Genomic DNA, 226,524 nt, shown 5'->3' with positions numbered 1-226,524 from the left:
CTGTACATGGATCATCGAGGCCTGGCTGAATGCCGCCAACAATTTGTGCGTCGAGTGCGTTGTGAACACCAGCGGGCTGTCGGGCGTACGCGAAGTGCCCATGCCATAGCGCCCGGCGAAAAACTCGTGGAAGGCGGCATAGGCGTACCAGGCCTCGTCAAAGTGCAGCACTTCGACACTGTTGCCCAATTGCTGCTTGATCAACTCGGCGTTGTAACACAGGCCGTCATAGGTCGAGTTGGTCACCACCGCCAGCTTGACCTTGGGCTCGCGGCCACGGGTCAAGGGGCTGGCCTGGATCTTCGCGCGAATCGACTCGCGGCTGAATTCCGTGAGTGGAATCGGGCCGATGATTCCCAGCTCATTGCGCTCCGGGCACAAGTACAGCGGGATCGCCCCGGTCATGATGATCGAGTGCAACACCGACTTATGGCAATTGCGATCCACCAGCACCAGATCATCGCGCCCGACCATGGAGTGCCAGACAATTTTGTTCGCGGTAGACGTGCCATTGATCACGAAGAACGTGTGGTCAGCACCAAAGTTTCGGGCCGCGCGGGCTTCGGCTTCGGCCAAGGGGCCGGTGTGATCCAGCAGCGAGCCCAGCTCCGGCACCGACACTGACAAGTCAGAGCGCAGGGTGTTCTCCCCGAAGAACTGATGAAACGCCTGCCCCACCGGGCTTTTGCGATAGGCAACGCCACCACCGTGCCCCGGGGTGTGCCAGGAATAATTGGAATCGGCCGTGTGCTGCACCAGGGCCTTGAAGAATGGCGGCAACAGGCCATCGAGATAAGTACGCGCCGCGCGGGCCACCTGCCGGGCCAGGAACGGCACCGTATCTTCGAACAGGTAGAGAATGCCACGCAGTTGGTTGAGCTCGCTCATGGCATCGGCCGGGGCATTTTCCAGAGTGACTTGCTCACCCAGGGCAAAGATCGGCAGGTTGGGCGCACGCAGGCGCGCCAGGCGGATCAGCTCCACCATATTTTGCAGCAGATGGGTATTTTCCCCGGCGCCTTCAGCGGCGATCAACATGCATGCCAGGCCATGATGGGTCGAGGCCACCAACCGGCCTTCGGCGTAATCCATGGCGGAGAAAATGCTGAAACCCTCTTGCTCCAATTCCCGGGCGATTCCTCGGACCCGATCACCTGCAACGGTGTCAGCCTTGATGTCGCGGTGCACGATCAGGATGGGGAACTTCAGGTCTTTGTACATGAGGGCTTGGCGTCCTGAGGGCGATGTACTCAGGGTAGAAGCTGGGAGCGAATGTGGCGAATGAAGATAATAACTAATGTAGGAATGGGCTTGTGTGGGAGCGGGCTTGCTCGCGATAGCGGTGGGCCAGTAACGAATGCGCTGACTGTCACACCGCAATCGCGGGCAAGCCCGCTCCTACATTTTTGACCGCAATTTAGTGCTGGGTCAGTTGAGTCCACAACGCCGGCGCACCCGCCGATTTGGCGATGGCTTCCAGGCGTGCCGCGTGCTCGGCCATGTCCTGCTCGCTGGCGCGGATGATGGTGGTGGCTTTGCGATCAGCCGGCAGGCGGCGGATTTCCGAAGGCCGGTTGCCCGAGCCTTCTGCCGAACCGTTGCCATCGGAGGCGTTACCCGCCAGGGACAGGCTGGTCTGCCCACCGGTCATGGTCAGGTAGACGTCCGCCAGGATCTCCGAGTCGAGCAAGGCGCCGTGCAATTCACGGCCGGAGTTGTCGACCCCATAACGCTTGCACAAGGCATCGAGACTGTTGCGCTGGCCCGGGTGGCGCTCACGGGCCATCATCAGGGTGTCGAGGATCGAGCAGTGACGGGTGATGTCCGCGCGATCCGCCTGGCCCATCAGGGCGAATTCGTTGTTGATGAAGCCAACGTCGAACGCCGCGTTATGGATGATCAGTTGCGCGCCGTTAATGAACTCGAAAAACTCATCGGCAACTTCCGCAAAGCGCGGCTTGCCCACCAGGAATTCGTTGGTGATACCGTGGACGCCAATCGCACCTTCGTCACTTTCCCGGTCGGGCTGCAGATACACGTGGAAATGCCGACCGGTGAGACGGCGGCCCATCAACTCGACACAACCGATTTCAATGATCCGGTGACCATCGGTCACCGGCATGCCGGTGGTTTCGGTATCGAGTACAACAGATCGGATGGCCATCAGGGTTCAGCTCTCAACGGTTCGGTGCATTTCAAGGGGCGAGATATTAGCACGCTCTATAACCGAAGCGACCCATGGCAGAAGCCCATGGGCGCGCACCCAACAGTTTTTTACAAGGTTTAGCAAACCTGCTGCTGTTTGCTACACGCGTCGTTGCTAGCCTGCGTGCCTCTCTCTGATGCGGAATACTCAGGTTCATGTTCAACATAAAATGGCTGTTCACGTTGTGCCTGTTCGGCGCCGCCAGTGTGCAGGCCACCAGCTTTGTCATGACGACTGACGCACTGGTCAGCCTGTCGATGAGTGCCACCAAAGGCACCAGCAGCAGCTTCAAGGACGACAAAGTGGTGCTGGCGGCCAAGGCTGACGCCGCCTCGTTTGTCGCAAGCCAAGGTGAAATACACGGCGTCCAGTTGGAATCGGCATTCCAGCACATTCGCCACACCCTGGTGGACTTACAGTGCACGGACGAGCAACTCGCCCGTGCAATCCTGATCCTGTGACCGATGTCGATTACCGGGTCTTTTTGATCAGGTCAAAATCCCGCAGGGCCACGTAGGGGTTCCAGTATTCACGTACGGACTGGATCTGCCCGTCCTTGGCCATGTGCAAAATGGCGATGAAGGTCTGATGGTAGGGCTTGCCACTGGAGCGAATCACACCGTCGCTGGTGTATTCAAAGACATAAGTGCCCTTTTCAGTGGTCTCAAGCAAGGTCCAGGTCTTAGGGTCGCTGTACCTCAAGTTGCCCATTTGCTTACTGAAGTTGGTGAAGTAATCGGTCATCTCCTGGCGGCCCTTGTTCACGCGTTTGAAGCCCGCATTCGGGAAGTCATCCACTGGCGCATAGGTCAGCTCGTAAGTGCCATCCTTTGCGTAGTACTTGGCCATTTCGGCCGGATGCTCCGACCATCCATCCAGGCTACGCCAGTAGAAGTCAGCCACGTCGGCCTTGGTGTACCCCGGCGACAGGTAGTAAAAGCCGCCCTGTTCCTTGATTGCTGCTTTGGGTTGAGCGTTAACCCCGGCGGCAAAGACTGCCGTGGTGACCAGCACACCCAGTAACCATCCACGAAGACTCATCATGTTTATTACCTCACTCTCGATTGACTAACGGGTTGATTCGGCTTTATTGCGGGCGCAACTTTCCCGATGCGGTCATGGCCTGACAGCACGGGGGCAAGGTGTGGCTCAATGGGGCATGCGCAGGACGGCCTTGATGGTTTCGCCGCAATGGATATCCGCGATCGCCTGGTTGATCTGCGCCAGATCGTAAAAGCGGATCATTTTGTCTACCGGGAAACGCCCTTGCTGGAACAACGCCACCAGTCGAGGCAGGAAGACTGAAGGTGCCGCGTCGCCCATGATGCTGCCGCGCACCACTCGGCCCCGGATCAGTTGCATGACATCCAGAGACAGTTGGGTCCCGGGTGCGACCACGCCGGTCAGCACGGCCTCCCCACCCTCTTCCAGGACGTTGACAGCGCTGGTCATCACGCCAACATGACCGGCGCATTCGACGGCGTATTTCACGCCCTTGCCGGCGGTCAGCGCCATGATCTGTTGCACCGAGTCACCCTGACTCGCATCAATCAGGTGAGTCGCCCCCATCTCTTGGGCAACCGCCAGGCGTGACGCTTGCGTGTCTACCGCGATGATCGGGTTGCAACCGATAGCCCGCGCCGCCATGACCGCACTCAGGCCCACCGCACCCATGCCAAACACAGCGATGGCAGTACCAGGCGCCGGTTTCAGGGTATTCATCACCGCCCCGGCGCCGGTCATCACGCCGCAGGCAAAGGGCCCCAAAAACTCCAGTGGCGCGTCATCTGCAACCTTGACGAGGCTGCTGGCGGTTACCACCGCGTAGCTGGCGAACGAAGACTGGCCGAAAAAGTGGCTGTGCACCGGCCGCCCATTGTCATGCAATGACACCGAGCCATCAGCACGAGAGGCTTTCCAGTTGTAGTCAAAATGCTCATCGCAGTACGTCGGCAGGCCACTGGCGCAGTGGCCGCATTGACCACAGAAGCCCAGGGACAGGATGACCTTGTCACCCACCTGTACATGGCTGACATTCGGTCCGACGTGCTCGACGATACCGGCACCTTCATGACCGAGCACAACGGGCATCGCGACCGCGATCTGTTGGTCACGTACGGCGAGGTCGGTGTGGCAGATGCCGGTGGCGATGATTTTGACCCGGACTTCGCCGCTGCGTGGTGTGTCCAGTTGCAACTGGCGCAGGTCAAACAGTGGGCCTTTGCCTTCGGTAACGGCAGCCAGGATTCTCATGGCGTTTTTTCTCTGCAACGTCAGTGGCTTGACACTGGTTACCGGAGTAACCAGTCGTTGAAGCCAGACTAACGGGCAGATCCACCGGCAGCTTTACCTTACCTGCTGTTGTATTGACGCTTCTTGCGCAATGAGCGGCGTCTAGGGACGACGCAGCTCACTGGCGGACTGCCCGACAACCCGGCGAAACGCTCGAGAAAATTGACTGGCACCGGCAAACCCGGTGTCCAGGGCAATGTCCAGCAGGCTGCGGTCAGTGGTGGTAATCAAGTGCTTGGCCCGGTTGACCCGACACAGCAACAGGTACTGGTACGGTGACATCCCGAAGGTGCGTCGGAATACTCGGGAAAAATGGTAGGGGCTGAGGTTAACGATGTTCGACAAGTCGGCCAGGCGCACCTCATTGGCCAGGGACGCTTCAATGTATTCGGTCAAGCGCTGGCGTTGCACCAGACCCAACTCACCCGTGTTGCTCGGCGAGGTATCGGGCAACTGCTGCAGTGCTCGCACTTCCTGCATCAACAGCATGACCAACGTTTCCAGGTACAACGTATCGGTCTTGCCGTCACGTACCACCTGATCCAGGCGCTTGAGCAGCCCTCGCAGGAATCCGTCATGACAGCTGATCAGCGGCCTGAGATCCTTTTGGGCGCGATAGGTCGGACAGACCTCGGCCAATTGATCCTCATCAACCGACACCAGTACATAGCCAATCCTGGCGCGCGCCCCAGTCCAGCCTTCGAACGATGACCCGGCCGGAATAAAGTCAATGACCTGATCCAGAGCCCGGGCACCGGCTTGCCGCAAGCCGTCGATACTGACCTCGCCATCACTGACCGAACCTTGCCGATAAAGCACAAACTGGTGCTGTTGGCGGCGCATTTCAAACTGGTGAGGACGATGCGCCACCTGCACGCACTCGATAGCGCCCCAGGGCGGCAGCGCACGGTGGATCATTTGCGAAATCCCCGGCGGCGTGTACGTCAGGCCTTCGGGCTCGCTCTCCACCGCTTCGTCGAGAAACGCCTGAACATCGGCATGGGGTGAAGAGGACATCCAGCGCTCCCGGGTGGAATTCGGTAAGGTATTAATTAAATGGCCGCTACTTTCGTTTATCAGTCAGGCCAGTCATTACGCCATTTTCCCTGCCCGGACAGTATGCCGGGCATACCCCAGAGAACGCGAACCCCAATGATTGAAACTCGATATGCCAGCGCACTGCTCATCTCCAGCCTCCTCCTGAGCGGGTGCGCCTCCCTGCCAGCCTCCAACACTTCGGGCGAGCACCTGCCGCTGATCGTGGCACACCGGGGTGGCACGGCGGACTTTCCGGAGAACACGCTGCTGGCAATCAACAATGCCCTGCGCAATAACGTCGATATGCTTTGGCTCACAGTGCAACTGAGCCGTGATCAGATCCCCGTGCTGTACCGGCCAGCGGACCTGAGCGCCAACACCAACGGTTCAGGCGCGGTGGCCGAGAAAACCCTGGCCCAGTTGCAACAGCTCAATGCCGGCTGGCAGTTCAAACAGGATGCGGCCAATGGCCAGGTACTATTTCCTTATCGCGAGCACCCGGTGACGTTGCCGTCATTGCAGCAAGCGTTGGCGGCCGTTCCAGCCAATATTACGATCATCCTCGACATGAAGGCCCTGCCTGCCGATACCCAGGCCAAGGCGGTGGCGCAAGTACTGGAACGCAACCAGGCATGGAACCGGGTGCTGATTTACTCCACGGATGCCAGCTACCAGCAGGCTTTCGCGCAGTACCCAAAGGCCCGTCTGTTTGAATCCAGGGATCAGACCCGCGACCGCTTGGCCAGTGTCGCTCTGGCCCACAATTGCCAACCGGCACCGCAAATGGGGAGCTGGGTAGCGTTTGAATATCAGCGCAAGGTCGAACTGGTGGAAACCTTTACCCTTGGGGAAGCACGTTCAGCGGTCAATGCCAAGTTGTGGACACCCCAGGCCATCGACTGTTTCCAGTCCAGGGGCAAGGTGAATATCCTGACGATTGGCGTTAACAGTGAGGAAGACTATCGGGCTGCGGCGTGCCTGAACGTCGACGCGGTGCTGGTGGATTCGCCTCGCACGATGCAAGGCGTGAAGCAGCGGCTCGAATGGCCGCTGCGGTGTGACTGACGATCAGCTCTGCTTGTAGCCGCGCACGTCATCCACGCCACGATTGGCCAACTGGTCGGCCCGCTCGTTGCCTGGATGGCCGATGTGCCCGCGCACCCATTTCCAGGTGATGTTGTGGCGGTTGCACTGCTCATCCAGCAACTGCCACAGGTCGGCGTTCTTCACCGGCTCCTTGGCGGCGGTTTTCCAGCCGCGCTTTTTCCAGTTGACCATCCACTCGTTGATGCCCTTCATGACGTATTGCGAGTCCGTCACCAGCAGCACATCGCAGCGGCGCTTGAGTTCTTCGAGGCCACGAATGGCGCCCATCAGCTCCATGCGGTTGTTGGTGGTATTGGCTTCGCCGCCCCACAACTCCTTCTCCACGCCCTTGCACACCAGCAAGGCGCCCCAGCCGCCCGGACCAGGATTGCCCTTGCAGGCGCCGTCGGTAAAGAGTTCTACGCTATCGGTCATTACGCTATCCATCAAAGCGGGTTGCCGGCAATCGACCGGCAGCTCCCGAGGTCGAACACTACGACCAAAATTTCAGAAAAATGATTTATGGCTCGCTGGAGCGACGGTTGACCTTGGCCAGGGGCATCGGCACCAGTTTACCCATGGGCTCACGCCGGACCTGGCTCACCGGCCGCAGCCCGACCACGATCTTGCGGGCCACCAGCAGGTAGAAACCGCCACCGGACAACTGCCAGGCACCGGCCCGGCGCTCCCAGCCAGCCAAACGGCCCTGCCACTTGGGCGAGGCAAGCGGCGGACGATAGCACCCGAAGCGGCGTTTCTCCAGCGCGAAACCCAGCAGGTTCAACCAGTCGCTGACCCGCGAGGGTGAGATGCAGCGGGCCTGGCTCAATGCGTCATGGGCAAAGACGTGCCGCAGGCCCCATGAACTCCAGGGGTTGATGCCGACGATCAATAAATGGCCGCCAGGACGCACGGCGCTGGCCGCTTCACGCAGCAACCCATGGGGTGACAGGCAGAAATCCAGGCCATGCTGCATCACCACCACATCGGCCGCGTGCTCGCTCAAGGGCCAGGCCTGTTCCTCGCACACAATCTCGACCCCGGGCAACGGCGCGCCCAGGCGTACATTGCGCTGCACCTGGCGCGCGGGCGGCGGTGTCTGGGCCGATGGGCCGTAATGCACCAGGTAGCCACCGAAGAAGCGCTCCAGCTCTTCTTCAAGCATCAACCGCTCTTGTTCCAGCAGAAATTGCCCGATCGGCCCGGACAGCCATTCACGGGCTGCGCTGATCAAGGCCAGCCATTCGGGATCGGCCTGGGCGAACGCTTTATCAGTCATTGCATTCTCCAACTCGCCAAGACGTTCTAAGATGCACCAATGTGTTCAGCTTGGCGAATAGAAGAATGATACAGATCAGTGCCCTGCCCGCCTTCACCGATAACTACATCTGGTTGTTACAAGACCATCGCAGCCATCGTTGCGCGGTGGTCGATCCCGGCGATGCCGCGCCCGTGCTGGCGTGGCTTGCACAGCACCCGGACTGGTCCCTCAGCGACATCCTGGTGACTCACCATCATCCTGACCACGTGGGCGGGGTCGAACAGCTCAAGCAAGTCTCAGGCGCCAAGGTCTATGGCCCGGCCAACGAAAAGATCCCGGCCCGTGACGTTGCGCTCAACGATAACGACCAGATCGAGGTGCTGGGCTGGGACTTCGACGTGCTCGCCGTACCGGGCCATACCCTCGGCCATATAGCCTTTTATCATCATGGCTTGCTGTTCTGCGGCGATACACTGTTCGCCGCCGGTTGTGGGCGCTTGTTCGAAGGCACACCGGAGCAGATGTACAACTCCCTTGAGCGCCTGGCCGCCCTGCCGGCCGACACGCTGGTCTACTGCACCCACGAATACACACAAAGTAACCTGCGTTTTGCCCAGGCCGTGGAACCGGATAACACCGATATCGCCGAACGGGTGGCAAAAGTCAGCCAACTCCGGGCAGGCGGCAAGATGACTCTGCCCTCGACCCTGGCCCTGGAAAAACTGACCAACCCTTTTTTGCGCACCGCTGAAACATCCGTTAAACAAAAAGCGGACGAGCGGAATGGCCGCGATAACCGCTCTGGGAGCGAGGTGTTTGCTAGCTTGCGCGCTTGGAAAGATACGTTCTAAGCAGACAGGTTCTGATACAAAATTTCTGAGTGGTTGACCGGAACCGAAGCGCTTTCTAGAATCGCCCGACATTTTTGCCCGGAACTAACTTCCAGCCAATGTCGTCATCTATTCGTAAATCCAACCATTCAGACGCATTGACCCGCCTGGCTCAAGCCATTGCGGTGGCTGTATCCGCAACTCTGGCGGGCTGCCAAACCACCAATTACGCTGCACAATCCACCGTGCAACCCAAACCTGTCTTAACTGCCAAGATCAAGCAAAAACCCCTTTGGCTCTCAGAGAAGCCAAGCCCTCAGGTGCCCCAGGATGTCTGGGAGCGCATGCGCCAGGGGTTCCAATTGCAGGACGGCGTCGGCGTCAACCCGCGTATCGAGCAACAACGCCTATGGTTCGCCAGCAACCCCTCTTTCCTGGAGAACGCCGGCGAACGCGGCAGTCTCTATATTCATTACATCGTCGAGCGCCTTGAAGAGCGCAACATGCCCCTGGAGCTGGCGCTGCTGCCAGTCATTGAAAGTGCCTACAACCCAATGGCCTATTCACGCAGCGATGCGGTTGGCCTGTGGCAGTTCATTCCCTCCACCGGGCGCTACTTCAACCTGCGCCAGACCCGCGCCTACGATGGCCGTCGCGATATCACCGCCTCCACCACTGCTGCCCTGGACTATCTGACACGTCTGCATGATATGTTCAACGGCGACTGGTTGCTGGCCCTGGCGGCCTATAACGCGGGTGAAGGCACGGTCAGCCGGGCCATCGAACGTAACGAAAAGCTCGGTCTGCCCACCGACTACTGGAACCTGCCACTGCCCCAGGAAACCAAGGACTACGTGCCCAAGTTCCTGGCGCTGTCCCAAGTGGTGCTGGCTCCCGAGGCCTACGGCGTCAACCTGAACCCGATTGCCAACGCGCCGTACTTCGAGATGGTTGAAGTCAAGCAAAGCATGGACCTGTCCCGGGTCGCCGCGCTGGCCGAGATCGACGAAGACGAACTGTTCCAGCTCAACCCGGCCTTCAAGCAACGCACTACCCTGGACGGCCCCCAGCATTTGCTGGTGCCCACCTCCAAGGCGCAATTGCTGGCCAGTAGCCTGTCCTCGATGAACCCCGAGGAGTTGTTGAGCCTGCGCCCGAAAAAGCCGGTGTTCGACGAGGTCGAGCACAAGGCCGTGGCCGGCCGCTCGCGCAGCTACAAGGTCAAGAGCGGTGACAACCTGACGCTGATTGCCAAGGCCAACAAGGTCGACGTGCATGACCTGCAGCGCTGGAACAAGCTCAATGGCCAGGCCTTGAAAGTCGGCCAGACCCTGGTGATGCAGGACACCCGCAAAGTCGTGGCCAAGGCTGGCGGCAAGAAGCCGGTGCAGTACAAGGTCAAGAAAGGTGACTCGCTGTACATGGTTGCCAAGCGCTTCAACGTCGAGATGCAACATCTCAAGCGTTGGAACCCACGCACTGGCCAGGCGCTGAAGCCGGGGCAGATGCTGGTGGTGTCCGGGCCGCGCTGATCCCTTGTGGGAGCGGGCTTGCTCGCGAAAGCGGTGCATCAGGTGATACATTTTTCGCCTGACGCACCGCTTTCGCGAGCAAGCCCGCTCCCACATTGATTTTTGTCATTTTCAACAGCCTTTTTCCAAGTGGAACAAGCTGTTACTGTACCGATCATAAAGCCCAAGCCGCCTGGATCGGATCTCTGACTTGAAGCGTCCCCTCCTTCTACTAATAAGTCTGGCCTTGAGCTTTAGTGCGAACGCGACCATTACCGAGAACCACGGTTATGCGCAGTTCGGTACGCTCAAGTACCCGGCCAAATTCACCCACTTCGATTGGGTAAACCCCGCAGCGCCCAAGGGCGGCACCTTGCGGGTCATGGCCTTTGGCACGTTTGACACCCTCAATCCCTACACATTCAAGGGCTCAAGCCCGGTCTCCACCGCCAACTTCCTGCAATACGGAGTCAATGAGCTCAACGAGCCGTTGATGGTCGGCACCGGGCAGTACGCCCCTTCCGGCGACGAGCCCACGTCCAGTTATGGCCTGATAGCCCAATCGGTGGAATACAGCGAGGATCGCAGTTGGGTGGTGTTCAACCTGCGCCCGCAAGCGCGCTTCCATGACGGCAAGCCCATCACCGCCGACGATGTAGCGTTTTCCTATCGCACATTGCTGACCGAAGGCCATCCGCAATACCGCACCAATTTGCAGGAAGTGGCCCGGGTGGACGTACTCAACCCCCACCGCATCCGCTTCGTGTTCAAGCGCGCCGGCAACCCACTGTTGATCCTGCGCCTGGGCGAGTTGCCGGTGCTGCCCCAGCATTACTGGAAGAACCGCGACTTCAAGGCCACCACCTTCGAACCGCCACTGGGCAGCGGGCCGTATCGGATCAGCCAGGTCCAGCCAGGCCGGCAACTGGTGTTCGAACGGGTCAAGGATTATTGGGGCAAGGACCTGCCGGTCAATCGCGGGTTCTACAACTACGACAAAGTCGAGGTGGAGTTCTACCGCGACAGCGACGTGGCCTTCGAAGCGTTCAAGGCTGGCGAATTCGATATCTATATCGAGCACCAAGCCAAGAACTGGGCCAATGGCTACAACTTCCCGGCAGTCAACCGTGGCGAGGTGATCAAGGCGCAGATCGCCCACCAGATCCCGACCCAGAGCCAGGGCCTGTTCATGAACAGCCGCCGCGCCACGTTCAGCCAGGCCAAGGTGCGTGAAGCACTGGGGCTGATGTTCGATTTCGAGTGGACCAACCGCACCCTGTTCAGCGGCGCCTATAAACGCACCTTGAGCTACTACCCCAACAGCGAGTTCTCGGCCAGCGGCCTGCCGGTGGGCCATGAATGGCTGATGCTCTCGCCCTATCGCGATCAACTGCCGGCCAATCTGTTTACCCAGGCCTTCAGCCTGCCGCAGACCGACGGCCGAGGCATCCCCAGGGAGACCTTGCGCCGCGCCCTCGGCTTGTTGGCAGAAGGCGGCTGGAAACTTTCCGGTCAGCGCCTGCTCAATAGCGACGGGCAGCCGCTGCGTTTCGAGATCCTGCTGGTCAATCCGAACCTGGAGCGGATTCTGCAACCTTATGTCGAAAACCTGCGCAGCATCGGCATCGATGCGCGCTTGCGCACTGTGGATCGTGCGCAGTACAAGCAGCGCCTCGACCAGTTCGACTTCGACATGATCCTGATGACCCTCAACCAGACTCTCAGCCCCGGCCTTGAACAGTGGCAGTACTTCCACTCCACCCAGGCCGGGATCAAGGGCAGCAAGAATTACGCAGGCATCGCCAACCCGGTGGTCGACCACCTGCTGGAACAATTGCTCGCCGCGCAGACCCGCGACCAGCAAGTCGCCGCCGGCCGGGCCCTGGACCGGGTCCTGCTGTGGCAGCACTACAGTATTCCCAATTGGTATCTCAACTATCATCGCCTGGCGTACCGTAACCGGTTCGCCTTCGTCACCACGCCGCCCTATAGCCTGGGCCTGAGCGCATGGTGGCTGAAAGCTTCGGAGAAACCCCAATGATGGCTTTGCGTACTGCGATTATCAGTGGCCTGTTGTTGTGCACCCAGGCTGTTGCCGCCCCTCAACATGCCTTGACCCTGTATGACGAGCCGCCCAAGTACCCGGCCAATTTCAAGCATGTCGACTACGTCAATCCCGACGCGCCCAAGGGCGGCACTTTTCGCGAGTCGGCCATGGGCAGCTTCGACAGCCTCAACCCGTTTATCAGCAAAGGCGTGCCCGCCGACAATATTGGCCTGGTCTTCGACACCCTGGCCCAGCAAGGCCTGGACGAGCCCATCACCGAGTACGGCCTGATCGCCGGCAAGATCGAAAAAGCCCCCGATAACAGCTGGGTACGCTTTTACCTGCGCCCCGAAGCACGCTTCCACGATGGCCATCCGGTACACGCCGAAGACGTGGTGTTCACCTTTGAAACCCTGATCAAGCAAGGCAGCCCCATCTACCGCACCTACTACGCTGACGTCGCCGAAGTGGTGGCCGAAGACCCGCTGCGGGTGCTGTTCAAGTTCAAACACACCAGCAACCGTGAGCTGCCGCTGATCCTCGGCCAGTTGCCCGTACTGCCCAAGCATTGGTGGGCCGGGCGCGACTTTGCCAAAAGCAGCCTGGAGATTCCGCTGGGCAGCGGCCCGTACAAGGTGGCCGAGGTCAAGCCGGGGCGTTCGATCCGCTACGAGCGGGTCAAGGATTACTGGGCCAAGGACCTGCCGATCAACAAGGGCCTGTACAACTTCGATTACCGCATCAGCGATTACTATCGCGACAACACCGTGGCCCTGGAAGCCCTCAAGGCCGGGCAATTCGACTACTGGCAGGAAACCACGGCCAAGAACTGGGCCAATGCCTACAACGTCCCGGCCGTCGCCGAGGGGCGGTTGATCAAGGAAGAACTGCCCAACGGCAATCCCACCGGGATGCAGGGTTTTGTGTTCAATATCCGCAAGCCGATGTTCCAGGACGTGCGGGTGCGCAAGGCCATCAGCCTGCTGCTGGACTTTGAATGGAGCAACAAGCAACTGTTCAACGGCGCCTACACCCGCACCCGTAGCTACTTCGAAAACTCGGACATGGCTGCCACCGGCCTGCCCGGCCCCGCCGAACTGGCGATTCTCGAACCGCTGCGCGGCCGAATCCCGCCGCAAGCGTTCACCGAAGCCTTCGCACCGCCCAAAACCGATGCCAGCGGCATGATCCGCACCCAGCAGCGCGAAGCCTACCAACTGTTGCAGGAAGCCGGCTGGCGCATCGTCGACGACAAGATGGTCGATACCAACGGCAAACCGGTGAGCATCGAATTCATGCTGTTCCAGACCGACTTCGAGCGCATCCTGCTGCCCTTCAAGCGCAACCTGGCAGACCTGGGTATCGAGTTGGTGATCCGCCGGGTCGACGTCTCGCAGTACGTCAATCGCGTACGCTCGCGGGATTTCGACATGATGGTCGGCAGTTTCCCGCAGTCCTCCTCACCGGGTAACGAACAGCGTGAATTCTGGCAAACGAGCAGTGCCGACAACCCCGGCAGCCGCAACTACATCGGCCTCAGGGATCCGGCCATCGACGAATTGGTGGAACAGTTGATCAACGCCGACTCACGCAACAGCCTGGTGGCCCACGCCAAGGCCCTGGACCGGGTACTGCAGTTTGGCTACTACGTGATCCCCAACTGGCACATCAAGACTTACCGCGTGGCCTATTGGAATCACCTTGGCCACCCCAAGGTCCCGCCGCGCTATGACGTGGGCATCAATACCTGGTGGATCAAACCCCACACGCCGCCGGCAATGACGCCGCCCACAGACACCAGCGCCGACCCGGCGAGCGGAGGCGACTGACCATGCTGGCTTATATTTTTCGCAGGTTGCTGCTGATCATTCCGACGCTGTTTGGCATCTTGCTGATCAACTTTGTCATCATCCAGGCCGCGCCCGGCGGCCCGGTGGAGCAAATGATCGCCAAGCTCGAAGGCTTTGAAGGTGCCACCAGCCGCATCGCCGGTGGCGGCGCCGAAGTCTCGGTGGCCGGCTCCAGCTACCGTGGTGCCCAGGGCCTGGACCCGACGCTGATCAAGGAAATCGAGAAGATGTACGGCTTCGACAAGTCGGCGCCGGAACGCTTGTGGATCATGGTCAAGAACTACGCCCGGCTGGACTTTGGCGACAGCTTCTTTCGCGATGCCAAGGTCATCGACCTGATCAAGGAGAAGATGCCGGTGTCCATTTCCCTCGGGTTATGGAGCACCCTGATCATGTACCTGGTCTCGATCCCCCTGGGGATCGCCAAGGCCACCCGACATGGCAGCCACTTTGATGTGTGGACCAGTTCGGCGATCATCGTCGGCTATGCGATCCCGGCGTTCCTGTTTGCCATCCTGTTGATCGTGGTGTTTGCCGGCGGCAGTTATTTCGACTGGTTTCCCCTGCGCGGGCTGACATCCAACAACTTTGACGAACTGAGCTGGGGCGGCAAGATCCTCGACTACTTCTGGCACCTGGCACTGCCGGTCACGGCCCTGGTGATCGGTAACTTCGCCACCATGACGTTACTGACCAAGAACAGCTTTCTCGATGAAATCAACAAACAGTACGTGATCACCGCCAAGGCCAAGGGCCTGACCAATCACCGCGTGCTCTACGGCCACGTATTCCGCAACGCCATGTTGTTGGTGATCGCAGGCTTCCCTTCGGCGTTTATCGGGATCTTCTTTACCGGCTCGCTGCTGGTGGAAGTGATTTTCTCCCTCGACGGCCTGGGCCTGATGAGCTTTGAAGCCGCGATCAACCGCGATTACCCGGTGGTGTTCGGCACCCTGTTTATCTTCACCCTGCTGGGGTTGGTGGTGAAACTGATTGGTGATTTGACCTACACCCTGGTCGACCCACGCATCGACTTCGAAAGCCGGGAGCATTGAGATGAATCTATCCCCCCTCAATCGCCGCCGTTTCGAACGTTTCAAGGCCAACAAGCGCGGCTGGTGGTCGCTGTGGCTGTTCCTGATCCTGTTTGGCCTGAGCCTGGGCGCCGAGTTGATCGCCAATGACAAGCCGCTGGCGGTGCATTACGACGGCGACTGGTACTTCCCGGCACTCAAGCGCTACCCGGAAACCGCCTTCGGCGGTGAGTTCCCCCTGGAAGCCAACTACAAAAGCCCGTACATCCGCGAACTGCTCAAGGCCAAGGATGCCTGGACGCTTTGGGCGCCGATCCCCTACAGCTACCAGAGCATCAACTACGACCTGAAAGTCCCGGCACCGGCACCGCCTTCGGCCGATAACCTGCTGGGCACCGATGACCAGGGCCGGGATGTGCTGGCGCGGGTGATCTATGGCTTTCGGGTCTCGGTGCTGTTTGCCCTGACCCTCACGGTATTGAGCTCGATCATCGGCGTGGCGGCCGGCGCCTTGCAGGGCTTCTATGGCGGCTGGGTCGACTTGGCCGGCCAGCGCTTCCTGGAAATCTGGTCGGGCTTGCCGGTGCTGTACCTGCTGATCATCCTCGCCAGCTTCGTGCAGCCCAATTTCTGGTGGCTGCTGGGGATCATGCTGCTGTTTTCGTGGATGAGCCTGGTGGACGTGGTGCGCGCCGAATTCCTACGCGGGCGCAACCTGGAATATGTGCGTGCGGCACGGGCGCTGGGCATGCAGAACGGTGCGATCATGTTCCGCCATATCCTGCCCAACGCCATGGTCTCGACCATGACCTTCATGCCCTTCATCTTGACCGGCGCCATCGGCACCCTGACCGCCCTGGACTTCCTCGGCTTCGGCCTGCCCGCCGGCTCGCCGTCCCTGGGCGAACTGGTGGCCCAGGGCAAATCCAACCTACAGGCGCCGTGGCTGGGCATCAGCGCGTTCGCGGTACTGGCGATCATGTTGAGTTTGCTGGTGTTTATCGGCGAGTCCGCTCGCGATGCCTTCGACCCGAGGAAATGAGATGAATCAGGACAATCTGATCGAAGTCCGCGACCTCAGTGTCGAGTTCGTCACCGGCGAGCAGCATCAGCGCGTGGTGGAAAACATCAGCTTCGATATTCGCCGTGGGGAAACCCTGGCCCTGGTCGGCGAAAGCGGCTCCGGCAAATCGGTGACTGCCCACTCGATCCTGCGCCTGCTGCCCTACCCCCTGGCGCGGCATCCGTCCGGCACGATCGGGTATGCCGGGCAGGATCTGCTGACCATGAAAGAAAAACCCTTGCGCCAGATCCGTGGCAACCGCATTGCGATGATCTTCCAGGAACCGATGACCTCGCTGAACCCGCTGCACTCCATCGAAAAGCAGATCAACGAAGTGCTGGGCCTGCACAAGGGCCTGACCGGCAAGGCCGCGACCCTGCGCACCCTGGAACTGCTGGAGCTGGTGGGCATTCCCGAGCCGCACAAACGTCTCAAGGCCCTGCCCCATGAACTGTCCGGCGGCCAGCGCCAGCGGGTGATGATCGCCATGGCCCTGGCCAACGAGCCGGAGCTGCTGATCGCCGATGAGCCGACCACGGCCCTGGACGTCACCGTGCAGTTGAAGATCCTCGAACTGCTCAAGGAACTGCAGGCGCGCCTGGGCATGGCGTTGCTGCTGATCAGTCATGACTTGAACCTGGTACGGCGCATTGCCCACCGTGTATGTGTGATGCAGCGCGGTTGCATTGTCGAACAGGCCTCCTGCGAGGAACTGTTCCGCGCCCCCCAGCACCCCTATACCCAGGAACTGCTGGCCGCCGAGCCCAGCGGTGGACCGGCCACCAACGCCATCGGCCCACCGCTGCTGGAAGTCGACGACCTGAAGGTCTGGTTCCCGATCAAGAAAGGCTTTTTGCGCAGCACCGTCGATTACGTCAAGGCGGTGGACGGTATCCACTTCAGCCTGCCCCAGGGGCAGACCCTGGGCATCGTCGGGGAAAGTGGCTCCGGCAAATCCACCCTCGGCCTGGCGATCCTGCGCTTGATCGGCAGCAAGGGCGGGATCCGTTTTGAAGGCCAGCAACTGGACCAACTGACCCAACAACAGGTGCGGCCATTGCGCCGGGAAATGCAAGTGGTGTTCCAGGACCCGTTCGGCAGCCTGAGCCCACGCATGTGCGTCAGCGAGATCGTTGGCGAAGGCTTGCGCATTCACAAGATCGGCACGGCAGCCGAACAGGAAGAGGCGATTATCGCAGCGCTCAAGGAAGTCGGACTGGATCCGCAGACCCGCCACCGCTACCCCCATGAATTCTCCGGCGGCCAGCGCCAGCGCATTGCTATCGCCCGCGCGCTGGTGCTCAAGCCACGCTTGATCCTGCTGGATGAACCAACCTCGGCCCTGGACCGTACGGTACAACGCCAGGTCGTGGAGCTGCTGCGCAACCTGCAGGCCAAGTACAACCTGACCTACTTGTTCATCAGCCACGACCTGGCGGTGGTCAAGGCGCTGAGCCACCAATTGATGGTGGTCAAGCAGGGCCAGGTAGTGGAACAGGGCGATGCCAAAGCCATCTTCGCCGATCCGCAGCATGCCTATACCCGGCAGTTGCTGGAGGCCGCGTTCCTGGTGCCCACAAACATCCGCCACCAATCCCTGTAGGAGCTGGCTTGCCAGCGATGGCGGAGGCACAGGCAACATCTCTGTTGGCTGACCCACCGCTATCGCTGGCAAGCCAGCTCCTACATTCGATCTTCACCAGCCGGGGGATCGCCACCTTTCGCAAAAGCAAACCAATATCATTTGCGCTGCTCACAGGCCTTTGCTTTAATCGCGACCAATTCCTATTCACGTCATGGCATCAGCGCCGGATGGATATTGTGTCGACCTCCCCCACTTCGTTCAGTCAGCTCTACGGTAGCCACCACTCCTGGCTGATCGGCCTGTTGCGCCGACGTCTGAGCAACCGCTGGGATGCCGCCGACCTGGCGCAGGACACCTTTATCCGCGTGCTGAAGCGCCCGCCCGACCAGGCCGACCCGGTGCGCGAGCGTTCATACCTGGCGACCATCGCCCGCGGCCTGTGCATTGACCACTGGCGCCGTCGCCAACTGGAGCAGGCCTGGCTGCAAAGCCTCGCCGATCGCCCACAAGCGGTGCAGCCATCGCTGGAGCAGCGGGCGATCATCGTCGAAACCCTGTACGAGGTCGACGCCATGCTCGCGCGGCTGCCGCACAAAGTTCGCGAGACGTTTCTGCTGGCGCAACTGCATGGCATGACCTACAAGCAGATCGCCATGCAACTGGGGGTCTGTGAGCGCATGGTGAAAAAATACATGGCCCAGGCGCTGTTGCACTGCGCGGTGCTCGAAGCCGAACTCGACGGATTGCTGGTGGAATGAACCCCAGCGCAAAACTCAGCCATGCCAGCCTGCAACAGGCAGCCCAATGGTATGTGCGCCTACAGGACCCGCAAGGCGGCAACCAGGCGCAGCAACATTGGCAAACATGGCTCGGGCAGAGCCCCGAGCATCAGGCCGCCTGGCGGTACGTCGAACGCGTCAGCCAACGCTTTGCTCCCCTGAGCGATGAACCCGTCAGCGCCGGACGGGCCCTGCGCAGCACGCGCAGGCAAACCCTCAAGACGCTGATGGTATTGGGTGCCGGTTCAGCCCTGGCCTGGGGCACCTGGCGCAGCACCGTCCTGCCCCGTGTGGTGGGCGGCTGGAGTGCCGACTACGCCACGGCCAGCGGTGAAATCCGCGATGCATTGCTCGACGACGGCACGCATATCTGGCTAAACGCCCTGAGCGCCATGGACGTGCGCTTCGACGCGCACCAGCGCCTGCTGCACCTGCGCTTTGGCGAAGTGCTGATCGATACCGCCAAGGACCTCAGCCGACCGTTCCTGGTCGATACCGAACACGGACGGATGCGTGCCCTCGGCACCCGCTTCAGTGTGCTGCAGGGTGATGGCAGCACCACACTCAACGTATTTGATGGACGGGTCGAAGTGCGCACCGCCCAAAGCCAGCAAGTACGCATTGTGGAGGCGGGACAACAAGCCGTGTTCAATCGCGATGCCATCCACAACACCGCGCAAGCCTCCGCCAGCCGTGAAGCCTGGAGCCGCGGAGTGCTGCTGGCCGACAACCTGCCCCTGGGCCAATTGATTGGCGAACTGAACCGCTACCGCCCAGGCCATTTGGGTTGTGACCCGGCGGTGGCCCACTTACCCGTAATGGGCTCATTCCCGCTCAAGGACAGCGAGCATGCGTTGCGGCTGCTGGAAGCGGCGCTACCCATCAAGGTAGACCGAGTCATGCCGTGGTGGATCAACGTTGGCCCGAAAAATACTGCCCTGTAAATTTTTTCATCCCGCCAGTTCCCCTTTTCAACGTTCGTTCGGTTAACCCAGCAGACGCTTTCATCTTTGCCGAATCCGTAGGGAACCTTCCATGCCGCAACCTGCTGCTTTCACTGTGCGCCCCCTGGCGCTGGCCATCACCGCTACCCTGCTCTGCATGAGCCCGCTCACTGTGCAGGCGGTCGAAACGCCCGCGGCCCAGGAAACCACCCGCAGCTACAGCATTGGCGCAGGATCGCTGGTCAGTGTGCTGAACCGTTTTGCCGAGCAGTCGGGCATTTTCATCGCCGGCCACAACAGCCTGGCAGCAGGCAAGACCAGCCCGGGCCTGAGCGGCAGCTACACCCCGGCCGCCGGCTTGCAGCGCCTGTTGCAAGGCAGCGGCTTGCAGGCCCAGCCCCAGGGCAACAATGGCTATGTGCTGGAGCTGGCCCCGCTCAATACCGGCGAACTGGAACTGGGTGCCACTACCATTTCCGGCGTGGCCCTGGGCGCCACTACCGAAGACAGCCACTCCTACACCACCGGCTCGATGGCCTCGGCCACGGGGCTGCCACTGTCGATCCGCGAGACGCCACAGTCGGTTACCGTGATCACCCGCCAGCAAATGGATGACCAGGGCTCCAACAGCATCGCCGACACCCTGCGTCGTGCCCCCGGCGTCAGTGTGCAGAACTACGACAGCGAGCGCTGGGAGTTCTCCAGCCGTGGCCTGCCGATCACCAATTTCCAGTACGACGGCGTCAACTCCACCTATGACGGCGTGTATGACTACGGCACCACCAGCACCGACATGGCGGTGTACGACCACCTGGAAATCATCAAGGGCTCGTCGGGCCTGATGAGCGGTTCCGGCGACCCCTCGGCCACGGTCAACCTGATCCGCAAAAAGCCCACCAAGGAATTCAAAGCCTCGGTTACCGGCACCGTGGGCTCCTGGGACAACTACCGCACCGAAGGTGATATCTCCGGGCCACTGACCGAATCAGGCAATGTGCGCGGGCGCTTTGTCGGCGTGTACCAGGACCGCTCGTCCTACCTCGATCACTACCAGCACACCAAGGACATTGCCTACGGCATCCTCGAAGCCGACCTCACCCCCGACACCCTGCTGACCTTCGGTATCGACCAGCAGGATACCCGCTCCCGTGGCGCCAGCTGGACCGGGTTCCCGATGTACTTCAGCAACGGCAATCGCACGAACTTCTCGCGCTCGTTCAACCCGGCCGCCGACTGGAGCCGCCGCGACTTCCAGAACCAGACGATCTTCGCCTCGGTCCAGCAAAAGCTGGCCAACGACTGGTCGCTGAAAGTCAGCCTGGACCGCAAGCGCAGCCAGCACGACACCCTGCTCGCCTCCGCCAGCGGCGGCAACCCGGACCAGGCAACCGGCGAAGGCATGTACATGTTCATGGGCAAGTACAAGGGCGACCAGGTACAGAACACCCTCGACGTCAACCTCAACGGCCCGTTCAGCCTGTTTGGCCGCGAGCATGAGTTGATCATGGGCTTTATGGCGACCCGCTCGAAACAGGACGTGCCGGTCTACGGTTCGATCTACCCACCAGTGGGTGGCAGCATCTATGACTGGCGTGGCGAGTACCCCAAGCCGGATATCCCACGCAGCGGCCAGAACGATATTGTGCAACGCCAGACCGGCGCCTACCTGGCGACCCGCCTGAAACCTACCGATGACCTGTCGGTGATCCTCGGCACCCGCGTGAGCAATTTCAGCAATAACGACACCACTGATTTCTACGATCCGACCGCCACCGACGCGCGCACCAGTTACAAACAGACCGGCGTGGTGACGCCCTATGCCGGAGTGGTCTACGACCTCAACGATATCTGGTCGGTGTACAGCAGCTACACCAAGATCTACCGGCCGCAGAACACCAAGGACGCCGACCGCAAGTTGCTTGACGCGATTGAAGGCGACACTTACGAAGCCGGGCTCAAGGCCGCCTTTTTCGACGGCCGCCTGAATGCCAGCTTTGCCGCCTTCCGTATTGAACAGGACAATGTCGCGCAATACGTCTCGGGCTTTGAAAGCGACTCGATCTACCGCCCGATTGCCGGTGCCACGACCAAGGGCTTTGAAGTGGAACTGGCCGGCGAAGTACTCGACGGCTGGAATGTCTCGGCCGGCTATACCTACCAGCACACCCGCGATGCCAATGACGACTATGTCTACAGTTCAGTCCTGCAAACCACCACGCCACAGCAGGTGGTGCGCCTGTTCAACTCCTACCGCCTGCCCGGTGCGCTGGACAAGGTGACGATCGGTGCCGGGGTCAACTGGCAGAGCGAGTTCTTCGGCAATGTGTTCCAGCCCAACCCGAATGACACGGTCAACTTCGGCCAATACTCACGCATCACCCAGGACAGCTACTACCTGGTGGACCTGATGGCGCGCTATCGCTTCAACGAACACTTGAGCACCACGTTGAACGTGAAGAACGCCTTCGACAAAAAGTACTACACGGGCCTGGGCAACTTCGGCACCGGCTTCTACGGCGAGCCGCGCAGCCTGCAACTAGCCACACGCTGGGACTTCTGACTCCAGGGGCGTACTTGGATACACCACATAAGGTCGACGGCGTATTTATGTGCAATCATCGGGGCCCTACAAGGTCCCCGGAGATTGCATCATGTCGCTGCCCGACCTGGCCGCCCCCCGCTTCTGGCGTGATGCCAGCTTGCCGTTTATCGAGGCGCGCACCATCGATGATGGGCGCAAGGTCTGCTACACCCGGCATGCCCACGACCACTTTTCGATTGGCGCGATCACTGCCGGGCAAAGCCTGTATATCCACGGTGCAGACACGTTCCACATCCACACCGGCACCGTGGTGCTGATGAACCCCGGCGATGTGCACGCCTGCAACCCCATCAACGACCAGCCCTGGTCGTATCACATGCTCTACATCGAAACGGCATGGCTGACCGACCTGCAACACCAACTGGGGTTTGCCCACGAGCTGGACTTTCGCCGCTTCACCACCACCCATACCGATGACCCGTTGCTGTTTGCCGGGCTGCTCGAACTGTATTGCGTGCTGACCGACGAACACGCCGAGCACCTGCACAAACACAGCGCCGTGGTGAGTTTTTTCAGTGAGGTGCAATTGCGCCTGAACCCTGCGGCCACAGTCGAACGGGAGGTCAATCACAAGCTGGAGCGCGCCGCCGAGTACATCCGCGCGCATTGCACCGAGGCACTGAAACTGGAAGATATCTGCCAGGCCGCGCAATTGTCGCCGTCGTACCTGATCCGTGCGTTCAAGCAGTATTACCGGATGACACCCCATGCATTCCTGGTCAACCAGCGGATCCAGTTCGCCCGCAACCAACTGCGCAGCGGCCAGTTGATTGCCGATGTGGCACTGGCCGCAGGTTTTGCCGACCAGGCGCATTTCCAGCGCACCTTCAAGCAACACCTGGCAGCCACGCCGGGGCAATATCGCGGCTGAATCAGGCCAGCAACAGGTACGCCACGCTGATCACCAGCAGCAGCGCCATCGCCCGGTTGAACAGGCGCATGCCCCGGGCATTGCTCAGGTAACGACGAAAGAACGTACCCACATACGACCAGCACGCCACCGACAGGTAGCAAATCACCAGGTACACCGCTGCCAGTTGCCAGACGCGTACGGCGTCGCCGTCAGCCGCAAACAGCCCCATACCGGCCACACACGCCAGCCAGGCCTTGGGGTTGAGCCATTGCATGATCGCGCCATAGAGCATGGATGGCGCAACAGCCGCGTCTTGCGCATCCAACCGGCCGTCATCCATCGTCAGTTTGTAGGCCATGTACAACAGGAATACGACCCCGCCCCACTGGATGCCCTGGGTCAATATCGGCCAGCGCACCAGCACCTCATGCAGCCCCAGGCCGATCAGCACCAGCAGCAAGGTAAACCCCAGCGCCGCGCCAGCCACGTGTTTCTGGCTAGCGGCAAAGCCGAAACGCGCCCCGGAACCAAGGGCAACCACATTGACCGGGCCGGGTGTGATGGAGGTCGCCAGGGCGAAGGCGGCCATGGACATGATCAAACTCATTGCACTTCCCTTTTTGTAATGACAGGTGGACGAGGCCTGTACGCTACGTTCCTGCAGGCAGTGCGTATTGAAGAAAATGCCCCTTGCCGCGCCGGCACCTACAAAACCGTCATGGCTGCCTTGAGCAACCGCAGTTCCAGGTATTGCAGGAGCATGATGGTCTTGCCATCGACAATCTCACCGCGCGTGACCATGGAGATGGCCTCGTCGAAGCCCAGTTCCAGTACCTGGATATCTTCACCTTCATCCTCCAGGCCACCGCCCTCGCCCACGCGGTCGCCGGGCTGATACTCACCGATAAAGAAATGAATGCGCTCGGTCACCGAGCCCGGGCTCATGAATGCCGAGTAGACTTTTTCGACAGGGCCGATGCGGTAGCCGGTCTCTTCCTCGGCTTCCAGGCGGATACGCTCCTCGGGGCTGGCGTTGTCCAGCAGCCCGGCAGCGGTTTCGATCAGGTAGCCGTCATGGCCATTGACGAAGGTCGGCATGCGGAACTGGCGAATCAGCAAGACCGTGCGCTGCAAGGTGTTGTACAACAGGATGGTCGCACCGTTGCCGCGGTCATACACCTCACGGGTCTGGGCTTGCCAGCTACCGTCCCGGCGGCGCAGGTCGAAGCTGTATTTTTTCAGCAGGTACCAGTTGTCCGAGAGCAGCTCTTCAGAGGTGATGCGTACAGGGCTGTTGTCCATGGAAGATCCTTTTGATCGCAAGGGGCGCAGCATGTCGGTGACGTCCTGCCAGCGTCAAGCTGTCCATGGGCCAGCATTGCTGCACGTTATCCAGCTACAATTGCGCCCTTTCTGCACCTGATGACCGCACAAGCGTGTGTCTGACGGGGTTACTCGACAGTGCATCTTGCGGGGTCAAGGACATGATGCTGCACATACCGACGCTATTGATGGTCGCGGTATTCGTTTTTTGCCTGATGGGACTGCTCACCGTCCACACCTGGCGCCGTGTGCGTGAGCCAACCCTGGGCTATCTGGGGGTGATGCTGTTGCTCGCCTCCCTGGGCACCGCGTTGATTGTGGTACGCGGTATAGGCATGGATTTTGTCGCACTGATCCTCGGCAACGTGGTGCTGCTGTTGAGCGCCGCGATGAACTGGACCGCCATGCGCGTATTTGTCCAGGGCAAGCCGTACTTGCCGGGCATTCTCGCAGGCCCGGCCCTGTGGCTGTTGATGTGCCTGATCCCGCAGTTTTATGGCTCGATGTCCAGCCGCGTGTCCCTGTACTCGCTCCTGGCAGCGGGTTATGGGGTGTTGTCGGCGCTGGAGCTGTGGCGCCATCGCCAGCACCTGGAAGTGGCCTATCTGCCGGCCATGGGCCTGATGGTATTTCATACGACATTTTACTGTGTGCGCGCAGTGATCGATCCCGGCATGCCGATCAAGAATGAAAACGCACTGATGGGCGAAAGCGTGCCGTTTTTCTCGTTCATGCTGTTCGAGTCCATGCTGTATGCCATTGGTATCGCCTACGTCACCCTGGCGATGGTCAAGGAGCGGGCCGAACTCAAGTTCAAGGCCGCGGCCTTCAGCGATGTATTGACGGGCATCGGCAATCGCCGGGCGTTCATGCTCCATGGCGAACAATTGTTGGCCGACAGCAAGCAGCGCGGGCAAACCACCGCGCTGCTGTTGTGTGACCTTGATTACTTCAAGCGCCTCAACGACAGCTTCGGCCATCCCATGGGCGACCAGGCCCTGATTGCCTTCAGCCAACTGACGGCGACGCTGTTGCGCAAGCACGATCTGTTTGCACGCATCGGCGGCGAAGAGTTTGCCTGCCTGCTGCAGGGCACCGATGAGCAAGGCGCCATCCAGGTCGCCGAGCGCATTCGCCAAGGGTTTGCCAGCCTCGATTTGCTGGCGCCGGGGTTCTTGAGCGTGAGCATTGGCATCGTCACGACCACACCGACCTGCCACGACCTGTCACGCCTGCTGTCCCAGGCTGACCAGGCGCTGTATCGCGCCAAGGACCAGGGACGCAACCGCGTGCAGACGGCGATTTGCGCAGCGCTGTAACACTTTGCAAGCAATCACCGATCACGGCGGTCTTAATATTCCCTTCATGGGCAAGGCATCTGCTAAAAAACCTGCTTCGCTCCTGCCCTGGAACCTCCATGTCCAAACGTTTTTTCACACGCCTGCGCCTGCATTGGTTTGCGTTACTGTGCATGGCCGTACTGGTCCTGGGTCTGCCCGTGGGCTGCGGTGTCCTGCAACACAAGGAGCGCGAACTGGTGTTTCGCATCGAGCCCGGTACCGCCAGTTGGTATCGCGGCCTGCCCAAGGATGTGCAGGAGTTCGAACTCAAGCCCGCCAGTTTCAAGTCCGGGCAGAGCCTCCATGGCTGGTGGTGGCCCGCGGCGAAAAAAGATGCACCGGCGATTCTTTACCTGCACGGCGTACGCTGGAACCTCACCGGCCAGCTGTTTCGCATCGAACAACTGCATGCCCAGGGCTACTCGGTACTGGCTATCGACTATCGCGGCTTCGGCCAGAGCCGGGGCGACTTGCCGTCCGAAACCAGTGTCTATGAAGACGCGCGCGTTGCCTGGGAGCACTTCCAGATCCTGCAACCGGTCCCGGCCAAACGCCTGATCTACGGGCACTCCCTGGGCGGCGCAGTAGCCATCGACCTCGCAGCAGAATTGGGCCAGCGGGCGGCGGCCAAACAGTTGCCACCCCCCGTGCGTGGGCTGGTAATCGAGTCCACCTTCACCTCCCTGGCCGATGTTGCCACGGCAATGGCCAACACCTCATTGCCGGTGCGTTGGGTGTTGTCGCAGAAGTTTGACTCCATCGACAAGATCGCCGACATCCACATGCCGTTGCTGGTGGTGCACGGCCTCGACGACCGTTATGTGCCACCGCGTTTCAGCCAGCAATTGTTTGACGCCGCCCAAGAGCCCAAGCACTTGCTGTTGGTGCCTGGGGCCAGCCACAACAACAGCCTGAGCCTGGGCGGTCGCAACTATCGCCAGGCACTGGAGGGATTGCTGTAGAACGCCGGATCCGGCACCGACTTCAACGCCGCGTGTCAAGCGCACGCCGCACGCCAAAAGGCTTGCAGACGATCTTGATCAAATATTGACCGCGGGTTGAATCGCCATACCTGCCGGGCTCACGCAAGGTTATCCACAGAGATACCCACGGTTTTCGTGGACAACTCTTTTTGCATTTAAACGATTTTTTTACATTGAAGGTTCATCGGTTGGCGCCGACCTTTTCCTCGGCAATCGCCTCGGGCAGCTTATCCGTGGCAATCGGCAATTCAATGCCCCAATCGCCATGCAGGTACCAATCCTCACCGATCATTTCGGCCGGGTGCATGGTGCGGTCGGCACCGTTGCCGCAGGCCAGTGCAGTGGTCGCACAGTAACGGTCACAGCCCCAGCAGATACGCTCGGGGTGTTTGGGGTTGAGCGGGAACGGCTTGGCCATGAGCAGGCTCCACAGCGGTGGGCAGTGATTTGATCCTACGGCCGCTATCCGCCCACAGCCTTGACCAACGTCAAGATTGGTTATGTCTATATCCCTGGAAACTTGACAGGAATCATTATTATTTACAGCGAAGCTTTCTAGACTCGGGTTCTCATTTCCCCTGTCAGGAAGCACCCATGCGTATCCCCTTCATGCTGTCACTGGCCCTGCTGTTATCGACTGGAGCCGCCGTCGCCAAGGAATATCCCATCGGCGAGCCACAAATGTGTCCCGGCCTGGAAGTGGGTGCGGTCTATCTGCAACCGATCGAGATGGCGCCGCCCGGCATGATGCGCGCCACCGCCGATTCGGATGTGCATCTGGAGGCGGATATCCGTGCTACAGCCGACAACCAGCAGGGCTTTCAGGAAGGCAGTTTCGTGCCCTACCTCAACGTATCGTTCCGCTTGCAAAAGCAAGGCGGTGCCAGCCCGATCATCGGTGAGTTCCATGCCATGGTGGCCAACGACGGCCCGCACTACGGCGACAACGTCAAGCTGCTGGGCCCCGGCAAATACCAACTGACTTTTACCGTGATGCCACCCAGCGGCCACGGCTCACTGGGCCGGCATACCGACAAGGAAACCGGAGTCGCACCCTGGTTCGAACGCTGTGAAGTGCACTACGAATTCGTCTATGCAGGGATTGGCAAGAAAGGCGGCTACTGAATGCACCGCCCCCTAGCCCTCTGTGCCCTGCTGGTGTGTGGCGCGGCCCTGGCAGCGCCCTTGCCCACCTATGAACTGACCCTGCAGGACGGCCACTTCAACCCGGCGCAACTCAAAGTACCGGCCGGCCAGCGCTTCAAAATCGTGCTGAAAAATATCGGCCAGGGCCCGGCCGAATTCGAGAGCACGCCACTGCGCGTGGAAAAAGTGTTGTCGCCTGGGGTGACCACCTTTGTCGTGATCCACCCGCTCAAGCCGGGTGCCTATCCGTTTTTCGACGAATTCAACTCACAGTTGCCCGAGGGCAGCATCCTCGCCGAATAACGGCCCGGGAGCATTTGATGAATCAATCGATGTTTATCGTCTGGCGCGAAAGCGTCGAGGCGTTGCTGGTGATCGGCATCCTCCAGGCCTGGATCAGCCAACAATCCGAGGGCTCGCGCCTGGGTCGTTTTCTATGGGCCGGCGTGGTTCTGGGCCTGCTGTGCTCTGCCGCGTTGGCCGGTTTGATGCTGTGGGCCGGCGAGGCCATGAGCGGCCCCGCCGGGGAATGGTTCCAGGCCGGCATGACCCTGGTGGCAAGCCTGCTGATGGTGCAGATGGTGTTCTGGATGCACCGCCACGGGCCGGGCCTGCGCCAAACCCTGCTGCGCGACGCCGACCAGCGTGCTGCACGTCAGGGCGGATTGGGGCTGCTGTTGCTGGCGCTGTTGGCGGTCAGCCGCGAAGGCAGCGAGACCGTGGTCTTTCTGTACGGCGCCGGTGCCCATCTGCACGGCCCGGCGCTGGGCCTGTTCGCCATTGGCGGCGCGCTGGGCCTGGTGTTGGCCGGGCTGACCGTGATGCTGCTGCGCAGCACGCGACGGCTGATTTCCTGGTCACGTTTTTTCGCCCTCAGCGAGGTGCTGCTACTGCTGTTGGCCGCCGCCTTGCTGGTCGCCGCCATGGAACGCATCGGCGGGCAACTGTTGGCCATGGACATGCCCGACTGGGTCTACACCCTGGTGGGCGAAGCCTGGTGGGACAGCAGCGCCCTGCTCAGTGACAGCCACGGCCTGGGCGCAGTGCTCGCGGGCTTCGCCGGGTACCGCGCGACGCCCAGCACGGTGACCCTGCTGGTACTGGCCGGCTATTGGCTGCTGGTGGGCCGAGGGCTGTATCGCGTCCAGCGAGCGTCGTTGTGAACAGCCCCTGGCTGCAACGCCTGGGGGATGGCATGCGCCGCCATGCGCGGCTGATTCGTGGCGTGCAATGGGCCGTGGTGTTGTTCTACGCAGGATTACTGGTAGTGCCCGCCTGGCTGCCGCTGCCCGACAGCCAGGCGCGCCTGCTGGACAACCTGACGCTGCTGGCACAGTTCCTGTTCTGGGGCCTGTGGTGGCCGTTCGTGGTGCTGTCGATCGTGTTATTCGGCCGCGTGTGGTGCGGCGTGCTCTGCCCCGAAGGCTCCTTGAGCGAATGGGCCAGCCGGCATGGTCGCGGGCTGGGTATTCCGAACTGGATCCGCTGGAGCGGCTGGCCCACCGTGGGCTTCTGCCTGACCACCCTCTACGGCCAGTTGATCAGTGTGTACGACTACGCCCAGGCCGCCCTGCTGATCCTCGGCGGCTCGACCGTCGCCGCAGTGCTGGTAGGGCTGCTGTTTGTGCGCGGCAAACGGGTCTGGTGCCGTTACCTGTGCCCGGTCAGCGGCGTCTTCGCCCTGCTCGCACGCCTGGCGCCGGTGCATTTCCAAGTCAACGAACAACGCTGGAAAGCCAACGATGGCCCGCGCCTGCCGTTGCCCAACTGCGCGCCACTGCTGGACATTCGCCGCCTGCAAGGCGCCAGCGATTGCCACGCCTGCGGACGCTGCAGTGGGCAACGCGGCGCGGTGCAATTGATTGCCCGTTCATGCAATAGCGAAATCCTCCAGGCCCCGCGCAAGCCCGCCTTGGTGTGGGATGCACGCTTGTTGCTGTTTGGTGTGATCGGCCTGGCGATGGGCGCCTTCCAGTGGACCGTCAGCCCGTGGTTTATCACGTTCAAACAGTACCTCGCGCAGTGGCTGGTGGAACACGATTGGCTGTGGCCGTTGCAGGACAGCGCGCCCTGGTGGCTGTTGACCCACTATCCGCAGGCCAACGACAGCTTCAGTTGGCTGGATGGTTTTTGCATCGTTGCGTATCTGGGCGCCAGCAGCCTGCTGCTCGGCGGAACCTTGATGGGGCTGGTGCGCCTGGCAGCCAGGTTGAGCGGTGAGCGTGCACGCTATTGGGCCCTGGCCTTGACCTTTACGCCCCTTGGCGGTGCAGGACTGTTCCTGGGGTTGTCGGCAACCACGGTGAAGTTGTTGCGCTATGAGGGATTGTTGCTGGAATGGGTACAACCGGCGCGCGGCATATTGCTGGTCGGGGCTGTTGGCTGGTGTTTGTGGCTGGCGTGGAAACAGCTGGCCGACACACCACTGGCCCAACGTTGCGCTGCCTGGACTTGCCTGCTGCTGGGTAATGGATGGGTGGGATATGGCTGGTGGCTACAATTCTGGGGCTGGAACCTGTAGGAGCCGGCAAGCCGGCGCCTACAGGTATTGAGGTTAGACGCGGAACCTGGCAACCGTCAGGTGCAACTCCCCAGCCATCTGCGCCAGTTCATGCCCCGCCGTATCGGTATGCCGGGCCCCCAGCAACACCTGCTCCGACAGATTGCGAATCCCCACCAGGTTGCGATCCACCTCCCGCGCCACCAATGCCTGCTCTTCGGTGGCGCTGGCAATCATCAGGTTGCGCTCGTTGATCTGCGAGATCGACTGGGTAATCGCTTCCAGTGCCTCGCCCGAACGCTGCGCCACGCTCAAGGTGGTACGCACCAGGTCGCTGCTGTCCTGCATCGCAGTCACAGCCTGCTCGGTGTCCAGGCGGATATTGCCAATCATCTGCTCGATCTCCTGGGTCGAGGCCTGAGTACGATGGGCCAGGGCCCGCACTTCATCAGCCACCACCGCAAACCCACGGCCGGCATCCCCGGCCCGGGCCGCTTCGATGGCAGCGTTGAGCGCCAGCAGGTTGGTCTGGTCGGCGATGCTGCGGATCACTTCCAGCACGCCGCTGATGTCCTGCACGCGCCCGGCCAGTTGTTGGATCCGTACCGAAGTGCCACTGACGCCGTCTGCCAGGGTGTTGATCGAGGCGACTGTTTCCTGCACCTGATCACGCCCCAATTGGGCCGTCTGTGCAGACAAACGTGAAGCTTCACTGGTGCTCACCGCATTACGCGCCACCTCATCCACGGCCGCCGTCATCTCGTTGACGGCCGTGGCGGCCTGCTCGATTTCCATGCCTTGCAACTGCAGGCTGCTGCTGGTCTGGCTACTGACGGCACTCAACTCCTCGGAAGAACTGGCCACCCGGTCCACCGACGTGGCGATCTGGCGTACCATTTCGTTAAGGTTGTGCTGCATTTGCTGCATGTTCTGCATCACGCTGCCGTCGGCGCTGCCCGCAGTTGGCACCACGGTGGTCAGGTCGCCCTGGGCAATCTGGCTCAACACCCGCGCGGCCTCATCGGGCTCACCGCCCAGGGGCCGGGTGACGCTGCGGGTGACAATGACCGCAGCCGTTACCACCAGGGCCACGCACAGCAGGAACAACCCGAGCATATTGCGCCGCGCTTCGCGATACAGGGTTTGCGCCGCGTGCTCGCGCTCGGCAAAAATCTGCCCCTGCAAGGCCATCATCGCCTCCAGGCTCTTGAACACCGCCTGCTCGGCCGGTTGCACGTTCTGCTTGAGCTGTGCCACGCCTTGCGCATGGGCGCCCTGGCGGATCAGCGCCTGCACCTGGGTGAAGGCGCTGACATAGGCTTCGCGGTGCTTCTTCAGGTCGGCAAAGGCCGCCTGGCCGGTGGCCGTATCGAACAATGGCTCCAACTGAGTAAAGGCGTCGGTGATGCGTTGGCGGGTGGTGCTGATGGCCTGCTGGGTCGCCTGGTTGTCCTGGTCGATCAGCAAGTCACGGGTGTTGCGGCCGTTGTCGCGCACACCTGTGGCAATCACCATGATCGGGGCAATTTTCGGCCAGTCCTGCTGCACGATCAGCTCCGACTGTTCCTTGAGGGTGCCCAGGTCGTGCAAGGCGTAGAACGCCATGCCGGCCAGGGCCAAAGGTGCGATAGCAAAGCCGATCGCGATACGGCGGGCAGTGGTTAATCGAGTCATGTCATAAGCTCCCTGATGAATACCTGCCCACAAGGGGCAGCATCTTTGATAATCCGGTGGGAGTTCAATCGCCACGCTTGAAAGGGCTCCGCGAAGGGATCAACCCCGTAAAACAAATGCCGGGAACAGTGCCCGCATTTTCTCCCATAGTTCAGGCAGCAAGGCCTGTGCCGAAACACTCGGCAGTTGCTCATCGAGCATGCGTGCCGTGCGTACCAACTGCACGGCGAAGCGCTTGACACCTCGTTCGTGCAAACGCTGGGCCAGCAGCAACAGGCGTTGCGGGTCGATCAGGTGCCAATGCACGGTGGTGCGGCACTCGTAGTCCACGCCGCTGTGCAGCAGCAGGTCGAGGCTGCGCCAATTGGCGGTGCCGCTGCCCTTGACCTGGGTGATCAATTGGCAATCTTCGGCCAGGGCCTTGACGTCGAAACCAACCCAGTCGGCATGCTCCAGGGCATGGGCGAACGCTGCAGGCTTGATACCGGCGCTGTGCAGGCCGATGCGAAAACCCATCTGGCGCACTTCATCCATAGCGCCAGACAAGCCTTCCTGCAAAGTGGGTTCGCCACCGCTGAACACCACGGCGTCCAGCAGGTCCTGGCGCCGTTGCAGAAACAGCAAAACCCGGCGCCAATCCACCTCATCGCTGCCGCGTGGGGGAATCAGGTCCGGGTTATGGCAGTACCGACAACGCCAGGCACAGCCCTGGCAAAACAGCACGCAGGCGAGCATGCCGGGGTAGTCGAGGGTGGTCAGGGGCACCAGGCCCCCGACCCGTAGCGCTCGACTCATTGGCGCCCGGCCGCAGCGGCACTTTCGGTAAAGTGCGCGCGCTCACGGTGCTCCGATTGCTTACCGGGATTGAACGCCGAAACCGGTCGGTGGTAACCCATGACACGGGTCCAGACTTCACAGCGTTGGCGTTGTGGCTGGGAGGTTTGCATGGTGAATCTCCTTGGGGTTTGAAAACGGTTGGCTCCTGGGTAGGAGCGAACTTGTTCGCGAAGAACCAGAGGGTGCCGCGCTAAATCTGGATGCCCGCGATATCGTTGATGTTTTTCGCGAGCAAGCTCGCTCCTACAGGGTGGCGTTAAGGGCCAGGATCTCGTCGCACTTGGGACAGAATTCATGTTCGCCCGCCAGGTAGCCGTGCACCGGGCAGATGGAGAACGTCGGTGTCACCGTCAGGTACGGCAGGCGGAAGCGTCCCAGGGCCTTGCGCACCAATTGCTTGCAGGCCTGGGCCGAGGAAATCTGCTCGGCCATATACAAATGCAGCACCGTGCCGCCGGTGTATTTGCATTGCAGTTCGTCCTGCAGTTCCAGGGCTTCGAATGGGTCTTCGGTGAAGCCCACCGGCAGTTGCGAGGAGTTGGTGTAATACGGCGCGTCAAGGCTGCCGGCCTGGAGGATCGTGGGGAAACGCTTGAGGTCTTCCTTGGCGAACCGGTAGGTGGTGCCTTCAGCCGGCGTGGCTTCCAGGTTGTACAAATGCCCGGTTTCTTCCTGGAACCGCAGCAACGTAGCGCGCACATGATCCAGCACCTGCAACGCAAACTCGCGCCCACGGGCGGTATGGGTACCCTCCTCGTCGGCGGTGAAATTGCGCAGCATCTCGTGCATGCCGTTCAGGCCGATGGTGGAGAAATGATTGCGCAAGGTGCCCAGGTAGCGCTTGGTGTAGGGGTACAAACCGGCATCCATATGGTGCTGGATGACTTTGCGCTTGACCTCCAGGCTTTCCATCGCCAGCTCCATCAGGTGGTCCAGGCGTTGCAGCAGGCCACTGGTATCGCCCTTGAACAGATACCCCAGGCGCGCGCAGTTGATGGTCACCACGCCCAATGAGCCGGTCTGCTCTGCCGAACCGAACAACCCGCCGCCACGCTTGAGCAATTCGCGCACGTCCAACTGCAAGCGGCAGCACATCGAGCGCACCTGGTTGGGCTGCATATCGGAGTTGAGGAAGTTCTGGAAGTACGGCAGGCCGTAGCGCGCGGTCATCTCGAACAGGCGGTCGGCGTTTTCGCTGTCCCATGGGAAATCATGGGTGATGTTGTAAGTGGGGATCGGGAAGGTAAACACCCGCCCCTTGGCGTCACCCGCCTGCATCACTTCGATATAGGCACGGTTGATCAGCTCCATTTCCGCCTGCAGGTCGCCGTAGGCAAACGGCATCTCTTCGCCGCCGATGATCGGGATCTGCTCGCGCAGGTCTTCGGGGCAAACCCAGTCGAACGTCAGGTTGGTAAACGGCGTCTGGGTGCCCCAGCGCGATGGCACGTTGAGGTTGTAGATGAACTCCTGCACCGCCTGGCGAATCTCGGGAAACGACAGTTGGTCCTTGCGCACAAAGGGCGCCAGGTAGGTGTCGAACGAACTGAAAGCCTGGGCACCGGCCCACTCGTTCTGCAGGGTGCCGAGGAAATTGACCATCTGCCCCAGGGCACTGCCCAGGTGCTTGGGCGGCCCGGCTTCGACGCGGCCGGGCACGCCATTGAGCCCTTCGTGCAGCAACGTGCGCAGGGACCAGCCGGCGCAATAGCCCGCGAGCATGTCCAGGTCATGGATATGCAAATCCGCCTCGCGGTGGGCCTGGCCGATCTCCTGGCTGTAGACCTCGTCCAGCCAGTAATTGGCGGTGACCTTGCCCGACACGTTGAGTACCAGCCCGCCCAGGGAATAACCCTGGTTGGCATTGGCCTGCACGCGCCAGTCTTCACGGTCGAGGTACTCGTTCATCGAGGTGGCGACTTCCACCAAGGTCTTGCGATCACGGCGCAGGCGCCCGTGTTGCTCGCGGTAGACGATATAGGCACGCATCGCCAAAAAGTACCCGGCGTCCATCAGCACCCGCTCGACACTGTCCTGGATCTGCTCCACATCCAACCGGGTGATCCCGCGCAACCTGGCGAGCACCGCCCCTAACAACAGATCGACCTCGGCGTCCTGATACTCGCCGGTGGCGTTACCCGCGGCGATCATCGCCTGGCGGATTTTCTCGGCGTCAAAGGCTACGAGAGTGCCATCGCGCTTGTGTAGACGGGTACTGACCAGCGGGCTTGAGGTGATCTGCATGGGGGCTCCAAAACACTACATATAGATTTAATAGTTCGTATAGACACAAGATGCAGTGATGGTACGCAGTGAAAGGTAGGTTGCAATTGACCAGGGTCAAGTTTGCGCAGAGGTATCGTCACAGGCCAGTTCACGTTCAATCTGTTCGATGCTGGGTAAGCTGGTTTGAAGTTCTGTCGGGATGGCTTGGGCGGCGTACCAGCGGCGGGTTTCGGGGCCGGGCAGTTTATCCAGCAGGACCAAATTATGACCCCACGGCAATTGTGCAGCAGCCTGTTGCACAAACTGAACCTCAGGCTAAGCCTCAGCAAATGCGCGCATGTACTTGAGGTTACGCGGCGAAAAACCTTTCATATCAGGAAAAGCTGAACGCAAATCCCGCGCCAGACGCTCAATGACTTTTGCTCCCCACCCCTGTTGCGCCTGTCGGGTCAAGATGTCCTGGCCAATCTGCCAGTACAGCAGCACAAGCTCACGGTTTACCGCCAGAGATGCACGTTGCTGGGCAGAGTGGATGCGGTTTTTCAGCTCCTTCAACCAGTCGCCATATCCCTCAGGGGGTGTAGTGAAGCCGTCAGCGGATCGATTCATTCCGGGTTCCTTGTCGATATTGCGCGTTGTAGAAACGAGCAATGGTAACGACGGAAAAAAGCCACGCGGGCCAGCGGAATGCCCTTGATACAAAACAACGGGAACTACTGTTCGACAGGGCTCCGGCACTTCCTCACCCCCCACTCATGTTCATAAACCGCACCACCTGCACCTCGCCCTCCCCGGTAAAGTCATGGCGTAACGGTTTACCCCGCAACGCCTTGTGCAGCGCCTCCACCAACGGCCGGTCATCCAACGGATAGCGGCGCACCAACGCACGGAAATCCACCGCGTTGTCCTGCCCCAGGCACAGCAGCAACTGCCCCTCCACCGTCATCCGTACCCGGTTGCAACTGGCACAGAAGTTATGGGAATTGGGCGAGATAAAGCCGATGCGCGTCTGCGGATGCCGGGCCAGGCGTACGTAACGTGCCGGGCCGCCGCTGTTTTCGGTGCTGTCGAGTAAAGCGTGGTGCTCGGCAATCAATGCACGCACCTGCTCGCTGGAACAGAAGGTTTCACCACGCGAGCGCCCCACATCCCCCAGGGGCATCTCTTCGATAAAGCTGATATCGATGCCCTGGTCGATGGCGTACTGCACCAGCGCCGGGACTTCATCGAAGTTGCGCCCCTTCATCACCACGCAGTTGAGCTTGACCCGCTCGAACCCGGCATCCCGTGCCGCCTCGATACCGCCCAGCACCTGGCGCAGGTCGCCGTTGCGGGTAATCGCGCGAAAGCGTTCGGGGTCGAGGCTGTCCAGGCTGATGTTCATGCGCTTGACCCCGGCCTCTACCAGAGGCCGCGCCAACCGGCCCAGTTGCGAACCATTGCTGGTCATCACCAGCTCGCGCAGACCGGGCAATGCGGCGATATGGCGGCACAGCTCGACAATGCCCGGGCGGATCAGCGGCTCACCGCCCGTCAGGCGAATCTTGCGCACGCCCTGGCTGACGAACACCGTCGCCAGCCGTTGCAGCTCCTCCAAGGTCAATACTTGCTGGCGCGGCAGGAAGGTCATGTTTTTTGCCATGCAATACACACAGCGAAAATCACAACGATCAGTCACCGACAGCCGCAGGTAGTCAATGGAACGGCCCACTCCATCCACCAGGCTCATATCACTGCACCAACGGCGAGTCGGCGCCCTGCAACGCGATACCGCGCACATCGGCCGCGCCGACCAGGGTTTGCAGGTATTGCACCAGTGCCTTCTGCCACACCCCTTGCTGCAACTGAGTGCGAATCGCCGTGGCTACCACCTCGTACGGCAACGGCTGGCCTTCGATACGTTGATCGACGCAGATCACATGCCAGCCGTAGCGGCTTTCCAGAGGTTTACTGGCCAGGCCTGGCGCCAGGGTAAACAACTGGCGCTCCAGCTCCGGCACGGTCTGGCCCTTGCTGACTTGCCCGAGCGAGCCGCCCTGGGCCTTGGACGGGCACGCCGAGTACTTCAGCGCCAGTTCAGCGAAGGCGCCGGGCGCCTCCTCCAGGCTCAGTAACAGCACTTCGGCCTGGGACAGTGCCTGATGGCGTGCCTCGGCATCGTCCGGCGCACACTCCAGCAAAATGTGCCGTACCGCCAGCAACGGCGCGCTGTGAAAGCGCCCTCGATTGCTTTCGAAGTAGCGTACACAGGTGGCTTCGTCACACTCCGGCACCTTGACTTCACGCTCCAGCAACAGGCGAGTCGCCGCCTCTTCTTCGTTCTCGCCGGCGCCGATTTCCAACTGCACACCCAATTCGCGAATCCGCTGCTGTAACAGCTCGCGGATCACCAAGGCACGGGCGGCGAGGAACACCGCCTCCTCGCGGCTTTCTGCCGGGTGATATTGCAGTTCCTGAGCCATCGTCTCGGGAGCAATCTGCACCCCGTTGACGCTGACCATCGGCCATTCCTGCTCGCTGCTGGCGATCAATTGCGGCTCGGCTGCCACCACCACCTCCGGCTCTTTCGCCGAAGAACTGCAACCGCCACCGCCAGCACCGCCACCACATCCGCATCCTGTAGTCATGACGTTCTCCTCACTTTTGCCGCACGATTTGATAACGACGGCCCAGGTACCAGATCGGCGCGCTGACCATATGCACCAGACGGGTAAACGGGAACAGTACAAACAGGGTCAGGCCCAGCGCCACGTGTGCCTTGTAGATCAGGCTCACCGGGGCAATCGCCGCCGCCGCTTCCACCGGCCGCAGCAACACCACGTTCTGCGCCCAGTCCGCGAGCATCACCATCACCGAACCGTCCATATGCCCGGTCGACGCAACGATAGTCAGCAAACCCAGGACCAACTGCGCCAGCAACACCAGCAAGATCAGGATGTCCGACGGGCTTGATGTGGCCCGTACCCGTGGATCGGTGAGGCGGCGCTTGACCAGCATCACCAGGCCCACCAGACACAGCAGGCCGAAGAAACCACCGGAAACCATCGCCAGCAATTGCTTGTTTTCGGTACTGATCACATGGTGGTAGACCGACGCCGGCGTGAGCAGCCCGACAAAATGCCCGGCCAGCACAAACAGCACACCGATATGGAAGAAATTGCTCGCCACGCGCATGCCACGGTTATTGAGCATCTGGCTGGAGCCGGCCTTCCAGGTGTACTGCGACAGGTCAAAGCGTGCCCAACTGCCCAACAGGCAGATCGCCAGGGCGACATACGGATACACGCCAAATACCAGCAAATTCCACTTAGACATTACCCACCTCCTTGGCTGGCGCGGCGGCCAGCCCTTCGTGCTGAAAATCCACCCAGTGCAACGGCACCGCACTTTCTTCGCGGGCCTTGCCCGGTGCACTGGGCATGGCGCTGCAACGGTCCTGCTGCTCGGCCTGCATAAAGTCCACGGCCTCCTCTTCCCAGACCTTGTCCAGGGCTTCGAGGGAGTCGTCGCGCACTTCGGCGGCCACTTGCTCACGCAACTGGGCAATCGCCTGATGGGGCTCGGCGCCGCTGATCTGCAACAGCGCACGGAAGCAACTGGCGTAGGCGCTTTCGCGCTCGTCCAGGCGCGCCGCCAGCAGGGCCAGCAGGTGCGCCACATCCGCCAGGCCCTCGCGGGCCTCGATGTCTTCACGGGTGGACAAGAACTCCAGGTACAGCGGGATGTAGTCCGGCAGCTCCTTGACGCCGATAGCGAAGCCCGCCTCCTGGTATTGGGCCATCATGTCGACCATGGCCTGGCCACGGTCCCGCGACTCGCCATGTACATGTTCGAACAACAGCAACGACAGCGAACGGCCCCGGCCAAACAACGCACCGTAGTGCTCCTGGCCATCCATCAGGTCATTGCTGCAGATCAGCTCCAGCAACTCGAACAATGCACCGCGTTGCTTGGGGCTGATTTCCCGCGATTCGATAATCGCCTGCTCCAATTCATCGCGGCCGCTCACCAGGGTCTCGGTGGGATAGTCCAGTAACAGCGAAATCACTTTAAGAATACGCATGGCTCAGTCCTCCCAGATCTGTACGGTTTTCAGTACGTCACGGCGGTTGGCCTTCTTCGCCCCGAACATATTGGTGTCGGAGCTGCCACTGCAGCCGCTGCCGAAGCTGAAACCACAGCCTGAGCGCTCGGCAAACGCATCGCTCATCGCGTCTTCACGGTGGGCGCTGGGCACCACAAAACGGTCTTCGTAGTTGGCAATCGCCAAGTAGCGGTACATCTCTTCGACCTGGGTCACGCTCAGGTCCACGTCGGCCAACACTTGCAGGTCCTCGACGCCATCCACTTGCTGGGAGCGCTTGAAGGCGCGCATGGCCAACAGACGTTTAAGCGCACGCTTGACCGGTTTTTCGTCACCGGCAGTCAGCATGTTCGCCAGGTAGCGCAACGGAATCCGCAGGCTGTCGACATCCGGGATCACCCCGTTCATACCCACGGTGCCCGCAGCCGCCGCGTTCTGGATCGGCGAGAGTGGCGGCACGTACCAGACCATCGGCAAGGTGCGGTATTCCGGGTGCAGCGGCAATGCCAGCTTCCAGTCCACGGCCATTTTGTACACCGGCGAACGCTGGGCCGAGTCGATCACCGACTGCGGTACACCATCGGCCAGGGCCTGGCGAATCACCGCCGGGTCATTCGGGTCGAGGAAAATTTCCAGCTGCTTCTCGTACAGGTCATGCTCGTTGGCAGTGCTGGCCACTTCGCTGATGCGGTCGGCGTCATACAGCAGCACGCCGAGGTAGCGGATTCGCCCGACGCAGGTTTCCGCACAGACGGTGGGCATGCCCGCTTCGATCCGTGGGTAGCAGAAGATGCACTTCTCGGATTTGCCGCTTTTCCAGTTGAAGTAGATTTTCTTGTACGGGCAGCCGCTGATGCACATGCGCCAGCCGCGGCACTTTTCCTGGTCGATCAGGACGATGCCATCCTCTTCACGCTTGTAGATCGCGCCGCTGGGGCACGACGCCGCGCACGCCGGGTTCAGGCAGTGCTCGCACAGGCGCGGCAGGTACATCATGAAGGTGTTTTCGTACTCGCCATAAATGTCGGCCTGGATCTGGTCGAAGTTCTTGTCCTTGCGGCGCTTGGCAAATTCGGTGCCAAGGATTTCTTCCCAGTTGGGGCCCCACTCGATCTTTTCCATGCGTTTGCCCGACACCACCGAGCGCGGGCGCGCAGTGGGTTGGTGCTCGCCCAGGGGCGCGGTGTGCAGGTGCTGGTAATCGAAGTCGAACGGCTCGTAGTAGTCGTCCAGGCTCGGCAGGTCGGGGTTGGCGAAGATATTCGCCAACACGCGGAACTTGCCGCCGATACGTGGGTTGATCGAGCCGTTGGCGTTACGGACCCAACCGCCCTTCCACTTGTCCTGGTTCTCCCACTCCTTGGGGTAGCCAATGCCCGGCTTGGATTCAACGTTGTTGAACCAGGCGTATTCCATGCCTTCACGGCTGGTCCAGACGTTTTTGCAGGTGATGGAGCAGGTGTGGCAGCCGATGCATTTGTCCAGGTTCAGGACCATGCCGATTTGTGAGCGAATCTTCATCTCAGTTCTCCTCGATATCGGTCGGCAATGGACGCGGCAGATCATCACCGCTGGAACCATCGAGCCAATCGACCTTGACCATCTTGCGCACCACCACGAATTCATCGCGGTTGCAGCCGACCGTGCCGTAATAGTTGAAACCGTAGGCCTGCTGGGCATAGCCGCCGATCATGTGTGTCGGCTTGAGCACCACGCGGGTCACCGAGTTGTGGTGGCCGCCACGGGTCTTGGTGGTCTCCGAGCCGGGCACGTTCACGATGCGTTCCTGGGCGTGGTACATCATCACCATGCCTTCCTTGACCCGCTGGCTGACCACCGCACGGGCGGTCAGGGCGCCGTTGACGTTGAAGCACTCGATCCAGTCGTTGTCCTCGATCCCGGCACGCTTGGCGTCGATTTCCGAGAGCCACACAATCGGGCCGCCACGGCTCAGGGTGAGCATCAGCAGGTTGTCGCTGTAGGTGCTGTGGATCCCCCACTTCTGGTGCGGGGTGATCCAGTTCAGGACGATTTCGGTCTCGCCATTGCTGCGTTTGTCCTTCACGCCTTCGATGGTGCGGGTGTTGACCGGTGGCCGATAGCTCATCAATTGCTCGCCGAAGGCCTGCATCCACGGGTGATCCTGGTAGAACTGCTGGCGGCCGGTGATGGTGCGCCATGGGATGTTTTCATGGACGTTGGTGTAGCCGGCGTTGTAGCTCACATGCTCGTCTTCGAGGCCCGACCAGGTAGGGCTGGAGATGATCTTGCGCGGTTGTGCCTGGATATCGCGGAAGCGGATTGCTTCGTGGGCCTTGGAAATCGCCAGGTGGCTGTGGTCGATACCGGTGAACTCCGACAACGCGGCCCAGGCTTTCAGGGCGACCTTGCCGTTGGTTTCCGGGGCCAGGGACAGGATCACCTCGGCAGCGTCGATTGCCGTGTCGATTTTCGGCCGGCCATGGCTGATGCCCGCGTCGCCTTCATGGTGGTTGAGTTCACCGAGGAACTCGACCTCTTCATCGGTGTTCCAGTTGATGCCCTTGCCGCCGTTGCCGAGTTTTTCCAGCAACGGGCCGAGGGACGAGAACTTCTTGTAGATGTTCGGGTAGTCCCGTTCCACCACCGCCATGTTCGGCGCGTTCTTGCCCGGTACCGGCGCCACACCGGCGCTTTTCCAGTCGGTGCCGCCAAACGGCTGGGCCAGTTCGCCGACGCTGTCATGCATCAGCGGTACGGTGACCAGGTCTTGTTCCACACCCAAGTGGCCGACCGACATGGCCGAGAACGCCTTGGCAATGCCTTTGTAGATTTCCCAGTCCGAACGCGATTCCCACGCCGGATCGATCGCCGCCGACAGCGGGTGAATGAACGGGTGCATGTCCGAGGTGTTCATGTCGTCTTTTTCGTACCAGGTTGCGGTCGGCAACACGATGTCGGAATAGACGCAGGTGGAGGACATCCGGAAGTCCAGGGTGGTCACCAGATCCAGCTTGCCGATGGCGCCGTCTTCGACCCATTCGGCCTCGGTCGGCTTGCATTCGCTGCTGTGGCCGATGTCTTCGTTCATCACCCCGTTCTTGGTACCCAGCAGGTACTTGAGCATGTACTCGTGACCCTTGCCCGACGAACCCAGCAAGTTGGAGCGCCAGATGAACATGTTGCGCGGGAAGTTCACCGGGCTGTCCGGCTGCTCGCAGGCAAAGCGCAAGGTACCGTCCTGCCAGGACTTGACCACGTAGTCTTTCGGGTCCATGCCAGCGGCTGCGGCGTCACGGCAGATATGCAGCGGGTTGGTGTTGAGTTGTGGCGCGCTGGGCAACCAGCCGGCACGTTCGGCGCGGATGTTGTAGTCCAGGGCGTGCTCGGGGAATTGCGACTTGTCGGCCAGCGGCGAGAGGATGTCGTGCATGCTCATCTTCTCGTGGCGCCATTGCGAGCTGTGGCCGTAGAAGAAGCTGGTACCGTTCATCTGGCGTGGCGGACGGTTCCAGTCCAGGCCGAATGCCAGGGGCAACCAACCGCACTGCGGACGCAGTTTTTCCTGGCCCACGTAGTGCGCCCAACCGCCACCGGTCTGGCCGACGCAACCGCAGAGCATGAGCATATTGATCAGCCCGCGGTAGTTCATGTCCATGTGGTACCAGTGGTTCATCGCCGCACCGACGATGATCATCGAGCGACCACGGGTCTTGTCGGCGTTGTCGGCAAACTCACGGGCGATCTGGATCGCCTTCTCACGGCTGACGCCGGTGATTGCTTCCTGCCAGGCCGGCGTACCCGGCACGCTGGCGTCGTTGTAGTCCTTGGCCACGTTGCTGCCGCCCAGGCCACGGTCGATGGCGAGGTTGGCGGCAGACAGGTCGAACACCGTTGCCACTTTGGCTACGGTACCGTCGGCCAGGGTCACGCTGTGGACCGGCACCCGACGGAACTGCACGGCATCGCCAGCCACGTGCTGGAAATAGTCGTGGGCTTCACCGGCAAAGTACGGGAACGCCACTTCGGCGACGTCATCGCCGATCAGGCTCAGTTTCAGGTCGATCTCGCGACCTTCACCGCCCTCTTTGGCGAGGATGTTCCACTTGCCCTTCTCACCCCAGCGATAGCCGATGGCGCCTTGTGGCGAGACCAGTTCGCCGCTCTCGTCGAGGGCGATGGTTTTCCATTCCGGGTTGTTGTCCTGGCCGAGGTTGTCCACAAGGTCCGACGCGCGCAAAAAGCGATCGGGCTGGAAGCCTGCGCCCGGAGCAAAGCCGGTCATGGGTTTGAGCATCACCAGCACCGGCAAGTCGGTGTAGCGCTTGGCGTATTCAGTGAAATACGCGCTCGGCTTATCCAGGTGAAATTCCTTGAAGATCACATGGTTGAACGCTTGGGCCAGCGCGGCGTCGGTGCCCTGCTTGGGGTTGAGCCACAGGTCGGTGAGCTTGGCCACTTCCGAATAGTCAGGAGTGATGGCCACGGTCTTGGTGCCCTTGTAGCGCACCTCGGTGAAGAAGTGTGCGTCCGGGGTACGGGTCTGCGGGACGTTGGAGCCCCAGGCAATGATGTAGTTGGAGTTGTACCAGTCGGCCGATTCCGGCACGTCGGTCTGCTCACCCCAGACCATCGGCGAGGCTGGCGGCAGGTCGCAGTACCAGTCGTAGAAGCTCAGGCACACGCCGCCGATCAGCGACAGGTAACGCGAACCTGCGGCGTAGCTGACCATGGACATGGCCGGGATCGGCGAGAAGCCGACGATGCGGTCCGGGCCATATTGCTTGATGGTGTAGACGTTGGACGCGGCGATGATCTCGTTGACTTCATCCCAGTTGGAACGGATGAAGCCGCCCATGCCGCGTTTGCTTTTATAGGAGTCGGCCTTGACCTTGTCCTCGACAATGCTCGCCCAGGCCTCGACCGGCGACAGGGTCAGGCGCGCCTCGCGCCACAGTTTGAGCAATGGCTTGCGGATCTTCGGGTACTTCAAGCGGTTGGCGCTGTAGATGTACCAGCTGTAACTCGCGCCACGGGGGCAGCCGCGTGGTTCGTGGTTAGGCAAGTCGTTGCGGGTACGCGGGTAGTCGGTCTGCTGGGTTTCCCAGGTGATCAGGCCGTTCTTCACATAGATCTTCCACGAGCACGAGCCGGTGCAGTTCACCCCGTGGGTGGAGCGCACGATCTTGTCGTACTGCCAGCGCGAACGGTAGACGTTTTCCCAGTCGCGGGACTCTTTGCGGGTCTCGCCGTGACCGTCAGAAAACTCGTCTTGCTTGCGATTGAAGAACCGCAGTTGATCCAGTAAATGACTCATGGTGCTTTCCTCAGAGGCTTGCTGCGGGGTTCTGTGCCCCGCCCACGCAAGGTGTGAATTGGGGTCGACTCAGCAGGGGGTCTCGGCGCCTTTGCGCGCATACCACCACCACGTCACGACGATGCAGCTCAGGTAGAAGCCGACAAACATGTAGAAGGCCAATGCCGGGCTGCCGGTGTAGGCCATGGACGAGCCAAAGGTCTTGGGAATGAAGAACGCCCCGAACGCCCCCATGGCCGAGCTGAAGCCCAGGACTGCCGCTGATTCCTTGCTGGCATCCTTGAGGGCTTGCTCACGCACGGCGACGGGTTTGCCGGCGCTGGCTTTTTCATGCTGGGTGCGGAAGATCACCGGGATCATGCGGAAGGTGGAGCCGTTGCCAATACCGGTGGTGATGAACAGCAGCATGAACATGCCGAGGAAGCCGTAGAAGCTGCCGCCCTCGCCGTTCAGTGGCAGAAAGTGCAAGACGCCAAACACCATCACGATCATCAGCACGAAGTTCCACAGGGTCACCCGCGCACCGCCCAGTTTGTCGGCCAGCCAGCCGCCCAATGGGCGTACCAGGGCGCCTACCAGTGGGCCGAGGAAGGCGAATTTCAGGGCGTTGACGTCGGGAAACGAGGTCTTGATCAGCATCGGGAAGGCGGCCGAGAAGCCAATGAAGGAACCGAAGGTCGCCAGGTACAACCAGCACATCAGCCAGTTGTGCTTGCGCTTGAAGATCACCGCCTGCTCGCTGAACGAAGCGCGGGCGCTGGACAGGTCGTTCATGCCGAACCAGGCGAACAGGGTCACGGTGATGATGAATGGTACCCAGATAAAGCCGGCGTTCTGCAGCCACAACTGGCTACCGTCTTCCAGGGTCTGCGGCTGGCCACCGAGCAGGCCGAACACGCCGAAAGTAATCACCAGCGGCACGCAGAACTGCATCACCGACACCCCCAGGTTACCCAGGCCGGCGTTCAGGCCCAGGGCCGTGCCTTGTTGGGACTTGGGGTAGAAGAAGCTGATGTTGGACATGCTGGAGGCGAAGTTGCCGCCACCAAAACCGCAGAGCAGCGCGATCAATACAAACACGCTGTAGGAGGTACTCGGGTCTTGCACCGCAAACCCCATCCACAGTGATGGAATCAGCAGCGACGCGGTGCTCAGAGCGGTCCAGCGACGACCACCGAAGATTGGCACCATGAACGAATAGAACACGCGCAAGGTGGCGCCGGACAAACCGGGCAAGGCCGCCAGCCAGAACAGTTGGTCAGTGGTGAAGCTGAAGCCGATGGCATTCAGGCGCACGATCACCGTGCTCCACACCATCCATACAGCGAAGGCCAACAGCAGTGCCGGAATCGAGATCCACAGGTTACGGGTCGCGGTCTGCTTGCCGCTGGCGCCCCAGAACGCCGGGTCTTCAGGGCGCCAGTCGTGGATCACCGGGCCCGAGTTGGGCTTTTGCGCGATAGTCATGCGGATTCTCCTTGGAGAGGCTGGGCCGCCGCTTTACCGAGCAGCGGTTGCTTGCGGATTTCGCTGAAGTACATCCAGGTCAGGGATACCCAGACCACGCCGTACATCAACATGAAGCAGGAGGAGCGCACGCCGGTGAGGTCCACCAGGGCGCCGAACATGATCGGCAGCACGAAGCCACCCAGGCCGCCCGCCAGGCCGACGATGCCGGACACCGCGCCCATGTTTTGTGGGTAGTCATTGGCGATGTACTTGAACACCGAGGCCTTGCCGAAGGCGAAGGCGATGCCCATCACAAACAGCAGGATGGTGAAGACGGTGGCGTTGAGGCCGATATGCAAATCCAACGGGCCGTTGACGGTCTGCACCTGCAATTGCGTCTGCGGATAGCTGAGCAGGAACAGGCAGATCCAGCTCACCCACAGCACCCACCAGGTCACGCTTTGTGCGCCCCAGCGGTCGGACATCCAGCCGCCTACGGCGCGCAGCACCCCACCCGGCAGGGAAAAGCAGGCGGCCAGCAGCGCGGCGCTTTGCAAGCTGAAGCCGTATTCCTGCACGTAGTACTTGGTCGCCCACAGCGCCAGGGCCACGTAGCCACCGAAGACAATCGAGTAGTACTGGCAGTAGCGCCACACGGCCGGGTCCTTGAGGCACAGCAACTGCTCGCGCAAGGTGGCGCCGCCGGCGCTGCGGTGGGCCTTGTTTTCGCTGGTCAGGAACCAGAACAGCAGCGCGGTGATGAACAGGATCGCGCTGAACACCTTGGGCACCAAGTGCCAGGTGCCCAGGGCAATCAAGGCCGGCGCGAGGAACTTGGTGACTGCCGCCCCCGCGTTACCGGCGCCGAACACGCCCATGGCAAAGCCCTGGTTGTCCTTGTCGAACCATTTGGCGACATAGGCGATGCCCACCGAAAACGAGCCGCCGGCCAGGCCGACAAACAGCCCCAGCACCAGGAACTGCCAGAAGGCGGTGGCGTAGGTGATCAGGTACAGCGGCAGCACGCAGGTGAGCATCAGCACAAAGAACACGATGCGCCCGCCGAAGCGGTCGGTCAGCAGGCCCAGGGGCAGGCGTACCAGAGAGCCAGTCAGCACCGGGGTGGCAGCCAGCAGGCCGAATTGGGTTTCGTTGAGTTGCAGCAGCTCTTTGATCGGCACGCCGAGCACGGCGAACATCATCCAGACCATAAAGCACACGGTGAAGGCCAGCGTACTCATGCCCAGCACCAGGCCTTGTCTTACACGGGGTTGAGTCACGTTTTGCGCTCCCAGAAATGAATCCATGAGCGCAGGTTAGGGGCGACGTCCTCGCAGAACTTGACCCAGATCAACGTCCACCTGGGGGGTATTGGCCTATGCTTGGCCCGTCTACCTCTAAGGAGGTAGGTCAAATAACAAGAGAAAGTCTTTATTTATCAATGGATTGATCTCTTGTGCCGGCTTTTTCCCGTGGGAGGGTGCGCCGGCAACTCTTTAGAGGTAGTGCGCCAGGGAATGCAGAATTCAATACTGTTTCCTATGCCAGGTGCCGCCATGCTGCTGTCCTTACCCCTTCGATTACGCCGTGATGTTTAACTGGCTGCGCAGCTCCCTGCCCGCGCGGGCCGGTGTCGCGGTGATCCTGATTGCGATCCTGGCCCTGGCCAGCTCCCTGAGCGCCGGTTTGATTGCCTGGTTCAGCCAGGGCGACGGCGCGGCCATCAACACCGCAGGCTCGGTGCGCATGGAGACCTACCACCTCAGTTGGAAGCTCGCCGACCATGCCCCGATTGATGAAATCCAGGCCATCACCCAAAGCCTGCAACGGCGCCTGGATAGCCAGTCGTTGAAAGCCGTGCTCGAAGACGGCCCGCACAGCGCCCTGCAACAGAGCTATCGGCAGATCCAGCAACACTGGAACCAGGACCTGCTCCCCGCCATCGAGCGTGGCGACGGCACCTTCTTCCGTGAACGCGCGCCAGCCTTTGTCGAGCAACTCAACCAGTTCGTCAGCCTGTTGCAGCAACAGAGCGAGCACAAACAAGGCTGGCAACAGTTGATCCAGGGCCTGGCGCTGTTCAGTACGCTGATCATCCTGTTGATTGGGCTCTATGAGTTGCAGTACGGCGTGGTCACGCCGCTGAAGGAGCTGGTGGACGCCACCCGGCGCTTTCGCGATGGCGACTACACGGCGCGGGTCAACCACCGCTCCCAAGACGAATTGGGGCAACTGGCCCTGAGCTTCAACACCCTGGCCGAAACCATCGAACAGTCCCACCACACCCTGGAAAGCCAGGTGCAGCACAAGACTCTCAACCTGCAACAGGCCAACGCCGCCCTGGAATTGCTCTATGAGAGCAGCCGCAGCCTGGCCTCGCGCCTGGCCAATGCCGAAGGCCTTGACGAGCTGATCCGCCGCTTCCAGAACCGCCTGCCGGGCCTGCGCCTGTCACTGTGCCTGCAAGGGCACTTCCTCGCCCCGGCGCAACAGATGCTCGCGCTGCATGGCGAAAACAGCCGTAACGTCTGCGCCATCGGTGATTGTGCGACCTGCGAGCGACATCACGTCGCCCCGCCACAGGTGTTCAGCATCAGTAACCAGGGCGCGGAACTGGGCGAACTCAAGGCGCATTTTGTCGACGGCCATGCGCCCCAGGACTGGGAACAGCAGTTGATCCAGGCCCTGGCCAACCTGATCGGCACCTCGCTTTCACTCAAGCGCCAGCGTGAGCAGGACCACCGCCTGCTGCTGCTGGACGAACGCACCATCATCGCCCGCGAGCTGCATGACTCCCTGGCCCAGGCCTTGTCCTATATGAAGCTGCAAGTCAGCCGCATGCAGACCCTGCTGCGCCGCGACGAGCCCAAGGCCACCCTGGAAACCGTCACCGGCGAACTGCGCGAAGGCTTGAACAACGCCTACCGGCAATTGCGCGAGTTGCTCACCACGTTCCGCCTGCAAATCCACGACGCAGGGCTGGTACAGGAACTCAAGGACACGGCCGAGGAGTTCTCCCGGCGTGGCGAGTTCCAGGTGCATTTACATGTGGATGCGCTGGCCTTCCAGCTGTCGGCCAGTGAGCAGATCCACCTGCTGCAAGTCACCCGTGAAGCGCTGTCCAACTGCCTGCGCCACGCCCATGCGCAGAATGCCTGGCTGCAACTGCGCCAACACGGCGAAACCGTGAGCCTGAGCATTGAAGATGACGGCCGCGGCTTCAGCGAGCCGGTGGACCAACGCGAACACCACGGCCTGACGATCATGGACGAACGCGCCCGCAGCCTGCACGGCCAGCTCGAAATCTCTTCCCGCGAGCCCCAGGGCACGCGGGTGCACTTGCTGTTTCGCCCGGAATTCCTCGGGCACTCTTTACCAGAAGGTAGCTTGTCATGAACACCTCACTGCGCCACGGCATCCTGCTCGTCGACGATCACCCGATGATGCGCCACGGCATGCGCCAGATGCTTGAACTGGAAGACGACCTGCACGTCGTGGGCGAAGCGGGCAATGGTGAGGAAGCGCTGGGCTTGATCGAATCGCTGCAACCGGACCTGGTGCTGCTGGACAACAACATGCCGCAGATGAACGGCCTGGAAACCCTGCGCCGCCTGCGAGCGATGCAATACGCCGGCAAGGTATTGCTGTTTACCGTGTCCGATGCCGAAGACGACATCCGCGATGCCCTGCGCCTGGATGCCAATGGTTATCTGCTCAAGGACATGGAGCCTGAGTTGTTGATCCAGTACATCCGCGATGCACTGCACGGTGCGCTGGTGATCAGCCCCGGCCTGACGCGCGTACTGGCCCAGGCACTGCGCTCGCCCCAGCCCCATGCGGCGGTGGAATTGACCGAGCGCGAGCGACAGGTGTTGAAGACCATTGCGGGTGGCTACAGCAACAAAGTGATCGGGCACAAGCTGGGGATTACCGAGGGCACGGTGAAGGTGCATGTGAAGAACCTGCTGCACAAGCTGGGCTTGCGCTCGCGGGTGGAAGCGGCGGTCTGGGCGATGGAGCATTTGCGCCAGGCTGGGTAGGGTTTGATTGTGTGTATTGCCTGTGGGAGTTTGGCTTGCCTGCGATGGCCATGGGTATCTACACAAACTTCTTGGTATGTGTACATATCCGTTGCTGCGGTCATGGCGGCTATGGGTTCCGCCCTTACGGCGGCTCACTTTTGAAGAGCGCAAAAGTAAGCAAAACGCTCTTGCCCCACCACTCGGCACCTCGCCTAGGCTCGGTGTGCCCGTCATCCGACATTGATTTGGGGGGCCGCCGCGATGGGCCATCCATGGCCCAGCGCGGCTAAACCGGCGTCCTGCCGGTTTACCCCCCAAATCAATATCGGATGACGGCCAGCGTGGTTTAACGGGGCGCCTAAGATCAAAATCACAAGCAAAGCGAGGCGGCCTGATAGCCGACCTGATCGTCGAAGCGTGCGCGTACCCCTGTGAGAGCTGGCTTGCCTGCGAAAGCGGTGGTTCAGTCATTGTCTTGGGTGGCTGGTCTCCGGCTATCGCAGGCAAGCCAGCTCCCACATTTGATTGTCGGTGTGACGCAAATTTGTGCCCGGCAAAGATCCCCTGTAGGAGCTGGCTTGCCTGCGATGGTCGTTAACGATGACGTTGGGTATCTGACACCCCGAGGTGTTCTTACTGGCGTGATCGCAGTTCAAGCCAGCTCCTACAGGGGAATGCAGCTGCGCGCTCTGGCGTTGCTGTTGCTCTGCTTTTGATCTTGGGCGCCCCGTTAAACCACGCTGGCCGTAATCCCAATTACCGCACTTTCACCGTCAACGCCCCCACACTCGCCAAAACAATAACCGTCCCCACGATCACCATCACCGAAGGCCGCTGCGCCAATAAAACCCAGGCCAAGACCATTGCAACCGGCGGTATGAGATAAAGCGAAATCGCTGCCCGACTGACTGTACTGTGTGTCAGCACATACGCCCAGGCCAGGTATGCCAGCGCACTGGGAAAGATGCCCAGCACCAGTACTGCCAGGTTCACCGACACCGGAGCCTGGGCCAATTCCTCCGGTAATCCGGGCAGATACACCAGCAGCAACGCCGTACCTGACCATAGGGTGAAGCACACCATCGTCAGCCCGTCATAACGCTGGGCATATCGCTTTTGCAGGGCGAAATACAGGCTCCAGGATGCCGCTGCCAGCAGGATCAACAAGCCGTGCCCATCCAGCTCGCCAAAACCGCGATCCCCAACCGCTACTACCCCCGCACCGAGCAGGCCACCGAGCACACAGCCCCATTGCCAGGTGCTGATCCGCTCCCTGAACACCGTGCTGGCAAGCAACGCGCTGAACAAAGGCGTAGATTGCGCCAGCACACTCGCCGCCCCGGCACTCACACCGCGCTGGCCGTAGTTGAGGGCGATGTGGTGCAGTGTCACCGCAAACAGCCCCAGCACGGTAAACATAGGGAAATCCCGGACCCGAGGCCGTGAAACACCCTTGAACCCAGCCACCCCGGCCATAAAAATCGAAGCAATCACAAACCGCAGTAATGCCAGGTTATCGGGAGCATAAGCCTGCAAGGCGATATGGATGCCGACAGGCGAATACGCCCAGCAGAGGATGACGAAACCGGTTGCCAGGACAACTTTTGCGCGGGACATGAGGGTTCTCAAGAACGTAGCAGCACACAGGCACTGCCTGGCAAAAGTATGAAAAAACCCAAGCCCTGAAAAAAGTGACTTAAACTGAGCCCACCCTTCACTCCAGGTGAATCATGGAACTGTCCCAACTGCGCATGTTCAAGACGGTCTACGAGTTGGGCAGCATTGCCCGTGCTGCCGAACAGTTGCATTGCGTACCGTCCAATATCACAGCAAGGCTCAAGTCCCTGGAGCAAGAACTCGGTATCGCATTGTTTGTTCGAGAAGGCCGGGGCCTGAGGGTCAGCCCCGCCGGCGAAGTGTTTATCGAATACGCGACGAAAATTCTCGACCTGACCGAAGCCTCCCGGCGTGCCGTCGCACCCGGTGGCGCGCCCCATGGGCGTTTGCGTATCGGTGCTATCGAGTCGAGTGCAGCCGGGCGCTTGCCGCAGTTGCTGGCGCGCTATCACGCGCTGTATCCCCAGGTAGCGTTGGAGTTGAGCACCGGCACCTGGTCGCAGTTGCTCGATGATATCCAGTACCATCGGCTGGACGCAGCGATTGTCGCCGTGGATGTGCAGCGCCCCGGGCTGGAAAGCACGCTGCTGTATAGCGAAGACCTGGTGCTGATCGCCCCCAAGTCCCTGGGGCCGGTGCGCAGCGTGACGGACCTGCAGGGCCTGACCCTGTTTATGTGGCCGACAGGCTGCCCATATCGCCTGGCCCTGGAGCAATGGTTGTCACGTCACGACCAGGCCGCGTCAATCATCAGCATCGCCAGCTACGGCACGATTATCGGCTGCGTCAGCGCCGGCAACGGCGCCGCGCTGGTCCCACGTGGGATCTACGAGCAATATCGTCAGGGCGCCAACTGGCAAGGCCACGAGTTCGCGGAACTGACGCGCATCGACAACCTGCTTTACTGGCATGCCAACGCAGGCTGCCATCCGGCGCGGGACGCATTTTCGGCACTGCTGCAGGGCCACTGCCTCCTCGGAGCTACCTCCAACGAGGCATAGGCCCCACCGGCCTCACGCCCTACCATGGATGGGAGCGGAGGTACGCCATGCTGACCCATCCATCCATCGTTTTAACCCTGCGCCGGCATCATCTGTTCAGCCCGTTGCCGGAGAAGATTTTCCAGGATGTCTGCACCCTGGCCAATCTCAAGCGCCTGCCCGGGCACTCGACCTTGATGCATCAGGGCGATCCTGCCGATCGGTTTTTCCTGCTGGTCAGTGGCCAGGTCAAGTTGCACCGGGTCACCGGCGAAGGCCAGGAGCATCTGGTGGAAGTCATCCGCCCCGGCCAGACCTTTGCCGAAGCCCTGCTGTTTAGCCAGGCCAAGGCGTATCCGGTGAGTGCCACGGCGCTCAAGGACAGCGTGCTGGTGAGCATCGAGGGGCATCACTACCGCAAGGCCCTGGAGGACCAGCCGCAGATCTGCCTGGCGATCCTCGGCACCATGAGCCTGCACTTGCATCAACGCCTCAAGGACATCGACACCCTGACCCTGGCCAATGCCAGCCGCCGGGTCATCAACTTTCTGATCCAGGAACGCGATGCCGTCAGCGGCGATGTGGTGCTGCAGGTGCCCAAGCGTCTGGTGGCGTCAAAACTGGGGATTCAGCCGGAGACGTTTTCGCGGATCCTGCACCGGTTGGTGGACGCCGGCTTGATCGAGGTGCAACGGCGTACGATCCTGATCCTGTGCGAGGAGCAATTGATGACCTATCAGGCCGGCTGACTTAGAATCGACGCCATTCCTCGCCCGCCTTCCTGACACGAGCGCCCCCATGAGCTTTGATTTCGACACGATCCACCCTCGACTCGGCACCGGCAGTACCAAGTGGAGCCGCTACCCCGAAGACGTCTTGCCGATGTGGATTGCCGACATGGATATCGCCGCCCCGCCGGCGATCCTCAAGGCCCTGCACGCGCGCCTGGACCAGCAAATGCTTGGCTACAGCGTCGCCCGCCCGCAAGTGCGCGAGGCGATCATCCGCGACCTGTGGGACAAGTACGCCTGGCGCGTGCAGCCCGATGAATTGCTGTTCCTGCCGGGCGTCGAGCCGGGTTTCAACATGGCCTTGCACGCCTTTGTACAACCGGGCCAACCGGTGGTCTTACAGACCCCCAACTACGCACCGCTGCGCCATGCGGCGGGCAACTGGAACCTGCCAAAGATCGAAGTGCCGTTTGAACTGAGCGACCACGGCGAATACCTCACCCCCCTGCCCGCTTTGCGCCAGGCCTTGCAGGGCGCCGGCGCACTGCTGTTGAGCAACCCCCACAACCCGCTGGGCAAGGTATTCGCCCGCGAAGAGTTGTTGGCCGTGGCCAACGCGTGCCTGGATACGGGTGCGCTGATCATCTCCGATGAAATCCATGCCGAGCTGTGCTTTGACGGGCGCCGGCATATCCCCACCGCCTCGCTGAGTGCAGAAATCGCCCGGCGCACCATTACCCTGATGTCCGCCAGCAAGGCCTACAACGTCGCCGGCCTGAAGACCTGCTTTGCAATTGTCCAGGACCCGCTCATCCGCGAGCGCTTCAACAAGGCCCGCTGCGGCATGGTCGACAGCGTCAGCCCGTTGGGCCTGGAAGCCACCTGGGCGGCGTATAGCCAATGTGGTGAATGGTTGGAAGCGCTGGTCACGTACCTGCAAGGCAACCGCGACTACCTGCTGGACGCGGTGCAAAAACGCCTGCCCGGCATGGTCATGCATGCCCCTCAAGGCACCTACCTGGCATGGCTCGATTGCAGCGCCCTGGGCCTGGATGATCCGCAGCGGTTCTTCCTGGAGCAGGCCAGGGTCGGCTTGAGTGCCGGTATTGAGTTTGGCGATGACAGCCAACAGTTCGTACGCTTGAACTTCGGCTGCCCGCGGGCATTGCTGGAAGAAGGTATTTCACGCCTGGAGCGCAGCCTGAATAACCGCTGAACACTCTGTAGGAGCTGGCTTGCCAGCGAAAATCGTCAACGATGACGCGGATTATCTGATACCCCGCAGCGTTCTCAGGTTTTTCGCCGGCAAGCCGGCTCCTACAAAGGTGTGCAGGATTGGTATCAGAGCTTGGCGATGGACACTTCGGTGGATTTGACGAAGGCAATCACTTCGCTGCCCACCTTCAATTCCAGGTCGCGCACCGAGCGGGTGGTGATCACCGAGGTGACAATTCCGGAGGCGGTTTGTACGTCGATCTCAGACACCACTTCGCCCAGCAGGATCTCCTTGATCACGCCCTTGAACTGGTTGCGCACGTTGATCGCTTTGATGGTCATGTCGGTTTTCCTTTCACTGTTGGGTCAATCCGCACGAATGCGCAGGCCCTCAAAATGCGCCATTCACACAGACAACAAAAGGAATAAATAACTATTTATTTATTCCTTTTTGATATATAAGAACTCTGTAATTGCATGCCGAAAACTTCTACGGTTTGAACGTAGATCGCCTGCATGACCAATGCGGTATCACCGGCGCAGTCTTGAACTGAATTTTTGAAGCCCCGAAATGACACCGGGCCCCATTAGGCCCCGGCGTCATTTCACAGTTGAAAGCTACCGGCCAACTCAGCCCATTCAGACAAAGATCCCACCTGACAAGGGCGCATCGGACAGCGTCGCACCTGGCTCGGTCAACGATCTGAACAAGACATGCCCCTGGAGCAACTTGCCATACCAGGCGTTCAGGCTCTCGACATCGGTCTGCCCGTCCAACGCCTCGACCCACAGCACCAGATCGCCAGCGACATCAGCGGTCAGTCTGACGGGGGCAAGCACCGAGAATGGGCTGTTGACCTGCAACAACTGAAGTACCACACCTTGCAGCAATCGCTTGGGCAGCGCGCCCAGGTGCAGGGCGATCAGCCAGCCATGCGGTACTCGCTCCAGTACCACCTCGGGACCCTCGCCAATGTGCAGACGGCAGGTGTGCTGATCCTCTGGCGGCATCGCCAGATCCCATTGTTCCAACCAGTCTTTCAATGACATTCAAGCTTACTCCGCAATTCGCCAGGCCTTGGCCATTTCGACAGTGGTGGAGCTCGACGGCTTGCTCCAGGGTTTGTTTCGCGCGCCGTAGTTATCGATAAGATCGTCCAGGGCCTGATTGATCTGGGCCGGGCTTATCGCACGCATCAGGCTGTGCTCGACACGATTGAGCAGCGCGACGTTGGAGGCTGGCTGGCCAACACGATAAAGGGACGGCAGAATCACTTCTTTGCGGATGTTGTCGGCGATCACCGCCACATCACGTCTGCGCATTTCATCGACCGCAGCTTTCAATACCGGCGACTCCACAGGCGTGTCGCGCAAGGCCCCCAACAAGCGCTGATGGTCGGTGTTATCGGTACTGTTCAGCGTATTGGCCACCCACGCCTTGCGCTCCGGGGTCGACGCCAACGTATCGAGGCGCGCCAAAGCCGAATTCATGCCTTCGGACAGTTTCATGTCCTTGGCCGAAAGGATGGCCACTGTGAGTTCAGAAAAAGCCTCCGTCGCCGCCCGCCTGAATTGCACGACATCCGCCGTACGAACCGGGTCTTGCGCCGAAACGCTGGCAAGCATTTCATCGTCCAACGCCAGCAGCGCGCTTTCCATGGTTGCAAACGTGTGGGCCTCACGGGCCTGCAAACGGTTATCGAGATGGTTGCCGACTTCTTTGTGCAACAGCGATTGCAGTTCGTTCTTGACGCCATCGGGCATTGTGAAATTCAGGGTTCCGCTGAGCATGCCGCTGTAGTCACCCGACCCTGTTTTGAGCGGTACCACGACGGTCTGGTCCTCCAGCGCTGCAAGCCCGCGCGCCTGCAATGCCGCTTGTGCACCCAACGGAGCCCCCACAACCCACTCGAAAACACTGGGGCGGTACTTGCTAGGGCCCTTGTCGGGAACTGCGTCCTCAGGAAACTTGAGAATGAGGTTGTCATCTTGACGTAGCGGGCTGTTCGAGAACTGTTGGTTGATCATTTCCGCTACCGGAACATTGAGCATCACGCCACCGTCCTGGAACTTGGTACGCTCGTTCTCTGCCTGGAACGGATGGTTGGTTTCGCCCATTTGTTTGAACACCAGCGGGAACGAACCGGAAATGTGCGCGGCGCGGGCGATGTCCATGTCGGGAGTCAGGTCGGCATTGAATACCACCAACTGCGGACGGCCTTCATACATTGCCGTACCGGTGATGTTCAATTCTTTGATCTGCGGGATCTGTCTGTTGAGCACGGACAGGTCGCTGAAGGTGACTGCGCCGCCCTTTTGCAGTTTTTGCACAATCGCATTGACGGCGGGTTGCCGAGCGACCTCGGGATGGGCCGCAATCTGGCTCAGTACGGACTTGCTGGACTCCGTGCGCAGGACTTTTTCCAGTGGCGCCGCTTCTGAACCCATGCGGGGGAGGATGTTGTACAGCAAGCGCACAATGCTGGCGACCACGCCGTTGTTGCCGAAGGTTATCAACTTGCCTAGGCCAGAGTTAAGATGCTGGAGCTTTTTCATCCAGCCTTTGCCGCTGTCGAGCAGGGAGATCAAGTCCATGCTATCGGACAGGCTCTTGAACGAACCAGCGCTCATCCCCGACGCCAATAGTGCCGCTGTGATTGCCCCGGCCGAAGATCCGGAAATGCTCTTGATACCATCCAGCGCGCCTTTGTTTTCGAGCGCTGAAATAGCGCCTGGATACGCTGCGCCTTTGGCACCACCGCCGCTGAGAACCAGGCCGGTCAACGGTGGCCGGGTCAGTTTGACCTCGGTGACACCGTTCTCGAAACTGCGCAGCGTAACCTGCCGCTTCCCCGCGCCTTCGGCGATCAACTGCGACGCGCCTTCGGGTTGCGGTGCCACCAGGACGGCCCGACTGATATCCGGCAATTGCGCGCTGACGGCTACACCGATGCTGCTCTTGAGTGCCGCCGTCAAACCCTGGCCCACAGGGTCCGTGGACAACGTGGCCTTGGGCGGTTGTTGATCCTTGGGCGGAGTAATTTCCTGCGGCCGGCTGGTACCGGCAAGTGCGTTGACTGAAGACGGAATTAGCATAAAGGCTCCTGGGGCAAGTCAGTTGTTGACTGGAGCAAATACTAAGGGAATGGGTTTTGCGGCCTTTTCAGTATCAGACGTTTTTTTATCAATTTAGCGTTTCCAATGATTGCTCTTCGAATTGTCTGTCGATCGAAGGGGCAGACACTCGCGCCTTATGCCCCCACGTTTGCTTCAAAGCGGCTTCCAGTGCCCCCAATTGGCCGCCAACGCTCGCGTCAATGATGCCGATCTCGGTCTCAAGGATGCAGCCACCCTGGTCGAGTCGGGCATCGGCGACGACCTCGACATAGCCCACCTCCGGGAAGTCCTTGAGCACTCGGGAAATCTGCTCGCGCACCTCAAGTACCTGATCCGGATGCACATGCAAAATGACCTGTTTCTGATTACTGACTAGCAACAACGCCTGTTGTGTCACTTGTAACGTCAGCTCGATATTGTCGTAATGCTGAAGGATCTTGCGCACCGCTTGCAGCACCACACCGCCCATCTGCTGCTCGACCTCGCGGTAATACTGATGACACTGCAACAGCGTTTCCTGAATCAGCACAGCCTGACGCTTGTTCGCCTCTTCGATGCCGGCCTGCCAGCCCAACGCCTTCTGTTGCTCATAGACATCATGGGCAGCACGCTCGATTTCCTCGGCACGTTTGCGCGCGACTTCAACCAACTCGCCTGCCGTCAGGTAGTCTTGATAGTCAGCGCTGCGCAGCAGAACCTGATCCGGTGCGAGGCGGACTTCAGATGCTTTTATTTCAATAAATGGAAGCATTGCGGGCTCACTTGTCGGGCGATTTTCAGACACAACGCCTGGGCCAATGGACGCTGGCTGCTACTGACATGCCAACGCTGAGGGGACACCAATAACCGGGATTCGCCAGGCGCCAGGCGTAAAGCCAGGCGCCTGGAAAATCCCGAGGGTGCGTCATCACAGGCCAGCAGCCAGAACTCCAGCGCGCGCTGGCGCAGGCAATCAACAAGTTCTCCTGCTGGCAAGGGTTGCTGCCAGCCTTGCGGCCAGGAGCCAATAATCAGTTCCAGTTGTTCCAGACAGTAGCGATGCCCGGCTTCGCCAATCGCAGCGTGAACCCGCCGCAGGTTTTGCGCGTCCAGCACTTGCCGAATCGCGTGACCATGCAGCAGTGCGCCCAGATAACCGAGGGTCTTTTCCAGCGCGGCCTGTTCAAAGAACGCGAGGCCGCCGAGCATGGGTGGCAACTCATACTCGATGCCCAGCGCAAACTCATTGAGCAGCCATGCATTGATCCCCCTGTGCCGGCGCCAGTGGTCCAGGGTTTCGGTCAGGCCCGCCAGCGAAGATGGGAGGCGTGTAGGGTGAATGTAACGGGCCGGGCAAAACCGTAGCTGGTAGGGCGTCAACAGCAACGTCATCACGAAAGCCTGCTGCGCTGCCACACATATTGCCCGAGGTTGCTGACCACCAGCAGCGCCACCATTAACCCGAACAGCCCCAGCAACCGGCTGCGCGACTCTTCAGTCACCTGAATCGAGAAGACTGTTTCATAACGTGGGGCGAGCGGAACTTGCCGCACATCGGCCGAAGGTACCAGCACTACGCTGATGCGGTCGTAACTCAACCCTTCAATGCCGTTGTTCACCAATTGCTTGATCTGCGGAATGTAGGCATCGAGCTGGATATCCGCCGCATGCTTGATAAATACCGACGCCGAGGCAGGCGACGACTTTTTACCCAGGCCGTCGCGGTCTTCAGGCAGCACTACATGCACCCGGGCGACCAGTACGCCATCGATTTCAGAAAGGGTTCGGGAAATTTCCTGGGCCTTGGCGTAGTTGAGCCGAGCTCGCTCCTCGACCGGCGAGGAGATCAACCCCTCCTTGGGGAAAACATCCTTGAGCGTGGAAAAACTCTCGCGCGGATAGCCCTTGCGCTTGAGTGCATCAATCGCCTCGGCGATATCGGACTCCTCGACCAGCAATTTGACCTTGCCGTCCTTGTCGGGCTGCTTGGCTGCCCAGATTCCTTCGGTGCGCAGCAACGCCAGCATTTCGTTGCCTTCTTTCTGGCTGACACCGGCATAGAGTTCGACTTTGCAACCGGTGAGCAGTAACACGGCCAGCACCATCAGAATTCGATTGAGTCTCTTCACACAGCACCTTATTGGGTTTTCATCAGCGTTTCGACGTTCTGACTCATGCGCCCTACCGTCTTGGCTATCAGTTCCTCCTGCATGCTGATACGCATCAGCGACCACTGCATCTGCATAAGGCTGCTCGGGTCGTCGCCTGGCGTCGAAAGCTCGACCTCAAGTTCATGCTTGGCCTGCGAAAAACGTTCCTTGATCTGCCCGATTTCGTTGAGCAAATTACCTCCCAGGCTCTCACCACCCTTGCCCATCGCCTGTTCAAAATCGGTGACTTGCCCGGCATTGGCCTGGGGTGCCTTGAGCTCATCGAGACTGGTGACAGTGGCCTGACTTATCTGACTAACGTCCATCACGACTCCAAATCGGGTGAGTGGGTAAAACTCATCATGTTTTTGATCATTGCGTTCACAGGGATCAGGATCTGCAACTCGCGGCGCACAATCGCCTGCAGGTAGTCACTGCCCTCGACGCCCTTGACCTCACTCAGTACGTTGAGCAACAGGGTTTCCTGTTGCTTGCCGAACGGTGCCTGCTCCTTGAGCATGTCCTTGAGCGCCAGACGATCCTGTTCAAGTCCCAGGTGTTGTTGCCCAAAGCGCACTAGCAAGCGATCCGACAGGCCCTGCATCAGCCAGTTGAGCAGTTCACCACGACGCCCTTCGGCCGATTCCGGCAGATCCTGGCGATACCACTTCCACACGGCGTCACACTGCTGACGGACATCCATACCCGTCAGTGCAGTTGTCAGATCCGTACCATGCAACCAGAGCTGCAAGGGGGCGTCGATCGAGACAGGCTTGGGCGACACCGCAGCAGGTTTCATTGCCGCGTCAAATGCTTGTGCCTGACCGGGCTCGGCGGGTAACGCAGGTCGAGTGTCCCGTGCATCACGAGGCGGCAGTTGCCCGGGCGCCGAGTCGATCCGGTTCATGCCCCCTCCGGGTCACGCATGCCTTGGGCAAACTGCTGCAGCCGCGGGTCTTCGCTCGCCGCCAGCTCGGCCAGGCGCCGATCCAACGCGGTGCCTAAGCCCAGCCGCCATTCACACAACGCCAGCCAAGGCGCAAGTGCCGGCCACGGCTTGCCCTCGCCCAGCACCAGCGCCTGTTGGTAATGTCCCTGGTTCATCAGGCTGGAAAGACGGATAAGGCACGCGGCCTCCTCCTGCCCCTCGACCTGCTCAAGCCAGTTGGCAATGTGCTGTGCTTCTTCGTGGCAGTGATGACCGCTACCGGCCAGGGCTAGTTCTGCCATCAGCCCTTTCAATGAACTGTCCATAATCAGATTTTCTGCAGGATGCCTTGCATCAGGTCTCTCATCGAACGGGTGACAGTCGAGTTGATGTTGTAGATCACCGACCACTTGTTGAGTTTGTGTTGCAGCTCGGCCAGCAGCGCCGGGTTATCCGCAGAGTCCTTGAGAGCGGCAATCGCATCACCGACCTCCTTGTTGGCGTTGTTGGCCTGGTCCTTGAGGTTTTCCGCGACTTTGTCGAGCGTGTTGACGCTACTGTCATTGGTAAAGATCGATGCCATCATGAAGCTCCCTTGAGGGTGTTGAGAATGCTGATGGCGGCCTCGACTGCCTGAGCTTCCATCTGCCATTGCCGATACTGCTGAGGATCACTGCCGCCGATCAAACGACGTTTGACGCAGGCCCTGGCCTGTTGCAGTTGCGCGCGTATCTGCTGTTCAAAGTCCATGTCAGCGGCGCACAGACGCTCCTCCAAAACCGTCATCATTGAGCGGTTCCCCCTTTAGATTGATGATGAATTGTTGTTTGCCACGGCTGACGATCACGGTGTCGGCATTGATCGCCAGCACCCTCACGCCTTGCGCAGTAGAGGCATTGACCGGGTATTTCTGACCATCGCTCAGCACCACATACGGCACTTTGCCGAAGGACACCGAACGCACCACGAACTCCAGATCATCGGTGCTGCCGCGTTTGTTGCGACTCACCAGGTCCAGGGCCGGACGTGCGCCGAACTCCTGGCGAAAATCACGCTGCAGCTTGTAGAACGCGTTGAGTTGAGCCTCATCAAGTTGCCCGCGCACTTCAATTCGCTCACCTTTGTCCTGATAAGCCAGCACCGCGTCGAGACCAGAGTCGGCAAGCATCTGATCGAGCCGCTTGAGGTGCGATCCGGCAAGCCGCACATGGTTTTCCACCCCCAGCAAGCCAGGCACATCGACCTTGAGCAAACTTTCGATTTGCAGCCAATGCTCATCCTCAAGTGCCAGTTCACCGGTGAGGCGAATCCAGCCAGGCTGGTCCCCATTGGCCGTGCGTACCTGGCGATAACCGAATTTCTGCAGGATGAACTCCACCCCCTGGCGAATCTCTTCCAGGGTGCGTACGTCGAGCCGGTACGTCAGGCCGCTACGTTCCAGGTACTGCTGCAATGCCAGCCGCGTGCGGTTGTCTTCCAGATAACCGGTGAGCGCAATACTGCCATTGCCTTGAGGCTCACCGAGTTGCACAAACTGATACTGGCGATCACGTAAAAAGCTGCGCAAGGCGACGACCGGGTCCTCGCTGTCCATGCCACCGCTCCCAGACGACCAGGGGGCGCCAAGCAAAGCAATGAGACCTGCCAGCAACAGTGCACTGATACCAAGCAGCAATCGCCCACCCCAACGCACTCGCGGCTGCGCCCTGCGCCGTTCGTGAGGGTTGGCAGCCAGAGGCAGCTGCTCGCAGAACTGCCGTTCCTGAACACAATAGGCCCACAGCAGCGGCCCACAAGCCTGGCGGACCAGTGCCTGCAACGCGCTGCCGCCAGCCAGCGGCTGCCCCTCCTGAAGTGGCTGATTACCTTCGGCCCACTCCAACAGGCGTACACCTTGCGGGTCGACATCGAGCACCAGGTGGATCGGAGCAATGCCTTCATCGACCAGTACCAGATCAGCTTGCAGCGGATCGGAACCGATCACTACCCGTCCTTCAGCCAGCGGCACTTCAACCCCTTGATTGAGGCCGCTATAGAAACGAATTTTCCAACCCATGTCAGGGCTTCTTCGGTGCGCGGACGCACTGTTCGACACCTTCGACGCAGGCACCCTCGGCAATACGCCAGCCTGTAGTGTCATTGCCCAGGCTGCATGCCATCAGCGAAGAGTCCTTGCCTGCCTGTGCCAGCACTTGCTGGAGCTCGCGGGCCTGACCCAGTGCCTGGCACTGCGCAGTACCGAGCAATTTCTGCAACGAAAGACTCTGGTTCGACAGCTCATCCACCTGGAGCAATTGATCCATATAGCCACGCTTGCTGCCCAACGCCACAAAATGGCCTAGCCCGTTGTCAATCAAGCGCGGCTCGATCAGAAACAGCCGCACCGAGCGACGGGTGAAACTGGACTTGAACCGGAACAACGCTCCCAGATACGGAATGTCGCCCAGCAGCGGAACCTTGCGCATGGATTCGCTGAGCTCATCACGGTAGATACCGCCGATCAACAGGCTCTGTCCGTGGCCCACGCGTGCCACGGTATCGACCACAGTGCGAGCGATGGTAGGAACCCCGCCCGCTCCTGAGCTATTAGGTTTCTGATTACCGTCCTCGATATGCAGGCTGAGGCTGATTTCTGGCTTATCGCCCAGTTGGATGACCCGCGGCGTCAGTTTCAGCATGGTGCCGTAGGTGATCGCCTTGAGTTCAGCCACCCGCTCACCCACAAGGCTGACGTAATAGGTTTCGCTGTGATCAATCACTGCCAGGGTGTTTTCCTGGGTCAGCACGGTCGGCCGCGAACCGACCTGAGCGCGCCCCTGACTCTGTAGCAATGTGATGCGGGCAAGCAGGTAATCCAGCCCCCGGCTATCCACCAGGCTGGCACCGGCCTCTCGCGCGGTACCAGGGCTGGTATTGCCCTGACTGCCAATGTTCTGGCTGGTGGTGCGAATGTCGATCAGCTTGTTTGGGCCGACGCCTATACCGACGCGCCAGTCCACGCCCAGTTCGGCGAGGTTTTCCGCGTTGATGTCGACAATCGACAAACCGACCTCGATTCGCGCCGAAGGACGATCCAGTGCCGCGATCAAGCGCCGGTACATCGGCATGCGATCCTTGGTATCGCGTACAATGATGGCATTGAGCGAAGGCTCGGCCTGAACCACGGCTCGCCCGGACTGCGTCGGTAATCGAGGGCTGTCCTGTCCGCCTTCCACCGACACCACATTAGCGTCACTCAGCACGCGAGCAAGAATGGTCGCCACGCCCGGTGCATCAATATCGTCTTCGCGATACTTGATTCGCCGATCCTCGGCGACTGCATACTTGAGCGGAAAGATTTCCACGGCCAGGTCTCCGGTCTTCTCAATACGCAGAGCATGCTGCTGCTCAAGAGCCAGGGCCGTTTGCTCTACCAGATCCAGATACCGTGGGGGGCCGGAGGCGTACACCAACCGCCCCCTCATGTCCGATCGCCAACCAAATCGCGGTTCCCAGACACCTGCAGTTTCCAGTGCCTGCCTCAGTTCGGTTTCGCCGATCTGCTCCAGCTTGACCAGCCGCGACTGCATTTCGCTGGCCTTGAATACGTAGAGAACAGCACCGTCGTAGTACCAGATCAGGTTGTAGAGCGAAGTCATCAGTTGCACAAAGGACTGAGGATCATCGAGGTCGAAACGTCCACTGACCTGATCATTGACCTTGTCACTGACAATCACCGAGCCGTCGTAATTGGCAGCGAAATTGGCCAGGACATCACGCAGGCTTTCACCCTGGGCGACATAGTTGTAGGGGATTTGCGGCCAATCCAGATCCTGGCTTTGGGCGGTTTCGGTCAAGAGCAATGCAAAGACCAGGCTCAAGTACCGCGAAACACTCAGGGACGCCATAAAGTTTGTTTCCACTGCGGTTCCAGGCCTGCAATCAACAGCTCTGGCTTGATCGTTTCCAGAATCGCGACCTGAGCCGATAGCGCTCGCTCCAGGTCGTCCAGTTCCAGGGTGGCGAATTCCAGACGCGCTTCGAGCATCAGGTTTGACTGTTCATCGGTGGCCAACGCCTGGGGATAGCGCCGACTCCATCGGATGACCTGGCCTAGCAGGTTCAGCAACACTTCACGTTCAGCCGCAGATTGGTGCTGAACTTGCCAGTTCAGCGGGCTGGACAGCACAAGATCAGCCCCCTGACGTTGTAAAAAAAGACTGTGACCGTCGATCCGCAGGTGATATCGACCTGTTTGATCGGCCACAAAAACCCCTTGGCCCGTGCGTGCGGCCAATCCAGTCAGTAAATGTTCCATGATTCCTCGGCGTATCCGGCAGTCAGGAGCCTTGCCAGTAAAAGTGGTCGTTCGCCTGGCACAGGCTACGTTCATACAGCCAGTGCTGAACGGCATCCGCGGCACCCGCGTCGTCGTCAAGCCTGGCCAGCGGCTCCCACAGAGGGCTCAACACCACCGGGACAGGAGAAAACCCATCGAGCTTGCCGTCAGCCAGCAACATGGACATGCCTTGATGCCAATTGGGCCAGGCCAGCTGTGCCTGCTCGGAGATGGCGCCCAACTTGCGTACCATATTGGCAATTTCAGCGTCGGTCTTTGCCCGACATTGAGCGATTTTGGCCAGTTCCTGTTGCGCTAATTGCGCATTGGTTTCTCCGGCCAAGCGCCAGAACTCGGCCTTGATCCGCAACTGGCGTGCCTGTATTTCGTACTCGATCAATGCCGAACGCCAATTGGGTACCGCTTCATCAAAAAGGCTTTCCCACCAGCTGTATACCGGCAGCAGAACCCAATCGATGAGGGCCTGAGTCGAGGCTAGATTGATCCGGTCGCCCAACCAATTGCACCAGTCCTCACCTTGGGCGCGAGCCTGACGCAGTACCAATTGAATATCCCCGCGTTCGAGCGCCATGCCACGGGCCAAGCGTTGTTGCAGCCAATTGGACTGGAACAGCTGCTCCAGCCGTACACGCGGCAGCAAGCGTTGCAACAAGATCAACTGTCGCACACTAATAATTCCCGACTCACGGTACACACTGGCTGATACACACCCAGCTGCTCGGCCTCGACCGCGGGCATCCCGGCCTACTACAAACACCCGACGACCAGCAAAAATACCAGCTTGAGGGGTTTGATTTTGGTCTTCCTGGCTCATCTTCTGCCTTGACTATCTCGTTTCGTAGCACACCCGTCAGCGTCTTCCACTGCGACCAATCTTACTGAGGAGCAACGGACTAAACTTGCAAAAAACGTCATTTTTTTTTAGTCCGCCGCTATTCTTTTCCTTGTCTTGAACGACTGGGAGTACACCCGAAACGACGACGATAGCTCTGAGTGAAGTAAGACTGGCTGGAAAAACCGCTTTCCATCGCGATGTCCACAATGCTCATTTCGCTGTTAAGCAATAGATGATGGGAGTAGAGGATACGCCGCTCACTGATCCACGCTCGGGGAGAAACGCCATAGACCGACCCGAACAGTTCCTTGAACGTGGTCAAGCCCATTCCGAACTCTCGGGAAAACTGGCAGAGCCGCCACTCCTTGAGGTAGTGCTGCTCCATGAACACCTGTAAACGCTCGACGTGCCGACTTCCCTGCTGACGCAATACTGACATCAGCGCCGGGCCCTGGGGACTGAAAGCAAACAGCATCAACAACTCTTCGACGCGCAACAACGCCAGCATCGGTGGGTGTTCATGCACCATCAGCCCTTCGAGCCCCTTTATGCAGTCCGCCATCAACGGCGTACTAGCAAACGCAATGAGACTAACCCCCGGCCCATCCCAGCGCTCTACTTCACTCAATAAAGAACCAAAACGCTGAACAAACTTCTGTAAAAACTGAACCGATAATGGGATCCAAAGTAAAAGACAATCGTGTTCGCCCGTACTCACGACATAGTTACCTCTGCGCGCAAACAATAGCTCGCCAGGCATGAGACAAACTGTCGCATTACAATCTTGAACCGTGACCTGCCCTTCGATAAGGATATAAATCCCCTCTTCACCGTTCGATACAAACTCAAACGTCGGAATAGACCACCGGCACAGCTTTATCTGTTTCCGAGCACGTGTGCTGGCACCTTGCATTTTATTGTGACCCCGAACCTGCACATACCATTTGTACGGTGCCCAAGTAGGCATCGTACGAAACTCAACTTCTAAATACTGCTGCGCGAAGATTTTGCGCTTGAATCCTGTGACGCGAGAGCCTGGAATCTAGCAGTGGCGGATTCTCTATTTGTTGGCTCAAACAGTGCACTGATTCTATGAAGTCAGGATGACTAACTCAATGACAACCGTCATTGCGATTAATCATAGCCATTAGAGTAATTACTCTTACCAGACGAAGCTCCGATAACTTTATTTAGTTACCCACCTATCGAAACGCCCTTCTATTTCAACAGGCGCTAAATAAATACAAAATATTTCAAGATCATTTCGTCGCCACCGAAATAGTGCATTTCGGATAGCAGAGTAGTTGCCCAAGCTGAATATTCATACTTTCACCAGGCACCACCGACTGCCAACTTCTCGACTGCACAGCCCCGTCATCTGACCAAGCCAGCTCACTGCGCACCAGCAGGCCGTCACCGACCACCTGCGTCGGCATCAGACGAAAGGCAAAGTGCAACGGCAACGCCGTCACCCGATAACGAGCCTGGGCAACCAGCCGCAGCTGCTGCTGGATCACCGAGTAGAGCCGCACACTGACGTAGGCAGGTTGTGAAATCGGTGAAGGCGTGCGCACCTGCCCTCTCATATCAATCAATTTTGCCGGCGGCGAAGGCACACTGACGCAGCCCCCCAAGGCAAGAAAAACGCTGAATAGCAGCGTCTTCCTCACGGTTGACGAACCTTGCGCTCATAAAGAGGGGCAATCTCGCCATCGACCAAACGCTGTAAGTGTTGCTCACTCTGTTGATCGACCTCCACCTGTACCGCCAGCCAGCGACCCAACTGCGCAACGCTGATGCCTCCCTCCTGGCGACTGGGCACCTGACTGAACGAGCGCCCGGCAAAGCTTCCAGATGTTGGCGCACCGTCACTCGTGGCCGCTGGTGAAATGCCAGTGCTTTCTATCTTCATGACTCACTTAAACCCTCATACCGGCGGGCTTGGATATTGTTTGGTCGCCACCCTCATGTCCCGGCAGCAATTGCTGCCAAAACTCGGCGTGATCAAGCAGGTTGGCCAAGGTGGTTTCGAAGCGTTCCAGGGTCAACTCGGCCGCGGGTATCTGGGCGTATAGCTGCACCAGGCCCGCTGCCTCATCAAAACCAAAATGCAGATCGAAGCGATACCAGTACCGATTGAAACTCGCCAACTGCCGGAAGATTGCGTCGCCGAACGTTTCGATTCCCGCCACATCCGCTTCCATAACCAATCGCTCGCGTCCTGCCAGTAAAACCAGCGTCACGCCCAACTTATCGTCAAACAGCAGACTGGCTATTCCCTCTTCATCCAGCGATAAAGCAGGAAGGCCACTGCGATTGGCAAACTCGGCAAGCAGCCGGTTGACCCTGATACTCAAATCCATGCACGTCCCCTCGAACTAGGCGAATGCTAGCACCCTGACATGAGCGGGTTTTGTCACTGACGGGCTTTTCTTTTAAGAAAAAAGCCACATCACTGTGGCTTTTTTCCTATATCAAGATCAGATCAAGCCACGCCAGCGGCGGCCCGCCAGGCCTGATTGTAGTTCTGGGTGTACTGCGCAAGCAGTTGCAGCATCTCTTTCATAAAGTTGGCGTTGTAGCTCAACTGGTCTTCGACCTTCTGCTTTTCGCTCTGGGCAATTGACGCGTTGACTTCATCTTCCTTGGCATTGGCCTGAATAGCCGTTTGCTCGACTTGCACCGAGTTGCTGGACATCTGTCCAAGTGCCTGGTTCACGCCATTGATGCTTTGCAGCTTGGCATTGCGGTTATCCACGCCCTGCCCAGCCAGCTTGAGGGCACTGCTATCGGCCGCCTGATCCTTGACCCAGACCTTGCCGATTTCAACACGGTCGGCTTTGGAGGTTTTGCCTAGCGCTTGCATCTTCGCGTCGATCAGCTCATTGCGCCCGGCAATGTTGCTCTCCAGCACTTTTTCCTGGCTGATCGCCTTGCCATTCTTGACCGCACCAATGGCACCGGTAACCGCCGATGCAAGGGCCATCACACCGGAGATCACCGCCATCGCAATCATCAGCTTCGAACCGCTGCGCATTTCGTCCACTTGGGACTTCTGCGCATTGATGATCGAGGTGTTCTCGCTGTCGCGCTGGACAATCCCCAACTCGCGGGCCTTCTGCGCGATGCGAAACAACAGCACCATCAGCTCCACACTACCATTGAGTTCACTGCTGACCTTGCCCAGCCCCTCGGGCTTGAACACTTGCCTCGGCTCTATCAGGTCGACACCCGAGCTCTTCTTCGATTCGCCGGGCAGTGCCGTATTCGCGCTGTGAACAGTTTCAGTTCGTACGCCTGCTTGAGTTTTTTCCAGCGACTGAGTATTGCCAATCTGACCCAGCCCGTGAGCGCCATAGCCTGTTTCAATCATCATGATGTATTCCTCAGATAGCCGCAGGACGGCTGGAAAGGTTATGCAGGGTGTCGCCCTTCGCATTGATCATCTGGAAAATCTGCTCCATGACCTGCAAAAACGACTCGACCATGCGACTGAGTTCTTCCTTGAGCTTGTCCATGACGGCCTGAAACTGCGTGAGTTCGGAGCGAGTCTCCAGGGCATCGGCCTGTTTATCGGCAGCCTTGGCCTGAAACGCCGAGTTGGCGGTTTGCGCCGCACCGTTGGCGACATCCAGGGTCACGTCGGAAATCTGCATCCCGAGCTTGGCACCATGGGACAGAGACTGACTGGCCACGTTGCCGAACTTGCTACCCAAATCCGCCACTTTGCCGGCTAGACTGGCAGTGAGCTCGGCAGCCTTGCCACCGATTTTTGCACCCACCTTGGCGACCGCCCCTACGGCAGCCCCCCCGAAACTGACTACCGCAGCCATCACAGCGATGGCGATTTCGATCCCCATCAGAGCCGGTCCGAGCTTTTCCATCACTTCTTTACTGATCAATCCGTCCTTCGCCGCTTGTTGCACAGCCTGGGAAACAACACCCATTACACCCCCGGCAATCATCAGTGCTCCGGCGGCCGCGCCGACACCCGTCGCTACCAGAATGGCACCCACGATGATCGAGGCAATGGCACTGATCCAGCCAAAAATCTTACCTATCAAGCCAGACTTCTGGGCTTCTTTTGCAGCCTCGGTCGCCTCCAGAATCTTCTTCTGGTTTTCCTCGATCTTTTGCAGGTTTTGCTCACGCGCCATCTTGATTTCTTCAAGCTTGAGCTTTTTCTGCGTGGACTCCAGCTCGCCAGTCAGTTTGGCCAATTCAATCTCGAAGTCCTCCACCGAGCTGAGCCGCGCCACGCCTAACCGAGCAGTTTCAGCGACAAAACGCTGGGCCAGCCCAGTATCCTGGCGCACGGACTGCACCAGGCGGTTGATGTCCGCCCGAGTCCCGACATCCAGGCGCTGCTGACTTGCCGCCGACGGCGCGGTCAATTGCACCCCTTGGGACGTGACGGCCGATCGGCCATCCGCCTCGACCCGGGAGACCGTTAGCGCATCCCCCCCACGATCATTGCGTGGGCGCCCCACGGGGTCGCTTGCAGCAACGTTCCCCGTGGCAAGCGCAACGCGATCAAACGTTATCGGATTCATTATGTTGATCCTTTCTCGCTAGTACGGCTTCCAACATGGCGCCAGCACGTTCGGCCAAAACCGAGTGCGCCGGCTGTGCTGCGGCCAAGGCCTGAGCCGAGTAGAAGCCACTCTCGGCCCCGTCGAGATCACCCAACTGCAGGTGACACTCGCCAGCATGAAATGGAAATCTGGGCTCGTTGATATCGATCAGCGCGCCGTAACTGAAGCTCTGCAGTGCCAGCTCAAGCTGCCCCATGGCCTGCCTGCACGCGCCCAATCCCAAAAAGAACCGAACGTCGTAATGATCAAGCATGCACAGCGACTGAAAAATCTTGTGGGCGTCATCCCACTTGCCGGCCTGGTATTGATTGAACGCCAGGGAGTAGAGCTGCTCAAGGCTGTCGCTGGAGATGTTCCTGAGCATGGCCAGCGTGCCGCCATCGCGCAAAAACGCTTCCAGTTCTTTCTCGTATTCCTCAGACACATCGTGTTCTTGCTGGCTCATCAACCGTTCCTATATGGCATTTAGAATGTCACGCATCATGCTGTCGTACTTCTGAACGAAGCGATTCAGGGCCTCGATGGCCGAGTTGTAGCGAGAGCTGACATCGTTCAACAGCGTGGTTTTCTCACTGACTTTGTCGTTGATCGGGCGGGAGCGGTCGCCCACCGTCGTGGCGAAGTTGGCGATGGGGTTGTTCTCGTCCTTGAACTCGTATTTGTTGAGTAAGTCACCGGGGTTCATCGCCCCACTTTCCTTCGGTGCGCCACTGAGGAAGCTTTTGATGCTCAGCGTGCCGGTACGGTAGGTGTCGAGCCCTGTCAGCAGTTTGTATTCCGCACTGGCCTGCCAGCTCTTGTCGTCGGGGTAGCCGTATAAGCTGCGATCGAACAGGTTGAGTCCCGGCTCGATTTCGATCTCTTTTTTAGCGGCCAGCTTCGCGTTGATCTGCGACTGGATCTTGCTGTAAATGTTGAGCTCGGCAGTCAGAGCCTTGAGGTCATCACGCAGCGCGGTGCGCTTGCCATCCTGTATCAGCAGAACCTCTTCATAAACGCCCCGTACGTCATCGTCGATCCGGTCACTGGTCAACCCGAAATGCGCCTTGGCCAGGAACTCTTTCAACGGCCAGGGCTGCCCTGGCTTCGCATCGGCGTACTGGTTGATCAGTTGCTTGACCGACTCGATCCCGGACTTGATTTGCAGCTCATACAGGCTGCCCTTCAAGTTCGATCCAGGCGGCAGAAAATAGGCCAGCAGCTTTTCTACCTGGGCATCCGACAGAGTCTGGCTGGCATGGGTAAAGGTGACGTTGCGGTTACTGATCAGTGCCCTAAGCTCTGCCAATGCATCAGTTGCACGACCGCGCAATTGATCGGCTGGAAGCGTCTGCAACGTATTCAAAAATCCCGACAGGTCTTGCTGGTAATGCCTGATATCCATAGAGGTTCCTTACACCACAAGTCCACGCATCGACGCCGGACGCCGTTGTCGTTTTCCTTCATCGGCAACCGGTGGGCGGCTGATGCGCATCCGCCGCACTTCCTGCAACAGCTCTTGTTCTGCTATCTGTACAAGTGCCTGGTCCGGTGACCGAAAGACCCGGTCACGGACCTCGGCAGGCAACGCCAGGCCTTCCCACATTTCACTGAGCAACCGCTCGCGGTGCTCATTGTCTTCAATGGCCTGCTCGGCAGCCTGAAGGGTTTTTGCGTAGGGTTCGTCGTACATATCCATGGCTCCTATAGTAGGGATAGAGCGCCTGGCTTCCTGTCAGGTACGGTCGATTATTTGTCGTTTTCTGATGGTGCGTAGCGAACACACCTGCCCCGCCGCCAGCTCGTACCAACCGTTCTGCAGCTCGGCCGCGCCAGTCCAACGACGATAGAAACGCGCCATCCGCGTGCCATCCAGCGGGCTGTCCGCCATCGCCTGTACCTTGCCGTAGAGCTTGGCTTGCGCGCCCAACACCGCGAGAACCGCCTCGGCCAGCACATGTAGCGCGGCAAAAGAATTGACCAGGCCATGGCGCCCGTCGACCCGGCGCAGCATGACGATCCAGACCCGTGCCCCTTCACAGCGCCAGGCCAGTTCGCAGCCGCCATACACAAACTTGCGGCCCAGCGGCAGTGTGCTGTGACGCAAGAAATGTGGGTGGGTGTCATGCCCGTGCGCCTGTAGCCAGCCCACCAATGGGTCGCGCGTCATAACGTCACCCGGCCCAGTGGCTGGATGTTGATTTGCTGGGTCAGCTCCTGGTAGGAGAGCACCGGCAAGCCGTAATAATCGCCTTCGATCAACTTGCGCACGTAGCGGCGAATGTCCATCGACACGATCAGCACCGGCTTGCTCTGCATTTGCGAGAGGTCGCCGACGGTCTGCCGGACTTGTTCGAGAAAGGCTTGGGTGACCGCCGGATCGAGCGCCAGATAGCTGCCGGCACTGGTCTGGCGGATGCCGCCACGGATCTGTTCTTCGACCTGCTGGTCCAGCAGGTAGGCCGGCAGGATGTTGTTGCCGCTCGAATACTTGTAGCAGATGTAGCGCTTGAGGCTGCTGCGGATGTATTCGGTCAACTGCACCACGTCCTTCTCTTTCTGCCCCCACTCCACCATGGCTTCCAGAATCGCGCGCAGATTGCGGATCGAGATGTCTTCACCGACCAGGCGCTGGAGAATTTCAGTCATGCGTTGCAGCGGAATGATGCGCTGGGCCTCCTTCACCAGTTCCGAATAGCTGTGCTCCATTTGTTCCAGCAGATAACGGGTTTCCTGGATGCCAATAAAATCTTCGGCGTACTCGCGCAACACATGGGAAAGGTGCCAGGTCAGCACTTGGTCCATGCTCAGGAAGGCGCAGCCGGATCGTTCCAGCCGACCTTGGTGCTCGGTACTCACCCACAGAGTCGGCTTGCCCGGCAGCACCGGCTCGCCTTCTTCAAAGGGCACACCAATGAGCTCCAGTTGACTGGCGCGCTCCTGCACCAGCAGCCGTTCGCTGCGCAAGCGCCCACGGGCCACCGGCACTTCTTGCAACTGAATCAGGTATTCACCGTCTTTCAAGCCTTCATTGAAACGCAGATGGATACCCGGAAACGGCACACCAAAATCCAGATAGAGCGCACGCCGCACCCTGACCAGCTCATCATTGAGCGCGAACGCCTCCAACTCCTGCTGCATGCTAGCCCCCACATCGATCAGCAAGGGCACGGTCATCGCGAACTCTTCCTTATCCCCCAGTCGCGTGCCCTTGGACTTGTTGCCCGTCGGCTTGGCCTTGGGCTTGGCTGATGATGCAGCTCCCGCACCTTGCGCCAGCAAGGTAGGTAAATCTCTTGGGTTGCCCTCGGCAGCCATCCCGCGCTGACGCAACAACATAAAGTACCCCCCCCCACCCACCAGTACCGCCAGCAGCATGAAGGTGACGGTGGGAAACCCGGGAATCAGCCCGAACAACACCAGCAATACACCCCCAATCAGCAATGCCTTGGGCTGGGCCACCACCTGATCACCGATGTCACTGCCCAGATCCGACGTACCGTCCGAGGAGTCCCGGGTCACGATGATCCCGGCTGTAATGGCAATCAACAGGGCCGGCACCTGGCTGACCATGCCATCGCCGATGGTCAGCACCGAATAGAGCTGCAAGGCGTCGCCGGCAGTCATGCCCTTCTGGGCCACACCGATGGTGATACCGGCCAGAATATTGATGAAGATAATGATCAGGCCGGCAATCGCATCACCTTTGACAAACTTCATCGCGCCGTCCATCGAGCCGAACATCTGGCTCTCTTTCTCGATCACCGCACGCCGGTCACGCGCCTCATTGACATCGATGACCCCGGCGCGCATATCACCGTCGATACTCATCTGCTTGCCGGGCATGGCATCCAGAGAAAACCGCGCACTCACTTCAGCGACACGCTCGGCACCTTTGGTGATCACCAGGAACTGCACAATGGTGATGATCAGAAAGATGATGCAACCCACGACCAGATTACCGCCCACGACGAAGTTGCCGAACGTGTAGACGATCTGGCCCGCGTCGGCCTCCAGCAAAATCATCCGCGTAGTACTGACCGACAACGCCAGCCGGAACAAGGTGGTTATCAACAGCACCGCAGGGAACACCGAAAACTGCAACGGTGAACTGATGTAGACGGACATCATCATCAACACCACCGACACTGTGATGTTGATTGCAATCAGGATGTCCAGCAGAAACGGTGGCAGCGGCAGGATCATCATGAACACAACCGCCAGCAGCATCACCGCCAGCATGATGTCCTGGCGCTCGCCCGCCAGCCTCACAAATTCAGAGAGCCGGTTCATGGGCCTCCCGCTGGCTCAGGAATCGCTCATGCGCCACGCGTGCATCGCCAATACGCCCCTGCAAATGGCACGCACGACTGACGCAGTCCCACAGCGCGAAGTCTTCCTCGCCTTCAGACAACAACCGATCACACTGTTGCTCGGCCTGTTCGCCCGCCTCCAGCTGCAACAGCGCCACCACCAGCGCCCGACGCCCCTGACGATGAGTCGGTTCAACGGCCAACAGGGCCTCAAGGAATATCCGCGCATGCGCTGGCTGGCCGCACTGCAGCTGCAGCCAGCCAAGCAACAGCAACAGGCTTTGCTGTATCGGTTTCAACATCATGGGTGGAGTCATACCTTGTGCAGCAAATGGAGGGCCATCTGCAGCAAGTACTCATCTTCGCTACGCGCTTGCAACAGCGCCGAGAGCGCCTGAAACTCGGGCGCATCAGATGAACAGACTTGCTGTTTGAGGTCTGTCAGGGCCTGGCGAAATGCCTGTGGCCGGAGTAACGCGTGGAAACCTTCATGGGGGCAGGCAAACGCCTGCAAACGCCGCCCGGCGAGATCTGCCGGGTACAGATTATCAAGATGAGCTTCAATGCAATGGCCGTCAGGTGGCAGCACATAGCGCTCGGGCAAGCCCGATGCGAAATGCTGATCGCCAACCTCGGTCAGGTGCTCAATGCCGATGTGCGGGGCACTGATCCGACTCACGGCGCAAGCACCGTTTGGCGCGCCGCACTCAATGTGCGCAACGCCTGGTGCAAAACCAATGCGCTGACGCGCCGCTCATCCAGGGTAATCAATAGCAGTAGACGCGTGTCACCAGCCCATCCACAACGCAGTGGCAGCTCAGGCCCGGTGCGGCTAAAGACCATCGCCAAGGCACGCACCGCGCCCTGATGAACCTGATGCCACTCCAGATCAACAGCCAGCCACAAGGTCAACTTGCGATCGTGCTGCTCCAGTTGCAGCGTGCCGGTTTCCTCGAACTCCAGCTGGATCAGCGCCCCCAACGGAGTCGGTACGACCACACCCAGGTCCTGACAGAACTGCGCCAATGCTTGGTCAATCCAGTGCATGTCGCTCACTCATTGTGCTTGCCATTCGTCTTCTTCCTGATCAATAGCCAAATCCAGCGCCAGCTGACAGGCATTGAGCAGGTTCTGACGCTGCTCCTCATCGGTGAAAATTTCCGTAGGGATCAGGCGGATCAGCCGCTTGATCTCACGAAAGAAATGGATCTGACGCGCAGCGTCCTTGATCCCCAGCGGCACGATCAATCGCTGCACGTCCTGAACACTCGCCCAGCGCTTGTCGACCAGCCCAATCAGCCCTCCCATCAGATCAGAAGGCCCGTATGCCATGACCTCGCTCCCCCGTCACCAGCGCCTGCCACAATGCATTGACCTGATCCGACATACTCGTCAGCACTCGCAGCTTGTGCATGTCGCTCATCACCCGTTCGAGCTTGACCGGGTCGAGCCGGGTTTGCTGGCTGTCGAGGTCGGCGCTCAAGGCTTTCATCAAGAATCCCGCCACACCTTCGAGCATCGAACTGCCGAACCGCGCATTAATGTCGTTCCACGCCGAGCTCAGACCGCGATAGTCCATGACGGCATCGCGATAGGTGTCACGCAGTGACTGGATGTCGCCGACGCCCTGCTCCGCCGCCTCCTTGGCCAAGGGCCCGATCTGCAAGCCCAGCTCGATGGCCTGGCCATGCTCCTGGGCCATTTCCAGCAACGCCTGGTCGATCAGCTCGACCATTGCCCGGGCATCGGTTTTACCGGCCAGTTCCTGGCGTGCATAGGTGAGTGCAACAAACTGGTGACTGACCTCGCGGGAGAACCCCTTGAGATAGGCCTTGAGCTGCGCGAGGTTGCTTAACTGGCTACTGCCGAGGTGCGCAACCAACGCTTCGAGCTTTTGCCGGGCCTCAAGATCAGGAACTTTCTTGAGGTACTCCTCAAGCATCTCGAGGATTTCGCTCAGGCGCGCCTGACCATCACTGACGCTGCGCTTGGCCAGGGATTTTTCCACTCGCTCGGAGAATACGAAGGTCAGCTCTTCCGCCGCGTCGGCCAGCGCCTGGCTGGTGGAGATGTATTGCACGCGCTCGCCCTGGAAACTCCCGACCAGTCGACTATCGCGTGCAATGACCGGCTCAGCCTGTCGATCCGGCACTGACACCGCGGGGATAACGCTCTGAATAATGGCCATACAGGGTACTCACTTGCCGACAACATACGCATGACAGCCATTGTAGGAATTGGACTACGGTCGCCTCTGCCAAAATCGGTCGCTTTTTTTTAGGCATTACACCAACCAATTTCTAAAAACTTGCGACCGGGACTGAAATTACCGGAGCGGGCCTTTATCTATAGTGGTCGCTAGTCCCATACCCAAGTCGACCATGCACCTCTCACTCGAACACATCACCGGCCAGATGCTGCAGGCCATCGATAAATGTCGGCTGATTCAAATCCGCGGCCGGGTCACGCAAGTCACCGGCACACTGCTCAAAGCAGTGGTGCCCGGTGCGCGCATCGGCGAGCTTTGCCAATTGCGCAACCCCGACCACTCGCTGTCACTGATGGCTGAAGTCATTGGTTTCCAGCAACATCAGGCACTCCTGACCCCTCTGGGCGAAATGCTTGGTGTCTCCTCGAACACCGAGGTCAGCCCGACCGGCACCATGCACCAGGTAGGCGTCGGCGATCACTTGCTGGGCCAGGTGCTCGATGGCCTGGGCCAGCCGCTCAATGGCAGCAGCCTGGGTGAGCCCGCGGCGTGGTACCCGGTTTACCGCGATGCGCCCGACCCCATGAGCCGCAAGCTGATCGAGCGACCGATTTCCCTTGGCGTGCGCACCATCGACGGCCTGCTGACTTGCGGCGAAGGACAACGCATGGGGATTTTCGCCGCGGCCGGCGGCGGTAAGAGCACTCTGCTGGCGACCTTGATGCGCAGCGCGGACGTCGACGTCATTGTGCTGGCGCTGGTCGGTGAGCGCGGGCGTGAGGTGCGTGAATTCATCGAGTCTGATCTCGGCGAGCAAGGCCTCAAACGCTCGGTACTGGTAGTCGCCACCTCTGACCGACCGGCAATGGAGCGCGCCAAGGCCGGCTTTGTTGCCACCACGATTGCCGAGTACTTTCGCGACCAGGGTAAACGCGTGCTGCTGCTGATGGACTCCGTTACCCGGTTTGCCAGGGCCCAGCGCGAAATCGGCCTTGCCGCTGGCGAGCCGCCGACTCGGCGCGGCTTTCCACCTTCGGTATTCGCAGCCCTGCCCCGGCTGATGGAGCGAGCCGGTCAGTCTGATAAAGGCTCCATCACCGCGCTGTACACCGTGCTAGTCGAAGGTGACGACATGACTGAGCCAGTAGCGGACGAAACCCGCTCGATTCTCGATGGGCACATCATCCTGTCGCGCAAGCTGGCTGCATCCAACCATTACCCGGCCATCGATGTACTGCGCTCGGTGAGCCGAGTCATGAACCAGATAGTGACCCCTGAGCATCGCAACGCCGCCAACCAGTTGCGCGAGTGGCTGGCCCGATACGAAGAAGTCGAGTTATTGCTCAAGATTGGCGAATACCAGAAAGGTCAGGATCCGGTCGCCGATCGGGCCATCGAAAAAATGGACGCCATTCGTGCCTGGCTGCGCCAAGGCACCCATGAACCCAGTGACCTGCCCGATTGCCTTGAACAACTGGCGAACCTGACCCGATGACACTCCCCACGTTGTTGCGCATCAAGCGCTTGCGCGTCGAGCGTGCGGAACAGGCATTGCAGCGCCAGGAGTTGCGCGTCGGCGAGGCGCAGCGCCTCCATCAAACGACACTGGCCGATCACAAACAATACCGGCAGTGGCGCCAGGCACAAGAAACCCGCTTGTTCGAGCAGTGCAAGGCACAACCCATCAACCGCAAAACACTGGAGCAATGGCAGCAGCAGGTTGCCCGCTTGCGAGAAAAGGAAGCCGCACTGGAACAGACCATCGCCGAACATGCGCAAACCCTGGCCCAGGAACGCGAACGCCTTCGCCTGAGCAGGCGCCAGTTGCAGGAAGCTCAGCAGCAAGTCGCAAAATTCAACGAGCTGAACGCTCACGCCCTCGCTGAGGAGTTGATGCTGCTTGAGTTCAAAGAAGAACAAGAACTCGAAGAGTTCCGTCGCACCGAGGCCGCCTCATGAGCAGAATTTCCCCACCCGATATGCCACAAGATGTCTTTACACAGTCATCGCTCCCGGCACGCGTAGTCTCGGACAAAAATTGCCAGGCCGAATTCGAACGGGCGCTGGGCAGCAGACCCGATGTGCTAGAGCTACGCCTTATCGACGCTTCGCGTAAGTTCGGTAACCGCGCACCCGGCAAAACGCTTCAGGACAATTGCAGTCCGCTGGATGAGGACGCCAGAAAAGCTGAACCTGCCAATACCAAGGAACGCGAGACCATCCCTGATCTGCCACCGAAACCCGACACGCCGGGCGAGCAGGCCTCGAATGAGGAGAACGGCGAACACCGTGAGCCTGACCAGGCATCCATGCTGCAGTCTCCCATAGCGATTGCCACGCCGTGTTCCACAGAAACTACCCAGCCGTCTCACACGATGACTACCCCACCGTCTTCCACAGTGACTATCACGCCGTCTGCCACAGCGATTACCACCCCGCCTGTGTCAGCGACCGAACGACCTTTGACGGCTACAAACCACCGTGACAACCCCACAGCGCCTATGAAGAGCCCGGAGCAAAATCTGTCCGCAGCACCGAATATTCCTGCAAATGGAGCACCCGTCCAAACACCTGCAGATCAACAAAACCCCTCGGGCGAACAAGATGAACAGGCGCATTTCGATTTGGCGGAAGAAGACCCCAAGCTCGCCTCAGGCACCCACCAGACCCCGGGCGACAAACTGCTGGCACGCTTGCTCAAGACCACTGAGCAACCGTCGTTCAGCAGGGACCTCGACAAACTGGCGCAAATGCTGCAGGTGCACATCCAGGCTGGCGAGTCCCGCAATGGCAGCAGTACGCGGCTTCAGGTAAATCTGGCACAACTGGGCCAGGTCGATGTTCAGCTCAACCACTCACGCGGGGAATTGCATGTCGAAATACATGCCAGCCCCGGCAGCCTGCTGCAACTGCAACTCGCCCGTGGCGACCTGATGGAACGCTTGCAACGCCTGCATCCGGGCCAGCCGATCCAGTTGACTTTTGCTCAACAGCAACATGGAGGTGATCAGGGCTCACGACAACGCAGGCATGTGTATGACGAGTGGGAGCAGGAGCCATGAGCAGCCTGACGCTTCCTCGGGCCGCCCCCCGGGAACTGGCCCTGCAACAAAAACTCAGTCGTTGCCGCAGCCGCTATCCACTCGCGCAGGGGGAGGCCCGACTGGCGATCCTTGTGCCACCCGACTCGCTGGATGTACGACTGAGCCTCCACTGGCAAGGTTTGCTGTTGCATTGGCGATGCCACAGCGCCCCCCTGGCCGCGTGGCTTGAACCCCACCTGCAAGAAGCGGCGCTCAGCAGCCTGCCATTGCCACTGCAATTGGCGTTGCTGGAGCTGGAAAGCGTCGTTTTGCCAGGGCTCACCTGGAAGAGCATACAACCGTGCACCGACGCCCCCGATACCGGCACGCCCACACTGGCATTGACCCTGACACGCGGTGCACAACGCCTGGTTGTGTGGCTGGAGAGTGACCCAAGCGCGGTACTTGCATTCGTGCCCGCCCGCCCGCTCGCAGAGCTGAGCGCGGTTATGTTGAGGCTTTCGCTGCAATGGGGGCCGATCAGTCTACTCCCCGCGCAACTGCACTCATTGGCTACGGGGGACCTGCTCTTGCTGCCTGCACGCCACGACGCTACGAGCCCTTTGCTCGGTGTCGTCGAAGATCGCCCCTGGGCGCACTTTCGCCACCATGAATCTCAACTGGAACTGCTTGCCATGCACAATGATGCGCCCCTCCAAACCCCCAATGACCTGACCCATCTTGATCAACTGCCAGTTCAGGTCAGCTTCGAAGTCGGTCGTCAGACGCTCGATCTGCACAGCCTCGCTACCCTCCAACCGGGGTCCCTGATCGACCTCGCCGCGCCACTCGACGGCGAAGTGCGGATCCTGGTCAACCATCGCTGCGTGGGAACGGGTGAGCTGGTGAGTATTCAGGATCGCCTTGGTGTTCGTGTCAACCGCCTGCTGCAGGATCTGCCCGCATGATTCAATTGCCTGACGAACTCAGTCTGATCTTTGGATTGGCGCTGCTGGCATTGCTACCATTCATTGCGGTCATGGCCACCTCATTTATCAAGATGACGGTGGTCTTCTCACTGCTTCGCAACGCGCTGGGCGTACAACAGATTCCACCGAACATGGCAATGTATGGCCTGGCAATCATCTTGAGCCTGTACGTGATGGCACCTGTCGGTTTCGCGACTCGCGACTATCTGCGCACCCACGATGTCAGCCTGAGCAACAGCCAGTCGGTGGAACAGTTCCTCGATGAGGGCATGGAGCCTTATCGGTCCTTTCTGAAGAGACAGATCCAGGCCCGTGAACATGCGTTCTTCGTCGACAGTACACGCCAGGTCTGGCCGAGCGAGTATGCCGATCGACTCGAACCTGACAGTTTGCTCATCTTGCTGCCAGCCTTTACCGTCAGTGAACTGACGCGCGCCTTCGAAATCGGTTTCCTGATTTACCTGCCCTTCATTGCCATTGACCTGATCATTTCCAACATCCTGCTGGCAATGGGGATGATGATGGTTTCACCGATGACCATTTCCTTGCCGTTCAAACTGTTGTTGTTTGTCCTGCTGGACGGCTGGGCGCGGTTGACCCACGGCCTTGTCATCAGTTACGGAGGCTGAGAGTGAACAACGCAGAAATCCTCCATTTCACCAGCCAGAGCCTGTGGCTGGTCCTGATTCTGTCCATGCCTACCGTGCTCATGGCTGCCGCCGTCGGCACGCTGGTGTCACTGGTGCAAGCACTGACCCAAATTCAGGAGCAGACCCTGGGCTTTGTCGCCAAGCTGATCGCCGTTGTCATTACCCTGTTTGCCACGGCTGGATGGATGGGTAACGAACTCTACGCGTTTGCCGAATTGACCCTGCTCAAGATTCCACTCGTGCGATGAGCATTCAGGATCTGCAACAACTCCTGCTGGCATACACCCTGCTGCTGCCCAGAATCATCAGTTGTTTTGTGGTCATGCCAATTCTGAGCAAACAAATGCTCGGGGGTGGCCTGGTTCGTAACGGCGTGGCCTGTTCGCTCGCATTGTTTGCCTACCCAACAGTCGCCGGCACGCTGCCAATGACACTTAACGGCATAGACCTGGCCATGCTGATCGGCAAGGAAGTGTTGCTCGGCCTGCTGATCGGGTTTGTCGCCACGATCCCGTTCTGGGCCATCGAGGCCACCGGTTTCATCATTGACAACCAGCGCGGCGCCTCCATCGCCTCTACGCTCAACCCGACATTGGGCAGCCAGACCAGCCCCACCGGCTTGTTGTTGACACAAACCATGATCACCCTGTTTTTCACCGGTGGCGCGTTTCTGACGTTGATCGGGGCACTGTTCCAGAGCTACGTCAGCTGGCCGGTCGCAACCTTCTTTCCCTACATCGGCAGCCAGTGGGTGGACTTTTTCTACGCCCAGTTCTCGCAACTGCTACGCCTGTGCCTGTTGTTGGCGGCGCCGCTGCTGATCGCCATGTTCCTGGCCGAGTTCGGCCTGGCCCTGATCAGTCGTTTTGCCCCGTCCTTGAATGTGTTCATCCTCGCCATGCCGATCAAAAGTATCGTCGCCAGTCTGTTGTTGGTGATTTACCTGAACGTGTTGATGGCGCACGCCTATGACAGCTTGCTGATCGCCATCGACCCGCTCCGTCATCTACGCCCAGTACTGGAAACGCCATGAGCGCCGAAAAAAGTGAACAGCCCACGCCGAAGAAGCTCCGCGATGCGCGAACCAAGGGCCAGGTGGTCAAAAGCAAGGAAGTGGTGTCCACAGTACTGATTCTGGCTCTGATTGCCACGCTCGCCAGCTTCAGCGATTACTACATGGAGCACCTCGGGCAACTGATGCTGATGCCCGAGTTGTACCTCAACCTGCCGTTTGGGCTGGCCTTGCAGTTAATGGTGGAAAACCTGTTCCAGGAAATGGTCTACCTCTGCCTGCCATTTCTGGTCGTTGCCGCATTGGCAGTCATCGCCGCACACCTGTTGCAGTACGGCTTTCTGTTCAGCGGCGAGTCGATCATGCCCGACCTGAAAAAGATCAATCCGATAGAGGGCGCCAAAAAGATCTTCTCGATTCGCAGCCTTGTCGACTTCCTCAAGTCGCTCATCAAGGTGACCCTGTTGTCGGTGCTGGTCTGGACAACCCTGGCCGGCAACCTGGACACCCTGATCAGACTGCCCGCCTGCGGACTGAGCTGCATTGCACCGGTGATCGGTTTATTGCTTGGGCAGTTGATGCTGATTTGCGGCGTGGGGTTTGTGGTGATCTCGGCGCTCGACTATGCCTTCGAGCGCTACGAGCACAACAAACAGTTGCGCATGAGCAAGGATGAAATCAAGCGCGAATACAAAGAGATGGAAGGCAGCCCAGAGATCAAAAGCAAACGACGGCAGTTTCACCAGGAGTTGCAGTCAAGCAACCTGCGCGCAGACGTCAAGCGCTCCTCGGTGATTGTCGCCAACCCCACCCACATCGCAATTGGCCTTCGCTACGTGAAGGGCGAGACGCCCTTGCCCGTCGTCACCTTGAAACACACCGAGGCCCTGGCCTTGCAAGTGCGCCGTATTGCCGAGGAAGAAGGCATCCCGGTGTTGCAGCGTGTCCCCTTGGCTCGGGCGTTGTATCAGGATGGCCATGTCGACCAGTACATTCCCGCCGACCTGATTCAAACCACCGCCGAGGTTCTGCGCTGGCTCGACAGCCAGCAACAGATACCACCGTCAGCGCTGTAGCGTTGTCGCCGGCAAGTCGGCGCCCTGGGAAACTTTCAGAAGCCTACGGTCGCCGATACCAGCCACGTACGCGGCGTAGACAGGGTCAAGCCTGGCGCGCTGTCGCTGGAGGTCGCAGCCGATGCCCAATACGTGGTATCCAACACGTTCTCCACGGTGGCCCGCAGGGTTACGGGATTGTCCTTGACCTTGAAGGTGTAGCGCGCGCCCAGGTCATAGCGTTCCCAATTGTCGATCTTCTGTTGGTTGGCGGCATCCAGGTACTGCGCACCGGTATGGATCGCGCGGGCGGTCAGGGTCAGGCCTTGCAGGCGTGGGATATCCCATTCGGCGCCCAGATTGACGTTGGCAATCGGCGCGCCAGTACCGCGCTTGCCGTCCGTGAGCCCCTGGGCAGTCTTGGTCTGCTCGCTGTCGAGCAGCATCACCCCGCCAAGCAGGCGTACGCCCGATACAGGCTCGCCAAACACATTCAATTCCACACCCTGGTTACGCAACTCACCATTGGGTTTGAAGAAGCCCTGGGTGTCGATACCGTAGGACGGTTGCTTGATCCGGAACAGGCTGGCAGTCATGCCAAAGCTGCCCATGTCGTATTTGGCACCCACTTCCACCTGCTTGCTCTTGGTCGGCGGGAAGATCGCGTTTTCGTTGCGCACCCCGCTGGAAGGCGCGGTTTCGCCCTGGCTCAGACCTTCCATGTAGTTGGTGTACAGGGACAACTGATCAGTCACCTTGACCACCAGGCCGAGGGCCGGCGATGTGGCTTGCTCGTCGTACTCAGGCTGGTCTTTTACACCATTGCTCCATGACGTCACCTGGACCTTTTGCAGGCGTGCGCCCAAGGTCAACAGCACGCGTTCATCGAAAAAGCTGAGGGTGTCAGCCAGCGCCAGGCTGGTGAAGCGGTTCTCGGTGTGGGTGCTGGTATCCCAGCGCACGGCCTTGCCTGGACGGGGCAAGACCACCGGGTTGTAGAGGTTGCTCTTGCCCGGTGTGTAGCGCTCGCCGGCGTTGTCGAAATCCATATTGAACTGATTGAGGCTGACGTTGAGGGTGTGCCCCACCGGGCCGGTATCGAACCAGCTGCGAGCGCCGACGGTGACGGTCTTCACGTCTTCGTCACGGCGAAAACTGCGCGGCACCACGGTGAAGTCGCCATTGCTCTGGGTCGCCTGCACACCATGACGCAGGAAGTCATAGTTGCCTTTGCGTGCACCGGCAGCGGCGTAGACCATCAACGAATCGCTGATATCAAACTCACCGCGTACGGCACCAAAGGTGTCCTTGGTATGGGAGTAAGTCCAGGACTGGGCGAAATTGTCGCGGATATCCCGGGCCTTGGGCATCACGCTGCCCCTGGCGACTTCCACGCGCTCCTGGGGGGCATCGGCGGTGCGTTCCTGGCGACCAAGGTCAAGGGACAGGCGCACCCGCTCCTTGCGATAGTCGAGCCCGATCACCGTCATTTCCCGGTCAACCTCCTGGTGATCCCACTCGGTATCGCCGGACTGCTTCACCCCATTGAAGCGCACGCCAAACTGCTGCTCGTCGCCAAAGCGCCGACCGATATCCACCGCACCACCAAACTGCCCGGCCGAGGCGTAGCTACCGGTGAACTCGGTGAGCGGTATCTGCGCAGCGCGCTTGGGCTCGATATTGATCCCGCCGCCAACACTGCCCCTAGGTGCAATACCGCCAAGCAAGGCACCGGGGCCCTTGAGGATATCGACGCGCTCGACCATTTCCATGTCGATGGCGTAGGTCGGCAACACGCCATACAGGCCGCCGTAGGACACGTCGCTATTGAACAGGCTGAAGCCGCGCACCGAAAACTGCTCGAAACGCCCGCCGGAAGGGTTGGTGATGCGCACCGAGGGGTCACTGGCGACCATTTCGCCAAGGGTCCGGGCCTGGAGGTTTTTCACCGCCTTGGCCGTGTAGGACGTGAGGTTGAAGGGCGTGTCCATAAAGTCGTTATCGCCCAACAGGCCCTGGGCACCTTTGCGCGTGACCTGCTCACCGGCGTAAGTGTCGGCGACAGGTAGGGCCGCAGCCCCCAGGATCGAGGTGGCCGGCAACTGGTAGGCACCGCCCTGTGGCGCGGGGATCAGGGTATAGGCACCTTCCCCCACCGCCAGCAATTGCAGGCCCGAGCCTTGCAGCAGGCGCGCGAAGCCTTCTTCGACGGCAAACTCGCCGGAAATCCCGGCGCTTTGTTGGCCGCCAACCAGGGCCGGGTCTACCGACAGGTTGACCCCGGCCAGCCCGGCAAAGCGCGTCAAGGCACTGCCCAGGCTGCCGGCAGGCACCTGATAACTGCGCCGGGCGGCGTCCTCGGCCCAGCTCACAGGAATAAACAACGGGCTGGCACTCAGGCTCAGCACCAGACTCAGGCGCAGTAACGATGGCGGGACGACGGGCATTAAAAGGCTCTCTGTTTTCGTTCACTTGCCTTGGATGACAGGCGAGCCGAAAAAAAGGGACAGAGAAAAAATGCTGATGTTTGTAGGAGCGAGCTTGCTCGCGAAAAACTTGAGAACGCCGCGATAAACCTGAAGTACTGCGTCATCGTTGACGTCCTTCGCGAGCAAGCTCGCTCCTACCAATGGACCGCCATCAACTGAGGGTTTTACGCGGTGCCAGCGTGACCCAATAACGCGTGCGCAACTGCACCTGCAGCCCATGGGTGGTGGCCAGCAGGCTGAGGATGCGATCGGTGTCGTCCAGGCGGAAACTGCCGGTGACACGCAAGGCTTCCAGGCTCGGGTCCCAGCGCAGGACACCCGGGCGATAGCGATCAAGCTCGCGCAGGAAATCACCCAACAACTGGTTCTGCGCCGTCAACACACCGTCACGCCAGCCCAACTGCAAGATGTCGAAAGGACTCGGTGCAGCAAGCCCCAAGGCTTCTAACCGTGCCTGTTGCCCAGCGTGCATCAAGGTGGTTCGACCGTGCATGTCGAGCACCTGTACCTGGCCCTTGAGCACCGATACCCGACAAGCGTCCGCCAACTGACGCACACAGACCTCGGCCTGGCGGGCAATGACCTGGCCATAACGTGTGTGGACGGTCAGCGCAGTTGCCCCTGGCACGCTCAGTGCCATTTCCCCATCGAGCAGGGTCAGGCGCCGCCGAGCAAGATCCACATCCACCGCGCTGGCGGTGTTCAGTTGCAGGGCGCTGCCATCGGCCAGCGGCAGCTGTTTGCGCTCGCCCGTGGCGGTGTGCAGGTCGGCGCGCCACACGTCGATGGGTAACTGGCGACTGAGCAACCATGCCGCCGGCACCAGTGCTGCCACGCCCAGGGCGCGCTTGAGCACGGCACGCCGACCCGGTTGCGGGCGATCAAGGCTGGCCATGGCCAGGGAGGATGGCAACTCGGCAAAACGCTGGCGCAGCAACTGCGCTTTTTGCCAGGCCTGCTCATGCTGGGGGTGACTGTCGCGCCATTGCTGCAAGCCGGTGTGGTCGCGCTCGCCGGCCGTGCCGGATTCCAGCAGCGCCAGCCATTGCGCCGCCGCCCGCGCCACATCCGGTGCGGTGCCGCTCACAGTTCCACCAGCAGGCAATGTTCATAGGCCTGGGCCATATAGCGTTTGACCGTGCGCTCCGAGACCTTGAGCCGCTCGGCAATCTCCCGGTAGCCCAGGCCTTCGAGCTGGCTCCAGAGAAACGCCCGGCGCACCACCGGCAGTAAGCCGTCGAGCAGTTCATCCAGGGCCTGCAGGGTTTCCAGCAGCAACCAGCGCTGCTCCGGAGAGGGCACGCAGTCTTCGGGCAAGCGTGCCAGGGCATTGAGGTAGGCCTGCTCCAGACTGCGCCGCTGATGAAAGTTGACCAGCAAACGCTTGCCCACCGTCACCAGGTAGGCCCGTGGTTCCTGCAGTTGCGCCACTGGCTGGGCACTGGCCAGCACCCGCAGGAACGTATCCTGGCTCAGGTCGGCGGCATCCCAGGCATTGCCCAGGCGCCGGCGCAACCAGCTTTCCAGCCAACTGCGGTGGTCGCGGTACAAGGTTTTCAGGCTGGGTTCGGAGGTGGTCGTTGGCAATACTGCATCATTCATGGCAAGCGAACCCTGGGCGGCGCGAGTGAGTCTCAAATGAGATTCATTCTATTTAATATCCCTGAGACACACCATGTTCTTTTTGTCAGGTAGACGGGCGGAGGCTGTTAATCAAGCGTCCTGACCTTGCGTCGCAGCAAATCGATAAACAACCCCAACTCCCGGCTCACCGGTTCGCCCTTGCGCAGCAAGATGCCAAATGGCGCAAGCGTCACCTCCAGCTCCACCGGCAACGCCACCACCAGGCCCATTTTCAAGTAATCGCGCAGCGCGCTTTCGGAGAGGACCATGATCGCGTCAGTCAGTTGAATCAACTGCTGCATGGAATACACCGAACTGCATTCGATGATGTCCGCCGGCAGGGGCAAGGCCTGGTGTTGCAACGCTTCATCAAAGCCTATGCGCGCGGGGCTGCTTTGCGGTTGCAGGATCCACGGCCAGTCGCTGACCAGTTCGGCCAACGGCAAGCTTGAGCGCTGCGCCAGCGGGTGCCCGGCATGCACCACCACCAGCAAGCGCTCGTTGCCCAGCGGCTCGAAGCTGTAGTGCTCACTGTCGGTTGCGGCGTTACGCCGAGCGATGGCCAGGTCGATGCGTCCTTGCTCCAGCAGTTGGATCACCTGGTCACTGGTGTCGCCCATGATGCGGATGCGCAGTTGCGGGTTAAGGGATTTGATCTGCGCAATCGAGTCCATCACCAGGTCCGGCGCAGCGCCCATGATGGTACCGATTGCCAGGTAGCCATAACCGCCCTGCTGGCGCGCCATCAGGTCTTCGGCGCAGCGGTCCAGGCCGCTGAGGGCCGATTCGGCAAAGCGGATCAACTCCTTGCCCAGCGCCGTGGGGCGCATGCCACGGGGCAGGCGCTCGAACAGGTCGCAGGCAAACATGTCCTCGATTTCGCGCAGCATGCGGGTGGCCGCCGGTTGCGACATGTTCAAGGCCTGGGAGGCGCGGTGCAGATTCTGACTGGAACTCAAGGCCACCAGCATATGCAAATGCTTGTAGCGCAGGCGGTTGAACAGGCTGCGGGAGATCAGCGGACTACTCATTTTTTTCCTTGTTATCGATACCTTGAGGGTATCGGTTGTAAGCGAGATTCGATTTGTAGCGCATTGCTCGGCCGCCGTACAGTCCGGCCCATAAGAACAAAGCCTTACAAAAGGATTTCGAGATGACCACACTGCCCGCGCCCCTGCTCGCCAAGATTTCCTGGCGACTGCTGCCCTTCCTGCTGCTGATGTACATCATGGCCTTCCTCGACCGCGCCAACGTCGGGTTCGCCAAACAAGCCTTCCAGGCCGACACTGGCCTGAGCGATGCCGCCTTCGCCTTTGGCGCCGGGGTGTTTTTCGTCGGCTATGCGTTGCTGGAAGTGCCAAGCAACCTGATCTTGCATCGCGTCGGCGCCCGTCTGTGGATGTGCCGGATCATGGTCAGTTGGGGCCTGGTTTCAGCGGCAATGGTGTTTGCCCACAACGAAACCAGCTTCTACATCCTGCGCTTTCTGCTGGGCGTGGCCGAAGCCGGGTTCTTCCCCGGCGTGATTCTTTACCTCACCTATTGGTTTCCCCAGGCCGCGCGTGGCAAGGCCATGGGCTTCTTCTACTTTGGCGCCCCCCTGGCCTTTATTTTCGGTAGCCCGCTGTCTGGCCTGCTCCTGGAAATGGACGGCTTCGTCGGCCTGCATGGCTGGCAATGGCTGTTCGCCGTGGAAGGCCTGATGGCTTCGGCAGTAGGCATCTGGGCTTATTGGTACCTGGACAATCGCCCCGCCGACGCCAAGTGGCTGAGCCTTGAAGAGCGCCGCCAGATCCAGGACCTGCTCGATGCCGAAGACCAGCACAAAGGCTCCCATGGCCGCAGCCTGCTCAGCGTGCTGTGCCAGCCGTCGGTGCTGTATCTGTGCCTGGTCTACCTGCTGATCCAGGCCAGTGTCTACGGCGTGGTGTTTTACCTGCCAACCCAGGTCGGTGGCCTGCTCGGCACCAAGGTCGGGCTGATGGTCGGGCTGGTCTCGGCGATTCCCTGGGTGTGCGCGCTGTTCGCCGCGTGGTGGATCCCCGGTTATTCCGACCGCAGCGGCGAGCGCCGGCGCACTGCTTCCTTGACCCTGTTGATGGCCGCCGCCGGCATCGCCTGCTCGGTCACCTTCGCCAACCCGTGGCTGGGCATGCTCGCCCTGTGCTTCGCCGCCTCCGGTTTCATCGCCGTGCAGCCAGTGTTCTGGACCTTTCCCTCCAGCTACCTGGCGGGCAGCGCGGCGGCGGCCGGCATCGCCTTGATCAACTCCTTTGGCGCACTCGGCGGGTTCATCGCGCCGGTCCTGAAAAACTGGGCGGAAAACGCCTTCCACTCCCCGGCAGCCGGCCTGTACCTGCTGTCCGCCACCACGGTACTGGCTGCGTTGCTGGTGCTGGGTATCCATTCTCCCGGCCAAAAAGCGTCGAACACGCCGGCCACTGTTTAACTCCAGGAGTTACACCATGGGCAACATCACCATCAAACACGTGCGCGCTTTTGTCTTGCGTGGCGGCGGCGCGGATTATCACGACCAGCCCGACGGCCACTGGATCGACGACCATATTTCCACGCCCATGAGCAAATACCCCGAGTACCGCCAGAGCCGCCGCAGCTTCGGGATCAATGTGCTCGGCACCCTGGTGGTAGAGATTGAAGCCAGCGACGGCACCGTCGGTTTTGCCGTCACCACCGGAGGCGAGCCTGCTGCCTATATCGTCGAGAAACACTTGGCGCGCTTCCTTGAAGGTGCACGAGTCACCGATATCGAGAAGATCTGGGACCAGATGTACCAGTCCACCCTGTATTACGGGCGCAAGGGTTTGGTGATCAACACCATTTCCGGCGTGGACCTGGCGCTGTGGGACCTGCTCGGCAAGATCCGCCAGGAACCGGTGCACCAATTGCTCGGCGGTGCGGTGCGCGATGAATTGCAGTTCTACGCTACCGGCGCGCGCCCGGACCTGGCGCAGAAGATGGGTTTTATCGGCGGCAAGATGCCCCTGCACCACGGCCCCGCCGAAGGTGAAGAAGGATTGCGCAAGAACCTTGAAGAGCTGGCGACCATGCGTGAACGGGTCGGCCCGGACTTCTGGCTGATGCTCGACTGCTGGATGAGCCTGGACCTCAACTACGCCACCAAACTGGCGATTGGCGCCCATGAACACGGCTTGAAATGGATTGAAGAAGCACTGTCCCCCGATGATTACTGGGGTTACGCAGCCCTGCGCAACAACGTACCCAAAGGCATGCTGGTCACCACCGGCGAACACGAAGCCACTCGCTGGGGTTTCCGTATGCTCCTGGAAATGGGCTGCTGCGACATTATCCAGCCGGATGTCGGCTGGTGCGGCGGCTTGACCGAACTGGTGAAAATCTCCGCCCTGGCCGATGCGCACAACGCCATGGTGGTGCCACATGGCTCCTCGGTCTACAGCTACCACTTCGTCGCCACCCGGCAGAACAGCCCGTTTGCCGAATTCCTGATGATGGCGCCCAAGGCCGACGAAGTGGTGCCGATGTTCCACCCGCAACTGCTGGGCGAGCCGGTGCCGGTCAATGGTCGCATGCGCCTGTCAGTGCTGGACAAGCCAGGCTTCGGCGTGGACCTGAACCCCGATTGCCAACTGCATCGTCCGTATAACCGCTAAGGAGTCTCGCCATGCAAATGCCTCATAACGCGTTCAAGGCCGGCCTGCGCCAGGGCGCCAGCCAATACGGGATCTGGGCCGGCTTCGCCACCGGCTACGCTGCGGAAATCGTCGCCAGCACCGGTTACGACTGGATGTTGATCGACGGCGAGCACGCACCCAATACCGTGCCCAGTGTGCTCAACCAATTGCAGGCGGTAGCGCCCTATAGCACCGCGCCCGTGGTACGCGCGGTCAACGGCGATGCCAACCTGATCAAGCAACTGCTGGATATCGGCGCGCAGACCCTGATGATCCCCATGGTCGAAACCGCCGAGCAGGCCCAGGCCCTGGTGCGCGCCATGCGTTATCCACCCCATGGCATCCGTGGCGTGGGTGGCGGCCTGACCCGCGCCACGCGCTGGGATGGCGTGGACAACTATCTCAATACGGCCCATCAAGAGCTGTGCCTGATCGTGCAGGTGGAGTCGCGCCTGGGTGTGGACAACGTCGAGGCCATCGCTGCCGTCGAAGGGGTGGACGCGGTCTTTATCGGCCCCGCCGACCTGTCCATCGGCCTCGGCCATGCGGGCAACCCCAGCCACCCCGAAGTGCAGGAGCGTATCCAGCACGCGGTCAACGCCACCCTCGCGGCGGGCAAGGCTTGCGGCATCCTCGCGCCCAATGAAGAAGATGCACGCCGCTACCAGGCCTGGGGCTGCCGCTTCATTGCGGTGGCGATCGATATCAGCCTGCTACGCCAGAGCGCCCTGAGCACCCTTGCCCGCTACCGCCCTGCTGCCGACGCGAAAGCGCCGTCGCGCACTTACTGAGGAGCCTGCCATGTCATCCGTTCCGGTTTACCAGAACTTTATCAACGGCCGCTTCACCCCAAGCAGCGCCCATATCGACGTGCTCAACCCGGCCACCGGTGCGCTGCTGTCCAAGGTGCCGGCCGCCACCGCCGAGGATGTCGACCAGGCCCTGGCCGCCGCCCGTGCCGCGCAACAGGGCTGGGCACGCAAGCCGGCCATCGAGCGCGCCGGGCACTTGCGCCGGATCGCCGCCAAACTGCGGGAAAACGTCGCCCACCTGGCTCGCACCATTACCCTGGAACAGGGCAAGATCAGCAGCCTGGCTGAGGTTGAAGTCAACTTCACCGCCGACTACCTCGACTACATGGCCGAATGGGCGCGCCGCATTGAAGGCGAAATCATCACCAGCGACCGGCCCAACGAAAACATCTTCCTGTTCCGCAAGCCCCTGGGCGTGGTGGCCGGGATCCTGCCGTGGAATTTCCCGTTCTTCCTCATCGCACGCAAGATGGCCCCGGCGCTGTTGACCGGCAACACCATCGTGATCAAGCCCAGCGAAGAAACGCCGAACAACTGCTTTGAATTCGCCCGCCTGGTGGCCGAGACCGACCTGCCGGCCGGGGTGTTCAACGTGGTCTGCGGCGACGGCCAGGTCGGCGCGGCCCTCACCGCCCACAAGGGCGTGGACATGATCAGCTTCACCGGCAGTGTCGCGACCGGCTCGCGGATCATGACCGCGGCGGCACCAAATATCACCAAGCTCAACCTGGAACTGGGCGGCAAGGCGCCGGCGATTGTCCTGGCCGATGCCGACCTTGCGCTGGCGGTCAAGGCCATTCGTGATTCGCGGATCATCAACAGCGGCCAAGTGTGCAACTGCGCCGAGCGGGTGTATGTGCAACGCAGCGTCGCCGACCAGTTTATCGAGCGCATCAGCGCGGCGATGGCCGCCACCCGCTACGGCGACCCACTGGCCCAGGCCGATGTAGAGATGGGCCCGCTGATCAACCGCCAGGGCCTGGACAGCGTCAACCGCAAGGTGCGCACCGCCCTCGCCCAGGGCGCAACCCTGGTCACGGGCGGGCAGATTGCCGACCTCGGCGCAGGCTTTCACTTCCAGCCCACGGTATTGGCCGGTGGTCGCGCCGACATGGATATCATGCGCGAAGAAATTTTCGGCCCGGTGCTGCCAATCCAGATTATCGACGACCTCGACGAAGCCATCGCCCTGGCCAACGACTGCGACTATGGCCTGACCTCCTCGATCTATACCCGCGACCTGAGCAAGGCCATGCATGCGGTGCGCGAGCTGGACTTTGGCGAAACCTACGTCAACCGCGAGAACTTCGAGGCGATGCAGGGCTTCCATGCCGGCGTGCGCAAGTCCGGAATCGGCGGTGCCGATGGCAAGCACGGCCTGTACGAGTACACCCATACCCACGTGGTGTACCTGCAGGGCTGAAGTGGTGCAACGGGCGCTGGCACGCGAGTGCCGGCCCTTACAACAACCCTGCCAACAAGGATTGCGCAATGAGCATTGCCAACCTCTACAACGGACCGATCATCGACAGCCACCTGCACCTGTTCGACCCACACCGCCCCCAGGGCATCCCGTGGCCCGAACCGGGCAACCACCTGTATGCCGCGCATTTACCCCAGGATTACTGGGCACTGGCAGCCGAACACCAGGTGATCGGCGCGATTGCCGTAGAAGCCAGCCCCTGGCGCGACGACAACCATTGGTTGCTGGAAACCCTGCGCAGCGATGCGCGCATGCTCGGTTTTGTCGGCAATCTCGACCCGTTGCACCCGCAGTTTGCCGTCGACCTTGCAGCGCTCGCCTACGAACCGCTGTTCCTTGGGCTGCGCTACGGCAACCTGTGGCAGCGTGATTTGCTGGAGGACCAAACGCGCCCCGGGTTTATCGACGGCCTGCGCCAGCTCTCCGATTGCGGCCGCTGCCTGGACAGCGCCAACCCCGACCCACGGTTGGTCAAGGGCCTGCTGCACCTGAGCGATGCCCTGCCCGAGTTGCGCATCATTGTCGATCACCTGCCCAACGCCCAGGTCCCTGCGGGCCTGGAAGCGGCCTACCACGCCGACCTGTTGCGCCTGGCTGAACGGCCCAATGTGTTCGCCAAGCTGGCAGAAATCCCACAGCACGGACCTGCCGGTTTGATCGTCGACACCGCGTTCTACAACGACCGCCTGGCCGTGCTGTGGGAGGCCTTTGGCGAAGACCGCTGCTTCTTTGGCAGCGACTGGCCCAACAGCGATCACCTCGCCGATTTCGCCGCCACCCTGGGCCTGGTCAAACGCTGCATGGCTGATCAGCCACAGGCCGTCCAGGACAAATTCTTCCTGCATAACGCCGTGCGCATCTACAGCCCGACACTGCCCCCTGGAGGCCTCTGATGCCGACCCGTGCCTTTCGCATGAACCTCAACCCCGGCATGGCCGCCGAGTACCGCCGGCGCCATGCACAGATCTGGCCGGAACTGGCCCAGGCCCTGCGCGATGCCGGCGTGCTGGACTATCGGATCTTCCTCGACGAGTCCACCCATGCGCTGTTCGCGGTGTTGACCCATACAGACAAGCATGGCCTGGATGCCCTGCCCGGCACCGCGCTGATGCAACGCTGGTGGCAGTACATGCAAGACATCATGCCCAGCCACCCGGATAACTCGCCGGTCAGCGTGGATCTTGAACCGATGTTCAGCCTCACGCCCGACTGAGCCATTGGCCCCTTCACCACAACAATAAAAAGGATTCGAACACGTGGAAATCATTCTCCTCGGTGTGATTCTGCATTTCATCGGTGGCTTCGCCTCCGGCAGTTTCTACATCCCCTACAAAAAGGTCGGTGGCTGGGCCTGGGAAAGCTACTGGATCACCGGCGGCCTGGTGTCATGGTTGATCGTACCGTTGATTGCCGCGCAACTGACCGTGCCCGGCTGGATCGAGATCCTGCGCAACGCCGACACCAGCACCCTGCTCTGGACCTATCTGTTCGGTGTGCTGTGGGGTATTGGCGGGCTGACGTTCGGCCTGACCATGCGTTACCTGGGGCTGTCCCTGGGTATGTCGCTGATCATGGGCCTGACCTCGGCCCTTGGCGCCTTGATGCCAGCCTTGTACCGCGACCTGTTCACCCACGAGACAGAGGGCACCCTGACTTCGATGCTTGCTTCACAAGGCGGGCATTGGGTGCTGTGGGGTGTGGCGGTGTCGCTGATCGGTATCGCGGTGTGCGGCAAGGCCGGGTTGATCAAGGAACGGGAAGTGTCCCAGGCAGTGAAGTTCGCCAGCGTCAGCGAGTTTGCCCTGGGCAAGGGCATGCTAGTGGCGGTGATTTCCGGGGTGTTGAGCGCGTGCTTCAGCTACGGCATTTCCGCCGGGCGCCCACTGGCCGCAGCAGCGGTGGAACATGGCGCCAACAGCCTGTTCCAGAACAATGTGACGTTCATGGTGATCATGTGGGGCGGCCTGACCACCAACGGTATCTGGTGCCTGTGGCTGAACTGGCGCAACCGCACGTTCCATAACTACACCGACCGCAGCACCCCGCTGTTGCGCAATTACCTGCTGGTGGCGTGCGCCGGGACCCTGTGGTTCCTACAATTTTTCTTCTACGGCATGGGCGAAAGCCGCCTGCAGAACGACGCCAGTTCGTGGGTGCTGCACATGTCCTTCATCATCATTGTGTCCAATTGCTGGGGCCTGTATTTGCGCGAATGGCACGGCACCAGCGCGGCCAACAAAGGCGTGCTGATGGCCGGGATCGCGGTGATCCTCGGCGCCATCGCGATGGTTGGCTACGGTAATTACCTCGGCTGAGGCCGCAATGCTTTTTGGTAGGAGCGAGCTTGCTCGCGAAGAACCTGAGGGCGCCGCGTTTAGCCGCTAAGCCCGCGTTATCGTTGACGTTTTTCGCGAGCAAGCTCGCTCCTACAACAGCGTTACATTTTTTTCAGGAGATTTCCCATGTTGCTAGCAGATAAAACCGTGATCATCACCGGCGCCTCCCGTGGCATCGGCCGCGCCGCCGCCCGCGAATGTGCGCGCCAGGGCGCCCGCGTGGTGATCGGCCATAGCGCCAGCGAGCAAGGCACCCAAGCCGCTCTGTCGTTGATCGAAGAGATCCGCGCCTTCGGCGGCCAGGCCATTGAAGTGGGTGGCGATGCCGCCGACCCGGACACCGGCGACACGTTGGTGGCCGCTGCGGTCAAGGCCTTTGGCAGTGTCGATGTGTTCGTCAATAACGCCGGTATCTGCCCGTTCCACTCGTTCCTCGACATGCCGCGCGAGGTGTACCTGAAGACGGTCAATACCAACCTCAATGGCGCGTACTTCGCCGTGCAGGCAGCCGCCAACCAGATGAAGAACCAGGGCCGTGGCGGTGCAATCATTGCCGTCAGTTCCATCAGCGCCCTGGTGGGCGGCGGCATGCAGACCCACTACACGCCGACCAAGGCCGGCCTGCATTCGTTGATGCAGTCCTGCGCCATCGCCCTGGGGCCGTATGGCATTCGCTGCAACTCGGTATTGCCGGGGACCATCGCCACCGACATCAACAAGGAAGACCTGGCTGACGAGGAAAAACTCGCCTACATGACCTCGCGCACACCCCTGGGCCGTTTGGGCGAACCGGACGACGTCGCCGGGCCGATCGTGTTCCTGGCCTCGGACATGGCGCGCTATGTAACCGGCGCGTCGTTGCTGGTGGACGGCGGGTTGTTCGTCAACTTGCAGTAACTCCGCCCGCCCACACGCCACTGATCCAGTGTGGGAGCGGGCTTGCTCGCTCCCACAAGGGGTCTCTGTGTGCCTGAAATTTGTGCTTTACCCCTGATAAAAACAATAAGACCCAAGGAGCACCCATGCGCATCAACCTCCCCCTGGCCCTGCTGTGCAGCACGGTTTCCACCTGCACCCTGAGCGCCGGCCTGCTCGCCCCCAACTCCCCCGCCATGCTCGGCGACTGGAACGGCCTACGCCCGCAACTTGCCGAGCAAGGCTATGACTTCACCCTCAAATACGTCGGCGAAGTGGGCTCCAACCTCGGCGGCGGCTACGACTCCCATATGACCGCCCGCTGGAGCGATCAGTTGATCCTCGGCGTAACCATGGACCTGCAAAAACTCTGGGGCTGGCAGGATGCGAGCTTTCGCATCGGTATCGGCGAACGCCATGGCAAAGACATCACCAACGACCGCGTGCATCACCCCGACGCCACCGGCCTGACGTCTACCATGGAAGTGTTCGGCGGCGGCAATGCCTGGCGCCTGTCGCAGTTCTGGTACGAGCAGAAGTTCTTCGAGCGCAAGCTGGCCGTGAAACTGGGGCGCTTCGGCCATGGTGAAGACTTTGACCAGTTCCCTTGCGAGTTCCAGAACGTCACCCTGTGCGGCTCCCAGGAGGGCAACTGGAATGGCGTGTGGAACAGTTTCCCCATCAGCCAGTGGGCGGTGCGCGCCAAGTATCAGTTCACCGATGAGTTCGCAATGCAGGTGGGGGCCTATGACAAAAACCCTGGAAACGCCGAGGCGAGCAATGGCTTCAAGCCGTTTATCAGTGGCTCCCAAGGCACCAGTTTCCCCATCGAAGCCATCTGGAAGGGACGGATCGGCGGACTGAGTTCGGAGTACCACGCCGGTTACTACTACGCCAATGCCGACACCAAGGACATGCTCAAGGACGCCGACGGCAACTATGCGGCCAACAGCCAGAAACCCTACCGGATGTATTCGAGCAATGCCGGCTGGTGGTTGTCGGGCCAACAGCAACTGACCACGGTCGATGGCAACAACAAACGTGGGCTTAACGTGTTTGCCAACCTGACCATGAACGATCCAGACAAGAGCGTGATCAAGAGCCTGATCCAAGTGGGCATGATCTACCGGGGGCCCTTCGACGTACGGCCGGATGACACCTTTGGCATCGGTGCATCGAAGTTGCAGGTCAGCGACCGCTACACCGACAACACCCGGGCGCTAAACGCGCGCAATGGTGTGGCTGGCATGGATGATCCGCTGTATGTACCTGAGCAACGGCGCGAATACAGCTACGAGATCAACTACGGCGTACAGGCCACAAAATGGCTGATGGTGCGGCCCAACCTGCAATACGTGAAATACCCCGGTGGCCTAACTCAAACCAGTGGCGCAGTGGTGGGCGGCGTGCAGTTTATTGCGGACTTCTGAGCCCGCTCAGAACGTGGTGCCCGGCCAGCGGTGCTCAAGCATTTTGCGCTCCGCTGGCAGGCCTCTCCAGGTTGGGGGAATTCGGACCATCAACGCATTGCCACAATCGTTCCCACCAATACCACCGGCCACGCCAACATCGCCGCACGCCATCCCCAGGGCGCGTGCCGCAGTTCCATAAACCCATCGGCAATCACCCAGGCCTTGGCCACCGCTGCCAACACCACCACCCACCACCATCCCGCAGCGCCGGACATGACGGTGCCCACACTCAGCAGCACCAGTGCGGCCCAACACGCCAGCAGCCTCACAACACGTACACCAACGGAAACAGCACGACCCACACCAGATCCACCATATGCCAATACAACGCCCCGGACTCAAACCCCGACTGACGCCCCGGACCATAGGCCCGCTGCCAGCAGCGCAACGCCAGCCACGCCAGAATCAGCATGCCCAACAGCACATGCAAAAAATGAAATCCGGTCAAAATCCAGTACAGGGTAAAGAATGTGCTGTGCTCCAGGCCCAGCCCGGCAGCGGCCAGGTGTCCGTACTCGCTGAGTTTGATCCACACATAGACAAGCGCCACCAACAACCCCAGCACTAACAACCCGGCCGCCCACCGCGAGCGGCCGGCAAGTACCTGTTGCTGCGCCAACGCCGCCAGCAGTCCTGCGGTCAGCAGGCTCAAGGTCATCGCCAGGCCAGTGGAGGTGTCCAGCTGTGCGCGGCCCTCGGCAAAGGCCTCGGGTCGTAGCGCCTGGGTCACAGCAAAGGCAAGGATCAGAATCGCAAACACCGAGAGTTCGGCGAGGATAAAGAACCACATCGCCAGGTCACCCGGTAGGCGCCGCTCAACTGAAATGAACATCGACCACGTCCATCAGGGCCGCGACGGTTTGCGGGTCATCGCTCAGCGCTTCTGCCAGGCAAGCCATGCAGGCTTCGCGCGGGGGCATGCCGGCGGCAATCAGACGGGCGGTGAAGATCAGCAAGCGGGTGGATGCCACTTCTTCCAGGTCATGCTGGTCAAGCCGGCGCAAGGCTTGCCCCAGGCGCACCACCTGGGCCGCCAAAGCGCTATCCACCTGGGCTTCGCGGGCGACGATGCGCTCTTCTTCCACTGTTGATGGATAACCAAAGCGCATCGCCACAAAACGCTGGCGGGTGCTGGGTTTCATGCCCTTGAGCAGGTTCTGGTAACCGGGGTTGTAGGACACCACCAACATGAACGACGGCGGCGCCTTGAGGACTTCGCCGGTGCGCTCCAGGAACAACTCGCGACGGTCATCGGCCACCGGGTGCAGGACCACGGCAGTGTCCTGCCGTGCCTCGACCACTTCATCCAGGTAGCAAATGCCCCCTTCACGCACCGCCCGGGTCAACGGGCCATCCTGCCACCAGGTGCCCTGGGCGCCGATCAGGTGGCGGCCAATCAGGTCGGCGGCGCTGAGGTCGTCGTGGCAGGCCACGGTGTACAGCGGCAATTGCAGACGGTGGGCCATGTGCTGGACGAAACGGGTCTTGCCGCAACCGGTGGGGCCCTTGATCAGCACCGGCATGCGGTGGCGCCAGGCGTTTTCGAACAACTCGTGTTCGTTGTTGACGGCTTGGTAGAAGGGTTCAGTCATGGCACACCTTGCATGGACAGCGGGTTTGACCGCCACGCTACGGGGGCCTGCGACAACCTGGCAAGCCGTACTCAAGGCAAACTTGATCGCCGTCAAGCGGTCATTCACCCACCCCGACATAGTCTCTGCTGGCACTAAGAACCTGCGCTCTACCCGGATCGCAAAGGTCTTGCCTGAGGAGATATGGAATGCTGACTCGCAACAAAACACCCTTCGTACTGACGCTGGCCAGGCTCAGCTGCGCGCTGGCCCTGGCCCTCTCAACCCAGGCCTTCGCGGCTGCACCCGCACCGGCTACAGCCATGGTCAAGAGCCCCGGCGCGCCCGACTTGAGCCAAGCCGAGTTCGATGCCTCGAAGCAGATCTACTTTGAGCGCTGTGCCGGTTGCCACGGTGTGTTGCGCAAGGGCGCCACCGGCAAGCCGCTGACCCCGGACATCACCCAGGCCCGGGGCCAGGCGTATCTGGAGGCCTTGATCACCTATGGCTCCCCCGCCGGCATGCCAAACTGGGGCACCTCCAATGCGCTGACCAAGGCGCAGATCACCAGCATAGCGACCTTCATCCAGCACACTGCGCCAACGCCGCCGGAATGGGGCATGGCCGAGACCCTCAAGACCTGGAAGGTACTGGTCAAGCCCGAAGACCGTCCGAAGAAGCAACTGAACACGCTCAACCTGGAAAACCTGTTCTCCGTCACCCTGCGTGACGACGGCAAAATCGCCCTGATCGACGGCGACAGCAAGAAAATCGTCAAGCTCATCGACACCGGCTACGCCGTGCATATCTCGCGGATTTCCGCTTCGGGCCGCTACCTGCTGGTGATCGGCCGTGACGCCAAGATCGACATGATCGACCTGTGGCCCGCCGAGCCGACCAAAGTCGCCGAGATCAAGGTGGGCATCGAGGCCCGCTCGGTCGAGACCTCCAAGTTCAAGGGCTATGAAGACAAGTACGCGATCGCCGGTTCCTACTGGCCGCCGCAGTTCACCATCATGGACGGCGAAACCCTGGAGCCCAAGCAGATCGTGTCCACCCGTGGCATGACCGTGGACAAGCAGGAGTACCACCCGGAGCCGCGTGTGGCGGCGATCATTGCTTCCCACGAATGGCCAGAGTTCATCGTCAACGTCAAGGAAACCGGCAAGGTCATGCTGGTCAACTACCAGGACATCAAGAACCTCACCATCACCACCATCGACGCCGCACCGTTCCTGCATGACGGTGGCTGGGACAGCACCCACCGTTATTTCATGACGGCAGCGAACAACTCCAACAAGGTCGCGGTAATCGACTCCAAGGAGCGCAAGCTCACCGCCTTGGTGGATGTGGGCAAAACCCCGCACCCCGGCCGTGGCGCCAACTTTGTACACCCGCAATACGGTCCGGTGTGGGCCACCAGTCACTTGGGTGACGGCGGTATTTCGGTGATTGGCACCGACCCGGTCAAGCATCCGCAGTACGCCTGGAAGCAAGTGGAATCGCTCAACGGCCAGGGCGGTGGCTCGCTGTTTATCAAGACCCACCCCAACTCGCGGCACCTGTACGTCGACACCACCCTCAACCCCGACACCAAGCTCAGCCAGTCGGTAGCCGTGTTCAACATCGACAAGCTCGACGCCGGCTACACCGTGCTGCCGATTGCCCAGTGGTCGGGCATCAAGCAAGGCGCCCTGCGCGTGGTGCAGCCGGAATACAACAAGGCCGGCGATGAAGTGTGGTTCTCGGTGTGGAACGGCCAGGAAGAGGAATCCGCGCTGGTGGTGGTCGATGACAAGACCCTCAAGCTCAAGAACGTGATCAAGGACAAGCGCCTGATTACCCCGACCGGCAAGTTCAATGTCTACAACACCCAATTCGACATTTATTGAGCTTCATCAACAAGAGGCAACCGAATGAAAAATATCCTGCTCGCACTGATCGCCCTGGGCTCGGCATTGAGCCTGTCCAGCGCAATCGCCGACGACGGCGCGGCGCTGTTCAAGAGCAAACCCTGCGCCGCCTGCCACACCATCGACAGCAAGATGGTGGGGCCGGCGCTCAAGGAAGTCGCAGCGAAGAACGCCGGGGTCAAGGACGCAGACAAGACTCTGGCCGACCACATCAAGAACGGCACCCAGGGTAACTGGGGACCGATCCCGATGCCGCCAAACCAAGTCACCGATGCACAAGCCCTGACCCTCGCCCAATGGGTGTTGAGCCTCAAATAAGCACAAGGAGCACGCCATGCAAGTCTCGATGATCGGTTCGGCCATGGCGCTGCTTTTCCTCATTCCTGCGCCGGTGCATGGAGCACCGGCGCCTGCACGCCAGGTCCAGCTGGAACACCTGCTGACCCAGGACTGCGGGGCCTGCCACGGCCTGCACCTGACCGGCGGCCTGGGACCGGCGCTGACCCCGCAAGCCCTGGCCGGGCAGACCCGCGACACCCTGATTGCCACCGTGACGTATGGCCGCCCTGCCCTGGCGATGCCTGGCTGGGCGCCATTGCTCAATGCCGGCGAGATTGCCTGGCTGGTGGACCGCCTCCTGCAAGGAACCCCTGCGCCATGATCCGTCCCCTGCTTGCCTGTATTGCCAGCCTGTTGCTCACGGCTTGTGCCCAACTACCGTTACGGGGTACCGGCGACCTGGGCCTGGTGGTGGAACGTGCCACCGGCAGCCTGCTGATTATCGACAGCAGCCATCAGGCCCGGCTGGGCCGGGTCGAGGGACTGGGTGACTTGTCCCATGCCTCGGCGGTGTTTTCCCGCGACCAGCGCTACGCCTATCTGTTTGGCCGTGACGGCGGGCTGACCAAGGTTGACCTGCTGACCCAGCGCATCGACAAACGCCTGATCCAGGGCGGCAATAGCATCGGCGGTGCGATCAGCCAGGATGGGCGCTTGATTGCCGTGTCCAACTACCAGCCCGGCGGGGTCAAGGTGTTCGACGCCGTGACCCTGCGCCAAGTGGCGGACATCCCGGCCACGCCCCTGGCCAATGGCAAGCGCTCGCGGGTGGTGGGACTGGTGGATGCGCCGGGGCAGCGCTTTGTGTTCAGCCTGTTCGATACCGACGAGATCTGGAGCGCTGATTTCAGCCAGGGCAATACCCCGGCCATCACCCGCTTCACCGGCATTGGCCGCCAGCCCTATGACGCCTTGATCACTGCCGATGGCCGCTACTACATGGCCGGTCTGTTTGGCGAGGATGGCATGGCCCAGCTCGACCTGTGGCACCCCGAGCATGGGGTCAAGCGCGTGCTCGCCGACTACGGGCGCGGCCAGGAAAAACTGCCGGTGTACAAGATGCCGCACCTGGAAGGCTGGGCCGTGGCTGACAACCAGGCCTTCGTGCCCGCCGTGGGCCGCCACCAGGTGCTGGTGATGGACGCGCGCACCTGGCAACAGACCGCTGCCATCACCGTGGCCGGCCAACCGATTTTTGTCACCGCACGGCCTGACGGGCGCCAGTTGTGGGTCAACTTTGCCTACCCGGACAACGACCGGGTGCAGGTACTCGACAGTGAAACCCACCGGGTGGTCGCCGACCTGCGCCCCGGCCCCGGTGTGCTGCACATGGAATTCACCGGGCGCGGTGAGCAGCTGTGGTTGTCGGTTCGCGACGGCCAGCAGGTGCAGGTCTGGGACCCTTATCGCCTGACCTTGCTCAAGACCCTGCCGGCCGACAGCCCCAGCGGCATCTTCTTCAGCAACCGCGCACAAAAAATGGGGTACTGAGATGGAACTTGATGAACTGACCGCACGCCTGATCGACCGCTATCAACACGGCATGCCACTGTGCGCCGAGCCTTATGTGGAAATGGCGCAAGACCTGGGTTGCAGCGAGCGCGAGCTGATGGCCTGCCTGCAACGCCTGGAACTGGCGGGGGCGCTGTCGCGGATCGGGCCGGTGTTCGATCACTGCCGTGCCGGCGCCAGTACCCTCGCCGCCCTGGCGGTGCCCGCCGAACGTCTGGAGCAGGTGGCGGCGCGCATCAGCCGCTACCCCGAGGTCAATCACAACTACGCCCGCGAGCATCACTACAACCTGTGGTTTGTGCTGACCGGGCCCAATCGTCGCCATCTGGAACAGATTCTCGACGAGTTGGAGAAGGACACCGGCCTGATCCCCCTGGACCTGCCGATGCTCACCGCTTACCGCATTGACCTGGGTTTTGCCCTGGGAGTCCATCCGTGATCGCCCCGCTGAACCATGAACAATTGCTCGACCTGCGCCAGTGCCTGGAGCGCGGGCTGCCGCTCGTTTCGCGCCCCTATGAAAACCTCGCAGAGCAGATCGGCGCCCATCACCTGCAGGTGTTGCAACAGATGCAACAGTGGCAGGAGCAAGGCCTGTTTCGCCGCGTGGGCCTGGTGCTCAACCACCGCGCCCTGGGTTTTGTCGCCAATGCGATGCTGGTGCTGGATGTGCCCGACGCACTGATCGATGAAGTCGGCCAGCGCCTGGGCCGCGCCCCGGGGGTCACGCTCTGCTATCAGCGGCCACGGCGCCTGCCGCACTGGCGCTACAACCTGTTCTGCATGGTTCACGGCCGTGAGCGCGAAGCGGTACAGGCGCAGATCCAGGCGCTGCTGGAGCAGCATCTGCTCAGCGACCTGCCCCACCACCTGCTATTCAGCACACGCATGTTCAAGCAATGCGGCGGACGTTTTGCGCCGCCGCCGTCACAGGTATGGGCCCATGGATGAACTCGACCGGCAGTTGATCAACCGCCTGCAACGCGGCCTGCCTCTGGTGCGTCACCCATGGCAGGCGGTGGCTGGCGAGCTGCACAGCACGCCCGACGAGCTGCTCGACCGCCTGCACCTGCTGCTCGAAGACGGCGTGCTCACGCGCTTCGGGCCGATGTTCGATATCGAGCGCCTGGGCGGCGCGTTCACCCTGGCCGCCCTGGCAGTGCCCGAATCACGCTTTGAACAGGTGGCAGCGCAACTCAACGATCTGCCGCAAGTGGCCCACAACTACCGACGCGAGCATCACTGGAACATGTGGTTTGTCCTGGCCTGCGCTACCGGCGAGGACCTCGACCAGACCCTGTCGCATATCCACACCATTACCGGGCTTGAGGTGCTTAACCTGCCCAAGGAGCAAACCTACCATGTCGGTCTGTACTTCCCGGCTTGACGAGACCCTGGCCCAGCGCTTGATTCATTTGACCGAGGCCGGCCTGCCCCTGGTTGAAGATCCCTGGACCTGGCTCGCCGAACAACTGGGCATCAGCGTCGAATCCACCCTCGACCTGCTCAAGCGCTTACAGGGCGAAGGCGCGATCCGCCGGATCGCCGCCGTGCCCAATCACTATCGCCTGGGCTACCGCCACAACGGCATGACCGTGTGGGATGTGTGCGATGAACAGATGCCGCGCCTGGGTGAGCTGATCGGCGCCCAGCCATTTGTCAGCCACTGCTATCGCCGGCCCCGGCGCGGGGATTGGCCCTACAACCTGTTCGCCATGGTGCATGGCCGCAGTCGTGAAGAAATCGACAGTTACCGTGAACACCTGCGTTTCTTGCTGGGCGATGCCAGCCGGGCGGACGAGATGCTGGTGAGCAGTCGCATCCTGAAAAAAACCGGCCTGCGCTTGGCCCCTCCTCGCTCCTGTAGGAGCTGGCTTGCCAGCGAAGATCGTTAACGATAACGCGGGCATCCTGGATGAACGTGTCGCCGGGGCGTTTTTCGTCGGAACGCCGCCCGGAGACAAGCTCGCGCCTACAACAAGGAACATCTTATGCTTAGGATCAGTCATTACCTGCGCACCCTGGCCGGCCAATGCCCACCACCGCGCAGCGCCAAACCGGGCAGCCCGCGCGCGCCGGTGGTGATCTGGAACCTGCTGCGCCGCTGCAACCTGACCTGCAAGCACTGCTATGCCACCAGCGCCGACAGTGTGTTCCGCGATGAACTGGACACCGAGGCAGCGCTGAAGGTGATTGATGATCTGCACGAGGCCGGGGTCAAGGTGTTGATCCTCTCGGGCGGCGAGCCACTGCTGCGCGAAGACCTGTTCCAACTCAGCGCCTATGCCCGCGCCAAGGGCTTTTTCGTGGCGCTGTCGAGCAATGGCACGCTGATTGATGAAGGCAATATCCAGCAGATCGCCGCCGCACGTTTTGACTATGTGGGCATCAGTATCGATGGCTTGAAGGCGACCCACGATGCCTTCCGCCAGAGCGAGGGCAGTTTCGAGCGCTCGATGCATGCCATCAGGCTGTGCCGCCAGGCAGGGATCCGCGTGGGCCTGCGCACCACCCTGACCCAGGAAAACCATGCACAGCTACCGCAACTGCTGGCTTTAATGCGTGAATACGATGTGCAGAAGTTCTACCTCTCACACCTCAACTACAGCGGACGCGGCAAGCGCAGCCGGCAACTGGACGCCCATCAGCAGATGAGCCGCGACGCCATGCTGATGATTTTCCAGCAGGCCTGGAGCGACATCCAGAACGGCGTACCCAGCGATTTTGTCAGCGGCAACAACGACGCCGACGCCGTGTTGTTGCTGCAATGGGTGCACCAGCACTTGCCGGAACACTACCCGCAACTCGAACACCTGCTGCATGCCTGGGGCGGCAATGCCTCGGGCAGCGGCATCGCCAATATCGACAACACCGGCGAAGTACACCCGGACACGTACTGGTGGCAACACTCGGTGGGCAATGTGCGCCGCACCTCGTTTCGCGAAATCTGGCTAGAGCGCCCCGATCCACTGCTACTGCGCCTGCGCCAACACCCACGCGAAATCGGTGGCCGTTGCACCGAGTGCCACTGGCTGGGCATCTGCAACGGCAACACGCGCACCCGCGCCTGGGCCGGCGGCGACCTCTGGGGCCCGGACCCCGGTTGTTACCTCAGCGACGCAGAAATCGCCCATTCGCCGCCCACTTTGATTCCTTGCTCGGCACGCTGAACCACCGGCCGGTCACCTGGTGAAACAACCGGGGGCCGCCAACCTGATGATGAACCAAGGAAGTCTCATGCACTCATCCCACGCGTTACCCTCGGTGCTGCACAGCCCTTTCCACCCCGGCGAAGTCGCCTTGGTTGGCGCCGGCCCCGGTGACCCACGACTATTGACCCTGCGCGCCTGGAGCCTGCTGATGCAGGCCGATGCCGTGGTGTTCGACCGCCTGATCAGCGCTGAATTGCTGACCCTGATCCCACTGACCTGTGCCCGGCATTACGTGGGCAAGGCCAGCGGTTATCACAGCCTGCCTCAGGATCAGATCAACGAGTTGCTGGCTGCACTGGCCCAACAGGGGCAGCGGGTGGTGCGGCTCAAAGGCGGCGATCCATTCGTCTTTGGCCGCGGTGCCGAAGAGCTGGAATACCTGCTGGCGCAAGGTGTGTCGTGCCAGGTGGTACCGGGCATCACGGCGGCCTCCGGCTGCAGTGCCTATGCGGGTATCCCGCTGACCCACCGTGACCTGGTCAACTCGTGTCGCTTCGTCACCGGGCATTTGCAGCGCGACGGCGAATTGAAGTTGCCGTGGGACAGCCTCGCCGACAGCAGCCAGACCCTGGTGTTCTACATGGGCCTGTCGAACCTGGCGATGATCGCCGAACGCCTGATCGATGCCGGCCTACCCGCAGACACCCCGGCGGCGTTGATCTGCAATGGCGCCCGCACCGACCAGCAGGTGCATCGCGGCACCCTGCGCCTGCTGCCCGCCCTGGCCTTGATGTGCGAGCCCGGTGTGCCGACCTTGACGGTGATCGGGCATGTGGTCGATCTGTTTGCCGATGCGGCCCTGCACTACCCCGCCAGCCTCGCCCCCGGTCACTTGTCAGTGTCCAGGGTGGCGGTATGAAACGCCTGTGGCTGCTGCCGCTGTTGTGGGCCAGCGCGGCCCACGGCGCACCGGATGCCGCCGCCGATTACCAGCAGCATTGCCAAAGCTGTCACGGCATCAACCGGGTCGGCAGCAGCGGCCCGGCGTTGTTGCCCGAGAGCCTGGGGCGGATCAAGCCGGCCGAGATTCGCCAGGTGATCGAACAAGGCCGCCCGGCCAGCCAGATGGCCGCATTCGCTCCGCTGCTGACAGCGCAACAGATCGACGGCCTGGTGAGTTTCCTGCAACAGCCGCCCGCCACGCCCGCGACCTGGAACGAGCAGGATATGCGCAGCAGCCACCGCCAGTTAGCCGACCTCAGTCAACTGCCCAGCACCCCACAACATCGTGCCGACCCGCTGAACCTGTTTGTGGTGGTGGAGTCCGGCGACCATCACATCGACATTCTCGACGGTGATCGCTTTGAAGTGCTCGATCGCTTTGCCTCGCACTTTGCCGTACACGGCGGGCCGAAGTTTTCCCCGGACGGGCGCTTTGTGTACTTTGCTTCGCGCGACGGCTGGATCAGCCTGTACGACCTGCACAACCTCAAGCTGATCGCCGAGATCCGCGCCGGCCTCAATACCCGCAACCTGGCGGTGAGCAAGGACGGGCGCTGGGTGTTGGTGGGCAATTACCTGCCGGGCAACCTGGTGGTGCTGGATGCGCGCGACCTGTCGCTGGTCAAGACCCTGCCTACGGGCTCGCGGGTCAGCGCGGTGTATACGGCGCCGCCGCGCCAGAGTTTTATCGTCGCCCTCAAGGATGTGAATGAGGTCTGGGAGTTGTCCTACGCGCCAGCCCTCCCGAACTTCGAGCCCCGGCGCATCCAGGCCCAGGATGTGCTGGATGACTTTTCCTTTTCCCCCGACTACCGCCAACTGCTCGCCACCTCGCGCAAGGCCGGCGGCGGGCAAGTGATCGACCTCGATTCCGGGCAGGTGGTCACCAACATCGCGCTGGCGGGCATGCCCCACCTGGGTTCGGGGACTTACTGGCAACGCAACGGGCAGTGGGTGTTTGCCACGCCGAATATCAGCAAGGGGCAAATTTCGGTACTCGACCTCAAGACCTGGAAGCTGATCAAACAGATCCCTACCCTCGGGCCGGGGTTCTTTATGCGCAGCCACAGCAACTCGCGCTATGTGTGGAGTGATGTGTTTTTTGGCCCGGACAATGACGCGATCCACTTGATCGACAAGCAGACCCTGGAGATCGCCCATACGCTGCGGCCCATGCCGGGCAAAACGGCGGCGCACGTGGAGTTCACCCGGGATGGGCGCTATCTGCTGTTGAGCATTTGGGATCGCGAAGGTGCGTTGATCGTCTATGACAGCCAGACGTTGCAGGAGGTCAAGCGCATTCCTATGAACAAGCCTTCGGGTAAGTACAACGTGGGGAATAAGATCGAGTTTGCGGAGGGGACTTCGCATTGATGCAAGCCCGCTCCCACAGAGGATCTCATCAATGCAGGGATCGATCAGAAGGCGTAGGTCGCACCCAGACTGATCACTTCTCCCTTGATCTCGGTTTTACCCTCCAGCGATGCTGCGCCAAGACGATCAATGTTCTTGGTCTTGAGCTTGACGGTTTCCACAAACTGTCGCGAATAGGCGCCGTCGATACTCAAGCCTGGAATCGCCCGGATGTTGTAGCCAAAGCCCAGGGACGCAAATACCCGATCACCATCCGGGATCCGCGGGTCACGGGTGGAGTTGGGGGTTGGCGTCTGGTCAAAGGCCACCCCCGTGCGCACGGTCAAGTCATCCGTGAGCTTGTAGTCACCGCCGAGGGAGTACATCCAGGTGTTCTTGTAGTTATAGGGAATCGATACCAGGGTGCTGCCATCCGACTTCAAGGTCAGCGCCTTGAACGATGACCATTGGGTCCACGTAGCACTCAGGCCCAGGGTCAAGCGGTCAGAGAACTGGTGTACCCAGTCCAGGGACGCATTGGCCGGGATATCCATCTGCGCCGAGGCATTTGCACCGCCGGGATACAGGTGCAGGTCGGGGTAGGCCAGTTCGACCAGGGTCTTGCCATCGAACACCGGGGTGGTCATCGAACACCGGGGTGGTCATCAGGTCTCTGGAAAGTGTATCGGCGTGGATATTGTATTTACCCTCCAGCTTGTTGTTGATTTTGGCGTGGTAGTTCAGGCCGAAGGTGTCTTGCAACGTCGGTTTCCAGGCCATGCCGGCAAACCAGCCCAGGGAGGTGTTGTCGACCTTGACCCGCATCAAGGCCAAACCCTGGCCTGCGGGAAATGGAATGTAGCCCAGGTCCGGCGACTGTGCGGCGGCGGCATACAGGTCAACGTTCTGGCTCACGAAGCCTTTGGTGTGCTGCACAATGGCACCACCACCAATGGAAAACTGATCATTGACTTTGAACGACAGCGAGCCGGTCAGGCCCACGGTTTCAACTTTAGTGTCTACCGCAAAGTCACGGCCTTTCCAGTCCTCATCCCATGTCGTGCGGGCGCCCATGGGCACCACCTGGCTCAGGCCGAAGGCCAAGCGATCGTTGATCGGCGTAACCATGAAGCCCGTTGGTGCCCATGCCTCAAACCCGCCCTGACCACAGCCACCCGTGCGGGGTGTCGAGGTAGGGAGGCCGGTGTCTGGATCGAGGACCGTACTGGACGCGGGATTGCCTGCGTAGTCATACGCAGCACCTTTGTACTTGATGTCGATATTGGCGTAGTTGAGGGTGAACTGCGAAACGCTCTTGTCGATAAAGGCCATGGCCGCCGGGTTGTTGAAGGCCGCCGACGGATCGTTCTTGAACATCGAACCACCACCGAACGCCCGGCCCCAGCCTGCGGTATTGGCGGTCGGCGTCATGAACCCGCCGGCCTGGACTGGGCAGGCCACGACCGTCAGCCCACCCAACACCGCCAGGGCAAGGAATGCCAGGGCCTGCTGCTTGTTGTGTCTCATGCTCCACTCCGTCTCATTGTTACCCAGCCCAACAGGTACCTCTAGTGAGGCACCTGTCTTTCATGGGTGATCAGCCCTTTGCACTAGGGAGCGGGACAGCTCAAGGCACCACGCTCAGGTTCGGTACTTTGACGGTCAGGGATTGGACGGCACAGTTGCCGGACAGCGGCTGGTTTTTACCGGTCAGGGTGCGAGTCGCCTGGTTCCACTCGCCACTGACGGTACCCGCGCCGCAGTTGGAGGGTGGGAAAGCCACCGTCCAGCCCACATTTGACACGGTGCCGTTGCCGATTCCGGTGCTCGCGTTAAAGCTGGTCGCAGTCAGCACCCACCCCGGAGCCGGAACGTTTTTCAGCTTCGGCAAATTACACAGGCCACCGCCGGTAAGTGTTGCCGAAGTGATGGTGGCTACGCCTGCGGAGACATTGCCGCCGAAAGTGATGCCACAGGTAATGGGAACCCCAGCCGAAGATGGCGACGTTACAACAATGGTGCCTGCCTCAGTGGTAAACGGACCTTCCGGGGTAATCGACACGGCGCTGGCCATGGAAGCCGCACCGAACAACAGAGCAAATGAACTTACACAAACGAGGGCTTTCAAACTTTTCATTATTTTTCCTCACATGTATGGCGAACTATTTCGCCAGGGCAATGGCCTTCAACAGAAGTTCACAACAAAGTTGCGACACCTCCCTCTCAAGCCAAATATCAACTCAATTAACCGCATTAACCCGCCTATCTACCCGATAGACTTATTGAACTTACAAAAGTCCGAACAGACAAATCTCAGGCAATAAAGGTCTGCGAGCCACATAGACTCCGAACTCCCTACAACATTTAGATCAAGCCAGGTGATACTGATAACGCAGCCCGCCTAATATTTCCGGGCTTCCTACTGGGTCGGCATTGACTGAAGATTCTTCAAGCAATAGTGCCAAACTTGATTATCTATACGCTGACGCTATTCATAATTAAGCATGGACATAGAACAGCATCCATATTGAGTAAACTTCCAAGCACGCACTAAGAAACTCACTGCGTAATGGCGCTTTGATCAACGCAGGCAAAACAACCACACGCATACCCCCGCAACCAAAGTCTTTTTCTTCACAATCTGTATTAAACAATCTACCTGAAAACACCAATTGCGCCAGAGAACATTATTTATTTGCGAGAAATCCTACGTAACAGCTTTATACCCGCAGAAAATATAAACAATTAGAAATACTGAGCTACTCCAGCAGCAGCGCCAGCACATGGGAAGTAGAGGCTCAATATATAGCGGAATTATTTGAAGGACTTATCTGTAGGAACAATACGATGTCATTATAGAAGTGGCTAAGCACCCGCCTCATCATTCACTTTGACCGCTCGCTCACGAACAAACCCTTGCACCGCGTCACCGGGCAACGCTTTACTGAAATACCAACCCTGAATGATCAGTTCTGCCCCCGAGTGTCCCCGGCCCGACTGAAGAAACGCCAATTGCTCAGCCGTTTCCACGCCCTCCACCACGACCCCCAGGTTCAGCGCTTCACAAAAGCGCAGCATGCCGGTCAATACCTGCGCCCCCTTGGGGTCTTGCTGGGCAACCACAAAACTGCGGTCGATCTTGATGAAGTCCACCGGGAACTGGTGCAAGTAACTCAACGCAGAAAACCCGGTGCCGAAGTCGTCGATGTACACCTTGGCACCAATGGCCTGCAGCTTTTCGATCATCTGCCGCGTCACCTGGATATCACCCACCAGCGCATCCTCGGTGATCTCCACCGACACATGACCGTTGGCCTGGGACAGGATCTGCACCAGTTGCCTGCCATACGCCGGGGTCGTCAGGGTGGCGCTGGAGACATTGATGGTGATTGGCAGTGCAAAGCCGGTTTTCTGCCATTTCTGGTATTGGCGCACGGCCTGGGAGGCAACCCACAAGTCTACGTCCGGCATCAACCGGGCTTGAGCCAGCCACTGGAGGAACTCCCATGGCGAGTGCACTTTGCCTTCTCCATCCCGTGCCCGCATCAGCGCCTCGCAACCCGTGCACAAGCCAGTCAAGGAGGACACCTGGGGCTGAAATTCCAGGTAGAACTCGTAGTCGCTGATCTGCTGGATCCTGCTCAACTCAAGAGCCTGTCGTACCAGCGCCTTGTGCGACGTCAGCACCGGATCCATTTCCAGCAGACGGCCTTTTTCCTCAAGCCCGCGAAAGGTCGTGTCGAAAGACTTGAGGTAAACCGTACCGCCCTCCACGGCCTGCCGGTGGATTGCACGGACATAGGGTGCATAGATCAGCGTCCCCAACCCCAGCAGCACCAGTTGCAACGCCACCGCCGCCAAATCCCCCTGGGTACTCAGGTAGGCATTGAGCAGCACCGGCGCGGTAAAGGGCACACTGGCGACCGCCGGCGAGACCCAGCCAGCCTGCACCACGATCAACGCCAGCAGAGTGTTGATCACCGGGACGGCTAAAAAGGGAATAAACAGGCGCGGATTGAGGATGATCGGCAAGCCGAACAACAACACCTCGCTGACGTTGAACAACGACAGCGGCAGGCTGGCCACCGCCAGCAAACGCATGGACTGGCTCTTGGAAAACAGCAGAATCGCCAGCAACAGACACAGGGAACCGCCAGACCCACCAATAAAGGCAAAGCACCCCAGCAGGCCGGCATTCAACACGTATTGAATGGGCTCTCCCGCCGCCAGCGCCGCACCGTTGAGTACCACCGCCTGGTCCAATGCGTCAAACAGCGGCTGGATCGCATACACGCCATGAATGCCAAAAAACCACAGCAGCGAATTGATCGCCGTGACAAACACCCCGCTGCCATAAGGCGACTGAAGCGCATCGAGCATATCAGGCCCCTGGAACTGCACCACATGAGGAACCTGCAACAGCAGAGACAACGTCACCACCAGCAGCAGTGCGGTGATTGCCCCCGGCACGACCATGTTGATGGTGCCCTTGAGGTTGTGCCCCACCAGGTCTTCGTTGACCAGGCGGGTCCAGCGATACCGATGCAACCTGGCAATCGCCGGGACATTGATCAGCGGCGAAGCGATGGCAATAAACAACACAAAGGTCGCCGACGCACGTGGATAGTCCCGCAGGACAAAAGTGGCAATGACCACGTGCGCCAGGCACAGGAAGGCCACTGGCAGCTGTGGCAATCGGTGCTGGATCGCCAGCATATAGCCGATGGAGGCTGCTACCAGCAACGGGATGACAGAACTGATCTTGGCATGCAGACCCGCCAGGAATGCCACAAGCGGCGACGGAAAATTCAGGACCCGAGCGCATTCGGACAACAGCAGAAAACCTGCCGAGACCAGCAGGCACGGCAAGATCCATAACAGGCCTTCACGGATGGCCCGCAACGACTCTGTGCTTGCCAGGGCAGCCAGGCGCTGGGTGAAGAAGAGCTTGAACAGCGTTTGCGCCATGATTGTCTCCCTGCCCCGCGTTTCCTGGCCCTTGGCCGTCGCACCGGAGGGGCGGCCTTCAACAGGGGTTAACGCTACACGCCCAGGCTCAGAGAGTGAAAGGTTTTTGCCCCGCCGGACCGCGATAAATCGCCTTAAAGTACCCGCAGATACGTTGGCGAGGGTGTAGTATCCTGCACTTTTTGAAACAATAGCGCGCGTCAGGGTTGTACTGCCCAGGGGCGAACCGCTGGTTTTCGGAACCAACAGCGACCCACAAAGGTCATGAGCTGGACAGGTCTACCAACCCACAGGCCGGTAGATTCGCAGACCACCGTTACCCCGCAGGTCTCGGCACACCAACTGACCCAGCGTTCTCAGGGAGATGTATTCGACATGCAAGGCAGGCTTTCAAATCGCGCACGACCTTTGGCTTTCACGACAGTGCTCTGGCTGTGTGGGGTCGCCGTACTGTTCTCTATCAAAGCCGCCGTCGAAGCGGTGGAAGGACCTATCAGCAAGACTTGGGTCGACTTGACCCTGGTACTCGCCGCCTACCTGTTTTTTTTCTTGCTGGATCCCCTGCAACAGTGGACTGCCAATCGGCTGCGTAAACGCGCCCGACGTAAAAGCCGTTACGAACAAACCTCATCCTGAGGTCGCGCAACCTATGCTCCGGGAGTAACCCCTTGTCTGAACCTGGCGAAAACCATCGGCTGGCCCTGGACATCTTCTTGAGCCAGCATCCCGAGTTGCGCACCGAACTGGATACGCTGAACCCTCTGGCCGCCCAGGCCAAGCGCGAAACCATGGCGCAATACCGTGCCGAACGCCTGCACGAAGCCTTCGAGGCGCAGGCAGAGTCCCAGAACCTGTTTGCCTGGGAGTTGACGCTGCAACTGATCAGCCAGTCGCCACAGGAGTTCGAGGCCAACCGCCTGGAAGTGCATAAGGAAGTGGCCCAAATGGCAGGCCTGGCGTGGGATGAATACTGTCAGCTCCATGGCCTGGCTGACGGTTCTCCTTAACCGCGCGGTCAGTGAACCGGTGTCCCACCACAGAGTGTTCACACTGAATTGCCGCTTGCAACGGGTCAGTAGTGATGGTCCAGGGTTTGACACTGGGCCTCACCCCACACTGCGAAACGCACTGGGACTGAGCCCTGTCCACCGCTTGAACGCCCGGCGAAAGCTGCGTACGTCACTGTAGCCCACCTCTTGGGTAATACGCTCGATGGACAGGCCAGGGTTACTCAACAACCCCATGGTCCGGGCGCGACGAGCCTGTTCCAGCAACGCCTCGAATGTCAGCCCGTGGTCGGTCAGGCGCCGGCGCAGTGTGCGCCCGCTCATGTTCAGGTCACTGGCGACCTTTTCCAATTGACTGCCCTGCAAGTCGCGGGAAATAGCACGCTCTACCGCCTGGATCAGGTCCATTTTCCGGTGTAGCTGGGCACTTTCCAACTCCAGCAGGCCAAGGGCCTGACGCAATGCCAGGGCATGGTGATTCGGCAGGGACACGTCCAGCCAGCGTGCCTCCAGGACCATACGGTTGTGCAGGCAGCCAAAGCGCACATCGTCACCGAACAAACGTTGATACTCGGCGGCATACAACGGCGGCGCGTGCATGAACTCCATGCGCAATGGCTTGAATTCGCTGCCCACCAGTGTGCGGCCGTAGACCATGAGGCTGGCAAAGAACTCCTCGGCGGCAAACACCTGAACCTCGGCATAAGGCAACAGACATTCAACCTCGACCATGACCTCCTGGGCGCTTTCATGGGTCCGTGAGGTGGCGATACCGCCGGAGGTGTGTTGGTGCCGCTCGCCCACGGCAAACGCATCGCGCAGGGTCTTGCACAACGAGATGACATGCCCCAGCAGGCCCAGGGTGCCCAGCACATTCTGATTGCCGACACACAGGCCCAACCCCTGGTCAGGCAGGACCTTGAGTGCGCGCTGGATCATCGCCACGGCCTGGCGATAGGAAATTCGCAGTGCCGGATCGTCCAGGTCCGCCAGGGTAAACCCCAGGCCACGGCACAGATGCTCGGCACTGGCGCCCTTTTGTGCGACGACTTGCCCCAGGGTTTGCAGGAGAAACGGTGACACCAGCGCCAATTCGTAGTGTGGATCAACGGTTTTGCTGTGCATGGATCTGCGATTCCCGACTCTATGCCCGGTTATTGTTTTAGAAACATCCTGATAATCATAGGTGCTTGCAAGCTTCGCCGCACTCTGAATGAACAGTGTCCGGCAAAGCCCCCCTATGTGGCCGCCAATACCCTGCCCTCTGGGGCGCCAAGGGCTTATTTCTATGGGCACGGCTCCAATGAGGGCCGGCCCTCTAACAATAATAATGAGCCCAGACATGAACCCGACCCGCGCGCTTGCCCCCTTCCCCCTTGCCCTGGCCCTTATCAGCCTGTCGACCCTGGCCACAGAAGGCGGCGTGGACAATATCGGTACAGGTACCGACGGCTTCTACATCCTGCCACTGGATGTCGATCACCTGCCGGACCACATGTTCGCCTTCAACCTCTACTACAACCACTATGAAGCCACGAAGCTGGATATCAGCTCGCTCGGGGGCAAGGTGCCACAGGTGAAGATCCGCTCGGACGCGATCATTCCGCGCCTGGACTACCTGAGCCCGTTGCGGGTGTTGGGCGGGCGGCTGGGCGGCTACATCGCCCAGCCGTACCTCAAGCAACAAGTGGCGCTGTTTGGCATGTCTGACCAACGTGAAAGCATGGGTGACACAACTATCGCGCCGATTATCCTGTGGGACATGGGCAAAAACCTGACCTTGGCCGCCGCCGTGGAGATCACGGTGCCTACTGGGGAATACGATGCTTCACGCCTGGCCAACACCAGCAACAACTTCTACACCTACAAGCCGCTGGTTTCGGCAACGTGGCTGCCAAACGAGCGCACGGAACTGTCGATCAAGACCACCTACAGTTTCAACAAGGAAAACCACGCTACGGACTACCGCTCCGGGCAGATTTTCCACTTTGATTATTCGGCCAGCTACAAAGTGACCGACAACGTGAGCCTGGGCATCAATGGCTACTACCTCAAGCAGACGACTGACGATAAGCAGTACGGACGCACCGTCACCAATATCTACGGCGAAGCGGTCGACGACGGGGTACGCGGCCAGGTATTTGCGATTGGACCTGCGGTGTACTTCACCTTTCTCAAGTACGCCAGCGGGGAGATCCGTTGGGCCAAGGAGTTTGATGTCGAGAACCGCCCGGAAGGCGACATGTTGTGGGCCAAGCTGACGATTCCGTTTGCATTGTAGGAGCGGGCTTGCCCGCGATGGCCGTTAACGATGACGTTGGGTACCTGACACCCTGCGGTGTTCTAACGGCTGTCATCGCCAGCAAGCCGGCTCCTGCCTGGGATGCGTGACGTTATCCGGTGTATACCGGCCAGCTTTCGACAATTTTGCCGTCACGCACCGCCAGCAGGTCGCCAAACTGCAGGAGCACCGACTCAGTCTGGGTCGGGCGCAAGAACACCTGGTCGTCGACGTTCAAGCCCACCTGCGGCGAGCCATTGACCATCTCCTGGTTGGAGCTGCGGCCGTACAACCCATTGCTTTGCAGCCCCGAGGGTGACTCGAACTCGGCCATCCAGTTACCGCCATAGATAAAGAACGTGGCGCGCTGGTTGCGATCCCACCAGGACAACAGCCGGGACTTGTCGTCCAGTGCAGGAATATTGACCGCCCCCGTGCTTTTGAGGACCGGCGTAGCGATATAGGCCGCTGGCACATGCTCGCCCAGGGATGGCAAATCGTAATGCGTGGGCTTGAGCATGGCTGTGCCCACCGAGACTTCGCTGCTTAATTGCTCCTGCTCATGTATCCGATAGCTGGGGCTGCCTGCCGTATTGAGTGTCAGGCCGTCATGCCACAGGCCTGCAAACTGCTGGCGGGTGAAGTCGACAAAGGCGTTGTAACGCAGCATGACCTTATCGAACAACGCCTGGGGCGAGCCAAGGATGCCCGGCACGCCCATGCCGACAAACGGGTCATAGCCCATGAAGCCGGCAAACTCCAGGTGCTGCGGGTGCGCCTGGATCAGCCCGAGCATCTGCCCCAGCACCGCGTTATCGCTGATACCGCCGCGATGCAGGCCCACATCCAGCTCGATATTGATCCGCAGCCGTGTCCCCAGCCCCTGGGCCAGCGCCAGGTATTGTTGCAGGCGCTGCGGCGTGTCCAGCAGCCACTGCAATTGCCGGGCAGGATCGAATGGCCCCTGGTGGCGTTGATAGAACAGCTCGGCAGAACGCACCGGCAACGGCTTGCCCAGCAGAATATCGGCGCCTTGAAACACCTGCGCGTCGTGGTTGAGAAAGGGTTGGTGAAAAGACATCAGACGTTGGGTACCCGCACGCTTGGCAATGTAGGCCAGCAAGCCCGGTGCGGGCAGGGATTTTTCCACCAGACGCAGGTGCTTGCCGCCCCGCCGGACCGATTGCATCACGATGTCGATGTTGTGGTCCAGGCAATCCAGGTCGACCAACAGCACCGGGCGCATCGGCCCATGGGCTTTGAGCTGCTGGTTCAACTGGCGAAAATACTCACTGTAGGGCGACCCCCGGTCAGTCGGGCGCAGCAACGCCGCGCCCGCCACCAGCAAGGCACCGGCGCCCAGGGTGCCGGCCATGAAGTTTCTGCGATTCATCAGGCAACTCCCAGGATAGATGACAGGTGTGCATTGAGGAATTTGCCATCGGGATCCAGGGCCTGGCGCACCCGAGTGAACTCATTCCAGCGCGGATACAGGGTCTGCAACGTGCGGGCGTTGAGGGTATGCAATTTGCCCCAGTGTGGCCGCCCGGCGTATTTCCAGAAGATCGGCTCGACGGCGGCAAAAAAATTGTGATGATCCATGGTGTAGTGCTGGTGCACCGAGATAGAGCAACTGTCGCGACCTTCAAACATGCTCAGGGGAATATCGTCAGCCTTGACGTAGCGGTACTCGATGGGAAACCAGGTCCGCAGGTCCTTGTCGCGGATCAGCTTGAGGATTTCCCGCAGGCAGGCCGGGCCGTGCTCAGCAGGCACCGAATACTCCATCTCGTTGAAACGCACATTGCGCACGTTGGCGTAGATTTCGAACGACTCCGCCACACGCTCCTGGAAACTGGCGAAATAACGCAGGCTGTTGAGCAACGTACGGCGCGTTTCGGGAAAGTCGCTGACATATTTGTCGAGGTTTTCAATAATCGATACAAACTCATTGCCACCCTCCTCTGCCGAGTCGATCGGCGGGGTTGGAGCGTCGCTGGTCTCGTTGAGGGCGATGGACAAGGCGTAGTCGGAATGCGTCACCACCAGCATTTCCCAGTGCTGGTTCTCCCGCGTGTTTTTCGCCACATCCTCCAGCAGCTCTTCAGTCTTGGCGATCCATTGGCGCTCCCGCAGGCGGTAAGGCTCGCGGTTTTGCAAACGCACCCGGGTGGTCACCCCGAGCGCGCCCAGTGACACCCGAGCCGCATTGAACAGCTCGCGCTCACGCTCGGCGTCGCAGTCCAGCACCTCGCCCTGGGCCGTGACCAGTTGCAGGCCAGTGACACCGGCGGAATACGAGGTAAACCCAACCCCGGTGCCATGGGTCGAGGTGGCGATGGCACCCGCCAGGGTCTGGTAGTCGATGTCCGCCATGTTCGGCAGCGCCTGGCCGATTGCCTTGAGTGCCGGGCCCATGCGCGACATGGGCGTGCCAGCGGCGAAGGTGGCTTGCAGGGTGCTGGCATCATGGTCGAGCAACCCATTGAAAAAACTCAGCGACAGTAACGTGCCATCTGTCGGCACCAAGGCACTGAACGAATGCCCCGAGCCCACCGGGCGAATCTTGCCCGGAGCCTGGCGAATGACCTGCACCAACTCTCCCAGGTCCTTGGGTGCCAGCCGCTCAAGGGGCAGGCAACTCTGTGCCCCCGACCAGTTGCGCCAGGGTATCAACCGCGGCGCCCGGGCCAACTGGGCCAGTGCCGGGTTACTGCTCATTGCCATGAACGCACCGGCCACGGCCGAGCGCTGTAACAGTTGCCTGCGTGAAAGCACCATCACCTACCCCATTATTCTTATTGGATGTGAACACCAGCCATGAAACTGATCAGCCCCAGGAACTGCTCCTGCGAGCACTGCATGCACAGGCCCATCGGCGGCATACCGTTGTAGCCGTTGAGGGTATGGTCCAGCAGCGTGTCCGCGCCCTGTGCGACACGCGGGCTCCAGGCATGGCTATCACCCGTCAGCGGCGCACCGGAGGCCGGGTTGGCATGACAGAGCTTGCAACTGCTGTCGTAGAGCTGGGCCAGGGCCGGATCGGAAGGCATCGCGTTGCTCACTACCGCACGCTGTGGGGGATGTTGCGATTTGTCGTCACAGGCTGCTAGCAGGCCGAGCAAGGCCAGCAACAGACCAATGCGGCGGGGGGTCGTAGACCACATAGCCACCCTCTCTGTTTTGTGTGTGAAGAGCTGGGTTCACACTAAGTCAGCAGCGGCATGGCGTTGAGGGTATTGGGGGACACAAAGGGGGCTTGGGCGGACAGGATGGGCCCGCCCTTTCATCGAAGGTTCTGGAGCCGCTCCATCAGGTATCGGCCAATAATTGCGCCAGTCGCGGGCGTAGTTGTGGGTGTTCGGGCACGCGCAAGCCAAACGATTCTTGCAGCAGTGCCAACAGTTCCTCGACATCCGTGATCGTGCGCTTGTCGCTGTCACGGCCCAAATGATGAACTGCGTAGTTGCCATTGTTTAACGTGCGCCGTAGGCCAGGCCCGATCAGCGCCACTTTCAACTGTTGGATGAACGGTGAGTCGGGATGAGTCGAGACATACCAATTGCCGATTTCATAGTCGAAATGCGACTGCGACTGCAGGTCGAACACGTACAGCCCGCGCCACTCTTGCGCAACCTGGGCCCACAGGGTGTAGCTACCCTCGCTCAAGGTCAGGCGGTAGGGTTCGTGGGTCGTGGCCTGGGGCGCCTGATTGTCCAGTTGCAAGGGGCTGGTCGGCACCATGCCACCAAATGCGACATCGGTGATGTAGCGCACACCTTCAAGGGTCACCAGGCTCAGGCGATGGGTGCGCGCGGTGTGTGCATCAGGCGGCCCGCCTATCACCACCCGGCCGGTGATTCCCCGCGCATCGAAGCCCAGCTCTTGCAACAATGCGAGGAACATCTGGTTCAGTTCATAGCAATAACCGCCCCGCCCCTCGAACAGGACTTTTTCCTCGATCCTGGCCAAATCAAGGGACACCGGCAGCCGCGACAGAACCGAGAGGTTTTCGAAAGCGAAGGTCGTGACATGGCGCAATTGCAACTGCGCCAAGGTCTCCAGCGTGGCCGCTGGCGGGGTGTCATACCCCAGGCGTTGCAGGTACAGGCGGCTGTGGGTCAGGCGAGGAGATTCCTGGGACATGGCGCGATCCTTGGGCGCGAGGCGAAGGGGTTCACTAATACCCTTAACCGTGGTCGCTGCCAATACAGATCTGGAGCAACCGAGCGTAGGAATGCGGCACAAACTTTCTGAACCTTTGTGAGCCTGATTGCATCAACTCCATATCAAAACAGGGAGGCGATATGAGCACGGCAACGATCTACACCATCCAATACAGGCTGCATGGCGAACCCAAATCCTTTGTGGTGCGGGCGGAGGTGATGAATAACGCCGAAGCATGGCACTGGGCCAGCTGTGACGCCGGGGTGGCCCACGTCGGGCGTATTGGCCGGCCTGGCCATGAGCGCACCAAGAAAACCACCCGTCCATGGGCGGAAAAGTACGGCATCACCGAGGTTACCTGGATCGCACCCAAGCACCTGTAGGAACCGGCTTGCCGGCGATGACGATCTCGGCGGATACGCCGGGCTCAAGAGCCCCATCGCTGGCAAACCAGCGCCTACGCTGGATGCACGACCACTATCGTTCAACTTTCCCACGCCCAACCACAAACCATGAGAAGATGCCGCCCCGCGCAATACCCCTACTTGGCTCATGGAGACTGCCCCCCGCATGTTTGAGATCAAACCTGTCGATCCGCAAACCTATCGTCAGCAGACCCGCCGCAGCACATTGATCGTCGCAGTCATCTTCATTGCCCTGGCCATGCTGCTGTCGAGCCTGGCCGTGATGCTGTTTGGCGAGCCCGGCGGCGACAACTTTCGCTTTAATGTCGGTGGTGTGGTGGCTGGCGTCGTGCTGACCATTGCCCTGGTGCGTGGCCCGCTCTGGTCAAAGGCCTGGCTGGCGCCGGCGATCTATGGCTGGCAGCTCAAGCGCAACCTGATGCGGGTGACGAACATCATGCACAAGGTGACCGAGCGGGCACAGGCCAACGATCCGACAGCGATGAAGCTGCTGCGGTTCTATCACTTGGGACTGACGCAGATGCACGACCTGGATGCCAATTCCAGCGCACAGGTGCAACTGGTCAGCGAGATCGAACAACATAAGGCGCAGATGAAGGCGCTGGGGATCAAGGCAGAGCAAACGCGCTTGGACCCGGCGTGGCTGGAGGCCATGAAGGACAGTTGATCTTGTAGGAGCCCGCTTGCGGGCTCCTACAGGAGGGATCAGACGGCGGCGATCGCGCTCAGGTCCAGATGCCCATCCTTGAGCGGCGGGCACCAGTAGTAGCCACCGGTCAACGGCGTACTGATGCGGTACAGGCCATCGACAATCCCGTCTTCCAGGCCGCTCATGCGGCGCAATTGGGCCTCAAAGGCGTCGAAAGAGTGACCGAACGCAAGGAACATCAACCCCGCCTGGCCATTTTCCGCCCAAGGCATGGAGCGGCGCACCACAAAGGCTTCGGGGCTGAAGCTCTCCTGGGCGGTGCGCTTGACGTGGGCGGACTCGGGGGCGTCGTCCAGTTCTTCGTTATCGCCATGGCGACGACCGATGATGTGGTCGCGCTCCTGGGCCGGCAAGGCGGCGAAACCGTCCAGGTCGTGCTGCCATTGCTGGATCGCGGCAAAACTGGCGCCGCTGCCTGCGACTGCAGCTTCGACTGCCGCATCGTCGTGGGGGTTTTCGGTGCCATCTTCGTAGTCGGTCAGGTCGAAGCCGGTCTTGTAGCGGAAACCTTCCGTCATCTGCACCAGGCGAAATGCCGGCGCCAGGGCTTTTTCAAAGGCCCGGCTGCGCAGCAGCAACTCACCCCGGTCTTCGCCATGCAGCCAGCACCATAAGGCCTGTTGGGTCGACGGGTTGTTGGCGCCCGGCCCCGAGGTATGCGGGAAGCTGCGCAGCCCTTCGATGTGCACGCCGAGTGCCTTGACCAGCGGCTCACCCAAACCCACCACCACTGCCGAGTCGACCAACTGCACCAATGCGTCGAGCGCTGCCGGCACAGCGTCGATGGACTCGACGGTAAAAAACAGATGGCGTGCCTGCAACGGCACCGGTGCGGCAAGAATGCCCGGCTGGTACTGACTCATATGAACTCCTTCAAGAAAGCCGCGTAGTTTACCCGGCACAGCCCCACTGTGCGTAGGGAAATACGTGTAAGCCTTGCAACAGAGCCCTCGGATGGAGGAATCTCTGACCCAAGCTGTGCAACCACTCCAGGGGTAGCGACATGACCACCAATCACCTGCTTGCCAATCTGTTTCCCACCGCCGATGACATTCCCGAACAATTTCGCCTCGCCGCCCCCATCGAGCAACGCGACTACCTGGTCGACGGCCAATTGCATATCTGGGATGGCCCCTTGGCCCAGGTCCGCAGCCCAGTCCAACTGGCGGGCGCTGACGGCGACACGGCGGTCATTATCGGCAGCACGCCGCTGCTGGATGCCGAGACCGCCCTGCTCGCCCTCGACGCCGCAGTGCGCGCCTATGACCGTGGCCAGGGCCAATGGCCAACCCTGCGCGTGGTCGAGCGTATCCAGCACGTCGAGGCGTTTTTGCGGCGCATGCGCGAACAGCGCGATGCCGTGGTGAAACTGCTGATGTGGGAAATCGGCAAGAACCTCAAGGACTCCCAGAAAGAATTCGACCGCACCTGCGACTACATCACCGACACCATCAATGCCCTCAAGGAACTGGACCGTCGCTCCAGCCGCTTTGAACTGGAGCAGGACACCCTGGGGCAAATCCGCCGCGTGCCCATGGGCGTGGCGCTGTGCATGGGCCCCTACAACTACCCGCTCAATGAAACCTTCACCACGCTGATCCCGGCCCTGATCATGGGCAACACCGTGGTGTTCAAGCCCGCCAAGCTCGGTGTGCTGCTGATCCGTCCATTACTGGAGGCCTTCCGCGACAGCTTCCCGGCCGGTGTCATCAACGTCATCTATGGCAGCGGCCGTGAGACGGTCAGTGCGCTGATGGCCAGCGGCAAGGTGGATATCTTTGCGTTTATCGGCACCAACAAGGCCGCCAGTGATTTGAAAAAACTGCACCCGCGCCCACACCGCCTGCGTGCAGCACTGGGACTGGATGCGAAAAACCCCGGCATTGTACTGCCGGAGGTCGATCTGGATAACGCGGTCAACGAAGCCGTCACCGGCTCGCTGTCCTTCAACGGCCAGCGCTGCACCGCGCTGAAAATCCTGTTTGTGCATGAAGCCGTGGTCGAGCGTTTCATCGAGAAGTTCAACCACAAACTCGCCACCCTCAAACCGGGCATGCCCTGGGAGGACGGTGTATCGCTGACACCGTTGCCGGAGGTGGGCAAGGTCGACTACCTCAACGGCTTGGTGGCCGATGCCGCGCAACACGGGGCCAGGGTGGTGAACACCAATGGCGGTGCCAGCCGTGGCTCGTTCTTCTACCCGGCGGTGCTGTACCCGGTGAACCCACAGATGCGTGTGTATCACGAGGAACAGTTCGGCCCGGTGGTACCCATCGTGCCCTACCGCGACCTGGACACGGTGATCGACTACGTCCTGGAATCGGATTTCGGCCAACAACTGAGTATATTCGGCACCGACCCGGCACAGGTCGGGCGCCTGGTGGACACCTTCGCCAACCAGGTGGGCCGGATCAACATCAACGCCCAATGCCAGCGCGGCCCCGATACGTTCCCGTTCAATGGCCGCAAGAACTCGGCCGAGGGCACACTGTCGGTGCATGACGCCTTGCGGGTGTTTTCAATCCGCACCCTGGTGGCAACCAAGTTCCAGGACAGCAATAAGGCGCTGATCAGCGATATCATTCGTGACCGAGCGTCGAGCTTCCTGACCACCGACTATATTTTCTAACCCTATGGGAGCGGGCTTGCCCGCGATGCAGGCACCTCAGTGCAGGTGATGTTATCGCAGGCAAGCCAGCTCCCACATCCAGATGAGGCCCTCTTAATCCCGATGAATCTGCCGCCCTTCGCCCGCCGCCTGTTGCGGCCACTGCTCGATCCCTATCGTCGTTATCGTCACGCCAAGCTGATCCACGCCATACGGGTTTCCATCGGCCTGCTCGCAACCATTCTGCTGACCACCGGTATCAACCTGCCCCACGGTGAATGGGCGTCGGTGACCATGCTGGTAGTGATTGGCGGCTTGCAGCATCACGGCAATATCGGCAAGAAAGCCGTGGAGCGGGCCTATGGCACGCTGATCGGTGCCAGCGTTGGCCTGCTGCTGGTGGCGCAGCAGGCTTACCTCGGCCAACCATTGTTGACCTACCTGTTGATGTCAGTGGTATGCGGCTTCTTTTCCTATCACGCCATCGGCAAGGGTGGGTACACAGCGCTGCTATCAGGGATCACCGTGTTTATCGTCGCCGGCCACGGGGACAACCCACTGTCCGACGGCCTGTGGCGCACCGTCGACATCTTGATCGGCATCGCCCTGGCCCTGGCGTTTTCCTTCGCCCTGCCGCTGTATGCGGTGTATTCCTGGCGCTATAACCTGGCCAGCGCCCTGCGTGATTGCGCCACGCTCTACAGCCGGATCATCAGCGGCCAGTCGGTTACCGATGATGAGCATCTCAAGCTGCTCAATCGCCTGAATGCGGCGATGCTGCAATTGCGTTCGCTGATGCCATCGGTGTCCAAGGAAGTGCGGATCTCCATGACCGAGCTGGACGCGATCCAACGGCATCTGCGCCTGTGCATCAGCACGCTGGAAATTCTTGGCAATACCCGCCCTGATCCACGGGATGAGCAGGCCATGGCGCGCGTGCAGTTGGCGCTCAAGACACAACATCGGCAGATTCGCGTGCAGCTGATCGGGATGGCGCGGGCCCTGCAATCAGGCGCCACACAGCGGTTGGAGCGCCCCGGCCAGGCGGTGCCGGTTACGCAAGCCGCCCTGGAAGCTCCCGTGCACAGCGCGTTGGATGGCTATCGGTTATTGACCGCGCAGTTGGCGGCCAATGTCGACGCGATGCACGCACGATTGGCGAAAAGCGCCAAGGCGTGGAAGATCTGAAGCCTTTTACACAAAAACGTATTCCTACATTTTCTCTTACATTTTTTTCACGATTTATTCACATCCGCAGACGTAGTGTGAAGCCTCATCCGTTACAAACGTTGCACATCAAGCCCGCCGCCCCAGCGGGCTTTTTTTTGCGCGCGATTTGATAAGCCGCACGGGAGCTGTCCTGCTCCCGTACTTGCTTGTGTTGAATGGATCAGCGCGCGGCTTTACTGCTGGCCGGCATGGTGGACTGTTCGCGAATTGCGCGCTGGGTATCGAGTACCCGCGCCAGCGCGGTTTCGGCTTCAGGGCTTTGCTGCGGCACACGAATGGCCGCCGAGACCAGTGTGATCAGCTTGGCCATGACTTCCGCGTCCGTGGCCGGGCGCCCCAGGCTCATGGAGTTCATCAGCAGGCGCAGTTCGGTGCCCGCCATCACCCCGGAAATCGCCTTCAGGGCAAATTGCAGACGCACCCCCAGCTCATTGCGCGGCAGGTCGGGCAACGCCAGGGCGAAGGCTTCGAAGAAGCGCTGGAACACCGGCTGGTAGTGGACCTTGAGGTATTCCTGGATGAACGGCGAAGTATCGCTGTAGACCCGGCCGAGGAAGCGGATGAAGGAGCGCCCTTCACCGCTGGCCGGATCACTGCGCTCCAGGCCCATGGCCGGGGCGAACAGAACACCGAGCAAAGTATCGCAATCGAGCGGGCCGTCAGACTCGGCCTCGCAGCGGGCAAGCAACTCCAGGCGCTGCTCGTTGAGCGGCTCCAGGCGTTGCATCAGTAATGTTTTCATCAGGGAGTCCTTGTCCCCGAAATGATAATTTACCGCGGCGAGGTTGACCTGAGCCTTCTCGGTGATTTGCCGCAACAACACGGCGTCGTAGCCGTACTTGATGAAAAGAGCCTCTGTCGCATCCAGCAGTCGAGTCTTGGTTACATTTGGAGCGCTGAGTTTCTTCGCGACCATATAAGTTCCACGGGGGAAATATGTTTTAAAACAAAATTTGATTTTTTATACCGGGGCGGGTGCGCGAAAGCAAGCAGTGACACTGCACCCTACTATCCAAACGCATTGCTGGTCGCCCTTTAAACGGTTTCCAAAGAGTAGGCCCAGGCGTTTTCCAGCGGTTGGCATCGGCTCTGCCACGGGAAAAACCGCTCTATGTCTGTAGCTGGCGAAGCCGCTGGATCACAGTTACTATTCAAACAATGTTTTTAAAAAAAGAATAAAAACCAGCTGTTGGCAGCCACACCGCAGGCCCTGAAGATGTTACAAATATTTTCAGGGTGCGCCGGATTGCCAAAGCGCAAGGCGTAGTCATGATGACAGATACCCCAACGCTCCCAGGCTTTATTTCTCTGCAAGGCATCGGTAAAAGCTATCAATTGGCCGGACAACACCTGGCCATTCTCAATGACGTCAACCTGTCCATCGCCCGCGGAGAAAGCTGCGGCATCCTCGGCGCCTCCGGGTCCGGCAAAAGTACCCTGCTCAATATCCTCGGCCTGCTGGACCTGCCTGACTGCGGCGCCTATCGCTTCGCCGGCCATGACATTTTCAACGCCACGCCGGATCAACTGGCCGCCATCCGCAACCAGCAGATCGGCTTTGTCTTCCAGAGTTTCAACCTGCTGCCACGCCTCAGCGCCCTGGACAATGTCGCCCTGCCCCTGAGTTATCGCGGCGTATCGCGCCAGGAGTCGGTGGCGCGCGCCCTGCATATGCTGGAGCAGGTAGGCCTGGCCGAACGGGCCCATCATCGCCCCGCCGACCTGTCCGGCGGCCAGCGCCAGCGGGTGGCGATTGCCCGGGCCCTGGTGGGCGCGCCGGCGGTGATCCTGGCTGACGAGCCCACCGGCAACCTCGACAGCCACACCGCCCAGGACATCATGGATCTGCTGCTGGCCCTGAACCACGAGCAAGGCGTCACGTTGATCATCGTCACCCACGACCCGCATATCGCCGAACGCCTGAATCGCCAGATCCTGGTACGCAATGGCGTGGTCCATGAGGCGCAGTGCGTATGAGCCTGAGGGTCGAACAGAGCCTGAGCCAGTTGCTGCACGAAGCGTTTGTCAGCCTGCGAACCCTGGGCAAGCGCTCCATCCTGGCCTTGCTGGGGATCGTCATCGGCAGTTCATCGGTGGTCGCGCTGATCAATATCGGGCATAACGCCGCCGAAGATGCAGCCATGATTTTCAAGGACATGGGCACCGATACCCTGGTGGCGCAGTTCCCGCCCAAGGGCAACAGCACCGTGCCGATGCCAACCAGCCTGGACCTGCAGGCCGTACGCCAGGCTGTGCCAGGCATCGCCCACATCGGTGCGATTTCCTCGTTTAGCGGGCCGGTCGTCTTTCATGGTCGCACCACCAACGCCGGCTTGATTGGCAGCACCCCCGGCCTCAAGGACGCCATGCGCCTGGCGCTGCGCGAAGGTCGCTTCCTGTCCGAGTTCGACAGCGGCGAAACCTACGCGGTGGTCGGCGATCAGATCGCCCAAGCGTTGAGCATGCCCGGTGACCCGCTGCGCCTGGGCGATCGGGTACGGGTCAACGACTATCTGTTCCTCATCATCGGTATCCTGCAGAACCAACCGCGCTCGATGCTGATTCCAGTGCAAACCAACGAGTCACTGTTCATCCCCGCAGCGGGAATGCGCCGTATCTATTCCTCGCCGCAGGTCGGCAGTGTGGTCCTGCGCGCGACGCCAGGCCAGGACATGGAGCGCATCGCATCCGATGCCACCAAAGCCATGAGCGCTCAACTCATGGACCACACCGTCGAGATCCAGATCCCCCAGCAAATGATCGACGGCATGACCCGGCAAAGCCGCACATTCGCCTATCTATTGCTGGCCCTGGGGGCCATCTCCCTGGTGGGCGGCGGGGTCGGCGTGATGAATGTGATGCTGATGAACGTCTCGGAACGCCGCCGGGAAATCGGTATCCGCATGGCCCTGGGTGCTCGCCAGCGGGATATCCGCAACCTGTTCCTGCTCGAAGCCGTCACCCTCACCGCCGTCGGCGCGCTGTGTGGCGCGGTAATGGGCATGGGGGCGGCCTATCTCTACGCCTGGCTATCGGGCTGGCAGTTTTCCCTGGCCGTCTCGGCCCTGCCCCTGGGCGTGGGCAGTACGTTGTTGGTGGGATTGTTTTTCGGCATCTACCCGGCCATTTCGGCGTCACGCTTGCAGCCAGTGGAGGCCCTGCGTGATGAATAAACCCCTGCTGCTGCTGATCGCCCTGGCAAGCCTGCCCTGTGTGGCCGCCGACATCGTGATCCGCCCTTCGGCGCCAACCACCACCCGCAGCGGCTATGAGCGCAGTGTCTCACTCAATGCCCAACTCACCACCCTGACACTGGGCGATGCGGTGTACCTGGGCCTGCGCAACAACCCGGCGATTCGCAGCGCGTACCTGCAACGGGTGGCACAGAAGTTCGACCTGCGGGTGGCCGAAGACGCCTTCAACCCCAAGCTGGTACTCAACAGTGCCTACCGCACCACCCAGGGCAGCGACGACCGCGCCCGGAATGCCAACCTGGCACCCACCACCAGCTTGCTTGGCGAATACGGCACCCGGCTGAGCATGGGCTGGACCCAACAACTGAACAATGCCAACCGCGCCGGGCGCTACCGCAGCGACGGCCTGGACCTGGCCGTCATCCAGCCGCTGATGCGCGGTGCCGGCTGGGACGCCACCACTGCACCGCTACGTTTGTCGCGTCTTTCCGAACAGGCCAACCGCTTGAACCTCAAGGCCAACGTCGCACAGACCATCAGCCAGATCATCGCCACCTACCGTGAATTGCTGCGGGCCCAGGAGCAACTGAGCATCGCCCAGGAAGCGCTCAAGCGTTCCAATACCCTGCTGGAGGTAAACAAGGCGTTGATCAATGCAGGGCGCATGGCCGAGTTCGAAATCGTCCAGACCGAAGCCGACATCGCCTCGCAGCAATTGAGTGTCGAGGAAGCCCAGAACCAGTTGGATATGAGTCGTCTGTCGTTGCTGCGCCTGCTGGCTCTGGACCTGGCGACACCGATCCGTGCCACCGAAGCCCTGGAAGCCTCGCGCATGGACATCGACAAACGCGAAGCCTTCAACCTGGCGCAGAACCAGCAACCTGAATACCTCGCGGCCCTGCTGGGCAGCCAGCAGGCTGATCTCAACCTGGTGATCGCCAAGGATTCCGGGCGCTGGCAGGTCGATCTGGTGGGTGGGGCCAATCAGATCCGCGCCAACACGGATAACGACGCGGGCAGCACCAGCAATCGGCGTTGGGACAGTTATGCCGGTGTCCAGGTGCGTATTCCCATCGGCGATATCAGTACCCGACAGGCTGAAGTCCGCGCACGGGTCGATGTGGAGAACCAGGCCATCCTGATCACCGACGCGCGCCAGGAACTGGAGCGCAGCGTCAATAACGTGGTGCGCGACCTTGGCACCCGCTGGCGCCAGTATGAAATTGCCCAGCGGGCCGTGGAACTGTCCCGGCGCAAGATCGAGATCGAGCGGGAAAAACTTGGCGCCGGGCGCTCCACCAACTTCCAGGTGCTGAGTTTCGAAGCTGACTTGCGCAGTGCCGAAAACTCCCGCCTCAATGCGCTGATTGCTTATTTGAATGCCCAGACCCAGCTCGACCTGACGCTGGGCATGACCTTGGAAAGTTGGGAAATCGCCCTCAATGACTACTAGAAAAGCCCTGCTGGGCGCTGGACTGCTGATACTGCTGGGCGCTGCCGGATTCGCGCTGCTCAGTCGACCAACGCCTGCCGCCGATCAGGCTGGCACAGCCGAGCAATGGCTGGAGGTGAAAAGTGACTCCCTGGTGCACCAGATCGGTCTGGTAGGCAAGATCGAACCGGATACCACCATGACCCTCACGGCCCCCTTCGATGGCAACGTGCAAGCCAACCTGGTGGAACAGGGCCAACGGGTCGAAGCTGGCCAGGTCCTGTTGCGCATGGACCCTGCCACCCTTGAAGTGCAACTGCGCGAAGCCCTCTCCACACAACTCAAAGCCCGGCGTACCGTGCAGGAAATGCAGGACTGGGACGCCGGCCCAACCGTCAGCCGCGCCCGGCGCAGCCTGCGCACCTCGCAAATGAGTGCTGACAACACCCAGCGCAAACTGCTTGAAAGCGAAAACCTGTTCAAGCGCGGCATCATCCCGCGCAATGAATTGGACGACCTCAAGCAACAGGCCCAGCAGCAACAACTGGACCTCAGCGCTGCCCGCAGCGAACTGCAGCAGGCCCTGGACCAGGGCAAGGGCGAGTACCGGCAGATTGCAGACATGGAATTGACCAATGCCACGGTCAAGTACGAGGCCCTGCGCAAACTGCTCGAAGGCCAGGAGGTCAAGGCACCGTTTTCCGGGATCGTCGTGCCCGCGCCAGGCAGCAACAGCCCCCAGGGCGGCGGTAACAGCAACCCACCGGTACAGGCCGGGAGCAAGGTCGGCCAGGGCCAGGTGCTGTTCGGGCTGGCCAATATCGAACGCCTGAAGATCGTCGCCAAAGTCTCGGAACTGGATATCAACCAATTGCATCAGGGCCAGCCGGTGGAGGTCATGGGCGACGGTTTTGATGGCGAGCACCTGAGTGGTTCAGTCAGTGTGGTCAGCGGCCTGGCGATCGCCAATGATAACCAGGGCAGCGCGCAATTCCAGGTGACCCTGTCCATTCCCAAATTGACCGAGAAACAGCTGCAAAGGGTCCGCCTGGGCATGAGCGCCCGCCTGACCATCGTGACCTATAACAATGAGCAGGCGATCATCGTGCCGGCCCAGGCGATCAGCCAGGATGCCGGGACCATGAGCGTGGAGTACCGGGCGGCGATGGACAAGCCGGTGGAACGGGTGACGGTCACCACCGGCCAGTCCACCGCGCAGGGCGTGGAAGTGTTCGGGCTCAAGCCCGGTTTCGTAAAAATGGATGCGCCCCCAAATTAAACGCAGATCCATTTTTGTAGGAGCGTTAACGTTGATGCCAACGCTTTAGCTTGAAGCGCCACATCCGTCACCGCCGTACTCTCCCACCACATGCCGCGCAGCGGTGGGCCCATGGCAAACAACCGCTCACTGACCACGCCCTGCTCGTCCAGCACCGCCCCCGATGCATCCGCCGCAATCCCCAAGGCCAATGGCCCAGGCTTGATCAAGCCACGTGCCAGCAGTTGCCGGGGCAACGGCCGGGCCACGCGGCGCCAGTCATATTCGATACCGCTGGAGTTGATCAACGCCGCGCCACTGACGTGGGTGGTGTGCTGTTCGCCACGACGGCGCAGGCGCAGGGTCACTTCGCCGTTTACCGTGGGTTCAAGGCCCTGGAACGATGCCGCCTGGATCCGCAGGCGCCCTTCCTCATGCAGCCGCGCTACCAACTCGGCGCTCAGGGGGGGCGAGCGATGGTGATGGCTCTCCCACCAGGGCCGTACATGGCGTACGAACTGGCGCTTCTGGCGTTCGCTGGCCTGGCTCCATAAACGGCCGATATGGGCACGTACGGTATCCAGTGGCGCTTGCCAGTCGATGCCCTGGGCCAGGGCGCTCTGGCATTGGCGGCGCACTTCGCGCAGTAATTGCAGCGGGCTGCGCAGGCTGTGATCTTCAGCGAGAAAGTCCACCCAGGCCGGTGGTTGCCGGCGCACATGGGGCAGCAGGCCATGGCGCGAAAAAATTTCGATCGGCCCGCGATGGCCAGCCTGCTCCAGTGACACCACGGCATCGACCATAGTCAGGCCGGAGCCGATGATCAGCACAGTCGACTGGGGGTCCAGTTGCGTCATGGCGTGCACATCCCACGGGTCCACTGCCGCCGCATTCAAGCCACTGGATTGGGTTTGTGGCGTGCGCGCCGCCGGGAACATGCCGGTGGCCAGCACGGCCTGGGCACCGTGCAGTTGTTGGCCGTCATCCAGGGTCAGGCGCACACCGGCCGGCTCCACCTGCACGTCGACGACCTCGGCGCGAATATGCTCCACCGTTGACGCCGATCCCGCCCGAGCCTGGGCCAGACGCTGTTGCGCGTACAGGCCAAAGATCCCCCGGGGTGGGAACAGCTCGCTGACAGGCACATGTTGCCGGTCCGATTCCGGCCAGCCGCCAGCGGCGATGTACTCGGTCAACCAGTGGGTCAAGTCATCGGCATTGTCCGGGTCCACACTCATGCGCGCGGCATTGCCATTGAGGGTGTGCCCCAACTCTACCGCGCTATAGGCCTCGCCGCGCCCAAGTTCTGCGCGCGGCTCGATCAGCAGAATCTGCCGGGCGCCCGGCAAACGCAGCAACTGCACGGCCAGCATCGTGCCGCTCAGGCCACCACCGATGATCAGCACATCGGCCTTTCGAATGGCCCCAGTCGCCTGTCCGCGTTCGGTTTCACTCATGAAAATACGCCCTTACCGTTTACCCGGATAAATAGCATGCCAGTTGCCCCGCGCCCAGTATCTGACACCTGCGGTGGTTCCGCTGGCTGAAAAATTTGCATCGACACTGAGCGATTGGGGGCCGGTTTCTTTCGTTAAATAGCCAGGCCTGGTCCATTGCAGGAGTTACGCCAAGGTTGAAAAGCCCAATAACGCCTCAGCTTCAGATAGCCGCGTGAACACTCCACACATCCATAAACCAGCAAACTGTTGATTGAGTGTTGGCTGGCCAACAGTTGCAAATCAAGGCACAAACGCCCTGCATTTTATCGTTTTCAATGAAACTGTTAGCGGCATTAGTGGCTTTTTTCGCCTACCGGGAACGCACACCATGGATTGCATCACGCATTCATACCTGATGCCCGGAGCCTGCCATGCACCTCAAACACCCTTTCAGTTGGTCTGCCCTTGCCTTGACGATTGCCATCGGCAGCCAGGCCGCCCAGGCCGCCACCCCGACGAACTTGCCCAGCGAGCAGAACCTGGGCGCCATCGAGCAGGTGTTCGCCTTCCACGACGCCATGCCCACCGGCGTCAGCGTTGCCGAAAACGGGCGCATTTTTGTCAACTTTCCACGTTGGGGCGACGCAGTCCCGTTCACCGTCGGTGAACTGCGCGATGGCAAGGTCGTGCCCTACCCTGACCTGGCAATGAACCAGGCCGACCCAAAGGACCCGGCCAAGGGTTTTATCAGTGTGCAAAGTGTGGTGGCTGATGGGCGCGGGCGCATCTGGATCCTGGACACCGCCGCACCCGGCTTCTCGACGCCGACACCTGGCGGCGCCAAGCTGGTCGCCGTCGACCTGGCCACCAATCAAGTGGTCAAGACCCTGGTCTTCCCGAAAAACGTCATGCTGCCCAGCACCTACGTCAACGACATGCGCTTTGATTTTCGGGTGGGCGACGAGGGGGTGATCTACATCACCGACTCGTCCCTCTCCGGCCCCGGGGCGATCATTGTCATGGATATCGCCAGCGGTACGGCCATACGCCGGCTCAGTGGTGCCGTCTCGACGTCGGTCGACCCACACTTCGTGCCCAAGGTCGAAGGCCAGGTCCTCAAGGTGCGCGGTGCCGACGGCAGCACCCGACCTTTCTCGGTGGCATCCGATGGCATCGCCCTGTCGGCTGACGGCCAGACCTTATATTTCTGCCCACTGTCGAGCCGCCACCTGTATGCCGTGCCGACCGCGCTGCTGCGTGATCCCTCGGTCAGCGAAACGCGGCTCGACATGGCGGTCCAGGACCTTGGGGAAAAAGGCGCCTCCGATGGACTTGAGGCCGATGCGGCCGGTGCCCTCTATGCCGGTGACTACGAACACAACAGCGTGCGCAAACGCCTGGCGGATGGGCAGTGGCAGACCATCGTCCACGACCCGCGTGTGCTCTGGCCCGACACCTTGTCGATCGGCCCCGACGGTTATCTGTATTTCATGGCCAACCAGTTGCATCGCCAGGGCATCTTTCACGCCGGCAAGGATTTGCGCCAGAAACCCTACAGCCTGTTGCGGGTGAAGATCGATGCCGCACCCGCGCCCACGCGCTAGACATCGTTTTAGTCACCCCCTGACGAGGCTGCACGATGAACATCGAAGCGCTGAAACTGTTCATGCGTTCAACGGAGCTGGGCAACATCACCGCCGCCGGCAGGGAGCTGGGGCTGGCACCCTCGGTGGCCAGCCATAAACTGGCCAAGCTTGAAGAAAACCTGGGCATGCGCCTGCTGCACCGCACCACCCGGCAGGTCAGCCTGACCGAAGACGGCGCGGTGTTCCTGCCCCATGCGATCCGGGTGCTGGCAGCCGTGGACGAAGCCTATTTCGTGGCGGTCAAGGGCGAGGATGTGCCCAAGCGGATACTGCGCGTCTCGGCCCCCGGCTCCTTCACACGCATGTGCCTGATGCCGGCGATTACTCGGTTCCTGCACGCCAATCCAAAACTGAAGATCGACCTGATCCTCTCCGATGAACTACAGGACCTGACCGAGATTGGCATTGATGTGGCGATCCGCATCGCGGCCCTCAAGGACTCATCCCAGGTGGCCCGCAGGATCGGCTGCGACCAGCGTGTGTTATGTGCAGCGCCGGCTTACCTCAAGGCCCATGGCGAGCCCGTGGTGCCCGCCGACCTGATCAATCACGCCTGCATCCTGCTGGGCGATGAGGATCACTGGCGCTTCATCGGCGCGCCGTCCACCGATGCCCCGGCGATCAGCGGCTCGCTGCGGGTCAATTGCGGCGAAAGCGCACGACTTGCCGCTGTCGATGGCCTGGGCATCGCCTCCATTTCCCTGTGGAACGCCAGGGCTGCGCTGGACAGCGGCGCACTGGTGCACATCATGCCGTCCCACACCCTGGAGCAGACGCGCGATATCTGGGCGATTTACCCCAGCGCCCGCCTGATTTCCTCCAAGGCCCGCGCCTTTGTCGAGTTCATGAGCGCCGAATTCCAGGGCGACGCCTGACCTCCCCCGTTCAATCACTGTGAAGGAAAAAAACATGGGTAAAACCACACCAAGGCGTCCGGGCAAAAAAGTCTCTGTGACCCATCAAGACTTCACCCGGGCCAACATCGCCAGCGGTTCGCGCGTTGTGCGGCTGGGCGTCACTGACCTGTCGTTCCACCGTGCAACCGCTGCGGTAGTCGCCCAGGTCATGCAACACATGGGCCTGACCGTGGAGCGCCAATATGCCCTGCACGAAGACAACTTCAAGCGCTTGCGCGAAGGCACGATCGACATGCTTGCTTCGGCCTGGATTCCGTTCAGCCACGGGATCTACAAGCAAACGGTCGACGCGGTGACGCCCACTCGCGAGCTGGGCCTGCATTACCAACCGTATGCATTGTGGGGGGTGCCCGACTACGTGAGCGAGCATGCAGTGGCCTCCATCGAGGACCTGCTCAAGCCCGAAGTCCGCGCCCGGATGAACCCGCTGATCCAGGGGATCGGGCCGGGTGCCGGGATTACCCGGTTCTCGCTGAAGATCATGGACGAGTACGGTTTGAGCCGCGCCGGGTATCAGTTCCGCACAGGCACCCAGGATGACTGCATTGACGCCTTTGAAGCCCTGTATCGCCAACAGCATTGGGGCGTCGTGCCACTGTGGCATCCGCAGTTCCTGCATCACCGCTACCGCATTCGTGACCTCAAGGACCCCAAGGGTTTGCTCGGTAGCATCGACCGCGCGGTGCTACTGGCTCGCGAGGATCGCCTGGCGCTGCTGACGGCGGCCGAGATCCAGGTACTGGACAACATTCGCCTGTCCAACGCCATCGTTGCCGAGCTCGACGACGCCTTCAATCGCGGCGAACAGTCGGCCGACGAAGCGGCGAGTGACTGGCTGGCAAGACACCCGCAAACGTTGCGGGCCTGGTTGGCGCCGCTGGCCTGAACAGGCGTGTCTTTCGATGCACTTGACGAATTCTGAATTCGCCACGGGCTGGCTACAAGCCGGTGTTCCTGGGGATTAACTTGGTATTGCAGGCTTTCTGCAATGACCCACCAATGAGGAATCCACCATGCTTTATCTAGTGTTCAGCGGCACCATCAAAGCAGGCAAACAGGCCGAATTCTTTCGTGATGTCGCCGCCGTTTCGCAAAAGCTCACACGCCAGCATGACAAGGCCGTGGTTTATCAGTGGCACCAGGACGAAGAGAACCCCGACAAGTTTTTCCTCAACGAACAATGGGAAAGCGTCGAGGACCTGCACGCGCATTTTGAAACCCTCTACAAGGCCTTCGGCCCGGCCAAGCCTACCGAGCGCCTGCCGGCGAAGATCCTCGCCTACCTGGATGAGGCGCAAGTGAATTTCTACAAGGCTATTGCCTAAATAACCCCGTCCCCCCCCTGTGTTAAAGGGGCTGGACGGGGTACCTCATCTGCAAACCCGCGAAAACACACCGGAGACTGTCATGACTTTTCCCTGCTCCACAGCCTCAAAGATCGACCTGATCACGCTTTCCAAACGTCGTTATACAACCAAGCTCTTCGATGCTTCACGCAGGATTCCCAAGGCAACTCTGGAGCTGTTGCTGGAACAACTGCGCAACAGTCCTTCGTCGGTCAACTCGCAACCCTGGCATTTTGTGGTCGCAGAAAGTGAGCACGGTAAAGCACGCATTGCCAAAAGTGTGGAAGGTGCCTTTGCCTTCAACCAGGCAAAAATCCTCGACGCCTCCCATGTGCTGGTGCTGTGTACCCGCACCCAGATGTCCGAGGAGTACCTGCAGGCCTTGCTCAGTCAAGAGGCGAGCGATGGGCGCTTTCACGACGCGCAAGCCAAGGCCGGCCAGGACCGGGGACGACGCAGCTTTGTCAACCTGCATCGCTATGATCTCAAGGACGTTCAGCACTGGATGGAAAAACAGACGTATCTGGCCCTGGGCACCCTGTTGCTGGGCGCTGCAGCACTGGACCTTGATGCAACCCCCATGGAAGGTTTCGACAGCAAGGTGCTGGATACCGAACTGGGGCTGCGTGAGCGCGGTTTTACCAGTTCAGTCGTGGTGAGCCTGGGTTATCGCAGCAACGAGGACTTCAACGCCCGCTTGTCAAAGTCCCGGTTGCCGGCCCAGGGGCTGTTCGACTTTATCTGATTGCAGTGACTTGCGCGGGCCTCCAGGAGCCCCGCGCAAGGCGCTAGATGCCGTCAGTAAAAATGCCGAGCTGTCTGGCCATGAACAGCTCATTGCGCTCGACGATTTCCTCGACCACCTTGCCCTGGGCATTGAACCGGAAATAGGTCAATGCGCTCCAGGCCAGGTCCTTGCCACTGACATCGTAGCCATGCCAGGTATTGGAGCCCTTGGCGTGATGCATCAGCGCAACCACCACCACATCACCGGCCACCACTTCCTTCTGGAAGGTGGTCTCGATCGAGTCGTAGCGTTCGGTGACGTTCAGGCGCAAGGCCTGCTTGAAAGGTTTGACACCGACGATAGGCGCCGGACAATCGGGGCGATGAACCACCACATCGTCGGCAAAAAACTCCGCTACGCGCTCAACATCCTTACCGTCGACGCAATACTTGAAGTACTTTTTCACTGTATCCAGATTCTTGCTCATTTCGACTCCGATCAAGTTTTTCCCTGCACCCAACGGCTAGACTGGCAGGGGCAGAAAAAGGTTAACCGGCGGCACAAACCTGAAAAAGTCTGTAGATGGAAAACACACTTGCGCGCAGCGGAGCAATGCTGATGGATCGCTGGACCGAATATGAGTTGTTTGTAAAGGTCGTGGAACTGGGCAGCGTAACCAAGGCCGCAGAGGCCCTGGACCTCTCAAGTGCGGCCGCCAGCCGGCACCTTGCGGCGCTGGAGAGTCGCCTCGGCGTCAGGCTGATCGAGCGCAGCACCCGGCGCTTGTTCGTCACCGAAGTCGGCAAGGTGTTCTACGCCAGCACCAAGGCGGCCCTCACGACGATGCAAGGCGCTACCGAGGCGGTCAGTGCGAGCAAAAATCATCCAGCCGGGGTGTTGCGTGTGACCGCATCCTTATCCCTGTGCCTGCAACATATCTTGCCGCTAGTCCCCAGGTTCAAGGTGCTGTACCCGGATGTGCGCCTGGATGTCGTGGCCGAGAATCGCTACCACGACATCATCGATGACAACATCGACGTGGCCCTGCGTACCCGTGACAGCGAGCCGGACTCCAGCCTGGTCATCCGCCGCCTGACCGATACGAGGCGCATACTGGCCGCCTCGCCGGACTACCTCGAACGCAACGGTCACCCCGAACATCCGCAGGCGCTGGCTGAGCATCAGTTGTTGCTCTATAGCTACGCCACGGATCCCTATGAGCTGACTTTCCAGCGCGAGCACGAGACCCTCACGGTACCCGTCACCCCTGCGTTCGAGTCCAACGACGGTTATCTGCTCAGGACCATCGCGCTGCAAGGGATGGGTATCCTTGCGCAACCAACGTATGTGATACACGACGATATCGCCGCCGGGCGATTGATTCCCGTGCTGACCGACTGGGACCTGCCCCGCCTGGAAATCAACCTCGTCTACCCCTCGCGGCAACACCTGCCGGCCAAGACCCGCGTGTTTATCGACTTTATCGTCAAGTCGTTCCAGCACCTGGATTGAGTGACCGTATTCAGTGCTGGATCACCGCTTTCAACACGGTCTTGAAGGTCTCCAGCTGCGCTTCGCTGAATTGGCTGAAAACCTTGTCCTGCTGCTCGCGGGCGATGGTCCACAGCGACTCGGTTTCGTCGATGCCCTTGGGGGTGAGTTTTACCCGTTCCTGATCATCGCGTACCAACGCCTTGCGCTTGAGGTTGTTCACCGCCTCTTCGATCTCGCGCGCCGGCATTGCCACTTCGCGCTGTAAATCGGCCAGGCTCAGGCCAGCGTCGTTTTCCAGCACCATCAGCATCCGTGCTTCACTGGTGCGCAGGCCGGTGGACAGTTGGCGTGGTTGGTAGCTAGCCTGATAGGCCCGCAGCGCCTGGGTCATCAGGTAGTAGAGGTTATGGCTCAGGCGGCCCTGGAAATGGCTGCTCGGTGGCTGGCCGTCCTCGCGTTTGGTCATGCGGGTGTGCGGCAACACCATGGAATACGCGCCCTGGTGATACAGCAACGGCGAGCGGCCGCAGTCGTCGAATGCAACCACTTTGCCAATCATGATCCAGTGATCACCGCCGTCTACCTGCTGGTACTTCTCGCACTCAAAACGTGCCGAGCAGTCAGCCAGCACCGGAGCCCCGCCCTCACCGACCTGGTACTCGACTTCGGCAAACCGGTCTTCCTTGGGGCGGGCAAAGTTGTTGGACAGGTCGATCTGATCGGCGGCCAGCACATTCACCGCAAAGTGGCTGGCGGCCTCGAACACTGCGTGGCTGGTCGAGCGTTTGTCGATGCTCCACAGGATCAGCGGCGGGTCCAGGGACACCGAGTTGAAGCTGTTGGCGGTCACGCCAACCTTGCGCCCAGTGGCGTCAGCCGCCGTCACCACGGTGACGCCGGTGGCGAAATTGCCCAGTGCGCGCCGAAACGCGCGGGTATCGATGCCAGCAGCCGTTGTATTTTCAGTAGACATGCAAGACTCCCGGGCAGGCCGATGGCCCTGCCCTGATTGTTCTTATAGGTAAAGAGTGGTGGGTCAAACCATCGCCGGGTCTGGATCCAGGCCCATCAGTTCACGCCCCAGGATCTGTGCGCAAACGTCATAGTCGGTGTACGCATGCGCCCCGGTGAGGTGCGCATCGCGAAACAGTCGTTGCAGTTCGTTGGACTCAAACCACGCACCGCCGCCAGCGGCCTCCATCAAGCGGTCTACCGCCTGGATGCACAGCTTGGTCGCATAGCCCTGGTTGGTCCGCCAGAACGCCAGGGTGCCACGGCTTGGATATTCATGACGCTCGCTGTGCTCGGCGATCTCGCTCCAGCTCTTTTCCAGCAAGGCCCGCGCGGCGGCCACCTGGTGTGTGGACTCGGCCAGGCGCATCAGCGCCGGTGTCGCTGCGCCGACTGCCGCACCGGTGTAGGCCCGCACCCGGTTCTTGGTCTTTTCGCGGAACACGTCGAGCATGCGCTCGGCGATCCCCAGGCTCACGGTGGAGAAGCCGCTGGCAAAATACGGACGGTACGGGGCGAAGAAAATCTTGCTGTGCGGATACAAGCCAAAACCCGCCGACTTGCCCTCCATCATGTCCTTGGCCTTCTGGATGCGGTGCTCGGGCACGAAGGCCTGATCGACGATCAAGGTCTTGCTGCCACTGCCACGCATGCCCACGGCAAACCAGTCGTCACGAATCGTGTAGTCACTGCGCGGCAGCACGGCGAAGCAATAGTCCTGGGTGCCTTCGGCGTTTTTGCGACGAAAGCCCATGATCGCCCACTCGGCATGGTCACAGCCTGAACTCCAGCCCATCTCGCCGCTGAAGGTCACGCCACCCGGCACTTCTTCGGTACGCCCGAACGGTGCGATGCTGCTGCTGGCGGTCGCGTCGGGGTCAGTCCCCCAGACCTCGTCCTGCAGCTTTGACGGGAACATAGCCATCTGATGGCTATGCGTACACAGCAGGCTCATCGCCCAGGCAGTGCTCGCGCAAGAGCCGGCCAACAGCGCGATGCATTGGGCAAAATCCGGCAGGGAGATTTCCATGCCACCGTACTTTTTCGGCAGGAACGCCCGATGCATGCCGATGCCCTTGAGCAACGCGATGTTCTCGGCAGGCACGCTACGGTCGTTCTCGGCGGCGAAGGCATTGGCAGCGATAGTGGGCAAGACCGACTTCAGGTCTTCCAGCAGAGGGTTTGGCTTTTTCATGGGTCGTCTCTTTATTATTGGATATCCCCATTCCTGGTGCGCCTGCGTCCTGCTCAAGCGAAAGACAGGGTAAAACCACCGGGAACGTTCGTAATGACACGACCAGTATGTGACCCAGGGTCGCAGCGCAAAATGCACGTTCCAGATGGAAGATTGTACTTTCCATGGCCCACAAAAAAGCCGCCGCAGAAACTGCGACGGCTCAGCAAAGGCACAGCCTTATGTAGGCGCTGGCTTGCCAGCGAAAACCGCCCAGGCGCCGCATTCATCCAGGTGCCCGGTATCGTTAGCCGACTCCTACAGGGTTAGCGATAGCGCTCAAGCCAATGCGCGTAAGGCGCCGGCAGGGTCCAGGAGGCCTTGTCTACTCCCAGTTCCTTGGCGGCGAAGTACGCCCAGTGTGGGTCGGCCAGGTGTGCACGGCCTACGGAAACCAGGTCCAGATGACCGGCCTGCAACGCGCCTTCGGCCAGTTGCGGCGTGCCGAACCCCCAGGCTGAAGTGACCGGCAGACCGGCTTCGCGGCGCACGCGCTCGGCAATCGGGCCCATGAACGCCGGGCCCCAAGGGATATTAGTGTCAGGGATAGTGAAGCCGACGCTGACGCTCAGCAGGTCCAGGCCGCCCGCTTTGAAACGGCGAGCCAGTTCGATGGATTCTTCCAGGGTCTGTTCGTCGCGCCCGTCGTACTCGATTACGCCAAAACGTGCGGTCAGTGGCAGGTTTTCCGGCCAGACTTCACGCACGGCGGCCAGGGTTTCAAGCATGAAGCGGCTGCGGTTGTCCAAGCTGCCACCGTAGGCATCGGTGCGCTGGTTGGAGTGCTCGGAGAAAAAGCTCTGCCCCAGGTAACCGTGGGCGAAATGCAGTTCGATCCATTCAAAGCCAGCATCGCGGGCTCGGCGGGCGGCATCGACGTAATTCTGTTGGACGCGGGCAATGTCTTCCAGTGTCATCGCACGCGGGACGTTCGGCAGGTTCGCGCCAAACGCGATGGCCGATGGCGCGAGGGTTTGCCAGCCACGGGCGTCGCCTGCGGGGATATGGTCATCGCCTTCCCACGGACGGTTGGCACTGGCCTTGCGCCCGGCGTGGGCAATCTGGATGCCGGGCACCGAGCCTGCAGCCTTGATCGCCTGGACCATAGGCACGAAGGCTTGTGCATGGGCGTCGCTCCAAATGCCGGCGCAGCCAGGGGTGATACGACCTTCAGGTGCAACGGCGGTTGCCTCGACCACCACCAGGCCAGCGCCACCACGGGCCAGACCGGCAAGGTGGACGTGATGCCAGTCGTTGACCAGGCCATCTTCAGCCATGTATTGGCACATCGGCGGAATGGCGATGCGATTGCGCAACGTAACGTCTTTGAGTGTGAAGGGTTCGAACAATGCAGCCATGGGAATGCTCCTGAAACGAGGGTAACGTTTGATTCGATAGTTCGATCTTAATCGAACTATGGTAATCAATGCTAGCCCTGTTATCATTCGTTTCATGCGAGCCTTTAAACACCCCTCCTCTGAAGAATTGACCCTCGAACGCCTGCTCTATGCGTTGAGCGACCCTGTGCGCCTGGACATCGTGCGCTGCCTGGCCGGCGTTGAAGAAGCCAGCTGCGGCGAGCTCGATGGCGGGCGCCCCAAGTCCAGCATGTCCCATCACTTTAGGGTGTTGCGCGATGCCGGGCTGGTGCATACGCGCAGCGTCGGCACGACCCATATGAACTCGTTGCGGGCCGATGTGTTGGCGGTGCGGTTTCCTGGATTGCTGGAGTGCATTCTGTCCCAGCAGTGAAGCACTTGGGTTAATGCCAGTCAGTTAAGCCTTTTTGTAGGAGCGAGGGGGACGCCTAGTTCTTGCTCGCGAAGAACTTGAGAGCGCCGCGTTTACCTAGCAAACACGCGTTATCGTTGACGTCCTTCGCGAGCAAGCTCGCTCCTACAGAAAGCAGAATCCGCTTAACTGACTGGCATTAGGCACTTGGGCGCCCTTTCGGGCGCCATCGCCTATGAGGTCAGTAGAAATACGCCAGGCGAAACTGCAGCGAATTATCGATCTTCACCCCTTCGCGCACTGATGTGTCATGCATCAGTTGCCCCAGCACCTGTACCTGCTTGCCCAGCATCGTGGCCACGGTAAAGCCGACCGTGCCATTGCTGCGGCTGGTGGCCAGGGTTTCATGGTCCAGCGTCTCGCGGGCGCCCCAATTGTGGCGATAGGAGATGGCCGCGTAAGTCTCTGGGGTGAAGTTGTAGCGCAGGTGGTTGTGCAGTTGCAGCAGCGGGTCTTTCTTGGCATCGGTGGCGCGCTGTTCGCCGTAGAACTCGGTTTCGGCGATCACATCCCAGGTGATTTTGTCGGTCAGCCCCTTGATATACCCCACCTGGAAGTCCAGGGACCAGCGATTGTTGCTCAGGGCAAAGCTCTGGTTCTTGTCCGCGCCCGTGGGCGCGGTGACAAATACTGACCAGCCCAGGTGCTCGTTGTTGGCCAGGTCCGCAAGGGTCCACACGGTGCCACCAAAGGTGATGTCGCCCAACCCCGAGTTCTTGCTGTCGCTGGCGCCGGTCTTCTGGTAACCGAAAGGAATGACGATCTGCGGGTCCCAGGTCAGGCCGGTGTTGAAGAACTCGGTGAAGTGGATCAGGCGCAACACGCCTACGCTCATGTCCAGGTCCAGGTTGTCGGCGACTTTCTTGCCGCCAGAGTAAACCTTGTCGCCCCGCGGGTTCTGCTGGTACAGCACCACCACATCAGTGCCCTGGGGCAAGGCGGTGTAGTCGCCGGGGTCGGGCTTGACGTCGGCATGGGCCAATGGTGCCAGGCTGGCGAAAAGTGTGCCGAGGGTCAGCGTACTAAGTGTTTTCATGGCGAGTCCGTCTTATTGTTATTGGAATTGGAGGCAAAGCTTCGCCATGACGACTCCACAGGAAGTCGCCAGGCGCAGATTTCAACGAGGGGTCAGTGGAGCGTCTTGAGATCGGCCTGCAAGTCCTGGGTCCGCTTGACCAGGTATTGGCGGATCAACTCCATGTCTTCGCGTTGCAGAATGTCGGAGAAGTTGGGCATGCCCCGGTTGATCAGCGCCCCGCTGACAAAAGCCGGGAATGCCGCGTGCTTGTTGTCATCCAGGTAACGCAGGTCCGGCACCACCCCGCCGCTGATGGCATTCAGGCCATGGCAACCGGCGCACAGGCCGTTGAACAGGTCACGCGCCTGGGCCAGTTGCCCGGGTGTCGCGGTGAGTACCTGGCGGGTGGCCGGCAGCACGGGCGCGGCCTTGGGCGGTGGCAACTCGCCTGTAGCACCGAGTTTGAAGGCAATGACCCGCGACTCGGCCCGCACCTTGCCCTTGTTGGTCAGCGGGCCGGTCAATAGCGGCAGGATCCCGCCCCAGCCCACCGAGAACGCCACGTACTGCTCACCATTGACCGTGTACGTGACCGGTCCCGCCATCACCCCGGAATTGGCCCGGTGCTCCCACAGCGGCTTGCCAGTATCGGCACGGTAGGCCACCACCCGACCGTCGGCGGTGCCCTGGAACACCAGGTTGCCCGCCGTAACCAGCGTGCCGCCGTTGCCGGCACTGATGTAGGGCTGTTTCCAGGCGGCCTGCTGCTTGACCGGATCCCAGGCGATCAACTCACCGCTCCAGGCGTCACGGATCTGGCTGAGCACTTTCGGGTCTTCCGGCAGGTCCGGCACATCCAGGCCAAAGTTGACCACCGATTTGTTCGGCAGAAATTGCGGGGCCTTGGCCGCCTTCAACTCCGCCAGGGTGTACTGCGCCGGAATGTACACGTAGCCGGTCTTCGGGCTGTAGGACATGGGGTGCCAGTTGTGCCCGCCGAGGAAACTGGGCTGCACCACCTTCGGTTCCTTGGAATAGTCCGCCGCGCCGGTGAGGATCGGGCGCCCGGTCTGCAGGTCGATGCCACTGGCCCAATTCACCGGCACGAAATTCTTCGCTGACAGCAGTTTGCCGTTGCTGCGATCGAGGACATAGAAAAAGCCGTTTTTCGGTGCCTGCATGATCACCTTGCGCACGCTGCCTGCAATGTTGATATCGGCGAGGATCATGTGCTGGGTCGCGGTGAAGTCCCACTGGTCCTGCGGCGTGACCTGGTAGTGCCAGACGTACTCGCCGGTGTCCGGGCGCAAGGCCAGGATCGACGACACATACAAGTTGTCGCCCTTGCCATTGCTACGGAACTGGTAGTTCCACGGCGAACCATTGCCAGTGCCCACGTAGAGCAGGTCCAGTTGCGGATCGTAGGCCATGGAGTCCCACACTGTGCCGCCGCCGCCCCACTTGACCCAGCCGTCGCCATCCCAGGTTTTCATGGCCTTGCTCATCGCCGCGTTTTCCGCGGGCAGCTTGGGATCACCCGGCACGGTGTAGAAGCGCCACACTTGCTTGCCGCTATCGGCGTCATAGGCCGTGACGTAACCGCGCACGCCGAATTCGGCACCGCCATTGCCAATCAGCACCTTGCCCTTGACGATGCGTGGCGCGCCGGTGATCGAGTAGCTCTTGCTGCGATCAATGAGGGTGTCGACGCTCCACACCGGCTGGCCAGTGCCCGCATCCAGGGCAATCAAGCGCCCATCGAAACTGCCCACGTAGACTTTGCCCTGCCACACCGCCACGCCCCGGTTGACCGGGCCACAGCAACCCTGGCTGAGGTTTTCGGCGGGCACTTTCGGATCGTATTTCCACAGCAGCTCGCCGGTGGCGGCATTCATCGCATAGACGATGCTGAAGGCACCCGTGGTGTACATCACCCCATCGACCACCAGCGGCGTGGCTTCGGTGCCGCTGTCGATATCCAGCTTGGTGGTCCAGGCCATCCCCAACTGGCCGACGTTGCCGGCATTCACCCCGTCGAGCGGGCTGTAGCGCTGCTCATCGTAGGTGCGGCCGTGGCTCATCCAGTTTCCCGGCTCCTGGTCGGCGGCTATGATGCGCGGCCCATCGACCTGGGCCGGGCCTGCGAATGCAAGCGAGGCCATCAGCAAAGGGCTGCCTATCAGCAGGCTGCGTATTCTCATTGTTATTGTTCTCCAACATTGATCGGCTCGGTATCAACCCAGCCCAGGCCAGGCTATTAGAGAGCCTGTCACGCCATGGCACTTGACTGAGGCTGCCAACGCGCTTGGCATTCCCTGCCAAACCGTGGCTTACGCAGGGTGCTGGCGAAAATCCCGAGGCGCATGCTGGAAATGGCGCTTGAAGGCCCGGCTGAAGTGCGCGGCGTCGACAAATCCCCACTTGAAGGCGATCTGGGTGATCGACTCATGGCGCAGCTCACGGGCGCGCAGATCCTGGGCCACCCGCTCCAGGCGGCGTTGCTGGATATAGCGCGCGATACTTTCATGGTGCTGCTCGAACAAGCGATACAACTGACGCACCGATACATTCAGGTGCCGCGCCAGGTATTCAGGGCCCAGCTCGCTCTCTTGCAGGGAAGCTTCCACCAGGCGGGTGGCCAACCCATAAATATCGTCATGCCCTACACAAGCAAATCCGGGCTGGCCTTCGGCACCCTCGTCCAGGCCGGCAATCGCCAGCCCAATCAGCGCCTGCTCCAGCGCCGGGCCATCGTTCTTGCCGCCATGACCTTCACTCAACTCGGCGTCGCCCAGCGAGCGGACCAAGGCGCGGATCATATGGGTCGAGACACTGTTGCGCGCCAGCTTGCCAAACAGGCGTTGCTGGGCGAACTGCCGGCTGACGGCTTCGCGTGACAGATGCACCGAGATATTTTGCACCAGGCCTTGCGGCTCGATCTCAAAGGGCCGGGCTGAATCCACCAGGGCAATATCATCCGGCCCCAGTTCGATCACTCGGTCTTTTTGTCGGATAAGCTGATGACCACTGCTTTGCAGGATCAGAAAACAGTGACGATCATCATCCCCATCGCCACGGGTGTGCTGCCGACTGATCAAGCCCGCGTTGGTGCGGATATGCGCCAACTCCAGGCCACACACATCCTGGCCATGGACACTGCCGATAAACAGGCTGTGGCGCTCAGAAAGCGCGGTACTGAAATTGCCGCACACCGCACGCAAGTCACGGTTCCAGTCGGCAAACTCGGTGCGGGTGTGCAACAAGGCAGGCATAGCCCCTCCCACAGATAATTTATAGTTATATCGTTAACATATTATCTATGTAGGTACACCTGCAAGCCCTAATCCATGCGTCGCGTAATCAGTTCGCTGATCGCCTGGGCATTCATCGGCATGCTGAGGTAGAAGCCTTGCGCTTCATCGCACTGCACGATTTTCAAGGCCTTGAGCTGGTCAAGGGTCTCCACGCCTTCTGCAGTCACCGTCAGCGATAGCGCCCGGCCCAGGCCGACGATGGCCTGGATGATCGACTGGTCGCCGCCGCTGGCGGTCAGGCCACCGACAAAACTGCGGTCGATCTTCAGCCCATCAAACGGAAATGAGCGCAGGTAACTCAGTGATGAATAGCCGGTGCCAAAATCATCCATCAGCAAGCGTACACCCAGGGCCTTGAGGCCCAGCATGATGCTCAAGGCAATTTTCTCATCGTTGAGCATCACGCTTTCGGTCAGTTCCAGTTCCAGCCGCGCCGGGTTCAAACCCGTCTCGGCCAGCACCGATTTGACCCGCGCCACCAAGTGCCCGCGCTGGAACTCGGTAGAAGACAGGTTGACCGAAATCATCACGTCCTCAGGCCAGCCCGCTGCGGCCTGACACGCCGCGTGCAAGACCCAATTGCTCAGTGGCAGGATCAGCCCGGTTTCCTCGGCAATCGGGATAAACACGTCCGGCCCCAGCAGCCCACGCAACGGGTGCTCCCAACGCACCAAGGCCTCGGCACCGGCCAAGCGCTTGCCTTCGATGCGGTAGCGCGGCTGGAAATCCAGGCGCAGCTCGTCATTCTTGATCGCATGGCGCAAGTCGCTTTCGAGCTGGCGTCGCTCGATGATGCGGGCATTCATGTCGCCGGCATAAAAACGCCAGGTATTGCGGCCACCGTCCTTGGCCTCATACAACGCAATGTCGGCGTAGCGTAGAAGCTCTTCGGCCAGGGTCGCATCCGCCGGCGCCATGGCAATCCCGATGCTGGCGCTGATAAACACTTCATGCTCGCAGATGTAGAACGGCTGCTCGATGCAGTCGATCAGGCGTCGGCACAGGCTCTCCACTTCCAGCGGCGAGCTCATGTCCGCCACCACCAGCACAAACTCATCGCCGCCGATGCGCGCCACCAGGTCGTCACCCCGCAGGCAATCCTGCAGCCGACGGGAGACCTGGTTGAGCACCTCGTCACCCGCCGCATGCCCCAGCAGGTCGTTCACCGGTTTGAAGCGGTCCAGGTCGATGCTGAGCATCACCAGCGGTTTTTCCAGGGTCGGCGAGGCCTTGAGCTTGCCCTCCAGAAACTCCTGCATGCGTGTGCGGTTGGCCAGCCCGGTCAAGGCATCGTGTTGCGACAAGTATTCAATGCGCCGCCGGGCGGCGACCTCTTCGGTAATGTCGCTGGCAGTGCCCCGATACCCCTGCCCCGGGATCTCGCGTACCGACAACCGGCAGATACGCACCTCGCCTTCGCCAGACAGGTAGTTGCACTGCACGATGGCATTGGCGCGCCGTGCGTGCTCCTTGAACCAGATCGACAGCGAACCCTGATCGGAGGTCAGCAGCTCATCGAGCGCAAGCCCCAGGCACTCGCGGCGCACAAGCCCGGTGATCGCCTCGAAGCGGTCCGACAGGTAGGTAAACCGCAGGTGGCTATCCACCTCCCAGATCCAGTCGGATGCCGCTTCCGCTACATCACGAAAGCGCTCCTCGCTGACCGCCAGGGCCGCGCGGCTGGCTTGCAGGGTGGCGTAGTTGCTGTCCATGATCCGTGCTGCAGCGGTAGTCCGGCGCAGGATGAACCAGGCCATCAGGCCGAAAATCAGGCCGGCGACCGTGACCAGGGGCACGATGATGACCAACAGCTGATGCCCCGGGTCCTCCGAGGACCACTGCACGACGCCGGCATTATCCTTGAGCTGCAAGGTTGGAGTGCTGGCCGAGCCCGCATCCGACGAGGCGACTTGCAAACCCTGCACACCAAAATCCCGGCCCAGAGCTTCGAGCCTTGCCGGTTCCAATTTGGCCACGAAGATCAGTACCGATTGGGGACCGTCATCGGCCGTTACGTCCGGATCGGTTCCGGGCGTGAGTGCCGCTGCCGCCAGTACAGCGGGTGTGCCGCCTGCGTTGATAAGCCGGCTGACAGACTGGCTGTTGACTGCAGCCGCGCGGGCCTGGGCCAGCAGCGTATCAATCGGCGCGTGCAGCCAATCCTGCACGGCAACCGTCTGCAACTGGCCGTCAATCACCGAGTACACCGTACGGCCCGCAGGGTCGACAATAAAGACGCCCTGGAAGCCCAAGTCCGTGAATAACGTAGCGCCAAGGTTCTGCCGGACAAACGCCCATTCCACGTCAATCGCCTGGTGCAGGTGCTGATAGGCATCCCCCCAGAATGCGTAGTCCTTAACCGTAGAACCGGCGATTTTTTCAACCGATAGCAAGGCGTTTTCGATATCGAGCCGGCTATGTTCCCCGGCATCGTGGTTCAGGTGATGGGCAATGGAGGTCAGCAACAACCCCACCAGCAGAAACATCGCCAATAACAGCGTCGAGCACGCGACTAAAGAGCCGCGTGCCATCGAAAGATTGGAGGTTCCTTGCCGTGTGGCCTTGGGGTCAACGTTGAGCTTTTCCATAGCGCTCCAGGCGTCATGACGCCCCAGGAACCCGCATCGAAAATCACATTGCGCACCGCAAAGTGCGCGACTGCCTGCCCATAGACGATAGACACTTTTTCAGGATTCCTCGGGTTTCCTGAAAAAAATCAACGGCTGGCCGATGTTATCAGCCCCCTCAATACACCACATACCGCACGGCATAACCGCCAAGGCGCTGATGCAACTGCTCACGCTGCGCAGCCGTCAGGCCAGGCACGTGAATATCCACCCGCTGCCCATGGCGCTCGTCACTCAGCGCCTGGACCTGGCTGCTGGCAGCAATCTGCCCCACTTCGTGTTCGAACACTCGACGCACCGCATCCAGGCGCAAGGCCGGCTTGAAGGTCTTGCCCACGGCGGTCAACGGGATCTGCTCCACCAGCCAGATATCCTTGGGCACCGCCGCACGCTCGTGAATGTGCTGCATGGCGTGTTCCATCAGTTGGGCTGCGCTGGCCTGCTCACCGGCCTTGAGCTGGATGTACACCACCGGTAGCTCTCCGGCCTTGATATCGGGTTTGCCCACCGCCGCCGCCAGCGCCACGGCGGGATGGCGATGTAATGCCTCTTCGATCATCTGCGGGTCAATGTTGTGACCGCCACGGATAATCAGGTCCTTGCTGCGACCGGTCAGCCAGATGTAACCATCGGCATCGATCCGCCCCAGGTCACCGGTATTGAACCAGTCGCCATCGAGCCAGATGCCTGCGTTCTTGTCCGCCTGCAAATACCCCTTGAACACCGTCGGACCGCGTAGGCACAGGGTGCCAGGCTCATCCGTGGCGGCATCACGCGTATAGTTGCCATCGCTGTCGAGCACCGCGATCTTGACCTCGCAATACGGCAGGCGCAGGCCGATGGAGCCGGGCCGGCGCTCGCCCTCGTAAGGGTTGCAGGCGGTGGCGCAGGTGCCTTCGGTCAGGCCATAACCTTCAATGATGCGCAGCCCGGTGCGGGCTTCGAACTGGCGGATCAGCTCCACCGGCATCGGCGCCGCACCGCAGAGCGCAAAACGCAGGGTGGAGACGTCAATACCGGCGTTGGGAACCTGCAGCAGTGCCGCATAGATGGTGGGTACACCGCTGAAACTGCTGACGCGGTAGCGCTCTACCAGTCTCCAGAAGTCCTTGATCAACGTCGGGTTGCGGTAACCCTGTGGCCCAGGAAGCAAGACCTGGGCCCCCCGGTGAAAGGCCGCAAGCCCGGTGACCATCACCCCGTTGACGTGGAACAGCGGCAAACCACACAACAGCACATCGTCCGGCACATATCGCCCGTGCAGGCCAATGATCTCAGCCATTGCCACTTCGTTGAAATGGGTGTGGGGCGCCAGCTTCGGCGTGCCGGTGGTGCCGCCGGTGTGGAAGTAGGATGCGATGTCATGCGGCTGGATGACGCGCCCGCTCTCCAGATAATCGGCCGGGGCAGCGGCGAGCAGTTCATCGAAATCCAGTACGCCTGCGGGCATCGGTGATCGTTGAGCCTTCACGGCACTGCGTTGCGGTTCTGCCAGCAGGTTGGCCAGATCAACCGTCACCACCGTGGGCATCTGCGGCAACAGGTCGGCCAATGCGGTCACCTTCTGCCACAGGTCCGTGCCGGGGAACGGTGCCAACGTGACCAGCACCGAGGTGTCGGAAGCGCGGATCAGCTCGGCAATGTGCTCAGGCTCCAGCAACGGGTTGATGGCATTGACGATCCCCGCAGCCTCACCGCCCCAAATCACAAAGTGGGTATGCGGCAAGTTGGGCAACAGGAAGGATACCGACTGCCCTGGTCGCAATCCCAGGCGGTGCAAGGCATTCGCGGTTTGCGTGACCTTGGCGAACAGTTCGGCATAACTGATGCGCCAGGGCTGGTCGTCGATGCTGCCCGTGGGCAGGAAACACAGGGCGGGCAGGTCACCGAAGCGCTCGGCCGAACGCTGTAGCAACTCATAGGTACTGGCGGGAAGATTACGCTCCGCCAGCGGGTACTGCTGTTCAAGAGCTTGGATATCACTCAGCCGAGCGAGGGAAACAGGTGCAGTCATGGTCTTGGGGTCCTTGCTTGGACAACGGTTCGCAGGCGCGATTTTCAGTTTTTCACTATAGGCGCCAGCGGATGGGTCGTGGGAAACGCCTGTTCATAGGCGCGACACACCCGCAGTACCTGGTCATCGGCAAATCTGGCGCCAACCACCTGCAAGCCAATCGGCAAGCCTTCGCTGGAAAAACCACACGGCAAGGACGCGGCAGGTTGCTGGGTCAGGTTGAAGGGATAGCTCAACGGTGACCATTTCATCCAGTCCTCCAGCCCCGAGCCAGGTGGCACATCGTGCCCTGCCTCGAATGCGGTAATGGGCATCATTGGGCAAACCAGCAGGTCATAGCGGCTGTGGAACTGATTCATCCGCGCCACCAGCGCAGCCCGTGCCTCCTGGGCCGCGGTGAAATGTGCCAGGGTGGTGTGCTGGCACTGCTCGGTAAACCGCCGCAGGCCCGGATCCAGCAAATCCTTCTGCTCACTGCTCAGTTGCCTTGCCAAATCCACGGCCCCAGCGTAGACCACGGTTTTGAACAACTCCAACGGGTCACTGAAGCCAGGGTCCACGGCCTCCACCTGCGCACCCAACTGCGCCAGGCGCTCAACCGCCTGGGCCACCGCGCGGGCCACTTGAGGGTCAACTTGCACATAGCCAAAATCCGCGCTGTAGGCAATGCGCAGCCCACGCAGGTCGGTGTCCTGCGGCAACCAGGGCGTATGCCGTGGCGCCCCCAGCAATCCATCCCGGGGATCAGGCCGCGCGACGGTTTGCAGAAACAACACGGCATCGTCCACCGTGCGCGTCATGGGCCCCAGGTGTGAAACCAGGGTGGTAGCGCTGGCCGGCCACTGGGGAATGTAGCCAAAGGTGGGCTTGAAGCCGAAGGTCCCGGTGAAACTGCTGGGGATGCGAATCGAACCGCCGGCATCGCTGCCCTGGTGCAACACCCCCAGGTTGAGCGAGGCCGCCACCGCCGCGCCGCCAGACGACCCGCCAGAGGTCATGCGCGTGTCCCAGGGGTTGCGGGTGATGCCGTAGAGCGGGCTGTCCGTCACACCTTTCCAGCCGAACTCAGGGCTGGTGGTCTTGCCCAGGATAACGGCGCCCGCGTCGCGCAAAAACGTGGTGATCGGCGCGTCGACCTCCCACGGCCCCTCTGCGGGAATCACCCGCGAGGCTTTACGGGTCGGCATCCCGCGGGTCGCTGTCAGTTCCTTGATCGAGGTTGGCAAGCCGTCCAGCGCACCACAAGGCTGGCCCTTGAACCAGCGCTGCTCAGCCGCACGGGCCGTGTCCAGCGCACCTTGCGGGTCGGTATAGCAATAAGCGTTGACCTGCGGGTTGAAGCGCTCGATACGGGCCAATGCATCCTCGGTGACTTCCACCGGCGACAGCCTTCTGGCGCGGAAATGTTCGAGCAGTTCGACGGCACTCATCTGCGCAATAGTCATGACAAAGTCCTGGTAATGGCGATATTCCCTGTAGGAGCGAGCTTGCTCGCGAAAAACCCGAGAGCGCCGCGCTTAACCGGCAAGCCCGCGTTATCGTTGACGACCTTCGCGAGCAAGCTCGCTCCTACAGGGGGCGTGATCTCAGCGCAGGTAGTCTTCCACCAGCGCCACCCAGCAGGCCGCGCCCAGTGGGATCAGTTCATCATTGAAGTCGTAGTGATCGTTATGCACTGAGCAACCGTTGAACTCACCCATGCCATTGCCCAAGCCGAAATAGCACCCCGGCACCTCATGCAGCATCCAGGCAAAATCTTCGCTGCCCATGGCCTTTAGCGACACTTGCTCCAGGACATTGGCGGTGCCCAGCGCCCGCTTGGCCGCCTCCAGCATGTGCTGGGTCTCGGCCGGGGTATTGACCAGCACAGGCGCCAGCAGTTGATAGTCGATATGGGCCGTGACGCCAAATGACGCGGCCTGCCCCAGGACGATCCCACGGATTCTTTGCTCGACGAACTCACGCACCTGCGGGTCGAGGGTACGCACGCTCAACTCCAGCATGGCCGTTTCCGGGATGATGTTGACGGCAGTCCCGGCATGCACCTTGCCAATGCTGATGACCGCCGAATCGTTGACCCCGATATTGCGCGACACCACGGTTTGCAGCGCGCTGATGATGCTCGCCAATGCCGGGATCGGATCAATGCTGCGCTCCGGCATCGCCCCATGCCCGCCACGCCCCGTGAGCGTGATGCACACCCGCTCGGACGAGGCCATGACCCCGCCACTCTTGATGATCGCGTGGCCCACCGGGAACCCCGGCATATTGTGAAAGGCGTACACCGCATCGCACGGAAAGCGCCGGAACAGACCATCGTCCATCATCGCCTTGGCGCCGGTCAGGCCCTCTTCATCCGGCTGGAAAATCACGTTCACCGTACCGTCGAACTCAGCATGCAACGCCAGTTGTTCAGCTGCCGCGAGCAAGGTTGCCGTATGCCCGTCGTGACCACAGGCATGCATCAATCCTTCACGACGGCTGGCCCAGGGCAAACCGTTTTTCTCAACGATGGGCAGCGCATCCATATCGGCCCGCAGCCCCAGGGTTTTTGAGCCGCTGCCACGCCGCAGCACCCCGACCACACCACAACCGCCGACGCCGGTGTGTACTTCGTAGCCCCAGCCTTCGAGCAAGCCAATGACCAAAGCTGCCGTTTCCCGGGTGTTCTGCCCAAGCTCAGGTTCGGCGTGGATATTGCGGCGGATCGTGACAAAACGCTCGGTACTGTCTTGCAGGCGCGTGTGTAGAGGGCTGTAGTTCACGGTAGATTCCTTATTCTTGGGTTCAGGTCAGAAAATTCAGGGACGCCCAGGGTGCTCAGGGTAGAAACGCAGTGCCGCGCCACTTAAAATGATGGCCCCACACAAGTACCAGGCCGGTACCAGCGGGCTGCCGGTCAGGGCAATCAGCCACGTCACGATCAACGGTGAAAAACCGCCGAACAGCGTCACGCCAAAGCTGTAGATGATCGACAGCCCCGTCACCCGGTCATCACGGGAAAAGGCTTCCATCAACAATGCCAGCCCCGCTCCACCGCTGATGGCCATGGGTAGAATCAGCAACGAGACCGCCACCAGGCACAGCAGCGTACTTTGCTGGTCGAGCATCACAAACGCGGGATAGGTCAGCACCGCTTGCAGGCCGCACAACCAATACAACAGGGGTTTGCGCCGGGGCATGCGATCGGCGAAACGCGAGGCAAAAGGCGGCACCACGGCCAGCAACACACAGGCAAAGGCCACCAGGCCAAAGGCAAAGCTGCTGGGGTAATGCAGCGTGCGGGTCAGGTAGGTGGGCATGTAGAACACCACCATGTACGAACTCACGGTGGAGCTGGCCATCAGCAGGATGCCCAACCCCAGGGTGCGTGCGTGATTGCGCACGAAGTCGCGAAATGGCGTGGGTTTGTCGATGTTTTCGTGGGTTTCATCCAGGTGCTGGCGGATGTACCAGCCCACCGGGCCGATCAGCAATCCGATGATGAACGGCACACGCCAGCCCCAGCTGTGCAACGCCTCCTGCGACAGCATCGTGGTCAGCACCAGCCCCGACAGCGCGCCCAACAGCGCGGCGGCGCCTTGGCTTGCGCCCTGCCAGCAGACCATGAAGCAACGGTTATCGGTACGCCCGGACTCCATCAAGAACGCTGAGGCCGCACCCACCTCGCCGCCAGCCGAAAAGCCCTGGAGCAGACGGCCAAAGACCAGCAGCACGGTGGCAAAGATGCCGATGCTCGAATAGGTCGGAGTGAAGGCGATAATGCCGGTGCCCACGGTCATCAAGGCGATGGTCAGGGTCAACGCCTGCTTGCGCCCATAACGGTCGGCGAACCGGCCAATCAACACCGCGCCCAGGGGCCGGATCAAAAAGCCCAGGGCGAAGGTCACCAGCGACATCATCAACGACGCCAGCGCTGAGTCAGCCGGGAAAAACAGCTGGCCGATAATCACCGCAAAAAAGCTGTAGACCGTGAAGTCGTACATTTCCAGGCCGTTGCCCAGGGACGAGGCCACTACCACGCGGCGCGTCCTGGCGCGCGACGGCACCGCCGGCACAGGGGCTACATAGTCAAACGAGGATGAAGGAGCCGAGGTCGTCTTCATGGTTTAGCGCACCCCGGACTGACGCAGGGCATTGGGCGTGAACTCACCTTCCAGTGCTTTCACATCAAACTGATAGTTGCGTTTTTCTTCGTTCTTCAGGCCCAGCACCAGGTACCGCCCGCTGATCATGTCATTCAGGGTTTCGGCGGTGTAGAACGGCACCTGATGGTTGTAGTAGGACTGCTGGTGGGCTTCAGCCACGCGCCACAAGGTATTGCGCCCGTCGTAGTGGTCAATCACAGCCGCTTGCCAGGAGTCCTCGTCGATGTAGAAATCGCGCTTGGCATACACATGCCGCTGGCCCGGTTTCAACGTCGCAACCACATGCCAGACCCGGTGCAACTCATAACGTGCCAAGCCTTGGTCGATATGGCCGGCCTTGGTGATATCCGCGTACTTGAGCGTGGGCGAATCGAGTTTGTAGCTGTTGTAGGGAATGTACAGTTCCTGCTTGCCGACCAACTGCCAGTCGTAGCGATCCGGCGCGCCATTGAACATGTCGTAGTTATCCACCACCCGCTGGCCATCCGTACTGGCGGCCGGGCCGTCATAGGCCACCTGCGGCGCCCGACGCACTCGCCGTTGGCCTGCGTTGTAGATCCAGGCCTGGCGTGGCTCCTTGACCTGATCGAGGGTCTCATGCACCAACTCGACGTTACCGGCCAGACGCGCCGGGGCAATCACTGTCTGCTTGTTGTAGAACAGCACATTGCTCGGTTTGGCCGGATCGTAATCGGCCAGGCTTTCGCGCAACACATACTGGTGGTCATAAGTCACTGGCGTGCCCACGCCGCGTACATCCGGCACGATCTGCACCATCTGGCGCTTCATGCTGTCGCCCCGATAACGGGTGATGTGGTTCCAGATCACCTCCAGGCCGTCCTTGGGAATGGGGAACGGATAAGCCTTGGTAAAGTTTTCCAGACCGTTGCCACCCGCGACCAGCCGGGTGTTCAGGGCATTTTTGCGCGCGGCCTCGACAATCGCCGGCGGCACGTTGACGCTGCGGTGCGTGGGATAAACATTCATGGTGTAGTCGGGGTAACGCTTGAACATGCCGATCTGGCCTGGAGACAGGCGGCCCTTGTACTGCTCGACGTTCTGCGCAGTGATGGTGAACAACGCTCGTTCATTGGCGAAGGGGTCGGCCAGGAACCCGGCACTGTCGACCGCACCGGCATCCTTGGGCAAACCACCGGTCCAGGCCGGGATCGAGCCGTCGGCGTTGCCGGCTTTTTCGCCGCCCAGTGGCGTCAACGTGGTGCCCAACCGAGCCGCTTCCTCAGGTGAAACAGCGGCCATCGCCGAACTGCAGAGCAGCAGCGCCAACGTGCTGCCATAAATAACCGGTGTCGAAAAATTCATCAGGCTCAATCCTTTTCTTGTTATCGGATGGCAGGTTCAGAAGCTCACGCCCATGCTCAGGGAAACGAAGTCACGATCAGTCGCCGTGTTGTAGTCACCCCCAAAGAAATCGGTGTAGGACAGGCTCGCCGTGTAGGTATTTTTCAAGTCCGCATCCAGGCCAAGACTGATGGCCTTGCTGCCTTCGTTGAAGTTGGGGCCGTAACCTTCCACGTCATGGGACCAGGACAGGCTGGGCTTGAGATTCACCCCGGCAAACACGTTCTGATAGTCAAGCATCGCCCGCGCCCGGTAACCCCAGGAGTTGCGGGTGTAGAACCCTTTGCTATTGCAGTTTTGCGGGTTGACCGGGTTGGCCATGGTCGGGCAATTGCGGTTATCCGGCAGCTCGCCATTGCCGAAGATGCTGTCGCGGCCAAAGCGCAGGGCACTGCTGTTGAGGTCGCCAAGATGGTTGTAACCCACCTCGGAAATCAGCGTCAGGCGTTCGGCCGACCACACCTGGTCGATAAAGTGGGTGAACGTGACCTGCGCCTGGCTCACCGGTTTGCGCACATAACCGTGGAAATCTTCGCCGGGTACCGGCCGGGCGAACCCACTGGCGAAAATCGGGCTGCCCAGGTCCGCCGCCATCGAGCCGGCCAGGGCGGAAATCGTCACATCACTGCCGTTGAGGGACAGCGGCATGTTGGGTCGATAGCTCAGCTCACCGGAGACGGCGGTGGTGCCCAGAGTGGTGGAAAAACTCAGGCCATAGAGGCGGATATCTTCCGGGTATTCGACAAAGTACTCGGCGCTCGACGCCTGGGTGCCGGGCTTGACCGCAAATGGGCTGTCCCCTACCCGGCCGCCGACAAAAGGTGCGCGGCTGTGATAGTTCATGGCATACAGCCCGAACTCGGTATTGTTCAGAGCCTCAGCCTGCCAGCGCAGCGCCACCCCGAACTGGCCGCTGTCACGCGCATCACGATCGGCGCCGCGCGTGAAGTGATACTGCCCGCTGGGATCCCACGGCGGCGAAAACCCCATGCGCGTGCTACAGCCGTCGGCCATCACGTCCGAGCCGAAAAAAGTGCCGCAGTTATCCAGAACCGTCTGGTCCCACTCCAACTGGTAGAACACCTCGGCAGACACGCTGTCGGTCAAGCCCTGGGATAGAAACAGCATGTTCACCGGGATCAGCCCTTCCTTGATCTCTGCCCCTGGCCGGCGGAAAGCGGCCACATCGGTGGGGTTGATCACGTTGATCCCGTTACCGATAAACGTACTCTCGCCCCAACTGATCACCTGTTTGCCCACCCGCGCATTGCCGGGTTGGCCGTCGATGAAATAGTTGTGATAGATGAATGCATCGAGGATTTGCGCACCGGATGACTGGGCCGCTTCCTTGCGATTGCTATCGCTGATGGGCAAGTAGCGGCGGCTCTCGTCCTTGAGTTCGAAGTCGTACCAATATTTGCCGCGCACAAAGACACCGGTATCGCCGTAGCTCAGTTGCAAGTCGTGCACGCCCTTGAAGATCTTCGAAAAGGTCTCGCCTTTACGAAAATTCATGCGTCCATCATCGGCACTCTGGCTGGAAGCGTGCCCGCCGTTCCAGGTGCCCACATAAGCCGGGTCTGCGTTACGCAACGCCCAACTGCTGCCAATGGACAACGACGAGTCGAACTGCCCCTCGATTTCTCCGACATTGAAGCTGATGGCCTGGGCCTGGATGCTGGTGCCGAGTGCGAGGACGGCGGTCAATGCACAGGGCCGTACTCGATCAAACTGAAAGTGGTTTGCCACAGAACTTCCCCATCGTTTTTATTATTGAAGGCAGTGCACGTGGCCTGCCGGGCGATGTTGGCGCTGGAGAATCTTCGGGGAGCGTGTTAAAGGTGTCCAATGCAAATATGAAGGAAGATTAATGCAGTGGACGACTCAATCGACTTGAAGCGGGTTCGCCACCTGGTCTATTTGAGCGAGGAGTTGCACTTTTCCCGTGCGGCAGCTCGCGCCCACCTCTCACAGACTGCATTCAGCCGCAGCATTCAATCGCTGGAGAGCGACCTGGGGGTGCGCTTGTTCGACCGGGACACACGCTCCGTCACCCTGACCGAGGCCGGAAAACAACTGATCGGACGCGCCCATGAGCTGCTCAGTTGTGCCAAGAGAATGCAGGCCCAGGCCAATGACCTGGCCGGGACCGAAGGCGGTGAATTGCGGTTTGGCGTGACGCCGATGGCCGCCAACCTCAACACCACAGACGTGCTGGTCAAGCTGCGTAAAAGCATTCCCCGGCTGGTGCTCAATGTTCAGGTCAACTTCTGGGAACACCTGTCCCATCAACTGGAAACCGACCAGCTGGAATTTGTCGTGGCCACATTGCGGGCCGACCAGCAATTCGATCCGCGCTTTTCCATCACCCACCTGCCGCCGCAACCGGCGTCGATCTTTTGCCGCCGCGATCACCCCCTGGCACGGCAGGCACAACCGATTGCACGGGAGCAGATTCTCGATTACCCCTGGAGCGGCGTCGTGCCGTCAAACGAGGCGTCGCTATATGCCTTGTTCGACCTGACGCCCGGAACGCTGCTGCCCTGGACCCTGAGCTCCAACGATCTGAACCTGCTGCGTGAAACCACCTTGACCAGCGACTCGCTGCTCTTGACCTGGTGCTCCTGGCTTGCGCAGGACCTGCATGAGGGTTTGCTGGTGGACCTGATGCCGTTCATCCAGCCGGGCTGGCCAGCCGACTTGCTGACCATCAGAAACGCCGTGGTGTGCCAGGCCGGGCGCACGCTGTCACCGATTGCCCAGCAGGCGGTGGACTCGATCATTGCCAATGCCCGTAGCCCGCTCCCATAGGAGTCAGGGCCTACCCAGCACCTTGCTGAAGCTTTGCGCCGCCGGTTGTAACCAGCGTGCCTGGACCAGCAGCGGGGTCACAGCGGCACCCGGTTCGATCTGCCCGTCCACCTGCAAGCGCCGTGGCTGCGCTTCGATCTGGAAATGATGCTCGCCAGCCAGTTGCAGGTCGGCCAACAGCCGCAGCCCATCCCGGCACTGTAGCGCTATCCGGGTGTTTCCCAGTTTGACCAGCCATGGACTCAACACGGCAAGGTCGTGCCCCAGCAACTCCCCTTCGGCTTTACGGCACCCCGCTCCAGCGCCATCGACCTGCAATCGCCCTTCCCAACGGCCGTCCAGCACGAACATCGGCGCCGGCAAGGCGCTGACCGCACGCGGTGCCAACTGCGCCTGCCAATTCCACGGCCAGCCCTGGACCGACAACGCCCAGATGCGTTGCTGAAAGCCCAGGTTCACCTGCGCCTTCCATGGCCTGATGCGCCACTCCACCGGGCCCAGGGCACCGGCACGTGCCGCGCGGCCATTCCACACACTGCCCGTGACACCGCTGGGCTGCCAGCCCGTCGGCCACGGCACCTGGCGAGCAACAAAGGCCGCGGGTAGCTCCAGCAGCAAGGTCAGGGCAAATACCCCAATGCCCCAGAGGATGACGGCGCGACTCATGGCCTGGCCGCCACTTCCAGACTGAAGGCATAGCCCTGGCCGGTACCTTGCGTAAGGCTCCACTGCAAGGGCCGTCCGCCCTGTTCCTGCACGGTGCGCAGCAGGTATTGCAGGGCCTGGGGGCCGGGCAGTTCGCCTTGCAATTGCCAGCGATCGCCCTGTTGCTCGACCCGGGTCAACACCCATTGACGCGACACGGCCAGCGCCTGCCATTGCTCGTTGGAAAACGCTGCCGGCGGGACCAGCGCGCCGGCCTGTTGCGCCAACGCCTGCCACTGGCGCGCCTCCTGCCAGGCCGCCAGCAGCGGCCGTGCCAGCAACACCAGCAATAACAGCACGACCGTTGACCAACCGGCCAGCAGGCCATAACGACGCTTGGGCGGCAGTTGGTTGAAGTGGGTCAGGTACGCTTGCATCCGGGCTTTCATGGTTGTTCTCCCAAATCAAAACTCAGGAGCAGTTGCCCGCCAGCTCCTTGCGCCTCATCCATCCATTGGGCGCCAGCGACCTGGGCAATCGCCTGCCACTGCGCCGGCGCAGGCCGAGGGCCATTGCCGCGCAGGCCCAGGCGCCAATGCTTGCCGTCAAACGCCATGCTCATCACCGACCAGCCCGGTTGCTGTTGCAACCAGGCCGAGAGCGCCTGTTCCAGGGCGACGATTTTCTGCTGGCGCACCTGCCAGTCGATCGCCTCGCCCTGCACACGCGCCAACGCCACACGGGCCTGTTGCGGGTGCTTCGCAGGCCCGGCCAGCGCCGTGACCTGGGCTTTCCAGACGTCGATCTGGCGCAGGCTCTGCAGCAGATACACCGCGCCCCAACAGGCCGCCAACACCACACACCCCACCAGCAAGTGTCGCTGCAAGCGGTTCATCAACGGGGCCCGTTGCGCGCGGGCACGCGTCGGCCGTGTGCCCTCCAGCACACTGGGCAGTTGCTCCAGGCGCGCCAGGCGCGACGGCCAGTCGCCCTCAAGCGTCTGCGCGGGCAGTTCGCGCCAGGCCTGGGGCAAGCGCTCCCCCAACACCTGCGGCCAGACCAACCATTGCCGCGAGTGCGCCTTGAGGCACAGCGACAGTTCACACTGCCAACGCACGACATGCCCAGGCTCGGGCTGCGGCAATAACTGCAATTCGGCCCAACCGTGGGTGATCTGTACCCCCAGTAGCCCGCACTCGGCCAGCCAGTGCTGCACCTGTTCCCGTTGCATCACCAGCAACTCAAGTTGGCCGGCCTCCCGGGACAGGCAACTGACCAGCAGCTCTTCAGCCGGTTGCTGCGCATACTCTTCAAACAGCTGCGGCCACTCATAACGCTTGAGCCCTGGCGGCGCCGGCAGGCAGAAATGGCTGCAATCGAGCGCAGGAATAATCAACGCCCCCGGCAATTGCAGCAATGCAGGCGGTGGCGGCCAGGCGCCGCTGGCACACGCCTGTTGCGCGCGGTAGTGCAGCCACTGCCAACGGCCCTCGGCAGTGGCTGGCGGGCGCATCAGCAACCATTCCCGCGGCTTGGCCCGCAGACGCTCAAACATGCCGACGCTCCGACTCACGGCTGGGTATCGGGCAAGGTGAAGGTACAGACATAAGGGGCTCCATGATGCTCGAACTCGATCCGCACACCGCGATTGGGCTGGGCGGCAACAGTAGAAGGAAAGGCCAGCCAGCGCGTGCCCTGGTAAAAACTGAACGTGGCCCGCTCGACCGGCGCCAATGACTCCTTGCGCGCCCAGCGTGGCTTGTCGGCGGCGTACAGGTCGGCCGACACCCACAGCTCCAGACGCTGCTGGCGGGCATCGAACAGCAGGCGCTGGCGTTGTACCCGCGACGCACCGTCAGCCGGTGGCCATGCGGCCAGGGCCACCCACTGCAACTGCCCAAGAGCTGGCTGCCACTCCAGCCACGCCAGATCCAGGGGCAAGCGCTGTTCATACAATTGGCGCAGCACCAGGGCGTCGAAGCGACGCTCCAGGGCCATGCAGAATTCCAGGACCTGAGGTTCGCCACCGGGCTCCTCCAGACGCTCACGCACTTTGACCCAGCCATTGACCAAGGCCGCCAGCAACACCCCGACCACCGCCGTCAGGGCCATCGCCACCAACAACTCGATCAGGGTCAAGCCGCGCTGCGCGGCCTTCATGGGCGCACCAGAAACAGGCTGAACTGACCCAGCGGCTGGCGCTGCTCGGGATCGGCAAACAGCGTCAACTCACCACGACGCAAGCGATTGACCCCGGTATTGCCCAGGGTCAGTTGCCAATGACAGGTGGCGAGCCCCTGACGCAACTGACCACTCACCACATTGATCTGCGGCCAGTACTGCTCTACGCCAAAGCGCGTCTCCAGCTCCCGCGCACACAAACTGCCCAGGCGATGTTGCGCGACGGCCTGGTGGGTCGCGATGCGCTGGCGCAACAACTGGCTGACCATCACCGCCATCAGCGCGGCAATTCCCAGGGCAACCATGACTTCGAGCAAGGTAAAACCTCGTTGGCGCTTCATGGCAGGGTCGCAATATGCAGGGTGTTGTCGGCCTGCCATTGCCAGCGCTGACGGCCCTCGGCCCAACGCCAGGTCAGTGACACCGGACGTGCCAGACCCGAGGGCGTGAACATCACCTGAGGCTCGCTGGTTACCGGCCAATCAGGTTGCAAACCGACCGGCCAGGGCGCGCCGCGTGACGGTTCGACCTGCCACGCAGGCGCACCGGCCTGCCAGCGTACGAACTCCGGCTGCCGACCATTCCAGCGCAAGCCCAGTAGTTGCCCGGCATGCCGGGCCTGGGCGGCCTGGCTGCGTGCCTCGTTGGCCAACTGTGCCAGGGCCTGGCGCATCGGCGCCTGGCCGGCATCCAGGAAGGCCACGCCCAGAGCACTGAACAGACCAACGATCAACAAGACCACCAGCATTTCCAGGAGCGAAAACCCGCGACTGCGCTGCATGCCTAGAGGTCCCAGTTACCGATATCGGCGTCGGTGCCTTCGCCACCTTCCTGGCCATCGGCGCCCAGGGAAAAGATATCCACCCGACCGTGCTGCCCAGGGGTGCGGTAGCCATAGGCATTGCCCCACGGGTCCTGTGGCAGGCGCCGGATATAACCGTCGGCACGCCAACTGCGCGGCAGCGGTTCCAGGCTCGGCTTGCTGACCAGCGCCTGCAGGCCTTGCTCGGAGGTGGGGAAACGCAGGTTGTCGAGGCGGTACATATCCAGCGCTTGTTCCAGGGTCGCCAGGTCGGCCAGGGCCTTCTGGCGCATGGCTTTGTCCTGGCTGCCGAGCACACTGGGGGCGACCACGGCGATCAACAGGCCAATGATAAAAATCACCACCATGATTTCCATCAGGGTGAAACCGCGCTCGCGACGCTTGACGGCACGATTACCAGGCATGGCGTGCTTTTCCATTTCAAGTTCTCCATTTTCAGGTTGTCTGTTCAAAGGCTCAGGCCCTGGTTGAGCTGCATGATCGGCAACAGCACTGCCAGCACGATGAACAGCACCACCGCGCCCATCAGCAGAATCATCAGGGGCTCGAATAACGCCAGCAGCAGGTCGACCTGGCGCGCAAAACCACGTTCCTGGTTGTCGGCAACCCGCTCCAGCATGTCGGGCAAGGTGCCGCTGGCCTCGCCGCTGGCGACCATGTTCAGCAGCATCGGTGGGAAGTGACCGCTGGCACTGAGGGCGCGGAACAGGGTCACGCCGCCTTCGACCTGCTCACGCACGGTTTCCAGGGATTGATGAATCTGCCGGTTGCCGACCGTGGCGGTGGCGACCTCCAGGGATTCAAGCAACGGCACGCCACTGCCGAGCAAAATCGCCAGGCTGCGTGACACCCGTGCGCTTTCCAGCACCGACAACAGCACGCCAATGCGTGGCAGGCGCAAGGCCAGGCCGTCACGCCGCAAACGCCACAGAGGCCGGCGCAGTAAAACCCGCGCACCAAGCCCCAGCAGCAAGGCCAGCCCCAGCAGCCACGGGCCGAGCATCACCAGGCCCTCACTGGCGCCGATCAGCACCCGGGTAATCAGCGGCAGGCTTTGCCCGGTGTGGTTGAACTGCTCGGTGAGCTTGGGCACGACAAAGGTCATCAGGCCGATCACCACGGCCAGCGACACCAGGATCAGCACCGCCGGGTAAATCAATGCGGTGCGTGCCTTGTGCCGTTGTTTCTGCACTTGCTCAAGGTGTTCGGCCAGCCGCTCCAGCACCGGCGCCAGCTTGCCGGAGCGCTCCCCGGCCTCGACCAGCGCGCAATACAGCGTGTTGAACTGCCCGCCCTGGCGGCGCAGGCTCTGGGCCAGGCTCAAGCCTTCGCCAAGAGCTCCGCGCACCGCCACCAGCAAGTTGCGGATCGCCGGCTCCGCCAGCTGGCGCTCCAGGGTAGCCAGGGCATCCACCAACGGGATACCGGCACTCAAGAGCGTGGCCAACTGGCGGGTCAATTCGCACAACTGTCCATGGTTCAAACGTTGCCCGCGCGGGCTCGACAGACTCGCGCCCTGCACCTGCAGCTCACGGGCAAACAGACCCTGCTCGCGCAGCAGTTGCCGGGCATGGCGCTCGCTTTCGGCCTGGATACTGGCTTTGCGGCAATTACCGCGCAGGTCCAGCGCCTGGTAGCGATAGGTCGGCATCAGTCACGCACCGCACGCAGGACCTGCTCCAGGCTGGTTTCGCCACGGCGCAGGCAGTCGGTGGCCATGGCGGCCAGGCTCTGGCGCTTGTCAGCCAGGTATTCGTGCATGGCCGCTTCGCTGGCACCGTCGTACAGCAAAGTGATCAAGCCGGCATCCAGGGTGATGAATTCGTAGAGCCCGATCCGCCCGCTGTAGCCACTGCCCTGGCAGTCATCGCAGCCCTGGGGGTGAAAGCTCTGTTCGAGGGTTGCCAGCTCCGGCCACAGTTGACGCTCGGCGGCCTGCAATGGCGCTGGCGTTGCGCAATGGCACAACCGGCGCACCAGGCGCTGGGCCATGACGCCCTTGAGGCTGGAGGCGATCAGAAAGGGTTCGATGCCCATGTCACGCAAGCGGGTGACCGCGCCCACCGCACTGTTGGTGTGCAACGTCGACAACACCAAGTGCCCGGTGAGGCTGGCTTGCACGGCGATCTGCGCGGTCTCCTGATCGCGGATTTCGCCGAGCATAATCACGTCCGGGTCCTGGCGCAGGATTGCCCGCAGGCCGCTGGCAAAGGTCATGCCGGCACGGGGATTGATCGCGGTCTGGCCGATGCCGGTAATCGCGTATTCCACCGGGTCTTCGACGGTAAGGATGTTGCACGAGCCATCGTTGAGTGCATTGAGGCTGGCATACAGCGTGGTGGTCTTGCCCGAGCCGGTGGGCCCGGTGCTCAGCAGAATCCCGTTGGGCCGTGACAGGCAGGCACGCAGGGCTTGCTCGACCTCGGCGGGCATGCCCAGGTTGGCCAGGTCCAATAGGTTTGCCTGCTTGTCGAGCACCCGCATCACCACGCGCTCGCCATGGATGCCGGGCAAGGTCGAGACGCGGATATCCACCTCGCGACCACCTGAACGCAGGGTGATACGCCCATCCTGGGGCTGGCGTTTTTCAGCGATATCCAGGCGCGCCATGACCTTGATCCGCGACACCAGCATGGCCGACAAGGCCCGCGGCGGGCGCAGGATCTCGCGCAGATGGCCATCGACCCGCAAGCGCACCACCAGGCTCTGTTCGAAGGTTTCGATATGGATGTCCGAGGCGCGCAGGCGCAGGCCTTCGGCGAACAAGCCGTTGATCAGGCGGATCACCGGCGCCTCGTTGTCACTCTCCAGCAAGTCTTCAATACGTGGCAGTTCGTTGATCAGGCTATCAAGATCGACCTGCTCGCCAATGCCCTCGATCAACGCCGCCGTGGCCGACTCGCCGGCCTGGTACAAGGCGCCCAGGCGCAGTTCGTATTGCGTCGGGTCAAGGTGCTCGACCGCCGTCGGCAGGCCGTGCACGCGCAAGACTTCCTGCAAGGCGTCGGTGTCGACATCCTCACGCAGGCACAAGGTCCAGCCCTGCGGGCCCGGCGCCCGTGCCAAACCCGCCTGGCGCGCCAGTCGATAAGGCAACAACGTACTCACCACACGCCCTCGTCCAGGCGTTCGCGGCTGGCCGGGAACAGGCGCAGCAAGGCGTTGTTATCGGAGATTGCGGGCAATGCCAGGTTGGAGTTGACCTTGAGGTTGCGGTACTTCTCGCTGCTCAGTTGGGCCAGGGTCTCGCCGTCGCGCATGATCCGCGGGCGGATAAATACCATCAAGTTCTGCTTGGTGCGCTGGCTGGCGTTGGAGCGGAACAGCCGCCCTACCCCCGGAATGTCGCCGAGCCACGGCACCCGCTGGTCACTGTTCTTGGCCTCGTCGCCGATCAGCCCACCGAGCACCACCAGACCGTTGTCTTCGACCATGACCTTGGTCTTGATCTCGCGCTTGTTGGTGATCACATCGCTGGCGCCGGTGCTGTCGGCAATCGACGAGACTTCTTGCACGATGTCCAGGCGCACGGTGTTGTCGATATTGATCTGCGGCTTGATCCGCAGCTTGATCCCCACCTCCTTGCGCTCGATGGTCTGGTAGGGGTTGGTGTTGTTCTGCGTCACCGAGCCCGTCACAAAAGGCACTTCCTGGCCCACCAGGATCGACGCTTCGGCGTTGTCCAGGGTCAGCAGGGTCGGGGTCGAAAGCAGGTTAAAACCGCTTTCGCTTTTCAGTGCGTTGAGCAGCGCAAGGAAGTTCAGCCCGCCGCCGTTGAGCTTGCCAAAGCCTGCGGTGGCGCCGGGCACATTGGCCAACAGCTTGCCCAGGCCAGCCGTGTCGCCACTGGCAGCGGCCCCCGCCAGGCCGGCGATGCTCGTCCCGCCATTGGTAAAGTTCACCGCGCCGCCACCAAACGAGTCGCCCAAAAACAGCCATTGCACCCCCAGTTCCTGGGCGCGGGTATCGGAGACCTCGGCGATGATTGCCTCGACCACCACTTGGGCGCGGCGGATATCCAGTTGCTCGACGATGGTGCGGTAGGCGGCGATTTCGCTGTCCGGGCCGACCATCACCACCGCGTTGGTGCCCTCCTCCGATTCCATGCGAATCGCCGAGGCGCTGGCTGCGACCTGCTTCGGCGCACCCTCCACCGGTACCCCTTCGCCGCCGGCGCCGGGCGTGTCCTGGCTCAAGCCGCGCAATACCTTGACCACCTCAGCCGCATTGGCATGCCGTAGGTACATCACCACGGTGTTCGAAGGACGCAAGGCATTTTGCGGTTGATCCAATTGCTTGAGCAGCGCGCGCACCCGCTGGCGACTGTCGGCGCTACCACGCACCAGCAACGCATTGCTGCGCGGATCGGCGATCACCTGGGCGCTGTCGGCACCTTGCTCGCGGGCCAGCAGGCGGGTCACCAATTGCGCAGTGTCGTTGGCACTGGCGTTGCTCAGGGGCAGCACTTCCAGGGGTTCCTGGCTGACCTGATCGAGTTGCGACAACAGGCTGTCAATGCGGTCCAGGTTGCTGCGCCAGTCGGTGATCACCAGCAGGTTGGCTGCCGGGTATGGGCTGATCACCCCCACGCGCGGGTCGATCAGCGGCTTGATGATATTGAGTATCTGCTCACTGCCGGCATTGCGCACACTGAACACCCGGGTAGCCATGCCATCGTTGCCTTGCCCGGCCTGGCGCGTCGATTCCACCGGCACCGGCTCCAGGCGCGCAGCCTGGTCCGGCACGATCTTCACGCTGCCATTGGGCAGGTTGACGGCGGCGAAACCCTGGGCGCGCAACTGGGCAAGGAAGATGTCGTAGATCGCTTCGCTGCCAAGCATGTCGAGGCTGCGTACCGTGACCTTGCCCTTGACCCGAGGGTCGATAATGAAGGTGGTGTTGGTGATGCGCGATACGCTGTCGATAAAGTCCGTGAGTTCGGTGTCGATGAAGTTCACTTCATACAAGGCCGGCGCTTCTTCGGCGCGGGCCTGGGTCACGCTCAAGGCCAGGCACAACGCAGTCAGGCCCAGGCATTTATTGATCATGTGCATCTCGGTTCATTCCTTGCGCTTGAGGCCGATCACCGGTCGCTCAGTCGGCCATGGCAAGCGCTCGCGCTGCCCTTGATTGTCAAAAATCAGCCCGCGTTCATCGATGTCGTGCAAGACGATGCCCGGGGCCAGGCGCTGACCCAGGGTCAGCGTGCGTTCTTGTTGCTGGTAGCGCAGCACCAGCACTGTGGCGCGCAGCGGGCTGGCCTTGAGGCTGCCCAGATAATCGACCTTGAGCGTGGTCAATGGCAGGTCGTCGCTGGGCGCCTGGCGTGGTGTCCAGTGGCTGCTCAAGAGGTCGGCCACCGGCGCCGATGCCGGGTATGGCACGACCGGCTGCGCCAGCCCATGCCACAGTTGCAGTACGCATTGCGCCGCCAACCAGGCACACAGCGTGACCAGCAGCAGGCTGAACAGGCTGCCTGCCCGGCTCAACTGACCACACTCCGTGGATGCCATCCCGGATGCCCCTGCACGTAGCGCACTTCGGGCAATTGCAAGGGCGCCAGTTGCCAATCCGCCGGCTGCTCGCGCAACCAGCCTTCAAGGTGTTGCCACAGCGGTTGCCCGGCATCGGCGGCAAAGCCCAGGCCAAAGGTGCGGCAGGTGCCGACCGGCTCGGCAAACTCACTGACCCGTTTGCCGCCAGGGCTATAGGTGACCTGCCAGGGCTGGCCGAGCCAGCGCGGCAAGTCCTGGCTGTTATCCAGCAGCAATGGCTCGCCAAACAGTTGCTCGGCGCCGTTCTCCAGGACCTGGCGCACTTGCTGTGCTGGAACATCGACTACCGGCGCCGGGTAACTGGCGCTGAGGCTGATCAAGTGTTCGCGGGTGATCATCTGGCCGCGCGCCAGGGGACTGTCGTAGCGCAGGCCCGGTAGCAACACCGCGCTCTTGGGCTCGCGGGCCAGGGCCTGGTGCAACAGGCGATCCCAACTGCCGGCGCGCACATCACGGCGCCAGAGGTTTTCCGGAGCCTTGGCCAGGGGTTGGTCGAGCCAGGCGGCATGGGCTGCGCGCTGTTGTTGCAGGCGTGGTTGCAGGCGCTGGGCGTGGGCCTGGGCGGTAGCGTCCAACGCGCTGGCCTGAGCCGGAAAAAAGCGCGCATCAAAACGCCATTGCCCCGCCTGGGCCTGACAGCGGATGCGGAAGGCGCCGCTGGCCCGGGTCCCGCCCAGCACCACCGGCACCCGCTTGCCGGAGCTTTGCAGGATTTCCACCGGTTGCGGCCACAAATCCTGGCCACGGGCACACAGCACCAGATCCACCTGGCTCAGGCGTTCGGCCAGCCAGAACCCCGGCCCGGTACCAACATCGGCCAGGGCCACCACCAGGTCGGCTTCTTCGCGGGCCTGAGTGAGCACCGGTTGCAGGCTGTGCAACCATTGCTTCAAGGACGCTTGCTGGTCCCGTGCATAAGGGTCGGTAATGCCGACCACAGCAATGCGCACGCCGCCACGGCGGAACACCTGCATGCCCGGAGTGGCCAGGCGTTGCGCACTGTTGCTGGCCAGCCCGGCGCCGAGCACCGGATGGCCGAATTGCTGGTACAGGCCCTGGCATTGTTCGGGCCACAACACGCGCTCATCGCTGCTGACCCGCACTTCACTGCCGAGCAACTGGCTGCCCTGGACCCCGGACAGGCCACGGGTCAGGTAGGCCAGGCCGCTGCCGTTCCAGCACTGGCCGTTTTCCAGAGTCAGGCTATTCTCATGCCCCGCTTCATCGCGCAGGCGTTGCAGCACGGCACCGAGTACCGCATAGCCACCGGTTTGCACGCTGTCACTTAAGGAAGCATCCAGCAGGCCATCCAACTGGCTGCCATCGGCTTGGCGAAATCGCGCATTGGCCCCGGTGATCCACGGCGCCTGGCCGATGCGTGTGGCTGGCCCCAGGCGCGTGGCGGGCACCACCGGGCGGCCCGGCAGGCGTGCATCGAGGGTGTCGGCGATATACAGCAGGTCGACCGGCTGACTGTCGGCCGGCCCCGCCTTGCTCAAACTGGAGCAACCGGCCAGCCAAGGCGCACATGCACCCAGTGTCATCCATCCCAATACATCGCGCCGCACCATTGAAAGCATTATTCCCTCACCCTGAAGCACACTCTTATAGGGGCCGCATAGTGGGGGGCAATTAATGACGCTTTGATGTCAGTTTTTTAACAGGAGTGAAATGTGTCGCCCTGCAACAAAAGGAAACAAAATAAATACACTTAAATACATTTTTAACAAAACCGACCGCGAATCATCACATTCGGCTCTTAGAGTTCGGGCTCCTTTCAAAATAACCGTGATCTACAAAGGACCTGATGAAATGAGTCGAGAGACTGGCGACAACCAGAATCGCAACCTGAGCCTCAATGAGCCGATGGAATCGGTACTCACTGCCTACCTGAGCCGCCGCAGTGTGGTGCGTGGCGGGCTCGGCGCCGCGATCGCCATGATTGCCGGTACTGGCCTGACCGGCTGTTTTGACAGCGGTGGCGGTTCAGACAACGACACGCCTACCCAGCCGCCAAAACCTGCGCTGAAGCTGGGCTTCAATTCGATCCCAGGTTCCCTCACCGATGCCTGCACCGTGGCTGCCGGCTACACCGCCCACGTCCTGGCGCCGTGGGGCACGCCGCTGAACAGCAACGCAGCCCCGTGGAAAAGCGACGGCAGCAACACCTCCACCGACCAGGCCAACTCGGTAGGCATGCACCACGACGGCATGCATTTCTTCCCTATCAATGGCAGCTCCACCGACGGCCTGCTGGCCATCAACCATGAATACATCGACGCACAAGCCCTGCACCCGGCGGGCCCGACCCTGGTCGGCGGCGTTCGTCCGGTTGAAGAAGTGCGCAAAGAGATCAACGCCCACGGCGCTGGCGTAATGCGCATCACCAAGGTCAATGGCCGCTGGCAGGTGATGGAAAACGACCCGTTGAACCGTCGTTTCACCACTGCCACCGTCATGGACCTGGCGGGCCCGATGAAAGGCACCGATCACGTCAAGACCAAGTTCTCCACCACCGGCACCCAGACCCGCGGCACCAACAACAACTGCGGTAACGGCTACACCCCGTGGGGCACCTACCTGACCTGCGAAGAGAACTGGCCGGGGATTTTCGTCAACAAAAGTGGCGCCCGTCCGGCAGACCAGGTGCGCATCGGCGTGGGCACCGGCAATGGTAACTATCGCTGGGAATCGGTGGCTGGCGACCCGAGCGAAGTGAACGGCGAGTTCAGCCGCTTCAACGTGACCCCAAGCGGCGCCACCGCGACCGACGATTACCGCAACGAAGCCAGCACCTATGGCTACATCGTCGAGATCGACCCGTACAACGCTTCGACCCGCGCCGTGAAGCGCACCGCCCTGGGTCGTTTCCGCCACGAAGGTTGCTGGCCTGGCCTGACCACCGCCGGCAAGCCAGTGGTGTTCTACAGCGGCGACGATTCGCAGAACGAGTACCTGTACAAGTTCGTCTCCACCGCCCTGTGGGACCCGGCCGATGCCAACCCCAGCGATCGCCTGGCGACCGGTGCCAAGTACATGGACAGCGGCAAGCTCTACGTGGCGCGCTTCAACGCCGATGGCAGTGGTAACTGGTTGCTGCTGGACGTGGCCACCAGCACCACCGACGGCAGCACCCTGGGCGCGAAATTCACCAACCTGCCGGGGATCATCCTCAACACCCGCGGCGCAGCCGATGCCGTAGGTGCCACGCCGATGGACCGTCCGGAGTGGACCTCGGTCAACCCGCTCAATGGCGACGTCTACCTGACGCTCACCAACAACACCAGCCGTACGGTGGCCAACCCTGCCAACCCGCGTGTGAACAACAAACACGGGCACATCATTCGTTGGCATGACGCCGATAACCAGGTGTCGTTCACCTGGGACATCTTCGTGTTTGGCGCCAACGCTGCTGGCAGCCCGGACCTCAACCGCTCCGGCCTGACCACCCTGAACCAGTTCGCCAGCCCGGACGGCATGACCTTCGACAGCCGTGGCGTGATGTGGATCCAGACTGACAACGGCGAAAAGACCCTGACCGACTACACCAACGACCAGATGCTGGTGGTGATCCCCACCAATATGGTCGATGCCCAGGGCAAGCAAGTGCCGGTCAACGCCCAGAACCAGGCCGACCTGCGACGTTTCTTCGTCGGGCCCAATGGTTCTGAAGTGACGGGGGTGACCTTTACCCCGGATAACAAGACGGTGTTCGTCAACATCCAGCACCCGGAAAACTGGCCATCGACCACGGTCGCCACTGACGTTACGGTTGGGACTGTACGCCCACGTGCATCCACGGTGGTGATCCAGCGTGCCGATGGGGGCGACTTGGCGATCTGATGAGGATGCAGGCGTCGGCTTGCCGGCGCCTGCAGCACTGTCTTTGTGGGAGTTCGATTCAACAGAGAATTTTGGGCACAGCACAAACCAAATGTGGGGGCTGGCTTGCCTGCGATGACCATGAGTATCTACACAACTCTCTAATACTTCTGGGCTCTGGGTTTTGGGCTGGTGTAGGGAGCATATCCATTGCTGCGGTAACGGCGGCTAATGGTTCCGCTCTTACAGCGGCTCACTTTTGAACAGCGCAAAAGTAAGCAAAACGCTCTTGCCCCACCACTCGGCACCTCGCCTAGGCTCGGTGTACCCATCATCCGACCTGATCGTCGAATCGTGCGCGTCCACCTGTGGGAGCGGGCTTGCTCGCGATGGTCGTTAACGATGACGTTGAGTAACTGACACCCTGCGGCGCTCTTACAGACGCTATCGCGGGCAAGCCCGCTCCCACACTTTTGTGGATACTTTAATCTCACGTGCACTCTATAACGGCATCGGTTCCCGCGAGCGCAGCAGCATGCCTTGCGCCGGTACCCGTGCGTGCCACTTCACCACACCCTGGGCTTCGACACGGTATTGGCTGCGAAAGCGTTGGCCATCCAGGTCAACCTCCAGTTGCAGCAGGAAATGGTCACCGTTGAGCTGCAATCCTTCGCTCAGCCGCTCGAACATCGCATCATCCATCGCCCCCAGGGCCTGGCGCAGTTCACCCGCATCACGATAGCCCCCTGCCGGGCGCGCGCTGACCAGCCGGGTCAGCACCGACCGCGAGACCTCTCCCTCATACAACGCATCCAGCAGCGCCAGCATCTCCAGGTTCAGCGCATTGGCGTTCAGGCGCCAGCCTGCGGTCTCGTCCAGGCTGCATAACTGCGGGTAGCGCACGGCCCGGAGTGCGTCGGGAAGCGCCAGCAGGTTCAGCTCGCTGATATCGCGCATCCGTTGATTGGCCGCCAGGCGCGGTGGCGATTGACGCAAGTATTCGTTGCTTTCTGCACCTTGCAGGCGGGTCTGCTGGTCGGCGTCGAGCCAGTCGGCCAGGGTCTGGGCCAGGCGTTCGGCAGCCATGTCGGCTCCCAGCAAATGCACCAACTGGCGCTGGGCGCGCTCGGCTTCGGGGCCGATCAGGGCGTTGACGTTGAAGCAGGTGTGCAGGTCGCGAATCCGGATGCTCGCCTTGCCCCCCTTGAAGTCGTAACTCAATGGCTGCCCGCGCATGGCCTGCCAGAACAACGGGCTGGCGCGCCACAGCGGGTCCTGCAGGGCCTGTTCGGTAAAGGCCAGCGCCGCCCGCTCGATCGCCCGCGCCTGCACCCGTTGTTGCACCAGACGCACGCTGTCGACCTGCTGGCGCCCCTGTTCGACCATCCAGGCCATACCGCCCGCCAGCATGGCCAGGGCCACCAGCACCATCAACAACGCCGCCCCCTGCTGCCGTTTTTTGTCCATGACCCAACCACCTTTTATGTAGAACCTGGCGACAGTCAACACAGTGGATGTTTCAACCAAGTGGCAGGCTCACACAATTCCCGCAAAAACGTCACAGCTGCGTCATAAAGCCTCGGCACACTGCGCCTTCATATTTCAAATCAATGGCTTGGAGTGTCGGTATGGGTGGTATAGGGATTTGGCAACTGGTCATCGTGCTGCTGATCGTGGTCATGCTGTTCGGCACCCGGCGCCTCAAGGGCCTGGGCAGCGATGTGGGCGAGGCAATCAAGGGATTTCGCTCCTCCATGGGCAACGAATCCGCTGCCCAGGCGAGCGCAGAAAAGGCCAGCCTTGAGGTGCAAGCCGAGCCTCAACGACCCGCAGACAGCAAACACTGATGTTCGATATCGGGTTTAGCGAACTGTTGCTGGTGGGCCTGGTGGCGCTGCTGGTGCTGGGCCCCGAGCGCCTGCCGATTGCCGCGCGCAATGCCGGGCTGTGGCTGGGCCGGGCCAAGCGGGCGATGAATACGCTCAAGGCCCAGGTCACCCAGGAACTGGACCACGAACACTTGCTGCAGGGCATCGATCAGCAGCCATTGCGGCAACTGGAGCAGCAACTGCGCGACGGCATCCGCCTGGACGCTGCGCCGCAGCCAGAAATCCCCCCTTCTCCAGGACAACCTGCCCCATGAGCGACCTGCCCTTGTCTGCCCCGCGCCTGTCGGTGACCGGCCACCTGACCCGGTTGCGCTCGCGCCTGGTGCGCTGCGTCCTGGCGATCCTCCTGGTGTTTTGCGCCCTGTTTCCCTTTGCCCAGACGCTGTACAGCTTCGTCTCGCAACCGCTGCGCGATTTCTTGCCCAGCGGCGCAACGATGATCGCCACTGGGGTGACTTCTCCGTTTCTGGCACCGCTCAAGCTGACCATGATGATCGCCCTGTTCATCAGCATGCCGCTGTTGCTGCACCAGGCCTGGGGCATGATCGCGCCGGCGGTGTACCGCCAGGAACGACGCACTGCCGCCTGGTTGCTGGCCGCCAGCGTGGTGCTGTTTTACGCCGGCATGGCGTTTGCGTTTTTCCTGGTATTCCCGATGATGTTCGGCTTCTTTACCAGCGTAACCCCGGACGGCGTGACGATGATGACCGATATCGCCCTGTACCTGGATTTCATCCTCGCGCTGTTACTGGCGTTCGGCCTGGCGTTTGAAATACCGGTGGCGACTTTCCTGGTGATCTGGGCCGATATCACGGATGTGCAGACCCTGCAGAAAAGCCGACCGTATGTAATCGTCGGCTGCTTTGTGGTCGGCATGCTGCTGACCCCGCCAGATGTGTTTTCGCAAACCATGCTGGCGGTGCCGATGTGGATTCTGTTCGAGCTGGGGCTGCTGGCCAGTCGGTCGGTGAGCAAATCGCGTACCGAGGCAGCTTAAGACAGTTTGCTCGGGGCCAGGGAAGTACTGCGCCCACCCTGCTTGAGCAGGGACGGATTGATGCCAAACTGCTTGCGAAAAGCCGTAGCAAAGTGGCTGGCATTGGCATAGCCCAGATCCGACGCCACGCGCATCACCGATTCGTCCCCTTCCAGTAGCCGGCTGCGGGCTTGAGTCATGCGCGCTTGCTGGAACACCCCGTAGACACTGTTGAGGAACAACTGCCGGAACCCGCGCGTCAGTTTGGGCTGGCTCAGACCGGATTCACGGGCCAGCTCAGACAGGCTGGGCGCTTTGCCCAGGTCTGCCAGCAAGCGCTCGCGAGCATGCTGAAGGCGTTGGCGATCGATGGGGCTCAGGCGACAGGCGCAGTCCACGCTGCGCCGTGCTTCCAGGAACAGGCTGACCAAGGTCACGCTCTGGCCATACAGCCACAGGCTACTGCGCGGCTGGCCAGGCGCGTACGTCAGGGCATTGGACAATTGGTGGGCGGTGGCGCTCATTTCACCGCTGCGGTGTCCATCGAGAAAGCAATGATCGCAGGCCAGCGCGTTATACAGGGTCGGGTCGATTTCCAGTTCCCACTGGGTCAACAATTCGGGATGGATCATCACCGTAATATTGTCTATCTCACCCTGCTGGTGATACAGGCCGTTGCGACTGCGCCCATAGCTGATGCTGCCGGTACCCTGGTCAATGACATAGCGGCGCTGCCGCCGACCATCGCGAAAGCTGCAAGAGGCCTTGCCCTTGAGCAGGTTGGTAAAGCTGAAGTGGATGCGCTCGCTGTCGTCATGCAGAGGCATCTCCACTGGCTGCTCGAAAGTACTTTGCCAACGCACGATATCCAGCCCGCCCTGCAAGGTCACTCGGGTGACCCGGCACTGGGAGCCCGGGCCGAAATCGCCCCCGTAGCCATCGGCAATAATCCGCGAGACCGGCATGAACGCCCGCCCCTGCTCCTCAACGGCTGACATCTTGGATCTCCTTGCTGACCGGATACGGCTCGAATCAGACCACATTGGGGTAGATGAGCGCAATTGATAATCACTAGCATCTATCGCGCTGCAGTTACGCCCTTAGCCGCCGTCGCCCACCGCGACGCGCACTGCCCCAAACCTCAGTCAAGGTCCCATCATGTCTGCACGACGCCACTCGACGACTCACCGTCGATCACCGCACATTTGTTATACTATAACAGCTCTGCTCAGTTGCACACTCACTCATTCAGCCTTTGCCGATACAGCCGTCCAACCGCTGCAACTGCCGGTTTCAACCGTCACCGCGCGGATGGAGCAGGAGGATCCCAAGGAGGTGCCGATCAGCCTGAGCGTGATCAGCGGTGAGCAGTTGCGCACCCAGCGCCTCAATACCCTGGAAAGCGCCCTGCGCAACACGTCCGGGGTCAGCGTGAACTCCTCTGGCGGTCCGAATGATTTCAACGTGCTGATCCGTGGTGTGGGCTCGCTGTACCAGATGTCGATGGATGACAGCTCGGTGGCGTTCAATATCGATGGCGTGCCGGTATCGTCGCGCAGCCTGGGTTTCGAAACCCTGGATGTGGAGCGCATCGAAGTCCTCAAGGGGCCACAGGGCACCTTGTCCGGGGCAATTGGCCAGGCCGGCGCCGTGAATATCACCACACGCCAGCCGACCCGTGAACGGGAAGGTTATGTGCGCGGCGAAGTCGGCCAGCAAGGCCAGTTCCTCACTGAGGGCGCCGTGGGCGGGCCTCTGACGGAAAACCTCAGCGGCCGCCTCGCAGTACGCCGTGCGGGTTACGACAGCTGGATCGACAACGACCAGACCCACCACCCCCAGACCAAACCCCGCAACGAAGCATACCGAGGCAGCCTGCTGTGGGATCTCAACGATGACACCCACGTGCTGTTCAGCGCCGAGCGGCAAAAGTCCAAGCGCGCCACCAACTCCCTGGTGCTGCGCCCGTACGGTAGCGACCCGAGCCTGGACCTCACCCCCGGCCTGTTCGACGACAACTACAAGACCACCGAGCGCTACGCGATCAAGGTCGAGCATGACTTCGCCAACAGCCGCCTGACCTCCACCAGTTCCACTTCAACCGCCGATTTCGAAGGCCTGATCGCCTATGACAGCAAACTGATGGGCGCGCTCTACGGCACCCCCAGCGAGTTCTGGGTGGTCGACAAATCCTTTGAGCGCAGTTGGAGCCAGGACGTACACCTGAGCTCCCTGCCCGACTCGCAGGTGTTCTGGGTCACGGGGCTGGCCGCCACACGCAGCGAGCGTACCTACGACACCCCGCGCAATACCTACGGCACCTCAGGCGCCAAGTTCCGCGACTTCACCACAACCACCTATGCCGGCTACGGCGAAGTCACCTTCCCCCTGACCGAGCAGCTGAAACTGACCACCGGCTACCGCCATTCCTGGGACCGCAAGACCTATGACGGCGAGTACTTCTCGGGCAGCGACTCGGTCAACGACTCACGCAGGCTGACGGACAATTACGGCACCGGTCGCGCTGCCCTGAGCTATGCGATCACCCCGCAAACCAACGTTTATGTGCAATTGGCGCGCGGTTACAAGTCCGGTGGGTTCAATGACTATGCATCGCAGGTCAGCGACAGCGAACCCTACAAGGCCGCCGTCAGCAAAGCTGCGGAACTGGGCTTCAAGAGTGAAACCGACGACCGCCGTGGCCGCCTCAATGGCGCATTGTTCTTCACCCGCGTGCACGACGACCATCTGCTGGGGTACGACGCTGCAACCTTCGCCACCAATGCGTTCAATGCCGACACCCGCACCCGCGGCGCCGAACTGGAAGGCAGCTGGCGCTTCGACTACGGCCTGAGCGTGGCCGCCAGTGCCACCTACCTCGACGCGAAAATCACCAGCGCGGTGAAGGGCATCCAGGCCGGTGACGTCGCCGCTGGCAACCGGACCCCGGATGTACCGCGCTGGAGTGGCAACTTCAACGTCGCCTGGGAGCATCCATTGGGCAGTTTCGCCGGTCTGGGTGAAACCACCCTCAACACCAGCCTCAACTACCACCTTGTGGGCGAGCGAGCGGCAGATCCGCAGAACCATTTCAACCTGGATAACTACGAGAAACTCGACCTGCGCGCCGGCCTGCATAGCAAGTTCGGCGAGGTGTATGCCTATGCCGACAACCTGCTGAACCAGACGTACGACACCTATGGGTTCTACAGTGATCCGGTAGCCTATGGCGCACCCGCGCGACGCCGTACCCTGGGCGTCGGCTACACCTATCAGTTCTGACGTGAAGGGGGAGCAGGTTGATTGGTGAATCAATCCCCTTGTAGGCGCTGGCTTGCCAGCGTCTATAAGGTTTGTTGGCCAAGCCTCTATCAGAACGAATAGCTGTAGCCCACCCCCGCCGAGCGCCCTCTGCCTGGCATCCCGGTCAACACCTGGGCCGTGGAATAGGCACCATACAAGTCATAGCGCGCATCCAGCAGGTTATCGCCCCACAGGTAGACTTCCGAGCCGCCGCTTTCCAGGCCCAGGTGCAGGTCCAGCTTGGCGTAGCCCTTGAGGTCATAGTGGTTCTGCGGGTCTGCCGGGCGGTTTTTCTGCAGGCGGTAATTGAGCAATGTATTGAGACGGGGCGCCGGTAATCCCAGCAGGTCAGGCAGATCCTTGTGCCAAGCCACACTGAAGTTACCGCTCCACAGCGGCACGTCTGGTACCCGACTGCCTGCCACCACGTCACCGCCAGAAACACCCCGGGCATCGGAGGTCACGAGCGCATTGGTGTAGCTCACGGCACTGCCCAGGGTCAATTGGTCAGTGACGTGCCAGGTGCTCGACAGCTCTGCGCCCTTGCTGCGGGTGTCGGCATTCACCGCACTGACGGCCACGGTCTTGAAGTCATACCCCAGCAAGTGGTCATCGCGCACCCGCGTGAAGAACAGCGCCCCCTCCAGGCTCAACGCACCGCCCTCGCTTTCGTGCTTGAACCCCATTTCGGCCGCACTGACCTTGGCTGCCTTGTACGGCTCGCTGTCCGTGACCGAGGTCGCGTAATCATTGAAGCCGGCAGACTTGTAACCACGGGAAAGTACGGCATAGAGATTGGTCTGCGGCGTCAGCGCATAGGCCAGTGCCACGCGCCCGGTGCTGTAGTTGTCTTGCAGTTGGCGGCTGTCGCTGGCCCGATTGCCTGCGCTCGTATATTCGCCACCGTAGGTCTTGCGATCCCAGGTGTGGCGCAGGCCGGTGGTGAGTTTCCAGTCCTCGGCAATCGGGAAGGTGATCTCGCCATACGCCGCGTAGCTGTTGGTAGTGAACTCACGTTGCTGAAGCGCGCCGTTGGTGAAGTTGTTCGAGTCGAAATTGCGCTCGGAACGGGAAAGATTGACCCCACTTACCCAGAACACCTCGGCCTCTGGCAGCGAGCCCAGGCGCAGGTCCTGGCTCCAGACCCGTTCGTGGGCCGAGTCCTCAATAAGGTATTCGAAGGGTGAACCGTACAGTGCACGGGTGATGTTGCGGTCATAACCCTTGACTGCATTGAAGTCGGTGCTGGTGTAGGCGCTGATCGAGGTGATCCGAGCTTGCGCCAGATCGTGATTGAGTTCAAAGGAATAGCGCTCGTTGGTTTTCTGGTTGCCGTCAAATACGCCAGGCGTGTAGTCCAGGCGCGGGCTGTCGCCAAAGGGCCGCAGCATTTCCAGGCCGACGTAGTGCTCGGCGCGCTGGCGCTCGGCAACCAGCAACCCGGTGGTGCCGGCGTCGTTGTCCCACAGCAGGCTGCCACGCAAGGCCAGGTCCCGTGGCGCGGTCAGCGGATCGCGGTCCTGCTGGTCGTCGACCCAGTTATCGAAGCCGCTGCGACGCACCGCAACGCGCCCGGCCAGGGTCTCGGTCAAGGGGCCGCCTACCGCGCCTTCGGTCATGAACTGGCCTTGCTGGCCGACTTCACCGCGCACATAGCCTTCTACCTCACGGGTGGGTTTGCGGGTGGTGACGTTGATCGCCCCGGCCTCGCTGTTGCGCCCCAGCAAAGTGCCCTGGGGCCCCTTGAGCACTTCCACCTGCTGCACATCGAGGGAAGCCATGGCCGCATTGCGCACCGACATCGGCACGCCATCGACGTTCAGCACCACCGAGCCGTCATCCATACTCATCTGGTTCAGCGAACCGACCCCGCGAATACGCACATTGGCGTCATTCGCACCGCCCCAGGAATTGACGTCGACGCCCGGGGTGCCGCGCAATGCGTCTTCAAGCGTGCGCAGGCGCCGGGTTTGCAGGGTTTGCCCGTCGATCACCGAGAGGCCGAAGGGAATGTCCCTAGCGCTTTCCTGGTTCAATCGCGCACTGACGGTCACCGGCGCCAGCTCCAGGGCCTGTGAGTCGGACTGGTAGTCGGCAGCAAACGCGCTGCACGCCTGGCTGGACAAGGCCAGCGCCAGGGCTTGGGTAAGGACGTTGGCGCGCCAACCCTGCGGGTGGCGTAACGGTTTGAGTAGCCACTGATCAAGCATGCAAAACTCCAGGCAGATAAGAGAGGGACAGGTTCATTGCGGCGTGCCCCAGCGCTGACGCGCCTGGGCGATCACCTGATCCGAGGGCGCACCCAGCAGCCCTTGGATCGATGGCGGCCATCCCTGGCCTGTACGGATTTGTGCCGTCATGTCCAGCAGTTGCGCAGCGCTCTGGCTGGCAACCCAATCGAGACTGGCCAGCGCCGCATAAGGCGCGGCCCAGCCCTGCTGCCGGGCGCTGGCCAGGGTGCCGATCGGCTCGCCATCGCTGGCGAGGGCGCGGGTCAGGTCATCAGCCTTGAGCCCGATCAATGCCGCACGGGCATCGGGGCCATCAACTTCGCCGACACACAGCAAACCCAGCGCTGCGGCCACACCTTGGCTCAGCCACACGTGACCCGGTTGCTCGCGCAGGTCGCTGGCGCTGAGCAGCCGCTGGCGGGCCAACAGTTCGGCGATATGGGCGCGTCGTGCCCAGCGCCCGACACCGGTTGGCGCCACGTCCCAGTCCGGGGTCTGGGCCAGCAACAGGTGACCGTTACTCAGTCGACTGGCCCCCATGCCGCTGGGCCATTGGCTCACGTCGCTGACCGGTGGGCTTGCGCCCAGATGCTGCGCAATACAGGCAGACATGGCGGTGAGGTCCTCACGCACCTCGCGGGCGGTCGCTTGGCGACTGGCATCGGCCAGCACCCGGACACCGTCCAGTTCATGGGTCACGGTTGCTGAGGACAGGGCATAAGCGAAGTCCAGCGGCTGTTTACTGCGGCCACTGAGGGAGTAACCCTGGGCGTCGATGGTCCAGTGCCAGGCCCCGGCCGGTGCAACGGCTTGCGCAGCCACCGCCGCCCCCTCGGGCAGCGCGGGTGCGGTAGCGGACAAGCCGGCTGCCAGACGCTCTACTGGCGCACGCAAGCCACGTTCCGGGTCCAGGCCCAGGCGCGGCACCACCCGTCGCGCTTCCAACCATAACGCCCGAGGACTCAGCCAGATACCCTCGCCCTCGCTCGACCAACCGGTGGCATTCAGGGTCCAGTGCAAGGTCACCTGGCAACCGCTCGACGCACAAGCGCCCAGGGCCAGCCGCAGATGATCATGGGCTTGCTCAACCACCACCGACTGGTCCATCACCCTGGCGCCCGTCACCTGCAGACCCGCCGGCAACTCGGCATCCAGATGGCCATTGGCAGCAGTCACGCCCTCCAGGGTCCACTGCCCTAGCACCTGGCGTTGGGCACTGTCGATCTGCAACTGCAATTGCCCGCCGGCCACCTGGAAGGCACCGGCGCCGGCCAGCCAGCGCTGCTCCCAGGCGGCGCTGTCCGCACGTGCCTGGGTGGCGGTCTGATAATCGCCCCGCTCCACCAACTGGCGGTGCAACACGTTACCGCTGCCCAACATCACCAGCACACCCACTGTCAGCAACACACCGGGTACACCGCGCACTCGCGTACTCAGGTCGGCAAGACGTCGGCGCTCCGGCCCTCGGGGCACGGCCAGGGCCGCCAGTGCGACCAGCACCAGGCACACCGCAAGCTTCCAACTGGCCAGTGTGCCGAGATAGGCCAGCCACGGGGCCCAGCCGGTCAGCGCCGAGAGCGCCATGTGGCCCGGGATCGCCATTTCATACGCGGGGTAACTCACCAGTCCCAGTTCGTGATTGAGCACCAGGAAAAACGTCAGCAACATCGACGTGGCGTATGCCAGGCCGGACCGCCGAATCAGCGCATGCACCAGCACCGTCAGCATCGCCAACTCCAGCAATGGCGGGGCAAACACCAACAGCGAGTAGATCAGCGCAAACCCCGGCGCCAGGCTGGCAGGCGCGACGACAGCGCTGATCAGCAGGCTGGCGACGCCAGGCACCACAGCCAGCGAAAGGGTGGCGAGCAACACACACAGCACCTGACCGAACGTACGCAGCCACACCGGCGCCGGTGTGGCTTGCAGCATCGCCCCCAGCCCCTGCACATCATCACGCCGGCAGATCAGGCCGACCAGCGCCGCCACCATAAAGGCAATCACCAGGAACAGCGCGCTGGCCAGCAGCGGCAACGTCAAGTCAGCGCGCGGCACCATCGGCCCATGGGCATGCCACACCCCATGCACAAGACCGCTGAGCACGCCCATCACCACCAGCATCCCGAGCGCCAGCCACCAGACCTTGCGCGCAAAGACCTGGCGTATCTGCCAGCAGGTTTCGCGCCATAACGCGCGCGGCCAGTGGCTGACCAGCAAAGGGCCAGGCAAGCGCACATCCTGTGCCAGTTGCATCGGCGGCTCTGCCAACACCGCACCGCTACGTCGGCCCATCAGGCTCTGGCGCGTGGCACGGGCCAGGGACCAGGCCAACAGCAGCAGCGGCAGCACACACCACAGGCCCCGGTTGAGCCAGAACCCCGGTGTGAGGTCCAGCAGTGCCTGGGATTTCTGCGCTGCGGTCCAGGTTTCCACCTGGGCCTGGGCGAAGGTAAACAGGGACGGATCGAGACTGGCCGCCAGCAGCGGGTTGATATGCCCACCCTTGAGCACCACCACCGCGAACATCCACAGCAGCATCAACCCCGTGGCCAGGGCAAACGGCGCGGCTAGGCCCCGGCTGCGCAGCGCCAACAGGTAATACAGGGCGCCCACGCCGGTACTGACCGGCAACAGCAGCGCGACCCAGGCAAAGCCCAGCGCCGACCAGGCCGGCGCACCGATACTCGCCACCGGCACCCAACCCAACCAGCCGAGGATCGGGCTCAGCAGGAAGCCGACAATCAGTGAACTGGCCAGCAAGCCTGCGACCACCGCAGCGCCGATAAACCGTCCCCATAACAACGCCGGCAGCGATACCGGCAGCGCCAGCAACACTTCCTCCAACTGCGCCTTGCGATCACGCAGGGCCGGCTGGGCAAACACCCAGGCCCAGGCGAAAAACAGGAAAAACATACACCCGCAGGCCATCAGGTAGATCAGGCTCGGGGCATTGCGCGGGATGTCGCTGGCGCCCATTTTCTGCACATAGTCGGCGTTGGTCAGGGACATCAGCAGGTAGCCGGCCAGGCCCAAAAATACCAGCAAGGGAATACCGCTGCGCAGCCCGGCGCGCACTTCCACCCAGGCTTCACGCATCATCAGGGCGAAGGTACTCATGCGTCGGCCGCCTCACCGGCCTGGGCCAGCGCCAGGTAATAGATATCTTCCAGGCGCGGTGCGTGGGGCATGAAGCGTGGATCGGCAGGCCGCTCACCATACACAATCACCCGACTGCCCTCGGGGCTAGCCGCCACATGCAAGGCCGGCGGCAAGGCTTCGCCGCGCCCGAACGACGCCACCCACAGGCGTCCCTGCTCCGCACTGAGCAACGCCTGCGGGCTGCCTTCCACCAGAATCTGCCCGCCAGCCAACACCGCGAGGCGGCTGCACAGGTTTTCGACATCTTCGACAATATGGGTCGACAGCAACACAATCGATTCGGCGGCCACATCCGCCAACACCCGATGGAAACGATTGCGCTCCGCCGGATCGAGGCCCGCCGTAGGCTCATCGACAATCAGCAAGCGTGGCGAACCCACCAACGCCATGGCGATGCCAAAGCGGCGCAGCATGCCCCCCGAATAGGTAGCCAGCGCGCGGTGCGCGGCATCCTGCAGGTTGACCTTGGCCAACAGGCCTTCGATTTCTGCGCGGCGTTGGCGGCTGTCGGTACGGCCCTTGAGCCAGGCAAAGCGGTCCAGCAGGTCACGTGCGCTGACGCCCGGATATGCCCCCAATTGCTGCGGCAGGTAGCCCAGGCGTCGACGCAGATGATCGGAGTCGGCCAACACATCCACGCCATCCAGATAAATGCTACCGGCGTCGGGTTGCTGCAAGGTCGCCAAGGTGCGCATCAGGCTGCTTTTACCGGCGCCATTGGGGCCGAGCAACCCGTACATCCCGGGGCCGACACTCAAGTCCACACCACGCAGCGCTTGCACACCGTTGTTGTAGCGCTTGTGCAGGCCGCGCACCTGCAAACCCGAATCGACTGACATCTGCAACTCCATGGGCAAACGCGCCGATCCAGGGAGAGCAGGTCTGCCGGATAGCGCTTATTTGAGAATGATTGCCCTTGAGAGGCACAGCCCGGGACGGTAGCCACGCACGCGAGCGCCCTCTACCCGATTCAAGTCAATTTCCAACCGTATCGCGCAACTTCCGACGCCTGCGGCCTGGCGCTGCAACGCTCAACCCGTGGCCAACATGCGGATACGAGGGGCAATCGACTCGATACGGGTAGCCGCCAAAATGAGAGCGATTAGCATCCCTGACCGTGTATCGGCCTACGGAAAAACCCATGACTACCGCCCTGGACACCCTGCAACGCCCGGTCAACCACCTGATTCGCCTCGGTGTAGCGCTCGCTGCCATCGGTGCGCTGGTGAACCTGGTGCCCTTCATTGCCCTGACCGAACTGGCGCGCCTGCTACTGGCCGGCACTGTCGACCGGCAAGCCCTATGGCTGTGCGCCGGGTGGGTGGTGATTGCCCTGTGCCTCGGCTGGATGGCCTGCGGTGCCGCGTTGTGGCTGACCCATCTGGCGGACCATCGCTTGCAAGCGAGCTTGCGCGAAGCCATGGTCGGCAAACTCGCCCGCGTGCCCCTCGGCTGGTATAGCGAATCCAATTCCGGCGCAGTGCGCAAGGGAGTCCAGGACGACCTCGAAGACCTGCATCACCTGATCGCCCATCACGCCGTGGAGCGCACCGCCGCCATCGTCACCCCCCTGGCCGGGCTGGTGTGGCTGGCCAGTCTGAACTGGCGCCTGGCGTTGCTGGCAGTGCTGACCCTGCCCCTCTACGGGCTGGCCTATACCCTGATGATGCGTGGCTTTGCCAGCAAGATGCAGTTGCTGGACCAGAGCATGACCCGCATCAGCGCAGCCATTGTCGAGTTCGTACACGGGATTGCCGTGGTCAAGGCATTTGGCCGGGTCGGCCAGGCCCATCGCAGCTATCAACAGGCGGTCAACCAGTTCGGCCGGCAGTACGCCGGCTGGGTGCGGCCCTTGCTGCGCCTGGAAGCCATTTCGTCGATGGCCCTGAGCGTGCCGGTGATTCTGCTGGTCAGCCTGGGGGTGGGCAGCCTGTGGTTGAGTCGCGGCTGGATCACGCCGCTGGAACTGTTCGCCGAAACCCTGGTGGCCGTGGTGATCCCGCAGTCGTTGCTGGTGATCAATCAGAGCCTGACCGCCCAACGCACCGCCCAGGCCGCCGCCGGGCGGATCGAAGCCCTGTTGAGCATAGAAGAACTGCCTGCGGCGCCACGCTACAGCCAACCGGTGGAGCACGCCGTGACCTTCGAGCAGGTCGAGTTTGGCTACGACGCAGCGCAGCCGATCCTCAAGGGCATCGACTTGCATTGCAAGGCGGGCACGATCACCGCGCTGGTGGGCAGTTCCGGTGCCGGCAAATCGACCCTGGCCAAGCTGGTGCCGCGCTTTCACGACGTCAACGCTGGCCGGGTGCTGGTGGGCGGCGTCGATGTGCGGCAGATCGACCCGGACCAGTTGTACCGGCACGTCGGTTTTGTCTTGCAGGATGCACAACTGGTGCATGGCAGCGTGGCCGATAACCTGCGCCTTGGCTGCCCCACTGCCTGCGATGAGCAATTGCAGGCCGCTGCCCGCGCGGCGCAGATTCATCAGCGCATCCTGGCCCTGCCCCGGGGTTATCAGTCTGTGATTGGCGATGACGCGATCTTCTCCGGCGGCGAGGCGCAGCGCCTGTCAATCGCCCGCACGCTGCTGGCGGACACCCCGGTGCTGATCCTCGACGAAGCCACCTCCCACGCCGACCCGCAATCCGAGGCGTTGATCCAGGACGCGCTCTCAGCGCTGGCGCGGGGGCGCACGGTGTTGGTGATTGCCCATCGCCTGGCGAGTATTCGCGATGTCGACCAGATCGTCGTGCTCGACCAAGGCCGTATTGTCGAATGTGGTCGCCATCATCAACTGCTGCAAGCCGACGGGGCCTATGCCCGGTTATGGCACGCCAGCGCCGTGGAGGTCTCGCAATGATCCGCAGTCTGCTGACCCTGCTGGGTCCGGCCCACGCCACGCGCCTGTACCGTTACCTCGCCTGGCTGGTGGCCAGTGCCGTGTTGCAAGGCTTGGCGGTGGCGTTGCTGGTGCCGATCCTCCACGCGCTGTTTGCCGGTAACCTGCCGCTGGCCATGACCTGGCTCGCCGGCCTGGCGGCGATGGTGCTGCTGACCTGCATCGCCCACTACCAGCAGGCGATGCAGGGGTTCGCCCTGGCACTGCTGGTGCTCACCACCTTGCATGAACGCCTTGGCCAGCACCTGATGCGCCTGCCCTTGGGCTGGTTCAACAGCGAGAAAGTCGGCCAACTGTCGCGCAGCGCCACCAGCGGTACGCTGATGGTCACCGGGCTGTTTGCCCATTATCTGGGCCCGGTGGTGTCCGGTGTCGTGGTGCCTGCCACCGTTGCGCTGACCCTGTTTGTATTTGACTGGCGGCTGGGGCTCACGGCGGTTGCGTGTGCGCCGCTGATCTACTTCACCCATCACTGGTCGGCCAATGCCATTGGCGCCAATGATGCACGGGTCGAAGCCGCGGCCAGCGAAGCCGGCAACCGGGTGGTGGAGTTTGCCCGCTATCAGCAGGTGCTGCGTGCTTTTGGCCAGGCGCAGCGCGGCTATCGGCCATTACAGGCGGCCAATCGCGCACAGCAACAGGCCGGTGGCTCGATGCTGGCGCAGACCTTTCCCAAGTTGCTGGCCGGTGGCCTGAGCGTGCAACTGGCGTTCGCCCTGTTGGTAGCGGTAGGCATCGCCCTGGCGGCCACCCAACAGATCGATGCTATCGAGTTGGTGGCGTTGCTGGCCCTGGCCGCACGGTTTGTCGGCCCCCTGGCGGAGGCGGCCGCGCGCAGCGGTTTGTTGCGCATGGCCAGCAACGACCTGGAACAACTGGCGAGCATCCTGCGCCAACCCGCGCTGCCTGCGCCGGCCACCAGCCTGCCCCTGACAGCACCCGGCAGCCTGGAATTCGACCGGGTGGGCTTTGCCTACCCCAGTGGCCCGCCGGTGCTCAAGGACCTGAGCTTCAGCGCCCAGCCCAACACAATGACGGCGATTGTCGGCGCGTCGGGCTCGGGCAAGACCACCGTCACCCGCCTGCTGATGCGCTTCTTCGATGCCAGCGAGGGCAGCGTCAAGGTAGGCGGCGTAGATGTGCGCGCGTTGTCCAGCGAAGCCCTGATGGCGCAGCTGTCCCTGGTGATGCAGGACGTGTATCTGTTCGATGACAGCCTGGAGGCCAATATTCGTGTGGGCAACCCGGATGCCAGCGCCCGGCAGTTGGCGCAAGCGGCAACATTGGCGGGAGTCGATGAGATTGTGGCGCGCCTGCCACAAGGCTGGGCCACCCCGGTGGGAGAAGGCGGTACCAGCCTGTCCGGGGGTGAACGCCAACGCGTGTCCCTGGCGCGTGCCCTGCTCAAACGCGCGCCCATCGTGCTGCTGGATGAAGCCACGGCGGCACTCGACCCGCAGAATGAGGCTTACGTGCAAGCCGCCATTGGCACGCTGATCCAGAACGCCACCGTACTGGTGATCGCCCATCGTTTGCCGACCATCATGGCGGCCGACCAGATCCTGGTGCTGGATGAAGGGCGCCTGGTGGAGTCTGGCAGCCACCGTCAGTTGCTCGCCGACAACGGGCGCTACGCCGGCTTCTGGCACGAGCGTCAACGGGCGGGCGGTTGGCGCCTGAAGGCGGAACGTCCCTCTTTATAGGAGTCGGCTTGCCGGCGATGGCGTCCTATAAAATGCAGAGCATCCCGTTGACCAAGCCGATCAGCACCAACATCAAACAAAACGTTGACTTAGTAAGACGCCAAGACAAACTGCATCAAGCTACCAGATGGGCATCGGGCCCGGGCTTCAATTGCTTCAATCACGGTAATCACACAAGGAGGTGTTTGATGCTGCACAGTCAACGTATCGATATCAGTGAAGAACGCAAAGCCCTGATCGACCAGGGCCGCCTGGCAACCCGCAATTTGGGCGAGTGCCTGGCAGTTGACCAGGTGGCGCTGACAGCGGCCCTTGCCCCGCAGTTCGACCCGTCGCTGGCCGTGGCCCTGCAGACCGCAGCCCAGGCTGGCCAGGCGCTGGGCATCTCCAAGAAAGTCGCCGCCATGGGTCTCCTGTTGGGGCAGTGGCTGGAAAGCTCCGCCCGGCCCTTGCGCGAGCAGACCTGGCACCTGCTGCTGGAGCATCCATCGGACACCGTGCGCAGTTGGGCGGCCTTCGCCAATGCCTATTGCGAACGTAACAGTGAGCCGGAAAAGGCCTTGCTGAGTCAGTTGCGGTTCGCCACCGACAGCCACTTTGGCGTGCGCGAATGGGCCTGGATTGCCTTGCGGCCGCTTCTGACCCAGGACCTGCCTACCTCCCTGGCACTGCTACGCCGCCATGCCCGTAGCGACGATCCGCTAATACGCCGTTTCTGCGTTGAAATCCTACGCCCGCGTGGCGTCTGGTGCGAACACATCGCCCACCTCAAGGCCGAGCCGCAAATAGCCGAGCCCTTGCTGATCGCAATGCTTGAAGAATCCGACAAATATGCCCAAGACTCGGTGGCCAACTGGATCAACGACGCCAGCAAGACCCGGCCAGACTGGGTACAGCAACTCTTTGAGCGCTATCCGCCCAACAGCAAGGCCGCCACCCGGATTTTTACCCGGGCTACTCGCAGCCTTTCTCAATAGACATGAACAAGAGTCACTTCTGTGGAAAAGGTGAGCCACAGAAGCGGCTCACCCAAGGGCTTTAGAAATGCCACTCCAGATGCACGGTGGGTGCGTAGGTGTCGGTGCCGGGTTTATGGATCGCGCCGTACTTGTGTTTCCAGTACTCGTAGCCTGGACCGATCAGCAGGGTATTTTTGCGAGCGAATGCCAGTTGCCCGACATCGACCATCAATGACGCACGCACCAGGCTTTCCTCGGCCGTGTCCTGCTTGAAGTAATCCTTGCCCTTCTCGGTCTTGTAGCTGGCAAAGCCCTGGAACTTGAGGGGCACGCCAGCCACCTGGAACGGGATGCCCCAGACCATGTGCAACACATAGTACGGGTCGAACTGGATGTTTTCGGTCTGGCACGCATTCAACCCGCAGTGGTTCCACTCCATGGCATACAGCAGGCTGATATCCAGGTAACCGGGCACGTCGAACTTGAGCGTCGGGCCAGCCACCAGCATGCGCTTGCGGGTGGCGAACTCGGTGTTCTTGTAGTTCAGCTCAACCCCGCCGCTCAGGGCCACCTCCTTGACCGGGCCAAACGCCATCGACCGCTCGAACACCTGGCTGAGGAACAGTTGATGGCGGTACACCAGATAGGCCTCGGTTGCCCCCGAATCGCTGTCTTTCTTTGGATCGTTACTGTCGGACTTGAGCACGTCCAGGTTGAAAAAATTGGAACCGGCTTCATTGCCGCTGGCATGGCCCAGTTGGTAGATCTCCTTCTGGACCTTGCCGCGGATACTGGGTTCGGTGAAGTCGGTACCGTAGCGAAAACCGATGAAGGTGTCGCTCCAATCCCTGGCCTGCACCGGGCTTGAGATCAGGCTCATTGCGCCTGCGGTTATCAGAAGGGCCTTGCAATACGTTTTTTGTAATTGTTGTACGTACATGTTCAGGATTCCATCACGTCAAAGTTCCAGCCATCCCGGTTTCCAGGCATGCGCAAGCCTTGCCCGGACGACCACGAGGGCCGGGTTCAAGTTGCCAGTTGTGCTGTGGTTTAGCGGGCGTCAGGCATGGGTATAACGAGTGGATTGCCAGGCAATCATTTGCCAGCCGTTATTGCCCGCCTTCCACACGCTGATGTAGCGCGAGTTGAGGAGCATGGGCTCGCCACGGATCACCACGTCCATGTCGATCAGCCCGGTAACGACCACGCAGTCCCCTGCCCTGCGCATCTGCTCGTCACGGCTGGTGAAACCCCGATAGCGCCAGACGCCCTCTCGCATGCCCTGCAGGTAGCTGCTCTTGCTGTCGCTCTTGCCGTCCGAGTGGCTGTAGGTCAAGTCGCGGGTATAGAGGCTTTCCAGAAAGTCCATATCGCCCTCGACCATGGCCTGGCGGCGGCGCAATTCCAGGGTTTGGATCTGTTGTTCTACGCGTTGCTCTAACATCGCTTGACACTCCAGGTTGATCTCAAACATCAGGAATCCGTGGTTTTCAGCGTCACGCCCGCGCTGGCGGGCAGATCCGACTCCACCTGGGGCATGAACAACAGGGTGAGGGTGGCCAGGGCAAAGAACCCGGCGCACACCAACAGGCCCCACGCCAGGCTGTAGTGGGTAGCGATGCCGCTCAAAAGCAACGGCGCAAAAGCCGCCAGGCCCCGGCCAAAGTTGAAGCAGAAGCCCGCGCCGAGGGTGCGTACCCGAGTGGGGTACAACGCACTGAAGTAGGAGGCAAACAAACTGGCGAAGGCGTAGAAGAAGGCATAGATCGGCCCCAGCCAGAACAGGATGGCGTTATCGGTGGTGAGTGCATAAATCGACAACATCACCGCACTGCCGAGCAATGACAGGAGCGTGGCATTGCGTTTGCCGATGTGGTCGGCGATGAAGCCAAAGGCATTGATACCGATAAAGGCGCCGATATTGAGGATCGCCATGAAGTTGGCCATCATGCCAATGTCCAGTCCGCGCTCCTTGATCAAGTAGGTGGGCAACCAGGTACTCGCCCCCCAGAAACCAATCACCGCAAAACTCGCCGCCAGGGTACCCAGCAGGGTCAGGCGCAGCAGTTCGGGGGAAAATATTTCGCGCACCGAGACGTGCTTGTGCTGCCTGGGGCCGGCCAGGTTGCGGGCTTTCTGCGCGGTCCACTCCGGTGACTCGGGCACAAAGAAGAACAGATACGCCAGCGGGATCAGGGTCGAGATCCCGGCCACCATGAACAAGGTCTGCCAGTCAGGCAGGTAGCTGGCCGCCGCCATTGCCGCGATGGCCGCGCCAATCGGGAATGAACTCAACACGAACCCGATCGCTCGTGCCCGCTGATGGGCAGGCCAGGTTTCCGTTACATAGGCCGAGACAATCCCCCACACCCCGCCCAAGCCCAGCCCGGACAGAAACCGCAGGAGCAGGAGCAAGCCCCAGTTGTGCGTGGTAGCGACCAGCGTGGTCAACACGCCGAACACGATCAACGAGATCAGCAGGGCTTTGCGTCGACCGTAGTTGTCGCAATACCAGCCCGTGGTAATGCCGCTCAAACCGATCCCCAGCAGGGTTGCCGAGGCGAGCATACCGGCTTCATTGAACGTCAGGCCCAGGTCCTGGCGGATCACCGGGAGTGCGATGGTGAGCAGGATGATCTCCATGGCGTCAAACAGATACGCGAGGAAACCGCCGATAAGTACATGCCATTTGGATAGAGCTCGCATTGCAGGTTTTCCTTATTGTTGTTGTTTTGCCAGGCCGATCGACAGGCGTGATGCGTCGCAGCACGCTTGATCGGCCTGGAGGATTTACGGGTGCGGTCAGTCAGTTACAGCAGCGCGCAGGCCTCGTCGAAGTCCAGGCGCGGGTTACGGGCAAAGAGTTTTGCGGGGTCGCCATAGCCGAGGTTGCACAGGAAGTTCGACTTGATCTGCATCCCGGCAAAGGCCTGCATGCCCTCGGCCCCTGGAGCGAAAAACGCCTGGTCGACCTGTGCGTGGTCAAACCCGGACATCGGCCCGCAGTCGAGGCCCAAGGCCCTGGCCGCGAGGATGAAGTAGCCGCCCTGCAGCGAACTGTTGCGAAAGGCGGTGGATTCAAGCAAATCCGGCTGGTCGGCAAACCAGTCGCGTACCGTGGGGTTGTGCGCAAACAACCTGGGTAACTGCTTATGGAACTGCGTGTCGTAGCCAATGATTGCCGTCACCGGGGCGCCCAGGGTCTTCTCGACATTGCCGGCGCTCAGGGCTGGCAGCAAACGTTGCCGGGATTGGGCGCTGCACAAAAACACAATGCGCGCCGGGCAGCCGTTGGCGCTGGTCGGGCCCCAGCGCACCAGGTCGTAGAGTTTCTTCAGGGTGTGATCATCCACCGGTTTATCCAGCCAGCCATTCTGGCTACGGGCCTGGCGAAACAACCTATCGAGCACCTGCTCGCTGATTACCTGGTTCATGGCATCTGTCCTCAACTGCGTCGTTGACGGTCTGAAGTCGACCGGGGCACGGTCTGTTCGGCGGCACACTCCCCACCCAGGAAGAACTCCACCGACATCGGCGGGCCCCACTGGTAGAGGCTGGCGTCGCACGCCTGGGTGTAACCCGAGGGCGAGTCCTGGTTGAACAGGTCGCCATCGGTGAAGTGCTCGATAAGGTTGCCGGACGGGTCCCGCCAATAATCGAAAATCTGGCTGCCCAGCATGTGCCGGCCTACCCCCCAGAACGGCGACCAGCCTTGCAGGGTCATCCACTCGTGGCCCAGGCACTGCGCGTCAAAATCCTGCACCTCGAAGGACACGTGATGGACGAAGTCCTTCGGCGCCTGGAACAAGGCGATGGTGTGATGGTCAGTCCAGGCGCTGCCACGGTTCAACCGCAGGAAGGCCGCGCTCGGGCGGTCCCGGTCAGGCTCTTCGACCACCAGGTCCGAAGGCAGCATGCCGAGCATTTGCTGGTACCAGGCCAGGTGTCGGGGCATGTCCTGCACGCCAATCGCCGCATGGCCCAGGCGCAGGACCTGTGCCGCGCCCTTGCCGGGCCGTTGTACATCGCCAAAGCGTTGCTTGTGATGGGCCGAGTTGAGGGTCAGCGCAGCACGCTGGGGCAGCGTGCCCACGGCTTCGATACCGTGGACCAACTCGATGCGCCGCCCCGAGGGATCATGCAAGGCGACGTACTGCCCTCCTCCCGGACCTTCCAGCGCCCGGATCACCGAGGCCCCCGGCAGCCGGCTGGCCTGGTGCAAATCGTCGAGGCTTTCGACGGCGAATGCGATGGCGCCAAAGCTGGCTTCACTGGCCTTCTCGGCGATGTACACATAGGGTAGCGAGCAGGTGCCGCGAAAATACAGGCGTTGCTCGGTGCGGTGCATGACCACCAGGCCGAAATCGGTCAGGAAACGTTCGACCACCCCAAGGTCGGGATGACGGTAGAGCACATGGTTGATGTCTTTGATCTGCAGCACGGTAGTTGCTCCTGGGCATTCAAGGGGCAGGACAACCGGTGGTCAAAACCAGGGCAGCCGGGATCGCTGCCCACCGTGGTAACGGTCGGTCGGTTGTACTGCGCTCACGAAAACTGACGCGTGGACTCAGGCCGCTGGCGGCTCGTCGGCGATCAGGTTGCTCAAGGTGCCAAGGCCTTCGATCTCCACGGTGCAGAGGTCGCCAGGCTTCATGAACAGTGGCGGGCGTCGCGCCCAGCCAATCCCTGCGGGGGTGCCGGTGACGATCACGTCACCGGGTTCCAGGGTCACCGCTTCACTGAGCACGGCGATCAGTTCGGCGACCCCAAAGATCATGTCGGCGGTATTGCCCTGCTGCACCACCGTGCCGTTGAGGCGGGTCACCAGGTTCAGGCCGACAGCCCCCGCGGGCAGTTCGTCGGTACTGACGAAGGTCGGGCCAAACGCGCCGGTGGCGTCGAAGTTCTTGCCAATGGTCCATTGCGGCGACTTGAACTGGTAATCGCGCACCGAGGCTTCATTGAAGATCGCGTAGCCCGCCACATGCGCCAGGGCCTGTTCACGGGAGATATGTCGACCACCGGTGCCGATCACCACCGCCAACTCCCCTTCGTAGTCCAGTTGTTCGGAGACACGCGGGCGCAGGATGGGTTCGCCATGGCCGATCAGGCTGGTGCTGAAACGCGGGAAAAAAGTCGGATAGGCCGGCTGCTCGTACGGACTTTCCTTGGTGTGATCGGCATAGTTCAGGCCGACACACACAATCTTGCCCGGACGCTCCAGCGGTGGCAGGTAGCGCAGCTTCGATGGATCGAGCAAACGGGCGTCGCTCAAGCGCTGATGGGCCGCTTGCAGCGCGTCAGGGCCGGCGTTGAGCAGGCTCTCCAGGGTGCCCGGATAACCGCTTTCCTGTTCGGTCAAACCTCGCAGCACGCCTGCGTGTTCAATGGCCAGGCCTTTGCTGGAGCCTTCCACAAAGTGTACGAAACGCATGATCACTACCTCTGTTGTTGTTATAAATTGGTACGGTACGTTACCGTACCCTTTTGACGAAAATGCGCCCAAATAAATAACTCGTCAAGGGTGATCAAAGTGTTTTTTACAAAAAACATTCCGGGACAATCCCTTGATTCGTCCCCCTGTGTGGCTGGAAGGCTTGTGCAGAGCGGCGTAGGCTAGGAGAACTTTTGAATTGTTCTTTCCAGGAATAGCCGAGCCACATGCAAACCCCTACCCCGAGGCAAGCAGCAAAGCGTCAAAGTATTCTCCAGGTTGCGACTGATATGTTTCTCGCAGAAGGCTATTCCGGGGTCAGCGTTGACGGGATCATCGCCAACATTGGCGGCTCCAAGCGCACGCTCTATGCCTACTTCGGCGGCAAGGAAGGGTTGTTCGCCGCGATCATCGAGCAGCTGTGCGCAGAGAACGTCAGCCCGCTGACCCACATGACTCTCGCCCAGAAGCCTCTAGACGAGGCGCTGAAGACCATTGCCCGAGTCTTTCTCGATGTGGTGCTGTCGCCTCGCACCCTGGCCCTGCATCGCCTGATCGTGTCCGAGGCCCTGCGCGCGCCGGAGGCTGCAAAGTCGTTTTTCGAGGCTGCGCCCGCCACGGCCTATAGCTGCCTGGCCGATTACTTCACCTGGGCCGAAGAAGCCGGGCTGGTCATCCCCGGCAACCCGCAGACCCGCGCAAAGATCTTCCTTGATGCACTGACCGGCGACATGCAGTTGCGTTGCCTGCTGGGGCTTAGTCCATGCCCTGGAAAAGCCGCGCGCGAACACCTGATCAGCGAGACCACGGCGATTTTCATCAACGGGTTGTCAACTGACAGGCACTAAAACCCATGAAGGTAACGTAGCGTCAACTGGGTGCCCTGCGCGCGGTTTTCAGCACCGCTTTCAAAATACAGATTGGCGAAGAATGTCTGTTTTCCTTGCTGATACATCACGCCTGGCCCGATCCCTGTCACCTGTTCCCTGGAGTCACGCTGGCGATGCCCATCAATCCGGTCGTCGCTGATCTGATTGAGTTGATAGCCTGCAACGCCGACGCGCCACTTCTCGGCGAGCGCATAGGAAACCGACAGATTGCTGTGAAACGCCTCTCCCGGCTGGATACTGTTGGCGTGCAGGACTGACGCCGGATCGTTGTTGCGGCTTGTCCACGCATAGTTGAAACGACCGCTGACTTCCAGGCGGTCAGTCAACTCCCAGGTAAATACGTAATGGGGGTTGAACACCCAGACATTGCTCCCGGTATTGAGGCTCGAATCCTTGTTATAGGAGCCTGTGGGCAGCGAGAACACGAAATTCAGGCGCTGCCAGTACGGGCGGCCGAAGAACGACACCGGGGCCCATTGCAGCAGGAACGGACTGACGATCATGTCACCCTGGCGCGTCCGTCGTCCCTTGGGGCCCTGATCGATATCTATATCCAGGTTCACCAATGGCAGCAGCACTTCGGCGCCATAGTTCGCCCCCAGCAAAGTCTTGTTGCTGAAGTAAGCCAGGTGCGGCAGTACCGTGGTGCTGTGCACCTGCTGCCGCCCCGGGCGTGCATGGCCGTGGGAATCGTAGGCCGAGTTGCTGCGGTAATACTGCACCGGTAACTCGAACAACGCACCGGGGCCGGCGACCCCATCCATGAAACTGGCATTGCCCAGGGCCAGGGGCGGCAGGCTGACGCTGTCAGCCTCGCTCGTGGCGCAGGCCAGTGCCGAGCTGATGCCCAGCACCCGAATCCATTGGGTTTGACTCATACAACACCTTCATTGAATGGCGGCTAGAAAACACTGAATGGGTAATCGACAATCACCCGGTACTCATCGGCGTTTGAGTTGCCACGGGTGTTGCCCGGCGCGGTATATCCCTGCGCTGAACGGTGTGCGGCCCAGCGCAGGGTGATATTCAAGCCTTTGGCCTTGCCGTCTGGCACCCCATAGCGCAGGGCGACGTCCCGCTCCCAATGGTGTGCATCTTTACCGGCGGCGTTATAGATGTAGCCGTAGCCTGTGCTATTGGGATCGACCCGGGTCAGGTCCGCTTCACCGCGGGTATATGAGGTGCTTAGCTGGAAATCCGGCGCGCGAATAAACGCCAGGCTGGTCTGGTATTGAATCTTCCAGGACTTTTCGCCCGGCGCGTTGAAGTCTGCGTATTGCTGGGAGTTGCCCAGGTAAAGGAAGGTCCGGTCGTCCTGGACCATGTAGTCGAACGGCGTGTCGCCGTCCACCTTCTGCATCCCCAGGGTCAGGCTCTGGCCTGCACCGGACAGGGTCAGGCCGCCGCTGTAGGTGTTGTTGTCGATATTGCCCAACTGGCGCTGGCCCTGGTCGCGGGTTTTGAAGTAGCGCAGGTACGGCGTCAACGTAAGCCCAGGCGTCAGTTTGAATGGCTGGCTGACCCCGGCGTAGTACTGGTTCCAGATATCACTCAATTGGCCGCCATACAGGGTCAGTGTTATCCCGCCGGGCACCGCGTAGACGCCGCCCAGCCAACTCATGGACGCGCTTTCACGATCAGCGGCCACCCCGGCCTTGTTGCCGGTGCCGTAACTGGTGGTCAAGTGGCTTTGGCCGCTCTGGTTGCGCTGGCGTGTTGAGTCGATCCAGCCGGTGTCCAGCGTCAGGTGTTCCAGGCTGTAGTTCTTGAGCGTGACACCGCGAAATGTCTGGGGAAAGACGCGGCTGACGCCACTGGCGATCAGCGGGTTTTCAAGGTACTGGTCACCTGCCTGCATCAGGCTGTCAAACCCGCGCAGCTTGAGCGCCGCGCCCGCAGCGGAAAAGTCAGACTCCGGCGCGCCTTTTGAGTCCAGCGGCAGCAATCCGGCCCCGCCACTGCCCCCTCCTCCATCCAGCTTGAGCCCATAAAAACCATGCACATCGAGCCCGACCCCAATGGGCGTGTCGGTGTATCCCGAACGAAAGGACAGGTACACGCCCTGCACCCACTCGCGCTGGTCGCGCCTGGACGGTGTGTTGTGGTTATCACGGCCCAGGTAGTAATTGCGCAGCAAGCCATTGAGGGACGAGCCGCTGACAAATCCCGGTGTGACCGACAGCTCAGCCTTTTGCCGCTCATTGATACCGGTGCTGAGGTTATCTCTCTGGTCCATGGAGTTATCGGCATAGGCCCCGGCCGCCGACAACGAAACCGTCAGCGAGATTGAAACCCGTATAAGCCGGCGCAATGACACACTCATCAGCGTTGCTCCTGTTGCTCAAGCACCGTCACCGTCGCCGTAGTACCTGCCCGCAAGCGGTCCTTGGCGGCGTATGCAGGATCGATCTGAATTCTCACGGGTACCCGCTGGGCCAGCTTGACCCAGGTGTAGCTGGGGTTGATGTTGGCCAGCAAGCGGCTACCGGGCGCGTTCTCACGGTCGGTGATGGCGAAGGCAATGCTCTGCACGGTTCCGGTAAAGGTCTCGCCGCTCATCAACTGGATCCGCACTGGGTTACCTTGTGCGATGCGCGGCAACTTGGTTTCCTCGAAGTAGCCACTGACATAAAACGAGTCGCTGTCCACCAACGCCAGCAAGGCACCGCCGGTACTGGCGTAGTCGCCCTGGCGGGTCAGCAGGTTGGTCACATAGCCACTGACTGGCGCCACCACGCGGGTGCGCTGCAGGTCGAGTTCGGCCTGGGTCAAGGCAGCCTTTGCCAACTGCACATTGGCTTGGGCCAGCCCGAGGTTGGCCTGGTTGCTGAGCAACTGCGCCTGAGCGATAGCCACGTCGGTATTGGACTTCTCCCACTCCTCGCCGGAGATGGCGAACCCTTGCTTGAGGCTACGCCGGCGTCGCTCTTCACTTTGGCGCTGCTTGAGCTGCGCCTGGCTGGCAATGATTGCGGCCTCGGACTGGCCCATTGTGGCCTGGGCCACTTCAACCGAGCGCCGTGCGTGTTCGACTGCCAGGGCATAACGCGCCGGGTCGATTTGCAGTAGCAGGTCACCTTTGCTCACATGCTGGTTATCCTGCACACGCAAACTGGCGATCAGCCCGGAGACGTCCGCTGATAAGGTCACCACATCAGCGCGCACCCTGGCATCGCGGGTCCAGGGTGAACGGGTGTAGTGCTCCCAGGCGAACCAGCCCAGGACCAGCGCCAGCAAGACAACCGCCAGGGTAATCAGTTGGGCGATATATTTTTTCAAGGTGATGAGGCTCCCATTACTAGAATCACAACAGCACACACGCAGACATAGAGCGCTCCCTCAAACAGCGCCTCATGCCAGACAAACCGCAACACGCCCAGCCGGCGCAAGGACCAGCCCAGCGCCATGAAAATCGGTAGCGCCAGCAGCAGAGCCTGGGCAATGGGCGGCAGGTAGACGCCGCCCACCTCAAAATCAATGGGCAAGAGACGGCACTCCTTTTTCATCGGGTTCAAGAAATTCGCGGTAGCGTTCAATGAACGAGGCAACGATCAGCAGTGCCACGCGAATGCGAAACACTGACCATAACTGCTCATGCCCTGACGAAAGCTCAGCGGCATGCAGTTGGTCCAGGTCATCGCCCAGGTGCCGCAATGCGTCGGTCAACGCCTGCCAGTCGACGGTGTGCCTTCCCGCCACATAGCGGCCTGACTGGTCCAGAACCGACTGCAAACGTGCCTGGGTTTGCACCGTCAGCAATGTATTGCTTTGCCCTTGTTGCTTGAGCTGGTTCAACGCCACGCCCAGGGCCATGCAGGCCAGACTGACCTCGAACAGCGCATGGGCTCGCGGGTCTTTGGTCGCGGGCAACAAGCCCAGCATCATGGTCAGGCGATCCATCATCCGGCTTTCAAAGGCGAACTGCTGCTGATCCGCCGCCGAGGTCTTGAGCAAGACGTAGACCTGCTCCCGGCTCTCATCGAACAGACGTTGAATGCGCCGGACCGGATTGAATGGAAACACCCAGGAATACACCAGTAACGATAAGGTGCAAGCCCCGATATACGCTCCGGCAAATTCGAACCACTGACTCGCAGTGTTCTGCCAGGCCCCAATATTCTGCGGGCCCACCATCAGGAAGGTCGAAAGCCCCAGGCCCATGCCTATACCGGCCGTCAGCGGGCTGGCCAGACCCACGGCGATCACATAGAGCAGCGGCGCCAGAATCAACAGCAGCATTTCGACGTCGCCAATGGCGGGCACCAGCATGAATTGATAGACCGCTGAAATCACCAGCGACAGGCCAAATCCACGCGCATAATTCTGGCTCGCCGCCAGGGGCCGTGGAAAGGTCGCCATCAATGAGCACAGGATCCCCACCAGGATCATCCCTGCCCGTGCGCCATCCCATGCAGTTTCGATCCAGATCAATCCGCACACGAGCAAGGCAATAAACGCTCGGGCAGCGTTCATTCCCGCCAGGCGCCAGTCCAGGTACAGCGGGTTACTTCGGCTCTGACGGTGCAGACAGTTGGCCGGGCGGCCCTCCTGGATGGCATCGCTCAGTTCCAGGATTTCCTCCAGTTGTTGCAACAACCTTGCCTGTTCCCAACGCAAGGCCCACGCCAGGGCGCGTAACGAGCCGGTGATGGGCTGGTCACGCTGCTCGACCTTGTTGGCCTGCTGGTCAAAGCGCTGTTGCAACACGCTAAAGCGCTGGCGCGCCTCAGGCGATAATGAACGCCCCGCCACTGCCAGCTCATCCAGGAACGCCAGTTCGTCAGCGCGCAGCTGTTGAATGTCTTCGGGAAGCTCACCTTGCCAACGCTCACCGATCAGCGTGCGTTGACGGCGCAGCACCGTCAGGCGTGAAGTCAGCAATACCAATTGATTACCCAGCAACTGCACCAGGCCGTTGGCACTGCGCAACCGTGGCGCGTCGAAATACAAATGCCGGCGCAGGCCTTCCAGTGCGTTGATTTCGCCCAGTAACTGCATCTGGCGCTTATGGAAATCGGCCTCGCTCTCCTCGGTACGTATCACCGCAGCCGCATGGGCCGCCATCAACTTCAGGACCTGATCGACCTTGGCAAAGTACCCCCGCGCCACCGCTTCCGGGCGCGCCGTCAACAGGCTGACCACGCCGACACAGGCAACCGCCAGCAGCGTCTCAGTGAGTCGGGTGATCGCCAGCATCAAGGTATTATCCTGCTCCGGCACCGCTAGCAGCCCCACGACGACCGCGGTGAAGCCACTGAGCACAAAGGCATGGGAACTGGTGTAACGCAGCAACGTCCCGCCCGCCGTGCAGAACGCCAGCCACAGCGACAAGGTGACAATGAATGGGACCGGTGCCTGAGGGAAAACGCCCATGATCAGCACCGCTACTGCCGCGCCGACCAACGTGCCGATAATCTGCGAAAAACTACGCTGCAACGCCATGCCACCCAAGGGTTGGCTGACGATAATCACCGCCATCACTGACCACTTTGGCTGATCAAGGTCGAAGATAAAGGCCAGGTACAAGGTCAACAATCCGGCCGCAACGGTGCGCAAGGCAAATAGCAGCACGGCCAGGCCTGGGTTAAACACCACTTTGAAATAGTTGATCAGTGGCTGCATAAACGGCCCGCCCATAGATAAAACCACTGCTACTTATTGTCGCTTCATGAAAAAGGACCCGGTTGCCCTATGTCCCTACATAGACTTCAACCAGGCCAAGAGAGGAGCACCTCTAGTTATCTCTTACTTAACAACCTATCCAGGCTGTATAGCCCACCACCGCTCACCAGCACATATAACAGCCCGCCACTGATCGCCAGGTTTTTCATCAAGTGCGTCATCTGGTTGGTATCTTCAGGATGGAAATGAAAAAGAAGGCCGGCTACAGCAGAAAAGGCACTGATGATGACCGCCGCAGGTTTAGTCTTGAAACCGAGCAATAGCGCAGGAGCGACGACCAGTTCAACGGCGAGGGCAATCAAATAGGCAACTGAAGCGAGAGGCAGCCCTGCGCTGTCGATATAGCCTATCGTGCCTTCATAGTTCATCAACTTGCCAAGCCCGCTCCAGATAAAAAGCAAGCTGATAAGAACCCGCCCAACCAACATTATTGTGTTCATGGGTAAAGCCTCATAGATGAGTGCACGCAATAAGCGTTAGCTGAAAGTCAGGCAGGGCAAAGCCTGCTTGACTTGAACAGCTCAGCAGAAAACTATTTTTATAGTGTCGCGACTTCTATCGAGTGCCTTCTTTTAGCCCAAGCAGTTGCCACTCCCAACGCAACCCTTGGCCAAAAGCCCCGCCCAGTTCAGCAAAAAGCTTGGCCACCTCGCCCGCCGTCTCTTCACGGGACCAGTCACGCTGCAACTCACTGATGTAGACCGCCGCCGTCAACGGACGGGCACCGGCTTGCACCATACGCTGTACACCCCGCTCATGACCTTCAGTGCTGCCCCCACCTGCCGCATCGGTGACGATATACACCTCATACCCGGCCGCCAGCGTACTCAACACTGCGAAGCTCAGGCAGACCTCGGTCCACAGGCCTGCGATCACCAGTTTTTTCTTGCCGGTGTCTTCGACCCACTTGCGTACCCGAGGGTCATCCCAGGAGTTCAGGCCGGTGCGGTCGATGGGCTTTTGCTCGGGAAACACCGCCTGCAACTCCTGGAAAATTTCCTGGCGCTCGGCATAGGCTGTGGTCAATAGCGTCGGGACATTGAAGATTTTTGCGCCCTTGGCCAGCAAGGTGGTGTTGGTAACAACTGTATCGGCCGAATGAGAGCGCACGGCCAACAGTTGAAGGTATTGATGGTCAATCAACAACAGGGCGTGATTGTCTGCGGTCAATAAAGGGTCGTTAGCTGGAACCTGGTTGTTTTTCATCTGAACGCTCCTCGTCTCTAGCTGAAATGGTGACTGCCTGTCGCAGCACAGCCTCCACACCTGGGCTTACTTGCCCTCAGTCAACGCGTTGTAGCTGGTGAACAGGTTGCGATAGTCCGGGATGTGGTTGGAGAACAAGGTCCCCAGGCCTTCGATATCGTTGCGCCAGTCGCGGTGCAACTCACAGGCCAGGCCAAACCAGGTCATCAACTGTGCGCCGTTGGCGGTCATGCGGGCCCAGGCCGATTGCTGGGTCAGTTCGTTGAAGGTGCCGGAGGCATCGGTCACCACAAACACGTCATAACCTTCAGCCAGGGCCGACAGTGCCGGGAACGCCACGCACACTTCGGTCACGACGCCGGCGATGATCAGTTGCTTCTTGCCAGTGGCCTTGATGGCCTTGACGAAGTCTTCGTTGTCCCAGGCGTTGATCTGGCCAGGGCGGGCGATGTACGGCGCGTCCGGGAACAGTGCCTTGAGCTCAGGGACCAGCGGGCCGTTGGGGCCGGTTTCGAAACTGGTGGTAAGGATGGTCGGCAGCTTGAAGTACTTGGCCAGGTCAGCCAGGGCCAGCACGTTGTTCTTGAACTTGTCGGGCTCGATATCGCGGACCAGTGACAGCAGGCCAGCCTGATGGTCAACCAGCAGAACAGCTGCGTTGTCTTTGTCCAAGCGAACGTAGGGTTTAGACATGATGATGCTCCTGATAAAAAGGTGCGCCTCGAAATGGGGCGCCCCGGGAAGGACAAACCGTGATTACTTGCGCTCGGAGTCTAGTTCTTCGTGGTTGTTTGCCACTTCCTGCGCTTTGATGTAGCTCTCGATCAATAGCTGGTAGTGCGGCATCGCCTGGGTGTAGACGCTCGCCCACTCCTGGGCATCCGGACGGTTCCACGAGCCTTGCAGTTCCGACAGCGTGCCCATGATGTCGATCGGCACCACGCCGGCCTGGGCCAGACGGGCTACGGTGAGGTCAGTGGCCAGTCGCGAGTGGTTACCGGAAGCGTCGACCACGGCGAATACCTTGTAGCCTTCATGCACGGCGGCAATAGAGGGGAATGCCAGGCACACGCTGGTCAGGGTGCCGGCAATGACCAAGGTCTTCTTGCCGGTGGCTTTGACGGCGGCACGGAATTCAGGGTTGTCCCAGGCATTGATCTCGCCACGGCGGGCAACGTATTGGGCGTGGGGTGCCGATTCATGGATTTCCGGAATCAACGGCCCGTTCGGCCCCTGGGGCACCGAAGCGGTGGTGATCACCGGGATCTTCAGCAGGGTCGCTGCCTTGGCCAAGGCAATGGCGTTGGCGCGCAATTGAGGAACATCAATGTCCTTGACGATCTGGAATAGGCCACTCTGGTGGTCGATCAACAGCATGGCGGTGTCGGTGGGATCAATCGTCGGCTTCTGACCATTAAAGTTTGCAGCGTTACCTGAAGCGCTCATTTGCATTTCCTCTTGCATGGATGAACCTCCCTGGTGTTATTGCCTGCCAAATGCCCGGCAGACGCTGCACATCCTGTGCAGATACGAATACGTTGCCGATCACATCGGCTCGTGCAGGGGCTCGCAGCTCAGGAGCAACACTTTCGAGTCCCGACTGGCCTCCAGCAGCAGGTCACTGCCCTGCGGGTCCAGCAAGGCCAGGTGCGCCTCGCGCAAGGTGTCGACACCGTTCAGCCGCACGACACCGTCGAGTAGCACCACCGCACAGGTGAACCCGCTGTTCAGGTGCACAGTCACGCGCCTGCCGGCGCGCAGGCGCAGGTCCCATATGTGTACCGGTGTAACGGTCTTAACCGGTCCTGTCTGGCCGGCATACTGTCCCGCAATGATTCGAATCTGCCCGGCAGCACCTGGCAATTCCAACACTGGAACATCTGTGCGCCTCAATAATTGGTAGCTCAACGCGATCATTTTTTGCGCATCGGGCAGTTTTACCCATAGCTGGACCACCTCCAGTGTTCCACCTGTGCGCGTAAAGTCCGCTGAGTGATAGTCCTCATGCAGCACTCCCGCTGCAGTTGTCATCCACTGCACATCACCGGCACCGATCAGCGCGTTGCCCCCCGTTGAATCCCGGTGCTCCAACTCGCCTTCATAGACAATCGTGACTGCCTCCCCCCCTCGACACGGATACTCGCCGCCCCCTCGACGCTGACTGGAGGCCGTAAACTCAGTAGGTCCAGCGTAGTCCAGCAAAAAAAACGGACTAATATGCCGCCCCAGAATGTTGTGGGAGAGCAGCGAGCGCACCTGGAAGCCATCACCGACCCAACGCCGGTTGGAGCTGCCATAAATGCCTAGAACCTTCTTCATGATGGTTGCCGGAAGAAACAATGGCTCCACCTTAGTCGTCGCACTAGGTGTTCGGTAGTGGTTGAATTAAACTTCACCATCTCAAAAATGGAACGATGCGCATGTTTGACCTGAATGAACTCTTCCTCTTCGCCAAGGTGGTTGAGCATGGCGGCTTCGCGGCAGCCGGTCGGGCGCTCAACATGCCCAAGTCGACCTTGAGCCGACGGGTCAGCCAGCTTGAGGCGCGGCTGGGGGCTCGACTGATACAGCGTTCTACCCGCCAGTTCCAGGTCACCGATATTGGCCTGGCCTACTACCGCCACTGCGTGGCGATGACCGCCGAGGCAGAGTCTGCCGAGGACCTGATCGCCTTCAACAAAGCCGAACCACGCGGGGTGATTCGCCTGAGCTGCACCACCCCACTGCTCAATTACTGGGTGGCGCCGCTGCTCGGCCAGTTCATGGCGCAATGCCCCAGCGTCGAACTCAACGTGAAAAGTTTCAACCGCAAGGTGGACCTGATCAGCGAGGGATACGACATTGCGTTGAACCTGTGCTTTCCACCGCTGGAAAGCAGCGATCTGGTGATGAAGGTGCTTGCCAGAAGCCCCCAGGCACTGGTCGCGAGCCCGGCCTTTTTGCAGCAGCATCCACTGCCACTACTACCCGCCGACTTATCAGGACTGCCGAGCATCAGTTGGGGCAACCCGATGCTGCATTACGTCTGGGGGCTGAACGGGCCGGAAGGCGTCACGGCCGAGATCTGCCACACGCCACGGCTGGTCAGCGATGACATGCCCACCCTGAAAAGTGCCGCGCTGCTGGGTGTGGGCATCGCCAACCTGCCGTTGGCCGTGGTCAAGGATGAAATCGAAGATGGCCACCTGGTCAGCTTGCTCCCCGAATGGAGGCCCGTCGAAGGCGTTATCAGCGCGGTCTTCCCGTCGAGGCGCGGGCTGTTGCCGTCAGTCCGGACCTTGATCGATTTTCTGGCCCAAGCGTTTGAAGCACAGCCGGGATTCGAGGGTTCTCGCAACAACTGAAGAGGTCATTTCACGCGAGGTGATGATTACGACAAAAATATCGTGCGCTACTAGCATGCTGTCGAGATGCGATATCGTACAAAACGCCCTCTGACCAGACAACGGAGCTGAAATTGACCCTCGACAACGCAAGCCCGAACTGGCTCGTCCGCCAGGCAGAACCCGATGACGTGCACGCCCTGATCGAACTGGACACCTATGCAGCGTCCCATGCCAGTCGTCACGTCTTTATCTATGATGCCGTCGCGCGCCAGCAATGCCTGGTAGCCGTCGATGCAGGCCGGTGCGCAGGGTTCCTGGTGCTCACCCACGATTTTTTCAATCACGGCTTTGTGCAACTGGTGGTTGTGTCTCCCGCCTATCAGCGTCGGGGCGTAGCGCTTTGCTTGCTGGCGGCAGCCGAGGCGGCGTGCAAGACGCCCAAGCTGTTTGTTACGACCAATGCGTCCAACGCCGCCTCACAGGCGTTGATCGCAAAGGCCGGGTTTATACCCAGTGGAAGCATCGAGAACCTTGATGACTACGACCCTGAACGGGTGTACGTCAAATTCGTTCGCTGATCGTGTGAGGCGCTTGGTCGGTACGCGTCAATCGCAATCGGCATCCGGCTGATTGAGAAAGATCAGTACCCCAAGCATCGCCATATAGAACTTGAATGCCGCTTCCTGGCCATTCCACTGGTGGGATTGCCACATCAGGAACCACTCCCCGCCAATCACCATGAAGCCGAAAAACCACACCAGCAAACCCGCGGTAAAGCCGATAATCGCAACCCGTTTGGCCGCGTTGAACTGCCGGCCACTGGCCTGCCTGGCCCGCCACAGTACCAGTGCGCCGCAGGCCAACAATACGGCGGTCATGGCTTCACCTACGATGATCAGCCCATAGGCAGCATGCCAGAGCCACGGCGTGGTGATTGCCCGGTACATCGCCGTACTGCCGGGGAAGATGGTGTCCATGCTCAATACATGCTGGACGAAGGCAAAGTTGGAGCCGTAATCGGTCATGTTATTGAACGCGACAAGGGCGGCGAAGGCCGCCAGCATCAGGGTCAGGATCATTTTTGCGTAGCGGATGGTCATAGTGTGTTTCCCAGAGCAATCACTCGATTAGAACAGATGCGCAAAACCCCGCCGTCAGAAATGCCACTCCTCAGCCCGAACCAGCCGGCAGAATGGTCCGTCAAGCGTTGCATTGTGATGAGCGACGATGTCCCAGGCATTCATCACCGACGTGTCTGAACAGCTATGTCCATCGGCGACGAGGACGGCATCGAAGCCAAGATCACGTGCTGCACGGCAGGTGCTATCGACGCAATATTGAGTTTTCAGCCCAGTGATCACTACGCCGGTAGCGCCGCAAGCGCGCAAGTTATCCGCCAGGTCCGTCATTGCAAAGGCGCTGGGCCGCCGTTTATCAAACACCGTTTCCCCACCCAGCAGCTTCAGTTCCGACACCACCCTTGTCAACGGGCTGCCGGGTTCGATTGCCGACCCAACGGGCCCGATATGGCGCGCGAGAAAAATCGGCGCGCCGGCATCGCGCGCCTTGTCCATCAAGGCATTCACGGTTTCCAGCAGCGCCTCGCAGCGCCATGGCTTTTGCGGGCCATGAACCAGCCCAACTTGCATATCGAGTACCAACAGGGCGTACATAAGTGCATCTCCTTGCATTTTAACCAGCGACACAAGGGCATAAAAAAGGCCCTGTCCATCGCTGGCGGGCCTTTGAAGTTCGTTTGCTATTGACTCACGACACCTCGCACGCTCCGCTTTCGCCGGTCGTGGTGGTGGTAGTCGAGGTGAGGCAATAATCAGTCATGGCCCGACACTAGCAATATCACTGCAAGCTGACAAGCCAGGATCCTGTTGCAGACGCAATCGTGTAGCAGCCCTAGAAGACTTGAGCCAATCGAAGCGCCATTGTCGCTGCCTGTTCGGCGCTGGCGATGTTGGTAAAACCCAGGACCAGCCCGTGCCTGGGCCTGGCCTCCAGGTACCACTGTGACAGCGGCTCGACGGCGATACCAATGGCCCGGGCGCGCTGAGCGAGGGCAACATCATCCCCCTCACGCAGGCCTGCGATCAGGTGCATGCCTCCCGCCTGGGGATTGATCAACAGGCGTTCGCCGAACTGTTGTTGCAGCGCTTCGACCAGCCACTGGCGGCGGCGCGCATAGAGGGCGCGCATTTTTTTCAAGTGCCGTGCAAAGTGCCCCTCGACGAGAAACGCGCTGACAGTCGCCTGGAGGAGCTGCGGGCAGTGGTTATGCAGACGATCCGCCTGACGGGCAAAGGCCTCGCTCTGCGCCGCCGGCACCACCAGATAGGCCAGGCGCAGGCCTGGAAACAAGACCTTGCTGAAGGTCCCGGTGTAGAGCACGCGGCCCTGCTGGTCGAGGCTTTTGAGCGCAGGCAGGGGGCTGCCCTGATAGCGGTATTCGCTGTCGTAGTCATCCTCGATGATCCAGCTGCCTTGGCGATTGGCCCAATCCAATAGCGCCAACCGACGCGGCAGTGACAGCGACACGCCCAGTGGGCTCTGATGGGTCGGCGTAACGACCGCAAAGCGCGCGTCCGGGCAGCGGGCGATACCTTGCGCAACGTCAAGCCCCTGGTCATCCACGGGGACCGGCACCAACTGTGCGCCGGCTTCCAGTAGCGCATTCCTCGCCATGAAGTAACCAGGCTCTTCCAGCCAGCACGAATCGCCAGGGCGCATCAAGGTGTGGCTGATCAGGTCCAGGCACGCACGATAGCCTGCGCACACGAACACCTGTTCCGGGCGGCAAGTAATGCCCCGTGCAATCCCCAAGTAGGTCGCTATGGCCGCGCGCAACGGCGCGTGGCCGCACGGATCCGGGTACACGAGCCCCTCAAGGCCAGCCTGGCGCAACTGGCGGCCCGCCAGTCGGGTCCAGAGTTTGCGGGGAAAGGCATCCAGCGCGGGCAGCCCCATCTGCAGGGCAAGCGGCAATGCCCCGCAATGATTGGACTGATACTGCATCGCAACCGTTGGGGCGTGAAGTACGGCCGAGGAAACGGCGGCCAGTTGCGGTGTGACAATCGTCCCGGCGGCTCCGCGAGCGATCAGGTAGCCCTCGCCCATCAGCAATTGATAGGCCGCTTCCACCGTACCCCGCGCCAGGTTCAACTGCGCCGCCAAGGCGCGAACGGCAGGCACACGATCACCCGGACGCAGGCGGCCATCGGCGATGGACTCGCGAAATCGCTGATAAAGCTGGCGATAAATCGGCGCTGGCTGGCTACGGTCCAGCGAGAAGGGAGCAATCATGGCCTAGTCATTTATGCACTTTTCGGCCCTGTAGCTTAAGCCATCAACTCTTTAAGGTCAGCTACCTCTCTACAGCGGACGACAGACATGGCTTACACACTTGGACATCTCGAAGACAAGCAGGCTTTCGAGGCCAGTTTCGACCTTATGCGCGTACTGCGCCCGCATGTGACCGACCCGACCCACTATGTGGCACAACTGGCGCGCCAGAGCGAGCAAGGGTACCGTTTGCTGGCCGCCTGGGACGCTGGGCACGTGGTCGGCCTGGCCGGTTACCGCGAGTTGGAAAACCTGCTCTACGGGCGTTTCATCTACGTCGATGATCTGGTGGTGCATCCGGATCTGCAGCGCAGCGGCCTGGGAGCACGCTTGCTGAACGCTGTTCGTGAGGACGCCGTGCAGCGTGGTTGCGCCCATTTCGTGCTGGATACCGGGCTGCATATGCCGTTGGCCCAACGTTTTTACTTTCGCCAGGGGTTGTTGGCCCATGGCATGCACTTCACCCAAAGCCTTCGGACAGAGAATCAGGCATGAACAATGTTCTATTAATCAACGCCAGCCCCAATGGCCTGGTTTCCCATGCGAACCAGTTGGCACTGGAACTGGTGGACACCCTTCGGCAACGGCACCCAAGGCTCGAACTGGTCGAGCGCGACCTGGGCACACACCCGCTGCCACCGCTCGGCATGGACTACGCTCGTGGCCTGGCGACGACCACGCCGTTCGACGCAGCGGAGTTTGAGATTTCCGAAACGCTGATCCGCGAGCTGGAGCGCTGCGATATCCTGCTCATAGCCACCCCGATGCATAACTTCACGTTGCCCGCAGCGCTCAAGCTGTGGGTCGACTATGTGCTGCGCATTCACCGCACCTTCAGCTCAGGGCCCGAAGGCAAGACCGGCTTGCTGAGCAACCGTGCGGTGTATGTACTGGTCGGTTCCGGTGGCTTTCATCAGGGCGAAAAGGCACGGCAACCGGACTTTCTGACACCTTACCTGCGCCAGGTACTGGGCACCCTCGGGCTGCTCGACCCGCACTTCACCTACCTGCAGGGGCTGGTGTTCGGCGAGGAGGCGGTTAAGGCGGCGATCCAGGATAGCCGTGCCCGGCTGGCGCTGGAGCCGCTGTTCAACCCACTGATTTGTGCCTGACTGAATCGCCCCGGCATCTCGATGCCTTGAGATGCCGTATTCCCACGGCCAACAGACTGTTCAAGGCCGCGTTAGAGCGGCGCATTGATTGCATTGATGATGACTATCAAACAGACCGGCCTGTTTAATTGCCTGAACCAATTCCTATAATTGCCTCCACATTCTCCCCCCAGCCTGGCCTCAGGCTGCATCCTCTTCGGACCTCAACACAATGCCAAGCGTCAGCCAGGCTCCTCACAGCCTCCCCGAACATAATCAACAGAGCGTCAAACAGCAGTGGCTGGCGATTCTCTCGGTCGCCGTGGGTGCCTTCGCCCTGGTGACCAGTGAGTTCCTGCCGGTGGGTGTACTCAATGACGTCGCCAGTGACCTGGGCATCAGCGCCGGCCATGCCGGCCTGATGGTTACCCTGCCCGGCATCATGGCCGCCCTCGCCGCCCCCTTGCTGTCGGTCAGCATTGGCACCATGGACCGTCGCTACCTGTTGATCGGCCTGACGTTGATCATGATCATCGCCAACTCGGTCGTGGCCTTTGCCAGCGACTTTGGCCTGCTGCTGTTCGGCCGCGTCCTGCTGGGCATCAGCATCGGCGGTTTCTGGGCAACGGCCATCGCCCTCAGCGGCCGGCTGGCCCCCAAGGGGGTCGGCGTCGCCCAGGCCACTTCGATCATCATGGTCGGCGTAACCCTGGCCACCGTACTGGGCGTGCCTGTAGGCACCTGGCTTAGCGGGCTGATGGGCTGGCGCATGACCTTCCTGATCACCGCGCTGATGGGCGTACCCGTGTTATTGGCGCAGATCTTCCTGCTACCGCGACTCAACCCGGAGAAAGCCATTCGCATCAGTGACCTGCCAGCCTTGTTCATCAACCCACAAGCGCGGGTCGGGTTGATTGCTGTCTTACTGATCGGCCTGGCGCACTTTGCCGCGTACACCTACGTCGCACCCTTCTTCAAGCACAGTGCCGGCTTCGACGGGCCGACGATTGGCTCGCTGCTGTTGCTCTTCGGCGTGGCGGGAGTGATGGGTAATATTTTTGCCGGATTTGCCGCCAACCGCAGCGTACGTCACACCCTCTTGCTGGTGGCGCTGATGATCGGCACCAGCACGGCCCTATTCCCCCACTTCGCCACCGGACTGACAGGCGCAGCGATGCTGATCGCGCTCTGGGGGTTCGCCTTCGGTGCGTTCCCGGCCTGCGCCAGTATCTGGATGTTTGTCGTGGCGCCCAAGGATGTCGAACGCGGCATGCCGCTCTTCGTCGCTTTGTTCCAGGTGATTATTGCCCTGGGCTCGTTCTTCGGTGGGCGGATCGTCGACCAACTGGGCAGCTCGGTGCTGCTGAGTCTGGCCACGGTGCTGGTGGGCTTGGGTTTTGTGACCGTGCTGGTGCTGGGACGTAAGGTCAGTAATAGCCTTGCGGCCCAGCCTGCGCTTGGTTGACCACTCAAGTATGGCTCCCCCATGAGCAGGGGGAGCCTACTCGATTTTACGAGACAACCTGACTTTCGCTTTACCGATAGGGAACTCCTGCGCTCCCGACCTTAGCAACAGAGAAACCCTGGTGTTTTGCGCATCAACCTTCACCACCAGGTCTATGTGTTTTTCTTTGCCCAGCTTCTGAAAAACATCAAAGATTTCTTTTTCGTCGAACGCGTCAACCCATACGCCATAGCGGCTGCTTCCATCCCGCCAATAGAAACCACAGAACTTGGGAATGGCCCTTTTTTCATAATGATTATCCAGGAGCTCTTTTCCGAAAATGTTCTCCTGCTCACCGTTGTAGGCGCTGAATCCAAAGTCCAGCCACTGAGCACCTTCCTGCAGAACAACGACCGGTCGCCAATTGTATTTCTCCCTGTAGGTGTCATAGATTCCTGGTGAAGGATAACCTTGCGTTTGTATTTTTTGCCGGACCTGCGGGCTGAACGTTTTATAGGATGGATCATTGAGCATTCGGTCTGCGTAACCGTCTTTGAACATGTACTGGGCGTTGCTGTACGCGCTTTCCTTGGTAATGGCTGTCACCTGCGCCTCAAAGGCTCCAACTTCCTTCTGGTTTCCCGCCCCACTCACCCACAACACCACCCTGCCCTGTGGCGCCAACCCCACGATAAAAGTGTTGTAGGTGTCTTTCTTGTGGGTGTCCTGGTCGATAAACCCCTCATCCAAGAGGCGCTTTATCTTTTCTTTGTCCAAGGTCCATTGGCCGGTATAGAACTTTTTCTCCACCAGCGAGTACCACGTAAACGCCAGTTGATAGGGCACCGCCTTTTTTTCGATGCCGGTGGTCATGGTTCCGCCTTGATGACCCCACCCGGTATTCTGTGTGCCCCAAATCGCATCAAAATCGTAGGTGAAGTCCTCAGCGACTAGGGCGCCCCGGTAAACCTCCATCGGGTATTCCTGCGGCGCAGAGACACTTCCCGACCAGCTATAAGTTTCAGGCACGTCTTTACTCTGGCAAGCAGCCAAGGAAAAGCAGAATAAAACAGCCGCAATGACTGCCATCGGACTCGCTACTCTCACACACCGTTACCTCTTCATGGCTTTACAGGAACATCACCACTCACTGCACTTCCCTCTCCCGAAATCAATACCAGGCTCTGCGGCGAAGACAATGTAATACCCATGTCCTGAAGGCCGGCCAGCAGGATGAACAACAAGTCGCTGCGGGCCCCGGACACCGAGCGTGGGCTGTTGACGTAGCCGCTGACCCCAATGATCAGGCCATCCCTGGCCAGGTCCTTGAAGGTGACTGATGGTGCGGGGGTGTCAAGAATGGCCTCGTGCTCGGTAAACGAGTGCATGAGCAGTTCGCGAACTTTCAATACATCGGTGTCCAGCGGCAATGTGAGCGTGATGCTCACGACACCGAGCGCGTTGCCCATGGTGACGTTGCGCACACTTTGCGAGATGAACTGCGAGTTTGGCACGATCACCGTCGAGCGGTCGGACATCTGGATCTCGGTCGCCCTGACGTTGATTCGGCGAATATCGCCCTCGACGCCACCCAGGCTGACCCAATCGCCGACCTTCACCGGCCGTTCGGTCAGCAGGATCAAGCCGGAGATGAAGTTCTGCACAATGGCCTGCAAGCCGAAGCCGATCCCCACCGACAGGGCACTGACGACCCAGGTCAGGCTGGTCAGGTTGATCCGCAGGGTGGACATCACCAACAGACTCAACAGCACGAAGCCCAAGTAGCCCACCAGGGTCACCAGGGATGCGCGCATGCCCGCATCCATGTTGGTTTCCGGCAACAGCCGCTCGCTCAACCAGCGCTTCAAGGTACGCACGGCAAACAACCCGACCACAAACATCAGCAGCGCAGCAAGGATATCCCTGGGGATGATGTGCAGGTTGCCCAGCGTCTTGCTGGTTTCTCCCAGCTGACTGAAGCCCTGGAGCAAATCACTAGGGCTGGAGCCCGCCGGAAGGAAGGCCGCCATCACTGCGGTAAGCAGTAGCAATGTACGCCCGACGCCAGCCAGCACAGTGCAAGCCTGGGCCTGATGCCGTGGCGACAGCCCCAGCGCATTGGCCAGTGCCAGCCCGCTGGGCTGCTTGGGTGAAAGCAGGGTTTCACAGACGTCGCCGTAAAAGGCGATAAGCAGGTAAGCCAATGCTGCCACGACGCTGACCCACAGCAGCTTGACGGTAAGGAAATAGGCCAGGGACAGATACCCCGTAAACAACGCGAGGACAATCAAGGCCACCCACATCGAGGCAACAAAGGGCAGCATTCCGGCCAGCCCGCCTGGGCGGTCCAGCTTGAGCTTCTTGCGCACATGGCGCACGCGCAGCAACGCGGCGATAAAGATCAGCGCCGTGACCAGTGCCGTCAGACCATTGAGCGCTACGGTCAACGCCAGGCTGGCGCCCGTGACATTGTTGATCCGCTCCTCGGTGGCCACCAGCATCAGCGCCACTGCCAGAATCGCTGGAAAAGGCCCGAGGGCACTGGCGATTTCATCGGCAATGGCCGGCAACCGCCAGGAAGGTCGCGGCAGCATCAGCAAGGCTCGTCCAAGGCCTGCAATAAACGCGCAGAACGTGGCCAGGGTGACCAGATGATCGGAAAGCCGCGCCAGGTTTTCGCTCAAGACGGCATTGCTTTCCAACCCCCAACGCATCAGCGAAACGGCCCCCATGATCGTCAGGATCGACGCTAGCCCCACCGCCACCGCCAGCGTGCTGCGCCGCAAGCGCCCCTCAGGCAACCAGCGAATCATCGCCCAGGTGAGCAAGTGTTCAAGCAATCGCCGGCCGAAACTCCAGATCAGCACGGCCACCAGCAACGTGCTGAAGAATGCCCAGCGGCGCTCGGGACTGACGGCGCTCTTCAGGGCGACGAGGCTTTCGGCCTGCAGGTTATCCAGGCGCTTCAGGTCATCCGCAGTGGGACGGATCAGGGTCGACCAGAACGTGGGACTAAAGGGGGTATCGGTACGTGAAGTGAGTTGAGAGTTAAACACATTGCGCCGCAGGTTGACGATCTGCGCGGCAAGGTCGCGGCTCGTCTGGCTCAACTGTTTGGCCTGCTGCTCATCATCAAGCAGGCTGTTCTTTTTCCGCGTCAGGGCATCCCGCTGGTCGGTGAGGCTCTGCGCTTCCCCAGGCTGGGCCGCGCCCAAGACCTTGAGCTGATCGTCAAGACGCTCCATCTCGGTAGCGCGCACCGTAAGCAACGTCTCGGCCTGTTGTTGCACCTGCAGTGCGCCCTGTCGAAACTCCGCCAGCTTCTCGTCGCTGGTACTGATAGGCACACTCTGGCGAATCAGCTCAAGCTGCTGACTGAGCTGTTTCAGGTCAGCGTCTTCCGGCAACAGCGGCAAACTGTCGACGACCTCGATGGCCACCGGCGTTGCAGCCGCACTTGCCCACCCCGGCAGGCTGATAGCCATAACCATGGCCAGCATGACCTGGCAGATGACGCTTCTATAAATTCGCCGCATCAAGTCACCCTTCTCCGTCTTATTCTTGCCATCGCCAGTATGGACCGCCACGGGAGAAAGGAAATTCCGCACGGGGGGCAAAAGATCGGGCGCTATTGGCGCAACGGGAAAGATAGCACTCAGGTCAACCCACAAACGTGGTCTTGCGCGTCAATGCCCACGGCGCAATCAAGCGTTGTGGGGTCTGGCAGGTTTTGCGCTTGAGCACAAAGTTGCGGCACTTCTCAGCGAACTGCTGGCGGTCTTGCACCATGTCCAACTGCATCTGTGCCAACTCGTTTGCACGACAGCGCTCAATCTGCTCAAGGCTCAGAGTGGCTTTACGCGCGCGATAGAGGGCAAATTTTTCATCGGTCAACGCACTATTGGCCTGTTGCAGCAGCCATGCACTGAATGCGTGAGGGCAGCGTGGGCCGATGTCCTGAATCATCCCCCACTGTCGCGCCTGTAAGGCGCTGATTGGCAAACACTCTTCGATGAGTTTGTGCGCGACTTCGCTGCCGACGGCGCGGGGCAAGCTGTACGTCCAGTATTCGGAGCCATACAAGCCCATGGTCTTGTAATGCGGATTGAGTACCACACCCGCTCGGGCGAAGACGATGTCGGCCGCCAGCGCTAGCATCACGCCACCGGCTCCGGCGCTACCCGTCAGGCCACTGACCACCAACTGCCGCGCCGTCAGCAACTCCTGGCAGACGTCGTCGATTGCCTGAATATTGGCCCAGGCTTCCAGCCCCGGTACCTGGGCTGCCTGAATCACGTTGAGGTGCACACCATTGGAAAAGCTCCCGCGCCCTCCCCTGACCAGCAGCACTTGAGTGTCCCGAGCCTTGGCCCAGCGCAGTGCCGTGACCAGCCGCTGGCATTGCTCGGTACTCATGGCACCGTTATAGAACTCGAAGGTCAGTTCGCCAACGTGACCGGACTCCCGATAGCGAATCGGTTGATAGGCCGTCTCATCGAACCCTTGGTTGGCGATCGAGCCGTCCAGCACGGGGATACCAGCCAATCGCCCAGCCAGCACGTGACGTGCAGGCAGCTTGAAGGTTTCCTCCCCTGGCTGGGCTTTACGCTTGAGCGAGCCGATCCACAGGCTGTGATCGCCGGCCGCGACCAGCACCGCATCGTCCTGTACCGCCAGGATTTCTCCCGGGGTGCCACGACGCGAATCCAGGTGCGCGTCGTACAGGTAATACTGTCCGCCAGCGAGGCTCGCCAACACCCCAGGCTGACCATCGGCCGCGTCGATACTGCGTTTGATGAACCGCACGCAGTCGTACCAACTGAAGGTACGGTCAGCCTGCTTCATGTTCGGCTGCAAACGCCCGATGACGTCAGGCTGTGTGTAATCGAGGGGCGTCGGGACAAAACCGCTGGCAAATTTCCCCACCGCATCGCGGATGCAAGCGAGCGCAGCGTCACTCACCGGGCCGTTGTACAACTCGGATTTACGCACATCGGCAGGCATGTCGAATTCACAGGTCGACCAGACCGGGCCGGCATCCATTTCCTCAACCGCCTGCAACGCGGTAACACCCCAGCGCCTGACCTGCTGGGTGATAGCCCAGTCCAGTGCGCTGGCGCCACGGTCGCCAACGATCCCCGGATGAATGATCACCACCGGACGCTCCGGATTGCTCCAGAGCTGCTGCGGCACGCGGTCCTTGAGAAATGGGCAGATCACCAGGTCAGGCGCCGCTTCCTCGATCTGTCGGCATACCGAGGCCTCATCGGTGAACAGCACCACGCTGGGCTCGTGGCCCGCCTGGCGCAGATCCAGCCAGGCCCGCTGGGTCAAACCGTTGAACGCCGACGACAACAACATGATTTTCAATGACCACATGACTGACTCTTCCTTGAGAATGCGCGGCTGGTGGCTCTCCATGAGCCATCCTTGGCCTTTTATGGAAGCGCCAAGATAGAGGGTGTGTCAGGTGGGGTAGATGATCGAGATCAATCTTGTGTCAGCAGGCGTGCCCGTCGAGCGAATTCTTGAAGGGCTCCGGGTGTAGGGCACGAATGGCAGGCTATTGACTGCTTTATACCCACGAGAGGCTCGACTACGGAGAATCGAAACCTCCACAGGCGCAATACTTGCTAAGCCGTGGTCGGCACCTGATTAGCGGACAGGTCCTGGCCGCTGATGATAGCGTCGGTGATTGTGTCGCAGAACCAGCGCAGGGCGGCGGAACTGTCGCTGTTGGGGTGCCAGTTCAGGGACACCGCGAACTCGGCCACCGGGAATGGCAGTTCGAGCATCTTCAAGTCGCCCTCGTGGATGAACAGCCGGGCAATCTGCGCCGGCAGCACCGCCAGCAGGTCGGTGCTGGGAATGACTTTCGACAGTACCGAGAAGTGCGGCACATGCAGGCTGATGCGGCGTTCAACGCCCATGCTTTTCAGTACGTCTTCGACGTTGCCATGGCCGGTGGTGCGGGTCACAGCCACATGCCGCTCGGCCAGGAACTGTTCGAGGCTCAACTGCTGGTCGATGCGTGGGTGGCTGCTACTGAGCAGGCACACATAACGCTCATGGATCAGTACCCGGCTGCGGATACCGGGGACCGGCTGGCGGCAGATCGCGGCATCGACCTTACCGCTGGCCAGCCACTCCCCGACCTGATCGACCTGTAGCGGTAGGACCTCGACTTCTGCCAGCGGCGCGCCCTGATTCAAGCGCGCCAGGATCAGCGGTAGAAAGCCGATTTCGCCGAGGTCGGAGAGCGCAATGCGAAAACGTCGCTCGGTACTCGCGGGGTCGAAATGGCGGCATCCCTGGACCGCGTTTTCGATACAGGTCAAAGACTCGCGCAAGGACGGATAAAGCTGCTCGGCGACAAAGGTTGGCTGGATGCCGTCCCGGGTACGGCTGAACAGCGCATCATCGAACAGCTCGCGCAAACGCGCCAAACCATAACTGACCGAGGGCTGGGTGACGAACAGGCGCTCGGCGGCCAGTGTCACGCTGCGGGCTTCGTAGAGGGTGACGAAGGTTCGAATCAGGTTCAGATCGATGTGGCTCATGTCGCCCTTGGATATAGACAGGGTCTATTTTTGATAGAGATAGTGTCGATTTGATCAATCTTCCAGTGCCTGCAAGAGTAACCCGAAATCCAATAACAAGGGTCGTCATGAAAACCGTTCACTCTGCGTCCTACGAGATTCTTCGCGAGCAAGGCCTGACCACCATCTTCGGCAACCCCGGCTCCAACGAGTTGCCGTTCCTCAAGGGTTTTCCCGAGGATTTCCGCTACATTCTCGGCCTGCATGAGGGCGCGGTGGTCGGCATGGCCGACGGTTTCGCCCTGGCCACTGGCAAGCCGACCTTCGTCAACCTGCATGCCGCCGCCGGTACCGGCAACGGCATGGGCGCGCTGACCAACGCCTGGTACTCGCATAGCCCGCTGGTGATCACTGCCGGTCAGCAGGTGCGCTCGATGGTCGGCGTGGAAGCGATGCTGGCCAATGTCGATGCCGCGCAGTTGCCCAAGCCCCTGGTCAAGTGGAGTCACGAACCGGCTTCGGCCCAGGACGTACCGCGCACCCTGAGCCAGGCGATCCATATGGCCAGCCTAGCGCCACGTGGGCCGGTGTATGTGTCAATCCCCTATGACGACTGGGCCTGCGCGGCGCCAGCGGGTGTGGAGCATCTGTCGCGGCGCCAGGTGAGCAACGCCGGCCAGCCTTCGACGGCGCAACTGCAGGCGCTGGCCGAGCGTATATCGGCAGCGCGTCACCCGGTGCTGGTGCTCGGCCCGGATGTCGACAGCAGTGGCAGCAATGCCCTGGCGGTGCAACTGGCGGAAAAACTGCGCATGCCGGCCTGGGTCGCGCCATCCGCTTCGCGCTGCCCCTTCCCTACCCGTCACCGGTGCTTCCGTGGCGTGTTGCCGGCGGCCATCGCCGGGATCAGCCGCTGCCTGGCCGAGCACGACCTGATCCTGGTAGTCGGCGCCCCCGTGTTCCGTTACCACCAATATGCCCCAGGTGATTATCTGCCGGCCGATTGTGAACTGGTGCACCTGACCTGCGACCCGGGCGAAGCGGCGCGGGCACCCATGGGCGATGCATTGGTGTGCGATATCGCCCTGACCCTCCAGGCCCTGGTCGACGTGCTGCCCCAGCGCGAACGGCCGCTGCCGAGCGCCTTACCGTTGCCGACGCCGGCACGTGAAGAGGATGGCCTGTTAAGCCCGGAAACCGTGTTCGACCTGATCAATCAACTGGCGCCCAGGGACGCGATCTACGTCAAGGAATCCACCTCCACGGTCAGTGCGTTCTGGCAGCGGGTAGCGATGAGCGAGCCTGGCAGCTACTTCTTTCCCGCCGCCGGCGGCTTGGGCTTCGGCTTGCCGGCCGCGGTCGGCGTGCAACTGGCGACGCCCGGGCGACGGGTGGTGGCAATCATCGGCGACGGCTCGGCCAACTACGGCATCACCGCGCTCTGGACCGCTGCCCAATACGGCATTCCGGTGGTGTTCATTATTCTCAAGAACGGCACCTACGGCGCACTGCGCTGGTTCGCCAATGTGCTAGAGGTCAGCGATGCGCCGGGGCTGGACGTTCCGGGCCTGGACTTCTGCGCCATCGCCCAGGGCTATGGCGTGCATGCACAACATGCGGCGACCGGCACCGCGTTCGCCGCAGCCTTCAGCGCAGCCCTGGCCGGCAATCGCCCAGTCCTGATCGAGGTCCCGACCCTGACGATTGAGCCCTGAGCTCCCCACCGCCGGGCTAAGCCCCGGCATTGCCAAACGCGCCTTGTGCACACACCACAACAATAAAAAGAGGTGGCTATGAACACGACTTCGGTCAGTGACGTGATGGAGGAGACACCCCAGCGGTCGGGCTCGGTGGCCGGTAGTGCAGACATCGGCACCTTGCTCGATGACGGCCCCTATACAGGGATGCAGAAGATCGTGGTGCTGCTGGCTGCACTGTCCATCGTGATGGATGGCTTCGACGGCCAGCTCATCGGTTTCGCCATCCCCTTGATGATCAAGGAGTGGGGAATCACCCGCGAGGCCTTTGCTCCCGCAGTGGCGGCCGGGCTGATCGGCATGGGTATCGGCAGTGCCTGCGCGGGTCTGTTCGCCGATCGTTTCGGCCGGCGCATGGCGGTCATCACCAGCGTGATCCTGTTCGGCACAGCGACCTGTGCCATCGGCCTGTCACCGGATGCACTGACCGTGGCGGTTCTACGGTTTATCGCCGGTCTGGGTATCGGTGGCGCCCTACCCAGCGCCACCACCATGACGGCTGAGTTCACCCCGGCACGCCGGCGGACCCTGGCGGTGACCGCAACCATCGTCTGTGTGCCGCTGGGCGGTATGCTGGCGGGGTTGTTCGCCTCTCATATACTGCCGCTGTACGGTTGGCGCCCGTTGTTCTTCATCGGTGGCAGCCTGCCCATTGTGCTGGGCTTTTTGCTGCTGGCGACCTTGCCGGAGTCACCGCGCTTCCTGGCACGCCGGCCTCAACGCTGGGGTGAGTTGACCACGCTGCTCAAGCGTATGGGCCGACCCATGCCCGAGGGCGTGCACTACACCGATGTGCTGGAACAGAAGAGCGAGCAGCAAGGCGGCTTTCGCACCTTATTCGCCCCTGGCTACGGGCGCGATACGGTGGCTGTCTGGGTGGCGTTTTTCATGTGTCTGACCGCCGTCTACAGCGCCTTCAGTTGGTTGCCGACCATGCTCATGGCCGAAGGCTTGCCGTTGGCGCTGGCGAGTTCCGGCCTCACCGCCTACAACCTGGGCGGAGTGATCGGCGCTCTGGTCTGCGCAGTGGCCATCACGCGCTGGGGATCGTTCTGGCCGTTGCTGATCTGTTGTGCAGGTGGCGCACTCAGTGCCTTTGCCATGCAGGCCGTGGACATAGGCCAGAACACCAGCCTGCTGATCTTCGGTTTTGGCGTGCATGGCCTGTTCGTCAACGCCGTGCAGTCTACACTCTATGCGTTGTGTGCATTCATTTATCCCACCGCCGTGCGCGCCACTGGCACTGCATCGGCCCTGGCCTTCGGACGCATGGGCGCAATTCTCAGCGCCTTTGTCGGGGCCACGGTGATTACCCAAGGTGGCACCCAGGGTTATCTGACGCTACTGGGCACGGTAATGCTGCTGGCGCTGGTCGCCCTGATGTTGGTGCGTCGCCATATCCCCCGGCGCGCAACGCAAAGGCCCCAAAAGGAGAACCTTGCCGATGAACCTTCACAGCCATAAGGAAGTTCGATGAACATTACCATTCTGGGAGCGGGCGCCATGGGCTCGCTGTTCGGCGGCTTGCTGGCGGAGAGCGGGCAGACGGTCACGCTGCTGGACATCAACGACACACACCTGGAGGCCATCCGCCTCCAGGGTCTGCGCCTGGAAACCGACAGCGGCGACCGGCGCGTCGGCGGCCTGATCGCCTGTCGTGCGGAGCAGGCAACAGGGCAACCTGATCTGTTGCTGGTCTTCACCAAAGCCCAGCACACCGACAAGGCGCTGCGCAGTATTGCCAGCCATATCGGCGAACATACGTGGGTGCTGACCCTGCAGAACGGCCTGGGCAACGCCGAAGCACTGTGCCGCCATGTCGCCCCGGAGCGGGTGATAATCGGCATGACCACCTGGCCTGCCGACATGGCCGGGCCCGGCCATATTCGTTCCCACGGCCAAGGCGTTGTTCGGATTTCGTCCCTCGATGGCATCGAGTGCCAGGCAAGCAACCAGGTTGCCGCCGTGCTGGAGGCGGCGGGACTGCAATGCAGGGCAGACCCACAGGTCTGGAGCTCGATCTGGGAGAAAGTGGCCTTCAACGCGGCCTTGAACAGTCTGTGCGCCGTGACCGGCTGCACGGTGGGGCAACTGGATGCCGCGCCGCAAGGCGTGCCGCTGGCTCGGGCCATCGTGCTGGAGGTGCTGAGCGTCGCGCAGGCAGAGGGCGTCACGACGGATACGCAGCGTTGCCTGGACAGCGTGGCGCATGCCATCGCCCACCACCGGACGCACAAGCCGTCCATGTTGCAAGACGTGCTGGCCGGGCGCCCCACGGAAATCGGCGCCATCAATGGCGAGGTCCTGGCACGGGCGCGCCAGGCCGGCATCGCCGTGCCGCACACCGAAACCCTGCTAGGACTGCTGCGTCTGATCGAAGCGCGTTCGGCGGCAGGCTGAAAGCCAGAACATCTGCGCGCCTGTATACGTTCGTCCAGGCAATATCGATTTGTGAACGCTGTTTCTTGAGGAGCCTTGTCATGAGTGAGTCCACTGCTGCTTACACCGATCTGCATTTGCAATACATCGCCGGGGAGTGGCGCGCCGGCGCTGCCGGTAAAGTCCTGGCGGTGAGCAACCCGTTCAATGGCCAACTGTTGCTGGAAATCTCCCAGGCCAATCGCCTGGACTTGGATGCCGCCTACGCCCAAGCTGCTGCAGTGCAGCCACAATGGGCAGCACTCGGGCCATCGGCGCGGGCAGCCGTCCTGCATCGGGTGGTGGCGGTATTCGACCGGCGCCGCGAGGAAATCATCGATTGGATCATTCGCGAGTCCGGCAGCACCCGGCTCAAGGCGCAATTGGAATGGGGCGCGGCACGGGCCATTGCCCTGGAGTCGGCATCGTTCCCCGCGCGCGTCCACGGGCGAATTGTCGAGTCCGATGTGCCTGGCAAGGAAAGCCGTGTCTACCGCAGTGCCCTAGGGGTGGTCGGGGTTATCAGCCCGTGGAACTTCCCACTGCACCTGACCCAGCGCTCCATCGCCCCGGCACTGGCCTTGGGCAACGCGGTGGTGGTCAAACCGGCCAGCGATACGCCCGTGTGCGGCGGCCTGCTGCTGGCGAAGATTTTCGAGGAGGCGGGTCTGCCGGCCGGTGTGCTCAGTGTGGTGGTGGGCGCGGGCAGCGAGATCGGCGATGCCTTTGTCGAGCATCCGGTGCCCTCGCTGATCACCTTCACCGGTTCCACCCCGGTGGGACGTGGTATCGGCAGTATCGCCAGCGGTGGTGCGCACCTCAAGCATGTGGCCCTGGAGCTAGGCGGCAACAGCCCGTTTGTGGTCCTGGCCGACGCCGAGCTCGAACAAGCGGTGAACGCGGCGGTATTCGGCAAGTTCCTGCATCAAGGGCAGATCTGCATGGCGGTCAATCGGATCATCGTCGACAACAGCCTCTACGACGCCTTCGCCGAGCGCTTCGTAGAACGGGTCAAGGGGCTCAAGGTCGGTGATCCGCAATTGATCGAAACAGTCATCGGCCCGGTGATCAATGAACGGCAACTGCAAGGCCTGCGAGAAAAGATCGAACTGGCCCGCAGTGAAGGCGCTGAACCGCTCTACGAGGGTGGTTTCCAGGGTAATCTGCTGGCGCCTCACGTCTACGGTGAAGTCACGGTCGACATGGACCTGGCTCGCAACGAGATTTTCGGCCCGCTGGTGGGCCTGTTGCGCGCCCAGGACGAGGCCCATGCTCTGGAGCTGGCCAATGCCAGCGAGTTCGGCCTGTCCAGCGCGGTGTTCACTCGCAATCTGGAACGTGGAGTGCACTTCGCTCGACAGATTCGCGTCGGCATGACTCATATCAACGATATCCCGGTGAACGACGAGGCCAACGCGCCCTTCGGCGGGGAAAAGAACTCGGGGCTCGGGCGCTTCAACGGCGACTGGGCGATCGATGAATTCACCCGCGATCACTGGATCAGCGTGCAGCACTCGGCGCGTCATTACCCCTTCTGATCCGGGAGCTGACGATATCTGCCCGGCCTTTGGGAAAGGCCGGGCATCATTGGGCACTTGTGTCGTGAGTTTCCCAACGCTGATGTTCAAGAATGTACACCTCTGATGGGATGAGCAGTGCCCTGAGAAGCGTCCATCAATACACAAGGAAGTTGCATGTGAACAAGAAGTTTGGTGAATCGCCCCGGATTCTCTAGACACCTTGCAAGCTCATTGCGTAACGCTTTTCAAACTCTACCGGTGACAGCTGATTGTTGAAACCATGGCGGCGTTTTGCGTTGTAGAACATCTCGATGTAATCA

At 61.0% G+C, this 226,524-nt stretch carries 216 protein-coding genes and 3 pseudogenes (1 of these 219 only partly in view); 90 read left to right on the top strand and 129 right to left on the bottom strand.

The window, feature by feature from the left end:
• Together FJD34_RS01115 and dnaQ are read right to left on the bottom strand one after the other, a co-directional pair.
• On the bottom strand, positions 1-1,221 hold the 5' portion of the coding sequence (locus FJD34_RS01115) for an Orn/Lys/Arg family decarboxylase (protein WP_032861209.1). It extends 1,035 nt beyond the left edge of the window; only the first 1,221 of its 2,256 coding nucleotides appear in the window; its start codon is at positions 1,219-1,221; the stop codon falls past the left edge of the window.
• A gap of 196 nt (positions 1,222-1,417) precedes the next feature.
• Positions 1,418-2,158 carry a DNA polymerase III subunit epsilon gene (dnaQ, locus tag FJD34_RS01110; protein ID WP_162237649.1) on the bottom strand — a complete coding sequence of 247 codons (741 nt, stop codon included), beginning with the start codon at positions 2,156-2,158 and terminating at the stop codon, positions 1,418-1,420.
• A gap of 203 nt (positions 2,159-2,361) precedes the next feature.
• Here dnaQ and FJD34_RS01105 point away from each other — a divergent pair, with 203 nt between their 5' ends.
• Complete coding sequence (locus FJD34_RS01105; protein WP_090291182.1) at positions 2,362-2,667, top strand: DUF2388 domain-containing protein; 306 nt, start codon at positions 2,362-2,364, stop codon at positions 2,665-2,667.
• 10 nt (positions 2,668-2,677) lie between these two features.
• On the opposite strand, the gene FJD34_RS01100 is transcribed toward FJD34_RS01105, so the two are convergent.
• From FJD34_RS01100 to FJD34_RS01090, 3 genes are all read right to left on the bottom strand, one after another.
• Complete coding sequence (locus tag FJD34_RS01100; protein WP_139115675.1) at positions 2,678-3,250, bottom strand: nuclear transport factor 2 family protein; 573 nt, start codon at positions 3,248-3,250, stop codon at positions 2,678-2,680.
• 105 nt (positions 3,251-3,355) lie between these two features.
• Positions 3,356-4,459 (bottom strand): NAD(P)-dependent alcohol dehydrogenase, encoded by a 1,104-nt coding sequence (locus FJD34_RS01095; RefSeq protein WP_065943066.1) that lies wholly within the window; start codon positions 4,457-4,459, stop codon positions 3,356-3,358.
• 141 nt (positions 4,460-4,600) lie between these two features.
• Entirely contained in the window at positions 4,601-5,515 is a 915-nt protein-coding gene (locus FJD34_RS01090) for an AraC family transcriptional regulator (protein ID WP_090291184.1), read from the bottom strand.
• 135 nt (positions 5,516-5,650) lie between these two features.
• Between FJD34_RS01090 and FJD34_RS01085 the strand changes: the two genes are divergently transcribed.
• The gene (locus tag FJD34_RS01085) at positions 5,651-6,601 is read left to right on the top strand and encodes a glycerophosphodiester phosphodiesterase family protein (protein ID WP_090291185.1); all 951 of its coding nucleotides are present in this window, start codon (positions 5,651-5,653) and stop codon (positions 6,599-6,601) included.
• A gap of 3 nt (positions 6,602-6,604) precedes the next feature.
• Here FJD34_RS01085 and rnhA read toward each other — a convergent pair whose 3' ends face one another.
• Positions 6,605-7,057, bottom strand: coding sequence for a ribonuclease HI (gene rnhA, locus FJD34_RS01080; RefSeq protein ID WP_010171667.1), 453 nt, complete (start codon positions 7,055-7,057; stop codon positions 6,605-6,607).
• A gap of 85 nt (positions 7,058-7,142) precedes the next feature.
• Positions 7,143-7,901: a class I SAM-dependent methyltransferase gene (locus FJD34_RS01075; protein ID WP_065943069.1), complete on the bottom strand. Its 759-nt coding sequence runs from the start codon at positions 7,899-7,901 to the stop codon at positions 7,143-7,145.
• A gap of 65 nt (positions 7,902-7,966) precedes the next feature.
• Between FJD34_RS01075 and gloB the strand changes: the two genes are divergently transcribed.
• The 11 genes from gloB (at position 7,967) to FJD34_RS01020 (ending at position 22,999) form a co-directional block, all read left to right on the top strand.
• On the top strand, positions 7,967-8,734 hold the full coding sequence (gene gloB / locus FJD34_RS01070) for a hydroxyacylglutathione hydrolase (RefSeq protein WP_032861214.1): 768 nt from the start codon (positions 7,967-7,969) through the stop codon (positions 8,732-8,734).
• A gap of 98 nt (positions 8,735-8,832) precedes the next feature.
• Positions 8,833-10,245 (top strand): lytic transglycosylase domain-containing protein, encoded by a 1,413-nt coding sequence (locus FJD34_RS01065; RefSeq protein ID WP_032861216.1) that lies wholly within the window; start codon positions 8,833-8,835, stop codon positions 10,243-10,245.
• Between the two features lie 190 nt (positions 10,246-10,435).
• Entirely contained in the window at positions 10,436-12,265 is a 1,830-nt protein-coding gene (locus FJD34_RS01060) for an extracellular solute-binding protein (RefSeq protein WP_090291186.1), read from the top strand.
• The gene (locus FJD34_RS01055) at positions 12,262-14,100 is read left to right on the top strand and encodes an extracellular solute-binding protein (protein ID WP_032861220.1); all 1,839 of its coding nucleotides are present in this window, start codon (positions 12,262-12,264) and stop codon (positions 14,098-14,100) included. The genes FJD34_RS01060 and FJD34_RS01055 overlap by 4 nt, the downstream gene beginning before the upstream one ends.
• 2 nt (positions 14,101-14,102) lie before the next feature.
• Positions 14,103-15,176, top strand: coding sequence for a microcin C ABC transporter permease YejB (locus FJD34_RS01050; protein WP_032861221.1), 1,074 nt, complete (start codon positions 14,103-14,105; stop codon positions 15,174-15,176).
• A gap of 1 nt (position 15,177) precedes the next feature.
• Complete coding sequence (locus FJD34_RS01045) at positions 15,178-16,197, top strand: ABC transporter permease (protein ID WP_032861222.1); 1,020 nt, start codon at positions 15,178-15,180, stop codon at positions 16,195-16,197.
• Position 16,198: 1 nt separating this feature from the next.
• Positions 16,199-17,821, top strand: coding sequence for an ABC transporter ATP-binding protein (locus FJD34_RS01040; RefSeq protein ID WP_090291187.1), 1,623 nt, complete (start codon positions 16,199-16,201; stop codon positions 17,819-17,821).
• Between the two features lie 209 nt (positions 17,822-18,030).
• A complete protein-coding gene (locus FJD34_RS01035; RefSeq protein WP_090291188.1) occupies positions 18,031-18,561 on the top strand; it encodes a sigma-70 family RNA polymerase sigma factor in 531 nt (176 codons plus the stop codon).
• Positions 18,558-19,526, top strand: a complete 969-nt coding sequence (locus tag FJD34_RS01030; protein WP_090291189.1) for a FecR domain-containing protein — start codon at positions 18,558-18,560, stop codon at positions 19,524-19,526. Before FJD34_RS01035 ends, FJD34_RS01030 begins: the two co-directional genes overlap by 4 nt.
• Positions 19,527-19,617: 91 nt before the next feature.
• Positions 19,618-22,086 carry a TonB-dependent siderophore receptor gene (locus FJD34_RS01025; protein WP_090291190.1) on the top strand — a complete coding sequence of 823 codons (2,469 nt, stop codon included), beginning with the start codon at positions 19,618-19,620 and terminating at the stop codon, positions 22,084-22,086.
• A 91-nt stretch (positions 22,087-22,177) separates the two neighbouring features.
• The gene (locus FJD34_RS01020) at positions 22,178-22,999 is read left to right on the top strand and encodes an AraC family transcriptional regulator (protein ID WP_090291191.1); all 822 of its coding nucleotides are present in this window, start codon (positions 22,178-22,180) and stop codon (positions 22,997-22,999) included.
• 1 nt (position 23,000) lies between these two features.
• On the opposite strand, the gene FJD34_RS01015 is transcribed toward FJD34_RS01020, so the two are convergent.
• Together FJD34_RS01015 and FJD34_RS01010 are read right to left on the bottom strand one after the other, a co-directional pair.
• Positions 23,001-23,588 carry a LysE family translocator gene (locus tag FJD34_RS01015; RefSeq protein ID WP_032861230.1) on the bottom strand — a complete coding sequence of 196 codons (588 nt, stop codon included), beginning with the start codon at positions 23,586-23,588 and terminating at the stop codon, positions 23,001-23,003.
• Positions 23,589-23,686: 98 nt separating this feature from the next.
• On the bottom strand, positions 23,687-24,283 hold the full coding sequence (locus FJD34_RS01010) for an NUDIX domain-containing protein (RefSeq protein WP_032861232.1): 597 nt from the start codon (positions 24,281-24,283) through the stop codon (positions 23,687-23,689).
• Positions 24,284-24,465: 182 nt separating this feature from the next.
• Here FJD34_RS01010 and FJD34_RS01005 point away from each other — a divergent pair, with 182 nt between their 5' ends.
• Entirely contained in the window at positions 24,466-25,623 is a 1,158-nt protein-coding gene (locus FJD34_RS01005) for a GGDEF domain-containing protein (RefSeq protein WP_090291192.1), read from the top strand.
• A 98-nt stretch (positions 25,624-25,721) separates the two neighbouring features.
• On the top strand, positions 25,722-26,606 hold the full coding sequence (locus tag FJD34_RS01000) for an alpha/beta hydrolase (RefSeq protein WP_090291193.1): 885 nt from the start codon (positions 25,722-25,724) through the stop codon (positions 26,604-26,606).
• 202 nt (positions 26,607-26,808) lie between these two features.
• Here the strand turns inward: FJD34_RS01000 and FJD34_RS00995 are convergent, their stop codons facing one another.
• Entirely contained in the window at positions 26,809-27,045 is a 237-nt protein-coding gene (locus FJD34_RS00995) for a DUF3079 domain-containing protein (RefSeq protein ID WP_090291194.1), read from the bottom strand.
• Between the two features lie 176 nt (positions 27,046-27,221).
• Between FJD34_RS00995 and FJD34_RS00990 the strand changes: the two genes are divergently transcribed.
• From FJD34_RS00990 to FJD34_RS00975, 4 genes are read left to right on the top strand one after another with little or no spacing between them, the layout of a single operon-like run.
• Positions 27,222-27,752, top strand: coding sequence for an iron transporter (locus FJD34_RS00990; protein ID WP_032861235.1), 531 nt, complete (start codon positions 27,222-27,224; stop codon positions 27,750-27,752).
• Positions 27,753-28,076: a cupredoxin domain-containing protein gene (locus FJD34_RS00985; protein ID WP_032861236.1), complete on the top strand. Its 324-nt coding sequence runs from the start codon at positions 27,753-27,755 to the stop codon at positions 28,074-28,076.
• A gap of 17 nt (positions 28,077-28,093) precedes the next feature.
• Positions 28,094-28,936, top strand: coding sequence for an FTR1 family iron permease (locus FJD34_RS00980; RefSeq protein ID WP_065943080.1), 843 nt, complete (start codon positions 28,094-28,096; stop codon positions 28,934-28,936).
• Between the two features lie 32 nt (positions 28,937-28,968).
• Entirely contained in the window at positions 28,969-30,294 is a 1,326-nt protein-coding gene (locus FJD34_RS00975) for a 4Fe-4S binding protein (RefSeq protein WP_090293152.1), read from the top strand.
• 33 nt (positions 30,295-30,327) lie between these two features.
• On the opposite strand, the gene FJD34_RS00970 is transcribed toward FJD34_RS00975, so the two are convergent.
• The 13 genes and pseudogenes from FJD34_RS00970 to FJD34_RS00910 form a co-directional block, all read right to left on the bottom strand.
• Positions 30,328-31,947 (bottom strand): methyl-accepting chemotaxis protein, encoded by a 1,620-nt coding sequence (locus tag FJD34_RS00970; RefSeq protein WP_065943081.1) that lies wholly within the window; start codon positions 31,945-31,947, stop codon positions 30,328-30,330.
• A gap of 99 nt (positions 31,948-32,046) precedes the next feature.
• Complete coding sequence (locus tag FJD34_RS00965) at positions 32,047-32,742, bottom strand: anaerobic ribonucleoside-triphosphate reductase activating protein (RefSeq protein ID WP_065943082.1); 696 nt, start codon at positions 32,740-32,742, stop codon at positions 32,047-32,049.
• Complete coding sequence (gene nrdD, locus FJD34_RS00960; RefSeq protein ID WP_038441552.1) at positions 32,739-32,894, bottom strand: anaerobic ribonucleoside-triphosphate reductase; 156 nt, start codon at positions 32,892-32,894, stop codon at positions 32,739-32,741. The genes FJD34_RS00965 and nrdD overlap by 4 nt, the downstream gene beginning before the upstream one ends.
• Before the next feature lie 133 nt (positions 32,895-33,027).
• Positions 33,028-35,028: a ribonucleoside triphosphate reductase gene (locus FJD34_RS00955; RefSeq protein ID WP_032861247.1), complete on the bottom strand. Its 2,001-nt coding sequence runs from the start codon at positions 35,026-35,028 to the stop codon at positions 33,028-33,030.
• A 180-nt stretch (positions 35,029-35,208) separates the two neighbouring features.
• Positions 35,209-35,619 (bottom strand): annotated as a pseudogene (locus FJD34_RS00950) (DUF1016 N-terminal domain-containing protein); the annotation flags it as partial.
• Positions 35,620-35,752: 133 nt separating this feature from the next.
• Positions 35,753-36,739: a GTP 3',8-cyclase MoaA gene (gene moaA, locus FJD34_RS00945; protein WP_065943084.1), complete on the bottom strand. Its 987-nt coding sequence runs from the start codon at positions 36,737-36,739 to the stop codon at positions 35,753-35,755.
• Position 36,740: 1 nt separating this feature from the next.
• Positions 36,741-37,637 (bottom strand): peptidylprolyl isomerase, encoded by an 897-nt coding sequence (locus FJD34_RS00940; protein WP_090291195.1) that lies wholly within the window; start codon positions 37,635-37,637, stop codon positions 36,741-36,743.
• 10 nt (positions 37,638-37,647) lie between these two features.
• Entirely contained in the window at positions 37,648-38,325 is a 678-nt protein-coding gene (gene narI / locus FJD34_RS00935; protein WP_032861252.1) for a respiratory nitrate reductase subunit gamma, read from the bottom strand.
• Positions 38,318-39,073 carry a nitrate reductase molybdenum cofactor assembly chaperone gene (gene narJ, locus FJD34_RS00930; RefSeq protein ID WP_032861255.1) on the bottom strand — a complete coding sequence of 252 codons (756 nt, stop codon included), beginning with the start codon at positions 39,071-39,073 and terminating at the stop codon, positions 38,318-38,320. Before narJ ends, narI begins: the two co-directional genes overlap by 8 nt.
• A 3-nt stretch (positions 39,074-39,076) precedes the next feature.
• Positions 39,077-40,615 (bottom strand): nitrate reductase subunit beta, encoded by a 1,539-nt coding sequence (gene narH / locus FJD34_RS00925; protein WP_032861258.1) that lies wholly within the window; start codon positions 40,613-40,615, stop codon positions 39,077-39,079.
• A gap of 1 nt (position 40,616) precedes the next feature.
• Entirely contained in the window at positions 40,617-44,390 is a 3,774-nt protein-coding gene (locus tag FJD34_RS00920) for a nitrate reductase subunit alpha (protein ID WP_032861259.1), read from the bottom strand.
• A gap of 69 nt (positions 44,391-44,459) precedes the next feature.
• Entirely contained in the window at positions 44,460-45,857 is a 1,398-nt protein-coding gene (locus FJD34_RS00915; RefSeq protein WP_032861261.1) for a NarK family nitrate/nitrite MFS transporter, read from the bottom strand.
• Entirely contained in the window at positions 45,854-47,119 is a 1,266-nt protein-coding gene (locus FJD34_RS00910) for an MFS transporter (protein ID WP_082445629.1), read from the bottom strand. Before FJD34_RS00910 ends, FJD34_RS00915 begins: the two co-directional genes overlap by 4 nt.
• Before the next feature lie 310 nt (positions 47,120-47,429).
• Here FJD34_RS00910 and FJD34_RS00905 point away from each other — a divergent pair, with 310 nt between their 5' ends.
• Both FJD34_RS00905 and narL read left to right on the top strand, forming a co-directional pair.
• Complete coding sequence (locus FJD34_RS00905; protein WP_032861266.1) at positions 47,430-49,235, top strand: HAMP domain-containing protein; 1,806 nt, start codon at positions 47,430-47,432, stop codon at positions 49,233-49,235.
• Positions 49,232-49,879 (top strand): two-component system response regulator NarL, encoded by a 648-nt coding sequence (narL, locus tag FJD34_RS00900; protein WP_032861267.1) that lies wholly within the window; start codon positions 49,232-49,234, stop codon positions 49,877-49,879. The genes FJD34_RS00905 and narL overlap by 4 nt, the downstream gene beginning before the upstream one ends.
• 738 nt (positions 49,880-50,617) lie before the next feature.
• On the opposite strand, the gene FJD34_RS00885 is transcribed toward narL, so the two are convergent.
• On the bottom strand, positions 50,618-51,478 hold the full coding sequence (locus tag FJD34_RS00885; RefSeq protein WP_050593390.1) for a DMT family transporter: 861 nt from the start codon (positions 51,476-51,478) through the stop codon (positions 50,618-50,620).
• Between the two features lie 113 nt (positions 51,479-51,591).
• Between FJD34_RS00885 and FJD34_RS00880 the strand changes: the two genes are divergently transcribed.
• The 3 genes from FJD34_RS00880 to FJD34_RS00870 are packed head-to-tail and all read left to right on the top strand — an operon-like array spanning position 51,592 to position 54,405.
• Positions 51,592-52,479: a LysR family transcriptional regulator gene (locus FJD34_RS00880; protein WP_090291196.1), complete on the top strand. Its 888-nt coding sequence runs from the start codon at positions 51,592-51,594 to the stop codon at positions 52,477-52,479.
• Between the two features lie 47 nt (positions 52,480-52,526).
• Positions 52,527-53,207: a Crp/Fnr family transcriptional regulator gene (locus FJD34_RS00875; RefSeq protein ID WP_090291197.1), complete on the top strand. Its 681-nt coding sequence runs from the start codon at positions 52,527-52,529 to the stop codon at positions 53,205-53,207.
• Positions 53,208-53,256: 49 nt separating this feature from the next.
• On the top strand, positions 53,257-54,405 hold the full coding sequence (locus tag FJD34_RS00870; protein WP_090291198.1) for a MalY/PatB family protein: 1,149 nt from the start codon (positions 53,257-53,259) through the stop codon (positions 54,403-54,405).
• A gap of 125 nt (positions 54,406-54,530) precedes the next feature.
• Here the strand turns inward: FJD34_RS00870 and FJD34_RS00865 are convergent, their stop codons facing one another.
• The 31 genes from FJD34_RS00865 to sctW form a co-directional block, all read right to left on the bottom strand.
• A complete protein-coding gene (locus tag FJD34_RS00865; protein WP_003173733.1) occupies positions 54,531-54,746 on the bottom strand; it encodes a TOBE domain-containing protein in 216 nt (71 codons plus the stop codon).
• Positions 54,747-55,043: 297 nt separating this feature from the next.
• Positions 55,044-55,454 carry a CesT family type III secretion system chaperone gene (locus tag FJD34_RS00860; protein WP_090291199.1) on the bottom strand — a complete coding sequence of 137 codons (411 nt, stop codon included), beginning with the start codon at positions 55,452-55,454 and terminating at the stop codon, positions 55,044-55,046.
• A 6-nt stretch (positions 55,455-55,460) separates the two neighbouring features.
• Positions 55,461-57,500, bottom strand: a complete 2,040-nt coding sequence (locus FJD34_RS00855; RefSeq protein ID WP_090291200.1) for a patatin-like phospholipase family protein — start codon at positions 57,498-57,500, stop codon at positions 55,461-55,463.
• 88 nt (positions 57,501-57,588) lie between these two features.
• Positions 57,589-58,305, bottom strand: a complete 717-nt coding sequence (locus FJD34_RS00850) for an HrpE/YscL family type III secretion apparatus protein (RefSeq protein ID WP_269458675.1) — start codon at positions 58,303-58,305, stop codon at positions 57,589-57,591.
• Positions 58,251-58,892, bottom strand: a complete 642-nt coding sequence (locus FJD34_RS00845) for a Yop proteins translocation protein K (RefSeq protein ID WP_090291202.1) — start codon at positions 58,890-58,892, stop codon at positions 58,251-58,253. The genes FJD34_RS00850 and FJD34_RS00845 overlap by 55 nt, the downstream gene beginning before the upstream one ends.
• Complete coding sequence (sctJ, locus tag FJD34_RS00840) at positions 58,892-59,641, bottom strand: type III secretion system inner membrane ring lipoprotein SctJ (protein WP_090293153.1); 750 nt, start codon at positions 59,639-59,641, stop codon at positions 58,892-58,894. Before sctJ ends, FJD34_RS00845 begins: the two co-directional genes overlap by 1 nt.
• The gene (gene sctI / locus FJD34_RS00835; RefSeq protein ID WP_090291203.1) at positions 59,638-59,976 is read right to left on the bottom strand and encodes a type III secretion system inner rod subunit SctI; all 339 of its coding nucleotides are present in this window, start codon (positions 59,974-59,976) and stop codon (positions 59,638-59,640) included. Before sctI ends, sctJ begins: the two co-directional genes overlap by 4 nt.
• Positions 59,976-60,557 (bottom strand): YopR/YscH family type III secretion effector, encoded by a 582-nt coding sequence (locus FJD34_RS00830; protein ID WP_090291204.1) that lies wholly within the window; start codon positions 60,555-60,557, stop codon positions 59,976-59,978. Before FJD34_RS00830 ends, sctI begins: the two co-directional genes overlap by 1 nt.
• The gene (locus FJD34_RS00825; RefSeq protein ID WP_090291205.1) at positions 60,554-60,904 is read right to left on the bottom strand and encodes a YscG family type III secretion system chaperone; all 351 of its coding nucleotides are present in this window, start codon (positions 60,902-60,904) and stop codon (positions 60,554-60,556) included. Before FJD34_RS00825 ends, FJD34_RS00830 begins: the two co-directional genes overlap by 4 nt.
• Positions 60,905-60,906: 2 nt before the next feature.
• Positions 60,907-61,161, bottom strand: coding sequence for a type III secretion system needle filament subunit SctF (gene sctF / locus FJD34_RS00820; protein ID WP_076963238.1), 255 nt, complete (start codon positions 61,159-61,161; stop codon positions 60,907-60,909).
• On the bottom strand, positions 61,161-61,367 hold the full coding sequence (locus FJD34_RS00815) for an EscE/YscE/SsaE family type III secretion system needle protein co-chaperone (protein WP_090291206.1): 207 nt from the start codon (positions 61,365-61,367) through the stop codon (positions 61,161-61,163). Before FJD34_RS00815 ends, sctF begins: the two co-directional genes overlap by 1 nt.
• A complete protein-coding gene (gene sctD / locus FJD34_RS00810; RefSeq protein ID WP_090291207.1) occupies positions 61,330-62,634 on the bottom strand; it encodes a type III secretion system inner membrane ring subunit SctD in 1,305 nt (434 codons plus the stop codon). Before sctD ends, FJD34_RS00815 begins: the two co-directional genes overlap by 38 nt.
• Before the next feature lies 1 nt (position 62,635).
• Positions 62,636-64,465, bottom strand: coding sequence for a type III secretion system outer membrane ring subunit SctC (sctC, locus tag FJD34_RS00805; RefSeq protein WP_090291208.1), 1,830 nt, complete (start codon positions 64,463-64,465; stop codon positions 62,636-62,638).
• Positions 64,453-64,875 carry a YscB family type III secretion system chaperone gene (locus tag FJD34_RS00800; RefSeq protein ID WP_090291209.1) on the bottom strand — a complete coding sequence of 141 codons (423 nt, stop codon included), beginning with the start codon at positions 64,873-64,875 and terminating at the stop codon, positions 64,453-64,455. The genes sctC and FJD34_RS00800 overlap by 13 nt, the downstream gene beginning before the upstream one ends.
• A gap of 22 nt (positions 64,876-64,897) precedes the next feature.
• Positions 64,898-65,731, bottom strand: coding sequence for a T3SS regulon anti-activator ExsD domain-containing protein (locus FJD34_RS00795; protein ID WP_090291210.1), 834 nt, complete (start codon positions 65,729-65,731; stop codon positions 64,898-64,900).
• A 118-nt stretch (positions 65,732-65,849) separates the two neighbouring features.
• Complete coding sequence (locus FJD34_RS00790; protein WP_090293155.1) at positions 65,850-66,665, bottom strand: helix-turn-helix transcriptional regulator; 816 nt, start codon at positions 66,663-66,665, stop codon at positions 65,850-65,852.
• Positions 66,666-67,011: 346 nt separating this feature from the next.
• On the bottom strand, positions 67,012-67,422 hold the full coding sequence (locus FJD34_RS00785; protein ID WP_090291211.1) for a YscW family type III secretion system pilotin: 411 nt from the start codon (positions 67,420-67,422) through the stop codon (positions 67,012-67,014).
• On the bottom strand, positions 67,419-67,664 hold the full coding sequence (locus tag FJD34_RS00780; protein ID WP_090291212.1) for a T3SS regulon translocated regulator ExsE family protein: 246 nt from the start codon (positions 67,662-67,664) through the stop codon (positions 67,419-67,421). The genes FJD34_RS00785 and FJD34_RS00780 overlap by 4 nt, the downstream gene beginning before the upstream one ends.
• A 7-nt stretch (positions 67,665-67,671) precedes the next feature.
• On the bottom strand, positions 67,672-68,115 hold the full coding sequence (locus FJD34_RS00775; protein WP_090291213.1) for a type III secretion system chaperone: 444 nt from the start codon (positions 68,113-68,115) through the stop codon (positions 67,672-67,674).
• A 122-nt stretch (positions 68,116-68,237) separates the two neighbouring features.
• The gene (locus tag FJD34_RS00770) at positions 68,238-69,128 is read right to left on the bottom strand and encodes a YopD family type III secretion system translocon subunit (RefSeq protein WP_269458677.1); all 891 of its coding nucleotides are present in this window, start codon (positions 69,126-69,128) and stop codon (positions 68,238-68,240) included.
• 10 nt (positions 69,129-69,138) lie between these two features.
• The gene (sctE, locus tag FJD34_RS00765) at positions 69,139-70,305 is read right to left on the bottom strand and encodes a type III secretion system translocon subunit SctE (protein WP_146552167.1); all 1,167 of its coding nucleotides are present in this window, start codon (positions 70,303-70,305) and stop codon (positions 69,139-69,141) included.
• Positions 70,286-70,792, bottom strand: coding sequence for a SycD/LcrH family type III secretion system chaperone (locus tag FJD34_RS00760; protein WP_090291215.1), 507 nt, complete (start codon positions 70,790-70,792; stop codon positions 70,286-70,288). The genes sctE and FJD34_RS00760 overlap by 20 nt, the downstream gene beginning before the upstream one ends.
• Before the next feature lie 9 nt (positions 70,793-70,801).
• On the bottom strand, positions 70,802-71,731 hold the full coding sequence (locus FJD34_RS00755) for a virulence-associated V antigen (protein ID WP_090291216.1): 930 nt from the start codon (positions 71,729-71,731) through the stop codon (positions 70,802-70,804).
• 9 nt (positions 71,732-71,740) lie between these two features.
• Positions 71,741-72,019 (bottom strand): LcrG family type III secretion system chaperone, encoded by a 279-nt coding sequence (locus FJD34_RS00750; protein WP_090291217.1) that lies wholly within the window; start codon positions 72,017-72,019, stop codon positions 71,741-71,743.
• A gap of 42 nt (positions 72,020-72,061) precedes the next feature.
• The gene (locus FJD34_RS00745; RefSeq protein ID WP_090291218.1) at positions 72,062-72,496 is read right to left on the bottom strand and encodes an LcrR family type III secretion system chaperone; all 435 of its coding nucleotides are present in this window, start codon (positions 72,494-72,496) and stop codon (positions 72,062-72,064) included.
• Positions 72,493-74,619, bottom strand: a complete 2,127-nt coding sequence (gene sctV, locus FJD34_RS00740; protein WP_090291219.1) for a type III secretion system export apparatus subunit SctV — start codon at positions 74,617-74,619, stop codon at positions 72,493-72,495. Before sctV ends, FJD34_RS00745 begins: the two co-directional genes overlap by 4 nt.
• Positions 74,603-74,944, bottom strand: a complete 342-nt coding sequence (sctY, locus tag FJD34_RS00735) for a type III secretion apparatus assembly chaperone SctY (protein ID WP_090291220.1) — start codon at positions 74,942-74,944, stop codon at positions 74,603-74,605. Before sctY ends, sctV begins: the two co-directional genes overlap by 17 nt.
• A gap of 8 nt (positions 74,945-74,952) precedes the next feature.
• Positions 74,953-75,318, bottom strand: a complete 366-nt coding sequence (sctX, locus tag FJD34_RS00730; protein WP_076963253.1) for a type III secretion apparatus assembly protein SctX — start codon at positions 75,316-75,318, stop codon at positions 74,953-74,955.
• Entirely contained in the window at positions 75,315-75,686 is a 372-nt protein-coding gene (sycN, locus tag FJD34_RS00725) for a type III secretion chaperone SycN (RefSeq protein ID WP_090291221.1), read from the bottom strand. The genes sctX and sycN overlap by 4 nt, the downstream gene beginning before the upstream one ends.
• 9 nt (positions 75,687-75,695) lie before the next feature.
• A complete protein-coding gene (locus tag FJD34_RS00720) occupies positions 75,696-75,971 on the bottom strand; it encodes a TyeA family type III secretion system gatekeeper subunit (RefSeq protein WP_090291222.1) in 276 nt (91 codons plus the stop codon).
• A complete protein-coding gene (gene sctW / locus FJD34_RS00715; protein ID WP_090291223.1) occupies positions 75,952-76,827 on the bottom strand; it encodes a type III secretion system gatekeeper subunit SctW in 876 nt (291 codons plus the stop codon). Before sctW ends, FJD34_RS00720 begins: the two co-directional genes overlap by 20 nt.
• A gap of 193 nt (positions 76,828-77,020) precedes the next feature.
• Here sctW and sctN point away from each other — a divergent pair, with 193 nt between their 5' ends.
• From sctN to sctU, 8 genes are read left to right on the top strand one after another with little or no spacing between them, the layout of a single operon-like run.
• Positions 77,021-78,343 carry a type III secretion system ATPase SctN gene (gene sctN, locus FJD34_RS00710; protein ID WP_090291224.1) on the top strand — a complete coding sequence of 441 codons (1,323 nt, stop codon included), beginning with the start codon at positions 77,021-77,023 and terminating at the stop codon, positions 78,341-78,343.
• Positions 78,340-78,807, top strand: a complete 468-nt coding sequence (gene sctO / locus FJD34_RS00705; protein ID WP_090291225.1) for a type III secretion system stalk subunit SctO — start codon at positions 78,340-78,342, stop codon at positions 78,805-78,807. The genes sctN and sctO overlap by 4 nt, the downstream gene beginning before the upstream one ends.
• Complete coding sequence (locus FJD34_RS28000; RefSeq protein ID WP_170233095.1) at positions 78,804-79,910, top strand: type III secretion system needle length determinant; 1,107 nt, start codon at positions 78,804-78,806, stop codon at positions 79,908-79,910. The genes sctO and FJD34_RS28000 overlap by 4 nt, the downstream gene beginning before the upstream one ends.
• Positions 79,907-80,839: a type III secretion system cytoplasmic ring protein SctQ gene (gene sctQ, locus FJD34_RS00695; protein WP_090291228.1), complete on the top strand. Its 933-nt coding sequence runs from the start codon at positions 79,907-79,909 to the stop codon at positions 80,837-80,839. The genes FJD34_RS28000 and sctQ overlap by 4 nt, the downstream gene beginning before the upstream one ends.
• A complete protein-coding gene (gene sctR / locus FJD34_RS00690; protein ID WP_090291229.1) occupies positions 80,836-81,489 on the top strand; it encodes a type III secretion system export apparatus subunit SctR in 654 nt (217 codons plus the stop codon). The genes sctQ and sctR overlap by 4 nt, the downstream gene beginning before the upstream one ends.
• A gap of 2 nt (positions 81,490-81,491) precedes the next feature.
• Complete coding sequence (sctS, locus tag FJD34_RS00685) at positions 81,492-81,758, top strand: type III secretion system export apparatus subunit SctS (RefSeq protein WP_076963264.1); 267 nt, start codon at positions 81,492-81,494, stop codon at positions 81,756-81,758.
• Positions 81,755-82,543, top strand: a complete 789-nt coding sequence (gene sctT / locus FJD34_RS00680) for a type III secretion system export apparatus subunit SctT (protein ID WP_076963265.1) — start codon at positions 81,755-81,757, stop codon at positions 82,541-82,543. The genes sctS and sctT overlap by 4 nt, the downstream gene beginning before the upstream one ends.
• The gene (gene sctU, locus FJD34_RS00675) at positions 82,540-83,598 is read left to right on the top strand and encodes a type III secretion system export apparatus subunit SctU (protein ID WP_090291230.1); all 1,059 of its coding nucleotides are present in this window, start codon (positions 82,540-82,542) and stop codon (positions 83,596-83,598) included. The genes sctT and sctU overlap by 4 nt, the downstream gene beginning before the upstream one ends.
• Before the next feature lie 35 nt (positions 83,599-83,633).
• On the opposite strand, the gene FJD34_RS00670 is transcribed toward sctU, so the two are convergent.
• The 4 genes from FJD34_RS00670 to FJD34_RS00655 all read right to left on the bottom strand — a co-directional run bounded on the left by FJD34_RS00670 (position 83,634) and on the right by FJD34_RS00655 (position 88,720).
• Positions 83,634-86,024, bottom strand: a complete 2,391-nt coding sequence (locus FJD34_RS00670) for a TonB-dependent receptor (RefSeq protein ID WP_032861275.1) — start codon at positions 86,022-86,024, stop codon at positions 83,634-83,636.
• Positions 86,025-86,217: 193 nt separating this feature from the next.
• Positions 86,218-87,153, bottom strand: coding sequence for a FecR domain-containing protein (locus FJD34_RS00665; protein ID WP_065943093.1), 936 nt, complete (start codon positions 87,151-87,153; stop codon positions 86,218-86,220).
• The gene (locus FJD34_RS00660; RefSeq protein WP_032861279.1) at positions 87,150-87,668 is read right to left on the bottom strand and encodes a sigma-70 family RNA polymerase sigma factor; all 519 of its coding nucleotides are present in this window, start codon (positions 87,666-87,668) and stop codon (positions 87,150-87,152) included. The genes FJD34_RS00665 and FJD34_RS00660 overlap by 4 nt, the downstream gene beginning before the upstream one ends.
• A gap of 107 nt (positions 87,669-87,775) precedes the next feature.
• On the bottom strand, positions 87,776-88,720 hold the full coding sequence (locus tag FJD34_RS00655) for a LysR family transcriptional regulator (RefSeq protein WP_090291231.1): 945 nt from the start codon (positions 88,718-88,720) through the stop codon (positions 87,776-87,778).
• A gap of 122 nt (positions 88,721-88,842) precedes the next feature.
• Here FJD34_RS00655 and FJD34_RS00650 point away from each other — a divergent pair, with 122 nt between their 5' ends.
• The 9 genes from FJD34_RS00650 to FJD34_RS00605 all read left to right on the top strand — a co-directional run bounded on the left by FJD34_RS00650 (position 88,843) and on the right by FJD34_RS00605 (position 98,336).
• Positions 88,843-90,138, top strand: coding sequence for an MFS transporter (locus FJD34_RS00650; RefSeq protein ID WP_090291232.1), 1,296 nt, complete (start codon positions 88,843-88,845; stop codon positions 90,136-90,138).
• A 16-nt stretch (positions 90,139-90,154) separates the two neighbouring features.
• Positions 90,155-91,339: an L-rhamnonate dehydratase gene (gene rhmD, locus FJD34_RS00645; protein WP_032861282.1), complete on the top strand. Its 1,185-nt coding sequence runs from the start codon at positions 90,155-90,157 to the stop codon at positions 91,337-91,339.
• 11 nt (positions 91,340-91,350) lie between these two features.
• The gene (locus tag FJD34_RS00640) at positions 91,351-92,151 is read left to right on the top strand and encodes an aldolase/citrate lyase family protein (RefSeq protein ID WP_032861283.1); all 801 of its coding nucleotides are present in this window, start codon (positions 91,351-91,353) and stop codon (positions 92,149-92,151) included.
• A 10-nt stretch (positions 92,152-92,161) separates the two neighbouring features.
• Complete coding sequence (aldA, locus tag FJD34_RS00635; RefSeq protein ID WP_090291233.1) at positions 92,162-93,595, top strand: aldehyde dehydrogenase; 1,434 nt, start codon at positions 92,162-92,164, stop codon at positions 93,593-93,595.
• Between the two features lie 68 nt (positions 93,596-93,663).
• On the top strand, positions 93,664-94,548 hold the full coding sequence (locus FJD34_RS00630) for an amidohydrolase family protein (protein WP_090291234.1): 885 nt from the start codon (positions 93,664-93,666) through the stop codon (positions 94,546-94,548).
• The gene (rhaM, locus tag FJD34_RS00625; RefSeq protein ID WP_174553283.1) at positions 94,548-94,868 is read left to right on the top strand and encodes an L-rhamnose mutarotase; all 321 of its coding nucleotides are present in this window, start codon (positions 94,548-94,550) and stop codon (positions 94,866-94,868) included. The genes FJD34_RS00630 and rhaM overlap by 1 nt, the downstream gene beginning before the upstream one ends.
• Positions 94,869-94,911: 43 nt before the next feature.
• Positions 94,912-95,970 (top strand): L-rhamnose/proton symporter RhaT, encoded by a 1,059-nt coding sequence (gene rhaT / locus FJD34_RS00620; protein ID WP_032861287.1) that lies wholly within the window; start codon positions 94,912-94,914, stop codon positions 95,968-95,970.
• Positions 95,971-96,117: 147 nt separating this feature from the next.
• On the top strand, positions 96,118-96,888 hold the full coding sequence (locus tag FJD34_RS00610; RefSeq protein ID WP_032861288.1) for an SDR family NAD(P)-dependent oxidoreductase: 771 nt from the start codon (positions 96,118-96,120) through the stop codon (positions 96,886-96,888).
• 125 nt (positions 96,889-97,013) lie between these two features.
• On the top strand, positions 97,014-98,336 hold the full coding sequence (locus FJD34_RS00605; protein WP_090291235.1) for a carbohydrate porin: 1,323 nt from the start codon (positions 97,014-97,016) through the stop codon (positions 98,334-98,336).
• 89 nt (positions 98,337-98,425) lie between these two features.
• Here FJD34_RS00605 and FJD34_RS00600 read toward each other — a convergent pair whose 3' ends face one another.
• From FJD34_RS00600 to FJD34_RS00590, 3 genes are read right to left on the bottom strand one after another with little or no spacing between them, the layout of a single operon-like run.
• A complete protein-coding gene (locus FJD34_RS00600) occupies positions 98,426-98,647 on the bottom strand; it encodes a cytochrome C oxidase subunit IV family protein (protein ID WP_223232677.1) in 222 nt (73 codons plus the stop codon).
• Complete coding sequence (locus FJD34_RS00595; RefSeq protein ID WP_032861291.1) at positions 98,644-99,210, bottom strand: cytochrome c oxidase subunit 3; 567 nt, start codon at positions 99,208-99,210, stop codon at positions 98,644-98,646. The genes FJD34_RS00600 and FJD34_RS00595 overlap by 4 nt, the downstream gene beginning before the upstream one ends.
• Positions 99,194-99,970: a CbbQ/NirQ/NorQ/GpvN family protein gene (locus FJD34_RS00590; protein ID WP_065943098.1), complete on the bottom strand. Its 777-nt coding sequence runs from the start codon at positions 99,968-99,970 to the stop codon at positions 99,194-99,196. The genes FJD34_RS00595 and FJD34_RS00590 overlap by 17 nt, the downstream gene beginning before the upstream one ends.
• Before the next feature lie 188 nt (positions 99,971-100,158).
• Here FJD34_RS00590 and FJD34_RS00585 point away from each other — a divergent pair, with 188 nt between their 5' ends.
• From FJD34_RS00585 to FJD34_RS00530, 11 genes are all read left to right on the top strand, one after another.
• A complete protein-coding gene (locus FJD34_RS00585) occupies positions 100,159-101,841 on the top strand; it encodes a nitrite reductase (protein WP_090291236.1) in 1,683 nt (560 codons plus the stop codon).
• Positions 101,842-101,865: 24 nt separating this feature from the next.
• Positions 101,866-102,180: a c-type cytochrome gene (locus FJD34_RS00580; RefSeq protein WP_032861294.1), complete on the top strand. Its 315-nt coding sequence runs from the start codon at positions 101,866-101,868 to the stop codon at positions 102,178-102,180.
• A 16-nt stretch (positions 102,181-102,196) separates the two neighbouring features.
• Entirely contained in the window at positions 102,197-102,523 is a 327-nt protein-coding gene (locus FJD34_RS00575; protein WP_029291245.1) for a c-type cytochrome, read from the top strand.
• Complete coding sequence (locus FJD34_RS00570) at positions 102,520-103,692, top strand: cytochrome D1 domain-containing protein (RefSeq protein ID WP_090291237.1); 1,173 nt, start codon at positions 102,520-102,522, stop codon at positions 103,690-103,692. Before FJD34_RS00575 ends, FJD34_RS00570 begins: the two co-directional genes overlap by 4 nt.
• A gap of 1 nt (position 103,693) precedes the next feature.
• Positions 103,694-104,152 carry an Lrp/AsnC family transcriptional regulator gene (locus FJD34_RS00565; protein WP_032861297.1) on the top strand — a complete coding sequence of 153 codons (459 nt, stop codon included), beginning with the start codon at positions 103,694-103,696 and terminating at the stop codon, positions 104,150-104,152.
• The gene (gene ahbB / locus FJD34_RS00560; protein WP_032861298.1) at positions 104,149-104,664 is read left to right on the top strand and encodes a siroheme decarboxylase subunit beta; all 516 of its coding nucleotides are present in this window, start codon (positions 104,149-104,151) and stop codon (positions 104,662-104,664) included. Before FJD34_RS00565 ends, ahbB (FJD34_RS00560) begins: the two co-directional genes overlap by 4 nt.
• On the top strand, positions 104,657-105,100 hold the full coding sequence (locus tag FJD34_RS00555) for an Lrp/AsnC family transcriptional regulator (protein WP_090291238.1): 444 nt from the start codon (positions 104,657-104,659) through the stop codon (positions 105,098-105,100). The genes ahbB (FJD34_RS00560) and FJD34_RS00555 overlap by 8 nt, the downstream gene beginning before the upstream one ends.
• Positions 105,075-105,608: a siroheme decarboxylase subunit beta gene (gene ahbB / locus FJD34_RS00550; protein ID WP_090291239.1), complete on the top strand. Its 534-nt coding sequence runs from the start codon at positions 105,075-105,077 to the stop codon at positions 105,606-105,608. Before FJD34_RS00555 ends, ahbB (FJD34_RS00550) begins: the two co-directional genes overlap by 26 nt.
• Positions 105,609-105,704: 96 nt before the next feature.
• Positions 105,705-106,883 carry a heme d1 biosynthesis radical SAM protein NirJ gene (nirJ, locus tag FJD34_RS00540; protein ID WP_090291240.1) on the top strand — a complete coding sequence of 393 codons (1,179 nt, stop codon included), beginning with the start codon at positions 105,705-105,707 and terminating at the stop codon, positions 106,881-106,883.
• Positions 106,884-106,950: 67 nt separating this feature from the next.
• A complete protein-coding gene (gene cobA, locus FJD34_RS00535) occupies positions 106,951-107,784 on the top strand; it encodes a uroporphyrinogen-III C-methyltransferase (protein WP_032861305.1) in 834 nt (277 codons plus the stop codon).
• Entirely contained in the window at positions 107,781-109,241 is a 1,461-nt protein-coding gene (locus FJD34_RS00530) for a cytochrome D1 domain-containing protein (protein ID WP_090291241.1), read from the top strand. Before cobA ends, FJD34_RS00530 begins: the two co-directional genes overlap by 4 nt.
• A gap of 44 nt (positions 109,242-109,285) precedes the next feature.
• On the opposite strand, the pseudogene FJD34_RS00525 reads toward FJD34_RS00530, so the two are convergent.
• From FJD34_RS00525 to FJD34_RS00515, 3 genes and pseudogenes are all read right to left on the bottom strand, one after another.
• Positions 109,286-110,747, bottom strand: a pseudogene (locus tag FJD34_RS00525) (outer membrane protein transport protein).
• Positions 110,748-110,847: 100 nt separating this feature from the next.
• A complete protein-coding gene (gene praB / locus FJD34_RS00520) occupies positions 110,848-111,357 on the bottom strand; it encodes an alkane oxidation protein activator PraB (RefSeq protein WP_082445623.1) in 510 nt (169 codons plus the stop codon).
• Between the two features lie 728 nt (positions 111,358-112,085).
• Positions 112,086-114,188 carry a PTS sugar transporter subunit IIC/EAL domain-containing protein gene (locus tag FJD34_RS00515; protein ID WP_090291242.1) on the bottom strand — a complete coding sequence of 701 codons (2,103 nt, stop codon included), beginning with the start codon at positions 114,186-114,188 and terminating at the stop codon, positions 112,086-112,088.
• 408 nt (positions 114,189-114,596) lie between these two features.
• Here FJD34_RS00515 and FJD34_RS00510 point away from each other — a divergent pair, with 408 nt between their 5' ends.
• Complete coding sequence (locus FJD34_RS00510) at positions 114,597-114,824, top strand: hypothetical protein (protein WP_223232678.1); 228 nt, start codon at positions 114,597-114,599, stop codon at positions 114,822-114,824.
• A gap of 32 nt (positions 114,825-114,856) precedes the next feature.
• Positions 114,857-115,195, top strand: a complete 339-nt coding sequence (locus FJD34_RS00505) for a DUF6388 family protein (RefSeq protein ID WP_090291243.1) — start codon at positions 114,857-114,859, stop codon at positions 115,193-115,195.
• 99 nt (positions 115,196-115,294) lie between these two features.
• Here the strand turns inward: FJD34_RS00505 and FJD34_RS00500 are convergent, their stop codons facing one another.
• Complete coding sequence (locus tag FJD34_RS00500) at positions 115,295-116,320, bottom strand: AraC family transcriptional regulator (RefSeq protein ID WP_065943108.1); 1,026 nt, start codon at positions 116,318-116,320, stop codon at positions 115,295-115,297.
• 217 nt (positions 116,321-116,537) lie between these two features.
• Here FJD34_RS00500 and FJD34_RS00495 point away from each other — a divergent pair, with 217 nt between their 5' ends.
• A complete protein-coding gene (locus FJD34_RS00495) occupies positions 116,538-117,476 on the top strand; it encodes a SphA family protein (protein WP_065943109.1) in 939 nt (312 codons plus the stop codon).
• A 112-nt stretch (positions 117,477-117,588) separates the two neighbouring features.
• Here the strand turns inward: FJD34_RS00495 and FJD34_RS00490 are convergent, their stop codons facing one another.
• From FJD34_RS00490 to FJD34_RS00475, 4 genes are all read right to left on the bottom strand, one after another.
• Positions 117,589-118,800 carry a DSD1 family PLP-dependent enzyme gene (locus FJD34_RS00490; protein WP_162276355.1) on the bottom strand — a complete coding sequence of 404 codons (1,212 nt, stop codon included), beginning with the start codon at positions 118,798-118,800 and terminating at the stop codon, positions 117,589-117,591.
• A 68-nt stretch (positions 118,801-118,868) separates the two neighbouring features.
• Complete coding sequence (locus FJD34_RS00485; protein ID WP_162237651.1) at positions 118,869-120,197, bottom strand: D-arabinono-1,4-lactone oxidase; 1,329 nt, start codon at positions 120,195-120,197, stop codon at positions 118,869-118,871.
• A 77-nt stretch (positions 120,198-120,274) separates the two neighbouring features.
• Positions 120,275-120,643 (bottom strand): c-type cytochrome, encoded by a 369-nt coding sequence (locus tag FJD34_RS00480; protein WP_032861319.1) that lies wholly within the window; start codon positions 120,641-120,643, stop codon positions 120,275-120,277.
• Between the two features lie 145 nt (positions 120,644-120,788).
• On the bottom strand, positions 120,789-121,622 hold the full coding sequence (locus FJD34_RS00475) for an arylamine N-acetyltransferase family protein (protein WP_032861320.1): 834 nt from the start codon (positions 121,620-121,622) through the stop codon (positions 120,789-120,791).
• Between the two features lie 161 nt (positions 121,623-121,783).
• Here FJD34_RS00475 and FJD34_RS00470 point away from each other — a divergent pair, with 161 nt between their 5' ends.
• A complete protein-coding gene (locus tag FJD34_RS00470; protein WP_032861322.1) occupies positions 121,784-122,026 on the top strand; it encodes a DUF6555 family protein in 243 nt (80 codons plus the stop codon).
• Between the two features lie 187 nt (positions 122,027-122,213).
• Positions 122,214-122,735, top strand: coding sequence for a DUF3087 family protein (locus tag FJD34_RS00460; protein WP_032861323.1), 522 nt, complete (start codon positions 122,214-122,216; stop codon positions 122,733-122,735).
• A 38-nt stretch (positions 122,736-122,773) separates the two neighbouring features.
• Here the strand turns inward: FJD34_RS00460 and FJD34_RS00455 are convergent, their stop codons facing one another.
• Complete coding sequence (locus FJD34_RS00455; protein ID WP_032861324.1) at positions 122,774-123,640, bottom strand: Dyp-type peroxidase; 867 nt, start codon at positions 123,638-123,640, stop codon at positions 122,774-122,776.
• Between the two features lie 140 nt (positions 123,641-123,780).
• Here FJD34_RS00455 and FJD34_RS00450 point away from each other — a divergent pair, with 140 nt between their 5' ends.
• Together FJD34_RS00450 and FJD34_RS00445 are read left to right on the top strand one after the other, a co-directional pair.
• Positions 123,781-125,406, top strand: coding sequence for an NADP-dependent glyceraldehyde-3-phosphate dehydrogenase (locus FJD34_RS00450; protein WP_090291244.1), 1,626 nt, complete (start codon positions 123,781-123,783; stop codon positions 125,404-125,406).
• A gap of 102 nt (positions 125,407-125,508) precedes the next feature.
• Positions 125,509-126,573, top strand: a complete 1,065-nt coding sequence (locus tag FJD34_RS00445) for an FUSC family protein (protein WP_032861326.1) — start codon at positions 125,509-125,511, stop codon at positions 126,571-126,573.
• 202 nt (positions 126,574-126,775) lie between these two features.
• On the opposite strand, the gene FJD34_RS00440 is transcribed toward FJD34_RS00445, so the two are convergent.
• The gene (locus FJD34_RS00440) at positions 126,776-127,531 is read right to left on the bottom strand and encodes a TetR/AcrR family transcriptional regulator (protein ID WP_032861327.1); all 756 of its coding nucleotides are present in this window, start codon (positions 127,529-127,531) and stop codon (positions 126,776-126,778) included.
• A gap of 353 nt (positions 127,532-127,884) precedes the next feature.
• Here FJD34_RS00440 and FJD34_RS00435 point away from each other — a divergent pair, with 353 nt between their 5' ends.
• Genes FJD34_RS00435 through FJD34_RS00420 form a run of 4 tightly spaced genes read left to right on the top strand, consistent with a single transcriptional unit; the run spans position 127,885 to position 132,520 of the window.
• On the top strand, positions 127,885-128,592 hold the full coding sequence (locus FJD34_RS00435) for an ABC transporter ATP-binding protein (RefSeq protein ID WP_032861329.1): 708 nt from the start codon (positions 127,885-127,887) through the stop codon (positions 128,590-128,592).
• Complete coding sequence (locus tag FJD34_RS00430) at positions 128,589-129,788, top strand: ABC transporter permease (protein WP_090291245.1); 1,200 nt, start codon at positions 128,589-128,591, stop codon at positions 129,786-129,788. Before FJD34_RS00435 ends, FJD34_RS00430 begins: the two co-directional genes overlap by 4 nt.
• On the top strand, positions 129,781-131,262 hold the full coding sequence (locus FJD34_RS00425) for a TolC family protein (RefSeq protein ID WP_065943117.1): 1,482 nt from the start codon (positions 129,781-129,783) through the stop codon (positions 131,260-131,262). The genes FJD34_RS00430 and FJD34_RS00425 overlap by 8 nt, the downstream gene beginning before the upstream one ends.
• Positions 131,252-132,520: an efflux RND transporter periplasmic adaptor subunit gene (locus FJD34_RS00420; RefSeq protein WP_032861335.1), complete on the top strand. Its 1,269-nt coding sequence runs from the start codon at positions 131,252-131,254 to the stop codon at positions 132,518-132,520. Before FJD34_RS00425 ends, FJD34_RS00420 begins: the two co-directional genes overlap by 11 nt.
• Here FJD34_RS00420 and FJD34_RS00415 read toward each other — a convergent pair.
• Positions 132,517-133,956, bottom strand: coding sequence for an FAD/NAD(P)-binding protein (locus FJD34_RS00415; protein WP_090291246.1), 1,440 nt, complete (start codon positions 133,954-133,956; stop codon positions 132,517-132,519). The genes FJD34_RS00420 and FJD34_RS00415 overlap by 4 nt on opposite strands.
• Before the next feature lie 413 nt (positions 133,957-134,369).
• Here FJD34_RS00415 and FJD34_RS00410 point away from each other — a divergent pair, with 413 nt between their 5' ends.
• From FJD34_RS00410 to nfsB, 5 genes are all read left to right on the top strand, one after another.
• Entirely contained in the window at positions 134,370-135,542 is a 1,173-nt protein-coding gene (locus FJD34_RS00410; RefSeq protein WP_090291247.1) for an L-dopachrome tautomerase-related protein, read from the top strand.
• A 35-nt stretch (positions 135,543-135,577) separates the two neighbouring features.
• Positions 135,578-136,459 carry a LysR family transcriptional regulator gene (locus FJD34_RS00405; protein WP_032861340.1) on the top strand — a complete coding sequence of 294 codons (882 nt, stop codon included), beginning with the start codon at positions 135,578-135,580 and terminating at the stop codon, positions 136,457-136,459.
• A 34-nt stretch (positions 136,460-136,493) separates the two neighbouring features.
• The gene (locus FJD34_RS00400; RefSeq protein ID WP_083204833.1) at positions 136,494-137,387 is read left to right on the top strand and encodes a glycine betaine ABC transporter substrate-binding protein; all 894 of its coding nucleotides are present in this window, start codon (positions 136,494-136,496) and stop codon (positions 137,385-137,387) included.
• 127 nt (positions 137,388-137,514) lie between these two features.
• Positions 137,515-137,826, top strand: a complete 312-nt coding sequence (locus FJD34_RS00395; RefSeq protein ID WP_032861341.1) for a putative quinol monooxygenase — start codon at positions 137,515-137,517, stop codon at positions 137,824-137,826.
• 112 nt (positions 137,827-137,938) lie between these two features.
• Positions 137,939-138,592 (top strand): oxygen-insensitive NAD(P)H nitroreductase, encoded by a 654-nt coding sequence (gene nfsB, locus FJD34_RS00390; protein ID WP_065943178.1) that lies wholly within the window; start codon positions 137,939-137,941, stop codon positions 138,590-138,592.
• 43 nt (positions 138,593-138,635) lie between these two features.
• On the opposite strand, the gene FJD34_RS00385 is transcribed toward nfsB, so the two are convergent.
• Complete coding sequence (locus FJD34_RS00385; protein WP_090291248.1) at positions 138,636-139,061, bottom strand: ester cyclase; 426 nt, start codon at positions 139,059-139,061, stop codon at positions 138,636-138,638.
• Between the two features lie 131 nt (positions 139,062-139,192).
• On the opposite strand from FJD34_RS00385, the gene FJD34_RS00380 reads away from it, so the two are divergent.
• Complete coding sequence (locus tag FJD34_RS00380; protein WP_090293158.1) at positions 139,193-140,086, top strand: LysR family transcriptional regulator; 894 nt, start codon at positions 139,193-139,195, stop codon at positions 140,084-140,086.
• Positions 140,087-140,096: 10 nt separating this feature from the next.
• Here the strand turns inward: FJD34_RS00380 and FJD34_RS00375 are convergent, their stop codons facing one another.
• The 3 genes from FJD34_RS00375 to FJD34_RS00365 form a co-directional block, all read right to left on the bottom strand.
• A complete protein-coding gene (locus FJD34_RS00375; RefSeq protein WP_032861345.1) occupies positions 140,097-141,041 on the bottom strand; it encodes a p-hydroxyphenylacetate 3-hydroxylase reductase component in 945 nt (314 codons plus the stop codon).
• A 63-nt stretch (positions 141,042-141,104) separates the two neighbouring features.
• Positions 141,105-142,274, bottom strand: a complete 1,170-nt coding sequence (locus FJD34_RS00370; protein ID WP_090291249.1) for a p-hydroxyphenylacetate 3-hydroxylase oxygenase component — start codon at positions 142,272-142,274, stop codon at positions 141,105-141,107.
• Positions 142,275-142,579: 305 nt separating this feature from the next.
• Positions 142,580-143,671, bottom strand: a complete 1,092-nt coding sequence (locus tag FJD34_RS00365) for an NADH:flavin oxidoreductase/NADH oxidase (protein ID WP_032861349.1) — start codon at positions 143,669-143,671, stop codon at positions 142,580-142,582.
• A 58-nt stretch (positions 143,672-143,729) separates the two neighbouring features.
• Here FJD34_RS00365 and FJD34_RS00360 point away from each other — a divergent pair, with 58 nt between their 5' ends.
• Entirely contained in the window at positions 143,730-144,065 is a 336-nt protein-coding gene (locus tag FJD34_RS00360) for an ArsR/SmtB family transcription factor (RefSeq protein WP_029291131.1), read from the top strand.
• Positions 144,066-144,285: 220 nt separating this feature from the next.
• On the opposite strand, the gene FJD34_RS00355 is transcribed toward FJD34_RS00360, so the two are convergent.
• From FJD34_RS00355 to FJD34_RS00310, 10 genes are all read right to left on the bottom strand, one after another.
• Positions 144,286-145,140, bottom strand: a complete 855-nt coding sequence (locus FJD34_RS00355; RefSeq protein ID WP_090291250.1) for a transporter — start codon at positions 145,138-145,140, stop codon at positions 144,286-144,288.
• Between the two features lie 92 nt (positions 145,141-145,232).
• Positions 145,233-147,323: a PQQ-dependent dehydrogenase, methanol/ethanol family gene (locus FJD34_RS00350; protein WP_032861354.1), complete on the bottom strand. Its 2,091-nt coding sequence runs from the start codon at positions 147,321-147,323 to the stop codon at positions 145,233-145,235.
• Positions 147,324-147,452: 129 nt separating this feature from the next.
• On the bottom strand, positions 147,453-148,394 hold the full coding sequence (gene feaR / locus FJD34_RS00345; RefSeq protein WP_090291251.1) for a transcriptional regulator FeaR: 942 nt from the start codon (positions 148,392-148,394) through the stop codon (positions 147,453-147,455).
• Between the two features lie 68 nt (positions 148,395-148,462).
• Complete coding sequence (locus tag FJD34_RS00340) at positions 148,463-151,024, bottom strand: bifunctional diguanylate cyclase/phosphodiesterase (protein ID WP_032861356.1); 2,562 nt, start codon at positions 151,022-151,024, stop codon at positions 148,463-148,465.
• A 157-nt stretch (positions 151,025-151,181) separates the two neighbouring features.
• Positions 151,182-153,077 carry an acyl-CoA synthetase gene (locus FJD34_RS00335; RefSeq protein ID WP_090291252.1) on the bottom strand — a complete coding sequence of 632 codons (1,896 nt, stop codon included), beginning with the start codon at positions 153,075-153,077 and terminating at the stop codon, positions 151,182-151,184.
• Between the two features lie 44 nt (positions 153,078-153,121).
• Complete coding sequence (locus FJD34_RS00330) at positions 153,122-154,522, bottom strand: amidase (protein WP_032861360.1); 1,401 nt, start codon at positions 154,520-154,522, stop codon at positions 153,122-153,124.
• 141 nt (positions 154,523-154,663) lie between these two features.
• The gene (locus FJD34_RS00325; RefSeq protein ID WP_050593392.1) at positions 154,664-155,842 is read right to left on the bottom strand and encodes an amidohydrolase; all 1,179 of its coding nucleotides are present in this window, start codon (positions 155,840-155,842) and stop codon (positions 154,664-154,666) included.
• A gap of 36 nt (positions 155,843-155,878) precedes the next feature.
• Complete coding sequence (locus tag FJD34_RS00320) at positions 155,879-157,183, bottom strand: MFS transporter (RefSeq protein WP_090291253.1); 1,305 nt, start codon at positions 157,181-157,183, stop codon at positions 155,879-155,881.
• A gap of 3 nt (positions 157,184-157,186) precedes the next feature.
• Positions 157,187-158,548 carry a DUF1329 domain-containing protein gene (locus FJD34_RS00315; RefSeq protein WP_090291254.1) on the bottom strand — a complete coding sequence of 454 codons (1,362 nt, stop codon included), beginning with the start codon at positions 158,546-158,548 and terminating at the stop codon, positions 157,187-157,189.
• A 36-nt stretch (positions 158,549-158,584) separates the two neighbouring features.
• Complete coding sequence (locus tag FJD34_RS00310; RefSeq protein WP_065943130.1) at positions 158,585-160,336, bottom strand: DUF1302 domain-containing protein; 1,752 nt, start codon at positions 160,334-160,336, stop codon at positions 158,585-158,587.
• On the opposite strand from FJD34_RS00310, the gene FJD34_RS27995 reads away from it, so the two are divergent.
• Positions 160,294-160,458 carry a hypothetical protein gene (locus FJD34_RS27995; protein WP_162276345.1) on the top strand — a complete coding sequence of 55 codons (165 nt, stop codon included), beginning with the start codon at positions 160,294-160,296 and terminating at the stop codon, positions 160,456-160,458. The genes FJD34_RS00310 and FJD34_RS27995 overlap by 43 nt on opposite strands.
• 4 nt (positions 160,459-160,462) lie before the next feature.
• Complete coding sequence (locus FJD34_RS00305; protein WP_090291255.1) at positions 160,463-161,398, top strand: LysR family transcriptional regulator; 936 nt, start codon at positions 160,463-160,465, stop codon at positions 161,396-161,398.
• A 3-nt stretch (positions 161,399-161,401) separates the two neighbouring features.
• On the opposite strand, the gene gspN is transcribed toward FJD34_RS00305, so the two are convergent.
• Genes gspN through FJD34_RS00245 form a run of 12 tightly spaced genes read right to left on the bottom strand, consistent with a single transcriptional unit; the run spans position 161,402 to position 172,185 of the window.
• Positions 161,402-162,064, bottom strand: a complete 663-nt coding sequence (gene gspN / locus FJD34_RS00300) for a type II secretion system protein N (RefSeq protein ID WP_090291256.1) — start codon at positions 162,062-162,064, stop codon at positions 161,402-161,404.
• Positions 162,061-162,492 carry a type II secretion system protein GspM gene (gene gspM, locus FJD34_RS00295; protein ID WP_090291257.1) on the bottom strand — a complete coding sequence of 144 codons (432 nt, stop codon included), beginning with the start codon at positions 162,490-162,492 and terminating at the stop codon, positions 162,061-162,063. Before gspM ends, gspN begins: the two co-directional genes overlap by 4 nt.
• Complete coding sequence (locus FJD34_RS00290) at positions 162,489-163,598, bottom strand: GspL/Epsl periplasmic domain-containing protein (protein ID WP_090291258.1); 1,110 nt, start codon at positions 163,596-163,598, stop codon at positions 162,489-162,491. Before FJD34_RS00290 ends, gspM begins: the two co-directional genes overlap by 4 nt.
• A 14-nt stretch (positions 163,599-163,612) precedes the next feature.
• Positions 163,613-164,203: a PulJ/GspJ family protein gene (locus tag FJD34_RS00285; RefSeq protein WP_032861369.1), complete on the bottom strand. Its 591-nt coding sequence runs from the start codon at positions 164,201-164,203 to the stop codon at positions 163,613-163,615.
• Complete coding sequence (locus FJD34_RS00280) at positions 164,200-164,565, bottom strand: type II secretion system protein (RefSeq protein ID WP_032861370.1); 366 nt, start codon at positions 164,563-164,565, stop codon at positions 164,200-164,202. Before FJD34_RS00280 ends, FJD34_RS00285 begins: the two co-directional genes overlap by 4 nt.
• Positions 164,562-165,005, bottom strand: a complete 444-nt coding sequence (gene gspH, locus FJD34_RS00275) for a type II secretion system minor pseudopilin GspH (RefSeq protein WP_065943134.1) — start codon at positions 165,003-165,005, stop codon at positions 164,562-164,564. Before gspH ends, FJD34_RS00280 begins: the two co-directional genes overlap by 4 nt.
• A 2-nt stretch (positions 165,006-165,007) precedes the next feature.
• Positions 165,008-165,466, bottom strand: coding sequence for a type II secretion system major pseudopilin GspG (gspG, locus tag FJD34_RS00270; protein ID WP_373289995.1), 459 nt, complete (start codon positions 165,464-165,466; stop codon positions 165,008-165,010).
• 29 nt (positions 165,467-165,495) lie between these two features.
• Positions 165,496-166,698 carry a type II secretion system inner membrane protein GspF gene (gene gspF, locus FJD34_RS00265; protein WP_065943135.1) on the bottom strand — a complete coding sequence of 401 codons (1,203 nt, stop codon included), beginning with the start codon at positions 166,696-166,698 and terminating at the stop codon, positions 165,496-165,498.
• Entirely contained in the window at positions 166,698-168,146 is a 1,449-nt protein-coding gene (locus FJD34_RS00260; protein ID WP_090293163.1) for a GspE/PulE family protein, read from the bottom strand. Before FJD34_RS00260 ends, gspF begins: the two co-directional genes overlap by 1 nt.
• Positions 168,147-168,151: 5 nt before the next feature.
• Entirely contained in the window at positions 168,152-170,101 is a 1,950-nt protein-coding gene (gspD, locus tag FJD34_RS00255) for a type II secretion system secretin GspD (protein ID WP_223232680.1), read from the bottom strand.
• Between the two features lie 6 nt (positions 170,102-170,107).
• Positions 170,108-170,560: a hypothetical protein gene (locus FJD34_RS00250; protein ID WP_090291259.1), complete on the bottom strand. Its 453-nt coding sequence runs from the start codon at positions 170,558-170,560 to the stop codon at positions 170,108-170,110.
• A complete protein-coding gene (locus tag FJD34_RS00245; RefSeq protein WP_090293164.1) occupies positions 170,533-172,185 on the bottom strand; it encodes a bifunctional UDP-sugar hydrolase/5'-nucleotidase in 1,653 nt (550 codons plus the stop codon). Before FJD34_RS00245 ends, FJD34_RS00250 begins: the two co-directional genes overlap by 28 nt.
• A gap of 229 nt (positions 172,186-172,414) precedes the next feature.
• Between FJD34_RS00245 and FJD34_RS00240 the strand changes: the two genes are divergently transcribed.
• Positions 172,415-174,445, top strand: a complete 2,031-nt coding sequence (locus FJD34_RS00240) for a PhoX family protein (RefSeq protein WP_032861378.1) — start codon at positions 172,415-172,417, stop codon at positions 174,443-174,445.
• Positions 174,446-174,925: 480 nt separating this feature from the next.
• Here the strand turns inward: FJD34_RS00240 and gspK are convergent, their stop codons facing one another.
• A complete protein-coding gene (gene gspK, locus FJD34_RS00235; protein ID WP_090291260.1) occupies positions 174,926-175,891 on the bottom strand; it encodes a type II secretion system minor pseudopilin GspK in 966 nt (321 codons plus the stop codon).
• A 161-nt stretch (positions 175,892-176,052) separates the two neighbouring features.
• Here gspK and tatA point away from each other — a divergent pair, with 161 nt between their 5' ends.
• From tatA to tatC, 3 genes are read left to right on the top strand one after another with little or no spacing between them, the layout of a single operon-like run.
• Positions 176,053-176,271, top strand: coding sequence for a twin-arginine translocase TatA/TatE family subunit (gene tatA / locus FJD34_RS00230; RefSeq protein ID WP_032861381.1), 219 nt, complete (start codon positions 176,053-176,055; stop codon positions 176,269-176,271).
• The gene (gene tatB, locus FJD34_RS00225) at positions 176,271-176,567 is read left to right on the top strand and encodes a Sec-independent protein translocase protein TatB (protein WP_065943141.1); all 297 of its coding nucleotides are present in this window, start codon (positions 176,271-176,273) and stop codon (positions 176,565-176,567) included. Before tatA ends, tatB begins: the two co-directional genes overlap by 1 nt.
• Positions 176,564-177,310 carry a twin-arginine translocase subunit TatC gene (gene tatC / locus FJD34_RS00220; protein WP_090291261.1) on the top strand — a complete coding sequence of 249 codons (747 nt, stop codon included), beginning with the start codon at positions 176,564-176,566 and terminating at the stop codon, positions 177,308-177,310. The genes tatB and tatC overlap by 4 nt, the downstream gene beginning before the upstream one ends.
• On the opposite strand, the gene FJD34_RS00215 is transcribed toward tatC, so the two are convergent.
• Positions 177,307-178,287 (bottom strand): helix-turn-helix transcriptional regulator, encoded by a 981-nt coding sequence (locus FJD34_RS00215; protein ID WP_050593397.1) that lies wholly within the window; start codon positions 178,285-178,287, stop codon positions 177,307-177,309. The genes tatC and FJD34_RS00215 overlap by 4 nt on opposite strands.
• Before the next feature lie 337 nt (positions 178,288-178,624).
• Here FJD34_RS00215 and FJD34_RS00210 point away from each other — a divergent pair, with 337 nt between their 5' ends.
• Entirely contained in the window at positions 178,625-180,571 is a 1,947-nt protein-coding gene (locus FJD34_RS00210) for a TonB-dependent receptor (RefSeq protein WP_229689193.1), read from the top strand.
• Between the two features lie 89 nt (positions 180,572-180,660).
• Here FJD34_RS00210 and FJD34_RS00205 read toward each other — a convergent pair whose 3' ends face one another.
• Genes FJD34_RS00205 through FJD34_RS00195 form a run of 3 tightly spaced genes read right to left on the bottom strand, consistent with a single transcriptional unit; the run spans position 180,661 to position 186,821 of the window.
• Complete coding sequence (locus FJD34_RS00205) at positions 180,661-182,802, bottom strand: TonB-dependent receptor (RefSeq protein WP_032861388.1); 2,142 nt, start codon at positions 182,800-182,802, stop codon at positions 180,661-180,663.
• 33 nt (positions 182,803-182,835) lie between these two features.
• Positions 182,836-185,940: an ABC-2 transporter permease gene (locus FJD34_RS00200; protein ID WP_090291262.1), complete on the bottom strand. Its 3,105-nt coding sequence runs from the start codon at positions 185,938-185,940 to the stop codon at positions 182,836-182,838.
• Positions 185,937-186,821, bottom strand: a complete 885-nt coding sequence (locus FJD34_RS00195; protein WP_032861392.1) for an ABC transporter ATP-binding protein — start codon at positions 186,819-186,821, stop codon at positions 185,937-185,939. The genes FJD34_RS00200 and FJD34_RS00195 overlap by 4 nt, the downstream gene beginning before the upstream one ends.
• A 302-nt stretch (positions 186,822-187,123) precedes the next feature.
• Between FJD34_RS00195 and FJD34_RS00190 the strand changes: the two genes are divergently transcribed.
• The 3 genes from FJD34_RS00190 (at position 187,124) to FJD34_RS00180 (ending at position 191,564) form a co-directional block, all read left to right on the top strand.
• Positions 187,124-188,845 carry an ABC transporter ATP-binding protein gene (locus FJD34_RS00190; protein ID WP_032861393.1) on the top strand — a complete coding sequence of 574 codons (1,722 nt, stop codon included), beginning with the start codon at positions 187,124-187,126 and terminating at the stop codon, positions 188,843-188,845.
• Positions 188,842-190,587: an ABC transporter ATP-binding protein gene (locus tag FJD34_RS00185; protein WP_032861394.1), complete on the top strand. Its 1,746-nt coding sequence runs from the start codon at positions 188,842-188,844 to the stop codon at positions 190,585-190,587. The genes FJD34_RS00190 and FJD34_RS00185 overlap by 4 nt, the downstream gene beginning before the upstream one ends.
• Before the next feature lie 212 nt (positions 190,588-190,799).
• Complete coding sequence (locus tag FJD34_RS00180) at positions 190,800-191,564, top strand: HEAT repeat domain-containing protein (RefSeq protein ID WP_050593403.1); 765 nt, start codon at positions 190,800-190,802, stop codon at positions 191,562-191,564.
• Positions 191,565-191,625: 61 nt separating this feature from the next.
• Here the strand turns inward: FJD34_RS00180 and FJD34_RS00175 are convergent, their stop codons facing one another.
• From FJD34_RS00175 to FJD34_RS00150, 6 genes are all read right to left on the bottom strand, one after another.
• A complete protein-coding gene (locus FJD34_RS00175) occupies positions 191,626-192,426 on the bottom strand; it encodes a hypothetical protein (protein ID WP_223232682.1) in 801 nt (266 codons plus the stop codon).
• Between the two features lie 180 nt (positions 192,427-192,606).
• The gene (locus tag FJD34_RS00170; RefSeq protein ID WP_032861464.1) at positions 192,607-192,990 is read right to left on the bottom strand and encodes a nuclear transport factor 2 family protein; all 384 of its coding nucleotides are present in this window, start codon (positions 192,988-192,990) and stop codon (positions 192,607-192,609) included.
• 29 nt (positions 192,991-193,019) lie between these two features.
• Positions 193,020-194,252 (bottom strand): MFS transporter, encoded by a 1,233-nt coding sequence (locus tag FJD34_RS00165; protein ID WP_090291263.1) that lies wholly within the window; start codon positions 194,250-194,252, stop codon positions 193,020-193,022.
• A gap of 104 nt (positions 194,253-194,356) precedes the next feature.
• Positions 194,357-194,980: a malonic semialdehyde reductase gene (locus FJD34_RS00160; protein ID WP_090291264.1), complete on the bottom strand. Its 624-nt coding sequence runs from the start codon at positions 194,978-194,980 to the stop codon at positions 194,357-194,359.
• 11 nt (positions 194,981-194,991) lie between these two features.
• Positions 194,992-195,987 (bottom strand): 2,4,5-trihydroxytoluene oxygenase, encoded by a 996-nt coding sequence (locus FJD34_RS00155; protein ID WP_032861398.1) that lies wholly within the window; start codon positions 195,985-195,987, stop codon positions 194,992-194,994.
• Positions 195,988-196,113: 126 nt separating this feature from the next.
• Positions 196,114-196,980, bottom strand: coding sequence for a fumarylacetoacetate hydrolase family protein (locus FJD34_RS00150; protein ID WP_090291265.1), 867 nt, complete (start codon positions 196,978-196,980; stop codon positions 196,114-196,116).
• 227 nt (positions 196,981-197,207) lie between these two features.
• Between FJD34_RS00150 and FJD34_RS00145 the strand changes: the two genes are divergently transcribed.
• Complete coding sequence (locus tag FJD34_RS00145) at positions 197,208-197,828, top strand: TetR/AcrR family transcriptional regulator (protein ID WP_032861400.1); 621 nt, start codon at positions 197,208-197,210, stop codon at positions 197,826-197,828.
• Here the strand turns inward: FJD34_RS00145 and FJD34_RS00140 are convergent.
• The 10 genes from FJD34_RS00140 to FJD34_RS00095 form a co-directional block, all read right to left on the bottom strand.
• Positions 197,825-198,748, bottom strand: a complete 924-nt coding sequence (locus FJD34_RS00140) for a SphA family protein (RefSeq protein ID WP_090291266.1) — start codon at positions 198,746-198,748, stop codon at positions 197,825-197,827. The genes FJD34_RS00145 and FJD34_RS00140 overlap by 4 nt on opposite strands.
• A gap of 23 nt (positions 198,749-198,771) precedes the next feature.
• Complete coding sequence (locus tag FJD34_RS00135) at positions 198,772-200,193, bottom strand: OprD family outer membrane porin (protein WP_032861402.1); 1,422 nt, start codon at positions 200,191-200,193, stop codon at positions 198,772-198,774.
• Positions 200,193-201,149 (bottom strand): HlyD family efflux transporter periplasmic adaptor subunit, encoded by a 957-nt coding sequence (locus FJD34_RS00130; RefSeq protein ID WP_090291267.1) that lies wholly within the window; start codon positions 201,147-201,149, stop codon positions 200,193-200,195. Before FJD34_RS00130 ends, FJD34_RS00135 begins: the two co-directional genes overlap by 1 nt.
• Positions 201,146-201,355, bottom strand: coding sequence for a DUF1656 domain-containing protein (locus FJD34_RS00125; RefSeq protein WP_032861403.1), 210 nt, complete (start codon positions 201,353-201,355; stop codon positions 201,146-201,148). Before FJD34_RS00125 ends, FJD34_RS00130 begins: the two co-directional genes overlap by 4 nt.
• Positions 201,345-203,492 (bottom strand): FUSC family protein, encoded by a 2,148-nt coding sequence (locus FJD34_RS00120; RefSeq protein WP_090293166.1) that lies wholly within the window; start codon positions 203,490-203,492, stop codon positions 201,345-201,347. The genes FJD34_RS00125 and FJD34_RS00120 overlap by 11 nt, the downstream gene beginning before the upstream one ends.
• Before the next feature lie 116 nt (positions 203,493-203,608).
• Positions 203,609-203,992: a DoxX family protein gene (locus FJD34_RS00115; protein WP_090291268.1), complete on the bottom strand. Its 384-nt coding sequence runs from the start codon at positions 203,990-203,992 to the stop codon at positions 203,609-203,611.
• A gap of 115 nt (positions 203,993-204,107) precedes the next feature.
• Positions 204,108-204,758 (bottom strand): hydrolase, encoded by a 651-nt coding sequence (locus FJD34_RS00110; protein ID WP_032861404.1) that lies wholly within the window; start codon positions 204,756-204,758, stop codon positions 204,108-204,110.
• Between the two features lie 66 nt (positions 204,759-204,824).
• Positions 204,825-205,451: an isochorismate family cysteine hydrolase YcaC gene (gene ycaC, locus FJD34_RS00105; RefSeq protein WP_032861405.1), complete on the bottom strand. Its 627-nt coding sequence runs from the start codon at positions 205,449-205,451 to the stop codon at positions 204,825-204,827.
• A gap of 63 nt (positions 205,452-205,514) precedes the next feature.
• Positions 205,515-206,204: an isochorismatase family protein gene (locus tag FJD34_RS00100; RefSeq protein WP_032861467.1), complete on the bottom strand. Its 690-nt coding sequence runs from the start codon at positions 206,202-206,204 to the stop codon at positions 205,515-205,517.
• Positions 206,205-206,303: 99 nt separating this feature from the next.
• A complete protein-coding gene (locus tag FJD34_RS00095; protein WP_146552165.1) occupies positions 206,304-207,077 on the bottom strand; it encodes a pirin family protein in 774 nt (257 codons plus the stop codon).
• A 101-nt stretch (positions 207,078-207,178) separates the two neighbouring features.
• Between FJD34_RS00095 and FJD34_RS00090 the strand changes: the two genes are divergently transcribed.
• Entirely contained in the window at positions 207,179-208,102 is a 924-nt protein-coding gene (locus FJD34_RS00090) for a LysR substrate-binding domain-containing protein (RefSeq protein WP_090291270.1), read from the top strand.
• A 113-nt stretch (positions 208,103-208,215) separates the two neighbouring features.
• Complete coding sequence (locus FJD34_RS00085) at positions 208,216-208,662, top strand: GNAT family N-acetyltransferase (protein WP_174553284.1); 447 nt, start codon at positions 208,216-208,218, stop codon at positions 208,660-208,662.
• 27 nt (positions 208,663-208,689) lie between these two features.
• Here FJD34_RS00085 and FJD34_RS00080 read toward each other — a convergent pair whose 3' ends face one another.
• From FJD34_RS00080 to pdxR, 3 genes are all read right to left on the bottom strand, one after another.
• Positions 208,690-209,184, bottom strand: a complete 495-nt coding sequence (locus FJD34_RS00080; protein ID WP_090291272.1) for a DUF2165 family protein — start codon at positions 209,182-209,184, stop codon at positions 208,690-208,692.
• A gap of 54 nt (positions 209,185-209,238) precedes the next feature.
• Complete coding sequence (locus tag FJD34_RS00075) at positions 209,239-209,757, bottom strand: isochorismatase family protein (protein ID WP_090291273.1); 519 nt, start codon at positions 209,755-209,757, stop codon at positions 209,239-209,241.
• 238 nt (positions 209,758-209,995) lie between these two features.
• On the bottom strand, positions 209,996-211,396 hold the full coding sequence (gene pdxR / locus FJD34_RS00070) for a MocR-like pyridoxine biosynthesis transcription factor PdxR (protein ID WP_090291274.1): 1,401 nt from the start codon (positions 211,394-211,396) through the stop codon (positions 209,996-209,998).
• Between the two features lie 87 nt (positions 211,397-211,483).
• On the opposite strand from pdxR, the gene FJD34_RS00065 reads away from it, so the two are divergent.
• From FJD34_RS00065 to FJD34_RS00055, 3 genes are all read left to right on the top strand, one after another.
• The gene (locus FJD34_RS00065; protein WP_032861415.1) at positions 211,484-211,930 is read left to right on the top strand and encodes a GNAT family N-acetyltransferase; all 447 of its coding nucleotides are present in this window, start codon (positions 211,484-211,486) and stop codon (positions 211,928-211,930) included.
• Positions 211,927-212,547 carry an FMN-dependent NADH-azoreductase gene (locus FJD34_RS00060; RefSeq protein ID WP_090291275.1) on the top strand — a complete coding sequence of 207 codons (621 nt, stop codon included), beginning with the start codon at positions 211,927-211,929 and terminating at the stop codon, positions 212,545-212,547. Before FJD34_RS00065 ends, FJD34_RS00060 begins: the two co-directional genes overlap by 4 nt.
• A gap of 211 nt (positions 212,548-212,758) precedes the next feature.
• Positions 212,759-213,991, top strand: a complete 1,233-nt coding sequence (locus FJD34_RS00055; RefSeq protein WP_090291276.1) for an MFS transporter — start codon at positions 212,759-212,761, stop codon at positions 213,989-213,991.
• A 36-nt stretch (positions 213,992-214,027) separates the two neighbouring features.
• On the opposite strand, the gene FJD34_RS00050 is transcribed toward FJD34_RS00055, so the two are convergent.
• The 5 genes and pseudogenes from FJD34_RS00050 to FJD34_RS00030 form a co-directional block, all read right to left on the bottom strand.
• The gene (locus FJD34_RS00050) at positions 214,028-215,059 is read right to left on the bottom strand and encodes a DUF2931 family protein (protein ID WP_090291277.1); all 1,032 of its coding nucleotides are present in this window, start codon (positions 215,057-215,059) and stop codon (positions 214,028-214,030) included.
• 32 nt (positions 215,060-215,091) lie between these two features.
• A complete protein-coding gene (locus tag FJD34_RS00045) occupies positions 215,092-217,506 on the bottom strand; it encodes a DUF3772 domain-containing protein (protein WP_090291278.1) in 2,415 nt (804 codons plus the stop codon).
• Between the two features lie 124 nt (positions 217,507-217,630).
• Positions 217,631-219,349 (bottom strand): hydrogenase maturation protein, encoded by a 1,719-nt coding sequence (locus FJD34_RS00040; RefSeq protein WP_090293167.1) that lies wholly within the window; start codon positions 219,347-219,349, stop codon positions 217,631-217,633.
• A gap of 87 nt (positions 219,350-219,436) precedes the next feature.
• Positions 219,437-219,622, bottom strand: a pseudogene (locus FJD34_RS28755) (hypothetical protein); the annotation flags it as partial.
• On the bottom strand, positions 219,604-220,530 hold the full coding sequence (locus FJD34_RS00030; RefSeq protein ID WP_090291279.1) for a LysR family transcriptional regulator: 927 nt from the start codon (positions 220,528-220,530) through the stop codon (positions 219,604-219,606). The gene FJD34_RS00030 and the pseudogene FJD34_RS28755, both read right to left, overlap by 19 nt.
• 107 nt (positions 220,531-220,637) lie before the next feature.
• Here FJD34_RS00030 and mdlC point away from each other — a divergent pair, with 107 nt between their 5' ends.
• From mdlC to FJD34_RS00010, 4 genes are all read left to right on the top strand, one after another.
• Complete coding sequence (mdlC, locus tag FJD34_RS00025; protein ID WP_090291280.1) at positions 220,638-222,224, top strand: benzoylformate decarboxylase; 1,587 nt, start codon at positions 220,638-220,640, stop codon at positions 222,222-222,224.
• A 78-nt stretch (positions 222,225-222,302) separates the two neighbouring features.
• Positions 222,303-223,730, top strand: coding sequence for an MFS transporter (locus FJD34_RS00020; protein ID WP_090291281.1), 1,428 nt, complete (start codon positions 222,303-222,305; stop codon positions 223,728-223,730).
• 9 nt (positions 223,731-223,739) lie between these two features.
• A complete protein-coding gene (locus FJD34_RS00015) occupies positions 223,740-224,666 on the top strand; it encodes a ketopantoate reductase family protein (RefSeq protein WP_090291282.1) in 927 nt (308 codons plus the stop codon).
• A gap of 80 nt (positions 224,667-224,746) precedes the next feature.
• Positions 224,747-226,222 (top strand): aldehyde dehydrogenase family protein, encoded by a 1,476-nt coding sequence (locus FJD34_RS00010; protein ID WP_090291283.1) that lies wholly within the window; start codon positions 224,747-224,749, stop codon positions 226,220-226,222.
• A 193-nt stretch (positions 226,223-226,415) separates the two neighbouring features.
• Here the strand turns inward: FJD34_RS00010 and FJD34_RS00005 are convergent.
• The coding region (locus FJD34_RS00005; RefSeq protein ID WP_130926105.1) for an IS3 family transposase at positions 226,416-226,524 on the bottom strand (109 nt) is incomplete at its 5' end.

Origin of the sequence: Pseudomonas brenneri (assembly GCF_007858285.1) — a bacterium.
Lineage (GTDB): Bacteria > Pseudomonadota > Gammaproteobacteria > Pseudomonadales > Pseudomonadaceae > Aquipseudomonas > Aquipseudomonas brenneri.
The sequence above is the reverse complement of the archived record's forward strand: the minus strand, read 5'-3'. Positions and strand labels throughout refer to the sequence as shown.

What these genes read in the sequence shown, in the direction of transcription:
- FJD34_RS00475 (WP_032861320.1), bottom strand. Translation starts at nt 121,622, where the DNA reads ATGTCCCAGGAATCTCCTCGCCTGACCCACAGCCGCCTGTACCTGCAA.
- sctR (WP_090291229.1), top strand. Translation starts at nt 80,836, where the DNA reads ATGATTCAATTGCCTGACGAACTCAGTCTGATCTTTGGATTGGCGCTG.
- FJD34_RS00855 (WP_090291200.1), bottom strand. Translation starts at nt 57,500, where the DNA reads ATGCTAATTCCGTCTTCAGTCAACGCACTTGCCGGTACCAGCCGGCCG.
- FJD34_RS00790 (WP_090293155.1), bottom strand. Translation starts at nt 66,665, where the DNA reads ATGCAAGGTGCCAGCACACGTGCTCGGAAACAGATAAAGCTGTGCCGG.
- FJD34_RS00015 (WP_090291282.1), top strand. Translation starts at nt 223,740, where the DNA reads ATGAACATTACCATTCTGGGAGCGGGCGCCATGGGCTCGCTGTTCGGC.
- FJD34_RS01015 (WP_032861230.1), bottom strand. Translation starts at nt 23,588, where the DNA reads ATGAGTTTGATCATGTCCATGGCCGCCTTCGCCCTGGCGACCTCCATC.
- FJD34_RS00215 (WP_050593397.1), bottom strand. Translation starts at nt 178,287, where the DNA reads ATGTCAGCCGTTGAGGAGCAGGGGCGGGCGTTCATGCCGGTCTCGCGG.
- FJD34_RS27995 (WP_162276345.1), top strand. Translation starts at nt 160,294, where the DNA reads ATGCACAGGGCCGTACTCGATCAAACTGAAAGTGGTTTGCCACAGAAC.
- FJD34_RS00830 (WP_090291204.1), bottom strand. Translation starts at nt 60,557, where the DNA reads ATGAACCGGATCGACTCGGCGCCCGGGCAACTGCCGCCTCGTGATGCA.
- FJD34_RS00080 (WP_090291272.1), bottom strand. Translation starts at nt 209,184, where the DNA reads ATGACCATCCGCTACGCAAAAATGATCCTGACCCTGATGCTGGCGGCC.
- FJD34_RS00650 (WP_090291232.1), top strand. Translation starts at nt 88,843, where the DNA reads ATGACCACACTGCCCGCGCCCCTGCTCGCCAAGATTTCCTGGCGACTG.
- sctQ (WP_090291228.1), top strand. Translation starts at nt 79,907, where the DNA reads ATGAGCAGCCTGACGCTTCCTCGGGCCGCCCCCCGGGAACTGGCCCTG.
- narJ (WP_032861255.1), bottom strand. Translation starts at nt 39,073, where the DNA reads ATGCGTATTCTTAAAGTGATTTCGCTGTTACTGGACTATCCCACCGAG.
- FJD34_RS00455 (WP_032861324.1), bottom strand. Translation starts at nt 123,640, where the DNA reads ATGAGTCAGTACCAGCCGGGCATTCTTGCCGCACCGGTGCCGTTGCAG.
- nrdD (WP_038441552.1), bottom strand. Translation starts at nt 32,894, where the DNA reads ATGCAAACCTCCCAGCCACAACGCCAACGCTGTGAAGTCTGGACCCGT.
- moaA (WP_065943084.1), bottom strand. Translation starts at nt 36,739, where the DNA reads ATGAGCCTGGTGGATGGAGTGGGCCGTTCCATTGACTACCTGCGGCTG.
- FJD34_RS00570 (WP_090291237.1), top strand. Translation starts at nt 102,520, where the DNA reads ATGATCCGTCCCCTGCTTGCCTGTATTGCCAGCCTGTTGCTCACGGCT.
- FJD34_RS00425 (WP_065943117.1), top strand. Translation starts at nt 129,781, where the DNA reads ATGAATAAACCCCTGCTGCTGCTGATCGCCCTGGCAAGCCTGCCCTGT.
- FJD34_RS00580 (WP_032861294.1), top strand. Translation starts at nt 101,866, where the DNA reads ATGAAAAATATCCTGCTCGCACTGATCGCCCTGGGCTCGGCATTGAGC.
- FJD34_RS00610 (WP_032861288.1), top strand. Translation starts at nt 96,118, where the DNA reads ATGTTGCTAGCAGATAAAACCGTGATCATCACCGGCGCCTCCCGTGGC.
- FJD34_RS00530 (WP_090291241.1), top strand. Translation starts at nt 107,781, where the DNA reads ATGAAACGCCTGTGGCTGCTGCCGCTGTTGTGGGCCAGCGCGGCCCAC.
- narL (WP_032861267.1), top strand. Translation starts at nt 49,232, where the DNA reads ATGAACACCTCACTGCGCCACGGCATCCTGCTCGTCGACGATCACCCG.
- FJD34_RS00595 (WP_032861291.1), bottom strand. Translation starts at nt 99,210, where the DNA reads ATGTTCATTTCAGTTGAGCGGCGCCTACCGGGTGACCTGGCGATGTGG.
- FJD34_RS00745 (WP_090291218.1), bottom strand. Translation starts at nt 72,496, where the DNA reads ATGACGCGCGACCCATTGGTGGGCTGGCTACAGGCGCACGGGCATGAC.
- mdlC (WP_090291280.1), top strand. Translation starts at nt 220,638, where the DNA reads ATGAAAACCGTTCACTCTGCGTCCTACGAGATTCTTCGCGAGCAAGGC.
- FJD34_RS00335 (WP_090291252.1), bottom strand. Translation starts at nt 153,077, where the DNA reads ATGACTGCACCTGTTTCCCTCGCTCGGCTGAGTGATATCCAAGCTCTT.
- gspN (WP_090291256.1), bottom strand. Translation starts at nt 162,064, where the DNA reads ATGAGTCGCGCCGTCATCCTCTGGGGCATTGGGGTATTTGCCCTGACC.
- FJD34_RS00720 (WP_090291222.1), bottom strand. Translation starts at nt 75,971, where the DNA reads ATGGCATACGGGCCTTCTGATCTGATGGGAGGGCTGATTGGGCTGGTC.
- FJD34_RS00170 (WP_032861464.1), bottom strand. Translation starts at nt 192,990, where the DNA reads ATGTTAGAGCAACGCGTAGAACAACAGATCCAAACCCTGGAATTGCGC.
- FJD34_RS00865 (WP_003173733.1), bottom strand. Translation starts at nt 54,746, where the DNA reads ATGACCATCAAAGCGATCAACGTGCGCAACCAGTTCAAGGGCGTGATC.
- rhaM (WP_174553283.1), top strand. Translation starts at nt 94,548, where the DNA reads ATGCCGACCCGTGCCTTTCGCATGAACCTCAACCCCGGCATGGCCGCC.
- FJD34_RS00200 (WP_090291262.1), bottom strand. Translation starts at nt 185,940, where the DNA reads ATGAGTACCTTCGCCCTGATGATGCGTGAAGCCTGGGTGGAAGTGCGC.
- FJD34_RS00630 (WP_090291234.1), top strand. Translation starts at nt 93,664, where the DNA reads ATGAGCATTGCCAACCTCTACAACGGACCGATCATCGACAGCCACCTG.
- FJD34_RS00135 (WP_032861402.1), bottom strand. Translation starts at nt 200,193, where the DNA reads ATGAGTGTGTCATTGCGCCGGCTTATACGGGTTTCAATCTCGCTGACG.
- sctU (WP_090291230.1), top strand. Translation starts at nt 82,540, where the DNA reads ATGAGCGCCGAAAAAAGTGAACAGCCCACGCCGAAGAAGCTCCGCGAT.
- FJD34_RS00075 (WP_090291273.1), bottom strand. Translation starts at nt 209,757, where the DNA reads ATGTACGCCCTGTTGGTACTCGATATGCAAGTTGGGCTGGTTCATGGC.
- FJD34_RS01010 (WP_032861232.1), bottom strand. Translation starts at nt 24,283, where the DNA reads ATGGACAACAGCCCTGTACGCATCACCTCTGAAGAGCTGCTCTCGGAC.
- rhmD (WP_032861282.1), top strand. Translation starts at nt 90,155, where the DNA reads ATGGGCAACATCACCATCAAACACGTGCGCGCTTTTGTCTTGCGTGGC.
- sctT (WP_076963265.1), top strand. Translation starts at nt 81,755, where the DNA reads ATGAGCATTCAGGATCTGCAACAACTCCTGCTGGCATACACCCTGCTG.
- FJD34_RS00905 (WP_032861266.1), top strand. Translation starts at nt 47,430, where the DNA reads ATGTTTAACTGGCTGCGCAGCTCCCTGCCCGCGCGGGCCGGTGTCGCG.
- FJD34_RS00350 (WP_032861354.1), bottom strand. Translation starts at nt 147,323, where the DNA reads ATGAGAATACGCAGCCTGCTGATAGGCAGCCCTTTGCTGATGGCCTCG.
- FJD34_RS00575 (WP_029291245.1), top strand. Translation starts at nt 102,197, where the DNA reads ATGCAAGTCTCGATGATCGGTTCGGCCATGGCGCTGCTTTTCCTCATT.
- sctY (WP_090291220.1), bottom strand. Translation starts at nt 74,944, where the DNA reads ATGATGTTGAAACCGATACAGCAAAGCCTGTTGCTGTTGCTTGGCTGG.
- FJD34_RS00980 (WP_065943080.1), top strand. Translation starts at nt 28,094, where the DNA reads ATGAATCAATCGATGTTTATCGTCTGGCGCGAAAGCGTCGAGGCGTTG.
- FJD34_RS00030 (WP_090291279.1), bottom strand. Translation starts at nt 220,530, where the DNA reads ATGAGCCACATCGATCTGAACCTGATTCGAACCTTCGTCACCCTCTAC.
- FJD34_RS00495 (WP_065943109.1), top strand. Translation starts at nt 116,538, where the DNA reads ATGAACCCGACCCGCGCGCTTGCCCCCTTCCCCCTTGCCCTGGCCCTT.
- FJD34_RS00150 (WP_090291265.1), bottom strand. Translation starts at nt 196,980, where the DNA reads ATGCGTTTCGTACACTTTGTGGAAGGCTCCAGCAAAGGCCTGGCCATT.
- FJD34_RS00870 (WP_090291198.1), top strand. Translation starts at nt 53,257, where the DNA reads ATGAGCTTTGATTTCGACACGATCCACCCTCGACTCGGCACCGGCAGT.
- praB (WP_082445623.1), bottom strand. Translation starts at nt 111,357, where the DNA reads ATGAAAAGTTTGAAAGCCCTCGTTTGTGTAAGTTCATTTGCTCTGTTG.
- FJD34_RS01095 (WP_065943066.1), bottom strand. Translation starts at nt 4,459, where the DNA reads ATGAGAATCCTGGCTGCCGTTACCGAAGGCAAAGGCCCACTGTTTGAC.
- FJD34_RS00435 (WP_032861329.1), top strand. Translation starts at nt 127,885, where the DNA reads ATGATGACAGATACCCCAACGCTCCCAGGCTTTATTTCTCTGCAAGGC.
- rnhA (WP_010171667.1), bottom strand. Translation starts at nt 7,057, where the DNA reads ATGACCGATAGCGTAGAACTCTTTACCGACGGCGCCTGCAAGGGCAAT.
- FJD34_RS00760 (WP_090291215.1), bottom strand. Translation starts at nt 70,792, where the DNA reads ATGAGCCAGCAAGAACACGATGTGTCTGAGGAATACGAGAAAGAACTG.
- FJD34_RS01100 (WP_139115675.1), bottom strand. Translation starts at nt 3,250, where the DNA reads ATGATGAGTCTTCGTGGATGGTTACTGGGTGTGCTGGTCACCACGGCA.
- sctE (WP_146552167.1), bottom strand. Translation starts at nt 70,305, where the DNA reads ATGAATCCGATAACGTTTGATCGCGTTGCGCTTGCCACGGGGAACGTT.
- FJD34_RS00280 (WP_032861370.1), bottom strand. Translation starts at nt 164,565, where the DNA reads ATGAAGCGCCAACGAGGTTTTACCTTGCTCGAAGTCATGGTTGCCCTG.
- FJD34_RS00430 (WP_090291245.1), top strand. Translation starts at nt 128,589, where the DNA reads ATGAGCCTGAGGGTCGAACAGAGCCTGAGCCAGTTGCTGCACGAAGCG.
- FJD34_RS00370 (WP_090291249.1), bottom strand. Translation starts at nt 142,274, where the DNA reads ATGAAAAAGCCAAACCCTCTGCTGGAAGACCTGAAGTCGGTCTTGCCC.
- FJD34_RS00375 (WP_032861345.1), bottom strand. Translation starts at nt 141,041, where the DNA reads ATGTCTACTGAAAATACAACGGCTGCTGGCATCGATACCCGCGCGTTT.
- FJD34_RS00965 (WP_065943082.1), bottom strand. Translation starts at nt 32,742, where the DNA reads ATGAGTCGAGCGCTACGGGTCGGGGGCCTGGTGCCCCTGACCACCCTC.
- cobA (WP_032861305.1), top strand. Translation starts at nt 106,951, where the DNA reads ATGCACTCATCCCACGCGTTACCCTCGGTGCTGCACAGCCCTTTCCAC.
- FJD34_RS00380 (WP_090293158.1), top strand. Translation starts at nt 139,193, where the DNA reads ATGGATCGCTGGACCGAATATGAGTTGTTTGTAAAGGTCGTGGAACTG.
- FJD34_RS00770 (WP_269458677.1), bottom strand. Translation starts at nt 69,128, where the DNA reads ATGATGATTGAAACAGGCTATGGCGCTCACGGGCTGGGTCAGATTGGC.
- FJD34_RS01040 (WP_090291187.1), top strand. Translation starts at nt 16,199, where the DNA reads ATGAATCAGGACAATCTGATCGAAGTCCGCGACCTCAGTGTCGAGTTC.
- narH (WP_032861258.1), bottom strand. Translation starts at nt 40,615, where the DNA reads ATGAAGATTCGCTCACAAATCGGCATGGTCCTGAACCTGGACAAATGC.
- FJD34_RS00320 (WP_090291253.1), bottom strand. Translation starts at nt 157,183, where the DNA reads ATGAAGACGACCTCGGCTCCTTCATCCTCGTTTGACTATGTAGCCCCT.
- FJD34_RS01055 (WP_032861220.1), top strand. Translation starts at nt 12,262, where the DNA reads ATGATGGCTTTGCGTACTGCGATTATCAGTGGCCTGTTGTTGTGCACC.
- FJD34_RS00385 (WP_090291248.1), bottom strand. Translation starts at nt 139,061, where the DNA reads ATGAGCAAGAATCTGGATACAGTGAAAAAGTACTTCAAGTATTGCGTC.
- sctF (WP_076963238.1), bottom strand. Translation starts at nt 61,161, where the DNA reads ATGGCATCGATCTTTACCAATGACAGTAGCGTCAACACGCTCGACAAA.
- FJD34_RS00415 (WP_090291246.1), bottom strand. Translation starts at nt 133,956, where the DNA reads ATGAGTGAAACCGAACGCGGACAGGCGACTGGGGCCATTCGAAAGGCC.
- FJD34_RS00190 (WP_032861393.1), top strand. Translation starts at nt 187,124, where the DNA reads ATGACTACCGCCCTGGACACCCTGCAACGCCCGGTCAACCACCTGATT.
- FJD34_RS01045 (WP_032861222.1), top strand. Translation starts at nt 15,178, where the DNA reads ATGAATCTATCCCCCCTCAATCGCCGCCGTTTCGAACGTTTCAAGGCC.
- sctV (WP_090291219.1), bottom strand. Translation starts at nt 74,619, where the DNA reads ATGAACCGGCTCTCTGAATTTGTGAGGCTGGCGGGCGAGCGCCAGGAC.
- FJD34_RS00340 (WP_032861356.1), bottom strand. Translation starts at nt 151,024, where the DNA reads ATGGAAAAGCTCAACGTTGACCCCAAGGCCACACGGCAAGGAACCTCC.
- FJD34_RS00500 (WP_065943108.1), bottom strand. Translation starts at nt 116,320, where the DNA reads ATGCACAGCAAAACCGTTGATCCACACTACGAATTGGCGCTGGTGTCA.
- FJD34_RS00195 (WP_032861392.1), bottom strand. Translation starts at nt 186,821, where the DNA reads ATGTCAGTCGATTCGGGTTTGCAGGTGCGCGGCCTGCACAAGCGCTAC.
- tatB (WP_065943141.1), top strand. Translation starts at nt 176,271, where the DNA reads ATGTTCGATATCGGGTTTAGCGAACTGTTGCTGGTGGGCCTGGTGGCG.
- FJD34_RS00160 (WP_090291264.1), bottom strand. Translation starts at nt 194,980, where the DNA reads ATGAACCAGGTAATCAGCGAGCAGGTGCTCGATAGGTTGTTTCGCCAG.
- FJD34_RS00555 (WP_090291238.1), top strand. Translation starts at nt 104,657, where the DNA reads ATGGATGAACTCGACCGGCAGTTGATCAACCGCCTGCAACGCGGCCTG.
- sctO (WP_090291225.1), top strand. Translation starts at nt 78,340, where the DNA reads ATGACACTCCCCACGTTGTTGCGCATCAAGCGCTTGCGCGTCGAGCGT.
- FJD34_RS00010 (WP_090291283.1), top strand. Translation starts at nt 224,747, where the DNA reads ATGAGTGAGTCCACTGCTGCTTACACCGATCTGCATTTGCAATACATC.
- FJD34_RS01085 (WP_090291185.1), top strand. Translation starts at nt 5,651, where the DNA reads ATGATTGAAACTCGATATGCCAGCGCACTGCTCATCTCCAGCCTCCTC.
- sctN (WP_090291224.1), top strand. Translation starts at nt 77,021, where the DNA reads ATGCACCTCTCACTCGAACACATCACCGGCCAGATGCTGCAGGCCATC.
- FJD34_RS00815 (WP_090291206.1), bottom strand. Translation starts at nt 61,367, where the DNA reads ATGATGACGGTTTTGGAGGAGCGTCTGTGCGCCGCTGACATGGACTTT.
- FJD34_RS01005 (WP_090291192.1), top strand. Translation starts at nt 24,466, where the DNA reads ATGATGCTGCACATACCGACGCTATTGATGGTCGCGGTATTCGTTTTT.
- FJD34_RS00120 (WP_090293166.1), bottom strand. Translation starts at nt 203,492, where the DNA reads ATGCAGCCACTGATCAACTATTTCAAAGTGGTGTTTAACCCAGGCCTG.
- FJD34_RS00205 (WP_032861388.1), bottom strand. Translation starts at nt 182,802, where the DNA reads ATGCTTGATCAGTGGCTACTCAAACCGTTACGCCACCCGCAGGGTTGG.
- FJD34_RS00240 (WP_032861378.1), top strand. Translation starts at nt 172,415, where the DNA reads ATGAGTCGAGAGACTGGCGACAACCAGAATCGCAACCTGAGCCTCAAT.
- FJD34_RS00875 (WP_090291197.1), top strand. Translation starts at nt 52,527, where the DNA reads ATGCTGACCCATCCATCCATCGTTTTAACCCTGCGCCGGCATCATCTG.
- tatA (WP_032861381.1), top strand. Translation starts at nt 176,053, where the DNA reads ATGGGTGGTATAGGGATTTGGCAACTGGTCATCGTGCTGCTGATCGTG.
- FJD34_RS00915 (WP_032861261.1), bottom strand. Translation starts at nt 45,857, where the DNA reads ATGACTATCGCGCAAAAGCCCAACTCGGGCCCGGTGATCCACGACTGG.
- gloB (WP_032861214.1), top strand. Translation starts at nt 7,967, where the DNA reads ATGATACAGATCAGTGCCCTGCCCGCCTTCACCGATAACTACATCTGG.
- FJD34_RS00800 (WP_090291209.1), bottom strand. Translation starts at nt 64,875, where the DNA reads ATGGAACATTTACTGACTGGATTGGCCGCACGCACGGGCCAAGGGGTT.
- FJD34_RS00405 (WP_032861340.1), top strand. Translation starts at nt 135,578, where the DNA reads ATGAACATCGAAGCGCTGAAACTGTTCATGCGTTCAACGGAGCTGGGC.
- FJD34_RS00590 (WP_065943098.1), bottom strand. Translation starts at nt 99,970, where the DNA reads ATGACTGAACCCTTCTACCAAGCCGTCAACAACGAACACGAGTTGTTC.
- FJD34_RS00040 (WP_090293167.1), bottom strand. Translation starts at nt 219,349, where the DNA reads ATGTGGTCATTGAAAATCATGTTGTTGTCGTCGGCGTTCAACGGTTTG.
- gspH (WP_065943134.1), bottom strand. Translation starts at nt 165,005, where the DNA reads ATGCAGCGCAGTCGCGGGTTTTCGCTCCTGGAAATGCTGGTGGTCTTG.
- FJD34_RS00420 (WP_032861335.1), top strand. Translation starts at nt 131,252, where the DNA reads ATGACTACTAGAAAAGCCCTGCTGGGCGCTGGACTGCTGATACTGCTG.
- ycaC (WP_032861405.1), bottom strand. Translation starts at nt 205,451, where the DNA reads ATGTCTAAACCCTACGTTCGCTTGGACAAAGACAACGCAGCTGTTCTG.
- FJD34_RS01065 (WP_032861216.1), top strand. Translation starts at nt 8,833, where the DNA reads ATGTCGTCATCTATTCGTAAATCCAACCATTCAGACGCATTGACCCGC.
- FJD34_RS00145 (WP_032861400.1), top strand. Translation starts at nt 197,208, where the DNA reads ATGCAAACCCCTACCCCGAGGCAAGCAGCAAAGCGTCAAAGTATTCTC.
- nirJ (WP_090291240.1), top strand. Translation starts at nt 105,705, where the DNA reads ATGCTTAGGATCAGTCATTACCTGCGCACCCTGGCCGGCCAATGCCCA.
- FJD34_RS00605 (WP_090291235.1), top strand. Translation starts at nt 97,014, where the DNA reads ATGCGCATCAACCTCCCCCTGGCCCTGCTGTGCAGCACGGTTTCCACC.
- FJD34_RS00825 (WP_090291205.1), bottom strand. Translation starts at nt 60,904, where the DNA reads ATGGACAGTTCATTGAAAGGGCTGATGGCAGAACTAGCCCTGGCCGGT.
- FJD34_RS01035 (WP_090291188.1), top strand. Translation starts at nt 18,031, where the DNA reads ATGGATATTGTGTCGACCTCCCCCACTTCGTTCAGTCAGCTCTACGGT.
- FJD34_RS00290 (WP_090291258.1), bottom strand. Translation starts at nt 163,598, where the DNA reads ATGTTTGAGCGTCTGCGGGCCAAGCCGCGGGAATGGTTGCTGATGCGC.
- gspF (WP_065943135.1), bottom strand. Translation starts at nt 166,698, where the DNA reads ATGCCGACCTATCGCTACCAGGCGCTGGACCTGCGCGGTAATTGCCGC.
- FJD34_RS00175 (WP_223232682.1), bottom strand. Translation starts at nt 192,426, where the DNA reads ATGAGCCTGATCTCAAGCCCGGTGCAGGCCAGGGATTGGAGCGACACC.
- FJD34_RS00060 (WP_090291275.1), top strand. Translation starts at nt 211,927, where the DNA reads ATGAACAATGTTCTATTAATCAACGCCAGCCCCAATGGCCTGGTTTCC.
- gspM (WP_090291257.1), bottom strand. Translation starts at nt 162,492, where the DNA reads ATGAAAGCCCGGATGCAAGCGTACCTGACCCACTTCAACCAACTGCCG.
- aldA (WP_090291233.1), top strand. Translation starts at nt 92,162, where the DNA reads ATGTCATCCGTTCCGGTTTACCAGAACTTTATCAACGGCCGCTTCACC.
- FJD34_RS01105 (WP_090291182.1), top strand. Translation starts at nt 2,362, where the DNA reads ATGTTCAACATAAAATGGCTGTTCACGTTGTGCCTGTTCGGCGCCGCC.
- FJD34_RS00285 (WP_032861369.1), bottom strand. Translation starts at nt 164,203, where the DNA reads ATGAAGGCCGCGCAGCGCGGCTTGACCCTGATCGAGTTGTTGGTGGCG.
- FJD34_RS00795 (WP_090291210.1), bottom strand. Translation starts at nt 65,731, where the DNA reads ATGAGCCAGGAAGACCAAAATCAAACCCCTCAAGCTGGTATTTTTGCT.
- FJD34_RS00400 (WP_083204833.1), top strand. Translation starts at nt 136,494, where the DNA reads ATGGGTAAAACCACACCAAGGCGTCCGGGCAAAAAAGTCTCTGTGACC.
- FJD34_RS00090 (WP_090291270.1), top strand. Translation starts at nt 207,179, where the DNA reads ATGTTTGACCTGAATGAACTCTTCCTCTTCGCCAAGGTGGTTGAGCAT.
- FJD34_RS00410 (WP_090291247.1), top strand. Translation starts at nt 134,370, where the DNA reads ATGCACCTCAAACACCCTTTCAGTTGGTCTGCCCTTGCCTTGACGATT.
- gspD (WP_223232680.1), bottom strand. Translation starts at nt 170,101, where the DNA reads ATGCACATGATCAATAAATGCCTGGGCCTGACTGCGTTGTGCCTGGCC.
- FJD34_RS00045 (WP_090291278.1), bottom strand. Translation starts at nt 217,506, where the DNA reads ATGCGGCGAATTTATAGAAGCGTCATCTGCCAGGTCATGCTGGCCATG.
- sctW (WP_090291223.1), bottom strand. Translation starts at nt 76,827, where the DNA reads ATGGCCATTATTCAGAGCGTTATCCCCGCGGTGTCAGTGCCGGATCGA.
- FJD34_RS00975 (WP_090293152.1), top strand. Translation starts at nt 28,969, where the DNA reads ATGCGCCGCCATGCGCGGCTGATTCGTGGCGTGCAATGGGCCGTGGTG.
- FJD34_RS00660 (WP_032861279.1), bottom strand. Translation starts at nt 87,668, where the DNA reads ATGAATGATGCAGTATTGCCAACGACCACCTCCGAACCCAGCCTGAAA.
- FJD34_RS01020 (WP_090291191.1), top strand. Translation starts at nt 22,178, where the DNA reads ATGTCGCTGCCCGACCTGGCCGCCCCCCGCTTCTGGCGTGATGCCAGC.
- FJD34_RS00395 (WP_032861341.1), top strand. Translation starts at nt 137,515, where the DNA reads ATGCTTTATCTAGTGTTCAGCGGCACCATCAAAGCAGGCAAACAGGCC.
- FJD34_RS00065 (WP_032861415.1), top strand. Translation starts at nt 211,484, where the DNA reads ATGGCTTACACACTTGGACATCTCGAAGACAAGCAGGCTTTCGAGGCC.
- pdxR (WP_090291274.1), bottom strand. Translation starts at nt 211,396, where the DNA reads ATGATTGCTCCCTTCTCGCTGGACCGTAGCCAGCCAGCGCCGATTTAT.
- sctD (WP_090291207.1), bottom strand. Translation starts at nt 62,634, where the DNA reads ATGGGTTGGAAAATTCGTTTCTATAGCGGCCTCAATCAAGGGGTTGAA.
- FJD34_RS00670 (WP_032861275.1), bottom strand. Translation starts at nt 86,024, where the DNA reads ATGCCCGTCGTCCCGCCATCGTTACTGCGCCTGAGTCTGGTGCTGAGC.
- FJD34_RS00640 (WP_032861283.1), top strand. Translation starts at nt 91,351, where the DNA reads ATGCAAATGCCTCATAACGCGTTCAAGGCCGGCCTGCGCCAGGGCGCC.
- FJD34_RS00330 (WP_032861360.1), bottom strand. Translation starts at nt 154,522, where the DNA reads ATGACTATTGCGCAGATGAGTGCCGTCGAACTGCTCGAACATTTCCGC.
- FJD34_RS00655 (WP_090291231.1), bottom strand. Translation starts at nt 88,720, where the DNA reads ATGAGTAGTCCGCTGATCTCCCGCAGCCTGTTCAACCGCCTGCGCTAC.
- FJD34_RS00115 (WP_090291268.1), bottom strand. Translation starts at nt 203,992, where the DNA reads ATGAACACAATAATGTTGGTTGGGCGGGTTCTTATCAGCTTGCTTTTT.
- FJD34_RS01090 (WP_090291184.1), bottom strand. Translation starts at nt 5,515, where the DNA reads ATGTCCTCTTCACCCCATGCCGATGTTCAGGCGTTTCTCGACGAAGCG.
- FJD34_RS00095 (WP_146552165.1), bottom strand. Translation starts at nt 207,077, where the DNA reads ATGAAGAAGGTTCTAGGCATTTATGGCAGCTCCAACCGGCGTTGGGTC.
- FJD34_RS00100 (WP_032861467.1), bottom strand. Translation starts at nt 206,204, where the DNA reads ATGAGCGCTTCAGGTAACGCTGCAAACTTTAATGGTCAGAAGCCGACG.
- FJD34_RS00585 (WP_090291236.1), top strand. Translation starts at nt 100,159, where the DNA reads ATGCTGACTCGCAACAAAACACCCTTCGTACTGACGCTGGCCAGGCTC.
- FJD34_RS00440 (WP_032861327.1), bottom strand. Translation starts at nt 127,531, where the DNA reads ATGGTCGCGAAGAAACTCAGCGCTCCAAATGTAACCAAGACTCGACTG.
- FJD34_RS00860 (WP_090291199.1), bottom strand. Translation starts at nt 55,454, where the DNA reads ATGTCATTGAAAGACTGGTTGGAACAATGGGATCTGGCGATGCCGCCA.
- FJD34_RS00755 (WP_090291216.1), bottom strand. Translation starts at nt 71,731, where the DNA reads ATGGATATCAGGCATTACCAGCAAGACCTGTCGGGATTTTTGAATACG.
- FJD34_RS00050 (WP_090291277.1), bottom strand. Translation starts at nt 215,059, where the DNA reads ATGGCAGTCATTGCGGCTGTTTTATTCTGCTTTTCCTTGGCTGCTTGC.
- FJD34_RS00845 (WP_090291202.1), bottom strand. Translation starts at nt 58,892, where the DNA reads ATGACGTTGCTGTTGACGCCCTACCAGCTACGGTTTTGCCCGGCCCGT.
- feaR (WP_090291251.1), bottom strand. Translation starts at nt 148,394, where the DNA reads ATGCCTGCCTTGTTGCACACCCGCACCGAGTTTGCCGACTGGAACCGT.
- FJD34_RS00450 (WP_090291244.1), top strand. Translation starts at nt 123,781, where the DNA reads ATGACCACCAATCACCTGCTTGCCAATCTGTTTCCCACCGCCGATGAC.
- FJD34_RS28000 (WP_170233095.1), top strand. Translation starts at nt 78,804, where the DNA reads ATGAGCAGAATTTCCCCACCCGATATGCCACAAGATGTCTTTACACAG.
- FJD34_RS00460 (WP_032861323.1), top strand. Translation starts at nt 122,214, where the DNA reads ATGTTTGAGATCAAACCTGTCGATCCGCAAACCTATCGTCAGCAGACC.
- FJD34_RS00775 (WP_090291213.1), bottom strand. Translation starts at nt 68,115, where the DNA reads ATGGATTTGAGTATCAGGGTCAACCGGCTGCTTGCCGAGTTTGCCAAT.
- FJD34_RS00365 (WP_032861349.1), bottom strand. Translation starts at nt 143,671, where the DNA reads ATGGCTGCATTGTTCGAACCCTTCACACTCAAAGACGTTACGTTGCGC.
- FJD34_RS01075 (WP_065943069.1), bottom strand. Translation starts at nt 7,901, where the DNA reads ATGACTGATAAAGCGTTCGCCCAGGCCGATCCCGAATGGCTGGCCTTG.
- FJD34_RS00110 (WP_032861404.1), bottom strand. Translation starts at nt 204,758, where the DNA reads ATGAAAAACAACCAGGTTCCAGCTAACGACCCTTTATTGACCGCAGAC.
- FJD34_RS00920 (WP_032861259.1), bottom strand. Translation starts at nt 44,390, where the DNA reads ATGAGTCATTTACTGGATCAACTGCGGTTCTTCAATCGCAAGCAAGAC.
- tatC (WP_090291261.1), top strand. Translation starts at nt 176,564, where the DNA reads ATGAGCGACCTGCCCTTGTCTGCCCCGCGCCTGTCGGTGACCGGCCAC.
- FJD34_RS00515 (WP_090291242.1), bottom strand. Translation starts at nt 114,188, where the DNA reads ATGGCGCAAACGCTGTTCAAGCTCTTCTTCACCCAGCGCCTGGCTGCC.
- narI (WP_032861252.1), bottom strand. Translation starts at nt 38,325, where the DNA reads ATGTCTAAGTGGAATTTGCTGGTATTTGGCGTGTATCCGTATGTCGCC.
- gspK (WP_090291260.1), bottom strand. Translation starts at nt 175,891, where the DNA reads ATGGACAAAAAACGGCAGCAGGGGGCGGCGTTGTTGATGGTGCTGGTG.
- FJD34_RS00885 (WP_050593390.1), bottom strand. Translation starts at nt 51,478, where the DNA reads ATGTCCCGCGCAAAAGTTGTCCTGGCAACCGGTTTCGTCATCCTCTGC.
- FJD34_RS00445 (WP_032861326.1), top strand. Translation starts at nt 125,509, where the DNA reads ATGAATCTGCCGCCCTTCGCCCGCCGCCTGTTGCGGCCACTGCTCGAT.
- FJD34_RS00880 (WP_090291196.1), top strand. Translation starts at nt 51,592, where the DNA reads ATGGAACTGTCCCAACTGCGCATGTTCAAGACGGTCTACGAGTTGGGC.
- FJD34_RS00940 (WP_090291195.1), bottom strand. Translation starts at nt 37,637, where the DNA reads ATGACTACAGGATGCGGATGTGGTGGCGGTGCTGGCGGTGGCGGTTGC.
- FJD34_RS00315 (WP_090291254.1), bottom strand. Translation starts at nt 158,548, where the DNA reads ATGAATTTTTCGACACCGGTTATTTATGGCAGCACGTTGGCGCTGCTG.
- FJD34_RS00995 (WP_090291194.1), bottom strand. Translation starts at nt 27,045, where the DNA reads ATGGCCAAGCCGTTCCCGCTCAACCCCAAACACCCCGAGCGTATCTGC.
- sycN (WP_090291221.1), bottom strand. Translation starts at nt 75,686, where the DNA reads ATGCACTGGATTGACCAAGCATTGGCGCAGTTCTGTCAGGACCTGGGT.
- FJD34_RS00055 (WP_090291276.1), top strand. Translation starts at nt 212,759, where the DNA reads ATGCCAAGCGTCAGCCAGGCTCCTCACAGCCTCCCCGAACATAATCAA.
- FJD34_RS00185 (WP_032861394.1), top strand. Translation starts at nt 188,842, where the DNA reads ATGATCCGCAGTCTGCTGACCCTGCTGGGTCCGGCCCACGCCACGCGC.
- FJD34_RS00355 (WP_090291250.1), bottom strand. Translation starts at nt 145,140, where the DNA reads ATGAAAACACTTAGTACGCTGACCCTCGGCACACTTTTCGCCAGCCTG.
- sctC (WP_090291208.1), bottom strand. Translation starts at nt 64,465, where the DNA reads ATGGCGTCCCTGAGTGTTTCGCGGTACTTGAGCCTGGTCTTTGCATTG.
- FJD34_RS01025 (WP_090291190.1), top strand. Translation starts at nt 19,618, where the DNA reads ATGCCGCAACCTGCTGCTTTCACTGTGCGCCCCCTGGCGCTGGCCATC.
- FJD34_RS00485 (WP_162237651.1), bottom strand. Translation starts at nt 120,197, where the DNA reads ATGAGCAGTAACCCGGCACTGGCCCAGTTGGCCCGGGCGCCGCGGTTG.
- gspG (WP_373289995.1), bottom strand. Translation starts at nt 165,466, where the DNA reads ATGGAAAAGCACGCCATGCCTGGTAATCGTGCCGTCAAGCGTCGCGAG.
- FJD34_RS00480 (WP_032861319.1), bottom strand. Translation starts at nt 120,643, where the DNA reads ATGTGGTCTACGACCCCCCGCCGCATTGGTCTGTTGCTGGCCTTGCTC.
- FJD34_RS00360 (WP_029291131.1), top strand. Translation starts at nt 143,730, where the DNA reads ATGGTAATCAATGCTAGCCCTGTTATCATTCGTTTCATGCGAGCCTTT.
- FJD34_RS00470 (WP_032861322.1), top strand. Translation starts at nt 121,784, where the DNA reads ATGAGCACGGCAACGATCTACACCATCCAATACAGGCTGCATGGCGAA.
- FJD34_RS01030 (WP_090291189.1), top strand. Translation starts at nt 18,558, where the DNA reads ATGAACCCCAGCGCAAAACTCAGCCATGCCAGCCTGCAACAGGCAGCC.
- FJD34_RS00970 (WP_065943081.1), bottom strand. Translation starts at nt 31,947, where the DNA reads ATGACTCGATTAACCACTGCCCGCCGTATCGCGATCGGCTTTGCTATC.
- FJD34_RS00780 (WP_090291212.1), bottom strand. Translation starts at nt 67,664, where the DNA reads ATGAAGATAGAAAGCACTGGCATTTCACCAGCGGCCACGAGTGACGGT.
- FJD34_RS00020 (WP_090291281.1), top strand. Translation starts at nt 222,303, where the DNA reads ATGAACACGACTTCGGTCAGTGACGTGATGGAGGAGACACCCCAGCGG.
- sctI (WP_090291203.1), bottom strand. Translation starts at nt 59,976, where the DNA reads ATGGACGTTAGTCAGATAAGTCAGGCCACTGTCACCAGTCTCGATGAG.
- FJD34_RS00990 (WP_032861235.1), top strand. Translation starts at nt 27,222, where the DNA reads ATGCGTATCCCCTTCATGCTGTCACTGGCCCTGCTGTTATCGACTGGA.
- FJD34_RS00750 (WP_090291217.1), bottom strand. Translation starts at nt 72,019, where the DNA reads ATGTACGACGAACCCTACGCAAAAACCCTTCAGGCTGCCGAGCAGGCC.
- FJD34_RS00955 (WP_032861247.1), bottom strand. Translation starts at nt 35,028, where the DNA reads ATGCAGATCACCTCAAGCCCGCTGGTCAGTACCCGTCTACACAAGCGC.
- FJD34_RS00985 (WP_032861236.1), top strand. Translation starts at nt 27,753, where the DNA reads ATGCACCGCCCCCTAGCCCTCTGTGCCCTGCTGGTGTGTGGCGCGGCC.
- FJD34_RS00165 (WP_090291263.1), bottom strand. Translation starts at nt 194,252, where the DNA reads ATGCGAGCTCTATCCAAATGGCATGTACTTATCGGCGGTTTCCTCGCG.
- ahbB (WP_090291239.1), top strand. Translation starts at nt 105,075, where the DNA reads ATGTCGGTCTGTACTTCCCGGCTTGACGAGACCCTGGCCCAGCGCTTG.
- FJD34_RS01000 (WP_090291193.1), top strand. Translation starts at nt 25,722, where the DNA reads ATGTCCAAACGTTTTTTCACACGCCTGCGCCTGCATTGGTTTGCGTTA.
- FJD34_RS00140 (WP_090291266.1), bottom strand. Translation starts at nt 198,748, where the DNA reads ATGAGTCAAACCCAATGGATTCGGGTGCTGGGCATCAGCTCGGCACTG.
- FJD34_RS01050 (WP_032861221.1), top strand. Translation starts at nt 14,103, where the DNA reads ATGCTGGCTTATATTTTTCGCAGGTTGCTGCTGATCATTCCGACGCTG.
- FJD34_RS00250 (WP_090291259.1), bottom strand. Translation starts at nt 170,560, where the DNA reads ATGGCATCCACGGAGTGTGGTCAGTTGAGCCGGGCAGGCAGCCTGTTC.
- FJD34_RS00565 (WP_032861297.1), top strand. Translation starts at nt 103,694, where the DNA reads ATGGAACTTGATGAACTGACCGCACGCCTGATCGACCGCTATCAACAC.